This is a genomic window from Marinobacter sp. SS13-12, from assembly GCF_030227115.1.
Lineage (GTDB): Bacteria > Pseudomonadota > Gammaproteobacteria > Pseudomonadales > Oleiphilaceae > Marinobacter.
This window is the reverse complement of the sequence record NZ_JASSUA010000001.1, coordinates 2,298,344-2,529,029: the sequence shown is the minus strand read 5'-3', so window position 1 is coordinate 2,529,029 and position 230,686 is coordinate 2,298,344. Positions and strand designations below refer to the sequence as shown.

Genomic DNA, 230,686 nt, shown 5'->3' with positions numbered 1-230,686 from the left:
TGGGTCATCCGTCCGGCTTCGGTGGTCACCTGATTGTAGATGGTGTTGATACCCTCCATGGAGATCAGCGTGGGATACTGTTGGGGAAGCACCTCCAGGTAGGACTGCATTTCCCGGAATATGCGTGGAGCTTCGCCGGCAAGAGAGGTCACCTGGGTCCAGATCAGTGGCAGCAGACCGAACAGGAACCCGATCAGAACACCAAGAAATATCAGGAACACCCCGATGATAGAGACGATTTCCGGGACACCCATCTTGTTAAGCTTGGTAACCAGTCCCTGCAGAATGAATGCAACGATGACTGCGGCAATGGCGGGAGCCAGCATGGCGCCGAACAGAATGACAAAAACAATCCCTGCCAATATCAGCAGGAAAAGAATGACGGCTTCTTCATCTGAAAAGTATTTGTGGGCCAGACCACGTAAAATTCTGATCATGAACAACTCCGAATGGTCACCACTGCAGGCTTAGCCGCCGCACTTTATCACAAAGGTGAAGTTACCACCCTGTTCGGATGAACTGACCAGCTCATGGGCAGACAACCTGAGAAACGCGGGAATATCCCGAGCCGACCCGGCGTCGGTGGCAATCACTTCCAGCTCCTGGCCGGGGGACATGCTGTTCAGTTCGAGCTTGGTTTTGAGTAACGGCATGGGGCAGCGAAGCCCCGATGCATCAAGTGTTCGATCAGCCATGACAACCAGATACCCGTATGGTCAAAAGAAGAGCCGGCATTATGCCGACAGTGTTACTTTAATGCATCACAATCGTAACGGGCCACACAGAAGCGAACTTTCAGTGGCACAATGCTGTCTGACGAAATCACATGACAAGGGACACTGCCCATCCATGACCCCGACAGATCGAAGCCCTGCGCCCTGGCAGGGAGTAGTGGCATTCACGCTGATGCTATTGGTGACCGTGTTTTCAGGTGGAGCGCTGGCCCAATCCCCGGACAGCACCCTACCCTCCATCGGTGGAGCCGGTGGCGGGCTGATTTCCGGCCAGCAGGAAGCCGATATCGGCCGCCAGGTCATGACGTCTATCCGCCGGTCGGCGCCGCAGATCACCGACCCGCTGGTCTACGACTATCTCAGCTCGATTATTTACCAGCTGGTTCCGTCTGCACCGCTTTCCAGCAGTGACCTCACGCTGGCCATTATCGACAGCCCGGACATCAACGCGTTTGCGGTGCCGGGCAACATCGTCGGCGTTAACGGTGGCTTATTCCTGAACGCCAGCAGTGAGCAGCAGTTTGCTTCGGTACTCGCCCACGAACTGGCACACCTGAGCCAGCGTCATTTTGCCCGGCGTCTTGAGCAGCAGGAAGCCAGCGCGCCGTTGACGATTGCCGGCATGATCGCGGGTATCGTATTGTCAGCGGTGACCCAGTCGGACATCGGAATAGCCGCCATTGCCGGCACCCAGGCACTGGCAATACAGAACATGCTTGCCTACAGCCGCGCCCACGAGCAGGAAGCCGACCGTATCGGCATGGAAATACTGGCCGATTCAGGCCTCGACCCGAGGGGCATGCCGGAAATGTTCGAAATCATGATGCGCCAGAACCGGCTCCAGGGAAATCGGGTGCCAGAGTATCTGTCTACTCACCCACTTACCCAGAGCCGGGTTTCTGACACCCGCAATCGTGCCGAGCAATACCCTCGCCGGGATGTGGTCGACGCCCAGGAATACCACCTGGTTCGAGCACGCCTCCAGGTACGCTACGCCAAGTCGCCGCAGGTGGCGGTGGAGACCTTCCGGGATTACCTGGAGCGCCCGGATACCGAAAAACCCGATGCGGTACGCTACGGGCTTGCCGTGGCCTTGCTGAACGCCGGCAACTACAACGACGCAATCACCGAACTTGAGCGGTTGCTTGAGAGCACACCGGGGCGAATTACCTACCAGGTCACCCTGGCGGAAGCCCTGATTGAACAGGGGCAGCTTGAACAGGCCCGCAGCCTGCTGGCAGAGGCGCTGGACCGGAATCCGGGCAACTATCCCATTACCGACATGCTGGCCCGGGTGGAAATCGAGGACGGTAACGGAAAACGTGCCGCGGATTATCTGCACCAGTTGACACGGGAGTTACCACAAAAAGAGCACCTGTGGCTTCGGCTTGCGGAGGCCGAGGGAATGGCCCGAAATATTGTGGGTGTTCACCGGGCCCGTGCCGAGCACGACATTCTGATGGGAGACCTGGAGTCAGCCCAGCGTCAGTTGCGCCAGGCCCAGGAACGGCTGCCAGCTGGCGCGCCTCTCAGGCAGGTCGTTACCGAACGCCTGTCCCAGGTGTCGGCCAGGCTCAACCAGCAGCGCAGCTGATTTCAGGCGTTGCCGGCGGCCTTCAGATTCATGTTGGCGGTGAAATCCAGCATCCTGTGCAGAGGCTTCAGAGCCTTTTCCCGCAGCTCAGGGTCCACGTGGACTTCCTGGTCTCCGTTTTCGATGACCGACAGCAGGTTCTCCAGCCCGTTCATGGCCATCCACGGACAGTGAGCGCAACTGCGACAGGTGGCACCGTTTCCGGCGGTGGGAGCTTCGATCAGGGTCTTGTTGGGCGCCAGCTGCTGCATCTTGTAGAAGATACCGTTGTCCGTCGCCACAATGAACTGCTCATTGGGCAGCGTCTGTACCGCGTGAATCAGTTGTGACGTGGACCCCACCACGTCGGCCATTTCCACCACGGCGTCCGGGGATTCCGGGTGAACCAGTACGGCGGCGTCCGGATACAGTGCCTTGAGATCCTCCAGCCCACGATATTTGAATTCTTCATGAACGATACAGGAGCCATCCCACAACAGGACGTCAGCCCCGGTGGTCTTCTGGACATAATGGCCAAGGTGTTTGTCCGGCGCCCAGAGAATCTTCTCACCACGGGCGTCCAGTGATTCCACAATTGCCTGGGCGCAGCTGGAAGTCACCACCCAGTCGGCCCTGGCCTTCACGGCGGCGGAGGTGTTGGCGTACACCACTACGGTTCTGTCCGGGTGCTGATCGCAAAACTCGGCAAATTCGTCGGCCGGGCAACCAATATCAAGAGAACAGGTGGCTTCCAGGGTTGGCATCAGAACCCGTTTTTCGGGGTTGAGAATCTTCGCGGTCTCGCCCATAAAGCGTACACCAGCGACGACAACGGTTGATGCGTCGTGCTGATTGCCGAAACGGGCCATTTCAAGGGAGTCCGCCACACAGCCACCGGTTTCCTCCGCAAGGCGTTGAATATCCGGGTCCGTGTAATAATGCGCTACGAGCACTGCATCCTGGGCCTTCAGGGCGGCTCGGATACGGGATTCCAGATCGGCTTTTTCTGCCTCACTGAGGCTCTTGGGCTCAGCCTGGTGTGCCAGGTGCTCCTGAACCAGAATACGGTCTTCACCTCGTGTCATCACTGCATCTCTATATTTCGTCAACGTGCGGAGTATATCACTTCGGGTCGGTTACGTTCCCTTCCCACAGATGTATGACCGTACAGCCAAAAAAAAAGAGCCCTGAGGCTCTTTTTTTCAACAGAAAGCAATTTGCTGCCTGTTTTTTTGGTGGGTCGTGAAGGATTCGAACCTTCGACCAATTGGTTAAAAGCCAACTGCTCTACCAACTGAGCTAACGACCCGCAACTACCAGCCCGTTTCCGGACCCGGAACCAATCGATGAACTATCCCACCGCTTCGTTCGCAATTTGGTGGGTCGTGAAGGATTCGAACCTTCGACCAATTGGTTAAAAGCCAACTGCTCTACCAACTGAGCTAACGACCCAAACGAGGCGCATATAGTAATGATTTTTCAGCGCCGATCAACCCCTAATTCCCAGGTTTCTCAACATTCTTCACGCCAACGGAAATCAGGTACTACCGGAATCCAGATACTTTTGTGCCAGCTTTGCGGCACTGGTATCCGGGTAATCCTCAACCACGGTTTCCATGCGTGACCGGGCCTGGTCCTTGTTACCCAGCCGATCCAGTGTGACACCAAGCTTGTACACCGCGTCCGGAGCCTTGCGATGATCCCCGTAACGGGTGGCGACGATGGTGAACGCCTGACGGGCCTGCTCAAGCTGATTCTCGACCAGATACACCTCACCCAGCCAGTAATAGGCGTTTACAGTAAGGTCGCCCTCTTCGTACTCATCAATAAAGTCATACAGCCCGTTAATGGCCTGGTCGTAGTTCTTGTCCTGATGAATAAGCGTCTGGACCTTGTCATAGGCGCGTCGTTCGTCGTCAGAAGGTTGACGGTAGATTCTGGTTTTTACTCCGGAACTGCCCCCTCCGGCATCAGAATCACTGGCAGCGGAACTAGGCGCCGGTGCTTCAGCCACTTTTTCAGAGAGCTTCAGGATCCGCTGGTCAAGATCAATATAGCGGTCACGCGATTGCTTGGTCAGACGGTCAATCAGGTTTTGCTGCTCTTCGACCCGCCCCTGCAGCCGGCGAAGTTCGCCCTGCAATTGCTGGATCATGTAAAACAGCTCTGCGTTGGCCTGACTGTTACCGGCCTTGCGCTCGGCTTCCGACGAATTGTCCTGGAACATCGGAGAAACGGATTGCGCCAGGGCGCTACCCGCCGGCCCTAAGGCCAGCGGGAGCAGCACTGTCGCCATGAGCAGATGTCTCATGGGGTTCGCCTGTTACTGGAAAACAAGTTCAACGCGACGGTTCTGGGCCCATGCGCTTTCACTGGAACCCATAACGGCCGGCTTCTCTTCACCGTAGCTGATGGTTTCCATCTGGCCACGTGATGCGCCGTTCACGATCAGGAAGCGCTCAATGGCGTTGGCGCGACGCTCGCCCAGTGCCAGGTTGTACTCCTTGGTGCCACGCTCGTCGGCGTGACCTTCAATGCGTACATTCCGGCCAGGGTTGGCCTGCAGATAGCGGGCGTGGGCAACCAGCACTTCACGGGCTTCAGACTTGATCTCGGCGGTGTCAAAATCGAAGTAGAAGGTGGTGATTTCACGCATCGCTTCTGCTTCGGCGCGTTCGGCACGGGCTTCAGCGGCACGGCGCTGCTCTTCAGTCATTTCCGAGGAGGATACGCCACCCTCATCATCACCGCCGTAAACTGTGCTGCCGCCTTCCTGATCTACAGCAGATACATCAGAGCCATAGGCGCCATCTTCAGTGGTATCACCCGTACTGCTACAACCGGCGATCAGGCCCAGGGACAGAGCCATGGCAAACAATTTGTGGTGAGCTGCTAGTTTCATAATCATTTCCTTCCTTTTTGACAGTCTGTAGTACTTGAATAAGAACGAATCTGTTGAGTCCGGAGTTCCGGTTTTACCGAACGATCGGCGACCATGCCGGATCGCGCACATCACCCTCCGAGGCCGGCAGACTATAGGCCGCGCCGCCGTCTGCGGCAATTACAGTTAGTACACTGTTGGCGCCCTGCTTTGTTGCATAGATCAGCATCCGGCCGTTTGGCGAAATACTGGGTGACTCATCGGAGCCGGTGCGAGTCAGGATTGTCTCTTCCTCCGTCCTCAGGTCGGTCCGGGCTATGTGGAACGAGCTGTCCCGCTGATGCACATAATAGACGTATTTACCGTCATTGTCGGCGCGCGGCCGGGCATTGTAGCGGCTGCCAAAGGTAATCCTGCGGGGCGCCGCTTCCTCGCTGGACTTATGATAAATCTGGGGCCCGCCGGATCGGTCAGAGGTAAAGAAGAACCCCCCCCCGGTATGATCCCAGGTAGGCTCGGTATCAATGGACCAGTGGTTGGTGAGTCTTTTCAATGAACGGCTCTGAATATCCATCCTGTAGATTTCCGCGTTGCCATCCTTCGACAGCGTAAGCAGAATTGAGCGGCCATCCGGCGAAAAAGCCGGTGCCGAGTTCAGGCCGGGGAAGTCGGCAATCCGGGTGCGATTGCCCGATGAAAGCTCATGAATGTAAATAGCCGGCTTGCCGGTTTCGAACGACACGTAGGCAAGTTTCTCCCCATCCGGTGACCAGGCTGGAGAGAGGATGGGCTCATCACTTTCCAGTCGTACCCGCGCCCGCTTGCCATCCACGTCGCTGACCTGGAGACGGTACAGTGGTTCACTACCGGAGCGTTGCAGCGTGACGTAGGCCAGCTTGGTGGAAAATGCCCCGGGCACACCGGTAATGGCTTCGTACACGCGGTCACTGATGTGATGGGCCAGGCTTCGGGTGCTGTTGACCGAGGAAGAAGCTGTTGCCCCCATGATCCGCTCTTCACGATTTACATCGAACAGTTCGTAGCGCGCCTCGACCTTGTCGCCCTTGCGTGTCAACTGACCGACCAACACATAGCGTTGGCCAAGCAGCCGCCAGTCGCGGAAGTACACGTCCTCGCCTTTCGAAGGCAGGCTGAGCATTTTTTCCGCAGGCAGAGGGCGGAATTCACCAGTCATGGAGAGATCGTCCTGCACAATACTGCTTATCTTGTCGCCCGCCGGCAAGACTCCGGTCTCTGAAAAGGGAACGACGGCTACCGGAATGGCAGAGTCTGCCCCCTCGGTAATCCGTATCAGCAATTCGGCACTGGCCGGGCTGCTTCCGATCATTACGGCAATCGCCAACAACCATGTCACTGCAGCTCCTGAGAGCTGTCTGCCTGTACTTGTCCGGTTCGTCATCTGTGGTCCCATCATCCTTATCTTAACCGCCGGGGATTGAACTCAATCGTAAACTGGCGGAAATAGCGTTCAAATGTGTCACGATCATCCGGAATTGGATACCGGTTCAGCGATTTCACTGCCCCCAATGCCGAGTTATCAAACGCGGTGTTACCACTGCTGGAGACAAGCTTTACCGACGCAAGTTCACCGGTGGGTAGCAGGGTTATCTGCAACCTTGCGGTCATTTCCTCGGTTGCCGACGACGGTGGATACCAGGCCTGGCTTAGCCGCTCACGAATCAACGCCTGGTATTTCTGGCTTTCCGACAACATCTGGGTTTCGCGTGCTTTTGCTGCAGCCGCTTCGCGGCGCTCCCGCTCCTCGGCTGCGCGCTCCTGTTGCGCCTGATCCGCCAGGGCTTCCAGTTGCTGCTCTTGCAGACGACGCTCACGCTCTTTGCGTTTGCGCTCGGCTTCCAACCGTTCCCGTTCTTCCCGTGCCTTGCGCTCCGCCTCTTCTTGCTTACGCTGCTCTTCGGCCCGCCGTTTTTCTTCGGCGGCCTTGCGGGCAGCTTCTTCCTGGCGGCGCTTCTCTTCCTCGGCTTTCTGGCGTTCACGTTCCTTCGCTTCTGCCTCGGCTTTCTGGCGGGCGGCTTCTTCCTCCGCCTTACGCTGCTGCTCCCGCTCGCGCTGCGCCTCTTCCTCCTGACGCTGACGTTCCTGCTCGCGTTCCTTTTCCTGCTGGATGCGACGCACCTCCTGGCGGGCACGCTCCTCTTCCTCGGCTTTCTGTCGCTCAGCCTCTTCCTGCCGCTGTTTCTCCTGCTCCTCCTGCCGCCGCTCTTCGTCCCGGTCAGGCTGGTCTACCGGTTCTGTGACAGGGCTGGGCTCGGGTTCGTTCTGGGTGACCAGTCGCGCAGAGATACTGGGCGGCTGCGGGTCATCCCTGGGAACAGACCAGGACCAGCCCGCCAATGCCACCCCCAGAACCAGCCCATGCATCAGGATGGACAGTGCGACAGGCGACTTCCAGGGTGGCTGCCCCGTACTGATTACATCACGCTCATGACCTCTCACAAAAACCTGCCTGCCCTGTGCTCACTCATCGTTGGTTGGTGCTTCGGTAATCAGACCCACATTGGTGGCGCCCGCCGCCTGCAACTGGGACATCAGGCGAACCACCGTACCGTATTCCACATGCTCGTCACCGCGCACCAGAACTTCGCGGTCGGTACGCTGGGACAGGATCTTGGAGATTCGCTCCCGTACATCGCCCAGCGACATCGGATCGCTGCTTTCGTCGCCTACATCCATGAAATACGCGCCATTGCTGTCAACCGACACCACAATGGATTCCACGTTCTTGTCGGACTGGATTGGCTCGGAGGTTGTTTCCGGCAAATCCACCTTGACACCCTGCGTCAGCATTGGCGCTGTCACCATGAAGATGATCAGCAGCACCAGCATCACGTCGATGTAGGGCACGACGTTAATCTCCGACATCGGCTTGCGGCGGTGTGCCGGCATCATTCCCATGCCTTTCATGTTCCTGTACTCCCGAAGGTCTGCCTGTTAACGACGACGCTCATCACGTAGCTGTTTGCTCGCTGCTGTGTACCCGGCGATGGAGAATGCTGGAAAACTCCTCGGCAAAGGTTTCGTAGTTCTTCAGCAATGCGTCCGAGATTGACGAGAACCGGTTGTAAGCGATAACCGCGGGAATCGCCGCGAACAGGCCCATGGCCGTGGCGATCAATGCTTCGGAAATACCCGGTGCGACCGTTGCCAGCGTGGCCTGTTGCACCTGTGCCAGCCCGCGGAAAGAATTCATGATGCCCCAGACGGTACCAAACAGACCCACATAGGGACTGGTGGAACCTACCGTTGCCAGGAATGGCAGGTGCAATTCCAGCCTTTCCTGTTCCCGGGAGAACGCTACACGCATGGCCCGCTGAGTGCCTTCCATAACGGCATCGGCATCACGGCTTTGCTGGCGCAGGCGCGAGAACTCCTTGAAGCCTGCACGGAACAGGGATTCCATGCCGGAAAACGGCGTGGGGTCGCTGTTCACTTCACGGTACAGCTGCCCCAGGTCCATGCCGGACCAGAAACGCTCCTCAAAGGCATTCTGCGCCTGCTTTGCCTTGCGGAACACCTGAAGGCGCTGGAAAATAAGCGCCCAGGAGACAATGGAAGCCAGGGCAAGCAACAGCATGACCAGCTGAACCAGCACCCCGGCATTGGCGATGAGATACCAAACAGAAACTTCTGACTCCACCTTTTACTCCTGGATTATTCCACTTGTGAATTGGTTTTCCGGTCGTTTTCCAGCAATTCCAGCATATTTTCGGGTAGCCGCCGGGGCCGGCCGGAATCCAGAGCGATACAGGCCACGCGAACATCCGCAGACGCCAGCACAGCCTCATCCGGAACCCTAACTACCAGCTGACGAAAATCCATCCAGACCCGGCCGAATGCCACCGGCTCTGCAGTCACCCGTAACTCATCGTCCAGCTTCGCCGGCGCCCCGTAATGAATGGACAGACGCTGGACCACATAACTGACATTATCCGCCAGCCCTGCCCGCAGGCCGACACCCCGGCTTCGCACCCACTCGGTTCGGGCACGCTCCATGTAGTGCAGGTATTTGGCATGGTACACAATGCCACCGGCATCTGTGTCTTCAATATAGACTCTGACCGGCAGGCCGGACGATGGCTCGTAACGATCAGTCAAAGAGGTCCTCCCCCTCCGGCCCGGACGGCACCACGCCAAAATGTTGATACGCACTGGAGGTCACCATTCGACCCCGGGGCGTGCGCAGCATATACCCCTGCTGAATCAGGAACGGCTCGAGCACATCTTCAATGGTACCCCGCTCCTCGCTGATAGCTGCCGCCAGGCTTTCAACGCCCACCGGGCCACCGTCAAACTTTTCAATCATCGCCAGCAGTAAGCGTCGGTCCATGTGATCAAAACCCAGGGCATCCACTTTCAGCATGTTCAGGGCCTGATCGGCAATGGATTCACTGATGCAACCATCCGCCTTTACCTCGGCAAAGTCACGCACTCGTCTCAGCAGACGGTTGGCAATACGGGGTGTGCCCCGGGAACGACGGGCGATTTCGTAGGCGCCGTTGTTGTCGATGGTGACGGATGACAGGCGTGCGGATCGAAGGATGATGTCGGTCAGATCCTTCGTGTTGTAGAACTCCAGACGCTGGACGATACCAAAGCGATCCCGCAGCGGTGATGTCAGCAGCCCGGCCCGGGTGGTCGCGCCCACCAGGGTAAATGGCGGCAGGTCCAGCTTGATGGAGCGTGCCGCCGGGCCCTCCCCGATCATGATGTCCAGCTGGTAGTCTTCCATGGCCGGATACAGAACTTCTTCCACGGCGGCGCTGAGGCGATGAATCTCGTCTATAAAGAGCACATCGCCTTCTTCCAGATTGGTGAGCATTGCCGCCAGGTCGCCGGCTTTCTCCAGCACCGGCCCGGATGTAGTCTTGATGGATACGCCCATTTCATTGGCGATGATATTGGCGAGAGTGGTCTTGCCCAGGCCAGGAGGCCCGAAGATAAGCACGTGGTCCAGGGCTTCCTGCCGCCCACGTGCTGCGGAGATGAAAATTTCCATCTGTTCCCGCACAGCGGGCTGGCCGACATAATCCGCCAGCACGCCGGGGCGGATAGCACGGTCCTGAACTTCCTCGTATTGTCCGGCCTGGGATGAAATCAGGCGATCCGATTCGATCATTGAACTACCCGCTCAGAGGGAATCAACAACATGTCTGTACACTCGTCTCGGGTTAATGGTGACCCAATTGTACAAACCGTTCTTTTGCTGTCACGTTACGCTCTCTACACAATACGCGCCACAACGCCCTGAAAGACGGACCGTTAACTGGCTGGAATCATATTACGCAGCGCCAGCCGAATCAGCTCCTGGCTCGACATGCCATCTTCAGCCACCTTGCTGATAGCCTTTGTTGCTTCCTGGGGCTTGTAGCCAAGGGCGATCAGGGCAGCCTCCGCCTCTTCCGCCGGATGATGACCCATTGCGCCCCCGGCACCCGATGCACCGGTGCTGACTGTCGCATTCGGCGACCCGGGCGTAAACTGACCTTCAAGTTGCCCTATACGATCCGTCATTTCAATAAGCAGCCGTTCGGCGGTTTTCTTGCCAACCCCCGGAAGCTTGACCAGCGCATTGGCGTCGCGGGCTTCAACACAACGGATAAACTGGTTGGCATCCAGCCCCGAGAGAATCCCTGCCGCGAGCTTGGGGCCCACCCCATTCACCTTGATCAAAAGGCGAAACAGGTCCCGGTCAAGTCGGGAAGAAAAGCCATAAAGGCTCTGGGCGTCTTCGCGGACCACAAAATGGGTATGGAGAACCAGCTCATCACCGGTTTCAGGCAGGTTAAAAAACGTGGTGTAGGGAATATCGACTTCGTAGCCCAGCCCGGCACATTCTACCAATGCCTGGGCAGGGGATTTCTCGATCAGGATGCCTCGGATACGACCAATCAACGGGTTTCTCCCTCGAATTCAATCTCGAATTCAATCTCGACTTCAATGAGTCTGTTATTGCCTTCTGACCCTGTTATTACGCACCTTGCCGCCGCCCCCGGTAGCCAGCCGCGCCATGCTCTGGCTCATGTGGGCGTGGCAGAGCGCAATACCCAGTGCATCGGCGGCATCCTCCTGGGGTTTGCGGGACAAGGCCAGAAGTACCTGAACCATGTGCTGTACCTGGGCCTTGTCGGCTCCGCCCTTGCCTACCACGGCCTGTTTGACCTGGCGGGCAGAGTATTCGTGCACCTCCAGGCCACTATTGGCGGCGGCAACAATCGCCGCTCCCCTGGCCTGCCCCAGCTTCAGCGCCGAATCCGGGTTACGGGCCATGAACACCTGCTCGATGGCAAACTCCCCCGGCCGGTACTCACCTATCAGCGTTGCCAGGCTGTGGAAAATGGTTTGCAGACGTTCCGCCATGGGTTTCTCGCCAACCCGGATGCAACCGCTGTCAATGTACTCAATCACCCGGCCTTCGGCCCGGATGATGCCGTATCCAGTGGTGCGTGAGCCGGGGTCGACCCCCATGATTATAGACACGTTGCATCCTGAGCCGGTTTAAGCGTTTCCTGACGTGGCTTCGTTACCCTGTCCATCCTTGGCTACCGGCTTGCGGCGGCGAATATGCAGTTCACGCAACTGCTTGTCGTCGACTTCCCCGGGCGCCTGGGTCATCAGACAGGTGGCACTCTGGGTTTTCGGGAAGGCAATCACGTCACGGATGGAGCTGGCACCGGTCATCAGCATGATCAGGCGGTCCAGGCCGAAGGCCAGGCCACCGTGGGGAGGACAGCCGTATTTGAGGGCATCCAGCAGAAACCCGAACTTGGCGCGGGCTTCCTCATCGCCGATACCCAGGGTGCGGAATACGCTCTCCTGCATTTTCTCGTCGTGAATACGGATGGAACCACCGCCGAGTTCAGTACCGTTCAAAACCATGTCGTAGGCCCGGGACAACGCTGTCGCCGGGGAGGATTCCAGCTCCTCTGCGGAACAGGAGGGTGCCGTAAACGGATGGTGGATAGCGGTCAGGCCGCCGTCCGGTGTTTCCTCGAACATCGGGAAGTCCACCACCCACAATGGCGCCCACTCGGAGGTCAGCATCTTCAGGTCGTGGCCAACCTTGATACGCAGCGCGCCCAGGGCCTCGTTAACCACGTTGGTCTTGTCCGCGCCAAAGAACACGATGTCGCCATCCTCGGCACCAGCGCGTTCGATCACGGCCAGGGCAACATCGTCGCCCAGGAACTTGATAATTGGTGACTGCAGGCCTTCGACACCCTTGGACAGGTCGTTGACCTTGATGTAGGCAAGGCCCTTGGCACCATAGATGCCAACAAACTTCGTGTAGTCATCGATCTGCTTGCGCGTCAGCTCCCCGCCTTTCGGGACACGCAGGGCAGCCACGCGCCCTTTGGGATCGTTAGCCGGACCGGCAAACACCTTGAAGTCCACACCGGCAACCAGATCACCCACATCCACCAGTTCCAGTGGGATACGCAGGTCCGGCTTGTCACTGCCGTACCGCTGCATGGCCTCGGAGTATGGCATGCGGGGAAATTCAGGCAGTTCCACTTCCAGCACATCCTTGAACAAGGAACGAATCATGCTCTCGTTCAGGGTCATCAGTGTTTCCTCGTCGATAAACGAGGCTTCCACATCGATCTGGGTAAATTCCGGCTGGCGGTCGGCGCGAAGATCCTCGTCGCGGAAACACTTGGCGATCTGGTAGTAACGATCAATACCGGACACCATCAGCAACTGTTTGAACAGCTGCGGCGACTGCGGCAGCGCAAAGAAGGATCCTTCGTGGGTGCGGCTCGGCACCAGGTAGTCACGGGCGCCTTCCGGAGTAGCGCGGGTCAGGATCGGGGTTTCCACATCCATGAAGCCATTGCTGTCCAGGAAGTTACGGATGTAGCTGGTCACGCGGGAGCGGAAACGCAGGCGGTTGAGCATTTCCGGACGGCGCAGGTCCACAAAACGGTACTTGAGGCGAACGTCTTCACCCACGTCCACGTGCTCATCCAGCGGGAATGGCGGCGTTGCTGCGGCGTTAAGGATGGACAACTGCTTGCCCAGCAATTCCACTTGCCCGGTGGGCATGTTGGCGTTTTCGGTACCAGCGGGACGCCGGCGCACACGGCCGGTCACCTGAATGACAAATTCACTGCGGACTTTCTCCGCCAGATTGAAACTCTCGGGGGTATCCGGGTCAAACACCACCTGGGAAATGCCATCCCGGTCACGAAGGTCCAGAAAGATGACCCCACCGTGGTCGCGGCGACGGTGAACCCAACCGCAAAGTGTGACTTCCTGATCAATGTGAGATTCGTTGATTCCACCGCAATAATGACTGCGCATACCGGTTCCCGTTGTATCTGATGTGTGCGTAAAAGTTTGCAAAAATGGTTTTGGCGGACCCTACTGCAAAAGCGGCCCATTATAAACACAATGGCGGTGAAAATCAGGCTTCCGACACATTGGGTGACGGTAAAACGTTTCATCGCTACACTGACCCGATTTAACAGCCTTTGGAGCAGCCCTTGTCAGCCCGAGCCGAACAGAAACTCCGCACCCGCCGCGCCCTGATGGATGCCGCCCTCGCCCAGTTGAGCGCAGACCGGGGTTTCGGCAGCCTGAGCCTGCGGGAAGTGGCGCGAGAGGCCGGCATAGCGCCCACTTCCTTCTACCGGCACTTCGCCGAACTGGATGAACTGGGGCTGGCCCTGGTGGATGAAGGTGGCGTTGCATTGCGCCAGCTGATGCGCCAGGCCCGCAAGCGGATTGCGCGAAATGGCAGTGCCATCAGTACATCGGTGGACACGTTCATGGAGTATCTGGGCGACAACTCCAACCTGCTGCGCCTGATGTTGCGGGAAAGCACCGGGGTGTCGAAATCCTTTCGCACCGCTATCAGGGCTGAAATCGACCACTTCGTGACGGAACTGGCGGCGGACCTGGCGCGGATTGCAGACGAGCAGAAGAAACCGCTGTCGGATCCGAAACTGGTGGCCGAAGCCATGGTCACCCTGGTATTCAATCAGGGCGCTGACGCGCTGGATGCTACGACGTCAGAGAAGGAAGCACTGAAAGTAAAACTGAAAACCGAACTCAGAATGGTGCTGGTGGGTTCGCGAACCATCGCCCGGCACAAGTCCAAATCCTAGGCTACCTGGCCCACCGGCGGGAGCAATCAGGCGCCCGCTCGGGACAGCCTGTCCAACAGGGGTTTCATTCGCTTCGCTAATTCCGCCAAAGCCTCCTCGCTGTAGGGCTCGGGAGGCAATTTGCCCCATACCGGCCCGGGCCAGGCCGGGTCACCTTCATGGCGCACGATGTGGTGCAGGTGGAGTTGCGGCACCATGTTGCCCAGAGCGGCGACGTTCAGCTTGTCGCCGCCAAACAATTCCATCATGCCCTCTCCCAGCAGGGAGGACTCCGCCAGCAGCTGCTGTTGCTGCTCCCACGTCAGTTGATAGATCTCCCGGACATCCGCAACACGGGGCACCAGCAGCACCCAGGGCCAGTTACTGTCATTCATCAGCCGGATTTCACACAACCGGCTTCGCCCGAGGCTGACAGTGTCCGCCTCCAGACGCTCATGAAGCACAAACGACTGCCCTGGCCCTTTCCTGTCAACCATATCAGTCTCCGTGGAACTGGTTCCGGCCGCGGCCAATGGCGTAATAGATCATGCCATGGCGCTCCAGCATTTCCGGCTCGTACAGGTTGCGGCCATCGAACACGACAGGCTCTTTAAGAGTCGCTGCAATTGCCTCGAAGTCCGGCGAACGGAATTCCTTCCACTCGGTACAGATTGCCAGCACGTCGGCTCCCTTCAGCGCCTGCTCCTTGGTACCGCAAAGGGTCAGACCAGGCTGATCACCAAAGATCCGCTGGGTCTCTTCCATCGCCTCAGGATCGAAGGCGTGGACACGGGCACCGGCATTCCACAGATCCTGCATCAGGGCGCGGGAGGCCGCCTCGCGCATATCATCGGTATTGGGCTTGAAAGCGAGACCCCAGAGAGCGACCACCTTGCCCTTGAGATTGCCGTTGAAATAGTGGCTGATCTTGTCAAACAGGACATGTTTCTGGGCATTGTTCACGGCTTCAACCGCATTCAGCAGCCGGGACTCGTAATCACAGTCCCTCGCAGTGCGGGCCAGGGCCTGAACATCTTTCGGGAAACAGGAACCGCCGTAACCACAACCGGGATAGATAAAGTGATAGCCAATGCGAGGGTCAGAGCCGATACCACGACGAACGTTCTCGATGTCCGCCCCGAGCCGTTCCGCCAGGTTGGCAATCTCGTTCATGAAGCTGATCTTTGTGGCCAACATGGAGTTGGCGGCGTACTTGGTCAGCTCCGCGGAGCGAATATCCATGAAGATCATGCGATCGTGACTGCGATTGAACGGGTAGTAAACCTCGTGGAGCAGCTCCATGGCACGCTCACTGTCGGTACCGATGATGATGCGGTCAGGCTTCATGAAATCGTTGATGGCCGCGCCTTCCTTGAGGAATTCCGGGTTGGATACCACATCGAATTCCAGTTCAAGACCACGCTTGTCCAGTCCCGCCCGCACGGCGGCCTTGACCTTGTCACCGGTACCCACCGGAACAGTGGACTTGTCCACCACTACCTTGTAATCGTCCATATACTGGCCAATGGACCTGGCGACGGCGGTCACGTACTGAAGGTCGGCGGAACCGTCCTCATCGGGTGGCGTCCCCACCGCAATGAATTGCAGAACACCATGGGCAACGGCTTCCTCAGCATTTGTGGTAAATACCAGTCGGCCAGCTTCTACGGTATGCTTTACGATGGATTCCAGGCCCGGTTCGTAAATGGGGATCTGGCCATTCTTGAGCTTTTCAATCTTGCCCTGATCCACGTCCATGCACAGAACATGATGGCCCACATCGGCAAGGCAGGCTCCGGTAACAAGCCCAACGTAACCGGTACCAAAAATCGTAATTTTCATCCGTTAAAACCCTGGTGTCTGTAATGTGTTTCAATCGTTAGATGGGCTATGCCAGCCCTGTTTTTCCTGCCAGATTTTTTCCCAGGCCAGCGCCGTGCCGACGATGGTATCCAGGTCGTCGTAATCCGGCTGCCAGCCAAGTACTTTTTTGATTCGCGAGTTGTCAGCCATCAGCGCGGCAGGGTCCCCTGCCCGACGGCCCGTTTCCTTCACGGGGAAGTCGTTGCCTGACTTGCGTTTGACCACGTCGATGACTTCACGCACGGTAAATCCACGCCCGTAACCGCAGTTCAGTACCCGCGACTCGCCGCCATTTGCCATGTAATCCAACGCCATCACGTGAGCCTTGGCCAGGTCTTCCACGTGGATGTAATCGCGGATGCAGGTGCCGTCGCGGGTGTCGTAATCGGTGCCGAACACACTCATGCCATCACGCTTGCCGGTCACACACTCGCAGGCCACCTTGATCAGATGGGTGGCCTCAGGCGTTGCCTGGCCCAGCAATCCCTCAGGATTGGCTCCGGCCACGTTAAAATAGCGCAGAATAACGTAATTCAATGACGATGCAGCCGCCAGATCCATGATCATCCGTTCGCTCATCATTTTGGATGCGCCATAGGGATTGATCGGCGCCAGGGGGAGATCTTCCGTCAGTACGGTTTCTTCCGGCATGCCATAGACCGCCGCGGTGGATGAAAACACCATGTAAGGAATCTGGTGCTGCTCAACCGCTTTCAGCAGGTTCAGCGTGTTACGGGTATTGTTGCTGTAGTACTTGAGAGGGTTTTCAACCGACTCCGGCACGACGATATTGGCCGCGAAATGCAGAACGGCTTCGAAGCGATGCTGGCCGAACAGCTCGGCGACGGCCACTTCGTCTGCCAGATCACCCACCACCAGCTCACCACAGGTGACAGCCCAGCGATATCCGGTGGACAGGTTATCGAAAACGACGATGTCGTGGCCGGCTTCGCCCAACTGCCTGACTACGTGACTGCCTATATAGCCGGCTCCGCCGGTTACCAGAACTTTCATGATCGGTAATCACTCCTTCCCTGAAAACAATTGCCTCCGGCGGCGACTATCGGCCCGCCGCCGTGCGAAAAAATCACTGATGATACCACTGCACTGCCTTGCCCGAACGCCGCCGACGGATTCCACACGCCAGTTCAGATGATCTTCTTCCAGCGTTCGTCGGGCCGATTCCACTGCACCGGCTTTCGGCTCGGCCGCACCATAAACAAGACGGCTGACGCGACTGTGTACGACAGCGCCGACGCACATAGTACAAGGCTCAAGGGTGACGTAAAGCGTCGCACCCGGCAACCGGTAATTTCCCACGCGGCTGGCGGCATCCCGCAGCGCCCGGATTTCGGCGTGGGCAGTAGGGTCACAGCCGCTGATCGGGGCGTTGAACCCAGCGCCGATTTCCTTACCGTCAAGCACCACCACAGCCCCAACCGGAACTTCTCCGGCGGTCGCAGCCTGCCCCGCCAATTGCAGGGCCCTATTCATCCACGCTTCGTCTTCTGAACTGCCCGTCATGATTTCCTGCCTGTTTTGTGTCGGGGGTGATTTTCTCCTGACTGCCAGTCACGTACAAGCGCGCAAAGCAGCTGCCGATCAAACCAGTATTCGGTCTTTGTCGTTGCATTTTGGTGCGTCAGCGAACCGACTGACCAATTCTTTGGGCGTATTGTGGGACTTCATCCTGAATTCCATAGGTTATGGCGATTCAGTCTCCTTCAGGGCAGTGACGCCAGGGAGAGAAGCTGTGATGAAGCGGTTGGACAGGATGTTTCGTCCGCCTAACACAATTGATTCGAAGGAGAATTCTATGAAAAAGCTACATTCACTCGCCTTTTATGCATTGGTCGCTCCGGCCATCACCCTGGGTTCCGGTACCGTGCTCGCCGCACAAGCCAGTAGCGAGAATGAAGATTTGGGTGAGCAGAGCATGGGCCAGGATGCTGACCGCGAAAAGCAGAGCTCTCAGCAAAACCAGGACACCATGGAGTCCAGCAACAAGACTGCTCAAAGCGACCAGTCTGGCATGAAAAACCAGAGTTACCTGGGCGCTGCTCCGCCTAACGGCATGCAGGCGAGCGACTTGATCGGTACTGATCTTAAAACCAGCGGTGACGAGAGCGTGGGTGAGATCGGTGACCTGATTATTGACCAGGATGGCAAGGTCGTGGCGGTTGTAGTCAGTGTTGGCGGCTTCCTGGGTATGGGCGAGAAACATGTCGCCATTTCCTGGGATAAAGTACAGATGTCAAGCAATGCTGATGATCGGGACCTGCGGGTTGACGTCACTCGTGAAGAGCTTGAGTCAGCGCCGGGTTTTGAAAAGCAGGACAACTGAAAGCCAGCACCACCTTCTAACATCAGGGTGGAATGATTGAGCGGCAGGGGCGAAAGCCCCTGCCCTTTCCATGGGCCGCCGGATGTATTTCTACGATACGCCCGAAAAAACGGACAGGTATCCGTTCTGAATCTACAGGGCTGAAAACGCAGCAGTCCTGCGCACGGCATCGATATCGTCCTGAACCACCATGGCTTGCTCCGAGCGTGCCAGTGCCATCCGTGAATGTTTTTTGGCGGTAGCAACCATCGCAGGGTCATCTGTTTCGGCCAACGCATAAAATGCTTTTTGCAGTCGGATGGAAACCTCAACCATGGCCGCACCGTCACGGGCAATTGCCGTAAACGCATCGTCGAACAGGTCGTCGACTACCAGCTCCGGAACCGATACACGGTCATAGGTGATCTCCCGCAATCTGTCCTTTTCAAGCGGAGATTGCCAAAGGGTAAACAGCCGTACCAGCGTACCAATGACATTGATCGCGGTTCCCGGGTCATTGATGCCAGGCGACAGCGCCTTGTCAGCGATCTCGGACAAGGCAATAAGCCCGAAACGGGGATCATCTTCGAAGGTTCGGTTCGGGCTGATCGTAAAGGCGCTGGAAAAGGCATCTGAATTGAACGCTTCGCGTCCTTCAGTACCCTCCACAATACGAAGCAGCGCCCTGCGTACAGTGACAAAGGTGCCTGGCAACGCTGTCACTATCACACGGCAATCCTGCGCTTCAGCGCAGGATTGTAACTTCTCCAGATCAATGTGCTGTACATAGCCAACCGATGAAGCACAAACGGGAACACCTGTGCCAGAGGCCAGATCCGGGGACGCTGTCAATGCGCCGAGCGTGGGTGCATGCCGACGACGATCCAATGCATCTCCGGCTGCAGTTTCCGCTTTCTCAATGATGTTAACCACCCGCCCCAACCGGGCAAGTCTATCCACCCAGCGAACGAAGGTAATGATGACAATAGCGAACACCAGAAGGGTAAGCACGAAGATCGCAAACCGGCCTGCGGCGTCGAACAAGTCATTCTTGACAGCGACCAGGGAAACAATGCTGAAGATAAAGGCGCCGATAAACGCAGACAGTGCGTTCTGGGTAACGTCATCCGCTATAACCAGGGGTATGGACCGAGGGGTGGCGCCGGCACTGGCGGATGCATAGGCGGCGACCATGGAACCTACTGCAAAGGTAGCAATAACCAGCATGCTGGACGCCATAATGGACAGCAAGGTCTCGACGGAATTCAGAGTTATCTCGGGCAAAATGCTGGAAAGACCAATATCGTCAGCCAGGCTGGCGATATAAATACCACCGATAGAAAGCACACAAAGCACCAGTGGTTTGACCCACAAGCGCTCTTTAATCCGGCTGATGAAAAAACGAAACTTGTCCGGGCTCAACATCCTGAGGCCTGCTTGGCGGTCTCGGCAAAAAGAGCACCCGGGTCTTCCTCCGCGGCTGCTTCAAGGCCTGTCATCTTCAGCAACGTCCGCCCGGCGACGAAGTCGTCGCTTGCACCGGCTTGCCTGGCAACTATGTCGTTAATTATGACTACATCGACATCGACCTGACTTCTGGCTTGCGACGATCGAGCAGGTTTCTTTTTTGTAGCCATTGTTCTTCTCTGGAGGTGAGAAACTTGGACAAGCGAGAGGCTGCTCGAATCGCTGGTCTTTGATGGATTCTCATATCGCTGATGTGACCTGTCTGTTCGGTACCGAACCCTTGCGAAGTACCGGACCTGCCCTGGTCACCCGGCTCCGTTATGCATTCGTTGTCCGGGCTTTTTGCCTTTGCACGTCTGGGATAATCGTTTTCCGGTAAACATTCTCTTACCAAATTACAACCGACATCTCCTGAGGTTGTCAGTACTCTCTCGCCATGAATCGAGTATTGATACCGTGGGAACGCCCCTTGTGGTGCGGACAGTTTATAAAAGCGCTGATAGTGGCTGCCTTTCTGCCACTGTCGCTGCCATTGCTTGCCGGGGATAAAAAAGACGGGTATCGCCTGCTTGAGCTGGACGGCTACAAGGTCAAATGGGGCGAGCAGATACTGGGGGCGGGGGCGAGCATAAGCTATGCCTTCGCTGACGAAACAATGCGGTTCGATGATGCGCGCAACTGTGGCATCCTGGCGCCAATGAAAGCGCTCTCCGGGCAGGATCTTCCCTTCGAGACGCTGGAGCGCGAGACAGCAGCGGCCTTTCAGGTTTGGGAACGTGCTGCTGATCTTTCATTCCACCGGGTTGCCGATGCCCGGGATGCGGATATTGTTCTCGGTGCCCAAGGTCAGCCGCGCCGGCGGGCATTTGCCAACGTAGCCTACGCGCCCGATGAGAAAGAAGGTGTGCGCGCCATCGAAAAGTCGCTGGTGTGCCTCAACCCCGAGCAGAAGTGGAAGGTCGGGTTCGGTGGCGACAAGGAAGTCTACGACATCCGCTATACGCTGATTCATGAAATCGGCCACGCCATCGGTCTGGACCATCCAGGTCCATCCGGGCAGGTGATGGGGTTTCGCTACACCGAAGCTTTCCCCGGGCTACAACCCGGAGATTTGCGCGGCATACAGCGACTCTACGGGCGTGGCGCCAAGGGCAGTCAACTTGCCGATGGCCCCGACACCCATCTCTTCAAACCAGCGCTTTGACGTGGTTCAGAAGTGGTAACCAAGACCCACCGTATAGGCCCAGATCCCGTCATCCTGGAACGCATCAGTCACCTCATCGCTGTCGCTGAACAGGAACTGATACTCAACGCGCCCGAGGATAAAGGTCTTTGACCGAACGTAGTACTTTACGCCCGTTTCCAGACCGGCGAAGGCGCTGTCCTTGACACCGTCCCCGTAGATTCCGCCGAGGCTGGCACCGACGAAGGGCCGCGTACGATCTTCAAGGAAATGATGGTTGAGGTAGCCACGGGTTGAGCCGTTCCAGAAATCATCCGTAACCCCTTCGCCTTCAATATCAGCGTAATTGAGACTTTGCCGGACACCGGCAACCAGGTTGTCCCGCAGATACCAACCAAGATCGCCGGTTAGCCCGATGTTGCTGCTGTTGAAATCCCGGTCGCTACTGCCTGTGCCGGAGAGCGAGAATTCCCGTTCGCCCTCTTGGGGGCCGAAATCCGGGGACTGTGCGGCTACTGCCAGGGGCAGTGCACCGAGAATACAGAAGGTGATTGCCGCAGTGTTGGCTCTGATCATGGGAAGCTCCTTGCTTTCATTGTTCAGATTGCATATCTGTAGTGCGCCAATACGTACCTGGCGCGGACTGTGGCGCGACGGATACTACGGCAGTCAACCGGCGCGAACCCACATCCTCAGAATCATTGACTGACCGGCCAGCAGTCTGTGCGGAAGCGCACACAGGTCGCTTAAATCCGCTAAGTTAGACAACGCACAGACCTGACCTTGAGCTTCAAGTAATTTGGGAACCTTACCCTGCATCTCTATGAGTTCAGGGCAAGAGGCAGAACCCGAACGGAACAGCTATCAGGAGAGCAACTCATGAACAGGAACCAGACTGAAGGTCATGCAAACGAGACCAGGGACAAAAGCGGGAATCCTGACGACGAGTCCGAAACCGTGTTAGGAGAGGTCAATGACGATGCCGAGAAGGACGATACCGAGAAGCATGACAGGAAGGCACGTCCCGAGTCAGAAAAATCCAGTGACAACGCCAGGAAGCATGGCGACAAGAAAGGCACCGTGCTGGGCGAAGTCAATGACGACGAGAAGGGGAACGAATAAACCGTTCAACCCCAGCATCGGACAACAGCACTGACGCCGCAGATCACACGCCGCCCAGCTCCGCCTCCACAAAGTGCTCCCTGCGGTCGTCAATCAGCGGAATGCGCGCATCCGGATTCACATTACCATCCACCGTCATGCGGGTTACCTGCCCCGATCCTTCTCCGACCCGCCTGACGGTGATGTGGTAGATGGTGTTTCTGTAGCGATAGTGAATTTTGTAACCATCCCAATCGGCCGGGACACAGGGCGCAATGCGGAGATAGTCCGCTTCCAGCTGCAACCCCAGCAGGGTTTCGGTGGTCAGCCGGTACATCCAACCCGCCGCCCCGGTGTACCAGGTCCAGCCTCCGCGGCCGGTGTGTGGCGACACGCCGTAGATGTCCGCGCACATGACGTAGGGCTCAACCTTGTAGTGTTCGATGGATTCAGGCGTGCTGCCGTGGTTCACAGGATTGAGCATGGCGAACAGTTCCCACGCTCGCTCGGTGTCACCCAGCATGGCAAACGCCATTGTGGTCCAGATTGCGGCATGGGTGTATTGGCCGCCGTTCTCGCGCACGCCGGGAATGTAGCCCTTGATGTAGCCGGGCTCCAGGTCGGATTTGTCAAAGGGCGGGTCGAGCAGCTGGATGATCTGCTTGTCACGCCTTACCAGGCGCTGGTCCACCGCCATCATCGCCTGACGTGCCCGTTTCGCGTCGCCGCTTTTCGAGATCACCGCCCAGCTCTGGCTGATCGAATCAATCTGGCATTCGTCGTTACTGGTTGAACCCAGGGGGGTACCGTCGTCAAAATAAGCGCGCCGATACCAGGCACCATCCCAGGCCTGGGCCTCTATATTGCTGCGCAGTTCTGTCGCCTGGGCACTGCACAGCTCGGCAAAACCTTCATCATTGCAGTCGCGCGCCAGGCCGGCAAACAACTCAAGATTTTCGACCAGGAACCAGGCCAGCCACACACTCTCGCCGCGGCCGTCATTGCCCACGAGATTCATGCCGTCGTTCCAGTCGCCGCAGCCCATCAGCGGCAAATGGTGGGTGCCGAAGCGCAGGCCGTATTTGAGCGCGCGCACGCAGTGCTCGTAAAGGCTGGCCGCTTCAGGAGATCGTTGCGGCTGGTCGTAGTAAGCCTCCTCCTCCGCATACAGTTCACGTCCTTCCAGGAAGTGGATCGGCTCGTCGAGCACGCCGGTATCGCCGGTCGCCCGCACATAGCGGCAGGTAGCATAGGGTAGCCAAAGGTAGTCGTCGGAAAAATGGGTACGCACGCCCTGCCCGCTCGGTGGATGCCACCAGTGTTGCACATCGCCCTTGAGGAACTGGCGCCCGGCGTGCCGGACCAGCTGCTCGCGGGCAAGCCATGGTGCTGCGTGGATCAACGCCATGGTGTCCTGCAGCTGGTCACGGAAACCAAAGGCACCGCCGGACTGATAGTAACCGCTGCGCCCCCACAACCTGCACGACAGGGTCTGGTAAACCAGCCATCCATTGGCCAACACGTTCAGCGCCGGGTCCGGCGTGTCGACATTGACCGCTCCCAGGGTGTGGTTCCAGTATTCCCATACCGATTCCAGCGCTTGCCGCGCGCCCGCCTGGCCGCCGAATTGCTGGACGAGATGGCGGGCCTCATCGGCGTTGCCCGCCGCACCGAACACCAACACGATTTCGTATTCCTGGCCGGGGTCGAGTTCAATCCGGGTCTGGATCGCAGCGCACGGATCGAGGCCGGCGCCGGTCCTGCCCGACAGCCGCTTCCGGCGCATCGCCGCCGGACTGGCCAGCGCACCGTTACGGCCGATAAACTCGGTGCGGTTGCCGCTCACCGTCCGCTCGCGCTCGCTGATCTGAGCGAACACCACCCGATTGGCACATTCGCGACCGTAGGCATTGCGGGCGAACAGCGCGCCGGTGTGCAGGTCGATTTCGGTGACAATGTGCATCTGATTGGCATGCCGCCACTCGCCGAGCACCAGTTCCCAGAACCCGGTGAGCGACAGGCTGCGCACACGCTTCGACTCGTTGCGCATCTTGACCACTACGAATTTGACCGGCGCATCCATGGCGACGTAGGTGCAGAGCTCCGAGGCGATGTCGGCCTCAAAGTGCTCGAACACGCTGTAGCCGAAGCCGTGTCGGCAAACGTAGCCAGAGCGGCCACTGGCGGGCAGCGGCGTCGGCGACCAGAACGCGCCGGTTTCTTCGTCCCGGATGTAGAATGCCTCTCCGCTGCTGTCGGAGATCGGGTCGTTGTACCAGGGGGTGAGGCGGAATTCATGCGCATTTTCCACCCACGTGTAGGCACTGCCGCTCTCACTGACGACAGTGCCAATGTGAGGGCTGGCAATGACGTTAGCCCAGGGCGCCGGCGTGGTCTGTCCGGGTTCGAGAGTGACGACGTATTCGTGTCCATCGGGGGTGAAGCCGCCCACACCATTGCCGAAAATCAGCTCGCGCGGCTCCAGCGGATAAACCGTTTCGGTGCCCGCCTGCTGCGAAGGCTTCAACAGGTCTGATGGGCGTTCTGACGATACGCGGCGATCGACCTGCTCGATCAGGGTCTCGGCGGTGTCGCTGAAGACGATGCGGGACACAGTCTGTAACAGCACACGTTCATCCTCGGAAAGCTCTTCGGCGCGCCGCACGAAGATCCCGCCCGGTTTATCAATTACCTGCGCTTCGGGTCCCGCGTTGATCAGCCCCATGATCAGATCCTGCAGCTCCGCCCGATAGCCGGAGAAACCTTCGTTGACGATCACCAGATCGGCGGCCAGTCCCTTCATTCGCCAATAGGCGTGCGCCTGCACCACCTGCTTGACCAGTTCGATGCGATTGAGGTCGCCGATGAACAGCAGGACAATGGGCAGATCCCCCGAGATGGCAAAGCGCCACAATCCTGACTGCCCCAACTGATTGCGGGCGATGATATCGGGCGCCGCACGGCGCAGGGCATTGCCGTAAATGACAGAGTTGGCCAGGCGGCCAAATTTCTGGGCATCTGCTTCGGTCGCGTTAAGATGCCGCAGCACCTCCTGGCTCTGGAACCAGGCCATCTCGAACGCGCGCTCGACGAAGTGGCGGTCGCAGTATTTCTCTAGCAGCATCAATGCTGCCTCGCGCGTGTCAGCAACACCGGAAATGATCTGAACCCTTGCCGATTCATCCGGCGTCAGGGTCAGCATGCTGCGGATTGCCACACAGGGGTCAAGCACCGCCCCCTGTGTGTTCGACAAGGTTGATGCGCGGTCTTCGTTGTCCATCACTATCGGATTGGCTACCGTGCGGCCCCGCCCGAGAAAACGGGCCCGGTCGGTTTCACAGGATGGCTCGTCGGCGACCGAGCCGGGAGTGGCCAACAAGTGAAACATCCAGGGCACCTGCTCGCCTGGTGTACGGGGGCGCCTGGTGCAGAGAATAGCCCGCCGCCCGGGCAGGATTTCGGTCTGCACGAACAGATTGCTGAACGAGCGATGGGCCAGGTCTGCACTCAGCGGCGCCAGAACCACTTCTGCAAAGCTTGTCACTTCAATGTGGCGGGTGTGGGACGACTGGTTAGTGAGCTTTACGCGACGGATTTCAACATCGTCTTCCGGTGACACGCTGAGCTCGGTGTGCGCTTCAATCGCATGGTCACGCCGCCGGTATTCCGCGCGGCCCTGCACAAAGATCGCTTCGTAGTGATCAGCCGGGCGCAGGGTCGGCTGATGAGCCGTCGACCAGTATGTTCCGCTGTCGCGGTCACGCAGGTAGATAAATGTGCCCCAGTTGTCGGAAGTGGCGTCCTCGCGCCAGCGGGTAACCGCGAGGTCACCCCAGCGGCTGGTGCTGCCGCCCGCATGGGTCGCCATCACGTGATAACGGCCGTTCGACAGCAGGTGAACTTCGGGGAGCCGGGTTGCGGTGTCGGTGAACACGCGCATGGTTGCGCCGGCTTCTGCGCTGGGCGGGCGGGCCGCTGCGCTGGCTTCGGCCGCGTGCGGATGCAGGGTGTCGCCTCGCTTCGGCACCCGTTCCTGCAGCAGCAATTCGGTTGCCCGCGCGAGCGGGTCTGACATGAAGCGGCGCTGCATTGGCTGGTTGAGCAAGACATGGGCAAAGGCCAGTAAACTCATGCCCTGGTGGTGGGCCATGAAAGTCTGCACGATGGCGTGCGGCTTGCCCCGGGGGACACGGGTGGGCGTGTAGTCGATCGCCTCGTAGAAGCCGTAGGCGGCGAGGAAATCCAGATCAGCCAGCGCCTGCAGATTGCGGCAGGCTTCCCGCGGCATCACCGTCAGTGCCAGCGCGCTGGCGTAAGGTGCGATCACAATGTCGTCGCCCAGCCCACGCTTGAGGCCGAGGCCAGGCACCCCGAAGGCCCGGTACTGGTATACCTGATCGAAGTCGGTGGCATTATAGCAGGACTCGGAAATACCCCAGGGCACCGCGCGTTGGCGGCCGTATTCGATCTGGCGCGACACGGCAGCCTTGCAGGTCTGCTCCAGCAGGGTACTGGCGTAGCTGGGCATTATCAGCTGAGGCATCAGGTATTCGAACATCGAGCCGCTCCACGAAATCAGGCTGACGTCACCACCGTGACTGGTCAGCAGACGGCCGAGCGTGAACCAGTGCTTCTGCGGCACCTGTCCCTGAGCGATAAGCAGGAAGCTGGCCAGGCGAGCTTCCGAAGCCAGAAGGTCGTAGCAGGCAGGATCGCGACGGCGTTCACTGACGTCGTAGCCGATGGTCAGGAGACCGCGTTCGGCATCGTAGAGAAATTCGAAATCCATGACTGCCAGATCCTGGCAACGATTCATCAGGTCATCGATGAGATCGAGTTGTGCCTTAGCGCCGGCGCCACCGGTGCGGCTATCTGTAGCGACCAGCTCCATCCGGGTCGGAAGCGCACTGCCCTGCCACGACTTGGGCACCAGACTTCCGAGTTCATCGCGAAGCGAACGGAATTGCTGGTCGAACGCCCGCGCCCAGTAAACCAGTTCGCCATCAATGTCGACATCCGCCGGCAACCAGGAAAACAGCGCTTTGTCGGTGCGAAGAATCTGGTCCAGCGCGCTGACGGCGGCAGCCAGCGTCAGCGGCTGTCCCTCACGTGTGAGGTCGCGCAGGGTGTCTTGCAGCGCGCCGATGTGTTCCGCCAGTTCGGGGGCCGGTGAGGCAGGCAGCTGTTCGGCCAACACCTGCAGGGTGTCCTGCAAGCCCTGCAGCGCGCTGAGCGACAGCACCGGCTGGTCTTTCAGCTCGGCCAGCCCTGCCTGCAGGGTAAGAAGGCTGCCGGCCAGGTTGCCGCTGTCTACTGAAGAGACGTATCGTGGGTGAAGCGGCTGCAGCGTTCGGGTGTCGTACCAGTTGTAGAAATGGCCACGGTAGCGTTCCAGCTTTTCCATTGTGCTGAGCGTATTGTCGATACGGTGCAGACACTCCCCCACCGTGAGATAACCGAAATCGACCGCTGCCAGGTCGGCCAGCAGCGACATGCCGATGTTGGTGGGTGAGGTTCGCGACGCGATGGTCGGCGCAGGATAGACCTGGAAATTGTCAGGCGGCAGCCAGTTGTCGTCCGGGCCGACGAAATCCGCAAAATAGCGCCAGGTGCGACGGGCCGCAGCGCGCAGAAAGACTTGTTGCTCCATGCTTAAGCCCGGACTGGCGGCGACCAGCGGCCGGCTGATCCACCAGCCGACGACGGGCGACACCAGCCACAGCAGCAGGATGGGGCCTGCGACCAGCCCCGCCGCCAATGTGCTCCCCGCCAGAACCAGGGCCACGCCCACCCCCAGTGCGATAACCGGTGCGACCCACATTTCCCGGATAAAGTCAGTCAGCGACCTGCAGGCATTGCGGCGTGCGTAGCCGGGCAACTGCCATATCAACAGGCCACGGCGCGTGAACGGCATGCGCGCGCCCGAGCGCCAGATCGCTCCCAGGACAATTCGTGTGTCATAGGGCAAGAAGACCAGGGTCAGGAGGGCAAGCGCGATTGGACGGCCGGCGGATTTTCCGGTCAGGCTCAGGTGCAGCAACCATTCAGATTCTTCGGGCTTGCGGATCAGCTCGATCAGGGTGGACAGCGTGGGCGGAAGGAACACCACCGCCACAACCAGCACCGTCCACACCCACACGGGGCCCGGACCAACAAGCCACCCCCCTACCAGAAGAGCAAGGAGCGCCGGCGCCACCAGGCTACGTCGCAGGTTGTCGAAAATCTTCCACAGCGACAGCGCTGACAGCGGATTCGCCTGCCGCGATGATCTCGCGCCAATGACGTCAGGTGGTCCCGGCACGCGTGGCAGCAGCCAACCAGCAAGCTGCCAATCGCCGCGAATCCATCGGTGGCGCCGGCTGGACTCGGTGGCAATACTGGCCGGTTGCTCCTCAATGAGGTCGACATCGGTCACCAGACCCGAACGCGCGTAGCCGCTTTCCAGCAGATCGTGACTGAGGATGAGATTCTCCGGAAAGCGTCCATCAACGGCCTGACGAAACGCATCGACATCGTAGATGCCCTTTCCGATGAACGAGCCTTCCCCGAACAGATCCTGGTAGACATCCGACACTTCGCGCGTGTAGGGGTCGATGCCCGAGTCACCCCCGAAAAGTCTGGAAAATCGAGACTGGCCAGCGCTGGTCAGGCTGATCGAGGCGCGCGGTTGCAAGATCGCATAACCTTCTACAATACGCTCGCTGGCGTCGTCGTAAATCGGCCGGTTGAGTGGATGCGCCAGGTTGCCGACCAGAGTGTGCGCTGCGTCGCGGGGCAATTGCGTATCGGTGTCCAGGGTGATGACGTACTGGATCGAGGCAAGGATGGACTGATCGCCGACGATGTCCGAGAAAGCGGTGTCCGCCCCGCCCCGGAGCCGGGCGTTGAACTGCTCGAGCTTGCCGCGCTTGCGCTCGTAGCCCATCCACACCCGCTCGAACGGGTTCCACACTCGCGGCCGGTGAAAAAGATAGAAAATGCAGGGACGGTCATCGCGGTAGGTTTCGTTAAGTGCTTCGACCGCTGCGCGCGTGTACGCGATCAAAGCCGCGTCTTGCGGCAGGGTTTGCTCGGGCGCATCGGGGAAATCTGTCAGCAGGGCGAAGTACAGATTCGGGTCGCGATTGCCGAGATAGCGTATCTCCAGGGCTTCGATCAAATGATCGACCTCCCGCCGACTGCCCAGTAACGTGGGAACCACCACCAGGGTGCGGTGAACGTCGGGAATACCCTGTGAAAAATCCATTCGTGGCAATACACGCGGTGGCAACAACAGCGTGACCGCGAGGTTTACCAGCGCGACCGCCAGTGCAGAGGCGCTGATCATGGCAGTGATTGCAATGAACCAGTAGCGCCAGTCAGTGGGTGCGAGCCCATCAAGCGTATAAAGCACGCCTGCCGTCGTGAGCAGCGTCAGAACCAGGATAAGGCCGAGGTAGAGTGGCAGGCGGACAGGCCGGCTCGCCCTTTTCACGCGGGTTGTGAACGACGGGCAGCAGCCGACAGCACGCTCCAGAGGCGGGCGTCCCCGATCGATCAGATAGTAGCCGACATGCGCGCTGCGGTCTTGCCCGCCTCGTTGCGCGGCAGCCGTCTGCGCGAGAACAATGGCTTCCCGTGCTACCGCCGCTTCGTCACCACCGCTGCCCCGCGCCACGTCTTCGATAACATGCCGGTAGCGGTCGCGGGTGGCGAAATCCTGGCGGGCGTGCATGCCTGACGGGTCTTCGCACAGGGTCTTTTCAACGACACTGAGCGACTCGACGTAATGCTTCCAGTCCATGGCGCCTATGAAGCGAAGGCTGCCAATGCTGTTGGCGATGGATATCTGGTTGGCCGCGGCGGTCCGCCCGGCCGCCTCCGACAATTTTGTTGCGGTGGTACCCTGCTCGAGCAATTTCTGTTCGACCCAGGTTTGCACGAAGGCCATGGCGGGCCCCTGCGCCTGGAGCCGGTCGTAAAACTCTTCCACAAACGACGCGGTCAGTGGTACGTCGGCATGGGCAAACTCGGCCAGCAACTGGATCAACTGCTTGGGTTCACTTTCCGCCGCGTCAAGCATGCGGTCCGCCCACCTGATGGCGGCGTCGCGCTCTTCGCGCCGCTGCGCGATGCTTACGCCGACGCGTCGCAGGTTTTCCAGCAGCGCCAGCTTCAGCATGATGGGGAAGGCCCACAGCTCGCCCAGTTGCAGGTATTGTGCGGTCTGGTAGGCGGCGACGAACTGGGTGACATTGTCGCTGTCGACCCGACCATCCATGTGGGAGATCAGCTCCAGCGCCAGGTCGTAAATGCGGGGAAAACCGGCCGATTGGCCATCGGCCAGGCGCGGCAGCTGCCGGCTGTACCCACGCGGAAGATGGCGCCGCGCCAGGCCCATCTGCTGTTCGATCAGATAGAAGTTGTCAAGCAGCCAGGCTTCGGTTGGCACGATCCGTTGCCCTGCCGTAACCGCCGCTGTGACGACGTCGTAGGCCTCCAGCAAAACGCGGGCATTGTCCGCCAGACGCGGCAGCAATCTGTCCGCCCCCAGGCCTGGATCGATTTGATGCTGTCCTGCCAGGGTGACCGCATGGCGCTTCAGTTGCTCAATGCTGAACAGCTCCGCGCGCAACAACTCGGTATCCCGGTCATGGCGCAGCCCACTTCCTGTGCGGGCCGAAAATCTGAAGATGTTGATGGCTATCGCTCCCTGCTGCCCCTTTGAATGGTCAGGGGCAGCCCTGGCCATATTGCCGGTATTTACCGAAAATACAGCTCCCAGTGCTCGCGATACTTCAGCCTTCGTGGTTTATTCGGTCACGCTCAAGTGTAGTTGCCCATCGCGGTCAGTGCCAGACGCGCAGTTACTCCCATTCGATGGTGGCAGGTGGCTTGGAGGAGACGTCGTAGGTTACCCGGGATACGCCCTCGATTTCGTTGATAATGCGGTTCGACACCGTTTCCAGTAAATCGTAAGGCAGGTGTGCCCAGCGGGCGGTCATGAAATCAATGGTTTCTACCGCTCGCAGCGCCACCACGTATTCATAGCGGCGGGCATCGCCAACGACACCCACCGACTTGACCGGCAGGAAGACCGCGAAGGCCTGACTGGTCTTGTGATAGAAGTCGGCGCGATGCAGCTCTTCCAGGAAGATGGCATCGGCGCGGCGCAGGATTTCCGCGTACTCCTTTTTCACCTCACCCAGAATCCGTACACCCAGGCCTGGCCCCGGGAAGGGGTGGCGATACACCATGTCGTAAGGCAGGCCCAGTTCAAGCCCGATGCGACGCACCTCGTCCTTGAACAGCTCACGCAACGGTTCCACCAGCTTCATTTTCATGGTTTCGGGCAGACCGCCGACATTATGGTGGGACTTTATGACATGGGCCTTACCGGTCTTGGAAGCCGCAGATTCGATCACATCCGGGTAGATGGTGCCCTGGGCCAGCCAGTTCACATCGCGGATGTTGGCGGCCTCTTCATCGAAGACATCAATAAAGGTGTTACCAATGATCTTGCGCTTGTTCTCGGGGTCATCGACCCCCTTGAGCTTGGACAGGAACAGGTCTTCCGCATCCACACGGATGACTTTGACGCCCATGTTGCTGGCGAACATGTCCATGACCTGGTCGCCCTCGTGCAGGCGCAGCAGCCCGTTGTCGACAAATACACAGGTTAACTGGTCGCCAATGGCCTTGTGCAGCAGCGCTGCCGTAACGGAGGAGTCAACACCGCCGGAGAGCCCGAGCAGCACCTTGTCCTCGCCGACCTGATTGCGGATCTGCTGAACCGCGTCATCAACAATCTTGGCCGGTGTCCACAGCGCCTCACACTGGCAGACGTTGAGCACAAAGTGTTCGAGAATGCGTTTCCCCTGCAGCGTGTGGGTCACTTCCGGATGAAACTGAACACCATACAGATTGCGGCTGAGATCCTGCATGGCCGCAATTGGCGCGCTTTCTGTGGATGCCAGCAGTTCGAACCCATCAGGCATGACTACCACCTTGTCGCCATGGCTCATCCAGACATCCAGCAGAGAGTCTCCCGTAGCCGTCAGGTGATCGGTAATATCCTGGAGCAACGGGCCCTTGGCGCGCACCTTCACCTGGGCATAGCCGAACTCCCGCTTTTCGGAACTGGCCACCCGGCCACCGAGCTGCTCGGCCATGGTTTGCATGCCGTAGCAGATACCGAGTACCGGAATGCCCTTGTCGAACAGCCCTTCCGGCGCCCTCGGGCCACCCAGCTTGGTGACAGACTCGGGACCACCGGCGAGGATGATGCCTTTGGGATTGAAATCATTGAGTTCCTGATCAGTGATATCGAAGGCCTTGATCTCGCAATAGACACCGATTTCCCGAACGCGACGTGCGATGAGCTGGGTGTACTGGGAACCAAAATCGAGAATCAGAATGCGGTGGTCGTGGATGTTGTGGGCCATGAAATCCTCGGATCAGAAAGAAAAAGCGCGGCTCATACCCTGAGCCGCGCCTGGAACGACAATAATCAGCCGATACGGTAGTTGGGAGCTTCCTTGGTGATGGTTACGTCATGGACGTGGCTCTCACGCATGCCCGCGTTGGTGATGCGGACGAATTCCGGCTTGGTGCGCATCTCTTCCATGGTCGCGCTACCGGTGTAACCCATGGAGGCTCGCAGGCCACCCATCAGCTGGTGAACGATATTGCGCATTGGCCCTTTGCAGGCCACTCGACCTTCAATGCCTTCCGGTACCAGCTTCTCAATGCCCTTGCTGGCGTCCTGGAAGTAACGGTCACTGGAGCCCTGCCCCATGGCCCCGATCGAACCCATCCCCCGGTAGGCCTTGTAACTGCGCCCCTGGAACAGCTCCACTTCACCCGGTGCCTCGTCGGTACCGGCAAGCAGGCTGCCAATCATGACACTGTAGGCTCCGGCGGCGATGGCCTTGGAAATGTCCCCGGAGAAACGCACGCCGCCATCGGCAATCACCGGAACGCCACGGTCTTTCAGTGCGGCGGCAACGTTGGAAACAGCGGAGATCTGGGGGACGCCAATTCCGGAAACAATACGTGTGGTACAGATCGAACCGGGGCCGATACCGACCTTGACCGCATCCGCTCCGGCGTCAGCCAGGTCGATCGCTGCTTCAGAGGTGGCAATGTTGCCGCCAATGACCTGAACCTGGGGGAAATGTTCCTTGATCCAGCGAACCCGATCAAGCACGCCTTTGGAATGACCGTGGGCGGTATCCACGACAATCACATCCACGCCGGCTTCTACCAGGGCAGCGACCCGGGCCTCGGTGTCAGCACCGGTTCCCACCGCCGCGCCGGCCCGGAGACGACCCTGCTCGTCCTTGCACGCCAACGGATAATCCTTGGCTTTCTGAATATCCTTGACGGTGATCAGGCCACGCAATTCAAACTCGTCGTTGACCACCAGAACTTTTTCGATACGGTGGCGGTGAAGCAATTCCTTGACGTCTTCCAGGTCCGCGCCTTCCTTGACCGTCACCAGCTTGTCCTTGCCGGTCATGATGTCGGAAACCGGGGTGTCCAGACGGCTTTCGAAACGGATATCGCGGCCGGTCACAATACCGACCAGGTCACGGCCATCCACTACCGGCAGGCCGGAAATGTTGTTGGCCATGGTGATATCGACCAGTTCGCGGACGGTGGTGTCCGGCGTGACGGTGATTGGATCTTTCACCACGCCGCTCTCGAACTTTTTCACCTTACGGACCGCTGCGGCCTGCTGCTCAACGGACATGCTCTTGTGCATGATGCCGATGCCACCTTCCTGCGCCATGGAGATAGCCAGTTCTGCTTCGGTAACGGTATCCATGGCCGCTGATATCAGCGGAATATTCAGGGTGATACCTTTGGTCAGCTTGGTTTTCAGGCTGACCTGTTGAGGAAGAACCTCTGAATATCCTGGTACAAGCAATACATCGTCAAATGTGAGGGCTTCTTCGGCAATTCGCAGCATTGGGATCCGCCTTTTGAACATGCTAGATTGGAGGATTCCGGTGCCACATCCGGCAGGGTGCAGCAAAGCAAAATCCTTAATCGACCTATTATAAATGGGCCTTGGTTGACAGTAAACCGGCGTTGTTTGACTACCGGGTTGCATCTTTTTGAATTTTCGTTATTTTTACCCTCCAATTTCGGCTTGTGCGTATGCATCAACACGGAGCGCCTCCTTTGGACAGTGGTTTTCAGGATTCCCGACCCCGGGCACTGAGTGTCAGCGAGTTGAATCACCAGGCCCGCCACCTGCTTGAGGCCAGCTTTATGCAGGTGTGGGTCGAGGGCGAACTGTCTGGCCTCTCCCGCCCGTCTTCCGGTCACTGGTACTTTTCCCTAAAGGACCGCAAATGCCAGATTCGCTGCGCCATGTTCCGGGGCTTCAACCAGCGGGTGAAGGACGTCCCGAAGGAAGGCGAACAGGTCCGCATCCGTGGCAAGGTCACCCTTTATGAGAACCGGGGCGACTTCCAGATTATTGTGGAGCATATCGAGCCTGCCGGGCTGGGAGCACTGCAACAGGCGTTTGAAGAACTGAAGCGGAAACTTCAACAGGAAGGGCTGTTTGATGCGGCCCGCAAAAAATCACTGCCCGCAACGCCCCGACACATAGGCGTTGTCACCTCGCCGACCGGAGCCGCCATCCACGATATCCTGACTGTGCTGGCGAGACGCTGCCCCGCTATACCGGTGACTCTCTACCCCACGGCGGTCCAGGGGCAAGCCGCTACGGCTGATATCGTTCGCGCGATTGACCGGGCTACGCGCCATGGGGTTGCCGACGTCCTGATTATTGGCCGTGGGGGTGGATCCCTTGAAGATCTCTGGTGCTTCAACGAAGAAGCCGTGGCCCGCGCCATTGCGCAATGCCCCCTGCCGACGGTCAGCGCGGTGGGCCACGAAGTGGATGTCACCATTGCCGATTTCGTGGCGGACCTGCGCGCCCCGACTCCCTCTGCTGCGGCCGAGAAAATCTCACCGGACCAGAACGACTGGCTGCGCCAGCTCAGGGAGCGGGAACTGAGGCTGGCCGGGGCGGCCAGCCGAGCCCTCAAGCGCATGGAAACCCGGCTGGAGCACTTGTCAGCGCGGTTACGTGACCCCCGCCGGGAGCTGATGGAAAAAGCCCAGCGCATGGACGAACTGGACCTGCGACTGGGCACCGCCATGAGCCAACGGATTGAGCGCAGCAGGGTCAAGGTGGCCCACCTTGACCAGCGTCTGGCCATGCAATCCCCGGTCAGGCAACTCAGCGACAGCCAGGCCAGCGTCAACCAGCTTGCTGAGCGACTGGTCCGGGTAGCCCGGGAATCCCTCACACGACGGCGCGAGCGCCTGGAACACATGGGCCAGACCCTGCATGTGGTCAGTCCGCTGGCCACCCTTGGCCGTGGCTATGCCATCGTCCAGCAGGAAAACGGCGACATTGTGCGCCGTGCCGACCGTGTTCAACCCGGAGAGAAAATTACCGCCCGGGTTGCCCACGGGCAGCTCGAAGCAAACGTGATTTCAGTCAATTCCGAAGACCAATAACCGTCAAAAAGACAGAAACTTAGCCTATGGTCTAGTAGTCCTGTACCTCAAAGCGCTTACAGTTGTGAGAAATGCCCAACACAACAACAACACTACGAGGTGGATGTTATGGACTACCACTCCGAATTCAGGCAATCCATCGACCGGCCTGAGGATTTCTGGCGAGAAAAGGCGTCTGCCATTGACTGGATCGAGCCACCCAAAACCATCTGGAAGCCCACCGACAACGGCCATGGCCAGTGGTTTCCGGACGGTGTCCTGAACACCTCGGATGTCGCTCTTGATGCCAATATCCGTGCCGGACGCGGTGAGCAGAAAGCACTGATTTACGATTCCCCCGTTACTGGCACCACCGACTCCTACACCTACAACGAACTGACCCGTGCCGTGGCGACCTTTGCCGGTGTGCTGCAGGACCGGGGTGTCACCAAGGGTGACCGGGTAATCATCTACATGCCCATGGTGCCGGAAGCCGTGATTGCCATGCTCGGCTGCGCGCGCATTGGCGCCATCCATTCCGTGGTGTTTGGTGGTTTTGCCGCCCATGAGCTGGCAGTGCGCATTAACGATGCGACACCCAAAGCTGTGATTACCGCCTCCTGCGGTATCGAAGTGAAAAAGGTCATCGAGTACAAGCCACTGGTGGACCGGGCAATCGACCAGGCTGACCACAAGCCGGAATGCTGCATTGTGTTCCAGCGCCCACAGGTGCGGGCCGAACTGAAAAGCGGCCGGGATTTTGACTGGAGCGAGCTCATGGCCCAGGCCAGCCCCGTCGACCCGGTACCGGTAAAAGCCACCGACCCGCTGTACATCCTCTATACCTCCGGCACCACCGGCAAACCCAAGGGCGTTGTCCGCGATAACGGCGGCCATGCTGTGGCTCTGCGCTACAGCATGCAGCTGGTTTACGATGCCAGCCCGGGTGATGTCTACTGGGCTGCCTCGGACGTAGGCTGGGTGGTCGGCCACAGCTACATTGTTTACGCGCCCCTGTTTGCCGGGTGCACGACCATCCTTTATGAAGGCAAGCCGGTAAAAACACCGGATGCAGGCGCCTTCTGGCGCGTTGTTCAGGATCACGGCGTCAACCTGCTGTTTACGGCGCCCACGGCCTTCCGCGCGGTCCGCAAGGAAGATCCGGAAGCTGATCAGCTGTCGCGGTATGACATCAGCTCGCTGAAACGGATTTTCCTGGCCGGGGAAAGGCTGGACCCTCCCACTTACGAGTGGCTCAAGGAACACACCCGTCTGCCTGTTCTCGACCACTGGTGGCAGACCGAAACCGGCTGGGCAATCTGCTGCAACCCGGTGGGCATCGAAATGATGGAGACAAAACCCGGATCTGCCACGGTACCCTCACCCGGCTACAACGTTCAGGTGGTGGATATGGAAGGGAGCCAGGTTCCTGCCGGTGAGCAGGGCCAGATTGCCGTCAAGCTGCCGCTGCCACCGGGGTGCATGACCACGGTTTGGGGCGATGATGCCCGCTTCCGCAAGACCTATCTGGAGCCGATCGAGGGATTCTACAGTTCCGGAGACGGCGGCTATATCGACGACGACGGTTATGTGTTCGTCATGGGGCGAACCGACGACGTGATCAACGTGGCCGGGCACCGGCTGTCAACCGGCGAAATGGAAGAAGTTGTTGCCTCGCATCCTGCGATTGCCGAATGCTGTGTTGTGGGCGCACACGATGAAATGAAAGGCCAGATTCCCATCGGGCTGGTATTGATCAAGGATGGAGCGACCATCGATCACGATGAGCTCGAAGACGAGTTGATCGAAATGGTTCGCGAGAAAATCGGTGCTATTGCCTGTTTCCGCAGGGCACTGGTTGTGGACCGGCTGCCGAAAACACGGTCAGGCAAGATCCTGCGCCGGGTTATCCGCCAGATTGCCGACGGTGAGGAATACGCCGTGCCCAGCACTATTGATGATCCGGCGATACTGGAGGAGATCAGCCAGCAGTTCAGGCACTGAAACAATCAGCTGCCACAACGCATCGTCACCAACCGGAGCCGGCCAGTCGGCAACGCTTCGGCTTGGTGACAAGCTTATTACAAGCTGTTGTTTTTGCGGCTTAAAAAACTTGAATAAAGTACTAAAAAAAGCGTTGACGCACTCCCAGCTCGGTCTATACTGAAAATGCTGTGAAAATACAGCGGTATTTTGTGAATGCGTTTCAACGTCCTGCCAAAGAGCTCTTCGTTGCCACTTTCCTCAGTACTTTCTGGATTTTTACAGCATCGGTAATCCCACGGGCAATCCCAGGATGTGTCCCGCAGGAACACCGAAGGTCCCGTGAGGGCAAAAATCTCGGAAATACAGGAAAGATCAATGTCAGATGATACAAAAACAGGCCACGTAAAGTGGTTTAACGAGTCCAAGGGCTTTGGTTTCATCGCTCAGGACGGTGGCAGTGACGTATTCGTTCACTACAGCGCAATCAACTCCAGCGGATTCCGTACCCTGACCGAAGGTCAGCAGGTGCAGTTTACCGTTACACAGGGACCGAAAGGCCCCCAGGCGGAAAACGTAACCCCGGTCTGAGGTTTGCGCGACCCCGCCCTATGCCCCTCACGGGCACAGGGAACACAGAAAAGCCGGCAGCTGCCGGCTTTTTTCGTGGTCAGGCACTCGCGTCAGCTGTCGCTGCACTGGATACCCGTTGCTGGTGACCTTCCCCCACTACCTGGGAAACCGCCGAGAACAACGCCTGAAGCGTGGCCGAGGTGGTGTCCTCCGCCAGTGCTGCTGCGCTGCAATGCTGGCCGTTGACGGTCACTCGGATGCAGGCCAGCGCATTGGCGTTGGTGCCCTCACCCAGCGCGAATTCATCGTAGGCCTCTACCGCCAGCGACACGCCATATTCTGCCTCCAGCGCCGCTGACACCGCCTCCACGGCACCAAGACCGTGTCCCTTCAAGATGACGGGTTCATCCCCGGCGCCGATGCTGACAGTAGCAGCAACACCTTCGTCATCGCGGTGCAGATCGTATGACCTCAGCTCCCAGGCTCCGGGCACTTTCAGGTAACGATCTTCGAACAGCCGGTGGATGGTCAATGAGTCAATCTCACCACCATTGGTTTCTGCCTCCCGCTGCACCAGCTTGCTGAACTCGATCTGCAACCAGCGTGGCAGGCTGATGTTGTAGTCCCGCTCAAGCACGTAGGCAACGCCGCCCTTGCCGGACTGACTGTTGATGCGGACAACCTCTTCGTAACGGCGGCCCAGATCCCGTGGATCGATCGGCAGATAGGCCACATGCCAGGTATCCCCGTCCTTACGTTTTGCGAGGCACTTGCGGATGGCATCCTGGTGGCTACCCGAAAACGCCGTGAAAACAAGCTCACCGGCATAGGGGTGGCGTGGATGGGTGGATATCTCGGTGCAGGCTTCCACCACATCGGTAATCTCCGCCATGCCAGACAGGTCTACTGTGGGATCCACGCCCTGGGAGTACAGGTTCATCGCCATGGTCACCAGGTCCATATTACCGGTGCGCTCACCGTTGCCCATCAGCGTGCCTTCTACACGGTCAGCTCCGGCCATGACAGCCAGTTCCGCCGCTGCCACGCCGCAGCCACGGTCGTTGTGGGTGTGAACGCTGATGCTGATGTGCTCACGGTAGCGGATATGATCACAGATCCACTCTATCTGGTCGGCAAATACGTTGGGTGTGGCCATTTCCACGGTGGCCGGCAGGTTGATCACCACCGGTTGCCCCTGATCCGGACGCCAGACATCGTTTACCGCGTCGATCACTTCTGCGGCATAATCCAGCTCTGTGCCGGTAAAGCTTTCCGGTGAGTACTGGAAGGTCCACTCGGTATCGGGGTATTTTTCGGCGTTGGCCTTGACGATGCGCGCCCCGTTGACCGCAATGTCCCTGATACCGTCCCGGTCCATGCCAAACACCTGTTCCCGCTGGACCGTGGAGGTTGAGTTATACACGTGGACAATGGCCTTGTGAGCACCTTTCAGCGCCTCATAGGTGCGCTCGATCAGTTCCGGCCTGGCCTGGGTAAGTACCTGGATGTGGACATCGTCCGGAATCCGGTCCTCTTCAATCAGCTTGCGGCAGAAATCGAAATCCGGCTGGCTTGCGGCCGGAAAGCCGATCTCGATCTCCTTGAATCCCAGTTTGACCAGTAGCTCGAACATCCGCTGCTTCTGGGCCACCGACATGGGCTTCACCAGCGCCTGGTTGCCATCCCGGAGGTCTACGGCACAAAAACGCGGTGCCGTGGTGATGACCTTGTCGGGCCAGCGGCGATCGGTTTTTGCCACCGGCGTGAACGCAACGTACTTACGATGATCAAATGCCATTGGGGTGATTCCTTGCTGTTCTGACTGGGAATTCATTGACTGTGTATCAGGATAGCGCGTCATTTGGGGAAAATGATTGCTTTTTTGCCTTTCGAAGGCAGAGAATAGCCATATTATTCCATTTTATGACACAGGGGCGGCAGTTTATGTCAACAGCAGCGAAATCACTTGTTAAAATCGACAGGATTGACCGCAATATCCTCGAACAATTGCAGCAGGATGGCTCCCTGACCAACCAGGAACTGGCGGACAAGGTGGGCCTTTCCCCCTCCCCTTGTCTGCGAAGGGTTCGCGCTCTGGAAGAAGCCGGGGTTATTGTCCGGCAGGTGACCATACTCGATCACAAGAAACTGGGACTGTCGTTAACCGCGATCATCCTGATCGGAATGGATCGCCACACGCCCGAGCGTTTTGCCGCCTTCGAGAAACAGGTGGGAGAGTACCCGGAAGTACAGGAATGCTACCTGATCACCGGCCAGGATGCCGACTACATGCTGAAGGTTGTCGTGCCGGATATGGACCACTACCACCACTTCCTGCTCAACCGCATCACCCGCATTCAGGGGGTCAGCGGCGTACATTCAAGTTTCGTACTCAGAAGGGTGATTGACAGCACAGCACTGCCATTGGGGTATCTTTCCTGACGGGCTACCGGACCAACTCTGCAAGATAGGCGCGTGCCATGCACTTGAGCTCGCTGATCATCAGACGGGCCTGCTTGTCCGGCAGGGTGGCTGCCAGTCTGAGGACGGTACCGGCGGAACGGGGCAACATCAGGCTTGCCGTCCAGCGCCGGTCGTCTGGCAGCCGGGGGCACTCCCTTTTCAGGCGGGCATCCATGTCACGGGCATGGCTGTAAAGCTCGCGGACATCCAGTTCCCGCAACTCTGGCATGGATTCCACACCACTCCAGATGGCGGAGTACGCCGGTTCGTTCCGGTAGAACTCGTAAAACTGATCGATCAGCACATCCACCGCGTCCATCAGCTCCAGGGTTTCGAGCCGCTCCCGCAAGGCCGATTCCATCCTGCTGACGTGGTCTTCGGCAATGGCCTTTACAATGGCGGTCTTGTTGGGAAAGTAACGATAGAGTGAAGCCAGCGACATATCCGACTGGCGGGCAATGGCAGACATACTGGTGGCGTCCACACCGACCTCGTGAAAGATCGCAGCAGCGTGGCTGAGGATGCTGTCAACCCGCTCCCGGCTCCGGGCCTGCACTGGCTGACGGCGGGGCGTAACGTCTATGGATTCTTCAGTCATATCCCTTCTTCAGTCGCGGCTATACGGTAAAGCATAGCTGCCTGTCACGTGGGCGACCAGTTGCTGGTGATTCCCTTCCCCTGATAGCAGCCGGACTTCACAGAAAGCGATCCGCCTTCCCATGCGTAAAACCGTGGCTTCGCCGATCAGATCGGCCGGCGCCGGCCGCTGCAGAAAATTGATCGAAAGGTTGCTGGTCACCGCCATTTCCACCTTGCCGATCGCGGCCATGACAGCGGCATACATGGACGCATCCGCCAGGGCCATCTGCACCGGTCCGGACAAGGTGCCCCCCGGCCGAATGAGCCGTTCCGAGAACACCAGGCGGGTGCGGGCGTAGCCCTGATCTCCGGCCTCGTCGACGGTAAAGCCGATATCCTCCGCCATGGGCACTCCGGCACGTATGACTGCTTCAACTTCGGCCGCTGTCAGGGTCATTCACTACTCTCCGTCTGTCCATCTGTACCTTGTGGTAATCGCTCCGTACAATAGCGGCCACCATGTAATAAATAAAGAATCCCTTCTCAACTGTTTACGGATAACACAATGCGAGCAAGCCGTTACCTGATTGCCACCCAGAAAGAAACGCCTGCAGATGCCGAGATCATCAGCCACCAGATGATGCTCAGGGCCGGGATGATCCGCAAACTGGCCGCTGGCCTTTACTCCTGGTTGCCAATGGGGCTCAGAGTGCTGCGCAAGGTTGAGCGCATCGTGAGAGAAGAAATGGACAAGAGCGGTGCCCAGGAAGTGTTGATGCCTGCCGTGCAACCTGCCGAGTTGTGGCAGGAATCCGGTCGCTGGGAGCAGTACGGTGGTGAGTTGCTGCGAATGAACGACCGCCATGGCCGTGACTTCTGCTTCGGGCCCACTCACGAAGAGGTCATCACCGACCTGATCCGCAACGAGCTCAAAAGCTACAAGGAACTGCCGGCGAACTTCTATCAGATCCAGACCAAGTTCCGCGATGAACGACGCCCACGGTTTGGCGTGATGCGTGCCCGGGAATTCATTATGAAGGACGCCTATTCCTTTCATGTGACCACCGAGTCCCTGAACGACACGTATCAGTTGATGCACCGTACCTACTGTGCCATTTTCGATCGCCTGGGCCTGGATTATCGCCCGGTAGAAGCGGACTCCGGAGCCATAGGCGGCAGCGCATCCCATGAGTTCCATGTACTGGCCTCCTCCGGTGAGGACGCCATCGTATTCAGTACCGGCAGCGACTACGCCGCCAACATCGAAAAGGCCGAAGCCATCGCCCCGGCCGGCGAACGGCCGGCGCCGTCGCAGGACCTGAAAGAAGTGGCAACACCGGAGCAACGCACCATTGAGGCCGTTTCCGGCTTCCTCAATGTCGACGCCAGCGCAACGGTCAAAACGCTGATGGTCAGAGCCGACGAAGACGAAAACGGCAACATCGGTCTGGTTGCATTAATTCTGCGAGGCGACCATACCCTCAATGACATCAAGGCCGAGCAGCTCGAAGGCGTAGCTGAGCCTCTGACCATGGCCACCGACGAAGAAATCGAGCTGGCCATCGGCTGCAAGGCCGGTTCCATCGGGCCGGTGAATCTGCCGGTGCCCGTGATTGTTGATCGCAGTGCCGCACACCTGGCGGACTTCGTCTGTGGCGCCAACAAGGAGGGCTACCACCTGACCGGCGTCAACTGGGAGCGGGATGTACCCCTGACGCGGGTGGAAGACCTGCGCAACGTCGTAGAAGGCGACGCCAGCCCGGACGGGAAAGGCACCCTCGAGATCCGTCGCGGCATCGAGGTGGGCCATATTTTCAAGCTGGGCAACAAGTACAGCAAAGCCATGAATGCCACCGTACTGGATGAGAACGGCAAGAGCGCTATTCTTGAAATGGGCTGTTACGGCATTGGTGTTTCCCGGATTGTCGCCTCCTCCATTGAGCAGAACCATGACGACAAGGGCATCATCTGGCCGGAAGCCATTGCGCCATTTGAAGTGGCCATCGTGACGCTGAATGCCCACAAGTCACCCGCCGTGATGGAAGCGGGTGAAAAACTCTACGAACAGCTTCGTCAGGCAGGGTTTGATGTTCTGCTGGACGACCGCAACGAGCGGCCGGGTGTGAAATTTGCCGACATGGAGCTGATCGGCATACCCCATCGCTTCGTGGTGTCTGAGCGTGGCCTGGCTGCTGAGACCCTGGAATACAAAGGCCGCCGCGACGAGGACAAGCAGGATGTTCCGCTGGCGGAAGCGCTTCCGTTCCTGATCAGTGCCTCACCCCGCAACGGGCTCTGAGATCGCTTACAGCGGGAGTGGTTGGCAGCTTGCCTGGCTGCCGACCACTCCCGGCTCCATCTCCAGGGCGATACCAAAGCGCGCCTCGACATCTTTACGAATCCTTTCCGCCAGTGAAAGCACATCCTGGCCATTGCCATTGGAGTGGTTCACGAGCACCAGAGCCTGCCGGTTGTGAACCCCAACCTTGCCATTGCGATACCCCTTCCAGCCACACTGATCAATAAGCCATGCGGCGGCTACCTTGGCATTGTCATCACCAGGATGCCCGGCAATGTCCGGGTAGGATTGCTGCAGCGAGTGCCAGGTGTCGAGGGGTATGACCGGATTCTTGAAAAAACTGCCGGCATTGGGAAGCTGGGCCGGGTCCGGTAGCTTGCGCCGCCGCACGGCCATGACGCCGTTGGCAACATCGAGTGGCGTCAGACTGCGCGTATCCTGGCGGTCAAAATATTCCGCAAGGTCGCGATAATCCAGCTGGAAGGGGCGGGAGCGGGACAACCTCAGACGCACGGTGGTAATAACATAGCGACCTGGCTCGTGCTTGAACACGCTGTCGCGGTAGCTGAAATGGCACAGGCTGTTGGTAAGTGCTATTTCTTTGCCGGTGTGCCGGTCCAGGGCACTGACTTCCAGCAAGGTATCCCGCAGCTCGGCGCCATAGGCACCGATATTCTGGACCGGGGCAGCGCCAACGGTTCCCGGGATCAGCGCCAGGTTCTCAATACCACGGTAACCGGCGGAAGCAGCGTACATAACAACCTCATGCCAGTTTTCACCGGCACCCAGAACCAACGTAGCCTCATCCCCATCTACATGCTCCCAGCACCGGCGAGCAATCGCCATGCGGATAATCAGGCCCCGGTAATCTCCGGCGAAAACCAGGTTACTGCCACCTCCGAGAATCAGCGCCTCCACTGACTTTTCAGACGCCCACTCCAGAGCCTCCTGAAGCGCCTTGACAGACGTTACCGACACAAAGTACTGCGCCCGGGCGGCAATGCCCAGGCTGTTCATCTCACCCAGAAAGACGTTCTCCTGAACCTGCACCGGACGGATCAAGCCGACTGCTCCCGGATATGCCGGAGGAGCCCTTCGCTGGCTTCGTTGATCAGATTCAGCACGTGCTCAAAACCCTGGTCGCCACCGTAATAGGGATCGGGCACCTCTTCCTGCTCCGAGCTGCCGAACTGCAAGAACAGAAGCGGCTTGGTACCGCCATTCTGGCGCCAGACATCCACCACATCCGACAGGTTCTGCCGATCCATCACCAACACATAGTCATAGTGGTCCAGGTCATCACTGCAGAACTGACGCGCCCGAAGGTGGCCGATATCAATGCCACGGGTGCGTGCAGCCGCAATCGCACGACTGTCCGGAGCCTTGCCCACATGCCAGCCGCCGGTGCCGCAGGAGTCGATTGCGATCCGGTCATCAAGCCCGGCCTGTTGAACCACCTTGCGGAACACACCCTCTGCGCTGGGAGAGCGGCAGATGTTGCCGAGACAGACAAAAAGTACTTTTACCGGCGCGGTCATGAGCTTGGGGCCTCCTTTTGCTTTGCTGTCATGTAGTCCCGCAGACGCTCGAGATCCTGCTGCGTATCGACGCCTGACGGCGGCACACAGCAGGCTTCTTCCACATGAATGCGAGCTCCGTTATAGAGCGCCCGCAGCTGCTCAAGGGATTCGGTCACTTCCGTCGGCGCCGGTGGCCAGGTGACAAAGTCACGCAGCAGGCTGACGCGGTATCCGTAGATGCCAATGTGGCGGTAGTAACCAACCCCCTCCGGTAGCTGCTTCCGGGCATCCGAAGCCTGCCATGCGTCCCTTGCCCAGGGTATCGGTGCGCGACTGAAATAATGCGCTATGCCGCGGTGGTCAAACACCACTTTCACCACATTGGGATTAAACACGCTGGCCGCGTCCGAAATCTGTTCGCAGAGCGTGGCGATGGCGGCATCGGGATGGGCTTCCAGGTTGGCAGCCACCTGATCAATCAGTTCCGGAGGTATCAGTGGCTCGTCGCCCTGGACATTGACCACTCGTTCGTCCGGGCCGAAATCCATCAGCCGGGCGACCTCTTCAAGGCGGTCGGTGCCACTGGCATGGTCGGCAGAGGTCATTACCACCTCTGCTCCGAATGCCCGGCAGGCTGTTTCGATGCGAGGGTCATCGGTGGCTATGATTACGCGGCTGGCGTGACTCTCGCAGGCGCGGTCATAAACATGCGCGATCATCGGCTTGCCGGCAATGTCTGCCAGCGGCTTTCCCGGCAGGCGGGTGGATGCGTAGCGAGCCGGAATCACAACGGAATAGGACATACTGGCTTCCTGTCAGTGTTTATCCAGACGCTCATCGGTGGTCAGAGTGCGGGCCTCGGTTGCGAGCATGACCGGTATACCTTCACGAATCGGAAAGGCCATTGCATCCTGGTAGCAGAGCAGTTCGGTCTTGTCCTCGTTGAGCTTGAGGTCCCCTTTGCAAACCGGGCAAGCCAGCAGGGCCATCAGTTTCTTATCCATGGTGTGTTCTCACAGTTTCGTTGGAATCCAGTGATTGACGACAGTGATTGACGCTGGCCATAAACGCCTCCCTGAACGACTCCGGAAGCACGGCATTTACGACGAGTACCCAACTGTTCTCTGGCGCAAAATTCCGGCATTTGACCGCATCCTTCGCCGTCATCACCAGCCACTCCCCTTCTTCGGAAAGCAGATCTTCAGGCGCAAAGCGGTGATGATCCGGCAAGGCACGGGGCCGGACCTGCGCCCCCAGTTCCCTTAGTGTATCGAAAAACCGCTGCGGGTTGCCGATCCCCGCTATCGCCCGTACCGGCTGACCCCGGAGACGTTCCGGAGAAAGGACGTCTCCGGTCACCAGGTTGCGTAGCTCAGTCGGGGCCAGGGTCATGGTGAACTGTTGGTCGTGGTTAATCTCATCGAGGCGGCCACCGTTGGTGACCACAAAATCGACCGAGGCGAGCCTTTCGAGGGGCTCGCGCAGCGGGCCCACGGGAATCAGAGCGCCATTGCCAAGGCCCCGGGCAGCGTCGAACACCGCCAGTTCTATGTCTCTGGGCAACCTGTAGTGCTGGAGCCCGTCATCACACACAAGGATGGTACCCAGTTTCTGGTCCAGGGCCCATAGGGCGCCGCGTTTACGATCCGGATCGACCACCACCGGGCAACCGGATTCCGCGGCCAGCATCACCGGTTCGTCGCCTGCCCTCTCAGGGCCTGTTTCCGGGGTAACCAGCAAAGGATAGTGGCCGGCCTTGCCACCGTAGCCCCGGCTCAGGATCACCGGTTGCCAACCATGTTCCTGCAACAGCCCGGTAAGGGCCGCGGTCAGCGGCGATTTACCGGTACCGCCGGCGGTTATGTTGCCTACCACCACAACCGGGACCGGAATACGTTCGTCCCTGGCCTGCCAAGCCCGGCGCCTCCGGCTTTCGGCAATGGCGCGATAAAGCCAGACCAACGGATACAGTGGCCACAGGGGGCGCCTGCCGCTATACCACAGCCGATCCACCAGCGTGGTCATGCCTGCTCGCTGAACTGCATCTGATGAAGCTGGGCGTAGGCACCGCCCTGGGCCAGCAGTTCGTCATGCCGCCCGGATTCGATGATCCTGCCGCCGTCCATCACCAGGATGCGATCTGCTTTCTCAATGGTGGAAAGGCGGTGGGCAATAACCAGTGTTGTCCTGCCTTTCATAACGGTTTCCAGGGCGTCCTGGATGTGGCGTTCGGATTCGGTATCGAGGGCCGAGGTGGCCTCGTCGAGAATCAGCACCGGTGCATCCTTGAGCAGCGCCCGGGCAATGGCCAGGCGCTGGCGCTGGCCGCCGGACAGCATCACGCCATTATCGCCAATCATGGTGTCCAGACCTTCCGGCATGTCCTCAATAAATTCCATCGCATGGGCTTTGCTGGCCGCGTCGATAATCTGCTCCCGGCTATGGTGGCGTAGCGCACCGTAAGCGATATTGGCGGCGATGGTGTCGTTAAACAGCACCACATTCTGGGTAACCAGTGCGATCTGGGCGCGCAATGCTTCCAGGGTGAATTCCTTCAGCGAGTGCCCGTCCAGCCGGATATCGCCGCCGGTGTATTCGTAGAATCGCGGCAGCAGGCTGACCATCGTGGATTTACCGCTGCCGGAGCGTCCAACCAGCGCCACACTCTGGCCGGCCGGAATACTCAGCGAAATACCTTTAAGAACGTCTTCAAGCTGATTGCGGTAGCGGAAACACACGTTGTCGAACTCGATGTTGCCATCAACCCGCTCAGGGGCATAGGTGCCTGGATCCTCCTCCGGCTCTTCGTCCATGGTGCCAAACACGTCATGGGCAGCGGCCACACCCTTCTGGATCTTGGCGTGGACAGAGGTAACCTGCCGTATGGGTTTGGCCATGGTGGTTGCTGCGGTAATAAACGCCACCAGCTCACCGGTGCTCATGTTTCCGCGGATTTCGGGGGCGAGCATAAACCACACCAGTGAGGCGATGGCAATCGCCACCAGCACCTGGATGACGGGTACGCTGATAGCCTGGGTCGAGGCCATTTTCAGGCTCTGCTCCAGATTCTTTTCACTCACCTTGCGGAAGCGGTCCCGCTCATAGTGCTCACCACCGAAGGTGCGAACCACCCGGTAGCCGCTGATGGATTCCGACGCCACGTGGGTAATGTCACCCATGGAGCCCTGAATCCGCTTGCTGATCTTGCGGAACCGCTTGCTGGCATAACTGACCACCAGGGCAATCAATGGCCCTACTGCGAGGAACACCAGCGTCAGCTTCCAGTTGGTATAGATCATGAAGCCCAGCAAACCAACGATTGTCAGCCCTTCCCGGAGGGTAATGGTGACGGCATTCGTGGTGGCTTCGGCAACCTGCTCCACGTTGAAGGTAAGCTTGGATACGAGCCGGCCAGAGGCATTCTCGTCGAAATAGCGGGAGGGCAGGTTCAGCAGCCGGTCGAACACCTGCTTGCGCAGGGCATTGATCACCTGCCTGCCGACATAGCTGATGAAATACTGGCTCATGAAGGTGCCCACACCACGAAAGGCAAATACCGCCACGATCAGAATGGTCAACTGAATGCGGTTTTCGTCTGTGGGGTTCTCCAGCGCGGTGATCACGTATTCCATGGCGGCTGCCATACCGGTGGAGGCAGCCGCATAAATGACGTTGCCCACCACGGCAAGGGAAAAAGCCAGCCAGAAAGGCTTCACATAAGCCAGCAGGCGCTTGTAGGTTGCCCAGTTTGATGCCGACTGCTGAACCGGATCCGCTGTCGAAGTGGATTCGCTCACTGCCCTTCCGCCTCACGCTCGGTGGTGATGCTGAGTTTGGCAAAGCCAAGGCGACCGGCAACGTCCATGGCACGAACCACGAATTCATGGGGCGTACGGGCGTCAGCGGTAATGATAAAGGGCAACGACGCATCGTCGCCGGCCAGTTCACTGACCGCGCGCTCCAGGGTTTCCCGCCGGTTGTTGACCAGGGTCCGGTCGTTGAGGATGTACTGCCCCTCGGCGTTGATCACCACATCAATCAGCTGTGCTTCCGATTCTGACCGTTCACCATTGGCTTCAGGCAGTTCGATATTGAGATGGCTTTCACGGGTGAAGGTGGTGGAAACCATAAAGAATATCAGCAGCAGGAAGACCACATCGATCAGTGGCGTCAGGTCAACCCCGACTTCCTGACTTCTCTGGCGCTTGAACTTCACGGTGTTCAGGCTCCTTCCACGTCGATTTCGCGGTCGCCATGCACTACTTCGACCAGCTTGATGGCCTCCTGCTCCATACCCACGACCAGCTCATCCACACGGCGGATAAAATAGCGGTGACAGATGAGCGCCGGGATAGCCACGCTGAGGCCCGAGGCCGTGGTAATAAGCGCTTCGGAAATACCACCGGCAAGGTTGCCGGCATCACCGACTCCGGCGAGCTGGATCTCAGCGAACACCTTGATCATGCCGATTACCGTACCGAGCAGGCCCAGTAACGGAGTGATGGTCGCGACCGTGCCCAGCGGGTTGAGGAAGCGTTCCAGATCGTGGATGACCTGGCTGGCTTCATGTTCAATGCTTTCTTTCATGATCTCACGACCATGCTTGGCATTCATCAGGCCGCCTGCAAGGATGCGGCCCAGGGGAGAAGAGGCCTGCAGGGCCTTGAGCTTGCGTCCGTTAAGCTCTTTTTTCTTGATCCAGCGCCACAACTCGTTAATGGTGTGCTGCGGCGTCACTCTGGACGGTCTGAGAGTCCAGAAACGCTCAAGAATGATGGCAAGGGCAAGAATTGAACAGGCAAGAATCGGCACCATGAGGATGCCACCGGCTTTCAAAAGCTCGAACACGCTTGGGTCTCCCTGATTGTTGGCAAGCCGCGCTACTTTAGCATAGCTACCGGCGTAGGCCACACCCGGAATGTCACGGTTTTTATACGGGACATCAGCGGCTTTCCGGTTTGCGGATCCAGAACGGCGTCTCTGCCCTCGCCTCGGTTACCGACATCCCGCCTTGCTGCCATACAAGACGCAAGGCACCAGAGGTGGCTGTGTTCAGTATGTGGCTGCCAGCAGAGAGATACCGGCCCACCACATCCGGGTGAGGATGTCCGAAGCGGTGCCGGTAACCGGCGCTGAACACCACAAGATCCGGCGTCATCTGCTCTACCCATCGCCGGGACGACGAGGTTTTGCTGCCATGGTGGGGCGCCAGCACCACACGAAACCCGGCTGCTTCCTGCGCTTGACCTGCGATGAACCTGCTCTCTGCCCTTCGGGTAATGTCCCCGGGCAGCACCACCTCGACGGCCGATGACGCAGACCGAATGGTCAGCACGCAGGAGGCATCGTTGCTATCTACCTTCTGGCCGCTGCCAGCCTCACCGGGGCTGCGCCAGAAGGAGATATCCAGACTGCCCATGGTCTGGCTACCGCGTTGAGCACAGGGTTGCACCGGCACACCGGAACCACCAGGCAGCATGACTGCAACCCGCTCGGGCTCTCCGGTGACCACCTGCCCTACACCAAAGTTTTCAAACAACAGAGGCAATCCGCCGGCATGGTCGCCATCGCCATGACTGATGACCAGGGTATCGATGCGCCGGACGCCCAGTTCTCGGAGATTGGGGATCAACACTGAATCAACCGCGGAATAAATGCCTTCCAGCGCAGGGCCGGTATCGTAAACCAGCACCTGGTGCTGGTCCCGCACCATCACGGAAAGCCCCTGCCCCACATCCCACACCCAGAGTTCCGGATCGTCTACCGGCATGTTCTGGGCACCGCCGGGCGCCCCCGGGACCAACGCCCCTGTTACCCATACAACAACCACGCAAACCGTTGCCAGGCGAAAACCACGAAATGGCACCAGCAATGCCAGCATTACCACCACCGCCAGCAACAGAAGCGTCGGTACGCCCGGGGTGGGCATGGTAACGTCCATATCAGCCAGCCATGCCAGCCCCTCCCAAAGCACACCGAACACCATGTCAAAAGCCTTGATGACGATGCCGTCGGCCAATGGGGAAAGCCCCATGACCAGCGCCCCGAGCACCAGCACCGGCATAACCACCAGCGATACCCAGGGTATCGCAAACAGGTTGGCCACAAAGCCAATCAATACTTGGGACTGACCAAGAACCGCCAGAATTGGCCAGAGTGCAGCAAACACAGCGAATTGAGCCAGCAACAGCCCCTGAAGCCACCCTGCCTGTCGCAATCGCAGGCTGAACAACACCACAAGAACAGAAACCGCGCCAAAGGAAAGCCAGAAACCCTGGTCCAGGGGCGAAAACGGATCGCTCAGCAACACCACAAACAGTGCGCCCAGCAACCCTGTGAATGCTCCGGTCTTGCGTGCCCCCAACAGCACCCAACCGGCGATAACGACCATGATCAGCGCCCGCCGGGTGGGCACGGAAAAACCGGCCGCAAGCGCATAAGCAAGGCTGGCAAGAGACACGCAGAGAAAGACCAAGCCTCGAAGTCTGGACGGCGATATCCGGCCCTGTGGCAGGCAGAGCAATAATCGCCGGCAGAAGAAACCGGCGCCAGTGGCAATCAGACCGAGGTGCAGGCCCGAAATAGCCACCAGATGAATGGTACCGGTCGCTTTGAGGACATCCCAGTGCGCGGGCTCCATATGTCCGCGGTAGCCAATCATCAGGGAGGCTATAAGCGGGAAATGCCGGGCACCGGACAGCCGTTCCGAGACCGCGTGCACAAGGCTGTTGCGCCAGCCGTGGTATTGGCAGCGGAACGGACAGTCAGAACGGCTGTCCGGAACCAGGTCACGGACGGTGCCGGTGGCGCCGAATCCCTTTCGATACAGCCAGGATTCGTAGCGAAAGCCCTCGGGATTCACCGAGCCATGGGGGCGTTTGAGAACCACTTTGAGCCTGAGCCGTTGGGAAAGGCTGGTTGTTGCCGCCTCGCCATACCAGGCAAGACGCAGTTTCTGTGGCAGCCCTGGCGAATCCGAAGCATTGGAATACTCCGGCAGGTGCCATCGATCGACACAGAATGCAAAACGGACACTGCTGAAACTGCCAGTGGAGGGAACGTCACAGAGATAGCCAGACACCTCCAGAATCTCGCCCTCCAGACTGGCGGGAAGCGTACCCTGTTGGCGGACATCGGCCTGCCAACCGGCCCACAGCATGCCGGAAAGAACGCCTGCGACCAACATTGCCCCGATCCTGTGTAGTGGCGAGGTGGCCACCAGCAACGTCAGAAACGGGATTACCATCGCGGAAATCAGCCAGTGCAGAGGTGGCAAGAGCGCAAGGCTATACAGTAAGATAACGCCGCAGGCGAAGCCCGCGAGGCCAATCCTGGCCATAAAACTTCCGGACAATCCTTGTCCTCCTGATAGTTGGTCCTCTCCGGGCGCTGCGTATTCCCGGAACCATGATCCTGAGCAGGCAGAACTTCCCGATGCCAAAGAAGTTCATGAAACGATACCTACCGTCGCCGGAAAAGGTGCGCGCGATCGAATCGCTGCACTTTCTGGGCGATATACTTCATGAACCCAACCTGTGGCACATCAACCGGCACAGTGTTGCCCGCGCTTTCCTGGTGGGCATCTTCCTGGCCATTATTCCCATGCCCTTCCAGATGCTCGCAGCCGCTTTGTTTGCCATCTGGTTCAATGCCAACCTGCCGCTTTCCGTTGTACTGGTGTGGATCAGCAACCCGGTAACCATGCCCCCCCTGTTCTATTTCAACTACAAGGTCGGGGCCTGGATTCTCGACCGGCCGGTGCTGAATTTCGAGTTCCAGCTATCCTGGTCCTGGCTCAGTGGGCGGCTGCTGGACATCGGCATCCCCCTGTATCTGGGGTCACTTCTGGTAGCCACCCTGTCGGCGTGCCTGGCTTACCTCATCATCCAGTTCCTTTGGCGCCGCAAGGTCCGCTCTGACTGGCAGGATCGCAGATCGGTACGCATCCGCCATCGACGGCTGGCAAGGCAGGCCCGGCGACAGCGGCACAGCGACAGTCAAAGCTCCTGAAACAGCTCTCCCTGCTCCAGCCGCAATACCCGCCCAAGACTTCTGGCCATCTTCATGTCATGGGTGACCAGCACAAAGGCAATTCCGATCTGGTCCCGCAGTGACTCAATGAGGTCACGAATACCCTCACCTGTCTGCTCGTCCAGATTGCCCGTGGGCTCGTCCATCAGCACACATTCAGGCTCATTCACCAGTGCGCGAGCGATGGCGACCCGTTGACGCTCGCCTCCGGACAATTCACCGGGCTTGTGAGCCAGCCGATGCCCCAGGCCGACGCGCTCGAGTATGGCGCTTGCCTTGGCGGACGCCGGCTTAACCCCCAGTCCTCCCAGAGCGCAGGGCATCATCACGTTTTCCAGCGCGGAAAACTCGGGAAGCAGATGATGAAACTGATAGACAAAACCCAGATGACGATTACGGAAGCGAGCCCGCCCGGCCTCGTTCATGCGGTGGATATCCTGACCGCATATTTCGATGTGGCCGGAAGAGGGTTTGTCGAGCCCGCCGAGAAGATTCAGCAGGGTTGTTTTCCCGGCGCCACTGCTGCCAACAATGCCGATGGATTCGCCGGCAGACACCCGCAATGAAATGTCCGAGAAGATGGTGAGCTTGCCGGGGCCTTCATTATAGGTGCGGGTGACCTTGTCGCAGTCAATTACCAGTGGCTTTTCGCTGTTCATGGTTGCTGAATCACTCATAACGCAATGCCTCCGCCGGATCCACGCGAGATGCACGCCACGCCGGATAAATCGTTGCCAGCAGGCTCAGCGCAAGGCCGGCCCCGCTGATAATCCACACATCCTGCCACTGCAGCTGGGAAGGCAGGTAGCTGATGAAGTACACGTCCGCACTGAGGAACTGGTGGCCCATGAAGGCTTCCAGCCAGGCGATGAATCCACTGATGTTATAGGCGCCAAACACGCCGAGGGCCGTGCCCACAATCGTACCTGTAATACCGATAACGGCGCCCTGGACAATAAAGATGCGCATGATCCGGCCGGGAGTGGCACCCATGGTGCGCAAAATGGCAATGTCAGCCGTTTTGTCGGTCACCACCATGACCAGGGTGGAGACAATGTTGAAGGCTGCCACCGCAACGATGAACATCAGCAGCAGGCCAATCATGGTTTTTTCCATGCGGATGGCCTGGAAAAGGTTGCCGTGGGTGCGAGTCCAGTCGGAGATATAATGGCGGCCACTGAGTCCTGTTGCCACTTCCCTGGCCACGTTCGGGGCCTGGAACAGATCGTCCACCAGCAGGCGCACCCCCTCGGCCTTGCCACCGGTGCGCATGAGCTTGGAGGCGTCATCCATGTGAATCAGGGTGTAGTTGCCATCCAGTTCTGCCCCGACACTGAACACACCCTTGACCGTAAACCGCTTCAGACGCGGCAACACACCGGCGGGCGTCACGGTGGCTTCCGGCAGAACCACGGTAACCTTGTCACCGATTTGCAGCCGGAGCGCAGACGCCATCAGCTTGCCGATGATAATCCCGAATTCGCCCGACTTCAGATCATCCAGGCCACCTTCGATCATGTGATTTTCAATGATCGATACACTGCGCTCCTGCTCCGGAAGAATGCCATTGAGCATTACTCCGCGGACATCGCCGCCACCGGTTACCATACCCTGTCCCTGGATATAGGGCGCGGCGGCAATGACCGATGGGTGCTGCTCAACCTGGCGATCAACATCTTCCCAGTCCTGAAGCACACCGTTCGCCTGAATGGTGGCATGGGGCACCATACCCAGAATCCGCTGCTTGAGTTCGCGGTCAAAGCCGTTCATCACCGACAGAACGATGATCAGCACCGCAACGCCGAGCATCAGGCCGATCATGGAAGTGAGTGATATGAATGAAATAAAGTGGTTACGTCGTTTGGCTGCGGTGTACCGCAAGCCAACATACAGTGATAAGGGTCTGAACATTGGGAGGAGCCTGTCGCTACCTTCTGGTCTGTCGAAAATCCTGCCCCGATACGGAGCGGCAGGAAGCTGCTAAACTTCTATCAGGAAACAATAATACCGCGTTATGGAGCCCCGATGCCTGCAACGACACCCGACAATAACCCGGCAGAGATCCCCTCTGATCGCAGGGACTGTTTTCGTATCAGCGATCATATCGGACTGGAAATCCGCAAGCTCGGCTCCGATGACGCGAACAAGGAAAACCCCTTTAACGGCAGCCACCTGGAGAGCCTCCGATCCGAATTCCGACGCCTCGATCAGGATGTCCGGGCACAGTTGGCCACCCTGGCAGAGCGAGACCGCCTGCTGACCTCACTGATCAAGTCACTCAATGGGAAGCTGGATACGCTGGCGCGCATTATGGCCTTTGAGCAAAATCCGTTGCAACCTGAAGACTGGCAAGACGTCACACTCAGCGAGGGCGGCCTGTCGTTCCATACTGCAACCAACAGCTTCGTGACAGACGAGAGGCTCGCGCTGCGTATGACCCTTCCCCCGGAGCTGTTTCAGCCGGTAGGCATTGCGCGGGTAATCAGTGTTGAGCCGGACGGAAGCGGAGGCGCCAGGGTGCATACGGAGTTTACCGACATCCAGGATGGTGACCGGCAGCAAATTGCCCGCCATGTGATGCGCTGGCAGATTCGGCAACGGCAAAAAGAATAAACTGTCCACAAATCACCGAAATCGGGCTGACTTTTGTTAGTCTTTGTCAGATATTACGTTTTATCAATGTAACGCCAGGGAGTAAGCCACTGATGAAAAAACGCACAATAAAAGCTGTCTGTGCCGCCACCGCCTTCACCGCACTGGCGATCGGACCTCTGACCACGGTTGTTGCCGAAGAAGTCCGTGTTCCGGTGAAGTCACAGGCCGAACGCAGCTCCCAGGCAGACCTGCCCCGCACCGGCATGAGCCAGTCAGGCGTTCGTGATAGCTGGGGGAACCCCCTGCAAATCACGGGGCCTGTGGGCGACCCGCCCATTTCCCAGTGGCACTACAACGATTTTGTCGTGTATTTTGAAGGCGACAGGGTCATTCATGCGGTGCTTAAGCCCCGACGTTGAAAAATCATTCAATTATGTCCTGACGCAACCCCTCCTGTTCGTTAGAATGTCGGTTTTTGGATAAAGGTGTTCGCAACTTGACTTCCAGACCTGTGATGCCCGCAGAGTGGGCACCCCAAAGTGCCGTAATGCTGACCTGGCCCCATCCGGGAACCGACTGGAGCGGCAGCCTCGCCGAGGTGGAACCTGTGTTCCTGGACATTGCCCGGGCCGTGCTCCGTTTCGAGCATGTCGTTCTCAGCTGTGAGCATGTGTTTCGCCTGCAGGAGCTGGAACGGGAGCTCAACGACTATGCGCAGCAGCAGGGGCTGCCCGGGCGAGTTGTTGCAGTACCCGCTCCTGCCAACGATACCTGGGCCCGTGACCATGGCCCCATCGCCATTTACGGCGTGGATGGCCCTGAATTGCTGGATTTTCGCTTCAACGCCTGGGGCAGCAAGTTTCCCTGGGAAAAGGACGACGCCCTCAACCGCCACCTGGCGAATTTCGGCAGTTTTGGCACCACTCAGCTGGTACCCGTGGAGTTTGTCCTTGAGGGTGGTTCCATCGAATCCGATGGTCAGGGAACCATACTGGCCACCAGCGAATGCCTGCTGACTCCCTCCCGTAATCCGGCGATGGACCGCGCTTCCATTGAGCACCTGCTAGGGGAAACCCTGGGGGCTGAGCGAATGCTGTGGCTCAACCACGGTTACCTGGCCGGTGACGACACCGACAGCCATATCGACACCCTCGCCCGTTTCTGCGCGGCGGATCATATCTGTTATGTGGCTTGTCCCGATGTCAGCGATGAACATTACAGCGCCCTCGCTGCCATGGAGGAAGAGCTGCAACAGTTCCACCAGGCCAATGGCCAGCCTTACAGACTCACTCCGCTACCCTGGCCTGACGCGATCCATGGTGACGACGGTGAACGCCTGCCGGCTACCTATGCCAATTTCCTGATCATCAATGGGGCCGTTCTGGTGCCGGTCTACGGTGTTCCCCGGGATGAAGAGGCCCTGGCTATCCTGGCCGGCCTCTTCCCCGACCGGGAGATGATTCCGGTTAACTGTCGCCCGCTGATCAGACAACATGGCAGCCTTCATTGCGTTACCATGCAGATACCCGCAGGAGTTGTGCAGGCATGATCCGTCCCACCCCGGCCGGCGCATTGGCCATTGCCGCTGTTCAGCAAGCATGCGACGCCAACAAGGACACCAGTCTGGCCACTAGTGAGCGCCTGGTCCGCCAGGCCGCGAAAGACGGCGCGCAACTGGTCGTCTTGCAGGAGCTACACGCCACCCTGTACTTCTGTCAGACCGAAGACACCTCGGTGTTCGAACTGGCAGAACCCATACCGGGCCCCACCAGTGACCGGTTGTCTGCCCTGGCAGCAGAGCTCGGGGTTGTCCTGGTGGGATCCATATTTGAGCGGCGGATGAACGGCGTCTACCACAACACCGCCGTGGTCTTCGAGCGCGACGGAAGCATTGCCGGTCTGTACCGCAAGATGCATATTCCGGACGACCCGGGCTTTTACGAAAAGTTCTACTTCACGCCCGGCGACGCCAGCTTTAACGATGGCACCAGCGGCTTCACCCCGATCGACACCTCGGTTGGCCGCCTGGGTGTGCTGGTGTGCTGGGACCAGTGGTACCCGGAAGCTGCCCGCCTGATGGCCCTGGCCGGCGCCGAAGTACTGATCTACCCCACCGCCATCGGCTGGGATATCACTGATGACCCCGAGGAACAGGCCCGCCAGCTCGAGGCCTGGGAGACCGTTCAGCGTGGCCATGCGGTGGCCAACAACCTGCCCGTTATCGCCCCCAACCGCATTGGTACCGAGCCAGACCCCTCCGGACAGTCGGACGGTATCCGCTTCTGGGGCAACAGCTTTATCTGCGGTCCCCAGGGGGAGTTCCTGGCGCGAGCTGACGGCCACTCGGAAACCATACTGTCCACGACGATCAACCGCTCACGCAGTGAATCGATTCGACGCATCTGGCCGTATTTCAGAGACCGACGCATCGACGCCTATGGCGACATTCTCAAGCGGGTTAGGGACTGAGCACTGCATGAAGAAACTGACGGATACGGTTATCCGCGAGCTCAACAGCATACTGCTGGGCAAAGATCACCAGGTTCGCCTGTCACTTTGCGGCCTGCTGGCCCGGGGCCACCTGCTGATTGAAGACATCCCCGGGATGGGCAAAACCACCCTGTCTCATGCCCTGGCCAAAGTCATGGGCCTGAGCTACCAGCGCATCCAGTTCACCAACGACCTGCTGCCAGCAGACGTGCTCGGCTTCTCCATGTACGACAAGGAAGCCGGTAGCCTGGTGTTCCACCCGGGCCCGATCTTCGCCCAGGTGGTGCTGGCCGACGAAATCAACCGTGCCTCCCCCAGAACCCAGAGCGCACTGCTGGAAGCCATGGAAGAGCGGCAGGTATCCATTGAAGGTGAAACGCGGCCATTGCCGCACCCGTTTTTTGTGATTGCCACCCAGAACCCCATTGAGCAGGGCGGTACCTACCCGCTACCGGAATCCCAGCTTGACCGCTTTCTGATGCGCATCCGGCTGGGCTACCCCGATCCCCGCGCCGAGCGTGAGTTGCTGGAGGGAGAGGACCGCCGGGCAATGACCGATCGCCTGCAGTCCATCCTTTCCGCAGAGAACCTGCAAACCCTTCAGGACGCCGTCAACCGGGTAACCACCAGCCCCGCGCTGCTGGACTATGTACAACGACTGCTGGATCAGAGCCGCCGCATGCCGGGACTGCTCTACGGCCTGTCACCCCGCGCCGGCCTTGGGCTGGTGCGCGCCGCCCGGGCCTGGGCCCTGATGGACGGCCGCCATCACGTATTGCCGGATGACATCCAGGCCGTATTTCCCGCAGTTGCAGAACACCGCCTGGAACAGGGAGAATCCGGAAAGAGCGCTGAACGAATCAGGCAACTTCTGACCTCCGTATCTGTCATTGAATAAATCGTTAACGAGAGACCCCCAATGAGCGAAACCAAGCACTCCCGACTGATCATCCTCGGCTCCGGCCCGGCCGGCTACACCGCAGCCGTTTATGCGGCCCGCGCCAACCTCAAGCCGACGTTGATCACTGGCATCGAGGTGGGTGGACAGCTGACCACCACCACCGACGTAGACAACTGGCCAGGTGATAACGACGGCGTGCAGGGACCGGAACTGATGCAGCGCATGCTCAAACACGCCGAGCGCTTCGAAACCCACGTGGTCTACGACACCATCAACGAAGCCGACCTGCGCAACCGCCCCTTCCGCCTCAAGGGCGATAACGGCGAATACACCTGCGACGCCCTGATCATCGCTACCGGCGCCTCCGCCATGTACCTGGGCCTCGAGTCCGAAGAAAAGTTCAAGGGCCAGGGCGTCTCCGCCTGCGCCACTTGCGACGGCTTCTTCTACAAGAAACAGAAAGTCGCCGTCATCGGCGGCGGCAACACCGCCGTCGAAGAGGCCCTGTACCTCTCCAACATCGCCGACGAGGTCACCCTGGTCCACCGCCGCGACAGCCTGCGCGCCGAGAAAATCCTGCAGGACAAACTGTTCGAAAAAGCCGAAAACGGCAACGTCAACATCGTCTGGGACCACACCCTCGATGAAGTCCTCGGCGACGGCACCGGCGTTACCGGCATGCGCATCAAAAGCATGAAAGACGGCTCCACCCAGGACCGCGACCTGGCCGGCGTCTTCATCGCCATCGGCCACAAACCCAACACCGACCTGTTCACCGGCCAGCTGGACATGGAGAACGGCTACATCAAAATTCGCTCCGGCCTCGAAGGCATGGCCACCCAGAGCAGCGTACCCGGCGTCTTCGCCGCCGGCGACGTAGCCGACCACGTCTACCGTCAAGCTGTCACATCCGCAGGCTTCGGTTGCATGGCAGCCCTGGACGCAGAAAAGTTCCTGGACCAGGACTAAGCTTAATTGAGTAACCAATTCGGGAACGGTCCCGGGCAGGCAACTCCCAGGCCCGAAAAGGCGGGTGGGCGCGGATGTCTGAAACTGTGCGGAGCCATGGATGGCGGAGCCCAAGCGCCACATGGATGTGCTTGAGCGTGTTTCAGACATCCGTGCCCACCCGCCGACACCACCAACACGCAAACCCGAACTCTGGACCCAGATGACCTCACTACCCTGGCTAGAACAAGACCACCTCTGGTTCCCCCCCGCCGAACAGGCCCTCGACGACCCCGACGGATTGCTGGCCATCGGCGGCGACCTGTCCACCGAACGCCTCAAACTGGCCTACCGCAGCGGCATCTTCCCCTGGTTCAGCGACGACCAGCCCATACTCTGGTGGTCCCCCGACCCCCGATGCGTCCTGTTTCCCGAGGAAATCCACATTTCCAGAAGTCTGCGGCGAACGCTGAACAGCGGCCACTTCACCATCACCGCAGACCAGGCCTTCCCCCGGGTTATCCGTCTGTGCGCCAACACCCGCGCCGAAGGTACCTGGATCACCCAGGATATGATCGACAGTTACGGCCACTTGCATAAACAGGGCGTGGCACACTCCATTGAAGCCTGGAATCCCCGGGGGGAACTGGTGGGCGGCATGTACGGCCTGGCCATTGGCCGCTGTTTTTTCGGCGAATCCATGTTCTCACTGGAAACCAACGCCTCAAAAGTTCTTATGGTCCACCTGGCCAACCAGCTCAGGGTGTGGGGCTACCACATCATGGACTGCCAGGTGGAAAGCGGGCACCTGCTCAGGATGGGCGCCCGCTGTATCCCACGTAGCGAATTTTTATCTATACTCAGGACATGCGTCGACACTAGTCCGGAACACGACCACTGGGACTTCCAGTGGCAGTGGCCCGGCCCGGAGGTGTGAATGAGCAATCTCAGGACCCTGGTATTTTTTGCCACGCCGGCCCATGACTGCAGCTACCTGCCTGATCGTGAAGCAACCACCATGTTCGTCGACCCGAGGGCACACGTTGATAAGCGGTTATACAGCCAGTTGACCGCCCTGGGGTTCCGCCGCAGCGGCTCCCATTATTACCGCCCTCATTGTGAGCACTGCAATGCCTGTGTTCCGGTCAGACTGAAAGTGGATCAGTTCCAGCCAGACCGCGGGCAGCGCAGAGTAATGAAGAAAAATGCCGACCTTGACTGTAGAATGGTCCGGGCTACCTTCTCCGAGCGATACTACAGCCTGTATGCCCACTATATTGAACAGCGCCACGCTGACGGAGACATGTACCCGCCGTCCCGGGAGCAGTTCATGTCCTTCCTGGTGGAAGGGGCTACCGATTCCTGGTTTATTGAAATCATGGATAATGAAAAGCTGGTCGGTCTGGCCGCCGTGGATATGCTCGATGAGGGGCTATCGGCCATTTACACCGTGTTTGATCCCGCCTACGAGCACCGCAGCCTGGGCACCTTTGCAGTACTCTGGCAGATAGAAGAAGCGAAACGGTTAGGGCTTCCCCACCTGTATCTGGGTTACTGGATTGAAGAGTGTCGGAAAATGAACTACAAGACCCGTTTCCAGCCTATCGAAGCCCTGCGGGACGGTCAGTGGCGCACGATGGACGTTAACTGATTTTGCCAAATGGCGATAAATCAGGCAGAATTGCGCAATTTAAAATCACAGCAAGCCAATTTACGAGGTTTTTACTGAATGGCAAAGTCAGATGCTATTGAAATGGAAGGCGTTATTGTTGACACCCTTCCGAACACCATGTTCCGCGTTGAACTAGAAAACGGTCATGTTGTTACCGCTCACATCTCCGGCAAGATGCGCAAGAACTATATCCGCATCCTGACAGGCGACAAGGTCAAGGTGGAACTGACCCCTTACGATCTGAGCAAGGGACGCATCGTATACCGCGCCCGTTAATAGCCTTATGACAAATAAAAAGCCCCGGTGCTACCACCGGGGCTTTTTTGTCGCATAGCCTGTTCCGCTTCGGCCTTCTCAGACCGCCTCGGCCGGCTCGTCCTCATACTCGAAATGCAGTTCATCGTCCTTGAGATGAATATGCACGTCACCGCCACGTTCCGACAGGCGACCAAACAGGATCTGTTCAGCCAGAGGCCGCTTGATCTTGTCCTGGATCAGGCGTGCCATCGGGCGGGCGCCCATGGTCACATCGTAACCTTTCTCTGCCAGCCACACCTTCGCAGCATCATCCACATGAAGCACAACGTGCTTCTCGTCCAGCTGGGCCTGCAGTTCGGTGAGGAACTTGTCCACCACGTGGGTGATGGTGGCCGGCTGGAGATCGCCGAACTGGATTATGCCATCCAGACGGTTGCGGAATTCCGGTGTGAAGGTTTTGGTAATGATTTCCATACCGTCACTGCTGTGGTCCTGCTCACTGAAGCCAATGGAACGGCGAGCCATACTCTCGGCACCGGCGTTGGTGGTCATCACCAGGATCACATGGCGGAAATCCGCCTTGCGGCCGTTGTTATCCGTCAGCGTGCCGTGGTCCATTACCTGCAGCAGCAGGTTGAAGACTTCCGGATGGGCCTTTTCAATCTCATCCAGCAGCAACACACAGTGTGGATGCTTGCTCACGGATTCCGTCAACAGGCCACCCTGGTCGTACCCTACATAGCCCGGAGGGGCACCAATGAGCCTCGAGACGGTATGGCGCTCCATGTATTCCGACATGTCGAACCTTACCAGCTCGATGCCCAGCACCTTGGCGAGCTGCTTGGTCACTTCCGTCTTGCCTACACCCGTGGGGCCGGCGAAGAGGAAGGCACCTTCCGGTTTTTCCGGTGCCTTCAGGCCGGCGCGAGCCAGCTTGATGGCTGTGGACAGTGACTCGATGGCCGGATCCTGACCGAAGACCACCATCTTGAGGTCCCGCTCCAGGTTGCGGAGCAGATCCTTGTCGCTGGTGGACACGTTCTTCGGCGGAATACGGGCGATGTTGGCCACCACATCCTCGATTTCCGACACGTCCAGGGTTTTCTTGCGCTTGGCGATCGGGAGCAGACGCTGATGCGCACCGGCTTCATCGATAACATCGATCGCCTTGTCCGGCAGATGACGATCGGTGATGTAACGTTCCGACAGTTCTGCCGCCACGCGAAGCGCCTGGTCGGTGTATTTCAGGTCGTGGTGCTTCTCGAAGTGGGGCTTCAACCCTTTGAGGATCTGGTAGGTATCCTCAACACTGGGCTCGTTCACATCGATTTTCTGGAAGCGACGGGCCAGTGCGCTGTCTTTTTCGAAGATGCCACGGAATTCCTGGAACGTGGTGGAGCCGATGCAACGGATTTCCCCCGAGCTCAACATGGGCTTGAGCAGGTTGGAGGCATCCATGACACCGCCGGAAGCGGACCCGGCACCGATGATGGTGTGGATCTCGTCGATAAACAGGATCGCGTGCTTCTCTTTCTTGAGCTCCGCAAGCAAGCCCTTGAGACGCTTCTCGAAATCGCCCCGGTACTTGGTTCCTGCCAGCAATGCACCCAGATCCAGCGAGTAGACCACGGCATCCGAGATGATATCCGGCACCTGGCCATCCACAATCCGCTTGGCCAGACCTTCGGCAATCGCGGTCTTGCCCACGCCGGCTTCGCCCACCAGCAGCGGGTTATTCTTGCGACGGCGAACCAGGATCTGCACTACCCGCTCAACTTCATGTTCACGGCCGATCAACGGATCAATGCGACCCTGACGTGCCTGCTCGTTGAGATTGGTTGCGTAGCTTTCCAGCGGTCGTGAAGCACCGCCTTCTTCTCCGGCTTCCTCGTGAGAAGCCTGGTCATGACCTTCCTGATCCTCGGCACCCTGAACGCGGGAGATGCCATGGGAAACAAAATTCACCACGTCAATGCGGGCAATGCTCTGTTTCTTGAGCACATAGACCGCCTGGCTTTCCTGTTCACTGAAGATAGCCACCAGCACGTTGGCGCCGGTCACTTCTTTCTTGCCAGAGGATTGCACGTGAAAGACAGCACGTTGAAGCACGCGCTGGAATCCGAGCGTGGGTTGCGTTTCCCGCTCGCTGTCGTTGCTGGGGATCAGTGGTGTGGTTGAATCCACAAACTCTACGAGTTCTTCCTGAAGCCGGGCCAGATCTGCACCACACGCTTTCAGGACGCCCACTGCCGAATCGTTATCGAGCAAGGCCAGCAAAAGGTGCTCAACGGTCATGAATTCATGACGCTTGTCACGGGCACTTTTGAAAGCCGTATTCAGTGTAATTTCAAGATCTTTGCTCAGCATGGGCCACCCCAAGGTCTATCAGTCCGCACGTTCAATCTCGCAAAGGAGCGGATGCTCGCATTCCGAAGAATACTGGTTCACCTGTGCCGCCTTTGTTTCCGCGATGTCCCGGGTATATACCCCGCATACGGCTTTTCCCTGCGTATGGACGAGCAGCATCACCTGCGTCGCCTTTTCTTCATTCATTCCGAAGAATGTCATCAACACATCCACAACGAAATCCATGGGTGTGTAATCGTCGTTCAGAAGCAGCACCCTGAAGCGTGCCGGACGCTTGAGAGCAGGCTTCTCGGGAGCAACGCTGACGTCGTCCTGACGCCCGGGCTGTTCGTCCTCTCCCTGATTTAATACTAGTAGAGAATTCTGGATAGTCCGCATGATTCTTTACCGGAAATCGGTGCCTCTTCCTAAAGATGGTTGTCTGCCGCCCGGTTTTCAAGGTGCTTGAGAGAACCTGGCGTGCGCTGGTTATCAATAACGTCATGATACAGGCTCAGGCCCCGGTTCAACCATACATTCCCGCTATAACTGCTATTGACTCCAGGAGGATATTGGTCAACAGTACGTTAACAATGTAAAATATTGTAAATTGGCGTACGGGCTCTGTTACACAAGCCTGTGACAACCCGGTATCCGTGCAAGGCAAAACGCTCGGTGAAAATATCAATAACAAAGACACTGACAGTGAAAGAACAGGGGAGTTCATCATGCCAAGAGGCAAAGTAAAGTGGTTCAACAATGCCAAGGGTTATGGCTTCATAATCGAAGAGGGCGGCAGTGACGATCTGTTTGCTCACTTCTCTTCAGTGCAAATGGAAGGTTACAAAACCTTAAAGGCCGGCCAGCCCGTCACCTTTGAGAAAAAACCCAGTGACAAAGGGATCCACGCGGTCAATATTGTCCCTGAAGAGCAGCCGCAAAAGCAGGGTTCGTCGGAAAGCACTTCCGAAAAGAAGCCCGGCAGTGACAGTAGCGATGCCCGGCAGAACCAGGGCAGCGACTATCAGGATCAGCCTCGCGCCGCGAACGCCTGACTGTAACCCCCGTACTGTCGGCTGACAGCACGTACTGCCCTGCCGCCGAACGACACCGCAACTGCGCAAGCAGTTTGCGGCCTTGTCTTCGTATGCATCTGAATCAGAGTCGGCTCGCGCTCATCCCCCTCTGATTCAGGGCCATTTCTGGCATACTACCCACTTCCATCCTGATGCGAAGGTCCCACGCAGCAATGGCAATGCTGATCCTGTTTAACAAACCTTTCCGGGTTATGTGCCAGTTTACCGACGAAAAAGGCGGTACCGACGGCAACCGCCGAGCCACCCTGGCAGACTGGATCAACGTCCCTGATGTCTACCCTGCCGGCCGTCTGGACTTCGAATCCGAGGGCCTTTTACTGCTGACGGACAATGGTCAGCTGCAGCATCGCATCGCGTCTCCACGGCAAAAAATGCCAAAAACCTACTGGGTTCAGGTGGAGGGCGACATATCCGACGATGCACTGCAGCAACTGCGTAAAGGGGTTGAGCTGAAGGATGGCAAAACCCGCCCTGCAGAGGTGACACCCATGGAACCACCGGACCTCTGGCCGCGGAACCCGCCGGTCAGGTACCGGGAATCGGTTCCGACCAGCTGGATTCAAATGACCATTACTGAGGGCAGGAATCGTCAGGTTCGACGCATGACCGCCGCCGTAGGCTTCCCTACCCTGCGACTGGTTCGCTATGGTATTGGAGACTGGTCCCTGGAAGGGCTCGCGCCCGGAGAATCCAGGGCCGTAACCGTTCACGCGCCGGCGACCCGTTCGCAGAAAACTGAACGAAAGCCAATAAAGTCCCGTAAACCGTCCACACGGAGAAACTCTCGCCCATGACCTGGACGCCCCACGCCACTGTTGCTGTTATTGTTGAAGATGCTCAGGGCCGATTCCTGCTGGTGGAAGAAGTCAGTCACGGCCAGGTTGTTTTCAACCAGCCAGCGGGGCATGTGGAGGAAGGCGAAAGAATCATTGATGCCCTGCTCCGGGAAACCCTCGAAGAAACCGGCTGGAAGGTGGAGCCAGAGTATTTCCTTGGCGTTTACACCTACAAAGCGCCGGCAAACGGCGTTACCTACTACCGTTTCTGCTTCTCCGCCAGGGCGCTGACCAGGGTCAGCCGGGAACTGGATGATGGCATTATTGCCGCTCACTGGCTGACTCCGGAGGAAATTCGTCAGCAGTCCGACAAGCTTCGCAGCCCGCTGGTGATGCAGTGCATAGACGATTACCGAAACGGGCGCCGCTTTCCCCTGGATGTGATTGTCGAACCGCAGACGTAACCTGGCTTAAATGCTAGAATCCGCCCCTTTGAACCCGACAGACCCAGACATGACTAAAGCACCTGAAAATACCCGAGTGATTGTCGGCATGTCCGGCGGCGTGGACTCTTCCGTGGCAGCCTGGCTCCTGAAAGACCAGGGCTACCAGGTGGAAGGCCTGTTCATGAAAAACTGGGATGAGGACGACGGCACCGAATACTGCACTGCCATGACCGACCTGGCCGACGCCCGGGCGGTGGCGGACACCATTGGCATCACCCTTCATACCGCCAGCTTTGCGGCGGAGTACTGGGACCGGGTGTTTGAGCACTTCCTGTCTGAATACAGGGCCGGCCGGACCCCGAACCCGGATATCCTGTGCAACAAGGAAGTGAAGTTTCGCGCCTTCCTCGACTATGCCGTTACCCTGGGTGCCGACTACATTGCCACCGGTCATTATACCCGCCAGCGCCCCCTCAACGATGGCAGCGGCAAGGCTGAACTGCTTAAGGGGCTGGATCCCAACAAGGACCAGAGTTACTTCCTGCACGCAGTCTCCGGCGATCGTATCGCCCGCACCCTGTTCCCGGTGGGCGAACTGGAGAAGCCGGAAGTTCGTCGCATTGCCGCCGAACAGGGTTTCATTACCCATGACAAGAAGGATTCCACCGGTATCTGTTTTATCGGCGAGCGCAAGTTCCGGGATTTCCTGAAGCAGTACATTCCTGCCCAGCCAGGCAACATTGAAACGCCCGATGGTCAGATCATTGGTCGTCATCAGGGCCTGATGTATCACACCATCGGCCAGCGTCAGGGGCTGGGTATTGGCGGCCTCAGTGAGTTCGGCGACGAGCCCTGGTACGTTGCGGAGAAAGACCTGTCCCGCAACGTGCTGATTGCCGTTCAGGGTAAACACCATCCCCTGCTGTTCTCCCGTGGCCTGATCAGCGGCCCGGTGGACTGGATTGCGGGCGAACCGCCGGCGGCGGAATTCCGTTGCAAAGCCAAGACCCGTTACCGCCAGCCGGATCAGGACTGCGTGGTCACCGCCCTCGATAACGGATTCAGGGTGGTGTTTGACGACGCCCAGCGGGCCGTCACGCCCGGCCAGTCGGTGGTCTTTTATCATGGCGAGGTCTGCCTTGGTGGTGGGGTTATCGAGCAAACCTGGCGGGACAGCGAGCAGGAGCCGGCAGCGGCAAACAACACGTCAGAGGGAGCCGGCGCATGAGCCGATCGATACACGACCAGACCCTTGCCCTGGCAGGGGTTTTTCAGGCCTCGGCGCTGGTGCAGCAAGTGGCCCATTCCGGCCAGTGCGCGGAATCCAGCTTTGAAACCTGCATGCGCTCCCTGTTCGCCACACAACCCGAGACCACCCTGGATGTGTATGGTGGCGAACTGAAAGACCTGCGGGAAGGCCTGTCCACGCTGTCCAGTGTTCTCAGCCAGCAAAGCAAGCAGCAGGATATCGAAGTGTTGCGCTACGCCCTGAACCTGATCAACCTGTCATCAAAACTGCGTCGTAACAACGATATGCTGGATGTGATCGGCAGCCGCATCGACCAGGCCCGACACACGGCCAGCCATTTCGGATACAGCCACGGCAACCTGGTTGCCAACCTGGCGTCCATCTATGCGGATACCATCAGCACCTTCCGCCAGCGCATACAGGTTACCGGAGAGCCCACTATTCTCCAGCGTGAGGAAAATGCCGCCAAAGTGCGCGCCCTGCTCCTTGCCGGCATACGTTCCTCAATACTCTGGCACCAGACCGGCGGACGCCGCTGGCAGCTTATTTTCAACCGCCGCAAGGTCATCATGACCGCCCGAGAACTGGCCGAGAAGGCTAACCGCTCGGTTTACGACTGAATCCCGACCGTCGCTGGTGTATCATATGCGCCCCCTGTTTTTCTTTTTTCCGATTCTTTGATGACTTGAGAGGTTTTCGATGGAACTCAACGCCCTGACCGCCATCTCCCCGGTGGATGGACGCTATGGCAGTAAAGTCAGCGTTTTCCGTGACATTTTCAGTGAATATGGCCTGATCAGGAACCGCGTGACCGTCGAACTCCGCTGGCTGCAAAAGCTCGCCGCCCATCCCGGGATTACCGAAGTCCCTGCCTTTTCTGCCGAAGCCAATCAGTACCTTGATGACATGGTCTCTGGCTTCAGCCTCGCCGATGCGGAGCGGATCAAGGGCATCGAACGCACCACCAATCACGACGTCAAGGCGGTGGAATACTTTATCAAGGAAAAGATCGCGGAAGTCCCGGAACTGCACGCTGTCACCGAATTCGTGCATTTCGCCTGCACCTCCGAAGATATCAACAACCTCTCCCACGCCCTGATGTTGCGTGAGGGGCTGGACCATGGCCTGCTTCCGGCCATGGACCGGGTGGTCGATCGGCTGGCCGAGCTGGCCCATGAACATGCCGAGCAGCCCATGCTGTCCCGCACCCATGGCCAGACCGCGTCGCCGTCGACCGTAGGCAAGGAACTGGCCAACGTGGTGTATCGCCTGCGCCGCCAGATGAAACAGATCCGTAGTGTGGAGCTCATGGGCAAGATCAACGGTGCCGTGGGTAACTACAACGCCCACCTGTCGGCCTACCCGGCCATCGATTGGTCACAGAATGCGAAGGACTTTATCGAGAGTCTCGGACTGGACTGGAACCCCTACACCACCCAGATCGAGCCCCACGACTACATCGCGGAGCTTTATGATGCCATTGCCCGCTTCAACACCATTCTGATTGATCTGGACCGGGATATCTGGGGCTACATTTCCCTGGGCTATTTCAAGCAGAAGACCGTAGAAGGCGAAGTAGGCTCGTCCACCATGCCCCACAAGGTCAACCCCATCGATTTCGAGAACTCCGAGGGTAACCTGGGCATCGCCAATGCCCTGTTCAGCCACCTGTCCGCAAAGCTGCCGATTTCCCGCTGGCAGCGTGACCTGACCGACTCCACGGTTCTTCGCAACCTCGGCGTCGGTTTCGCTCACAGCCTGATCGCCTATGAGGCGACACTGAAAGGCCTGAGCAAGCTGGAAATCAACCCGGCGCGGCTGAACGAAGACCTTGACCATGCCTGGGAAGTACTGGCGGAGCCCATTCAGACCGTCATGCGCCGCTATAACATCGAGAAGCCTTACGAAAAACTCAAAGCGCTGACACGCGGCAAGGCCATGACGCCGGATGTTATCAAGGCCTTCGTGGAGTCGCTGGACATTCCCGACGCCGCCAAGGCAGAACTGATGGAACTGACACCGGGCAGCTACATCGGCAATGCCACCCAACAGGCGCGGGATATCTGAATGATGAAATTGCCCGGCGGAATGCCCGCGGACGAATTCCTGCGGAACTACTGGCAAAAGAAGCCGCTGGTGATCCGCCAGGCGTTTCCGGGCTTTGAGTGCCCGGTATCGGCGGATGAACTGGCCGGGCTGGCCTGTGAGGAAGCCGTCGAATCCCGCATTGTCATCGAGAACGACAACGGCAAGCCCTGGCAGTTGCACAATGGCCCCTTTGAGCCAGAACGCTTCAGCAAGCTGCCTGAAAGCCACTGGACATTGCTGGTGCAGGGCCTTGACCACTGGGTTCCGGACATATCGGACCTGCTGGACGAATTCCGCTTCGTGCCCAACTGGCGGCTGGACGACATCATGGCCAGCTACGCACCCAAAGGCGGCAGCGTGGGCCCCCACTATGATCAGTACGATGTGTTCCTGCTGCAGGCCCAGGGCCATCGGCGCTGGACCTTCGGCGGCCACTGCGATCACACCTCACCCCGGGTGGACGGTACACCGTTGCGGATTCTCAGTAGCTGGGATGGCGAGGAAACTGTGACCCTGGCGCCAGGCGACATGCTCTACCTGCCACCGGGCATTGGCCATCACGGCGTGGCCGAGGATGACTGTATTACCCTGTCCGTTGGCTTTCGTGCGCCCACCATTGACGATGTGCTCACAGGCTTCACGGACTTCCTGTGCAGTCAGTCGGATGCCTCAAAACACCTGAATGATCCGGACCTGCAGGTGCAGAATAATCCCGGCGCCATCGCTCCGGCAGTGATCGACCGCCTTGATCACGTGATTCGCGAAAAGCTCACCGACAGGCGCCAGTTGGCGCTGTGGTTTGGTCAGTACTCCACGCTTCCCAAGAGCCTGGATATTGTAGTGCCGGCGGAAGAACCCGTGACACCTGAACTGCTCGGTGAACTTATAGCAGCCGGCAACCCGTTGCGCTGGAACGAAGGCTCCCGCTTCGCCTACCATGAACTTGGGGACGAAACGGCCCTGTTCGTGGATGGCGAACAGTTCCTGCTCCGTGGCGATGCCCGGCCTCTGGCACCCCTGCTATGCGCCGGCGCCAGACCGGATATGTCGGAACTGGCCGCATTTGTTGCCGGCGACGACACCATCGCGGGGCTTCTGAGCAACCTCGTTAACCAGGGTTCGCTGTATTTCGAGTAAGAGTGAGGGCGAGAGAGAACAGCATGAACGTAAGGATTCGCAAATACAGCTGGCAATTGGCGCCGGCCGACATACGGACCATACGTCAGGCCGTCTTTGTGGAAGAACAACGGGTTCCACCGGAACTGGAATGGGACGATACCGACGAGATCGCTGACCATTACCTGGTGGTACTGCCCGATAACACTCCCGTGGGGGTCGGCCGGCTGTTCTCTACCCTCGAAGAAACCGCCCATATCGGGCGCATGGCTATTCTACCCGGCCATCGCGGCAAGGGCATCGGCGAAACCCTGTTACGCCACCTGGTGTCTGAAGCAGCCAGCCAGTTCAGCGAACTGCAGCTTTCTGCACAGGAACATGCGATCCCCTTCTACCAGCGCTCCGGCTTTCACGTCTGCTCGGACTTCTACGACGACGCCGGGATCCCCCACGTGGATATGCGCTGCCTGGCGCCACAGCTGGTGAGCGGTGCTTTCGACACCCGTCAGACCCCCATGCTATTGGGAGAGGATCACGACGCCTGGCTGTTCGACAGCGAGAGCACCATGACCGGGTTGATGGATTCCGTTATCGGCCAGGCCCGCCAGCGAATCTGGCTGTATGACCGCCTGCTCGACCATGATCTCTATGATCGCCTGCGTTTCCGGGAGCTGATCTCCACCCTCGCCCGCCGCCACCGGCTCAGTGAGGTGCGCCTGCTGATTCACGATGACAAGCCGCTGGTGAAACACCGACACCAGATTGTGGAACTGATGCGCCGGCTGCCCAGCCGCATCGAACTGAGACTGGTCAATGAGGACTACCCGGTGGAAGACCGGCCCTTTCTGCTGGCTGACCGTGAGGGCGTGGTATTTCGGCATGATTTCTACAGGCCTGAAGGCTTCGCCAGCTTTTGCGACAGTGGCCGTGTGAAGCTGCTGGCAGAATCTTTCCAGCGCATGTGGGATGCCGGCAAACGTTCGCTGGAGTTACGAGAACTACCGCTCTGAGTGGTGAATGCCGGGAACCTCGGCAGATTCAAACTGCGCCCCGAACGGGGCAAACTCTGCATCCACTTCTTCAGCCACTTCGGCAATCAGCTTGCGCAGCCACTGGTGGTCCTTGTTGTGCTGCAACAGCGGGCTCCAGGCCATTTTCAACTCGAACGGCGGAATTTCGAACGGCGGCACCTTGACCACCAGATTGGGATTGTCTTTCTGCAGCCAGGCGGCGCGGGACGGCAAGGTGGCAATCAGATCGTGCTGTTCTGCCAGTAGCATCGCCACCTGGTAATGCCGGGTGAAGACTGAAATCTGGCGTTTCCGGCCCATCAACGACAGTGCCTCATCCACCCAACCCAGACGCTGGACATCCTTCGGGTTCACCCCTACACCGACTCCGAAACCGGTCTTGCTCACCCATATATGGCTGGCGTCCAGATAGGTGTCCAGAGTGAACGGTTGTTTCAGAATCGGGTTGCGCGCATTCATCAGGCAGGCGAAATATTCGGTCCACAGGGTTTTCTGGTGAAACGACTGGGGGATCTTGTCAAAGCGGTTGATGGCCATATCCAACCGCCCCTGCTCCACATCCAGGAAGCTGACGTCACTGGGGGTGAGAACATCCAGGGTAACGTGGGGTGCTTCCTGGCGAATCCGCCGCAGTACCCGTGGCATGAGGCAGGATTCGGCGTAATCACTGGCCATGATGCGGAATACCCGCTGACTTTCCATGGCGGCAAAGGCGGTTTTCTCATGAACTGCCTGCTCAATATCCGAGAGAATGCTCCGCACCAGTGGCTGCAGCTCAGTCGCACGCTCCGTTGCGGTCATGCCCTCACTGGTCCGGACCAGCAACGGATCACCAAACAGGTCCCGCAGCCGTCGCAGGCCATTGCTCATGGCCGGCTGTGTAATGCCCAGATGGTTCGCCGCCTTGGTGACATTCCGCTCTCTCAGAAGCACATCGAGATAGACCAGCAAGTTCAGATCAACCCGTGAAATATCCATACCCTGGCACCTGTTTATTGACCAGCACTGCCTGTCACGGGGACACTGTCTCCTGAACACAGCGGCGGTTTTATTCACAGAAATAATAGATTGCAGCGTATCAATTCATCGAAATGATATAAAGCCAAAATTGTTCACATTTCAAAACGGAATCGTCTCCGGTTTTCTGCTAGTCTTTCGGATACTTGCTGGATTTCTCCGGTTTATTTGAGTCACCGGAGCCCCCAGTGGCCGTCCATAAGCCGGAGCTTTTGCCATAGAATGGATACCACAATGATTGTGCTGCTACTGGCAGCTGTCGTTATCATTTCGATTGTTATTATTGTGGCCAGCCAGATGCGGGAACGGGCCCGTATTGAGCGTGCACGGAAAATCACTGCGCTCGAAGACAGTTACAATCGCGCCAACCGCCTGCTTTCCGAGATTCCGGGCCAATACCTCACCACTGATCTCAAACTGCTGTTGATCAGGCGCATGGAGGAAACCTGCAAGGACCTCAAGGCGCTCAAGTCCGACCAGCCCGTCAGTGAATGGCTCAGTGCTACTCAACAACTGAAAAAGGCGGTAATGGACAACGAAGACCGGCGCCCTCCCGTCAAGATCGATTCGCCCGAGAAGTCCAGCTATGTCAAAGAGCTGCTGCAGAACCTGTTCAAAATGATTGAAGGTATGCACAAGGCCGGAAAGATCGACAGCGCCACCGCCAAGAAGAACCTGAAGTTTGTATTGTTCCTGGTACACAAGACTCACGCCGACCTGCACGTATTTCAGGCCCGCGATTATGTGAAGCAGAACCAGATTCGCAAGGCGATTCACGCCTATCATCTGGCCAGCACTGAAATGGGCAAGTCCAGGGACAACCCCATGGCCATGAAAGCGGTCAAGAGTTTCCGCACCCGCATCAAGGAACTGGAAGCCATGAAAGATGATGAGTCGCCGGGCAGCAGAGCTGAAGGACAATCGCGCCTGGACCGCGAATGGGATACCTTCCTGCACGATGAGGAATGGCGCAAGAAGGCCGACTACGACGATTAGCCACGGGGCAGTGGCTCATCCACACCATCTGAAACGCTGATAAACAGGGACTGTAGATACGCTGTGACAACTCCATTCAAAAAACGGCTTTCCTACCGCCTCACCCGGGACACCGTTTTGATAGCAATGGTGTTGGGTCTGATACTCAACGTTGTTCAGGTCACCCTTGATTATTTCAGTGCCCGGGATTCCATGGAGCAGGAAATCCGGGCACTGATCGAAATAAGCCACAGCCCGGCCTCCCAGATTGCCTATAACATCGACATCCGGCTGGCAGAGGAGTTGCTGGATGGCCTGCTCCGTCACCCTGCCACCATTGACGCCCGCATCATCGATAACAACGATCAGACCATGGCCGCTGCCAGCCAGAGCAGTCCGGATTCCCGCTACCGCTGGATCAGTGATCTGCTGTTCGGCGACAGCCGTGTCTTCAGTCAGGAACTGATGGTACCTCAACTGAGCGATCTCTCCCTTGGGTACCTGACGGTCACCATTGACACCTATCATTACGGCCTGCTGTTCCTGCAGAGGGCTGGCTACACCCTGGTCAGCGGATTGCTCAAAAGCCTGGTGCTGACAGCCGCTCTGCTCGCCATTTTCTATTTTGTCCTGACCCGCCCCATGCTCAATGTGATAGGCGCCCTGAGCCGGGTGCGCGCTGAATCTCCGGAAAAAGTCCGGCTGCCGGTGCCCCCCAATCACCGTGAAGACGAAATCGGTCAGATGGTGGGGATCATCAATCTGCACCTGGAAACCATGGACGCCAGTCTCGGGCAGTTGCGAACTGCAGAAAGCGCCATAAAGAATTACTCCACGCAGCTGGAACAGGAGGTGGAGGACCGCACCCGGGAGATCTCTGAAAAGAACGAAGCCCTCCAGCGAGGTAATCGCGCGCTGGTACGAGCCAAGGAAGATGCGGTCCGCCGGGCCCGCTCCCGGGCCAACTTCCTGGCCAGCATGAGCCACGAAATCCGGACACCGCTCAATGGGGTTCTGGGGATGCTTGGCCTGGCGCTGGAAGGTGACCTGGAACCAGCTCAGCGGAACCGCCTGGAGATAGCACTCAACGCCGGGCAAAGCCTGCTTGGACTGCTGAACGATATCCTCGACATTTCCAAGGTCGAGGCCGGCAAGCTCAGCCTTGAGAACATTCCTTTCAGTGTCCGCAATCTCATTGAGGAATGCGCAACGCTGCACTCTCAACAGGCCCGCCGCAAGAACATCGATGTGGTGACCGATATTGAGTGCGATCTGCCCGAAACTTTCCTCGGTGACCCGACCCGCACCCGGCAGGTTCTCAATAACCTGTTAAGCAACGCCATCAAGTTTACCGATCAGGGCAGCGTTCGAATTCGTGCAACCCGCTTCAACGGTAATCTCCGGATTGATGTGATTGATACCGGTATCGGCATGTCCAAGGAAGGGTTGCACCGGATCTTTTCACCCTTTTCCCAGGCTGACGCCGATACCACCAGGCTGTATGGCGGGACCGGGCTGGGCCTGACCCTGTGCCGGCAGTTGGTGGAACGCATGCACGGCCAGATTCTGGTGGATTCCGAAGAGCGCCGGGGTACACACTTTACGGTGAACCTGCCCCTGCCGGTTCACGACCAGGGTGGATCCGGGATAACGCCGGCGGACATACCGACCATTGTCAGAACCTCAGGTGTGGATATGGCCATCCCCCATGAACATCCGCACCGACTGCCCATTGAAAGCCAGCTCAGAGCCTGGAGCATTCCCGTGCGTGATGCAGCCCGCAGCGGCGGCGGTATCCTGATGGTGGCGGCAGACAAAGAAAACAGTTCCGGCCAGCAAATGGCGGCCCAATGGTCAGGTGCCGGCGTTATTCTGGTGGACAGAAACGGCACCGCGGTGGCTGACGGCAATCAACAGATCCTGTCCATGCCCCTGAGGCGGGATCAGCTGTTCCGTACACTTTGCGCCGCAGCCGGACTGAAGCCAGCAAAGAAAGGCCATGAAAAGGATGAAGAGAAAGGAGCAGGCGCCAGAAGATCGCTGAACCTGTTGCTGGTTGAGGACAACCAGGTCAACCAGGTGGTTGCCAGCAGCATGCTGCGAAAACTGGGCCACAAGGTCACTCTGGCGGAAAATGGCAAGCGTGCGCTGGAGGCACTGAAATCAGGGAAGTTCGATGTTGTGCTGATGGACTGCCAGATGCCGGTGATGGATGGCTACGAGGCCACGCGCGCGATACGGGAGAATCCCGCCTGGCGGGACTTGCCGGTCATTGCCGTGACCGCCAATGTCATGCAGGGAGACCGGGACGATTGCCTGGAATGCGGCATGAACGATTACATCACCAAACCCTACAACCCGGCCGACCTTAAATCGGTTATCGATCGCTGGGCTCCCCCTGAGCCTCAAGAAGGCTGAGCACCGAACGCAGCTCCTCTCGGAGTGCCACGATGCGCTCCTGGTCTATCCCGGTACCACACAGCAGCCGGCCTGGAATATCCCTGGCCCGCTGGCGCATGGCAATGCCTTTCTCGGTAGGCGCTACGGTAACCACCCGCTCATCGGAGGTGTCCCGCAGACGGGTCACCAGATCCCGCTCAGCCAGGCGCTTGAGCAACGGCGTCAGGGTGCCGGAATCAAGGCGTAACCGCTTTCCCAGATCTGACACCCTGACGGTTGTTCCTTCCTGGCCGGCCTCCCACAATACCAACATGACAAGATATTGGGGATAGGTCAGATTGAGCTCGGCCAGCAATGGGCGATAGCGGGCAGTAACAGCCCGGTTGGCGGCATAAAGCGCAAAACAGAGCTGGTTGTCCAGGGCCAGCATATCGTCTTCAGATGCCATGACTTACAGCAACTTCTCAATGTCGTTACGAATGGCGGACGGCTTCGTTGTTGGCGGGTATCGACCCACAACCTCGCCCTCACGGTTAACAAGAAACTTGGTAAAGTTCCATTTCACCGCTTCTGATCCCAACAGACCCTTGGCGTTGTGCTTGAGGTACTCGAACAGGGGGTGAGCGTTCGGCCCGTTGACCTCAATCTTGGCAAACATGGGAAAATCCACGCCATAATTCACAGAGCAGAACTCGCTGATGGCCTTGTCGTCTGCCGGGTCCTGATTCCGGAACTGGTTGCAGGGAAAACCCAGCACCTCAAGCCCCTTTTCCTTCAGGTCCGCATACAGGGATTGCAGCCCTTCGAACTGAGGGGTGAAACCGCACTTGCTGGCCGTATTCACGATCAGCAGTACCTTGCCGCGGAACTCGTCAAGGGAATGTTCTTCTCCACGAATGTCTGTCGCGGTGAAGTCGTAGACGCTTTGGCTGCTCATGATTCTGCTCCTTTGTATTTGCCCCTATTATATTGTGCACAACTGGTTTTACAACCGAATCCCGATCGATAACTCGTCCAGTTCATGGAAACTGTGAGCTTTGGGCGTTAAATCTCCGCTTCTGTGCCACAATTCATCACAATTGGCCTGTTGTCGCCAGCCTTTGCTCCGCTAGAATACAGACTTGTGTCTTTTACTGAGGAATTACCGGGCTTATGCAGAACTATCTCAAATCCGCCAAGCTGGATAACGTGTGTTACGAGATACGTGGCGTGGTTCTGCGCGAGGCCCGTCGTCTTGAAGAAGAGGGCCATCGGGTTCTCAAACTGAATATCGGCAACCCTGCGGCCTTTGAGCTGGATGTTCCCGAGGAAATTCAGCAGGACGTGATCTACAACATGCACCTGGCCCAGGGTTATGTGGAATCCAAGGGCCTGTTCTCTGCCCGCAAGGCGGTAATGCACTACTGCCAGCAACGGGGCATCGACAAGGTGGATATCGACGATATCTTCCTCGGCAATGGCGTCAGCGAGATGATCGTGATGTCCATGCAGGCCATGCTCAACACCGGCGACGAAGTACTGATCCCGGCCCCGGACTACCCCCTGTGGACCGCCGCCGTGACCCTGTCCAGTGGCAAGCCGGTGCACTACCGTTGCGACGAGCAACAGGACTGGTTCCCGGACATCGACGATATCCGCAAGAAAATCACCCGTCGAACCCGTGCCATCGTGCTGATCAACCCCAACAACCCGACCGGTGCCGTTTATTCCCGCGAATTGCTGGAACAAGTGGTGGAACTGGCCCGACAGCACAACCTGATCGTGCTGTCGGACGAAATCTACGACAAGATCCTCTACGATGGTACCGAGCATATTCCTACCGCGTCACTGGCGGACGACGTGCTGTTTTTTACCTATAACGGGCTGTCCAAGAATTACCGCGCTGCCGGCTATCGCTCCGGCTGGATGATTATCAGTGGCGCCAAGCATCGCGCACGGGACCTGATCGAGGGCATCGAAATGCTCTCCAACATGCGCCTGTGTGCCAATGTACCGGCCCAGCTTGCCATCCAGACTGCCCTGGGCGGCTACCAGTCCATTGACGATCTGGTGGCACCGGGCGGCCGCCTGTTCGAGCAGCGGGAGACGGCATGGAACCTGCTCAATGATATCCCCGGGGTCAGTTGCGTGAAGCCCAAAGGCGCACTCTATCTGTTCCCCAGGCTGGATCCGAAGCGCTTCCCCATCGTCAATGACGAAAAGCTGGTGCTGGACCTGCTGCTGCAGGAGCGCATCCTGCTGGTCCAGGGCTCGGCCTTCAATATCGACGACAAACAGCACTTACGCGTGGTGTTCCTGCCCCGGGAGGACACGCTGGAGGACGCCATGAAGCGTCTGGCACACTTCCTGTCTTCCTATCAGCTGTAACAGGGGGCTTTATGGCGGATATTCATATTGAAGAATTCTACAAGGACGCCGCAATCGCCCTGGTTCAACTCTACAACGCCTTCCCCCGCCGGGTGAACCTGTTCGTGGAAGACATTGCCGGCCCCGACGAGCCGGATGAATTCGGGCTGCACAGCAAGCGGCATATGGCGTGTTTCGGCACCCTTCTGTGGCTGGCTGAAGAAAATCTGCTGCGTTTCGTGGACACCATCCGCCAGGAAGCCCTGGATCAGGCCGTGCTCACCCAGGAGGCGTTCGTTCGCCTGAGCTCACCAGCCAGTCCGGATCTGCAGGAGGAAGCCGCTGCCGAAAGCAGCCGGGACCTGCCACCGGCGATCCGTGAGGACTTCTCCACCCACATTCACATGCTCCGCACCGCCCTTCGAAGTGGCAGCTCCGCCAAAATCAGCCGCGTGATGCAGGCTGCGTTCTTTCGCGACAGAGCCGATCATTAAATCGGTGTAAGCCTGTTGAACATGGCGACACAAGCCACATATAAGCTTGCAGGTACAAGCCGCTGTCTGCGGCTGACGATTCAACAGGGAATTCAAGATGCGTATTCTGCTTTTTCTTGCTACCAACCTGGCGGTCATTCTGGTTGCCAGCTTCACCCTCAGACTGCTGGGCGTCGACAGCTACCTCGCCCAGAACGGAATCCAGTACGGCTCGTTGCTGGCCTTCGCGGCCGTTTTTGGCTTTGCCGGCGCGATAGTCTCGCTGCTGATTTCCAAGCCCATGGCCAAGTGGAGCACCAAGGCCAAAGTGATCGAATCACCCAGAACCCCGGCTGAACGCTGGCTGGTGGATACAGTACGGGAACTGGCCAAAAATGCCGGCATCGGCATGCCGGAAGTGGCCATCTTCCCCGCATCCCAGTCCAACGCCTTTGCGACGGGGTGGAACAAGAACAACTCTCTGGTGGCGGTCAGTGAGGGCCTGCTACACCGCTTCAACAAGGATGAGATCCGGGCGGTGCTGGGCCATGAAATCGGCCACGTTGCCAACGGGGACATGGTCACGCTCGCCCTGATTCAGGGCGTGGTCAACACCTTCGTGATTTTCGCATCCCGCGTGATCGGGTCTTTTGTGGACCGTGTGGTTTTCAAGAACGAGAGCGGCCACGGTATCGGCTTTTTCGTGGTAAGCATTGCGGCGGAGATCGTGCTGGGCATCCTTGCCAGTACTATCGTGTTCTGGTTCTCCCGCCGCCGGGAATACCGGGCCGACATTGCGGGCGCCCAACTGGCAGGCCGTGGCGCCATGATCAATGCCCTGGCCCGGCTCAAACAGGAGAGTGAAGTGCCGGACCAGATGCCCGAAAGCCTGCAGGCGTTTGGCATCAACCGGGGTGCACGGGCGGGACTCAGCGCCCTGTTCATGACCCACCCGCCCCTTGAGAGACGGATCGAGGCTCTGCAAACAGCGCAGCTATAGCTTCAGCTTGAAGCCAAGGGCGCGGAAAGTATCCTGCATGGACTTGCTGGTGCCCTTGAGCTGAATCTTGACACTGGAAAACTCCCGCCGCACCGGATAATCCCGGCGCAGCCGGTCAAATGCAGGCCCCCGCTCTTCGGCGGGAAGCGACATGGCCAGGCGCATCCGGGCGTCGTCCTGACGGGGGTCGTAGCAGGATCTTATGGCGATATTCGCCGAATTCATTTCCTGCGCCGCACTGGTGAACGACAGCTTGGCCAATGCCGGTTCCGGCAAAAATTGCCCCGCCTTCTTGCGGGCAGGCAGGCCCATGTAACGACTCAGGGCCTGGTACACCATTTCACTGCCCTGCACCTTGCCCTCCAGGCTATAACCCGCAATATGGGGCGTGGCAATCCAGACCTTCTCCAACAGCTCGGCGTGTATGCGCGGCTCCTGCTCCCATACATCCAGCACGACCGTGGGGGCATTGGGCTCATCCAGGCGCGCCAGCAAGGCAGAGGTATCGATGACCTCTCCACGGCTGGTATTAATCAGCAGCTGGTGTTCTTTCAAGGCGGACAATCGATCCTGTCCGAACAGGTGCAGGGTGGCGTGGTCTCCCTCCCGGATCAGTGGTGTATGCAGCGTGACTACGTCGCAGGCCATCGCCTCTTCCAGGCTGACAAAAGCCTGACCGTCGTCGCCTTCCCGTTCGGCGCGTGGCGGGTCGCAACACACAACATCGAAATCCAGACGCTCCAGCTTGTGGGCCAGCTCTCCACCTACGTTACCGGCACCAATAATACCGACACTGAGCTTTGACCAGTCAGCCACACCGCGCCTTTCGGCGTGCAGCGAGATTACCGACAGCACATACTCAACCACACTGTTGGCGTTGCAACCGGGTGCTGCTGAAAACGCAATGCCACTGGATGCCAGCCATTGCTGATCCACGTGGTCAGTACCAATGGTACAGGTACCGACGAAGCGAACACGACTGCCTTCCAGTAACGCCTGATTGACCCGGGTAACCGAACGTACCAGCAGGATATCCGCGTTCTGCACGTCCGTTACCGACATGGTGCGGCCGGACACGCGGTGTATCTCGCCGATGTCGCCGAAGAAGGAATCCAGCAAAGGTATGTTTTCGTCCGCTACTATCCGCATGATGTTACTTCCCGGCCCTTTAGTTCCTGCGTTGGCGCTGGTTGCCGCCGCGACCGCCCTGGCTGCGGCTGCCCTGGGGGCGACGGCCACCGCGTTTGCGGGTGATCGGCGGTTTGACGAGCGCGGTCATCAGCTCTTCATCAGGAACAGCTGTGGTCAGCTTCTGGCTGATATAGGACTCGATAGCCGGTAATGAAAAGGCGTCATCCTCACTGGCGAAGCTGACAGAAACGCCGTGCTTTCCAGCACGACCGGTACGCCCGATACGGTGGACGTAATCCTCGGCATTATCGGGAAGATTATAGTTGAAAACGTGGGTCACACCGTCAACGTGAATACCACGCCCTGCCACATCAGTGGCCACCAGCACCTGAATACTGCCTTCCTTGAACTGTTCCAGGGTCTTGAGACGTTTGTTCTGGGCAATTTCACCGGACATGAGCGCCACCTTGACGCCCTGGTTCCTCAAGTCCTCATCCAGATCACGGCATTGGTCACGGCGATTGGCAAACACCAGGGCCTTCTCAACCTCCGGGCGCTGGAGGTAGTTCACCAGTACCGGCAGTTTCTCGTCTTCACCCACCAGATAGACGGTCTGCTTCACCCGTTCGGCGGTTTTCTGTTCCGGCTCGATTTCCACGAACTCAGCGTTGCGGGTCCACATGGAGGCCAGGTTAAGCACATCCTGATTAAAGGTGGCACTGAACAGCAACGTCTGGCGCTCTTCTTTCGGGGTACATTTGCGGATAATGCGCTTCACATCCGGAATGAACCCCATATCCAGCATCCGGTCTGCTTCATCCAGGATGAGGATGTCCAGCTGGTCCAGAAACACGTCCTGTGAGCCCAGGAAATCGATCAGACGCCCCGGCGTGGCCACCAGGATATCGACAATCTCGTTCTGCAACTGGTCACGCTGCTTGTCGTAGTTCATTCCGCCTACCACGGTGACCACGTTGTGCCCGGTGTAACCGCACAGCTGCTCGGCATCCTTGGCAATCTGCATCGCCAGTTCCCGCGTGGGCGCCAGGGCCAGCACTCTGGGTTCCGACGCAAATCGGTCCGTTTCCGGAATCGGTGTTTCCAGCATGCTCTGAATAGCAGTAATCAGAAAGGCTGCGGTTTTGCCAGTGCCAGTCTGCGCCTGGCCGATCAGGTCCTGGCAGGCCAATGTGAACGGGAGGGTTTCTGCCTGGATCGGCGTACAATGCTCAAAGCCGATATCGGTAATGGCATCGAGTACTCTCTGGTCCAGGTTCAGATCTTTGAAAAGTGTTTTGCCGGCTTCGGGTGCGTCAGATGTCATATTGCTTCAATTTACCTCGGTGTCTGTAACGGAACATTCGGGCATCAGTCGCCTGGTCTCTTTGTTCCAGACTTCGTTAAATCCAGCCTCGGTTCCATAAAATAGTCTGAGCGTCTGAAAAAACTGGCCGGCGCGAGCCGGCAAGCCATGCTCCAGGTAGTCATTGGCCTGCGCCGTCACATTCCTGCGAAAGGCGTCTTCATCCCATGCTCCGGTACCGGATAGATTGTCGACGCTGATGTGAAAACGCGCGCCTGCTGCAACAGAAAACAGCCGTTCCAGGGCCTGGGGTTTTATTTCCGCCTTTTCAAAAGCCCGCTGCTGTTTCGCACTGCGGCCATCAGGGCAATACCAATAACCGAAATCCCGGAGTCTGCGCCGGTACTCGCCAGCAATACACCAGTGACTGATTTCATGCAGTGCACTGGCATAATAGCCGTGAGCAAAGATAATCTGTGCGAAGCCATCAGGCTCCGTCGCCGGCAGATACTCGGGTTCATCGCCGCCCCTGACCAGAACAGTCCGGTACTCATCCCGGAACAGGTCATTAAACAGCATGATAAGATCGTCTGGATCATGTCTCATGGGACGGGTATTGTGCGACTTTAGACCGTTCAATACCAGAGGGAACTTTTGCCTGGTAACTGTGTCCATTGCAACCTGAAGCCGCGCCGTCTCAACCCCTCCGGATTCGGCGCGGGAGAAACCCGGATCCACCAACGGTACTCTATTGACTATGACCGGCAGCACCACAACCTCATGCAGTAGTGCCCCTTCCAGGGCTTTGAGCAGCGTATGCCTGTTTCTGGCATTGTCTTTTCTCTCAACACTGGCTGCCGGTGCCGGCAACTCCCTGTTCGGCAACAACAACGGCTTTCTCCCCGTAGATGAGGCACTGCCATTCAGCTTTACCGCGGACAACGGCGCTGTCCTGCTGTCCTGGGACATCGCACCTGATCACTACCTGTACCAGGAACGTATCAGCATCAGCAGCGATACCGAGGGTGTCGCACTGGGTGAACCGGAATTTTCCTATACCGGTACCGACACCGAGGATGAGTTCTTCGGCAAGGTCACCGTCTTCTATGAGCCCGTCGCGGCCCGGGTTCCGGTAACCCTTCCCGACGGCGTGCGCGAGGCGGAACTGCAGGTGACCTATCAGGGCTGCGCCAACGCCGGGCTCTGTTATCCCCCCCAGACCCGGGACGTGCTCTACTACGCCAGCGCCAGTGACAACCCGGATGCCACACCAGCCAGCAGTTCAGGGGGCTCCGCTTCCTCCGGCAATGCTCAGCAGCCGCCTGAAGACACGTCCACTGCAACAGGTCTGGCGGGCTTTCTCGCCAACCAGTCCACTCTGGTGATTGCCGGCCTGTTTCTGCTCCTGGGATTAGGACTGACGTTCACGCCCTGTGTACTACCCATGGTGCCGATCATTTCGTCGCTGGTGTCATCCCGCAACACCAGCACAACCGGCCACGCGCTGCTGCTTTCCTCCAGCTATGTACTTGGCATGGCCCTCACCTATGCTGCGGCAGGGGTCGTGACCGGGTTACTCGGCGCCAGTTTCAACCTGCAGGCCCAGCTGCAGTCCCCCTGGGTGTTAAGCGTTTTTGCAGCGCTGTTCGTGGTATTTGCGCTGTCCATGTTCAACCTCTTTGAAATCCAGCTGCCCCGGTTTATCCGCGAACCACTGGACAACGCCAGCCACCGCCTCACAGGAACGCGCGTAGCCAGTATTTTCGGGATCGGCGCCCTGTCGGCGCTGATTGTTTCGCCCTGTGTTTCCGCACCATTAGCCGGAAGCCTGCTGTACATCAGCACCACCCAGGACGCAATGATCGGTGGTGTTGCCCTGTTCGCCCTGGGCCTGGGGATGGGCCTCCCGCTGATCCTCGTGGCCGTTGGGGGTCGTAAATTTCTCCCCACCACCGGTCCCTGGATGAACGTTGTCAAAGCATTCTACGGCGTCATGTTGCTGGCGGTCGCCATTTGGCTGGTCGAACGAATGGTACCCGGATGGGTGGCACTGACCTTGTGGGGATTGCTGGTGGCCATTACGGGCGTGCAGTTGGGGGCTTTTGACGCCGCCAAAGCTGGCTGGGAACGTACCCGCAAGGGGATGGGGCTGGTTATGTTTGCCTATGGCATAGCACTGCTTGCCGGTGCGGTGTCCGGAGCCAATGATCCACTCAAACCCCTGGCAGCATTCACTGCATCAAACCAGCCCATGGCCGGAATCTCCCCGGCGGGCGCTGCGGCCAGCCATGCGGAGTTTATCCGGCTGGAATCACCGGCGGACATTCGTAACGAGCTCCAACTGGCCAGCCGGAATGGCACCCCTGTGATGCTCGATTTTTACGCCGACTGGTGCATCTCCTGCAAGGTTATGGAACGCAATGTTTTCAGTGACGCTGCCGTTATCCAGGCGCTGGCCCCCTACAAGCTCCTGCAACTGGACATGACTGATAACACGCCGGAGCAACAGGCCCTTTTGGACGAGCTGGGCCTGTTCGGACCGCCGGCTATCCTGTTCTATCACGACACCGGTGCGGAAATGGAATCAGCGCGGGTACTGGGCGAGATGGACCGTGACCAGTTTCTTGGCCATCTCGATGCACTCGGGATTTCCGGCGAATCCTGACAGATTTAATCAGCTGCCGCGGCGGATAAAGAACACGAATTCTTTTTCATCTTCGCCGCTGTATACCAGTTCATGGTCAAGAAACTGACAGAATCGCGGAATGTCCCGGGTTGTGGAGGGATCCGTTGCCACTACCTTCAACACGGCACCGGGGCTGATCTCGACAATCCGGTTGTGTAACATCATGACCGGTTCGGGGCAAAACAGCCCCCGGGCATCCAGTTCTGAGTCATAATCAGGGTGTCCCAACGTCTGTCCTCCTGAAATTCCACCTGAAATTTGAAAAATACGTGCTAAATTATTGTTTATAGTTGTCAAAACAATACGAGGTAAACAATGATCCGGGTACTGATTGAACGCCATATTGCCGAATCGCTTGAAGCCGCTTACGAGGAGAGATCCCGCAAGGTTCTTCAGAACGCCGTAAGCGCACCAGGCTTTGTGTCCGGTGAAACCCTCGTGGATACCCACGATTCGAACCATCGATTTACCCTTGCCAACTGGCGCTCGGAAGCCGACTGGCAACGCTGGTTCCAGTCCGAAGAACGCCGGGAGCTGATGGCTGAGCTGATCCCGATGATGGACCGGGAGGAAATCATCACGGTACTGCAACACAGTAACTGATACCGGAGTAATGGCCTTCAGCCCAGTCGCTCTACAAAGCAGGTAATCTCCTCACGGTCATGATAGAGGTGGCGAGCCCTGATACGGAAGTTCATTTCGGTCCGGGCTAGCCCCTGCTCCAGAATATCCCGGCAAATCAACCACTCGTCGTACCGTTTTTTCATTGGCAGCTTCAGGTTGAACACCGTGTAGCGACACAGTTTCTGATTCAGCCAGTCCACTGCCAGTGCCGCGGTACGCCGAGGATGATCGACGATATCGCAGACCATCCAGTCCACCCCTCTCCTGGGCCGCCACTGATAGCCATCAGCCTCAATATGTTGGACGTGGCCGGAAGCCATCAGGTCGCCATTCATTGGCCCGTTATCAACCGCGGTTACCATCATACCCTGCCTGACCAGTTGCCATGTCCAGCCACCGGGAGCCGCACCCAGATCCACCGCCTGTTTTCCGCCGCCCAGGTAGTCCAGCTCCACCTCCGGGGGCAGAAACACCTTCCAGGCTTCTTCCAGCTTCAGTGCCGAGCGGCTGGGCGCCGAGGCCGGCAAACGCAAACGTGGAATCCCGCTGACAAAGCGGGCTCGGTTACCCGCCACACTGACACCGGCAATAACCCGGTCAAAGCCAAGCAGCAGCAACTCCAGACGGGCCGGCGAGTCCGCTCTGGGGTCAGGCTGCAATAAGCCCGCTCCTCGCAGGCCCTTCGAAAGCGGCGATACCCATTTGCGGGCAAAATTGCCAAGATCCGGGTCGCTGTTGTTTTCAGGCAAACGGATTTCCACCCGCGCACAGGGCGGAATTTCAGCATCCGTCGACTTCAGACCCTCAATAACGGCGCCCACACGGTCCGCAGGCGGCAACGCCACCTCCGCCAGAATAACAAACCAGTCCCTGACAAATACCAGCGAGTGGATGGACAACCGGGCCATCAGAGTATCCGCCAGGGCCGGACCGGGGAGGTTGAAAATAACGAAGCCCCGGGAATTTCCGGGCTCGAAGTAGCCGTAGACACCCTGTGCTGCAGCTGCATCTGTAATCTCCCGGCCTGCTTCTGTTTCGAAGCCTGGCCGACAGAAGGCAATCAGTTGTTCCATCCGTCACCTGAACCGGGTTCCCATCGGGAACCCTTAAATTTGAAACTGTTTAACATCCACACGGCTCGCAATTGACTACACTATCCAGCTTTCCGTTGGCAGGAATACCTTGAATGCTGCTGTACCTGCGTTATTTCATCCCGATTGTTGCGATGTTACTTACCACAGGTTTGGCTATCGCAGCCCCTCCGGCACAGACTGAACAGTGCCCGACACTGGATGCCAACAACCCTGAGCAGCGAGCGTCGCTGATGGACCATGTGTGCTTCCTCAGCGCCCCGCCCGGGGAACCTGCCCATCAGGCCAATACACCGGAAGCACTGTCGGCTGACACCCACTGGAAAGCGGCCAACGGCCACGACCTGGTGTTCAGTCACACTGACGCGGTTTACTGGGTCCGCCTCAACGTGCGCAATTCCGGCGATACCGGACAACTCTGGTACCTCAAACTCAACTATCCGCTGCTCGATGAAGTCACCTTCTGGCAGACAGGCAACGACGGCACAACAGCCATAGCCACCGGAGACCAGTATCCGTTCATGTCGCGGGGCATAGATTACCGGTATTTCCTGCTCCCCGTCACGCTTGGTGCCAATGAATCCAGGACCATCACTATCCGCATTCGCAGCAGTGGCGCGCTGAATGTTCCCCTGTCCCTGGAAACCCCGGAGGCAACCATTGCCCAAAGCAATCACCTGACCCTGGTTCACGGTCTGTTCTATGGCGCGCTGCTTGTATTTGCGGCGTTCAACCTGCTGCTGTTCTTCAGTTCAGGCACGGCCTACTACTTCTACAACGCCTTTTATATGGCGTCACTGGGGCTTTTCCTGTTTGCCATGGGGGGCTTTGCCAATCAATACTTCTGGCCAGACAGCACAGGCTTTGCCAACACCTCTATTCCGATGCTGATGTCTGTCAGCTCCCTGGCCATGACCCTGTTCGGCCGTTCGTTCCTTGAAATCCTGCCTGGCTCAAGGTCGGACCAGGTGTTCCGGGGCCTCGCGCTGACCAGCCTCGGCCTGTTTGTGATGGCATTTATCCTGCCCTATAACAAGTCCATCGTGCTGAGCACAACTGTCGCCCTGATCATTATTGCCAGCCTGTTCCTGATCGGGCTCGTTCGCTGGCGCCAGGGATATCTGCCGGCCAAGTGGTACGTGATGGCCTGGTCCGGAATGCTGGCGGGCGCTCTCATATACTCGCTTGCTGCGTTTGGCTACCTGGCTGACTTCCTGGCACGGGAGATTTTCATGCAGGTGGCCGTAGGCGCCCAGGTGATCCTGCTGAACTATGCCATGGTTCAACGCTGGCGGCTGTTAAACCAGAAACTGCTCGACGTGGAGCAGAACGCCCGCACCAATCTGGAGCTCAAGGTACATGAGCGCACCGCCCAACTACGCAACACCATGAGGGAACTGGAGCGGGCCAACCGACAGCTGGCCACACTCAGCCTCAATGACGCACTGACCGGACTCCACAACCGTCGCCATCTCGACAACCTGTTGCCTGAGTTATGCGCTGAGTCCCGTCGGAGCGGCCAGCCACTGACCATTGCGCTGCTCGACGCTGATCATTTCAAGGCGGTCAACGATGACTGGGGACACGATTTCGGCGACCAGTGCCTGCAGCACATCGCCGACATACTGAGGCGACACGTCAAACGGCCAAGGGATGTGGCGATCCGCTTCGGCGGCGAGGAGTTCGCAATATTGTTGCCGGGTACCGGCGCCGACGGTGCACGCCGACTCTGTGAGCAGATCCTGGAAGACCTGGCCAGTTCTCGAATGGTTACCACTGATGGTGCGTACGTTTCCCTGACCATGAGTGCGGGTACTGCAACCCTGGTCCCGGGAGAGGACGAAAGAGAGCTCTTCCGGCGAGCTGACGAAGCGCTCTACAGAGCAAAGGCTGCAGGCAGGAACCGGACTGAGCAGTCAGAGGCGGCGCCCTCCTGGTCTACTCCCCACGGTGAATAAAACCTGCTGCCATCCTTGCGGCCTGCCGGATCATCTCTTCATGTGTCTCCGGTTGCCGCGCCAGCGGCCGGTAATCATGGTCACCGCCTTCCAGCCACGAAAGGCAAAGGTTCTCTGATGAGTCCAGGCCTTGTGCCTCTACCTCGTGTTTTCGGCCGAACGGGTCACGGGTGCCCTGAATAATTTGAAGCGGGCGCCGCAGGTCCTGAAAATGAGAGGTCCGCCAACGATCCGGCTTGCCCGGCGGATGAAACGGGTATCCGAAACAGACCGCACCACAAACCTCAGGCTCCAGTTCCGCCTGCGCGATCAGTTGACTGGCCATTCTGCCGCCCATGGACTTACCACCAATAAAGAGTCGGCTGTCTTCCACAGGTTCCGCCACAAGGGCGGCAATTGCCTCGTGAAAATGGTCCAACAGCACCGGTTGCCGGTCCGGCGGGCGTTTCTGCCCATCCTGCCGGCGTTTTTCCATGTACGGGAACTCAAAACGCAGCGTTGCTATCCCCTCCGCGGAAAGCGCTGAAGCCAGCCGGTCCATAAAGTCTGAATCGGCCGGCGCGCCGGCCCCATGGGCCAGTACCAGCCGGGGCCCGGGGAGTCCGCCCCGGGCTTCGGACTTGTAAAAAGTTACGGGATTCACTAAACCTCCATAAGGAGCGGGGATTGATGACGCAGGCGACCGCACACCGGGTCGGTTTCCACTCCGCTCCTGTGCAATCGTAAATACTCTAAGATATTCGCCATGTTACTGATTTAGACGCATTTGACAGAGCTGGCGAGTTGATCTGTGTCATTGCAAACAGCTAATGCTTTCTCCATACTTGCGCCCGCATCTTTCCCACTCTGAACCCATTGGTAAGGCTATGAGCACAGTAAATCCAAACCTGACATACAACTACAAGGTGGTAAGGCAGTTTGCCATCATGACAGTGGTATGGGGGATTGTCGGTATGGCCCTCGGCGTGCTGATTGCAGCACAACTGGTCTGGCCCGCCCTCAACCTCGACCTGCCCTGGACCCATTTCGGCCGATTACGGCCGTTGCATACCAATGCCGTAATCTTCGGCTTTGGCGGAAGCGCACTGTTCGCGACAGCCTACTACGTGGTGCAGCGCACCTGCCAGGCCCGTCTGTTTTCAGACGCACTGGCCGCGTTTACCTTCTGGGGCTGGCAGGCCATTATCGTGGCGGCCGCTATTACACTGCCAATGGGGTTGACCACTTCCAAGGAATACGCCGAGCTCGAGTGGCCCATCGACATCGCCATCACCCTGGTATGGGTAGCCTACGCACTGGTGTTCTTCGGTACCGTCATGAAGCGCAGCACGCCGCACATCTACGTGGCGAACTGGTTCTATGGCGCCTTCATCATCACCGTTGCCGTACTGCACATCGGCAACAGCATGGCGCTGCCAGCGACGGCCTTCAAGTCATACTCCGCGTATGCCGGGGTCACGGACGCCATGATGCAGTGGTGGTACGGACACAACGCCGTTGGTTTCTTCCTGACCGCTGGCTTCCTGGGCATGATGTACTATTTTGTGCCCAAACAGGCCAACCGTCCGGTCTACTCCTACCGCCTGTCGATTGTGCACTTCTGGGCACTGATCGCCACTTATGTATGGGCCGGTGGCCACCACCTGCATTACTCAGCACTGCCGGACTGGGCACAGACTGCAGGCATGGTAATGTCCCTGATTCTGCTGGCCCCCTCATGGGGCGGCATGATCAACGGTATGATGACCCTGTCAGGCGCCTGGCACAAACTGCGCACCGACCCGATCCTGCGGTTCCTCGTGGTATCCCTGTCGTTCTACGGCATGTCTACTTTTGAAGGCCCGATGATGTCTATCAAGACGGTGAACGCCCTGTCCCACAACACCGACTGGACCATTGGCCATGTTCACTCCGGCGCCCTTGGCTGGGTTGCCATGATCAGTATTGGTGCCGTCTATCACCTGATCCCCAAGCTGTGGGGCGTCCAGGCCATGTACAGCACCGCCATGATCAACGTGCACTTCTGGCTGGCAACGGTCGGCACCGTGCTTTATATCGTCGCCATGTGGGTCAACGGCATCATGCAGGGCCTGATGTGGCGCGCTGTCAACGAGGACGGCACGCTGACCTACAGTTTTGTTGAAGCACTCGAAGCGTCCTACCCGGGTTACTTTGTACGGTTCCTTGGCGGCGTGATTTTCCTGGCCGGTATGCTGGTAATGGCATACAACGTCTACATGACCGTGCGTCAGAAAGATGCGGTTGCTCAGGACAACACAGCAGCGCAAGCGGCGTAACGGGAGACAGTACTGATGAAGCACGAAATTATTGAAAAGAACATCGGGATAATGATCGTATTGATTATCCTGACCATCAGTGGCGGTTTCCTTGCCGAAGTGGTTCCGCTGTTTTTCATAGATGAAACCAACGAACCGGTAGAAGGCCTGGAACCGCTGTCTGCGCTGGAACTGGAAGGCCGGGATATCTATATCCGCGAAGGCTGCCACGTTTGCCATACCCAGCAGATCCGTCCATTCCGCGCCGAAACCGAGCGCTACGGCCACTACTCCGTTGCGGGCGAATTCGTCTACGACCGTCCGTTCCTGTGGGGCTCCAAACGTACCGGTCCTGACCTTGCCCGCGTAGGTGGACGTTACTCTGACGCCTGGCAGCGCCAGCACCTGTACGATCCACGTAGCGTGGTCCCGGAATCCAACATGCCGGCCTTCCCCTGGCTGTTCGAGGATCGCGTCGACCACACCGACACTGAGGCCAAGCTGAGAACACTTCAGACCCTCGGTGTGCCATATACGGATGAGCAGGTTGCAGCGGCCGCTGAAGACGTGAAGGGCAAATTTGAAATCGAAGCTCTGGTCGCGTACCTGCAACAGCTCGGTACCGTCATTTCAGAGAAACGGTGATTCCCATGGATCTTAACGAGTTACGCGGCATTCAAACACTGATCATCATGGCCATGTTCTTCGGCATCATCTGGTGGGCCTATAGCTCTCACCGGAAGAAAGCCAACGAAGAAGCCGCCCACCTTCCCTTCGATGATGATGAAGTGGAAAAGCGTACTCTTGAACAGGAAAAAACGGAGAAAAAACAATGAGTACCTTCTGGAGCATCTGGATCAGCGTGATCGTGCTCGGTACCGTGTTCGGTTGCTGGTGGCTTCTGCTTGCCACCCGCAAAAGCCAGACCACTGATACTGAAACCGACAAGACTGTGGGCCACTCCTTCGATGGCATCGAGGAATATGACAACCCGCTACCGAAGTGGTGGTTCTACCTGTTTATTGCCACCTGTATCTTTTCCCTGGGCTATCTGGCCCTGTATCCGGGCCTTGGCAACTTCCAGGGTCTTCTGGGCTGGTCCTCCACCGGCCAGTGGGAAACCGAGATGCAGGAGGCTGACGAACGCTACGGGGAGCTCTACGCAAAGTTCGGTGACACACCAGTGCCGGAGCTGGCAGAAAACGACGATGCCATGAAAATGGGCCAGCGACTGTTTGCCAATAACTGCGCCACCTGTCATGGCTCGGCTGGCCGGGGTTCTCTCGGCTTCCCTAACCTGACCGACGACGACTGGCTGTACGGGGGAGACCCTGACTCGATCCTGACCACGCTTCACGAGGGTCGTAACGGCAACATGCCGGCCATGGGCACCATGCCGAACATGACCAATGCCCAGGTCGACCAGGTTGTTAACTATGTGCTGAGCTTCAGCGGCCGGGAAAAGGACGCGGAAGCGGCAAAGAAAGGCGAAGAGGTCTATGCCCAGGCCTGCGTGGCCTGCCATGGTCCGGACGGCAAGGGCAACCAGGCTCTTGGTGCTCCGAACCTGACGGACAACAGCTGGCTCTACGGTTCCACCTATGACTGGATCAGGGAAACCGTTGTTAACGGCCGGCAGAACCAGATGCCCGCCCAGGGCGACCGGCTTTCTGACGACCAGATCCAGATTCTGGCTGCGTACGTCTACAGCCTGTCCAACTGAGTATCCGGCCGGGGCCAGGGCCCCGGCACGGTCTGCTCAACCCTGTGTCTGCCCGCGCGGGCACAGGCTTGAGAAGATCCCCTGCCCCACAGTCCGCTGTGATATGGGCACCACATCATCGGGAGGTTAACGATGAGCAGTGAGATTCCGGTCAAGCAGGTTGACCCATCCTCTGACGCCTCCGAGAACAAAAACAAAAATTCCGGAACTGTAGAGCTTTACGCCAGCCGCAAGAAGATCTACGTAAAAGAGGTCAAGGGCTTCTTTCAGCGTATCCGCAATGTCAGCCTGACGGCTTTGATGGGCATGTATTTTCTGTTCGTCTGGATAACCGTGGATGGCCAGCCGCTGATTCATTTTGATCTTCCGGCACGTGAATTTCACCTTTATGGTGCCACCTTCTATCCCCAGGATTTCATCCTTCTGTCCGGAATGCTCATTATCTGTGCCTTTGGCCTTTTCTTCATCACCACTCTGTTCGGCAGGGTCTGGTGCGGATATACCTGCCCGCAGACGGTCTGGACCTTTATCTTCATGTGGGTCGAGGAGCGTATTGAGGGCGGCCGCAACAAGCGCATCAAACTGGACAAGGCACCCCGTTCCGCCGAGAAAATCGCCAAGAAATCGGCGAAGCATTCCGCATGGCTGTTGATCGCACTCGCTACCGGCCTCACGTTTGTCGGTTACTTCTACCCCATTCGTGAACTGATCACGGACCTGTTTACCCTCCAGGCCAATGGCTGGGCCTACTTCTGGGTGGGCTTCTTTACCGTGGCCACCTACCTGAACGCCGGCTGGATGCGTGAGCAGGTGTGCCTGTACATGTGCCCTTACGCCCGTTTTCAGTCCGTCATGTTCGACCCCAACACCCGAGTGGTGTCCTATGACCCCAATCGGGGAGAGCCCCGGGGTAGCCGCAAGAAAGGGGTGGATCCCGCAGAGCTGGGCCTGGGTGACTGCATTGACTGCGGGCAGTGTGTCCAGGTCTGCCCCACTGGCATCGACATCCGCGACGGTCTGCAATACGAGTGTATTGGCTGCGCCCTGTGCATCGACGCCTGTGACGAGGTCATGGACAAGATGAATTATCCACGCGGCCTTATCCGCTATACCACGGAAAACGAGTTGGAGGGCAAGACCTCCAAACTCCTGCGGCCGCGAACCTTTGGTTACGGGCTGGTACTGCTGGCAATGATGGCCGCGATCGCATTTACGATTGCCACCAGGGTTCCGGCACAGCTGGATGTTCTCAGGGATCGCGGCGCCCTCTTCAACTACAACGGCGAGGGCCGAATCGAGAACACATACACGCTGAAAATTGCCAACATGTCGGAAGTACCACAAACCTTTACTATCTCGGTTTCGGGCATGGAGGGTATCCGCATACTGACCGAGGACACAGTCACCGTAGAGAGCAGCGAGAACCGTTCTTTGCCAACAGTTGTGGATGTGGCGCCAGAGGTCATTACGGAAAGCAACAATGACATTGTGTTTACGCTTGAATCACAATCCGATAAAAGCCTCGTTCTTGAAACCGAAAGTCGATTTGTCGGTCCTAATCGCTGATCCCGGAGTCGTCATTCGGGAATAGCACTGAGAGACAGAACTATGAATGAAGATCTGGATATAAAGCCCTGGTACCGTCAGCCGTGGCTCTGGTTCCTGCTTATGTTTCCGGGAGCTGCAATAGCCTGGTGTACCTTCATGCTCACGGTGGCAATCACCACACAGAACTCCATGGTGACCGATGATTATTCGAAGCAAGGCCGCGGTTACAATATGCAGATTGCCCGGGATCAAACGGCGAAAAACCTGGGTCTGAGGGCCGAAATGGCCTTTACCGAACGACAAATCACCTTGTCCGTTGATAGCAGTGACGGCAGTGCTGATTATCCGTACCTGATTCTCAACCTTTTCCACCCAACCCTCTCCGAACGTGACCGTACCGTCCAGTTCCGCGCCGTAGGCGAAGGACAGTACACAGCGAAGCTGAACCAGCCCATTGAGGGCCGCTGGTACTTCGATTTACGGGGTCCGGATAATGACTGGCGACTGAAAGGCGAGTCCAACCTGCCATCAGAGCGTCCACTGACCCTCGGTGTGGGCACTGAAGACCGCGGGTGAACCCCTTGAACTGCTATCACTGCGGGGAGCCGGCGCCCGGCCAACCCGCCATTACACTCGAGCTTGACGGCGAGCTACGTCACTTTTGCTGCCAGGGCTGCAAAGCCGTTTGCGAGACGATCCGGGCAGAGGGTCTCGATGGTTTCTATCAATTCCGTACCGAGCCGGCTGTCACCCCGAAAGAGCTGACAGATGCTGAGCTCAACCGGATACGGGAACTGGACCATCCACTGGTACAGAAATCCTTCGTCTCACCGGTCAAGTCGGGCCAGGAAGCCACCTTGCTGATCAGCGACATCACTTGCGCTGCGTGCATATGGTTGCTTGAGAACCATATGGCAAAGCAGCCGGGGGTGATGTCTTTCTCCGTCAATCACAGCACCCAGCGGGCCCGCCTGGTATGGAACCCGGAACAGGCCAGGCTCAGCGACCTCCTGGTTGCCATCCACGAACTGGGTTACCGTGCCCGCCCCTACCAGGCCGATGAGGCCGAACGAGCGCTGAAAGCCGAACACCGGTCCGCCTTGATTCGCCTGGCGGTTGCCGGCATCGGGTCCTTCCAGACCATGATGCTGGCCTTCCCACTGTACTTCGAACTGGTCAGTGAGCTGTCTCCGGAATTTGTCAGTTTCTTCCGCTGGTTCAGTCTTCTGGTGGCCACCCCCGTGGTGCTTTACAGTGCCCGCCCCTTCTTTACCAACGCGGTAAGAGATCTTCGCAGCCGCCACCTGACCATGGATGTGCCGGTGGCGACCGCCATCGGCCTGGCCTATGTTGCCAGCATCTGGGTTACCGTGTTCGGTGGCGAGGAGGTCTATTTCGAATCCGTGTGCATGTTCACCTTTTTCCTCCAGCTTGGCCGGTATATCGAGATGCAGGCACGTTACCGGGCAGGATTGACCGGCAACGCACTCGCGGGGTTCCAGCCCATGGTGGCCAGCCGTGTCAGGGGGAATGACAGCGAGATTGTCTCAAGCCATGACCTGGCTACGGGTGACCTTATCAGGGTCCGTCCCGGGGAAACCCTGCCGGCCGATGGCGTGATTGTCAGTGGCCATTCCACCCTGAACGAAGCCGCCCTGACCGGGGAATACCTGCCGGAAACCCGGAACCCCGGCGATGAGGTACATGCGGGCAGTGTGAATGGCGAAAATCCGCTGGAGGTGGAAGTCCGCCGTGCCGGTGCCCAGACCCGGCTGTCTGGCATCCTTCGCATTCTTGACCGGGTTCAGGCGGAAAAACCGCCAGTGGCCTTGATGGCTGACCGCATCGCCGGTGTGTTCGTCAGTCGCGTACTGGTTCTGGCACCGGTGATCTGGATTGGCTGGTGGCTTGCCGGTGCGGACAATGCCTTTGATATCACCCTTTCAGTGCTGGTGGTCACCTGCCCCTGCGCCCTTTCCCTGGCAACACCGACGGCCATTACTTCGGCAACCATGCGCCTGCGCAAACTTGGCCTGCTACCCACCCGCGGTCATACCCTCGAATCACTGAACACCATCGATACGGTGATTTTCGACAAAACCGGCACGCTCACTCGCGGCGAGCTCAGTCTTGTAGACACCCGCGCGTTCGGCCCCCTCAGCCAGGAACAATGTCTTGAAACGGCTGCGAGCCTTGAGAAACACTCGGAACACCCGATAGCCAGGGTTTTCCACAATTTCCATGGCAACTCCGCCAGGAACGTGCAAAACCATCTCGGGGGAGGCCTCTGTGGCGAACTGGCGGGACAATGCTTTTACATCGGCCACCGGGATTTCGTTGAGGCCAGTATCGGTCAGCCACCACCAGCAAGCGACGATCAACAGGGCATGGAAATCTGGCTGGCAAACGACAGCCAATGGTTGGCCCGTTTCACCCTGGATGACGAACCCCGGCCAGAGGCGAGAGAAGCGGTGCAGATGCTGCAACAGGCCGGCCTGCGAACGATTCTGCTCAGCGGAGATCGTTCTGGCCACGTAGCTCAGATTGCAAAAAGGTTAGGCATCGATGAAGCCATTGGCCAGGCGTCCCCCGAGGACAAACTTCAGGTGCTGGAAGCGCTACGGGATCAGGGCCGGCACATCATGATGGTGGGCGACGGCCTCAACGATCTGCCTTCAATGGCCGGCGCAGGCGTTTCAGTGGCCATGGGCAGCGCCGCTGACCTGACGCAGCTCAAAGCGGACGCCGTTCTGCTCAACGGCCAACTGACCCAGCTGCCCGAAGCGCTTAAAACAGCCCGGCGTACCCGCCGTATCATTCGCCAGAACATGGCCTGGGCACTTGGCTACAACCTGTGTGCCCTCCCCCTGGCGGCGGCCGGACTGGTACCCCCCTGGCTGGCTGCAATCGGCATGTCCCTCAGTTCGCTGGTCGTGGTACTCAATGCCATGAGGCTGGGCAGAGCACCCGAAAGGGCTGAGTCACCCACACCGGCAGTTGGCGCCGAGGCGACGTCCTGATACCGTGAACGAGAAATCCCCCACAATGCTTGAGGTAGCGCCGTGAAAATCGTAATGATCCTGGTTCCGGTCATGCTGGTCCTCGTAGCCCTTGGCATTGTCCTGTTTTCCTGGGCCGTGAAGAACGGTCAGTATGATGATCTGGACGGGCCGGCGCATCGCATCCTCTATGATGACGACAACGACAAGATTCCGGACGACGCAAAGCAGCCCGGGAAGCAATCCGGAGAAGACCAGACCTCCTGATGGGTGAAGAACTTTACCTGAGTTATTCCAGTGCCTTCCTGATCGGACTGCTGGGCAGCACGCATTGCCTGAGTATGTGTGGCGGAATCAGCGCGTCTCTCTCCATGGCCCTGCCCGTCGGCAAGGGGTTCCGCCTTCGCCAGACCTTCCTGCTGTTGGCCTTCAACGGTGGCCGTATTGGCAGCTATACACTGATTGCGGCGTTGATTGCCCTGCTCAGCACCAGTGCGGCTGGCTACTGGACGCAATTGGGGCCGGTTCTGCGAACTCTCGCGGGCATACTGCTTATTCTGATGGGGCTTTCCATGGGGCAGTGGTGGCAGGGTATCCGCTATGTGGAACGCGTCGGCGCGCCGATCTGGAAACGCCTCTCTCCACTTACCAGACATGTGCTGCCGGTACACCACGTTCGGCAGGCATTGGCGCTGGGAGCGCTCTGGGGCTGGTTACCGTGCGGTCTGGTTTACAGTACGCTGGGGTGGGCAGCCTTGCAGCCAACCGTGGGCAGTGCCGCTGCCACCATGATGTTTTTTGGCCTGGGCACCCTGCCCTCCATGCTGGCAACCGGGTACGCGGCCACCTGGATTCGCAAACTTCGGGAACAGAGGCATTTCCGGCAGTTTGCCGGGTTGCTGCTGATTGGCTTCGGGGTCTGGACGCTGCCGATCACCGCGATGATGCATTAGTCAGATATTGAGCACGTCCAGGCGCCCGAAATCCGGGGCTTCCGGCTCAACGGTCCCGACCGCCTGACCACCGTCCGGGCGCCGGGAACCCTCACGAAAATCGTAAAGAGCGGTATCGGCAAGGTGGGATGGCTCCACATTGCACATGGCGCGGAACATGGTCTCCAGCCGTCCCGGGTGCTGCTTGTCCCAGGTCTGGAACATATCCTTGATCACCTGTCGTTGCAGGTTCTCCTGAGAGCCACAGAGGTTACACGGGATGATCGGGAACTCCCGCAGTCTGGCGTACCGGGCTATGTCTTTCTCACGGCTGTAGGCCAGTGGCCGGATAACTGTATTGCGGCCGTCATCACTGTGCAGCACCGGTGGCATGGACTTGAGCTTGCCGCCGTAGAACATATTCAGGAACAGGGTTTCCAGCAGATCATCCCGGTGGTGACCCAGCGCAATCTTTGTCACACCGTGTTCTTCCGCAAAATTATAAAGAATTCCGCGACGTAGACGGGAACAAAGTCCGCAGGTGGTCTTCCCTTCCGGCACTTTTTCCTTAACAATACTGTAAGTGTCTTTCTCGATGATGTGATACTCGATACCGAGTGCCGACAGATACTCCGGGAGCACTTCCTCCGGGAACCCCGGTTGTTTCTGGTCCAGGTTCACGGCGATCAGTTCAAAGCGCACCGGTGCGCTTTTCTGCAGGTTCAGCAGAATATCGAGCATGGCGTAAGAGTCCTTGCCGCCCGACAGGCAGCACATGACTTTATCGCCGGCTTCAATCATCGAGAAATCAGCAATTGCCTGCCCCATTTCGCGGCGCAGGCGCTTCTGCAGCTTATTGAATTCCAGTTTTTGCCTGCGCTCTGCTTCAGAGGTCAGGACAGCTTCGGAGTTGGCAGTGATTGCTTCGGACATAGATAAACGTCGTTCATAGGGTCAGTGAGCGTCGGATTATACGCGTGCAAATGTTCCAGGGACAGGATACAGACATGGATATGTCAGAGACAAAAAAGGAAACCCCCGGCAAGCGGGAATTCAACCGTATTCGTAACCGCAAGGCCATACTGGGTGCGGCCCGGGAGTGCTTCCGGGAACGTGGCTATGACAATTCCACCATCCGCGATATCGTACGCCGCACCGGTCTGGCTGCCGGAACCTTCTACAATTATTTTTCCAGCAAGCAGGACATCTTCGCGGCCCTGTTGACGGATTTTCTTGCCCGGCTCAATCATAATCTTACCGAAAGCAGGCAGGCTGCCGGGTCGGCAGATGAATTCATTTACTCTGCCTATTTTGCACTGTTCAAAGCCACCGCCAGCGACCCCCTGGTGTATGAGCTCGCCCACCACAACGACCGTGCGATCCGGGAGCTGTTCGGCTCAGACATTCTCGGGCTCACGATGGTTTCACTTGAGGAAGACGTCAAAGGCGCAGTCGAGCAGGGCCTGCTTCCGGACCTTGACCAGGAATACCTGTGCGCAGCCTTTTTCGGTGTCGGCTACGAACTCAGCCTGCGTCTTGCCCATCGTGCCCACAGCAATCCCGACGAGGCTGAGGCCGAGGCCAGAAAGGCCACCCGGTTTGCCACCAACCTGTTTCTCAACGGGCTGCGACTCGACCCCCTCTTCCGTAATGGCGCCCCGTCACATACCATGACGGAATGACTCAACCTGACACGGCAGCACATACCACCCAAACGCCCCGTTCCGACGCACAGGACGACAAACTGAATTTCCAGATTCAGCATCTGTTGGTTGCCACCGAACACATACTCCGGCAGAACCCTGCCGGAATGAATGAGCTCGGGCTCATCAAGACACTGCAGAGGGCGCCCTGGGAGTTGATCGGCACCGTAAATTTCGCGGAGCCGGATAAACTCTATCCGGTGCATTTTCTGCTCTTCCACGTACTTTACCGTCTCCGTGACCAGCTTGCCCCTGGCGGGGAGACGCTGAGCATTTCGCCCCTGGTAATCCGGCTCCGGCCGAGCACCATTGTGGCCGGCACGGGGTTGCCCGACCAGGCGGACGAGCTGAGGCATTTCTACCTGGATCTGTCCAAATACGAGATGCCCGAAGAATCCATAAACCGGATGATGGACGACTTCTGGGCCGGACGCAGCGGGTATCGGCCGGAACTTGCAGAAACCCGGGATGCTGCAGCCACCCTTGGCTTTGATAGCATTCCGACAGGCTTTGACGAGGTGAAACAAAGGTTTCGCAGGGCGGTGATGCATGCCCATCCGGACCGCGGCGGTGAAACCGAAGCCATTCAACACCTCAACCAGGCTTTTTCTGTGTTGAAGGCCCATTTCAGGACCTGACGTTTGCGACTACCCGGATCACAGAGGACGACACAATGGTAAAACGAATGATGACCCGATCACTTCTGATGGCATCCCTTGCCGGCTTTGCCCTGAGCGCGAAAGCCGATCTCGTGGTGCTCCAGTATCATCATGTCAGTGATTCCACACCGCCATCCACCAGCACCTCAGTCTCTCTGTTCGAGGGCCAGATGGACATGATCGATGAGCTGGGAATCGAGGTTGTGCCCCTGGAGTCCGGAACCCGCGCGGCTCTAAACGGCAAGCTGGATGATCGCAAACAGATTGCCATCACCTTTGACGATGCCTACGAATCCGTCTATTCCAGCGCGATACCAGAGCTCGAAAAGCGGGGTTACCCTTACACGATATTTGTGAATACCGATGCCATAGGCAGCCATGGCTACATGACCTGGGACCAACTTGAGGAGGTGCTTGACAAAGACAGCGTGACCATCGCCAACCACAGCGAAGACCACGGCCACCTGGCGAGGCGTCCGGATGAAAGCAAGGCCGCCTGGGCGCAGCGCGTGGAAAGCAGCCTGGACACCGCGCAGGAAACCCTCGCAGACAGGCTTGGCATTGACGTTCCGATGTTCGCCTACCCCTATGGGGAATTTGACGAAGCCCTTGAGGGCAAGATCACGGAGCGTGGATGGCTTGGCTACGGCCAGCAGTCCGGTGCCATCGGCGCCACATCCGGCGCCACCCGCCTGCCCCGGTTTCCTATGGCCAATGCCTACGGGCAGCTCAACAGCCTTGAGAACAAACTTCGTAGCAAGGCGCTACCGGTCGATGCCAACGAACTTCCTGATGGCGTTATCGAAGAGAATCCACCAACACTGTCGTTCCCCGTCCCGGAATCCATAAGCACAGACCGGCTGACCTGCTTTGCGTCCGGACAGGGGCGTGTGGATTTTGAGGTTTCCGGGGACCAGGTCATGCTCAAGGCCCCCGACAGTTTCAACAGCCGTCGTTTTCGCTACAACTGCACCCATCCCGCCCCGGATGGCAGTTTTTACTGGCTGTCGCAGCAATGGCTGGATCTGAGTAAGCCGGAAGACTAGTCTCCCGCCTACTCGCCTTCCCTTGAAAGGCCCAGCTCGCCGGTACGGGTGTGAGGAATCGCCTCAGGCCCGTATTTTCCCTCGAAAACGGTTTGCCCCGCCAGGTCGTCGTCGCGCGTGAAGATAACCATCCAGCGCTCGCCCCGGGCGGGAAATACCGGTATATAGGCCTGGAGATAGCCGAGACTGTGCCAGGATTCCGGCACATACTCCGCAACCAGATCGGTTACGATACGGGATGGTTCAAAGGACGCATCCAGAAAAGCAACGGAGGGAACAAAAACCCCGTCGTTGGCAAACGATCTGAGGTGAAGAATAAAATCGTTGTGCGTTTCCGCTGATGGTAACCTTACCAGTCGATACGGGCTGTCACCGGTACTGAACGAGTGCACCGGCGCTGTTTCGTCCATATCAATGCCAAACTCCCTTCCCTGCTGCCACTCCTCCGTCTCTGTCTTGTCCAGGTTCCGGCAACACTGACGGGACCATTGTGCAAAGAAGGATTCAGTGTCCGGCTCCATGGCCAGCACCGCCATGGCTTCGGGATCAGCGCCCTCTGGCAGGCCGGTGCCCCCGGACTTTTCCCCTGGCTGGTGTATGCTGGCCTGAGTCAGCTGAACTGGCGGTTTGATACGCCCCTTTTCGACGGCGGATCGGGTATCCGGCTGGTAGTAGCTGACACGGAAGTTACCTTCGGCATCCCGCCAGGTGAAATAGGGCTGGGGTTCGCCCGGACGGATATAACCGTCTTTTTCCAGCTGGTTGCCGTCAGGGTAGTTTTCCAGGTTGAATTCATCGTCGACCTCTTCCGACGCTGAATCCTCGCGGGTATCGCCTTCTCCTTCGCCCCCTTCTTCATTTTCCTCGTCGCCATCGTCGGCAGCTTTCGGTATCGGCGTATGCCGTACCCGGCCCTGCTCATCGACCCAGGTAAAATAGCCCTCGCGGCCTGCTGACGAGTCAGGACCAGAGGACTGGCATCCTGCCATGGCGACGACCAGACAAATGACAACCAACAAATGGCGTTTATACATCGGGGCTGATGACCCTGTTTGCACGCGCTTTCGCGTCAGAATTTGGTGCGGAAACTGAGACCCGCCATCACAACCCGTAGCGAGGTTTTTACATCCAGTCCTGCGTAAGGGTTGTAGATAATATTGGTTATATTGTCACAGTTAAGGTTACAACTGCCATTGGCCGGAATGGTTTCGATGGACTGCAGGTAGCTCAGGTTCATGTCGATCTCAGTGTCCTTGTCCCACTGATACCCCATTCCGACACTGTAAAGATTGGCTCCACCAAACGGCGCCATGATGCTGCGCTGGTCGTCAGGAATGACCGAATCGCGGATTTCCACACCCGCTCGAAGATCGAGGCGGGATGAGGCGTGGAATTCCAGGCCAAAGCCCCAGTTCCACTGGTCGGTAAAACCGAGCGGCAATCTGAGGGTGCTGGGGGTGGCATTCTCCGGCGAAAGAATCCTCGCGGCGTTAAGGAATTCCAGGTTGCGATCAAACCGGAACACAAACGCGTCCCACTGCTTGTAATCGGTCCAGCCCACATCCACGTTGACGGTCAGCTTGGGATGAACGTCGACACTGATACCGGTCTGGAAATGCTGGGGATAGGTCAGATCCATGGAGACGTTACCCGCCTCCCTGGGTGCACCGGATGGCAGGCTGAGTATCGCTGAGGTGATAGCACCCAGAACCGAACCATTGACGCTCTGCCAGAAGCCGGACCAGTCGTCGGTATACTCGATCTCGAAGGTACCCTTGAGATTCATGTCGGCTTCAGAGGTATAACTGGCGCCCCAGGTAAACCAGTCATTCGGTTCCCACATCACACCGAGGGCGTATGTTGGCGACAGGGTTTCCTGGACATTGATACTGAGTGCACCGATATCATCCCAGGGCCCGACATTACCACCGCAAAGCGCCAACCAGGGCTGGAGAGGCTCGTCACCACTTTCGCAATTGAAGGCATCCTGAAGCACTTCTGCAACGCCCAGCAGCATATTCGGGGCACGCATGTACTGATCGGCCGCAACGCCCATGTGGGAGAGATGGATACCGGCACCAACCGACCACTCGTCATTGATCTTGTACCCGACCGTGGGGGACAGATAGGTCGTACGCTGAAGGGCTGTGGCCTGGGGCATATAGCGGCCCGGGTCATCCTTGTCACGATAGTAACCGGCGGCCAGCGGAAGATAAAAGGCATTACCGAAGGTCAGTTTCGAACCCGGGGGATTGATACTGATACCGGCAGAGGGAGCAATGGCCGGCCCGGGAGGCGTCCGAAGTATGCCAAACCCGGGCACGTAGAGCGCGACGTTGTTGGTGTGACTGTGTTTGTTGGCAACCGGGTCGCGCTGTTTGCCGGTCAGTGGATCAGTCTCCAGGCCATCGATGCCGAAGATTTCATAGCCTTCCGGGGCGTGGAAGTCCGCATCAATATCCAGATAGACACTCATCAGATTCACTTCAAGCTGACGACCATCAAGCTTTGTCAGGCCCGCCGGATTGTAGTGAATGGCCATGATGCCGGGGGGATCTGCTGTAACCGCGTTCCCCAGTGCCAGGGCCTTTGGGTGAATCGTCAGGTTCTGTGCCAGCTGCGCCTCGACACCACAGGTCACCGAGGCCGCCATGATGGCACCGGCAATCCGTTTCTTGTGGCTGGTTATACCCATGAAATCTTCCCTTCCCGTAAAACGTCAGAGGCTGGATTCACTCTTTGAGACCTGAAAATCTGATGGGCAGGGACACGCCCAGCGAGAAATCCGGTGCGTCTTCGGTCAGGCCGATACCAAGACTGGTATTCACAATGGTGGTATCACTCACACGGGTGCCGAGCGACATGCTGAGAAAGCCGCTCATCTGGTCCTGGGCAACGGCCTGGGATCCATCACTGAAGGAAAGTATGGTTTCGTCGCTGTAACTCAGTTGCGCCGAGATGCTGAGGGAAATGTCGTAAGACAGTGAGTAGGCGAAGCCGCCAGATGCAGAGAGACCAAAGCCTGGCTCAATCTCTTCCAGTACCCGAGCACCCCTTACCTGCTGCAGGTCGGTTTCCGGAATGTTGTAGGTTGAACTGACGGAGCCGAATACCACCACCGGGTCCAGGACTTTCGAAGCACTAACACCCGCCGCCAGAGAGTAATAACCGCTACCGGTGGATAGCTGTTCGTCGATATCGATTTCATAGGGACTGACGCCGGTCTTGGACGTGAACGTCCCGAAAACCGTGGTGGACATCTTCCCTGGCACATACGAGAAAGGTTGCCAGCGAGCCGTGGCGGATATGTCACCCACATCGTAAACGCTGAGTTCATCCTGGGTGTCATGCTTGACCACCAGCGGAATGCGGGTACCCACTGTCAGGTTGTCCAGCAAACCAAAATCGTAGGAGAAGGCATTGGTGAAGCTGTGTGTGGCAGAGGGCACAACATCCAGATTACGAACGGAGCCGTCGGTAATCGCCAGGTCCAGGCGTTGGTCGCCGGTGTAGGAGTAATCGAAGGAGTAATTGAGCGCGTGAGTGCCCTTTTTCTGCAACGAATAGCTGGTCTCCGCTGACTGGAAAACCTCCTCCAGCTGTTTCGAGGAATCTTCGTCACCCTCCTGTTTTGCAAGCGCTTCCCTGGCCTGGTCTACGTTTCCTTCCTGCGACAGAGCCGTGGTTGCGTAAAGGCCAGTCACGGAAAAAAGGATAAAACCTCGCACTAACCAACGATTCATCCTGACTCCCTTATTTTACTTGTAATGGTTCCTGTACGGGGCGTTGCGCCCTGCACGTTAATTGCGACGGTAGAACAGCTGCTTTCTGGTATTCTCGACACTGCCGTCCGGATTGTTTTTCTGGCGTTCCAGCATGTTCCGGATCCGGCGTTCCGTTGACTCGTGAAACTCGGGAATCTTCTGAAGCGCCAGCAACGTCATTGTCTGGTCGTCCACAAACCGCAAATCCTCTTCCTTCAACTCAAGGTAATCCAGTGGTTTGTCGCTGCCGGGGAAGACAATGAAAAGCACATTGTCGTCCCACTTTTCCTCGAACTGGGCAAGCGTAAAAGAAATGTTGCCGACCGCCGGGTCAGCCAGGTATACCCGACCGTCCCGGATGGTTCGCAGCACCACAAAATGCTTGAAGCCTGCATGCTGGATGGGGACGATCGCCGGGTGGTCCAGGTCAATCAGATCATCAATGGTGGCGCGGAAGCCCCCGGACGGATAACCCAGGGCGGTCACCAGGCGCTTCATATCAAGCATGGAGAAGGCTCGCCGCTGAACGATGCGCTCGCTTTCTCCATAATGAAGCAAACCCTCCATAACCTGCCGCTCCCCGAGGTTCCTGCCCAGGTAGAAATTGAGTACGGTAGTCAATGCCGCGCTGCCACAGCTGTAGTCATAGGCCTGCCGCACAATGTTGCGGAATTGCTGCTCTACCAGCGGCTCCACACGTGTGTCGGTTCTCAGCTCAATGGGGCTGGTATCAAAATCCTGCTCAATCACGATGGTGCCCTGCTGATAAGGCTCAACAATGACTGCCTCCTGGGCCATGGTGAACGTGAGGATGGATCCGGCGAGTACCAGCAGCATGGTCAGACGAAGTCCCTGTTATTATTAGACATGACGTTTCCCGAGTTACATCTTGTTACGGTAAGATACCGAAATCGCTAATCCCTTAAAGATAACTGTGCCTCAAATCTGCCGCTGCAGATGGGGCCCTCTCTGCCGGTTTTGAGAACTGGTTCATGCCCGCCCGAACACACCAGAGATAAGTTGACGCCGAAGTTGAAAGCCGGTATCACATCCAATGCCATTGTCTGACATCCATTACTGAAGATCCTGATGACAACAACACTGAAGCCGGGACAACTGACGTTCATTGCCGCCAAAAATCAGAGCCCTCAACCCCCACCGGCCTTACTGCACCGGGAAAAGTTCAATGACCTTCTCCATGGTCTTGAGCCGGTAAGTCTGTTACTGGTCCACGCCCCTGCGGGCTACGGCAAGACCACCACCGTTGCCGACCGCCTCGGAGCAATTGAAGCAAACACCGCCTGGTACCGGCTGGAAGTCGGAGACAATGACCCGGCGAGATTCGCAGGCTACCTGGCCAAGGCGCTGGAAGTGGCAATGCCCGGAAGCTGTCCTGCCACACTTCGAAAACTGCAGGACAGCGGATTCGAAGATCTGGAGAGCTTTCTCACAGATCTTCTGGCGGAGTTACCGCTGGATGAAGACCCGCTTTACCTGGTGCTCGATGACTACCACCTGATCGACAACCCGGACATCCATGATGCATTGCGATTCCTGCTCCGGCATCAGCCGGCCTGCCTGACGCTGGTACTGATTACCCGGACTATTCCCCCCATCGGCGTTGCCCAGCTCCGCATGCAGGGCCGAATGGCTGAAATCACCTCCCGCGACCTGGCCTTTGGTGCCGATGAGGCACAGCACTATTTCGACAGCCGGCTGCCGTTCGAGATTTCCCGTGAGAGTATTGAGAGAGCGGTAAGGCGGGTTGAGGGCTGGGTGTCAGCGCTTCAGCTATTGTCCGCCTCGGCAATGACCAGCCTTGAATTCAACGATTTTGTCGATCAACTGGAGTTCGGCAATCAGCATATCTTTGATTATTTTGATGAGCTGGTTGGCCACGGCCTGACCGAGCAGCAACGCAAGTTCCTGTTGCGTACCAGCATACTGGACCGTTTTAACGCGCGAATGGTCATGCGGGTAATGGATGACAGCGACGGCCAGGCATTGCTAAGCAGCCTGCTGGCCATGGGGCTGTTTATCACCCCTGTGGACAACTCCGCCCTGTGGTTCCGCTACCACCCGCTGTTCTCCGTCTACCTGCGACATCTGCTGAGCTGCACAACCGAGGAAAACAGGCAACAACTGCACCAGCGTGCCTGCGATGCCTGGCTGGAGCTGGATCACGCAGAGGAAGCAGCCCGGCATGCCATTGAGGCAGACGACCCCGAGCGGATCACACGGGTACTGACCCTCCACGGGCGCAAGTTTTTCACCGAAGGTCAGTTCATTCTGCTGCAACGCTGCCTCGACGCCCTGCCGCAGGACATCATTGCCCAGGACCCTACACTGACCCTGCTCCGCGCCTGGGTGGCCCAGGGTCAGTATCAGTTTGATGATGTTGAAAACTGGTTGTCGGCTGCCGAATCCAGGCTGGCCGCCTCCATGACCGAGGACACCCAGCGGGCGGTGTACGGTGAATTCAGCGCTATCCGGGCCCAGGTAGCCATGAACTACGGCGATGGCGAACGGGCACTTGCACTGGCAAAGGAGGCCATAGACCAGGAGGCCCGCTACCTGCCCACCTCCCGGGTGGCCGCCGCTTCCGTCATCGGGGAAGCCCTGTTCGTTCAGGGCGAACTCGACGAGGCCCTGGCCCGCATGCAGGAAACCGAGCACCTTGCGCGGGCCCACCAGGCCCACCAGAACGTGATCTGGGCACTGTGCCAGCAATCCGAAATCAGCGTGGCCATGGGGCTATTACAGAAGGCCTATAATATCCAGGAACGTGGTTTCCAGTATGCTGAGGAAAACAACCTCAACCACCTTCCGATTCTGGAATTCCTGTTCCGCATTCGCAGCCAGATCATGTGGGAATGGCACCATCTGGAGAACGCCGAGCGCTGCGCCCTGCAAGGCATCGAGATTCTGGAAGCGCAGGGGGAACGCTGGTACGTGCAGAGTTATACCTCGCTGGCCAAGGTAGCCCACGCCCGGGGCCGCCAGAGCCTTTGTGCCGACTACATTGCCAAGATCCAGAAAATGCTGGCCTCCGGTGACTATCACCTGGACTGGGTGGCCAATGCCCACGCCACCATGCTGGCCTACTGGGATGCTGTGCGGGATCGTGACGCCATCCAGCGCTGGCTGACCATTGCACCGCCCGTGGATCCTGACACCGCCACCAACCACTTCAACCAGTGTAACGGCCGCAACCGGGCCCGGGCCTACATGAGCCTTGGTCTCTACAGCAAGGCACAACCACTGCTGTCCGGCTTGCAGACCGTCGCCGAGCAGGTCGGGCTGAAAACCGATCTGAACCGCAATCACATTGCACTGTCGTTGCTGTACTGGAAGACCGACGATCGGGAGAACGCCCTCAGGCATATGGTGACGGCGCTCCAGCTGGCCAGCACGACCGGTGCGGTTGGCAGCTTCCTGCGCATGGGCAAGGTTCTGATTGTGATCCTTAAAGCGCTGATCAACGATGAAGCCATCGACGGCATGGAATTGCAGCGGGCAGAACGTCTGATCCAGCTGGCGCAGCAGCAACGTGACTTCAGCCGTGCCATCCGCATTTCGCTTGATGAGGCCATCATTCAGGACATCATTGATCGACCGGACGTGCCCGAACTGATCCGGACGTCACCGCTGACCCGCAGGGAGTGGCAGATACTGAGCCTGATACATGCCGGCCTTTCCAATGACCAGATTGCCGAACACCTGAAGGTGGCCTCGACCACGGTCAAGACCCATATCCGCAGCCTCTACCAGAAGCAGAATATCAGCCACAGGTCCGAGGCCATCGAGCTGGCCAAGGACCTGTTGAGCAAGATTCAGGGAGAATGAAACCGGGGCCGCACAACAGCCCCGGTCAGATGGTAAAGACCAGACCAAGCAGTAGGTAGCTGAGCGCCGTCACCACTACGATGCCGAGAAGATTCAGGGCGAAACCCGCCCTGATCATATCCTGGATCTTCATGTGGCCGCTGGAGAAAACGATGGCGTTGGGCGGAGTCGCCACTGGCATCATGAAAGCGCAACTGGCGGCAATTGCGGCCGGCACGGTCAGTAACAGAACCGACATCTCCTGGGACATCGCCAGGGCCCCGAGCAACGGAAGGAATGCCGCCGCCGTAGCGGTATTGCTGGTGACCTCGGTAAGGAAAATAATAACCCCTACCACCAGGGCAATCATCACCAGGAACGGCAGATGGCCAGCCACCGACAGGCTTTCGGCGATCCACTCTGCCAGGCCGGAGCTACTGATCACTCCTGCCATGGCAAGGCCACCGCCAAACAGCAGCAATACGCCCCAGGGAATCCCCTGGGCGGTCTCCCAGTCAAGCACGAATTCGCGCTCTTTCAGGTTTACCGGAATCAGGAACATGGCGATGGCCGCCGCGATGGCAATGCCGGTGTCGCTCAGCCAGGGCATCAGCCCATCAGACAACAGTGGCCGGAAGATCCAGGCCGCTGCTGTCACCACGAATACCAGCGCCACCAGCTTTTCCCCTTTCTGCAAGGCGCCAAGGGCTTTTAGCTCGTCCCGGATCATGTCGCCACTGCCGGCCTGACTACCCAGCGCGAAATCCTGGCGGGTCAGCCACCACCAGGTCAGTGACAGCATTACCAGCGACACAGGCACCCCCAGCAGCATCCACTGGGCAAAACCCACGGAGATACCCTGATTCTCACTCAGATAGGCTGCCAGTAATGCATTGGGTGGAGTCCCTATCAGCGTGGCAATGCCACCAATACTGGCGGAATAGGCAATAGCCAGCAGTAAGGCTGTGGCGTAGCGACGAACGCCCTCGGGGTTGGGAGAGTCCATCATTGCAATCACAGAAAGACCAATGGGTAGCATCATGATCGATGTCGCCGTATTGCTGACCCACATGCTCAAAAAGGCGGTGGCGATCATGAATCCGGCAATCTGGCGCCGTGGCTTGTCACCCACACCACGCAGTGTCAGTAAGGCAATCCGTCGGTGCAGGTTCCACCGCTGCATTGCCAGGCCAAGCGTAAATCCACCGAGAAACAGGAAGATGATGGGGTTGGCGTAGGGTGTTGTTGCATCCTTGATACCACCCAGGCCGAGCGCCGGGATCAGCACAATCGGTATCAGCGCCGTGGCGGGAATGGGGATCGCCTCGGTGGACCACCAGGTTGCCATTAGCAGCATCAGCCCCAGCGCTGCCCAGGCCTCGGACGCCATCCCTTCCGGGGCCGGGAGGACCAGCACCATAAGCAGGAAAAGGGGCCCCAGAATCAACCCGATCACCCTGCTTTTCGGCAGCCCGTCGAGTTTATTGTCGGAACTGGCAGCTGCTGACATCAGGCCTCCTTTTTACCGGATCATTCGTCTGCGCATTTCACACATACCGTGGTATAGGGTAGTACCTGCAACCTTCGCGGGTCTATTTCCTCCCCGCAGCTCTCACATTCATCCCCCAGTCCATTGGCCAGCCGCTCCAGGGCACGTTCTATCTGGGCCAGTTCAATGCGGGTTTCAGTTTCCAGAGAATCCACCACCTCGTCGTTCTGGGTCTGGACGGCCTGTTCTTCCGAGTCTTTCTCCAGGGCCCCATCCTGCCGGTGCTGATGGGCCTCATACTTTGCCAGCCGCGCTTTCAGATCAGCGCGAAGGGTTTCCAGTTCCGATTTGCGATTGCTCATTTGGACCTCCTGTGCCGGGGATTTCCCCGAATAAATTCCACCTACAGTAAAGCATATGACTGACAGGCCTTTGACGCTTGTCAAAATTGCCTGACCTGATCCAGTCCAGAATAACGTCAGGCAACTCTGCAAAAAATGAAAACCAAGGAGACTCAATGGGGCCGCAATTTCCCATTTCCCGCATCATGCATAGCGGCATGCTGCTCCAGTGTGCACCGGATACCACCATTGCGCAGGCTGCAGCACGTATGGCGGATCAGGCGGTAAGCTCCATTCTGGTCGTTGAGGGTGGTCGGGTTGCCGGCATCTGGACGGAACATGATGCATTGGCCGTGGACTTTTCAGACTCTGCCATCCTGCAACAGCCCGTGGCATCAGTAATGAGCGCACCGGTTGCCACTCTACCGCATTCCATGGAAATAGGAGCGGCAGCCGTTGAGTTTCGTGAACAGGGCCGCCGGCATTTTCTTGTAGTAGATGACGAGGACTGTCCCATTGGCATCCTCTCCCAGACCGATATGGCCCTCAACCAGGGCCTTGAGCCTTATTTGCGACTGAGGGAAGTCAAGGCCGTCATCCCGCGTCCGGCGGTTGTCGTTGATGGCACCATGCCCGTATCGGCCGTGGCCCGCCAGATGCACAGCCAGCATACCGATGCTGTTGTGGTGAAATGCGACAAGGGGCTGGGAATACTAACCGAGCGCGATATTGTCCGCTTTATCGCCCGTCACGTGGGCAACAGTCCCGCGTCACAGCTTGCCACCCAACCCCTGCTTTCCGTGCACGAAACAGAGCCATTGATCCATGCCAGGGATTTGCTGCTGGAAAAGCACATCCGACATCTTGCAGTCACGGGCAGCAATGGCGATGTCATCGGGCTGATCGGCTACCACGACATGCTCTCCGGGGCGGAGCGGATGTATCTGGAGGACTTGCGCACTGCCCTGGAACAACGGGATCAGGCACTGGCCAGGTCCCGCAGGACATTACAGCTGGCGGAGCGGGTTATTGAGTCTTCGTTTGAGGGCATTATGGTTACGGACGCCAATGTCACCATCGAGTTCGTGAATCCCGCCTTTACCCAGCTCACCGGCTATTCACCCGAAGAGGTCATAGGGAAGACGCCAGAAATCCTGTCGTCCGGCCGCCATGATGCAGACTTTTACCAACGGATGTGGCACTCGCTCACAACCGACGGCTACTGGCGCGGCGAAATCTGGAACCGTCGCAAAACCGGTGAACTCTACCTGGAACTGCTGACCATCACGGCGATTACTAACGACGATGGCGAGACCACCCATTACGCCGGGCTTTTCACCGATATTACCCAGCACCGCAGGAATGAGGAACAGATCCGACAGCTGGCGTACTACGATGCACTTACAGGTGTGCCCAACCGGCGTCTGCTCGAAGACCGGCTGGAACATGCCATCCGTCACGCGCACCGCAAGGAGATGCTGTTGGCCGTCATGTTCATGGACCTGGACCATTTCAAGCAGGTCAACGATACCCTGGGCCATGCTACCGGTGACGAACTGCTTCTGCAGTTCACTCACCGGGTTCAGGGTTGCCTGCGTGAAGACGATACCCTTGCCAGGCTGGGCGGTGACGAATTCATTGTCCTGTTGCCGGAGATGAACCATGTCGACGACGTGCACCATGTCGCCCGCCGTCTCCTGGGAATTGCAAGCCAGCCCTATCATGTGGGTGGCGAGCAGGTAACCGTCGGTGCCAGCATCGGGGTCAGTCTCTATCCAGAGGATGGCACCAGCGCCAATGAGCTGATGCAGGCCGCCGACATTGCCATGTACCGCGCCAAACGGGAGGGTCGCAATCTGTATTGCCTCTTCCACCCGGAACCCGCCGTAACCGCCTGACGACGTTGCCAGTTCAGCAGCCCCTTTGGTCGCAGCGCCGCCCTGAATGTGTCAGTATTCCCGGCTTCACGACAGGCGGAGAACACCACCATGTTTTACACTACCGTTGCTGCCCTGGCAGCTGCCCTGATTCTTTTTACCTGGCTGGGAATGCGGGCGCGTCTGGCTGATGGCGGCCTGGACGACTATGTAACTGCCCGCAACAGCCAGGGTGCCCGGGCTCTGGGGTTATCGTTCCTGGCTTCGGGCATGGGTGGCTGGATACTGTTTGCGCCCCCGGAAGTCGGGGCGCTGGTGGGGCCCATTGCCCTCGGCGGTTACGCCCTGGGGGCGGCGCTGCCATTTATCGTCTTTGCTTTCTGTGGCCCGGCCATTCGACGCTACCTGCCCCAGGGCCGCAGTATCGGTGAATTTGCCCAGGCCTGCTATGGCAACGCTGTTCGCCGCTACGTGTCATTGATCTCCGTGCTCTACATGCTGTGTTTCGTCACCGCGGAATTGACCGCCATTGGTGCCATCACCTCGATGCTCTCCGGCGTCAACGGCAATCTGGCCGTGTTGGGCGTGGCCATTGCCACATTGATCTACACCGCCTGGGGTGGCTTGCGCGCCAGTATTGTCACCGACCAGTGGCAGGCCTTTTTGCTGATTGGTCTGCTGGCCATTGTCGGCTTTGTGGCCATGGAGCGGCTGCCTGAACTGACCACATCGAACGCACCGTCGGCGCCCGTTGGCAGTGCTCTGGGCGTCGCCCTGACGCTTGTGATTGCTGTTACGGCCGCCAATCTGTTTCATCAGGGCTACTGGCAGCGACTATGGTCGGCTCGGGACACGTCTGCTCTGCGACGGGGTGCCCTGTTTGGTGGTGTAATCACCATTGCGGTGGTGGTTGCGGTGGGCGCCCTGGGAATTGCCGCCGCCATGAGTGGGGTCGATCTCGGATCCCCGCCCATTCCCTTCTTTGCCCTCCTCTCGGGGGCGCCTGCGTGGCTGACGATTCCTGCCCTGGTACTGGCCTTGACCCTGGTGGCCTCATCAGTGGATACCCTGCAAAACGCCCTGGCGTCCCTGGCGGTCACGGAAAAACAGGGGCTCTCCATTACCTCGGCACGGTGGATTACCGTCATCCTGATGATCCCAGTGGTTATTGTGTCACTGCAGGGTGTTTCAGTATTGAGGCTGTTCCTGATTGCCGACCTGCTATGCGCCACGGCCGTTATACCGGTGCTGATGGGCCTCTGGAAACGAATGACAACCACAGCAGCGGTAATGGGTGGCCTTGCTGGTCTGGCCGGGGCGATTATTCCCGGCTGGGTCACTGGAGGCAGCCTGATGGCCGGTCTGGAAGTCGCAAGCTTTCCGGGCGGAATTCCGACGCTGCTGCCATTTGTGGGCGCCCTGGTCGGGTCTACCCTCGTTAGCCTGGCGCTGGCCTTTGCTGCCAGGAGGTAGTAACTACTCCGCTCCCGGACTGTCATCCCCGCCGATAACTGGATCGACAGGGATGACAGTCACTCTCCTTCTGTAGTCATATTCATCTCATCCCCTCTACGCCCCCCTCCTCCCCCGGGCTACGCCAACAAAAAGTGCGGCAGGAGGATGAACGGCCCGTGGCTTGATCGCACTATGCATTAAGCGATTACCACGGAATGTTCCGTTCCAGACAATAACAATCTTTCACCGTCAGGGTGTTAAGCGAGGCATGATGATCAAAAACCCGGACTGGTGGCGTGGCGCCGTCATTTACCAAGTTTATCCACGCAGCTTTAACGATTCCAACGGCGATGGTATCGGTGATTTGCCCGGGGTTACCGCCAAGCTGGATTACATCGCAAGCCTGAACGTAGATGCGATCTGGCTGTCGCCGTTCTTTACCTCCCCCATGAAGGATTTTGGCTACGACGTTTCAGACTATCGCGACGTGGACCCGATATTCGGTACGATTGGAGACTTCGACGAGCTGATTGCAGAAGCCCACAAGCGCGACCTGAAGATCATGATCGACCAGGTTCTGAGCCACTCCTCGGACCAGCACCGCTGGTTTGTCGAAAGCCGTTCCAGCCGCGACAACCCCAGATCGGACTGGTATGTGTGGGCGGATGCCAGCAAAGATGGTACACCTCCGAACAACTGGCTCTCGGTTTTTGGTGGCTCAGCCTGGGCCTGGGACAGCCGGCGCAAGCAGTACTACCTGCACAATTTCCTGGCCAGCCAGCCGGACCTGAACTTCCACAACCCCGAAGTGGTGGATCAGGTACTGTCGGACGTCAAGTTCTGGCTTGACCGGGGCGTGGACGGTTTCCGCCTCGACGCCATCAACTTCTGTTTCCATGACCCCAAGCTGCGGGACAATCCTCCCAGCGATGCGGTTGCCGAAGGGTCCATTGGTGTGCGCAAGGAAAACCCCTACGCCTACCAGTTTCACAAATACGACAAGACCCGCCCGGAAAACCTGGCTTTCCTGCAGCGGCTGCGTGCGCTGCTTGACCAGTATCCCGGAACCACTACCGTGGGAGAAATCGGGGACGACAACTCCCTGGAAACCATGGCGAAATATACCGGTGGCGGTGACAAGCTCCACATGGCCTATTCCTTCGACCTGCTGACCGAGCAACGTGGCGCAGAATTTTTCAAGAAGACTGTCGACTCCATCGAGAAGAAACTGACCGACGGCTGGCCCTGCTGGGCCATAGGCAACCATGACGTAGCCCGCGTGGCCAGCCGCTGGGAAGCCGGTTCAGCGCAGCAACTCAAAGCCTACATGGCCATGCTGCTGACCCTGCGGGGCAGCGTCTGCATCTACCAGGGCGAGGAGCTTGGCCTGACCGAAGCGGAGCTGGAATACCATGAGCTGGTTGATCCCTATGGCATCAACTTCTGGCCTGAGTACAAGGGCCGGGACGGCTGCCGCACACCGATGGTCTGGCACCACCGGGAAACCCATGGTGGTTTCTCCGATGCGCGCCCCTGGCTGCCGGTTTATGATGAACACTACAATGCAGCGGTTGCGGTCCAGCATGACGAGGAGAATTCCATCCTGCAGGCGTATCGCGCTTTCCTGGGATGGCGTGCACAGCAGCCGGTTCTGCTCAAGGGCGATATCGAGTTCCTCAAGAGCCCGGACGAAACTCTGGTTTACACCCGACATTACGAGGGTGAAACCCTGCTGGTGGCACTGAACCTGACGGACAAGCCAGTTCGGATCACCACGCCAGCTCCTGGCCAGCCAATCAAAGGCACCCCGGACTTTATCGGTGGTTCCTGGAAAGGCCGGCAACTCGAGCTGCAGCCATGGGGTGTCGAGATTGCATCACTCTGACCCCCTGCTTCCATAGATCAAACAAGAAGACCAACGTTATGGCCAGCGTCACACTACGAAACATCTGCAAGAGTTTTGACGAAACCCAGGTAACCCGCAACGTGAACCTGGATATCGATGACGGCGAGTTTGTGGTCTTTGTCGGCCCGTCCGGGTGCGGCAAATCCACCCTGCTACGCATGATCGCGGGGCTGGAGGACATCACCTCCGGTGACCTGTACATTGGTAACGACAAGGTCAACAACCTGCCACCCAAGGAGCGTGAAGTGGGCATGGTGTTCCAGTCCTACGCCCTGTACCCCCACATGAACGTGGCGGAGAACATGGCCTTCGGCCTCAAACTGGCCAAGACCAACAAGACCGAAATTGACCGTCGCGTTAACGATGCCGCCAGGCTTCTCCAGCTCGACAACCTGCTGGAGCGTAAGCCGAAAGACCTGTCTGGCGGGCAGCGCCAGCGTGTTGCCATTGGCCGCACCATTGTGCGGGAACCCACGGTATTCCTGTTCGACGAGCCATTATCCAACCTGGATGCTTCCCTTCGGGTACAGATGCGCATCGAAATCTCGCGCCTGCACAAACGCCTGGACGCCACCATGGTGTACGTCACCCATGACCAGGTGGAGGCCATGACCATGGCCGACAAAATCGTCGCCCTGGACAACGGCACCATCGCCCAGGTTGGCAAACCCATGGAGCTTTACCACTACCCGGCCACGCGGTTTGTAGCCGGGTTTATCGGCTCACCAAAAATGAACTTCGTCGACTGCGCTGTCGAGAAAGCCGACACCCAGTCCGTTACCGTGACCCTGCCCGGCAATCATTCCCTGGAAATCCCCGTCAACGGTCACGAACTGGCAGCCGGTGAAACCGTTAGCCTGGGTGTCCGCCCCGAACACCTGACCACAGGCGATGAAGCCGACATGTACATGGACGGCGAAGTCACCGTGGTTGAACGGCTGGGCTACCAGACCCTGGTGCACATGGACGTCAACGGCGTGGACGGTGTCATCACCATGCGCACCGACGGCAGCGACCCGATCCAGGAAGGCACCAAAGTCACCCTGGGCTTCAACGCCATCAAATGCCATCTGTTCCGCCAGGACGGCAACGCCTGCCCCCGGCTGTACCGTGAGCCCTGCATTGATTTCTGATTTGCTCTGACACCTTTTCAGGGGCCGGTTCGTCACGTACCGGCCCTTTTTTTGTTTTACTAGCCAGAGCCTGGCCGCTACTGTCCAGCGATCACGAAAATAAAAAAGCCCGGTCAGCAGGGGGGATTAGCCTGACCGGGTCGCGAAGTGCAAAAGAAGGAAGACGCAATGCTCGCGGAAGGGATGGTGGCGTCAGCCTTTGACGCCACCGGCAGTAAGCCCGCCAACAATCCATTTCTGGCAGTAAAGGAAGATCAGAGTGATGGGGAGCCCCGAGAGCACTGCTGCGGCGGCAAAATCGCCCCACAGATAGTTCTGCTCATACAGGTACTGTTGCGCCCCCACCGCCAGGGTCAGCTTGTCGGTATCCACCAGCAGCACGGAAGCCATCGGGTATTCCATGATGGTCATGATGAACGCAAGGATGAACACCACTACCAGTATGGGCACAGACAGCGGCAGCAGGATGTAACGGAACGCCTGCCAGGTGGTGGCTCCATCCACTATAGCCGCCTCCTCCAGGGAGCGGTCTATGGAGTCGAAGTAGCCCTTGATGGTCCAGATATGCAGAGCCATGCCCCCCAGAGACGCGACAATCACCGCACCGTGGGTATTCAGCCCCAACCAGCTGACGTGGTTGCCTATCTTGTCGAACAGGGCATACAGCGCCACCAGTGATAACACCGGTGGGAACATCTGGAAGATCAGCATGGACTTGAGCACGAAGCCCTTACCCGCAAACCGCATGCGGGCGAAGGCATAGGCGCTGGTGGTGGATAGCGCCAGGATCAGCACCGCGGAGACCACCGCAATCTTGATGGAGTTCCACAGCCACAGCAGCACCGGGAATGGCGGCTGGGTTACCGTGCCGTCTTCACCGGTGTAGGGAATGCCGAGCGCCAGATACCAGTGCTCCAGCGAGGGATTCTCCGGCAGCAGGCTGCCGGAGGCGAAGTTACCACTGCGGAAGGAGATGGAAATCACCATCAGCAGCGGAAACAGAATGATCACGATGAATCCAAGCATCCCGAGATGGGATGCCAATACGCGATACTTCGTGGAGCGGGGTTCAACCATCGCCATGGGTAGCTCCTTAGACTTTGACTTTGGACAGTTTGAGGTTGATCAGCGACAGGGCGCCAACCACCAGGAAGATGGCAGTGGCGATGGCAGCCGCCAGGCCAAAGTTCTGTCCGGAATCCTGGAACGCGATACGGTAGGTGTAGCTCACCAGCAGGTCTGTCGTGCCTGCAGGTGTGCTGGCACCGATAATATCGGGCGCACCACCGGTCAACAGGGCGATCAGGACGAAGTTGTTGAAATTGAACGCAAAGCTTGCAATCAGCAGCGGCATCAGCGGCTTGATGATCAGCGGCAGGGTGACGTTGAACAGGTTATTCACCGGCCCTGCCCCGTCCATGGCGGATGCTTCGTACAGATCCCGTGGGATCGCCTGCAGCAAGCCCATGGTGAGCAGCATCATGTACGGGTAGCCAAGCCAGGTATTGACGATCAGGATCATCGTCCGGGCCAGTGCCGGGTCGCTGAACCAGTCCGGCCGTATTCCGAACAGGCCTTCCAGCACCAGGTTGATCTCACCGAAGTTCTGATTGAACAGGCCCTTGAACACCAGTATCGAGATGAACGCAGGCACCGCATAGGGCAGAATCAGCATGGTGCGATAGAAGCCCTTGCCACGAATCTGGTCCCACTGCAGCAGATTTGCCAGTAGCAGACCGAGTGCCAGGGTGAACACCACTGTCGCCACCGCGAAGGACAGCGTCCACACGAAGATCTCGAAAAACGGCCCACGAATGCTGGGGTCGGATACTACTTTCAGGTAGTTGTCCCAGCCGATGTTGACGGTCCACCCCGGTGACAGGGTCTGGCCGTCCGCGCTGCGGTAAAAGCCGGTATCGTGATCCGGGAAGTAGGTGACGTCAGTCTGGTTGTCGGTAATGCTGCCATTGTCGTGCAGCGTGAACTGGTCGTTGATCGCGGCGAATGCACGCAGGCTGGCCATGCTCAACTCCCGGCCATCCTCGGTCAGCAGTTCCAGTTGCGACAGTTCCGACCTGAGCTGGATGATATCCCGGATTGCCAGTGGCTCTCCCGCTGGTTTCCCTGAGGCAGGCAATACCGGTGCGCTGGAATCCGAGCTATCCAGGGCCAGCGGTGCCGATACCAGGTCCTGGTGTTCCCCTTCCAGATAGATCACGTAACCGGCGTCGGTATCGTAAAGCTCGTAGTTGTAGCGAACGGAATCGGACTGATAGGTCCGGTCCAGCAGGTTTTCCTGTACCCGCTCAAAGCTCAGCAAATTGCTGGCGCTGTAGTTGGTAAAACCAATACCCACCGTGTACATCAGCGGGAAAATAACAAACAGCCCCATGCCCGCTACGGCGGGAAAGATGTAGCGGTGGGCGTAGAGTTTTTTGTTGACGAAGACAAATACCGCTGACGCCGTCAGCACCAGGAACAGCATCGCGAACACGAACTCCTGCTGGGCATACAGTGCCAGTATCAGGTAGAGCGCCATTCCCACCAACGCAGCCAGGGCGCCCCACTTCAGAATCATTCGGGTCATTGAAAGTCTGCTTTCGGTTCCGGGGGAGGACAGGGTTTCCGTTATCATTGTAGTCAGCCCGTTAAAAGCCGCCGGCAAGACTGCCGACGGCACTTTCATTTTTGGTGTTACCGGGTAATGCGTTTTGCTGCAGAGTTCAGGGCATCCTCAACGGATTGTCTGCCAGAGGTGATGTTCTGCAGAGCCGGGCCCATGGATGACCAGAAGGCGCCCATGGCGGGCACACTTGGCATGGGCTCACCCAACTCGGCGTTCTCGAACGTTGCGGCAATGTTCGGGTTCGACGACAGCTCGTCCATGAATTCCTTATTGGCGACAGCGCCCAGGGGAACGTCGTCGTTCACCATCTTCAGACCCTTGATGGACAGTGCGTAGTTCTCCAGGAACTCCACCGCCAGATCCTTGTTGGGGCTTGCGGTGTTGAGGGTTGCCGCCATTACGCCCACCATCGGCTTGCTTGGCTGGCCGTCAACGGTAGGCAGTTTGGCAACACCGAAATCAATACCGCTCTTCTTCAGGTTGCCCCAGGCCCAGGGGCCGTTGATCATCATCGCCACTTCGCCCTTATTGAACCCGGACTCCATGGCGCTGTAGTCCGCACCACGGGGCATTACCCCTTCTTCAATCAGGGTGGCCAGCATATTGGCCCCTTTCATGGCACCCTCGTTATTGACGCCGGTGTCCTTGACGTCATAGGTGCCGTCTTCGTTCTGGGCAAAGATATAGCCACCGGCCGCGGCGATCATCGGCCAGGTGAAGTAGGTGTTGTTGTAGTCCCACAGAATGGCGCGCTTGCCATCTTCCGCCAGTTTTTCGTTGATGGCAGGGATGTCTTCAAAGGCTTTTGGCGGCTCAGACACCAGATCCTTGTTGTAGATCAGGCCGATGGACTCGACGGCCATGGGGTAGCCGTACATCTTGCCGTCGACCGTCACCGCATCCCAGGTGAAATCAAAATTGGCATCAACCACCTTTTGTGATGGCTTGATCTCGGAAATGATGCCGCTCTGCGCCCATTCGCCGAAGCGGTCGTGTGCCCAGATAAAGATGTCAGGGCCGTTACCGGTAGCGGCGGACTGCTGGAACTTGTCGGTGGCGCTGTCGGGGTGGGCTACTTCAACGGGAATACCGGTTTCTTCGGTAAACCAGTCACCCACTTCCTGCAGGCCATCATAACCCTTGTCACCATTGATCCAGACCAGGAGTTTGCCTTCCTCAATCTCGGCATGGGCAGGTGCAGACATCCCGAAAGATGCTACAACAATGGAGGCTGCGAGTGTGCTGCGGATAAAAGTTCGACGATTCATCAGGTGATTCCTCTGCTTGTTCTTGCCTTATTCTTGTTGTCCGCCCTGGCACGAGGTTGGCCGGACGGGCTGAACGCAAATCTTTCTATTGCGAGTAACCGAACTGTGTTGCAATTTGCCGTTGCTGGCATCAGCCCTGATTTCATTCCCTGAGGCGTAGAACGGGGGAGTAGGGAGGCGTAGCAAATTCCGTCTACCACCCTCCCCCCGGGTCTGGTCTGATTGCGGTACGACAACAATAAATGGAACCGGAGCCCATTGCATGAATTCATACCCGAAAAAACTCAGATTGACCGCCAGCCTTGTGACGTGCCTCTCTCTTGTCGGCTGCGCCAGCGGCCAGTTCGAGACTGCAACCCCTCCTTCAGACAACCCCGGCGCTTCAACCAGCGGCGGCCTCTGTGTTGCGACCCGGTCCGCAATGACGGTTTCCGTGGGTGACACGTTTACTGACGGTGAATGGGTGCGGGATTTCTACAGCGGGAAAAAAGCCCGGGTGGCAGACGGCAAAGTCACACTGACCCCCGCACCGGAATCCGAAGGGCTGTTATTGCTTGAGGCTGCCGATGCCCCTCAACAAAGCTTCAACTGGGCCGGCGCCACGGTATATTTTACCTTGACTGACCGCTTCGCCAACGGCCGCACCGATAACGACCGGAACTACGGCCGCCAGCCCGACGGCAAGGACGAAATCGGTACCTTCCATGGCGGGGATTTTGCCGGACTGACGGAAAAGCTGGAATACCTTAAGGAGCTGGGCGTCAACGCCCTCTGGATCACCCCACCCTTCGAGCAAATTCATGGCTGGGTTGGTGGCGGCGACCGGGGCGATTTCCAGCACTATGGCTACCATGGCTACTATGCCCTGGACTTTACCCGCCCCGACGCCAACTTCGGTACCCGTGATGAATTCCGCACCCTGGTTGAAGAGGCCCACGCCCGCGGCATACGTGTGGTGATGGACGTGGTCATGAACCACCCCGGCTACTCCACACTCCAGGACATGCAGACCTTCAACTTCGGCGGGCTCCGTGACGGCTTCGAGAAGCACCTGCCGGAACAATGGGGCGCGTGGCAGCCGGAGTCCTGGGAGGATTTCCACGCCTACCACGCCCTGATTGACTACGATCACCCGGACTGGACCAACTGGTGGGGCAAGGACTGGGTTCGCGCCGGCATCGGAGATTATGACACCCCACCCAATGCCTCCATCGATCCGGTACGGGGTTCGCTGGCTTTCCTGCCGGACTTCAAGACCGAATCTGACCAGGCAGTCGACCTCCCGGTGTTCCTCAGGAACAAGGACAACACCCGGGCGGAGCAGCTTGATGATGCAACGGTGCGGGATTACCTGATCACCTGGCTGACAGACTGGGTGCGTGAGTTTGGCGTGGATGGTTTCCGGGTCGATACCGCCAAACACGTGGAGCCGGAAGCCTGGCAGGAACTCAAGGCGCAAGCCCAGGAGGCACTGGAAACCTACCGTAGCAACAATCCAGGGCAACCGCTGCCAGCGGAGAACTTCTGGATGGTGGCGGAGGTGTTCCCCCACACCGTCACCCGCAGCAGCTACTTTGATGCCGGCTTCGATGCGGTGATCAACTTTGACCTGCAGGAAGAAGCCCGGGCCGGTGCCACCTGCCTGTCGGAGATGGAGCCCATTTACAGCGATTACGCAGAGAAGATGAACGGCGACAGACCTTTCAACGTCATGAGCTACATTTCATCCCACGACACCCAGCTGTTCAGCCGCATCGCAGACAACGATCCTGCCATGCAGAAGCGCGCAGCCAGTGCCTTGCTGTTTACACCGGGCACCAGCCAGATATTCTATGGAGATGAATCCGGGCGGCCGTTCGGACCCACTGGTTCCGACGGTCACCAGGGCACCCGTTCCGATATGAACTGGGAAGACATTGAAAGCGGCACGGCGGCGCCGGTACTGTCCCACTGGCAAACGCTCGGTCAGTTCCGGGATCGCCACCCGGCCATCGGCGCTGGCGAACACCAGCGCCTCAGCACCGAGCCCTACGTTTTTTCAAGAACCCATGGTGACGACCGCGTGGTCATCGCCTTCGGCAAGGAGTAACCGTGCAAAGCACCCGAACAGCTGGATTCACACCGGAAACACCCCTGATTCTGGGGATGATGCGCCTTCATGACCATCCGGAACTCACCAGACCGGCCAGGCTGGCCGACTGGATCGCCGCCCGGCTGGATGACGGGCTGAACGTGTTCGATCATGCCGACATCTATGGCGGTGGCGAGTGCGAACGGCTGTTCGGAGATGCGCTGCGAGCCCATCCGCTGTTGGCAAAAAATGTACGGGTGATAACCAAGGCAGGCATTGTACCGGCCAGCGAAGACCGGTCGCCGTGGCAGGTGAAGCATTACCGGGCCGAAGCCGGTTACCTGGCGAATGCAATCGACCGGGCCCTTGAGGCTCTGGCTGTAGAGCAGATTGATACCTTCCTGATCCACCGGCCAGATCCGCTGATGCAGGCGGACGATGTTGCACGGGCGCTGGAGAATGCCGTGTCGGCGGGTAAGGTACGCCAGATAGGTGTATCCAATTTCCTGCCGGAACAGTGGCGGTGGCTGGCCAGGAATACCAGGTTGCCACTAGTCTGCAACCAGAGCCAGTTGTCACTCGGCCATACTGACCCGTTGTTCGACGGTACGGTGGAGGCTCACCTTGCTGACGGATTGCGCTGGCTGGCATGGTCTCCCTTGGGGGGCGGCAACCTGGCCGAGCGGATGCCTGCTGATGTTCTCGACCGGGCACGGGAGGAAACCGGGCTGGATGAAACGGCGCTGGCTATTGCCTGGCTTCACCAGATTCCGGGAACGCCGGTGCCCGTCCTGGGCTCCATGGATCCTGACCGGATCCACTCCGCCCTTCGCGGCGCCCAGAGTGTGCTGCCCCGCCCGACCTGGTATCGGATGCTGGAATCTGTGCGCAGCAAGGCAGTTGCCTGACAAAAACAGAATTCGTGACTGCCATCAAAACCTGACAAATCGTTACACAATTTCCACTTTAGTATCATTGTTGCCTTGGCGGACTCCCGCGACACTGCTCCTTCTTTATAAAAACAATATCAGGGGCCTGAGTTTCGGGCCCGGCGCGACCACGGGGGCCTTCGCCAATGCACTTGAAGAAGCTGTTTGTTTTCCTCTTACTCACCCTGCTTGTAACCACACCAGTGGCAGCCGAAACCCTGAAAATAGGGCTGAACTACCCACAGACGGGACGCTACAAGGACCAGGGCCTGCAACAGCGCCTGGGTGCTTTTCTGGCGGTTGATGAAATCAACAAGGCCGGCGGCATCATGGGTCGCGACGTGGAGCTGGTCATACGAAATACCTCCGGTGAGCCGGACAAAGGCGCCAAAAACACCGCCGAGTTGATCGACCGGCAGGGGGTGCAAATGCTGTTTGGCGGCGTCTCCAGCGCCGTTGCCATATCCTCCGGAAGAGCGGCGAGAGACAGAGACAGAATCTACTTCGGAACGCTGACTTACTCCAATGCCACCACCGGTGCCGCCGGCCACAGCCACATGTTCCGGGAACCCTATAATGCCTGGATGACGGCCAAGGCCCTGAGCAAGTACCTCACTACCCAGCATGCCGATGACGAATACTTCTACATCACCGCAGACTACACCTGGGGCTGGTCGGTGGAAGAGTCCGTCAGGAAATTCACCAATACCGATGACACCAGTGCGCATCAGGGTGTCAAAACGCCCTTTCCCCGCGCTCTGATCACTGACTTCCGCGAGGCTCTGGAGCAGGCGGAGCAAAGCGATGCCAAAGTGCTGATGATGGTGCTGTTCGGTGACGATATGGTGCGTGCGCTGAACGTGGCGTATGAAATGGGGCTAACTAAGAAAATGCAGGTCGTGGTTCCCAATCTGACACTGGGCATGGCTCGCCAGGTGGGCCCGACTATCATGGAAGGAGTCATTGGCGGTGCACCCTGGGTATGGAGCGTGCCTTACCAGTATGACTACCCACGAGGCAAAGAATTTGTAGAGGCATTCTCCAGCCGCTACGAAATGCGCCCGTCCACGGCGGCGGCTTCCGCCTACAGCATTGTCTATCAGTACAAGGACGCCGTGGAGCGTGCTGGCACCACTGACACCGGCCAGGTTATCCGCGCATTGGAGGGCCACAGGTACACATTCCTGAAAGACGAACAATACTGGCGGGAGTTTGACCACCAGAACGTACAAACCGTCTACGTCGTTCGGGTGAAGCCCCGCAATGAAATCATGGACGATGACTATTCCAGCGACTATTTCGAGATCATCGATTCGATGCCGGGGGACGAGGCTGCCCAGACCCGGGAGGAATGGGAGGCCCGCCGCAAGGAAGCCGGCCAGCCACTCACCCTCTAATCTCCAGTCCCGGGAGGGCAGCGGCAGGGCGTTACAGGTAAGAATCGATCAACTCTCGCGAGCTTCCTCCCAGGTTTTCAGCAGTTCTTCATAGCGGACGGTTTTGCCTTGCGGCTTTTCGTTGTCCAGCTTCGGCTTCGGTGCACCCGGCTGATCCAGCCAGTACTGCGGATCACGCGGCTCGTTCAGCTTGGGGCCGCAATTCGGCATGACATTGGCGCGCTCCAGACGCTCCATGACCCGATCCTGGGCTTCTGCCAGTCCGTCCAGAGCTTTCTGGGGAGTAGCCTCGCCGCTTGCAGCCTGGGCAATGTACTGCCACCAGAGCTGAGCCAGCTTCGGGTAATCAGGTACGTTGGTGCCAGTGGGTGACCACTGTACGCGCGCCGGGCTGCGGTAGAACTCAACCAGGCCACCAAGCTTCGGAGCCATCTCGGTCATCACGTCCGACTCGATGTCAGATTCGCGGATGGGGGTAAGACCAGCAATGGTTTTCTCCAGGGATACTGTCTTGGAAACCGTAAACTGGGCATACAGCCAGGCGGCAAGGCGACGCTCTTTGGGAGTGGACTTCATGAAGGTCCAGGAACCCACGTCCTGATAACCCAGTTTCATGCCTTCCTCCCAGTACGGCCCGCGTGGGGACGGTGCCATACGCCACTTCGGAGTCCCGTCTTCATTGACCACTGGCAGACCATCTTCAATCATGCTCGCGGTGAATGCGGTGTACCAGAAGATCTGCTGGGCCACGTTGCCCTGTGCAGGCACTGGACCAGCTTCCGAGAAGGTCATGCCTTGCGCTTCAGGCGGCGCATACTTTTCCAGCCAGTCAACGTATTTGGTCGTTGCATAAACAGCAGCCGGACCGTTGGTAGCACCTCCACGACTTACGCTGGAACCTACAGGGTGACACTCATCAACCCGAATGCCCCACTCGTCCACGGGCAGACCATTTGGCAGCCCCTTGTCACCGGCACCCGCCATGGAGAACCAGGCATCCGTGAAGCGCCAACCCAGTGAAGGGTCCTTCTTGCCGTAGTCCATGTGGCCATAGACACGCTCGCCGTCAATTTCCTTCACATGTACCGAGAAGAATTCTGCGATGTCCTCATAGGCAGACCAGTTGACCGGCACACCCAGCTCATAGCCGTAGATATCCTTGAACTGTTTTTGCAGGTCTTCACGCTCAAACCAGTCGGCGCGGAACCAGTAAAGGTTGGCAAATTGCTGATCCGGCAGTTGGTAGAGCTTGCCGTCTGGCGCTGTGGTGAAATCCAGGCCGATAAAATCATCAAGGTCCAGAGTCGGCAGGGTCAGATCCTTGCCTTCACCGTTCATGATGTCTTCAACAGGCATGACCTTACCGTAGCGGAAGTGGGTACCGATCAGGTCCGAGTCGTTGACCCAGCCGTCGTAGATGTTGCGGCCGGACTGCATTTGCGTCTGCAGCTTCTCGATCACATCCCCTTCCTGGATCAGGGTATGGGTGAGTTCGATGCCGGTAATCTCACTGAACGCTTCAGCCAGAACCTTGGATTCGTATTCGTGGGTAGCGATGGTTTCGGAGACAACGTTGATCTCCATACCACGATAGGGCTCAGCAGCTTTGATAAACCACTCCAGCTCTTTCATTTGCTCTTCTTTGCTCAAAGTCGAGTTCTTGAACGCTTCGTCAATCCACTTCCTGGCGGCATCCGAATACTCATCGGCGCTGGCCTGAAAGCTGAGCCCCATGCTCGCGGCGCCGACAGCGGCACTCAGTAGCAGGGTTTTCGGATATTTATTGTTGTTGAACATATCCAACCTCGTTTGTCTTGTTTTGGTTTAGTCAGAATGCGACTGCTGAATGCATTCCGATTTTCCTGTATAGCGTTTTCATCGCTATTCCTGGATTGGAACCCAACCAATATGTTCGATTCCGATCATTAGATAGAAAATAGTTCGTTATGGAAATTTTTACAACCGTTCTAAGCCGAATTTCTTAAGTTTTTGTTGCCCTCCATGGCAAACGAAAATCCAACCCCTTACCCCCAGCGAAGCAGTACGCCCAGCCAGACAACCGAAACGGCAAGCGCGACCCAGAGCGTAATATCCGACACCGCGAGGAATGCCAGATGAATATACGCAGCGGAAAGCAGTCCAATGAACAGCCGGTCACCACGGGTAGTGGCTATCGGAAGAAAACCTTTTCGTTCTGTGCAGGGTGAAACAATTTCGTAAACGGTCATTACCATCAATATTCCAGCAATCACTGCAAAGAAAATGGCAACTGACGGTGTCCAGTTCATCCACGCAATCATGATAGATCTCCTTATACCCGACCCAGTGCGAAGCCTTTGGCAATGTGGTTACGAACAAACCAGACCACCAGCACGCCAGGAATAATGGTCAGCACACCGGCTGCAGCCAGAACGCCCCAATCGATACCACTGGCCCCGATCGTTCGCGTCATGATGGCGCCTATGGGCTGTGCATCCACAGACGTCAGCGTCCTTGCCAGCAGCAACTCCACCCACGAGAACATGAAGGCGAAGAAGGCCGCGACACCAATCCCGGACCGGATCATCGGCAGGAAAATTTTCACGAAGAACTTGGGAAAGCTGTAGCCATCAATATAGGCCATTTCGTCGTATTCGCGTGGTACACCGGACATGAAGCCTTCCAGAATCCAGACCGCCAGCGGCACGTTGAACAGGCAATGGGCAAGCGCCACGGCAATGTGCGTATCGAACAAGCCTATGGATGAATAGAGCTGGAAGAATGGCAGAAGGAAGACCGCCGGAGGTGCCATACGATTACTCAGCAACCAGAAGAACAGATGCTTGTCACCCACGAACTTGTAGCGACTGAAGGCATACGCAGCCGGGAGCGCCACCAGCAACGTGATGGTCATGTTCATGGATACATAGATCATCGAGTTGATGTAACCCGAATACCAGCTGGAATCCGTGAAGATCACCGCATAGTTCTGCAGCGTGAAATCCTGGGGCCAGAAGGTAAGTCCTCCGAGAATTTCACGGTTGGTCTTGAACGACATGTTCAGGAGCCAATAGATCGGTGTCAGCAGGAGCAGGATAAACACTGCCATTCCGATGCCCTTGGAACGTGAATAATTCATCACTCTCTCCTTATTTTTCTTTGTCGAGGTGAGTTATGGCGGTAAAGAACAACCAGGAGACCAGCAACACGATCAGGAAGTAGATCAACGAGAATGCCGCTGCGCGGCCGATATCAAACTGGCCGATCGCCATGGTGGTCAGAGTCTGGCTCAGGAAGGTGGTAGAGCTGCCTGGCCCACCACCGGTCAATACGAAGGGCTCGGTGTAGATCATGAAGCTGTCCATGAACCGCAAGAGTACGGCAATCACCAGTACACTCTTCAGCTTTGGCAACTGGATATAGCGAAACACCGCCCACCTGGAGGCACGGTCAATCTCCGCTGCCTGGTAGAAGGCTTCCGGAATCGCACGAAGCCCCGAGTAACACAGCAGTGCAACCAGTGGCGTCCAGTGCCACACATCCATCAACAATACGGTCAGCCAGGCATCCACCGTGTCGCCGGTATAGTTGTAGTCAATGCCCAGCGCGTTCAGGCCCCAGCCAAACAGGCCGATATCACCCCGGCCAAAGATCTGCCAGATGGTGCCAACCACGTTCCAGGGGATCAGCAAGGGTATGGCCAGAAGAATCAGGCACAGGGAAGCCTTGATGCCGGACTTGGGCATCATCAGTGCGACACTGATACCCAGGGGTATCTGAATCGCAAGCACAGCGCCAGAGAATGCGAACTGCCTGAGCAGAGAATCCTGCAGGCGCTCGTCCTTCAGAATAATCTCGAACCACTCGGTGCCTACATAGTAAGCATTTCCGGGCCCGAAAATGTCCTGCACTGAATAGTTTACAACCGTCATCAAGGGTATCAGCGCAGAAAAAGCAACCAGGATGAAGACTGGCAGTACGAGCCACCAGGCGCGATTGTTGGGAACCTTGTTCATTGGTCCTTCTCCTCTACCAGAAACTCGTCCACATAGAGCTTCAGCCACTTCTCGGGGAAACTGAGCTGGACATGGTTGCCAATCCCGAAATGCTGATCCTCGGTCAGGCGAACTTTCAGTGTTTCGAAATCGAGTTTTACGGTCATGATCTTGTAGGTTCCCAGATCTTCGAGATCCACGACCTCTGCTTCGAACGTGTCATCAGACGGAACATCCGAGGCCTGGATAAATTCCGGCCGGATGCCGATCTTGATATTGTTGGACTGGACCCGTTGCAGAATCTCGACCTGATGGGGACTCAGTGGCAGCACCGTACTGCCAAAGCACACACCGCGAGGGCACCGCTGCACCTCGATCAGGTTCATCCCGGGGCTGCCGATGAAGTAACCCACAAACGTATGGTTCGGCTGCTCGAAGAGCTCGGTTGGTGTGCCAAACTGGACAATCTGGCCGCCGTACATCACCGCGATCTTGTCAGCGAACGTCGATGCTTCCAGCTGATCGTGGGTGACATACACCATGGTGATGTCGAATTGCTCATGGATCTGCTTGAGCTTACGTCGCAGTTTCCATTTGAGCTGGGGATCGATCACCGTCAGCGGCTCGTCGAACAGAATGGCAGAGACATCACCCCGAACCAGGCCACGTCCCATGGAGACTTTCTGCTTCTGGTCTGCCGAGAGATTCTTGGCTTTTTTGTGCAGCTCGTTCTCGATTTCCAGAATCTCGGCAATTTCATGAACTTTGGCCTTGATCTGGGAAGAAGGCACCCCGGTATTCTTGAGCGGAAATGCCAGATTCTGGAAAACCGTCATCGAGTCATAGATAACCGGGAACTGGAATACCTGGGCAATGTTCCGATCCCGGGGAGACAGTTCGTTAACCCGCTTGCCGTCGAACAGTACATCGCCCTCAGAGGGCTGCAGCAGCCCGGAAATGATGTTCAGCATCGTACTCTTGCCGCAACCGGAAGGGCCGAGCAACGCGTAGGCACCGCCCTTCTCCCAGACATGGTCAAGGTGGCGAATGGCATAGTCATCGGGCCCGGTCGGGGTTTCGCTGTAACTGTGAGCGAGAGATTTCAAATGAATTTCAGCCATCAGATCGACCCTCCTGTTAACTGTGCCGGGGTGTGCACCAGGTTTTCGTCTTTGTCGAAGACAAACAGCTTGTTGATGGGCAGGTAGATCTTGATGGGTGCCTCAGTGTGATACTGATGAACACCCATCAGCTGCATCACCATCTCGAAATGCCGGTTGCGGACGTGCATGAAGGTTTCGGAGCCACTTATTTCACTCAACTCCACTTCCATCGACATCTCCAGGTCATCTTCACTGGTAGGTACCAGGCCGATGTGGCTCGGCCGCACGCCAAACCAGTAATCACCCGGTTCAAGTCTTGCGAGCTCCTGGGTCAATGCATGATGGGAATATTCATCAAAAGTCACCTCCGTGTCGGTAACACGCCCCTTGATCAGGTTCATGGGCGGTTCACTGAACAGCTGCGCCGCCAGGGTGTTCACCGGATTGCGGTAAACCTCCATCACTGGCCCGGTCTGGACAATTCGCCCCTCGTTCAGAAGCGTTGTAACACCACCAAGCGCCAGTGCTTCGTTGGCTTCAGTGGTGGCATACACGGCAATGCACTGGCGTTCGCGGAACAGGTCACGAAGCTCCGCCCGCAGTTCTTCCCTCAGCTTGTAGTCCAGGTTTACCAGGGGCTCGTCAAACAGAATGAGCGTGGCATCCTTGACCAGTGCCCGCGCCATGGCTGTCCGCTGCTGCTGCCCGCCCGAGAGCTCCAGCGGATACCGTTTCAGCAACGGATCGATCTGCAGCATATTGGCGGTTTCCTTCACCCGGCGATCAACCTCGCTCTCCTTCATCTTGGCCAGACGCAGAGGCGAAGCAATGTTTTCGTAAACCGTGAGGTTGGGATAGTTGATAAACTGCTGATAGATCATTGAGACATTACGTTGCTGAACGCTCTGCCCGGTCACATCATTGCCGTTGTAGATAAGACGGCCCTCATCGGGTTTGTCGAGCCCCGCCATAATCCTCATAAGGGATGTTTTCCCGGCAAGGGTGCGCCCGAGCAAAACGTTGAACGAGCCAGCCTCAAACGTGATATTCGCGTCCCGGATGTAATCCACACCATCCACGACACGGGAGAGGTTCTCCAGTGTTAAGGACATAGGCTTTCCTTTGTTGTTGTTGTCGCAACATTATTCATCGGCACCGGTTCTGGCACTGACGAAAATTCGGTTTCGAATACTGAAAGGCAATGAGCATACCAATATAGGTAAAAACCACGGACTGAAATCTATCCATTTGTTTTATATGGCTTATAAATTCTGAAAGATTTCTTTAGGGAAAATACAAATGTTCGTTACCAAACTTTTTGTTCAATTTGAACATTGACCTGAACAGCCGTTGAGCACATTATTGAACAGAGCCATGAACAGAAAGAGCGCATCAGAAGCTCTTCTGGCGACCTGATAAAAACAAAACGAAACTGCAGATTCACGGAGTGATTTGGGTGAAGCGACAGCACCAACAGCCAGAATACCGGTCGGTCATTGCTGATTCATGGAATCGCTGTATCGATTATGGCCTTCAGCATGATCACCAGCCGGAACCGGCGAATCTCGATGAAACAGCCATTTCGAAGCTGGAACGGGAATACGCACCTTTGCTGAGTACCACTGAAACCGAGGTACTGCCCTATTACAACAACATCATGTCGAACAGTCGGTGCCTTATCCTGCTTGCGGATTCAGGAGCACGGGTATTGAAAGGATGGGGTGACCAGCGCATTACCGAGAGCCACCTGCGCCCCTACTTCTGCGCGGGCGCAAGCTGGCATGAACGCTACGCAGGAACCAACGCCATTGGTACGTCAATTGCCAGCGGTTCACCGATCCAGGTCCAGAGAAACGAACATTTTCTCAAGCTGAACCGCAGCATTATCGGTTCCGCCGCCCCGATTTTTGATACTGACCGGACCCTGTTGGGGGTTCTCAGCGCCTTCAGTGACGCTTACCTGCCCCAGGCTCACACTTTGGGCATGGTACGGCTGCTGTCCCAGTCCGTTGAGAACCGACTGATTATCAGGCAACTGGGAGGCGACCACTTCATTCTTACCCTCAACGCCACGGCCGATAACATCGACAGCCCCTGGTCAGGCCTGATCGCCTTTGATCAAACGGGGCGTATTGCCGCATCGAACCAGCGGGCTGATCAACTTTTGGGGGTGCCTTTGCCTGGCAGGAATCTGAGTTCGCTGTTCATGGAAAGCAGGAACCTGATCCTTAATCACGCCGAAACGTCTGCTATTCAGCTGACCACCGTTCAGCGGGTAAGACTGTCAGGGCTGCTGAAGCGGCCCGTAGAGGTTAAAACGGCTGCTTCGAAACCGTCACCGCGACCCACCGAACGAACCAGACCCGCTGACCCGAACCCAATCACGGTGTCGCTTGATGACGTCGAGCACGGTGAACCTGTCGTCCGTCGATGCGCGGATCGGGCGGGCAAAGTACTTGAGCGCGGCGTCCCGATCCTTATATGTGGGGAAACCGGTGTGGGCAAGGAGGTGCTGGTAAAGGCCCTGCATTGCGACAGTGGGAGGCGGGACCAACCGCTGGTATCGGTAAATTGCGCGGCTATACCGCCGGAGCTGGTTGAGTCAGAGCTGTTCGGTTACGAGGCAGGTGCTTTCACCGGCGCCCGTGCGCAAGGCTCACTCGGGCTGATAAGAAAGGCGGACAAGGGCATCCTGTTTCTTGACGAGATTGGCGAAATGCCGTTCGCTGCCCAGTCCAGACTGCTACGGGTATTGCAGGAACGGGAAGTGACTCCGGTCGGGTCCACAGAACGCATTCCGGTAGACTTACTACTGGTATCAGCCACTAACCGCCCTCTGTCCGATCGCATCGACAATGGTGAATTTCGCGCTGACCTCTACTACCGCATCAATGGCCTCTGCATTGAACTCCCACCACTGCGGGAGCGAATGGACAAACGCCAACTGATCCATCGGATCTATCAGGAACATCGAGACGACAGCCAGCCGGAATGGCTCAATGCGGAAGTGATGGCCGCCCTGGAAAACCATCCCTGGCCCGGAAACATCCGCCAGTTGGTAAATATCATCCGTGTGGCAATCGCCATCGCTGACGGCGATGACGTTGAAATCTGGCACCTGCCGGAAGACTTTGTTGCCGAATACGAAGGTCAGAAAAAGTCCGCGCAAAAGCCGGTATTTGATCCGTCGTCTTTCAGCGAGGCCCCCCAGGCCAATGACAACTCCCGGACCGACACCATGAAACAGACACTGGTGGTCTATCAGCAGTGCATGGGAAATGTGTCACGCACTGCGAGGGAACTGGCCGTCAGTCGCAACACCCTCTACAAACGACTCAGGGACCTGGGGGTTCGTTAGAGCCCATTCGGAGTTTATGGATGATAGTCAGAGTTTGGTCACTGCCTTGATCCAGCCCTCATAAAGACTGTCACGCTGGCTCTTGGTCATCACTGCCTCGAAACTCCGATCGCATCGCCACATGCTGCTCAGATCTTCAAGGGACTTGTAAACACCGGCCTGCAAACCTGCCAGATAGGCGGCACCAAGCGCGGTGGTCTCTACCAGCGCGGGCCGGTCAACCCGTGCTCCGAGGATGTCCGCCAGGAACTGCAGAACCCAGTTATTGGCAACCATACCGCCGTCCACTCTCAGCGTAATGGGCCTCAGGCCATCTTTCTCCATCGCCTTCTGCAGATCCTTGGTCTGGTAACACACCGATTGCAGCCCGGCGGTGACGATTTCCTTGATGCCGGTATCCCTGGTCAATCCGAAAATGGCGCCGCGGGCATTGGGGTCCCAGTAGGGCGCCCCCAGCCCGGTGAACGCCGGAACCAGGTATACGCCGTGATCCACAGGCGTACCCTCTGCCAGCGGTTCAGTCTCGCAGGCATTCCTGATCAGTTGCAGGCCATCCCGCAGCCATTGAATGGCAGCACCGGCAATAAAAATACTCCCCTCCAGTGCATAGACCGGTTTGCCATTGAGACGATAGGCGACTGTGGTCAGTAACCGGTGCTCTGAGGTCAGGGCCTTGTCGCCAGTGTTAAGCATCAAAAAGCAGCCGGTTCCATAGGTGCTCTTTGCCATCCCGGTTTCAAAGCAGGTCTGGCCGAACAGTGCCGCCTGCTGGTCACCGGCCATACCCATGACCGAGGATCCGTGCAGTCGTCCGTGACCTACGATCTGGCCAAAGTCGGCGGCTGAATCCATAACCTCGGGCAGCAGGGATTCCGGAACACCGAAAAGGTCCAGCAGCTCCTGATCCCATTCCTGTTTGTGAATGTTGAACAACATAGTGCGGCTGGCGTTAGTGGCATCGGTACGGTGAACCTTACCGTCGGTCAGGCGCCACAGCAGGAAGCTGTCGATGGTGCCAAACGCAAGCTCTCCCTTTTCGGCCCGCTGCCTGGCACCAGGCACATTATCGAGAACCCAGCGAATTTTCGTGGCCGAAAAATAGGGGTCGATCAATAGCCCGGTTTTATTGTTCACCGACGGCTCCAGGCTCTGCTTTTTAAGGGATTCGCACCAGTCAGCGGTTCTGCGATCCTGCCAGACGATGGCCGGATAAACCGCTTCGCCGGTCGCCCGGTCCCAGAGTACAGTGGTCTCTCTCTGGTTTGTTATTCCTACCGCGACCACCTCGTCGCTGTTGCCACACCCCTTGCCCATAACCTCATCACAGACTTCCCTGACTGTCCGCCATATATCTTCGGGATCGTGCTCTACCCAGCCACTGGCTGGAAAATGTTGGGGAAATTCCTGCTGGCTGGTGGCGTGAATATTGCCGTCCAGGGTGAAAAGAATGGCACGGGAACTGGTGGTTCCCTGGTCGATTGACAGAATGTACTGAGTCATAGTTGTTTGGCCTTGGGTGTTCTTATTTTTTCGCATTTTTACCTTTTTGAAAACAAAAGCCAACCCTTTTAGCAAACGAAAAATAAGCCACTGACTACGACTCCGCACACAACCCCCTAAAAATGCTGCACAAAGACCTAAAACACTCTAAACTGAACACGGATATAGAATCGCCATTTCGTTCGTTACAGAAAAACCGGATGCCGGAGGAGGTTGAATGGCACAGCGACGCAGACAGGATCTGATCATGGAGCTGATCCAGCAAAACGGCTTTGTGACGACAGAACAACTGGTAGACCAGTTCAAAGTCACACCGCAGACCATTCGCCGGGATCTGAACGAGCTCGCCAGCCAGAAGAAACTCCGTCGCCATCACGGCGGTGCCGGCATCGACTCCAGCACGGTGAACACCGCCTACCAGGCCCGCAAGATCATGGATCTGGAAGCGAAAGAGCGGATTGCCGAAGCCCTGGTGGAAATGATTCCGGACAACTCCTCCATGTTCATCAACATCGGTACCACCACGGAAACCATTGCCAAGGCATTGCTTGAAAAAAACAACCTTCAGGTGGTGACCAACAACCTGCACGTAGCCTCCATTCTTTCCGCGAAGGAAGACTTCCATATCATCATTGCCGGCGGCGAAGTCCGGAATCGCGATGGCGGCATTGTGGGTGAAGCCACCCGGGACTTTATCAATCAGTTCAAGATGGACTTCGGCATCATAGGCATCAGCGGCATTCACACCGATGGCTCACTGCTGGACTTCGACTACCGCGAGGTTCGTGTCGCCCAGGCCATCATTGAAAATTCCGGCCAGGTGCTGCTGGCCGCCGACCACTCCAAGTTTGGCCGCAATGCCATGGTGCGCCTGGGCAGCATCGCCCAGGCCGACCACGTATTTACTGACGAGCCACCACCCGTTGAAATCCGCCAACTGCTGCGCGAGAACAACGTAGAGCTGCACCTGGTCTGACCCCCCCTGATGACTTCTTTCGCTTCCTGAAGACCAGCCAGGTGGCCTTCTGCTCATCGCCTCACATTTTTTCGTTTTTTTTCTGTATTTTCCTTTACGAATATATTTTGCTTTCGCATAATATAGAAATACGTTTGTGCAAAAACCGGAAAGAGCGCCCGGAAGCGTCCTTTCATTGGCGTCAGGAGATGACACAAGATGACCGAGGAGAACAATGAATTTGACGTTGTCGTTGTTGGCGGCGGCGTTAACGGAACGGGGATCGCAATGGATGCTGCGGGCCGGGGTCTCAAGGTGTTGCTTTGCGAAATGAACGACCTCGCTTCGGCGACATCCTCCAACAGCAGCAAGCTGATCCATGGCGGACTGCGTTACCTGGAACACTACGAGTTCCGGCTGGTAAGGGAAGCTCTGGCAGAACGGGAGTCGTTGTTGCGGAACTCTCCCCATATTATGTGGCCAATGCGTTTCCGGCTGCCTCACCGCCCTCACCTGCGCCCGGCCTGGATGATCAGAATGGGGCTGTTCCTTTACGATCACCTTGCCAAACGGGAAGTTCTGCCCGGGTCCCGGTCCATCAAATTCGATGAAAAGGACCCGCTCAAGTCGGACATCACCAGAGGGTTTGAATATTCCGACGGCTGGGTAGACGATGCCCGCCTGGTAGTACTGACCGCCAGGAAAGCCCAGGAATGCGGTGCGACCATCCTGACCAGAACCAAGTGCATCAACGCCCGACGTGGTGAGAACTCGTGGGATGTCTCACTGCAGGACATGAACGACGACAGCATCCACCATGTATCGGCAAAGGTCATTGTCAACGCCTCCGGCCCCTGGGTAAGCCGCCTGTTCAGCGAAAGCCTCGCCATGAAAGCGCCTAAAAACATTCGCATGGTCAAAGGCAGCCACATTGTTGTCCCCCGCCTCAACCGGGAAACAGAGGCCTACATCCTTCAGAATGAGGATGAGCGCATTGTGTTCGTTATCCCTTACGAGGACGAGTTCTCCCTTGTCGGCACAACCGATGTGGATTACGAGGGCGACCCGAAGAAAGCAAAAATTTCGCCGGAAGAAACCGAGTACCTGCTGGACATCGTCAACTCCCACTTCAAGCGCCAGCTGACGGAAAGTGACGTGGTCTGGTCCTACTCCGGCGTTCGTCCGCTGATGGATGACGAAGAAGGTGATGCCAAGAAGGCCTCCCGGGACTACTCCTTTGAAGTCAGCAAGGAAAAAGGCAAAGCCCCGGTTATTTCCGTGTTCGGCGGAAAAATCACCACCTACCGCAAGCTTGCGGAAGCAGCTACAGACAAGCTGTGCCAATTCTTCCCGCACGCTCAGGGCGCCTGGACCAAGAAGGGCATTCTGCCCGGTGGTGACTTTGAGAATCACGACACCCTCGAAGCTCGCCTATCAGCGGATTATCCCTGGCTACCCGAGGCCGTGTGCAGTCGCTATGTGCGCACCTTTGGAACCAATGCCTACGACATTCTGGCCAACGCCAAATCCGTTCAGGATCTGGGTTACCGGTTTGCCGGCACCCTCTATGAAAGGGAAGTGGAATACCTGATCAAACATGAATGGGCAATGACGTCGGAAGATATTCTCTGGCGTCGCACCAAGCAGGGGCTGTACGCCACTGAAGACGATGTGCGCGAGCTGGATAGGTACCTGTCGGCTCAGGCAACTCCGCAACCACAGACTGTTGCTCTCCACCACAGTGCCTGAATCACTCCGGGCGGTATCCTTGCTTACGCCCGAGAATATCCCCGACCCGTTGCCGCAATTCCGGAATCACTTCCTCTTCAAACCAGGGATTGCGACGTAACCACAAGTTGTTCCGTGGGCTCGGGTGTGGCAGCGGCAGCACCTCCGGCCACACGTCCCGCCAACGCTTCACCCGTTCGGTGACCGACGTTTTCCCGCCGGGCAGGTGCCAGGCATGGGCGTATTGGCCGATAGCCAGGGTCAGCTCTATGTGCTCCAGGCGCTCAAGCAACAGGTCACGCCAGGCAGGCGCACATTCCGGTCGTGGCGGCAGGTCACCGGACTTGCCGGTACCCGGGTAACAGAACCCCATGGGCAGGATGGCCAGTTGCTGTTCATCATAAAATACCTCCCGACTGATGCCCATCCAGTCCCGCAGCCGGTCACCGCTGGGATCATTGAATGGCAGGCCGGTCTCATGTACGCGGCGGCCGGGCGCCTGTCCCACCACCAGAATCCGGGCAGAGCGGGAAATCTGGATAACCGGCCGGGGGCCCAGCGGGAGCTGCGACTCGCAGATCCTGCACTGACGAACCTGTGCAACAAGCTCCTCGAAAGGCAGCCGTGTATCAATACTGGTCATTTGTGCCAACCACTCCTGAACAAAAGGCCATTGCATAAACAGCCGGCTACCGTAACCTTAAAGCCTGTTTCCATTACCCACAAATGCGCCATGCCCACACTGGCGAAAGGAACTGCCTGACATGAATGCCAAATCAGACATCGAGCCGAATCCTGCCCTAGACGAATTCCGCAAAGTGGTACGTAGCCGCCGCTCGGTGCGCCGGTTTACCGACGAGCCGGTGCCGGAACACGTACTGGACGACTGCCTCGACCTGGCCATGCTGGCACCCAACTCCAGCAACCTGCAGCCCTGGGAATTTTTCGTGGTGAGAACGCCGGACCTGAAAGCGAAACTTGCCGAAGCCTGCCTGGGTCAGAACGCGGCAAAAACCGCACCGGTACTGATCGTTGTGGTTGCCAGGACGGATACCTGGCGCCAGCATTCACGCATGGCACTGGAACAGTGGCCGGAAGAAAACCTGCCGACTATTGTGAAGAAGTATTATTCGAAAATCGCCCCGATCCATTACAACCAGGGACCTTTCGGACTGTTCGGAGTCGCCAAGAAGACCGCAGGATTGTTTGTGGGCCTGACACGCCCGGTTCCGAGGGGGCCCTATTCCCCTAATGAAATGAAAGTCTGGGCCACCAAATCCACCGCTCTGGCCGCAGAGAACCTGATGCTGGCACTCAGGGCACACGGCTACGACTCCTGCCCCATGGAAGGCTTCGATGAGTGCCGGGTACGGCGGCTGCTGAAACTGCCAAAAAAAGGCCTGGTAACCATGGTACTGGCAGCCGGAAAACGTTCTGAAAAAGGGGTTTATAACCGCCAGTATCGCTTTGACAAGGATGAACTGGTCCATTACCTGTAAGCCGACCTGTTGCTGCTCTGAAGACGAGCAGCAACAGGATGCGCGCCCTACACTTCCGGGTTGGTCAGCGCTTCCGCTGCACCCAGAAGGCCGGTGTAGCCTTCCATCACAACGAAAACCGGCGTTGATTCCAGCAGTGGCCGCATCCGGCCCTTGTCTTCAAACCCTTTCTGGAACGGGCTTTCCAGGAAGAAATCGATAAACCGCGGGAGAATGCCACCGCAGAGATAAACGCCGCCAGTGCCCCCCAGGGTCAATACCCCGTTGCCGGCAACACGCCCCAGAATCTCACAGAAGTGCCTCAGGGTCTGCCTTGCGAGCGGGTCGGAATGATCCAGCGCTGCAGCGGTTATTTTTTCTGGCGCATCCAGGGGCGCTGCCACATCCTGTATCTCGGCATGGGCCTGGTACAGGTTCAGCAACCCCTGGCCACAGAGAATCCGCTCCACAGACACGCGGCCGAACCGGGCCTTGAGAATCCGCAGTACCGCCATCTCGGTATCATCGGTAGGCGCAAAATCCACATGGCCGCCCTCGGTCATCAGGGGAACCCAACCATTCTGCAGTGGTACCAGGCCGGAAACTCCGAGCCCTGTTCCCGGCCCGATGACCAGCCGCGGCCGGCGGGCATTGCCGGGGCCACCGCAAACATGAACCAGCTTATCGGCGGCTACGTGGGGAACCCCCAGAGCCATGGCCGTGAAGTCATTGATGACCTTGAATGCGCTCCAGCCAAACTGGCTGCGCACTTCCTCACTGTCAAAGCTCCAGTGATTATTGGTCATCCGCACCTGGGTACCCGACACCGGGGAGGCTACGGCCAGGCAAACATCCTGTACTTCACCGACCCCGGACCGCTGGAGATAATCGGTAATGGCGGAATCGAGGTTGTCATAATTGCTGCAGGCCAGAACCTCAACGGCTTCTGGCGTTACATCACCGGAACGCACGAGGGCGAAACGGGCATTGGTACCACCGATATCCCCGACCAGCGAGTAGTTGGTTGTCGTCATGCGTCATGATTCCAGAAAAAGCTGGCACCTTCTTCCGGGGTGCTGGCGGCCTTACGCATCCAGCCAAACAGTTCCCGGCCCAGGCCATGATGATAACTGCTCAGGTCGGCCTTTTCCGACTCCCGGGCAGCAAATTTCTCCACCGGCACATCTACCTCCAGTGTTCCTGTTACCGCGTCCAGGGTAATGACATCGCCAGTGTGTACCCGTGAGAGAGGGCCGGCATTGGCTGCCTCGGGATAAACATGAATCGCTGCGGGCACTTTGCCGGACGCGCCGGACATGCGGCCATCGGTGACCAGACCGACCCTGAAGCCACGGTCCTGCAGCACGCCCAGATAAGGAGTCAGCTTGTGCAACTCCGGCATGCCGTTGGCTTTCGGCCCCTGGAAGCGGACCACAACAATACAGTCTTTATCGAGATCACCAGCGTCGAAGGCTGCCTTGAGTTCGTTCTGATCATTGAAGACCACCGCTGGCGCCTTGACGGTTCGGTGCTCTTCGGCAACCGCCGACACCTTGATAACACCCCGGCCAAGGTTGCCGTCCAGAACCCTGAGGCCGCCGTCAGGTGCAAAGGGCGCTTTCGCAGTGCTCAGCACGTCCGGCTTGGCACTTTTCTCCAGCGCGGGCTTCCAGACCAGCTTGTTACCCTCCATTTCGGGCATGCGGGCATACTGCTCCAGGCCGTGACCCATTACCGTTTCAACATCATTGTGCAGGAAACCGGCACCCAGCAGCTCCCGGATCAGGAACGGTGTACCACCGGCTTCGTGGAAGGCATTTATATCTTCCTGACCGTTGGGATAGATGCGGGTCATAGAGGGCACCACCGACGACAGTTCGGAATAGTCGTTCCAGTCGATGATAATGCCAGCAGCCCGGGCAATGGCGATCCAGTGAATGGTGTGGTTCGTGGAGCCACCGGTGACAAGCAGCGCCACCAGCGCGTTGACGATGCTTTTCTCATCTATCATGTCGCCCAGGCCGAGCTTGCCGCCGTGAGGCTTGGAAAGCCGGATCACCTGCTCGGTGGCGACACGGGTCAATTCGTCCCGCAACGGTGTACCCGGATTAACGAACGCAGCACCCGGCAGGTGCAGCCCCATGACTTCCACCAGAAGCTGATTGCTGTTGGCGGTGCCATAGAAGGTACAGGTACCCGGGCTGTGGTAAGACTTTGACTCTGCCTCAAGCAACTCGTCCCTGCCGATCTTGCCTTCAGCATACAGCTGGCGGATGCGCTGTTTTTCCTTGTTGGGCAGCCCGGAAGGCATCGGTCCCGCGGGAATCAGTATCGTTGGCAGGTAGCCGAAACTCAGGGAGCCGATCAGCAGCCCGGGCACGATCTTGTCGCAGATACCCAGTAACACAGTGGCATCAAACATGTTGTGGCTGAGCGCAACCGACGTGCTCATGGCAATGGTGTCGCGGGAAAACAGGCTCAACTCCATTCCTGGCTGCCCCTGGGTCACGCCGTCGCACATGGCGGGCGTACCACCGGCAAACTGGGCAACTGATCCCATGCCGTGGGCCGCCTCACGGATCACATCCGGAAAACTCTGGTAAGGCTGATGGGCAGACAACATGTCGTTGTACGCAGAAACAATGGCCACATTGGCTTTGTTCATCAGCTTCAGGGTGTCTTTGTCTGACTGGTTACAGGCCGCAAACCCGTGGGCCAGGTTGCCACAGGAAAGTGTACTGCGCTGGGGGGACTGCGCCTTGAGCTCTTCCATCCGGTTCAGGTAGTCCTGACGGGTAGCGCGACTGCGCTCGATAATGCGTTGGGTTACCGCGTCTACGGTCGGATGCATAGTGGGTCTCCTGAAATCTCGTTATTTCGTTGCCTTTTTAATTCCCGTAAGTTTACTGTCTTTTTTTACCGTTTTCACCCGCGCATCATTCATTTTTCCAATATTTGTTGTTATATTTACTACATCACCAACAAAGATGAACAATAAACAACCAGATTTGGAGCCAGAACATGACTATTCGCATCGCAATTAACGGCTTCGGACGCATTGGCCGCAATGTTCTCCGCGCACTTTACGAAAATGACTACCGCGACCAGATGCAGGTTGTCGCCATCAACGATCTGGGCGACGCCGAGACCAACGCCCACCTGCTCAAATACGACAGTGTTCACGGTCGCTTCACTGGCATTGTAAACCACGATTCCGAGTCCCTCTCTGTCAATGGCGACCGCATTGCCATCACCGCCATCCGCAACCCGGAAGAGCTGCCCTGGAAAGACTATCACGTGGACGTGGTGTTCGAGTGTACCGGCCTGTTCACTTCCCGTGATAAAGCCGAAGGCCACCTCAAGGCGGGCGCCCGCAAGGTCATCATCTCTGCGCCTTCCCCGGATGCAGACGCCATGGTGGTTTACGGTGTCAACGACAACATCCTGACTGCCGAACACGACATCATCTCCAACGCCTCCTGCACCACCAACTGCCTGGCGCCGGTGGTCAAAGCGCTGCACGACAAGATCGGCATCGAAAGCGGGCTGATGACGACCATCCACTCCTACACCAACGATCAGAAGCTGAGCGACGTCTATCACTCAGACCTGTATCGTGCACGTTCGGCCACGCAATCGATGATCCCCACCAAGACCGGCGCTGCAGCAGCGATCGGCAAGGTGATCCCGGAACTGGCCGGAAAATTTGACGGGCTGGCGGTCAGGGTTCCTACTATCAACGTGTCGCTGGTAGATTTCGGCTTTATTGCCAGCCGTGACACGACAGTGGAGGAAATCAACGAAGCTGTCAGGGCCGCCGCGGAAAACAGCCCGGTACTGGGTTACAATTCTGAAAAACTGGTCAGCGTTGACTTCAACCACAATGCCCTGTCCAGCATTTTCGACGCTAACCACACTCGGGCCATGGGCCGTCATGCAAAAGTCATGGCCTGGTACGATAATGAATGGGGCTTCTCGAACCGGATGCTCGATAATGCCGCCGCACTGATGGAAAAGGCGAGCCAGTAACACGGGCCGCCTACCAGGCATTCATCGGCAATCACCAGAAAGCTCCACTGGAAAACAAAAGGAAACAGCAACCATGCTTAGGCGTACCAAGATCGTCGCCACCCTCGGCCCCGCCACCGACTCGCCAGAATCACTGTCGGCCATTATTGCCGCAGGCGTAGATGTAACCCGGCTGAACTTCTCTCACGGCAGCGCCGAAGATCACATGGAACGCGCCCGCCGGGTGCGCGAATGCGCCGCCGCCAATGGCCGCTTCGTGGCCCTGCTGGCAGACCTGCAAGGTCCCAAGCTGCGTATTGCACGTTTCTCTGAGAACAAGGTCACCCTCAAGGCCGGCCAGCAGTTCATCCTGGACGCCGCCATGGACAAGGAAGCCGGCACCGAGGAGCGGGTTGGCATTGATTACGAGCAGCTGATCCAAGACGTGAAACCGGGCGACATCCTGGTGCTGGACGATGGCCGCATCGAGATGGAAGTCGAAACCGTCGACGGCACCAGCATCTCTTCCCGCGTTCTTATCGGTGGCCCCCTGTCCAACAACAAGGGCCTGAACAAGCGCGGCGGCGGCCTGTCTGCCGAAGCGCTGACCGAGAAAGACAAACAGGACATCAAAACCGCAGCCCGCCTTGGCGCCGATTATGTGGCCGTGTCTTTCGTACGCACCGCCGAAGACATGCACGTTGCCCGCCGCCTGCTGAAAGAAGCCGGCTCGGAAGCCCGCCTGGTTGCCAAGATCGAGCGCGCGGAACTGGCCCATAACAATGCAGCCCTGGACGCGGTGATTGATGCCTCCGATGCGGTGATGGTTGCTCGCGGCGACCTGGCCGTGGAAATCGGCGACGCCGAGCTGGTGGGTGTACAGAAACACATCATCAACCGCGCCCGCGCACTCAACACCGTAGTCATTACCGCCACCCAGATGATGGAATCCATGATCGAAAACCCGATGCCTACCCGGGCAGAGGTTTCTGACGTGGCCAACGCGGTCATGGACTACACCGACGCGGTAATGCTGTCTGCGGAAACAGCCGTTGGTGACTATCCGACAGAAGCCGTGGAGGCGATGGTGCGCATCTGTATCGGTGCGGAAAAGCAGCCTTCGATGCACCAGTCAAAACACCGCATTCACGAAAGCATGGAGCATGTGGACGAGGCCATTGCCCTGTCTGCCATGTATGCGGCCAATCACCTGGAGGGTGTCACGTCGATCATCTGCATGTCAGAAACCGGCGCCACTCCCCTGCTGATGTCCCGCATCAAATCGAGCCTGCCGATTTTCACCTTCTCCCGCCATCATTCCACTCAGCATCGGGTAGCGATGTTCCGCGGCGTGCAGACAGTGCCGTTTGATTCGGCGGCGATTCCGCCCGAACAGACGAACTCCCGTGCGGTGGCTGAGCTGGTTCGGATGGGTGTGGTCAAGGAAGGCGATCTGGTTGTCATCACCAAGGGGGACTATGTGAATGCCCAGGGTGGTACCAACACCATGAAGATTGTTCGTGTTGGGGCGGATATTCGCTGATTTCTCGCTAGTTGGGAGGTTTACTGCTTTGTAGCCTGTTGGTTTGGTGCCTGGAGGCAGCGGGGCGGGGCTTCCCAAAAACGCTACAAGCACATCCCTGTGCGCTTGGAATTGGCCATCCATGGCCAATTACATTTTGGGAAGCCCCGCCCCGCAGCCTCTGTTTGAACCTTACTGATATCGCCAGATAGTACGGTTTTTGTAGGTCGGATTAGCGAAGCGTAATCCGACAAATTGGCTTCCACCTCAAACAAAATGTCGGATTACGCTTCGCTAATCCGACCTACATTTGTTGTTGCCGCCCCCGAAGCGTTATCTCTGGAGCCAGATCAAGCGGTTGGTGGGCCGGTCTTTCGGGAATGTAATTGGCCATGGATGGCCAATTCCAAGCGCACATGGACGGGCTTGTAGCGTTTCCCGAAAGACCGGCCCACCAAACGCGGAAGCCCCAATCCATCAGACTGCAGGCCGCAGGTAACTCACAGGTCCAAAAGACTCCCACGAACAATCTCCGAAATCTGCCCCCAGTCACCAGAGTCAACCGCATCACCCGGCGTCAACCAGGTACCACCCACGGCAGACACGTTGTCGAGCGCCAGATAGTCTTTTGCGGTATTGCGCCGTATGCCGCCAGTCGGGCAAAAGGTGACGTCCGGAAAAGGACCGGCGAAGGCTTTCAGGGCCGGGATGCCGCCGGATACTTCGGCCGGGAAGAACTTGAATTCCCGGTAGCCAAGGTTGTAGCCCACCATCAGCTCTGAAATGGTCGCGATGCCCGGTAATAACGGGGCCTCAGAGGTAACGCCGAATTCCAGGATAGACTCGGTGACCCCCGGCGTAATCACGAACTGGGCGCCGGCGGCTTCCACCTGGCGATACTGGGCAATGCTGGTGACCGTGCCGGCACCTACCCAGGCCTCCGGGATGGCTTTTCTTACCTGCTCGATGGCTTTGACGCCGTGAGGCGTGCGCAGGGTAATTTCCAGAACGCGGATGCCACCATCAACCAGGGCCTGGCATAACGGCAATGCCTGATCCGGATCGTTAATGGTGATCACCGGTATCAGAGGCGAGGCACTCAGCACCGACCGGACACGCTCGCGGTGAAAGTCAGACAATTGGCTCATAATTTTCTCCGGTAAAACAATTCAGTCGTCAGCGCGGCTCAGGCGCTCCAGAAAATCTGCAGGCCGGGCTTGAGGAAGGCGCGGATGGGCATTTCCTTTACCTGCGCGATGTCACTGCAGGCAGCCTGCAGGGTTTTCAGCTTGTCATCGCCTTTCAGGTGCAATGCCGTGAAACCTGCCTGATTCAGCGCCCTCAGGGTCAGCGTAATGCGTTTCCGGGGCTGGGAAGGCGGTGTCATTGGCGCCACGATAGCGGCCGAATCGGTATCAAGCGCCTCATCCAGTTCGGGCGCGTCCGGAAACAGGGAGGCGGTATGGCCATCATTGCCCATGCCCAGAATCAGCACATCCAGTGGCAGATGAAGGTCGGCAAGCGCCCTTTCCACAGCTGCGAGGCCATCAGCCGGAGTATCACCGGGCTGTTTGAGCGACAGGTAATTCGCTTCCGATGCCGGGCCCTGAAGCAGGTTTTCCTTGACCAGTCGAGTATTACTGTCGTCATCGTCTTCCGGCACCCAGCGTTCATCCGCCAGCAATACATCGACTCTTGCCCAGTCCAGCGGTTTTTCCCGCAATGCCTCAAAGAACGGCAGCGGCGTGGAGCCACCAGAAACCACAAGGCTGGCCCGGGGCGCGATCAACAGCCGTTCAGCAAGGTGTTTGGCAACGGCATCTGCCAGTGCCAGCGCGGCATCGCCAGGGGTATCAAAAAAGTGCGCATCCACCGCATCCGGCAGATTCAGGTCATGCATCTTCATACCAGCTCCTCCCATCCCGGGTAATCATGGCAATAGAGGCAACCGGGCCCCAGGTGCCGGCAGCGTATCGCTTCGGTGGCTGCCCGCTGTCTTCCCAATTGCGCATGATCTGATCGACCCATTGCCAGGCGTGTTCCACTTCGTCACGACGGACAAACAGGTACTGGTTGCCTTTCATGACCTCCCACAGCAGTCGTTCATAGGCATCAGGAATACGATCCGTTTCAAAGGTTTCCGAGAAGGTCAGTTCCAGTGGCCCCTGGCGTAAACGCATGCCTTTGTCCAGACCCTGATCCTTGGTGAGGATCTGCAGGGACATGCCCTCGTCCGGCTGCAGGCGAATAATGAGTTTGTTGTTGGCCAGGTGTTTCTGGTCCGGATCAAAGATGTAGTGGGGCGCCGGCTTGAAGTGAATGATAATCTGCGACAGCTTCTCCGGCAGACGCTTACCCGTACGGATATAGAAAGGCACGCCGGACCAGCGCCAGTTATCAATTTCAGCTTTCAGGGCCACAAAGGTTTCGGTTTTGCTACGCTTGATAGCCCCCTCTTCCTCCAGATAGCCGGGCACGGGCTTGCCGCCACTGGTGCCTGCCGTGTACTGGCCGCGTACCACGTGGGTATCCATCAGGTCTGGCGTTATCCGGCGCAGCGCCTTCAACACCTTTACTTTTTCGTTACGGATACTGTCGGCAGACAGGTCTGAAGGCGGATCCATGGCAATCAGGCACAACAGTTGAAGGAGGTGGTTCTGCACCATGTCGCGGACCTGGCCGGCCTTGTCGAAATAGCCCCAACGGCCTTCTATGCCGACACTTTCCGCCACCGAAATCTCCACGTGGGAGATGTGATTCTGATCCCACTGGGAGGCAAACAGGTTATTGGCGAAACGCAGCGCGATCAGGTTCTGAACCGTTTCCTTGCCCAGATAGTGATCAATACGGAACAGCTGGTTCTCGTTATAGACTTCACCCAGCTCATCATTGATGACCTTGGAAGATTCCAGGTCGTGGCCGATCGGCTTTTCAACCACTACTCTTGTGTCCCGATCGCAACAGCCATTGCTCCGCAGATTGCGAGCAATAATCCCGTACATGGACGGCGGTGTCGCCATATAGACGATCAGGTTGCTGGACTCGGTGCTGCGCCAATCGTTAAGAACGCTGTACCCCTCGGGGTTGGTAAAGTCGAGAAACTGGTAATCGACACGCTGCAGGAACTGTTCTGCCAGGCTCGCGTCGAACTCATCTTTTTTCACATGCTCTTTCAACTTGTCAAAAAGGATCTTGCGAACTTCACCGGCGTCGGCCTTGTTTCTCGCGATGGCAAGAATACGGCTACCTTCGTGGAGCAACCCGGCGCGCTCCAACTGGTAAAGGGCGGGAAAGAGTTTGCGTTGCGCCAGGTCGCCCAGCGCTCCAAACATCATCAGGTCACAGCGGGTATTTATCGGGTCAGCCATCGGTTCCCTTCTCTCTTTATTTTTTGTGCAGAACGGCATCGGTTGCACAACTCAAGGCATCAATGTAGTAATTTTATGCAAATAATGACACCTGAAACGAAATTTTCCAAGGATATTTTCCAATTAATGATACGTTTACTACCACAAATTGCCATAAAACGCGCTATAATCAGCGCGGATTTTGACAAGAAAGCCGATAATTCAGGGAGTACTTCCAATGGCTGCCAATCAGGCGCAACGCGACGACAATCTGCTCGAAGATATCCAACTGAGACTGGACACTCTTAACAAATCCGAGCGCAAGGTTGCCGAGGCAATTCTTCGCGACCCCAGCGCCGCAACCCGATACAGCATTGCTGCACTGGCCCGGGCCGCTGACGTCAGCGAACCTACCGTCAACCGGTTTTGCCGCGGGTTTTCCGCCACCGGCTTTCCTGATTTCAAAATACGCCTTGCCCAGAGTATAGCCACTGGAACTCCCTACATCGGCCAGAATGTAGAGCCCGATGATACGGTGGCAGAGTTTGCCGACAAAATCATGCTGAGCACCATCGCCAGCCTGGACAAGGCACGCCAGGCTCTTGACCCCAAGGCGCTGTCTGCGGCCATCGATTACCTGATTCAGGCCAAACAGATCAATTTCTTTGGCATGGGAGGGTCTGCCCCCGTCGCCATGGATGCCCAGCACAAGTTCTTCCGCTTTAACATCCCGGTGATGTCCTACGACGATGCACTGATGCAACGCATGGTTGCCGCCGGCTGCACCACGGGCGATGTTATCGTGCTGATCTCCTACACCGGGCGTACCCGCGAAACCGTGGAGATCGCCCAGCAGGCCAGAAACAACGGTGCCACTGTGATCGGCATTACCATGCCCGGATCGCCGCTTGCCGAGGCCTGCACGGTGGTTATAGAGGTCACTGCCCCGGAAGACACCGAAGTCTATATGCCCATGTCGTCCCGCATTATTCACCTTACCGTGATCGATATTCTGGCCACAGGCGTCACCCTGAAACGCGGCGCAGACTTCCTGGGCCACCTGAAAAAGATCAAGGAAAGCCTGAAGCCGACGCGGTTTCCGGTGTAGCAAAAACCTCGGATCATCCCCGAAAAGTCACTAATTTGCTGACTCATCCTTCTACGCCCCTCCTCCCCCTGAAAACTCACCCCCCTTTTTCTTCAGGGCGGAGGATGTACTCATCTTCCGGTTACAGGACTATGAAATCCGGTTTCCCAATGTCTGATTGGCAGAAGCTGCTATCACGGAAGCCGGAGGTCCGAGCCGGAACAAGCTGTCCCCTGGCAGAGTGTCCGGAACTCCGCTTCCCTGACATTCAAAAAAGACAAAAAGCACAGGACACAGATGATGCAAAACAATAAGCGCTTTTTCCCGAACAAACTCCCGCTAGCGGCTGCCGTGACAGCAGCCATCATGGCCACTCCGGCCATTGCAGTTGATTTTCACGGTTACTCCCGTGCCGGTGTCTCAACCAACATCGGCAGTGGCGGCGAGCAGACCTGCTTCGGCAGCGGTGCTACCGGTCATTACGTTGGCCGTCTCGCCGATGAGTGCGACACCTATGCAGAGCTGGGCCTGGGTGATGAACTCTTCAGCGAGGACGGAAAGACCTTCCGCTTTGACTCCATGCTGGCCTATAGCGCCAATCGTCAGGGCAACGACTACCAGGCCCTGAACGGCGGAAACAACATCAACAATGTTGATTTCGGCAGCAACGAAGTCGGACGCAACAGTTCTGACCCTTATGGCGGCGGCGATATCGCTCTTCGCCAGCTCTACGTGTCTGCCAATAACGTCATCGAGTCCCTGCCTGGCGCGACACTCTGGGCCGGCAAGCGCTTCTACAAGCGTAAGGATATCCACCATCTCGACCTGTTCTATCTCAGCAACTCCGGCTACGGTGCCGGTATCGAGAACATCCAGGCGGGCGCCGGTCAGCTGTCTGTCGCCTACACCAACTCAGACACCAGTGATGGCGACAATCTTGTCCAGAACAACAAGATGGATGTTCGCTATGCGTTCCCGGTTGCAGGCGGTCACAATCTCGAGCTGATTGGCATCTACGCCATGGCGGATCTCACCGACGCCCAGCAGGACGCCGGCATTGAAGATGAAGACGGCTATTTCGTCATGGCAGAGATCTCTTCCGGCATCATGGGCGGCTTCAACAAGTTTGCGCTCCAGTACGGTGCCGACTCCATGGGCTTTACCAACGCCGAAAATGCCAGTGGTGGCCGGGTTGATAACGCCAACGTGGCAGGCTACTTCGAGTCCAGCTGGCGCATTCTGAACCACGGCGTTATCAAACTGGGCGGTGACTGGGAACTTGGTCACTCAGTGGTCTATGAAGAGGCCGAGTCACACGATCCGGCTGCCAAAGATGGTGAGCGCCTGAGCATTGTGGCCCGCCCGACCTATAACTGGTCACCGGTCATGAGTACCGCCATTGAGGTGGGCTACAGCGACACCGACCGCCCCTGGTTCGCAGAGTCCCAGGACCTGGGCAAATTCGCAGTGGCACAACAGTGGCAGGCCGGCCCGGGCTACTGGGCGCGCCCGGTTATTCGCGCCTACGCGGCAACCTTCTTCTGTGACGAAGCCGAGAATGCCCGTGGTGGCGAAGGCATCGATGGCGACATCCAGGTCGGTGCCCAGATCGAAGCCTGGTGGTAAGGCTCTAAACTCCACACTCTCTCGTTGGACCTCTTTGGGCCGGCTCTTGGGCCGGCCCTTTTTTGTGTACGCATTACCTTTCGAACAACAACAATGGAAAAAGGATATCCGTTATGCCTGACCATAAACTGGTTGCAGGCGGCTGGGCCCTGGCACTTTCGCTGGCCCTTGTCGGTTGCAACTCCGGTAGCAGCAACTCTCCTTCGGATCCCGGTGATTCCGGAGGTGGCGATTCAACCGCCCTGCTGAAACCCGGTGAGAACGAAGCAATCCTCTATTACAAACGCCCTGAAGGTGATTACGACGGCTGGGGCCTCCACCTCTGGAACGATGCAGCATCCGGGTGCGATGGGCTGGCCGAGGGAGTACCGACAGAGTGGAGCAATCCGCACCCCTACACTGGAGTCAACGACACCTACGGCGCCTACTACGTCATCCCCATGCGCGATGGCGGAGACTGCATGAACTTCATCATGCACAAGGGTGACGAAAAGGACCTGGGTGGTACTGACAAACGCTGGCACTTCGGAGCCCTGGGCAACCGCATTTTTACCCTCAGCGGCAGCGAGCTGTTGTCGCCTGATCCGATTGAAGCCGAGGGACTGACCATCAGCGGCGCCAAAGCTCACTGGCTGGATGGCAATACCCTGGTGTTTGCGGACAGCGGCAACGCTGCCCGGGTTGAGCTTCGCTATGATGCCAGCGCAGGCATCCGTGTTGATGACGGCAACAAGACCCTTGATGGTGGAACGACCATTGCCCTGAGCGCCACAGCACTGTCGCCAGAGCTGGAACAGGCATTCCCCCACCTGGCTGACTGGCCCGCCTACTCCGTTGATACCGACGCGCAGACCAGGGCCGAAGCGCTGCGTAGCCAACTGGTTGCAGGCACCTACAACGCAGACGGCGAACTGACATCAGCCACCCGCCTGCAACTTCCCGGTGTATTGGACGACCTGTATGCCTACGATGGCGGCCTTGGTGCCCGTGTTAACGGTGCAGATACCGACTTTGCGGTTTGGGCACCCACGGCCAGGAATATGCGCCTGCACGTGTTCAACGCCGACGGCACCATGGTCAGTGGCTACCCGGTAGATATGACGCGAAACAACGGCGTCTGGACGCACACCGGCAACACGGCGGATGTTGACCGCAAGTTCTACCAGTACGAGGTAACGGTCTTCCATCCTCGCACCGATGCCATCGAAACCACGATGACCTCGGACCCTTACGCCCTCAGCCTGTCAGAAAACGGGGTGTATGCCCAGGTGGTCAACCTGGCTGACAGCGACCTCAAGCCCGCCAACTGGGACACTCTGAGCACGCCACCCATGCTCGCGCCGGAAGACGTGGTGGTGTACGAAACCCATATTCGGGATTTCAGTGCCACCGATGAAACGGTGCCTGCGGGCAATCAAGGCAAGTATGCCGCATTCACCGAAACCTTGAGCGATGGCATGGCCCACCTTGGTGCCATGGCCAATGCCGGTATCACCCACCTCCACCTGCTGCCAACCTTTGATATTGCCACCATCAATGAAGACCCGGCGGAGGTCGTGAACATAGACGACGATTTCAGCAGGCTTTGTGACCTGTCAGACGAGGCGGCAGAAGACTACGCCAGCTATTGCGCCAGCGGCAACACCATCGGCACGGTGCTGGAATCATTCGACCCCACGACCGGCGACGCCCAGGCCCTGTACGCTACTTTTCGTGGCCTGGACAGCTTCAACTGGGGCTATGACCCGGTTCATTACACGGTTCCCGAGGGCAGCTATGCCTCCGATGCCGATGGTGTAACCCGGATACTGGAATTCCGCCGGATGGTGCAGTCGGCCACCAGCCTGGGTCTGAATGTGGTGTTGGACGTGGTTTACAACCACACCAACGCCTCTGGCCTGGCCGACAAGTCGGTGCTGGACAAGCTGGTGCCCGGTTACTATCACCGCCAGAACCCGGAAACAGGCATGGTTGAGCAGTCCACGTGCTGTGAAAACACGGCCTCCGAACACCGGATGATGGAAAAGCTGATGATTGACTCCCTGGTCACCTGGACCTCCGAGTACAGCATCTCCGGTTTCCGCTTCGACCTGATGGGGCACCATATGCTGTCCAATATGGAAAAGGCACTGGCTGTGGTAAAAGCGGTCGATCCAGACACCTATTTCTACGGTGAGGCGTGGAACTTTGGTGAGGTAGCCAACAACGCCCGCGGCACCAATGCCATCCAGGCCAACATGGCAGGCAGCGGTATTGGCTCGTTCAACGATCGATTGCGCGATGCGGTACGCGGCGGCGGCCCGTTCGACGGCGGTGACGCCCTGCGAGCCAACCAGGGTTTTGCCAATGGCCTGTTCAGCATTCCCAACGACCGCAACAGCGGCAGTGATGCGGAAAAAGAGCGATTGTTGCAAGTCAGCGACTGGATCCGCATCGGCATCGCCGGCAGCCTGCGTGACTACAACCTGGTGACTGCGGACGGTTCCACCCGGAGCGGTGCCGAGATCGACTACAACGGCCAGAACGCCGGTTATACAAGCGATCCCCAGGAAATCGTCAATTACGTCTCCAAGCACGACAACCAGACGCTCTGGGATAACAACCAGTACAAGGCGGATTTCGCCACCACACCCCAGGAGCGCGCACAGATGCAGGTCGTCGGTCTGTCAGTGCCCATTCTCAGCCAGGGCATCCCGTTCATTCATATGGGCTCGGAACTGCTGCGCTCCAAATCCATGGAACGCGACAGCTACGACTCCGGTGACTGGTTCAACGAAGTGGACTTCAGCTACCAGGAAACCGCCTGGAACCGCGGTCTGCCCAGGCAGGACAAGGATGGCGCCAACTGGGACCTGATTACCGAGATCATTGGCCAGTTCGAGATCGGCCCCACGTCAAGCGAGATCGATTACACCCGGGACCAGGTGCAGAAACTGCTGTCGGTTCGCAGCGAAAGCGAGCTGTTCCGACTGCAAACAGCTGAAGATATCAGCGAACGTCTGGACTTCCACAATACCGGACCAGACCAGCTACCGGGCGTGATCCTGTTCAGCCTGGATGACGGCCCGGACAACGGGCTGGCTGACCTGGACAGTGATGTCGAACAAATAGTGGTCGTCATCAACAGCACCGGCTCAGAACAGTCCCTGGACACCAGCCTGAATGACCTCTTCACCATCATGGCTGATACCTCGCCGGGCAATAACGCAGTAGCAGTGAACGGCACCTTCACGGTACCGGCACTGTCCGTCGCTGTGTTCAGCAGATAGTCGCACTATTGCGGCCATAAAGGAGAAAACCATGAACAAGAAACTCACAACACTGACAATGGCCTCTGTGCTGGCGATCACCGCCGGTTGCGCCACGTCCGGCGGAAGAGATTACAGTGACTCGCTGTATCTGCGGGGCCAGTTTGCCTGGTGGGATGCACTGCCGGAGTACAAGGTCAAGCAGGTGGAGAATGGCCTGTATCGAACGGAAGTTGAGCTCAAGGCTGACGGTCAGCCATACGAGTTCAAGTTTGGTGATGCCAACTGGTCATCCGGCACCAACTGCGGCTACCTCTCCGAGGAAGACAAGGACGTGAAACTGAACGAACCGGTGAAAGCCAACTGTTCGGCCGTGTTCGAGAACTTCCGCTTCACCCCGCCGGAAACCGCTACCTATGGGTTTTACTTTGACGTTCGGGGAGAGACACCGGAAATCTATATTGAAGAGGCAAACTGAAAGGCCCGGGGTATACCCCGGGCCCAACTCAGCATCATACCGAGGCACCCTTTGACGGGTGCCTTTTTTGTTTACTGGCGCTCTACTTCAGCGCGCTCCCGAAGGTACTGCTGGTATGCCTGATACTCTCGCTGGCCTTCCAGGGAAGCCAGGAAGGTGCGTAGCTGGCTGAACTCGGCCCCCTCGCGGTTTACGTTCCCTTCATTGACGGCTTCAAGGGCAATAATTGCCACGCCGTTTCCGGACATGACCGAGCCATAGACCGCTTCGTCACCTTCAGGCCGCTGGAGAGAAAACACTCCGGACATGACAGCACCACCCACAGTGGGGTTGTTTCTCGGCTGGTCGTCATAGGACTGCCATTCCCCGATGCCCATCTCCTGAAGATCCTTGCCGGATTCCAGCTCCGAGATAATGGTTTCTGCGCGTTGGTCCAGCGCTTCGCGGGTCTTCTGGCGGGTCAGTGCCGCACGGATCTCGTCAGACACTTCGTCCAGAGGTTGTTGTTGGGCTTCCTGGTAGCGGGCCACCCTGGCAACCACTGACATATTATCGCCGACATCAATCAGTTCGGTATTGAAGCCATCCTGCAGAACATCTTCCGAGAACAACTGGCGCACCAACCCCTGGTGATCAAATGGCGCCTCGCCACCGTCACGGGTAATATTGCTCTTCTCCCGCACTTCCAGGCCAAGATCCTGCGCCGGACCATCCAGATCGTCAGCGGCATAAGCCAGATCAGCAAGTTCCGTGCGAACTTCGGCAAAGCGTTCTTCGGCCCTGCTGCGAGCGAGCTCCCTGCGAAGCTCGTCTTCCAGCTCCTCCAGAGGTGGTACTTCGGACTTCTGCACATCCAGCAACTTGATCAGGTGGATACCGAAGCTGGTGGAAACCGGCTCGGAGACTTCTCCCTTCTCGAGCTGGAACAGGGCTTCTTCGAAGGCTTCGTCATATACTCCTCGCCCGGCAAAGCCAAGGTCACCACCCTCTTCGGCCGAAACGGTATCCACGGAATATTCTTCCGCCAGTTCGGAGAAATCTTCTCCTGCTGACAGCCGCTCCTGAATGGTCGACATGGTTTCCTCGGCGTCTTCACCATCTTCAATCAGGATGTGGGCTGCACGACGCTCCTCCCTGGCAAGTTCCGATGAACGCTCCTGGTAATAGTCACGAAGTTCGTCTTCGCTGACATCGACCATTTCTGCAAGCGTTTCCCGTGACAAGGCAATGTATTGGGCATCGACTCTTTCAGGCTGCTGGAACGCGTCCTGGTTATCCTGGTAGTAAGCTTCGATCTCGGCCTCTGTAACCTCAACCTGGTCACTCACCGTGTCCTCAGCGAGTGTCACCATACGGAAATCACGTGTCTGGTTCTGAATGCGCAGCAACTGGGCTACGTGTTCCTTTGCCACGATGCCGCTCTGGGCTATGCCCGCACGAATCTGGTTTACCACGTACTGCTTACGCATGGTTTCCCGGAACTCGCCAACGCCCATGCCCAAATTCCGGACCGTTGCCACGAACCGGTCACGATTAAAGGACCCGTCCACCTGGAACTGGGGCATCTGGGTGATCAGAGAGTCGATGTCCTGATCCGAAAGTTCCAGGCCCTGATTCCCGGCATCCTGGATCATGACCTTTTCCTGGATCAGCGACTCCAGCACGTCACGTCGAATCTGGTCTTCATCAAGCAGGGAGGGGTCGGGATTATCCATTTCCGACAGGCGGCGCTGGCTTTCAATCTGGACAACGCGCAGAAATTCCCGCTCTGTAATATCATCTCCGTTGACTGTGGCAACCTCGGGCTCGCCGGAGAAACCGCCGACAATCGCGTCCATTCCCCAGATCGAAAGTGAAACAATCAGAAGGCCAATAATAACTTTGGCAATGGTGCCCTGGGCATTATCCCGAATATCTTGAAGCATGTTTCTCCCGGATCCCTGATCAATGTCTGTAAGGGTCTCTTAACGTAAAAAGGCGCATTCATTCAGGAATGCGCCTTGAATTCATCGGAGCTGGCTGACTGCGGTATTGCCACCGGGCCAACCGCTCCGGCAACCCCCGTCATTCCGGGCGCTGCCAAATGAAAGCTGCCGTTACTTTACGGCGTCTTTCAGGGCCTTACCTGCCTTGAACCCAGGCACTTTGGAGGCCGGAATCTTGATCTCGGCACCTGTCTGCGGGTTACGGCCAGTACGAGCGGCACGCTCTTTAACAGAGAAAGTACCAAAACCAATCAGCGTTACCTGATCGCCTTTTTTGAGGGCGCCGGTAATGGAGGTGGTCATGGCATCCAGAGCACGGCCAGCGGCGGCTTTGGAGATATCTGCGGATTCTGCAATTGCATCGATCAGTTCGGACTTGTTCACACTAAACCCCTTCGATTTCAGGTTGAAGATGTTATAGGTTGGTTTGTTGTTTCCTGGACGTTCCCGACTATCGCATAAGCGGTCAGAGAATTCCATTCTTCACTTTTTTTATTCCTTGCGGCTACTAACCGGTGTACGGAATAGGCATTAACTGCGCGGGAGCCCTTGATATTGGCTGCTTCACGGCGAAACAGTTATACCAATGGGCTCTCTCGCATGTCAACAACAGGCGGTGTGTTTAATGTGTATTTATGCGCTCTGCCGCTTCGCCGTCGTCATCCCTGGGCGTGCCGGAAGCCTTTTTCGACGACGAATCTTCGGTCAGTGGTTCCGGTGGATAGGCAAGCGCGATGTCCAGAACTTCATCGATCCACTTGACCGGACGTATCTCCAGGGATTCCTTGATGTTGTCCGGTATCTCCTTGAGATCACGGGCGTTTTCATCCGGTATGATCACTGTCTTGATGCCGCCACGATGAGCCGCCAACAGCTTTTCCTTGAGTCCTCCGATAGGCAGGACACGCCCCCTGAGAGTGATCTCACCGGTCATGGCCACGTCCGCCCGAACCGGAATCTGGGTCAATGCAGAAACCAGCGCGGTACACATGCCAACACCGGCGCTGGGACCATCTTTTGGCGTTGCCCCTTCCGGCACGTGAACGTGAAGGTCGTGCTTTTCATGGAAATCGTCACTGATACCAAGGCCGAGCGCACGGCTTCTGACCACCGTTAATGCGGCCTGAATTGACTCCTGCATGACATCACCCAGGGAGCCGGTCTTGATGACCCTGCCCTTGCCCTTGGTTAATGCACATTCCAGGGTCAGCAGTTCGCCACCGACCTGGGTCCAGGCCAGACCGGTTACCTGCCCGACCTGGTTCTTCTCCTCGGCCAGACCATATTTGAATTTCTTCACACCCGAGTAATCCTCGAGCATCTCCGGCGTGAGGGTCACAGAGGCCTTGTCGCCGCTTTCTACGTGATCACGCACCACCTTGCGGCAGAGCTTGGCAATCTCCCGCTCCAGGCCACGTACGCCCGCCTCACGGGTGTAGTAGCGAATCAGGTCGCGGAGTGTTTCCTGCGGTATTTCCAGTTCGTTCTTGCGCAGGCCATTGGCCTTGATCTGTTTCGGCAACAGATACTTGAGCGCAATATTGACTTTCTCGTCTTCGGTGTACCCCGGAATACGGATGATTTCCATGCGGTCCAGCAGGGCCGGCGGAATGTCCATGGAATTCGACGTGCACACAAACATCACGTCCGAGAGGTCGTAGTCCACTTCCAGGTAATGGTCGTTGAAGGTGTGGTTCTGTTCCGGATCCAGCACTTCCAACAGTGCCGACGCCGGGTCGCCACGATGGTCCATACCCATCTTGTCGATTTCATCGAACAGAAACAGCGGGTTCTTCACGCCCACCTTGGACAGCTTCTGCAACAGCTTGCCCGGCAGCGCCCCGATGTAGGTCTTGCGGTGACCGCGGATTTCCGCTTCATCGCGTACGCCACCGAGTGCCATGCGGGTGTACTTGCGGTTGGTGGCACGGGCAATGGACTGCCCCAGGGAGGTTTTACCCACACCAGGCGGGCCTACCAGGCACAGCACGGGACCTTTTACCTTTTTCACCCGGCTCTGGACCGCCAGATACTCAAGGATACGTTTCTTGACCTCATCCAGGCCGTAGTGATCTTCATCCAGAATGTCACGGGCTTTCTCGATGTCGTGGCGAACGCGGCTGCGCTTCTTCCAGGGAATGGCCAGCATCCAGTCAATGTAGCCACGAACCACCGTAGCCTCTGCCGACATCGGAGACATCATCTTGAGCTTGTTAAGCTCCGCCTCGGTCTTCTTGCGGGCCTCTTCCGGCAGGCCGGCTTCTTCCAGCTTCTGCTCGAGCTCTTCGAAGTCGTTGTTGCCCTCACCCAGGCTACCCATTTCCTTCTGGATGGCCTTCATCTGTTCGTTGAGGTAATACTCCCGCTGGCTGCGCTCCATCTGCTTCTTGACGCGGCCACGGATGCGCTTCTCAACCTCGATCAGGTCGATTTCGCCATCGAGCTTGCCCAGCAACAGGTCCACACGCTGACGGATTTCCAGCGCTTCCAGCAGCTCCTGTTTCTCTGGAATCTTCAGTTCGAGGTGAGCCGCCATGGTATCGGCCAGGCGCTCAAGTTCGGTGATGCCGGTGAGAGCATTGGAAACTTCCGAAGGTACCTTCCTGGAGAGTTTGACGTACTTCTCGAACTCATCCATCAGGGTTTTGACCAGCACTTCCTCTTCCCGTGCAGGCAGGGAATCCTCATCCATCAGCATGGCCTTGCCGGCCAGGTACTCACCGTCGTCAATGTTGGTGATGGTTGCACGGGCATTACCTTCCACCAGAACCTTGACGGTTCCGTCCGGCAGCCGGAGCATTTGCAGCACCGTGGCCACGGTGCCCATGGCAAATACGTCATCGGGGCCGGGTTCGTCTGTGGAAGCGTCTCTCTGGGCAACCAGCAGGATTTCCTTGTTGCCCTCCATGGCCGCTTCCAACGCCTGTATGGACTTTTCACGGCCCACAAACAGCGGCACCACCATGTGCGGGAACACCACCACGTCTCTCAGCGGCAACAACGGGTATTCTTGCACAGATTCTTCAGGTATCAGGGTCATAGAAAATCCTCTGATGATATTTATTTCAGCATATCACCCTTCATTGGGGCGACCGCAAAAATTGCAATCTTTTTACAGTTCGGATGCGGGTCCTGCCGGTGTACTCCGGGCATAAAAAAAGGGCGTCGCCGCCCTTTTCCATATGAACAGCCCGGACACTCAGTCCTCAGGAACCGCCTTGGCGTGATCACTACTGTCATAGATCTTGAACGGTTCGGACTGACCGTTGATGACACTCTCGTCAATGACCACCTTGGAAACGTCATGCTCAGATGGAATCTGATACATGGTGTCGAGCAGTGTTGCTTCCATGATGGAGCGCAAGCCCCGGGCGCCGGTTTTCCGCGCCATTGCCTTGCGGGCTACCGCGCGCAGGGCGTCCTCACGGAAGTCGAGCTCCACGCCTTCCATATCAAACAGTTTCTGGTACTGCTTGGTAAGAGCGTTCTTGGGCTCTGTCAGAATCTGGACAAGCGCTTCCTCGTCCAGTTCCGTCAGTGTCGCCACAACCGGCAGGCGGCCGACGAACTCGGGAATCAGGCCATATTTGACCAGATCTTCCGTTTCCACGTCCTTGATAATGTCACCGGTGTTCTTGACGTCTTCGGGGCTTTTGACGGTTGCCGAAAACCCGATACTGCTTCGATCAGAACGCTCCTGGATCACCTTGTCCAGACCCGCAAAAGCACCACCGCATATGAACAGCATATTGCCAGTGTCCACCTGCAGGAATTCCTGTTGCGGGTGCTTGCGCCCGCCCTGGGGCGGAACCGAGGCCACTGTACCCTCAATCAGCTTGAGCAGGGCCTGCTGCACGCCTTCACCGGATACATCCCTGGTAATAGACGGGTTGTCGGACTTACGGGAAATCTTGTCAATTTCGTCAATGTAGACAATGCCACGCTGGGCCTTATCGACGTCGTAATCGCATTTCTGCAGAAGCTTCTGGATGATGTTCTCAACGTCCTCACCGACATAGCCCGCTTCGGTAAGCGTGGTGGCATCGGCAATGGTGAAGGGAACATTCAGCATGCGTGCCAGCGTCTCGGCAAGCAGAGTCTTACCGCTGCCGGTGGGACCGATCAGCAGAATGTTACTCTTGCCAAGCTCTACCTCGGCCTTGCCCTCGCCATAACGCAAGCGCTTGTAGTGGTTATACACCGCTACAGAAAGCACCACTTTGGCTCGATCCTGACCAATCACGTACTCGTTGAGTGTATCGCGGATTTCGGCGGGTGTCGGAAGACGATCGCTTGCTTCTTCCTGGGCATTTTCCTGGATTTCTTCCCGGATAATATCGTTGCACAGGTCGACGCACTCGTCGCAGATGAACACCGAAGGCCCTGCAATGAGCTTACGGACTTCATGCTGGCTCTTTCCACAAAACGAGCAGTACAGCAACTTGCCGTTATCGTCGCCTCTGCCGTTTCTTTCATCTGCCATTGAAATACCTCTGAGCTTGGTTTACCGACGCAGTCACTTCAATACGCCGGCAGGGAATGTTGCGATTACCTTCAGTATTATTTATTCGGTACACGCTTATCAAGTATAGAATCAATCAGGCCATAGTCCTTCGCCTGCTGCGGATCCATAAAATTATCACGGTCCGTGTCTCTGGCGATGGTCTCCATGTCTTGCCCGGTATGGTGGGCGAGGATGGAATTCAGAGTGTGGCGAATCTTCAGAATCTCGCGGGTGTGGATCTCGATATCCGTCGCCTGGCCCTGATAGCCGCCCAGCGGCTGGTGGATCATCACCCGGGAATTGGGCAGACAGGCGCGCTTGCCTTCAGCGCCACCCGCCAACAGGAAAGCACCCATACTGGCGGCCTGGCCGACACACAGGGTAGCCACATCGGGCTTGATAAACTGCATGGTGTCGTAGATGGACATACCGGCGGTAACGGAACCACCCGGGCTGTTGATGTACAGGTGGATGTCCTTGTCGGGATTCTCCGATTCAAGGAACAGCAACTGGGCCACAATCAGGTTCGCCATGTGATCCTCAACCGGACCCACCAGAAAGATTACCCGTTCTTTCAGCAGACGAGAGAAGATATCGAAAGAGCGCTCGCCTCTTGCGGTCTGCTCGATAACGATTGGCACCAGGCCGGAATTGGTAACCATTGCGGGACCATCAATTGGTTTCTGCGTCATGATGCGCGTGAACTCCTTCTGGACAATATAGAGTGGCGTGTGTCCGCCACAGCTTTATAACTCGGCTTCGCATTGCGTTACTTTGCCAGCACCGGGCCAAGATGAAAACAGCCGGACGTGCCGGCTGTTTTCCCTGTCAGGCCTGCAAGGGACATTATGAATGCCCCCACAGTTTTTAACCTTGCTGCTGCTGGCCGGCCTGAATAGCCTCTTCGTACTTGAGCTTCTTCTCCTTGACCTGGGCCTTATCCAGTACCAGATCAACAACCGCATCCTCAAGAACAGACGATTCGATCTGCTGTTTCTGCTCCGGATTGCTGTTGAAGTGCGCCACAACCTCTTCAGGCTGTTCATACGTTGACGCGATTTCCTGGATCTTTTCATCCACTTTAGCAGGATCTGCCTTCAGGTCATTCTGCTTGACCACTTCCTGGAACAGCAGACCGGTTTTCACGCGGCGACGAGCCTGCTCTTCGAAAATCTCTTTCGGCAGTTGCTGCGGATCAATCTGGCCGCCAAAACGCTGTACTGCGTCCTGACGCAGACGATCAATTTCCTGGTCTACCAGGGCTGTGGGCACTTCCAGCTCAGTGCTTTCCAGAAGCCCGTCAACAACGTCGTTCTTGACCTTATTGGAGACAGCCTGCTTGAGCTCCCGTTCCATATTCTTCTGAACTTCTTCACGGAACGCGGCTTCGTCTTCAGCGTCGATACCGAACTTCTTGAAGAACTCGGTGTCCAGCTCCGGCAACTGCGGTTCCTGAACCTCGTGAATCTTGATCTCGAACTTCGCCGGCTTGCCCGCCAGCTCTTCGTTCTGGTAGTCCTCCGGGAAGGTCACCTCGATCTCCAGCTCTTCGCCGGCCTTGCCGCCAACGATGCCCTTCTCGAAGCCGGGAATCATCTGGCCTGAGCCCAGGGTCAGCTTGTGGTTCTCGGCAGCGCCACCTTCGAACTCTTCACCGTCAACGAAACCTTTGAAATCAATGAGCACGACGTCCTTGTTCTTGGACTTGCGCTTGACGGATTTCATGGTGGCCTGCTGACGACGCAGGTTGTCGATCATGGTGTCGACGTCTTTCTCGGTAATCTCGGCCTTCGGCTTTTCAACGGAAATCTTGCTGAAATCACCCAGCTCTACTTCCGGCAGCACTTCAAAAATAGCCACGAACTCGAGGTCTTTGCCCTCTTCCATGGTCTTTGGTTCGAACTTCGGCCAGCCCGCCGGATTGATGTCCTGCTCCTGCAGCGCCTTGATGTAGTTGTCACGCATGACCTCGCCAACAATTTCCTGGCGGACGCTGTCACCGAAACGACGCTTCACCACACTCATGGGCACCTTGCCCGGACGGAAACCGTTCATTTTCACTGTGCGTGCGGTTTCCTGCAGGCGTTTCTGGACCGCCTGGTCGATTTCCTGGGCGGGCACACCAATCGTCATCCGACGTTCGATGTTGGAGGTCGTTTCAACAGACACTTGCATGGAAGATCCTCAAATTACAGGTTCGGTATGTGAATGAAAATAAAACCAAAAATCCGATTCAGGGCGAATTCCCGGAAAAGGACGCAAATTTAAAAGCGGGTAGTTTATCACGGTTTGCCATGCCGAGAGAATCACCCGGTGCAGGCTCTTTTCAGGAACAGGTCACAGACAGATCAGGGAAAGAACAAAGAGAAACAACCGACAAGAAAATAATGGTGCGAGCGGAGAGACTCGAACTCTCACGGGTTGCCCCACTGGAACCTAAATCCAGCGCGTCTACCAGTTCCGCCACGCTCGCACACGATGCGCGAATCCACAGGCTTGAACACAAGCGTAGAACTCCGCGGGTGCGGAAATCAACCGTGAATCATCGGGGAAAAATTGGGGTGGACGAAGGGGATCGAACCCTCGACCGCAGGAGTCACAATCCTGAGCTCTACCAACTGAGCTACGTCCACCACATCCAGACTACCGTCAGGCAGGGCCCGACAAATACTCCAAATTAACTTTGCTGATTCGGTGTCTCCGGGACGGATCAAACCGTCTGCGGTATGGCGCGCCCGGCAGGACTCGAACCTGCGACCACCGGCTTAGAAGGCCGATGCTCTATCCAGCTGAGCTACGGGCGCATAAACCGTTCGCCCACCTGAACATTCAGAAAGTGGTCGGGGTAGAGAGATTCGAACTCCCGACATCCTGCTCCCAAAGCAGGCGCGCTACCAGACTGCGCTATACCCCGTCTGAACTGAACAACAGATACCTCAGCAAAGTTGGCGCGCATATTACCGGCGCCGAACCGGTCCGTCAACACGCATTTTGGCTTTTCGCCCTCTGATTGGCGGCAGGCGCCAAGCATGAGACAATGCGACGCCTTTATTTTCGCACAACCGACAAGACAAAGACATGAGCGCCAAACTGATTAACGGAAAAGAAATCGCCGCCACGGTGCGACAGCAAGTTGCGGCAGGAACAGAAGCCCGGAAACAGCAGGGGCTTCGTGCTCCCGGACTGGCTGTGGTGCTGGTGGGCAACGACCCAGCCTCGCATGTATATGTAGGCAACAAGCGCAAGGCCTGTGACGAAGCGGGCATCATGTCGCTCTCCTACGACCTGCCGGAAGACACCTCCCAGGAGGCTCTGGAAGCCCTGGTCGACGAGCTCAATGAGAACCCGGATGTGGACGGCATCCTGGTACAGCTTCCGCTGCCAGCCCATATGGACGCGGACCCCATTTTGGTGAAAATCCGCCCGGATAAAGATGTGGATGGCTTCCACCCCTACAACATCGGCCGCCTGGTGCAACGCAAACCCGCCCTGAGGCCCTGTACACCAGCTGGCGTCATCACCCTGCTGGACAGCATTGATACCCCTTACAAGGGTCAGCACGCGGTTATAGTGGGTGCGTCGAATATCGTTGGCCGTCCGATGACGATGGAGCTACTGCTCAAGGGCGCCACCGTTACCGTATGCCACCGCTTTACCGATGACCTGGAAAAGTTCGTGAGAGAAGCAGACATCCTGATTGCTGCGGTTGGCAAACCGGGGCTGATCAAAGGCGAATGGGTCAAGCCCGGGGCAACGGTGATTGATGTTGGCATCAACCGGATGGAAGACGGCAAACTGCGCGGCGATGTTGATTTTGCGGCTGCTTCAGAACGGGCGGCGTATATTACGCCGGTTCCCGGGGGTGTGGGACCGATGACGATTGCGACGTTGTTGCAGAATACGTTGTACGCGGCGAATGAGTTGCACAAGGATTGAATTGGGTTGTCGGATTACGGCCCTTTCGGGCCTAATCCGACCTACGGGGTACCCTGGAGCTTGCACATGTAGGTCGGATTAGGCGAAGCCGTAATCCGACACCAGCCAACCACCCAAGCCAGAAACTTCCACCCACAAAAAACCCCGCAACTGCGGGGTTTTTTGATGGCCAGGCGTTTACTGCCCGTATTTCTCTTTCGCCTTCAGGCGATAGGCGTGCAGAAGCGGCTCGGTATAGCCATTCGGCTGCTCGCGGCCCTTGAGCACCAGGTCCATGGCGGCCTGGAAGGCGATGCTGCCATCGAACTCAGGCGCCATGGCGCGGTACGACGGGTCGTTGGCATTCTGGCGGTCTACCACCGCAGCCATGCGCTTCATGGTCTCGTGAATCTGCTCTTCAGTGCAGATGCCATGATAGAGCCAGTTGGTCAGCAACTGCGAGGCGATACGCAGCGTTGCCCGGTCTTCCATCAGGCCCACATCGTTGATGTCGGGAACCTTGGAGCAGCCAACACCGCTGTCGATCCAGCGCACCACGTAACCAAGAATACCCTGGGCGTTGTTATCCAGCTCCTGCTGGATTTCGTCCGCCGACAGGGACTTTGGATCATCCATAACCGGAACGGTCAGGATATCGTCCAGATTGGCGCGGGCGCGGCTTTCCAGCTCCTTCTGAATATCCGCAACGCTGACCTGGTGGTAGTGGGTGGCGTGCAGGGTGGCAGCCGTGGGTGATGGTACCCAGGCGGTATTGGCGCCGGCTTTCGGGTGGCCAATCTTGGCTTCCAGCATGCCTGCCATCAGGTCCGGCATGGCCCACATGCCTTTACCGATCTGGGCAACACCACGGAACCCGGTTTCCAGGCCAATGTCCACGTTCCACTGCTCGTAGGCCTGGATCCACGCGGCCTGCTTCATCGGGCCCTTGCGAATAAACGGACCCAGCTCCATGGAGGTGTGGATTTCGTCACCCGTGCGATCCAGGAAGCCGGTGTTGATAAACACGGCACGCTCTTTCGCGGCATGGATACAGGACTTGAGGTTCACCGTCGTGCGACGCTCCTCGTCCATAATGCCGACTTTCAGGGTAAAGGCCGGCAGGCCAAGGGCGTCTTCCACGCGACCGAAAAATTCATTGGTGAACGCCACTTCTTCCGGACCGTGCATCTTCGGCTTGACGATGTAAACGGAACCGGTGGTACTGTTCTGGAGTTTACCGGTGCCCTTCAGGTCATGGATCGCGATCAGCGAAGTCAGCAGGCCATCCATCAGACCTTCCGGCACTTCGCTGCCGTCTTTCAGCAGAATGGCCGGGTTGGTCATCAGGTGGCCGACATTGCGCACAAACATCAGGCTGCGGCCTTTCAGTACCAGTTCACCACCGCCAGGTTTGCTGTAGGTACGGTCCTCGTGCATCTTGCGGGTCATTTGCTGCCCGCCTTTCTCGAAGGTCTCCTCCAGGTCGCCCTTCATCAGGCCAAGCCAATTACGATAGGCCAGCGCCTTGTCGTCTGCATCAACGGCGGCAACGGAGTCTTCACAGTCCATGATGGTTGTCAGGGCGGACTCCATCAGAACGTCTTTGACGTGGGCACCGTCATCTTTGCCGATCGGATCGCTGGCATCGATCTGGATTTCGAAGTGCATGCCGTTCTTGACCAACAGCACGCCGGTGGGTGCATTCGCTGCACCGGTATAACCAACGAAACCAGCCTCGTCTTTCAGACCAGTGGATTCGCCGTTTTGCAGCTTGACCACCAGCTTGCCGCCCTCAACCAGGTACTGTGCAGCATCCTTATGACTACCGGAAGCCAATGGTGCAGAGCTGTCCAGCAGATTACGGGCGAATTCGATAACCCTGGCGCCACGTACCGGATTGTAGCCACGGCCCTTCTCGGCGCCGTCTTCCTCGGAAATGGCATCGGTGCCGTAAAGCGCATCGTACAGGCTACCCCAACGGGCATTGGCAGCGTTCAGGGCAAAACGGGCGTTCATTACCGGAACCACAAGCTGGGGACCGGCCATGGTGGCCACTTCGGGATCCACGTTCGAGGTGGAAATCTTGAAGTCACCCGGCTCGTCGACCAGGTAGCCGATGTCTTTCAGGAACGACTTGTACTCGGCCATGTCGAGCTTCTGACCTTTATGGTCGCGGTTCCATGTGTCCATCTTTTCCTGGATGGCATCGCGCTTGGCAAGCAGTTCTTTGTTGCGGGGTGCCAGTTCGTGAACGATCTTGTCGAACTCGCCCCAGAACTTGTCAGCGTCGACACCGGTGCCCGGAATCGCTTCATTATTAACGAAATCGAACAGGTTCTTTGCGACCTGAAGGCCGCCGACTTGTACGCGTTCTGTCATCGTTGTTTGCCTCAGTGGGTTACTGTATTCCCTGCCCTTTCGGCGGGTTTCCCCGGAAGGGCCGTTATAATTCGAGGGCCGTATTGTACGGGAAATTCCCTACAAGGTCATTCCTGCGCCTACAACCCGACCTATGGATTATCTCATCCGCGGCGCCAGCTGGTTCCCTCACGGCTGTCATCAAGAATAATGCCTTTATCCACCAGTTCATCGCGGATACGGTCCGCTTCTGCGAAATCCTTCTGCTTCCGCGCATCGGCCCTGGCCTGGATCATGGCCTCGATGTCGTCGGCACTGAGCTCTCCCCCGGTATCGGCCTGGAAGAAGGCTTCCGGGTCCTGCTGCAACAGCCCGAGAACACCGCCAAGCCTCACGAGCACGGCCGCCTGTTCATTGGCCTCCTTGTCATGCCCTTCCCGTCGGTGCTGATTGATCTCATTGGCCACAGCATGAAGCACCGCAATGGCGCCTGCGGTGTTGAAGTCATCGTCCATGGCCTCGGCGAAGCGCCGGTCATGTTCGGTTTCCGCCACATCCTTGGCCGGCACCAGGCCTCGCAGGGCATGATACAACTTGGTGAGTGTTCGCCCCGCTTCCGCCAGATTCTCTTCCGAGTAATCCACCTGGCTGCGGTAATGGCTGGAAACCAGGAAGTAGCGCACCACTTCCGGCGCATATTTTTCAAAGATCTCGCGGATGGTAAAGAAATTGCCCAGGGACTTGGACATTTTTTCCTTATTCACCCGAATGGCGCCCGCGTGCATCCAGGTGTTCACAAAGGTGTGGCCGTTGGCGCACTCGGACTGGGCAATTTCGTTTTCATGATGCGGAAACAGCAGGTCTGGCCCGCCACCGTGAATATCGAAGGTTTCTCCCAGGCAGCGGTTGGACATGGCTGAACACTCAATATGCCAGCCCGGCCGGCCGTCGCCCCACGGCGAAGGCCAACTCACCTCACCGGGCTTGGCGGCCTTCCACAGCACAAAGTCAGCCGGGCTGCGCTTGGCTTCCTGAACATCCACCCGGGCACCTGCCACCAGATCCTCCAGCTTTTTCTTGCTGAGCTTGCCGTAGTCCGGGTAGGACTCAACCGAAAAGTACACGTCACCGTTATCTGCGGCATAGGCATGACCGCTGGAAACAAGCTTGTGGATCATAGCGACGATGTCATCAATGTAATCTGTGGCACAGGGCTCTTCCGTCGGTGACAAAACACCGAGCTTGGCCTCATCCTCGTGCATGGCCTTGATCATGCGCTTGGTGAGATCACTATAGATTTCACCATTCTCGTCAGCGCGACGGAGGATCTTGTCGTCTATATCGGTGATGTTGCGCACGTAGTGAACGTCGTACCCGCTGTGACGTAAATACCGCGTGATCACATCAAACGCCACCAAAACCCTCGCATGTCCAAGGTGACAGTAATCGTAGACCGTCATACCACAGACATACATGCGAACCTTCCCGGGTTCGATAGGTTTGAACTCTTCCTTCTGTTGACTAAGAGTGTTGTAGATTCTAATCACGCTACGCTCGTTAAAAGTTCAAATGAATGTATTACCGATGTTCGACGGACTAACCTTATTTACCCTTGCCCCAGGAATCCCTGAGGGTCACTGTGCGGTTGAAGACCGGGCGACCTGAAGCGGCAGTCGATTCTTCATCACAGAAGAAGTAGCCTTCCCGCTCGAACTGGTATGGCAGGTCTGTCCGGGGCGTGGCCAGGCTCTTCTCTACCCTGGCGCCTTTCAGAACGACCAATGACTCGGGATTGATGGAGTCAACGAAGTCAGTTTCTTTGTCACTATCCGGCGACTCGTGATTGAACAGACGGTCGTACTGATTGATGTCGGTCTCAACGCTATCTGTCGCTGATACCCAGTGAACGACGCCATTAGGTTTGTAGCCTTCGGGATTCACACCCAAAGTGCTCGGATCGTACTCACATTTAAGCTCAACGATCTCACCAGCCTCATCACGAATAACCTCACGACAGGTCATGACATACCCACCACGCAGGCGCACTGCCTGATCCGGGGCCAAACGCTTCCACTTGCGGGGCGGCTCTTCGGCGAAGTCTTCCTGGTCGATGTACAGGGTCTGGCTCCAGGTCACTTCCCGCTCGCCCATGTCCGGATTCTGGGGATGAACCGGTAACACCAGGGTTTCAGTCTTGTCTTCCGGGTAATTGGTCAGCGTAACCTTCAGCGGGCGCATAACACACATGGCGCGCGGCGCACGGGTGTTGAGGTCTTCGCGGATGGCATGCTCCAGCATACCCATATCCACGGTGCCGCCAGCCTTGTTAACGCCAATCATGTCGCAGAAGGTGCGAATGGATTCCGGGGTATAACCACGGCGGCGCATGCCGGAAATGGTGGGCATGCGCGGGTCGTTCCAGCCGTCCACGAAACCTTCATCCACCAGGCGCCTGAGCTTGCGTTTGCTGGTGATGGTGTAGTTCAGGTTAAGCCGGGCGAATTCGATCTGCCTTGGCTGACAGGGAGCCGAGATGTTTTCCAGTACCCAGTCGTACAGCGGGCGATGGTCCTCGAATTCCAGGGTGCACAGGGAGTGGGTGATTCCCTCCATGGCGTCGGAAATCGGATGGGTAAAGTCGTACATCGGGTAGATGCACCACTTGTCGCCGGTCTGGTGGTGGTCAGCGTAGCGAATCCGATACAGGATCGGGTCCCGAAGGTTGATGTTCGGGGAAGCCATGTCGATCTTGGCGCGCAGCACCAGCTCACCGTTCTGGTACTTGCCATCGCGCATGTCGCGGAACAGTTGCAGGTTTTCTTCCACCGGGCGGTCGCGGTAGGGGCTGTTCTGCCCGGGCTCTTTCAGGGTGCCACGGTACTCGGCCATCTGGTCGGCGGCCAGCGCACACACATAGGCTTTGCCCTTTTCGATCAGCTCAACGGCAAACTCGTAGATGGCGTCGAAATAATCCGAGGCGTAACGTACCTCGCCGGCCCACTCGTAGCCCAGCCACTGGACATCCTGCTTGATAGCGTCGATGTACTCCTGGGATTCCTTTTCCGGATTGGTATCGTCAAATCGCAGGGTACACACCCCATCGAACGTTTCGGCAATACCGAAGTTAAGACAGATCGACTTGGCGTGGCCAATATGCAGGTAACCGTTGGGCTCCGGCGGAAATCGCGTCACCACCTTGCCTGTGTGCTCGCCTTTGGCGATCGCGTCTTCAATCAGGCTCTGGATGAAGTTATGGGCTTTCTTGGACTCGGCGCTCATACAATCTCAATCATAGGGTGTGGGTCTGAAACCGCGTATTATACTCACAAATCATTGCCTAACTCATGCACGCAAACAAACTCTTCAGTACAATAGCCCCAACGTTGCTTTCTATACCCATTCAAACAGGAAACCCTGATGATTCTGCTGAAAACCTCCCACGGTGATATCAAACTGGAACTGGATTACGACAACGCCCCGGAGACGGCCAAAAACTTTGAGCAGTATGTTCGCGACGGCTTTTACGACGGCCTGATTTTCCACCGTGTTATCAGCAACTTCATGGTTCAGGGCGGTGGCTTTGAACCGGGCATGACGCCGCGGAAAACCCGCGAGCCCATCAGAAATGAAGCCAACAACGGCCTGAGCAACATGCAGGGTACGGTTGCCATGGCCCGCACCATGGACCCCCACTCCGCTACCGCGCAGTTCTTCATCAACGTCGAGAACAACGGATTCCTGGATCATACCGCCCAGAATGCTGAAGGCTGGGGTTACTGTGTATTCGGTAAGGTTGTCGAAGGCATGGACACGGTCAACGCCATTCGCGGCGTACGCACCACCATGCGCTCAGGTCATCAGGACGTCCCCGCCGACGACGTGGTGATTGAAAAAGCCGAAGTTGTAGAGGACGGAGGCGCGGCGTGACCACGCTGTTCATCTCTGATCTTCATCTGGAAGAATCCCGGCCGGACATTACCAGCGCGTTCCTCGCATTTCTGGAGGAAAAGGCCCTTGGTGTGGAGAAGCTCTACATCCTGGGGGATTTTTTTGAAGCCTGGATTGGTGACGACGAACGAACGCCATTACAGGAAGAGATAGCGGAAGCCCTGCGAGCGGTAACGGGATCCGGCACGGAACTGTTCCTGATGCATGGCAACCGGGATTTCCTGATTGGCGAGGACTACTGCAGCCGTATCGGTGCCACCCTGCTGGATGACCCCATGGTGGTTGACCTGTACGGCACACCCACCCTGCTGATGCATGGCGACAGCCTGTGCACCGCCGATGTGGAATACCAGAAGTTCCGCACCAACATGCGTAACCCCCAATGGCAGCAGATGATCCTCCAGCGGCCCCTGGCCGAACGTCAGCAGATGGCCCGCCAGCTGCGGGAAATCAGCATGGCCAAGAACAAGGGCAAGGAAGAGTTCATCATGGATGTCACCCCGGACGAGGTGGTGAAGGAGATGGAAGCCTACGGCGTACAGCGCCTGATCCACGGCCATACCCATCGCCCCGCAGTTCACGAGCTTGAAGCCAACGGTAAGCCTGCAACACGTATCGTACTGGGGGACTGGGATGAGAACGTCTGGTGGCTGGAGGTCACTCCAGACCAACCACCAACCCTCAAAAAGCACCTCCTATAAACAAAGGCTTCTCCCCTATAGCTGGAACTCGGCTATGGGGCGGGGTGCCTTTTCTTCTGGGAAAAAGAACTCGCTGCGCTCAGACACCTTTGTTCCCGGCAGAAAAGGCACCCCGCCCCATGGCCAGCCTCCAAACCCAGCCCCAGGTTAATGCTGCAGAATCTGTTCCAGAAACTGCCGGGTTCTCGGCTCCTGTGGGTTCGTGAAAAATTCGTGGGGAGGTGCCTCTTCCACAATCTCGCCGCCGTCCATGAAAATCACCCGGTCTGCCACGGTCTTCGCAAAGCCCATTTCGTGGGTTACGCAGATCATGGTCATGCCGCTGCCTGCAAGCTCGATCATTACATCAAGCACTTCCTTGATCATTTCCGGATCCAGCGCTGACGTGGGCTCGTCAAAGAGCATGATCTTCGGCTTCATGCACAGTGCCCGGGCAATGGCCACCCGCTGCTGCTGGCCACCGGACAACTGCCCGGGAAACTTGTTGGCCTGATCCGGAATCTTGACCCGCTCCAGATACTCCATGGCCGCTTCTTCCGCCTCTTTTCTCGGGGTTTTTCGAACCCAGATAGGTGACAGGCAGCAGTTCTCCAGTACCGTCAGGTGTGGGAACAGATTGAAGTGCTGGAACACCATGCCAACCTCGCGCCGCACGGTATCGATGTGGCGGATATCGTTGGTCAGCTCGATGTTATCCACGACAATCCTGCCCTTCTGATGCTCCTCCAACCGGTTGATACAGCGGATGAACGTCGACTTTCCGGACCCGGACGGGCCACAGATAACAATGCGCTCGCCCTGGCGGACATTGAGGTTCAGATCCTTCAGTACGTGGAAATCTCCGTACCATTTGTTCATCCCCTCAACCCGGATAATAGCGGAACTATCGTCTTTCTGACTTGGAACGGAATTCGGCGAACCCGTTGCCTGGGTTTGTTCTGTCATAGTGTTACCCATCAGGTCTTGTGACCGGTGTCTAGTTTGCGTTCAAGGTTCTGACTGTAGCGGGATATGCCGAAGCAGAATATCCAGAAACAGAAAGCCACAAACACGTAGCCCTCTATCGCGACGTTCTGCCAGGCCGGATCCGTAATCGTGGACTGCACAGTACCGAGAATGTCGAACAGGCCGATAATCAGCACCAGCGTGGTGTCCTTGAAAAGTGAAATGAAGGTATTGACGATGCCGGGAATGACCATTTTCAGCGCCTGAGGCAGAATGATTAGCCCTGTCTTTTTCCAGTAGCCCAGCCCGAGTGCGTCCGCGGCTTCATACTGCCCTCGCGGGATAGCCTGAAGACCACCACGGATCACTTCCGCCATGTAAGCCGACTGCCAGAGTGTGATACCGATCAGCGCCCGCATCAGCTTTTCGAAATTCATGCCCTCGGGCAAAAACAGCGGCAACATAACCGATGCCATGAACAGCACAGTAATCAATGGCACGGCCCGCCAGACCTCGATAAACACCACGCAAATGCCGCGGATAATCGGCATCTCCGAACGCCGCCCCAATGCCAGCACTATGCCAATGGGCAGAGAGGCAATGATCCCGATATACGCCAGGATCAGTGTCAGCATCAGGCCACCCCATTTGCTGCTCTCCACCACTTCCAGCCCAAAGTTGCCACCGGGAATCAGAAAGTAGCCGACAACCGGCAGGCCGGTGAGGCCGAACAGCCCGAACCACTTGCGCCCGGGAAAGCGCTCAATGAACTGGGGGATAAAGCACACGGCCAGCAGCACAAACATCGTGTCGACCCGCCACTGGAGGTCATTGGGGTAGAATCCGTAGATAAAGAAGTTCAGTCGTTCGTTGATAAACAACCAGCAGGCACCTGTGCCGGTGCAGTCGCTCGAATCGGTTCCCTGAAAGGTCGCCTCAAAAAACAGCCAGCTGAAAAGCGGGCCCACACTGGTCACCACCAGATAGCCTACCACCAGGGTCAGCAGGCTGTTGTACCAGCTTGAGAACAGGTTCTGGCGCATCCAGGCGACGGGGCTGATCGCAATTTTTGGCGGCCTGATCGTTGACTCAGTCATCATCGCTCCTTAATCGCTACAGCCCGGTTATAGATGTTCATAACCAGAGAAATGGTCAGACTGATGGTGAGATACACCGCCATGGTAATGGCCACCACTTCTACCGCCTGGCCGGTCTGATTCAGGGTTGTACCCATGAACACAGCCACCAGATCGGGATATCCGATCGCTGTCGCCAATGAGGAGTTCTTGGCCAGGTTCAGATACTGACTGGTGAGCGGAGGAATAATCACCCGCATTGCCTGGGGGATCACCACCAGCCGCAAAGTCAGGTTGTTGGGTATACCGAGCGCCTTGGCTGCTTCCGTCTGCCCTTTGCTGACCGACAGAATGCCGGAACGAACGATCTCGGCAATGAAGCTTGCGGTGTAGAGAGACAGCGCAATCCACAGGGCCGCCAGCTCCGGAATGATAGTGATGCCGCCACCGAAGTTGAACCCTTTCAAGGCAGGCAACTCCCACTCCAGGGGCGCGCCGGCGGCCAGGTAAGCCACCATCGGCAGGGCCAACAAAATGGTGACACCGACTTTGAACGTGGGGAATATCTGGCCGGTGGCAAGCTGACGTTTCTTCGCCCAGGTGCGTAAGCCGATCACCGCAACAATCGCCACGATAACCGCGCCCCAAACAAGGCCGAAACCTTCCTGGGTCATTGGCTCCGGCAGATACAGCCCTCGGTTATTCAGGAAAAAGCTGCCGCCCACCTCTACGCTCTGACGGGGCGAAGGCAGACTGCCGAGAACAGCGAAATACCAGAAAAAGATCTGCAGAAGCAGGGGAATATTGCGAATAACTTCGATGTAAACCAGCGCGAGCTTGGCAACAAGCCAGTTGCTGGATAGCCTTGCGACGCCAATGATAAAGCCGAGAATGGTGGCGGTTACGATACCCATTGCCGAAACCAGCAATGTATTCATGAGGCCTACAAAAAACGTCCGGCCATAGGTCATGGTGGCGTCATAAGGCACCAGCGACATGATGATGCCGAAGCCTGCGGTCTCGTTCAGGAATCCGAAGCCGGTACTGATGCCACGGCTTTCCATGTTCGAAAGGGTGTTATCGACCAGTGTCCAGCCGCCCCAGAAAACAAGGGCAATGGCGATAAACTGGAAAAAGATGGAGCGTATTCGGGGGTCATACCAGGGCTTGGGCCCTGCCGGTCTTGAGTCAAGAGTCTGTTTTTTCATGAAGTTTCCCGGAAAGCTGAACCGCGATGAAACAAATCACGAAAACAGCGGGCAGGCGGAAAATCCGCCCCACCCGCTGTCCGCTTTCAGGTTTTAGCGAAGCGGAGGCGCGTACATAATACCGCCTTCAGTCCACAGCGCGTTCAGACCACGCTCCAGCCCAAGCGGGGTGTCCGGGCCAACGTTACGGTCGTACATTTCGCCATAGTTGCCGACCTGCTTGACCACTTTGTGACCGAAATCATCCGGCAACCCAAGCTTGGCGCCCATGTCGCCATCGGTACCCAGCAGGCGCTGAACATTCGGGTTGTCTGACTTCAGCATATCTTCAACGTTGTCGCTGGTGATGCCCAGCTCTTCTGCGTTGATCTGGGCAAACAGAACCCATTTGACGATGTTGAACCATTGGTCGTCGCCCTGGCGGACTACAGGCCCTAGCGGCTCCTTGGAGATCGTGTTGGGCAGGATCTCGGCAGAGCTCGGATCGTTCAGCTTGGAACGCAGCGCTGCCAGTTGCGAGCGGTCGGAAGTCAACACGTCACAGCGACCGGCGGCGAAGCCCTGGACCGTCTGCTCCGAGGTATCAAAAACAATCGGCTGGTATTCCATGCCCTTGGAACGGAAGTAGTCGGACAGGTTCAGCTCCGTGGTGGTGCCTGCCTGGATACAAATGGTGGCACCGTTCAGCTCAGTCGCATCATTGACACCCAGTTCCTTTTTGATCAGGAAGCCCTGGCCATCGTAGTAGTTAGTGCCGGTGAAGTTCAGGCCGAGTGAGGCATCACGGGTCAGTGTCCAGGTGGTGTTACGCGACAGCATGTCGATCTCACCGGACTGCAGCGCGGTAAAACGCTCCTTGGCAGTCAGCGGAGTGAATTCGACGGCTTGCGCGTCACCGAAGATCGCAGCGGCGACAGCGCGGCAGGTATCAACGTCGATACCGGTCCAGTTACCCTTGTCATCTGGCTGGGAAAAGCCGGGAAGACCACTGGTCACACCGCACTGCAAATGACCTTTTTCTTTGACGCTTTCAAGCGTGGTTGCCGCGGAGGCGGCCGAAGCAGAAAACAAGCCGCACAGCATGACAGCACCGACGGCAATCGACTTGGTATTATTCATTCTGGTTTCTCCGAAATTCCGTTGGTTAGATGAGCAACTGGCTTTCAGCAATTTGCAAGCCAGCCCCACCAACTCACTGATTTATAATATTTGTTCTTCCATGAGCATTCCTTGATAACACCAACGGGCCACAATACTGTGCAATCAGCGCCTTGTATCAGGGCACTGGTGTGCCAGAGGCTCCGGAGCCGGTATTTCCGAACGCTCATGTATAAAGTAGAAGCAGATCCGAAAATGAACCAGTTTTCCCGGGAAATTTCTGCACCCTGGCTTTGCCCTCTGCCCCTAACGGGGCTCGCGGTAGGTATCGATCCGGGCCAGCCAGCCTGGCAGCCAGCGTTCGCGTTCAATGGCCCGGGGAGCAAGCTCGGCGCGACCTGTGAGCGTTTTATTTGCCGCCGTCCGGAAACGCTGAAGGGCAGGTTCGTCGTTTTCGGGCATGGCGAGGAGGACCTGAAGCAGGCCCCAGCCCTGCCCCTGGTAGGTTTCCTGAGCTGACAGTCCCTCACCCTTGAAATTGACGTAATCAATCACCGCATAGGCGCCTCCCGGGGTTGCAATCAATTGCTGCAAATGGCCCCGGAGTGACGCCCGGCGAGGCTCCGGGGCCGCGGACACCACCCTTTCAAGGGCACTTCGCGCACGACGAACAATGAATTCCGCCTGCACCCCGCGGGTTGCCCACAGAAACTCTCTCAGTGAAGTGACCCTTCCATCTCGCTCTTCAAGGTCTTCCGCCTGCATGAAGGCCTTACGATCCGGCCAGGGTGCATCGAACGGCTCCAACTGACCCAACCATTCGGGCAGGGGAACAGACTGCTCCCGCATAAAGCGGATCAGCGCAGGAAAACTCTCTACAAACTGCCCATCCACACCGGCCGGGTACCAGATAAAATGCCCGATCCCCAACGAGGGGAACGCTTCTCCCTCGTTCCAGTGAACCAGACAGGTTCTCCTGCCAGCACACTCATTCCGGAACACCTGATCACCAATCCAGGTCAGCTCGGCAGGGGTGAGTTCAATAGCCAGTGCAGGGGGCTCAGTGGTGTGCCGGCAGCCTGTCAAAAAAAGCAGGAGCGCCAGCCCGATTAACAGAGGTTCATATTTCACGCGTGACATTGCCAGCCTCCAGCCGGTGGGGATACCCTGTTTTACAGGAATGTTGCCACGCACCAAAACCCTGGCAGCCGGAATCCGTGGCAAACATCGGAACACGCTATGACATTTTTCTCAGCGCTCACCTCCGGGCGCTTTGCACATACTGTGCTGTTGGCACTTTGCTGGCTGCTGGCAGTAAGGGCAAGCCACATACTGCAGAGCGGTATCTGGGCCAATCCCGCGGCCATGCTCGCGAGCGATCTTGCCGGCGCTTTGGTTCTGGCCGTTTTATTATGTGTAACGTCGGGTGCCCTCAGGGGGCTGATGATAATCCTGCTCGGCTGTGCAGCCTTCGTGGCCGGTATGCACCTGACCATCCATGGCACGCTTTTCCAGTTGTCACTTATCGGCAAGGGTGTCGATCCGACGTTTATAACCGGGAGCCTCATCAACAAACACTCTCTCCTGCTGCCGGTCTACCTTTTGTTCGCCTGGCTGCTGCACTGGCTGCACCGCCGATTGTTGCCCACCGCTATCGCTGGCGGCAAGGGACTGGTTGTATTCGCTGCTCTCGTGCTAGCCGTCTATGGCACCTCCGTCCAGAGCCTTACAACACCTGCCAATAATCTTGTTGCCAGTTTCTTTTCGCAGCTTCCCGGCGCCGTTGTCAGCCCTTTTGCATCGGCGGCAAACACTGACGGCGAGCAGGCGGAGAATGCTCAGGACCTGCCCGAAAACACCAATTTTTTCCACCAGCAGGTGGCCGCTCCCTACGTGGAGAACCCGCCCAATGTCCTGCTGATCATGATTGAAGGTTTGTCAGCAGGCTATTTTCCAAGCGTGAGCAATTATCACAACCTCGACCCATCCGTGAAACTCGGCAGCCTGGAGGAGAACCTCAACCGGCACGGGTTCCGCATCTACAGGAACGCCCTGAGCATGGAACGGCAGACAGACCGGGGAACCTTTTCCATTCTCTGCGGTGAGTATCCGGACTTCCGCAGGCAATCGAGAAAAATGGTCGATGTCGCTGAAGACCGCGCCAGTGCCGACTGCATGCCATCAAGACTTCTCGACAGCGGCTATACCACGGCGTACTGGCAGGCCGCCCCCCTGGACTACATGCGAAAAGGGGATTTTATGCCACGGGTCGGGTTCGAGGATGTGACCGGAGCGGAAGTCTTTATCAGCGAAGGAGAGCAAGTGGAAGGCTGGGGCCCTCCTGACCCGACGTACTTTGACAACATCGGTAAGCGGATTCGCAGGCTTGATGCCACCTCTGACCCATGGATGGTGACCCTGTTGAACGTAGGTACACACCACCCCTTCAATACCGGAAAGAGAAAACCCGATGATGGCTTTGACGCCGAGGATCTTGAAGAGCTTGCCGACGCCGAGCCCCAGGAAGCCCGCCGAGAAGCCATGAAAACGATGGCAGAGTCACTGAACCGTTTTCTCGATGGCCTCGCCTCCGACGGTATCCTCGACGACACTCTGGTCATTCTCACCTCTGATGAATCTGGCGGTTTTATCAGAAAGGACCCGGAATCCCTGCCCCTGAACAACAATGTCGGGGTCCTGGCAGTGCGGCCTCCCAATGGTGATTCACTGGCCCGCTACGCCCCCGGGAACCGGATCGTCGCCCAGATAGACGTGCCTCCGACAATACTGGACGTGACCGGCCTGGGCAGAAAGACCGGCGACATGATTGGCCGAAGCCTGCTGGTATGGCAAACAGACACTGAACGGGACCTGCTGCTTGCGGACACCTATACAGGGTTGAAATACTTTCTCAGGGAATCTGGCCAGCTGCTCAGTTGCAGTGAACTGATGACCAGTTGTAGCGCATGGACATTCGACCCGGAACGTTTGTTCGGCACATTGGAGGAGGTGGATGTTGACCCGTTTCTGACCTTTGAGGAACGTACAGCGCTGTTCAATAACGCGGCTTATATGAAACCCGTTGAAAATCCATGAAGCAGAAACTTCAAACCAGGAGACCCTTACCTGAATGAAGATTCTTGCACTGCACACCCTTGCGTTTCTGCATGTTCACCGCCGGGGCTTACTGACGTTTTATCTTTTCTTCACCGGGCTGACTCTCGCGGCTCTGACGCCCCTGTTCTCCGGCGCATTGGCGGCCCTTCGGCCGATCACTGGCCAGGCCGCCATCAGCACCGGCGGCCTGGTGCAGTTCATTATCTCGCCGGGAGGGATCCTTTGGCTGGCTGCCACTGCCACCATTGGCACGCTTCTGGTCATTCTGCAACAGGCGGGCATGACCTGGATTGCCGCCTCCGGAGGCCACCGGGAGTACCGAATTGCAGTGTCGGCACTCTGGGCCCTCGCCCGTCATTTCCGAAAACTTTCAGCGCTGGCACTGCTACAGGTCGCCGGCCACCTCCTGGTTGCACTGCCTTTCCTGATCACGGTGATCCTCGCTTATCAGATTCTGCTCTCACCCCACGACATCTACTACCTCCGGCTGGAACGGCCACCGGTTGTCTGGTGGTTCATGGGGATATCCGCCGTAGCGACGCTCGGCATTGCCGTCTGTAACGGCTGGCTGTATCTGCGCTGGATACTTTCTGTGCCCCTGGTTTTGCTGGATGGCCATGGCGCCAGGGCAGCGCTCAGGCTGAGCAATCATTATGTGCACGGGCAGCGCTTGCCTGCCACAGGCGCCTTGCTGGCAGGCCTTGCCGGACTGATCCTGCTCCCGATTCTGGTCACTCTTGTGTTTGAGGGTGTTGGCAGCCACCTGCTGCCCCGGTTGCCGGAACGAATGGACCTGCTCATGCCCGTCACCCTGACCTTTGTCGCAGTTTATATTCTCTTCACCATAACACTGGCCTTTGCCGGCATCGCAGCCTACAGCATGCTTATTTACAGCGTTTACCGCCAGGCAACCGGCCATCACCAGCGCGTCTCTGCAAAAGGATTGCCCAAACGGGCCGGCCCCGTGGCCTGGGCGGCCGAAGTGCTGGTTATCCTGCTGGCATTCGGCCAGGCCTGGTTCGTGCTGCAATCCTTTGAACAACAGGACGACGTCTCCATAACCGCCCACAGGGGCAGCGCCTTGAAGGCACCGGAAAACACCCTGAGCGCCATAGAGCAGGCCATTGAAGATGGAGCGGATTACATTGAGATTGATGTTCGACTGACCGCTGACGGGGTGCCGGTACTCTGGCACGACGCCGACATGCGGCGAGTCTTCGGCCTCGCCGGGAAAATCTCCGATATCACCCTGGAAGACGCCCGTAACCGGGATGCCGGTTCCTGGTTCGACCCGGCCTTCAGTCAGGAGCGAATCGCCACACTGGAAGAAGCCATCAACGCCACCCGGGGCAAGGCAAACCTTTACGTCGATATAAAACCCGATCGGGATACCCCCGAACTGACCAGAGAGGCAGTCACGCTGCTCCAGCGAATGAATGCCGTTGACGGCACCGTGATTGCTGCCGCCGAATGGTACGTGCTGGCTGAAGTTCGCCAGCTGGAGCCTGAACTGAAAACCACACTGCTGGCTCAGTTCATAGTCGGCCCGCTTTGGGACCGGAACTTTGACAATCTTGGCCTGCGGCGGAACCGGACCACGCCCGCCGCTGTTGCGCAAACCCACCGATCCGGCAACGAACTTCATGTGTGGACGGTCAATAGCCCGAACGCCATGTCACGCTTTATCGACATGGGCGTGGATAATATTATCACCGACAGGCCGGAGGTTCTGGCTGGCTTGCTTGAGCATCGGCGCGGACTCACTGATGCAGAAGTGCTGGTGATCAAGCTGCGCAACTGGCTGCGGTAACAGCTGCTTCCCCAGCGGAACTAGTCTAATCTTGAACGTGAGTTCACCACCCTACGCAAGGAGCGCGACCGTCATGAACCGCCACAGGCTGCACTCGCACTGCTGGTTTCGGTCATTCTGTCTGATATGGACGATTATTTTTTGCTGTGCAGCCCTGCCGGTCCAGGCCGAGGAACATAACGAAAGAAGTGGTGAAGAAACGAACGAGGAAGGCGCCGAGACGCCTACTGAAGAAAAAGAAGAAGAACCCGAAGAAGCAAGGCCTGCGGTCCAGCCCGAACTGGAATCGGATGCCGAAGGACCACCCCAGATTCAGCTTCCCGATACCGAGACGGCGGATATCCGCCAGCAGATTCAGGCCCTTAGAACCTCACTGGACCAGCGCCTAATTGCGGTTGAAGGCACACGCAATCGGCTCACCTACGCGGAATCACTTCTCAACCGACTCAGAGACGAATACGACAGTTTTGAGCTTCGCCTGGAAAAAGCCGGCCTCAACCTCACCGGAAACTACGCCAATCTCCTTCAGCAGCGGCTTGAGCGGCTCCGGCGCCAGGGGATAGCCGAGGATCTGATTGGTGACATCGAAAACCAGTTGTCTACAGCGCGTGAGGAACAACTCCGACTGGAAGAGTTCGAGGCCATCATTGATCCCGGCGATGATGCCCGCGACCAGCTAAGGAGCCAGAGGGCCAGCCTGGTCCGCCAGCTGCACAAGGCTGTCACCGAACACATCCAGGCCCTGAACGAGTATTACAGCACTGTATCTGCACTGCAGGAGCGCGTACAGGCGTACCAGACGCTATTGCAGCAGCGCCTTTTCTGGCTGCCCAGTGCTCCCGTTTTAGGGCTAGACACGCTCACTGAGCTTTTCACGGCTGCGGCCTGGTTTGCCAAACAGATGCGTCTTGACCCGCTCAGGGACGCAATCGGCAAATCGGTCCAGGAGCATGGCGCGCCAATCACTGTTCTCATAGCCCTTCTGGCACTGCTGCTCATCAAGCGACGGGCCGTCAGACGTAACCTCAAGGCCAACAGCCAGTACGTTGGAAACGTGGGGCACGATCGCATCGAATTTACGCTGTATGCGTTCGCCAACAGCGTATTACTGGCACTGCCTGGCGTACTGGTGTTCGCCATCGCTGCGCTGTTGCTGATGGAGGGCAACGACTTCTTTTCCGCCCTATCCGCAGGCCTGGCCACTGCCGCACTCGTCACCCTTCTGCTTGCATTGGTTCACAACGTGGCCCGCCAGGATGGATTGGGAGACACGCACTTCAACTGGCATATTGACTCACTCCGCGCCCTTCGCCGGGAGCTTCCGTTTCTTCTGGCGGTAATCATCCCGATCACCGTGATCATGCCGACCACCGCAACGCCCGGAGGGTCCGAGTTCGAGGACAGTCTCGGGCGTCTGCTCTTCACCGCCGTATCTTTCGCGCTTTCGGCGTTCGCACACCGCATCATGAGCGCGGTCCGGTCGGACCGGCCACAGAGCAAGCGCCTGCTGTTCCTGCATATACTGGCCGTGGTCACGCCCCTGGTCCTGGTGGTGGCATCGCTGCTCGGATATCACTACACCGCTCTGGAACTGGAGCGAAACCTGTTCATCAGCATCTGCTGGATAGCCTTCAACGCCATGCTGTTCTACATCGGACTACGGGCGCTTTCCGTCAGGGAACGTCGCCTGACCCTGGAGCGGCTGCGTGAACACCGCGAGGGGGAGCGCAAGCTCGCCGAGGCCAGGGATGCTGCGGAGTCTTCGGGCGAAGGAGTACCGCAAACGCTGGAATTGCCTGAAATGGATCTTGAGGATATCAACCAGCAGAGCACAGCGCTCCTGCGCATCGTGATTTCCGTGATTATCATTACCGGTCTCTGGTTGCTCTGGGCCAGTCTGATTCCGGCCTTGCAGCTGTTTGACAACATCACGCTCTGGACCATCGCCACCGACCTTGAAGGCGGCGATCCACTACCCATCACACTGGGTGACCTGCTGCTGGCGCTGTTCGTCGGCGTTGGTACCGTGCTCGCCGTCAGAAACCTGCCAGGCACCCTGGAAGTCATGGTGCTCAGCCGGATGAAGCTTGAACCCGGTACCGGCTATGCCATTACCACCCTCACCACCTATATCCTGGTGTTAATTGGCGTGGTGGCTTTTCTCGGAGTGATCGGAGTGCAATGGTCGAAACTCCAGTGGCTGGTGGCGGCACTCGGGGTGGGATTGGGCTTTGGCCTTCAGGAAATTGTCGCCAATTTTGTGTCCGGCATCATCCTGCTGTTCGAGCGCCCCATCCGTGTTGGAGATACGGTCACGATCGGCGGCATAACCGGCACGGTCTCGCGTATCCGCATTCGCGCAACCACTCTGGTTGACTGGGACCGAAAGGAGCAGATCATTCCCAACAAAACCTTCGTGACCCAGGACCTGACCAACTGGACATTGTCTGACTCGATCACCCGCGTCATACTGCAAGTCGGCGTTGCCTACGGCTCCGATATAGACCAGGTGCAAGAACTGCTCACGGAGGTGGCTCAGAGCAACGAACGGGTTGTGGATGATCCGGCACCAGCCGTGTTCTGCGTCGGTCTTGGTGACAGCCGCATTGATTTCGAGTTACGGGTGTTTGTAAATGACCCTCTCGACATCATGCCGCTGTCCCACGAGATCAACGCCGCCATTACCCGCGCCCTGAAGGAGGCAGGCATCGAGATCCCCTTCCCTCAGCGGGATATTCACCTGCGGACAATGGCGGACATCGCGACCACTCAGCCGGAAGACGAGCCGATACCGCGCCCTCGTGACTCGAACAGCAACTTGACGTAACTGCGAAGCAGCATCAGCTGGTTTGGCAGAATGGCCCGTTCTCCGGTGGCTCTCCCCAGGACCAGCCCCCCTTCAATGACGGTAGACACCATATCCGCCAACGCATCAGGATCGACGTCATCTCCGGGCTCGTAGTGTTCATAGATCTCGTCCAGCAAGGTGCGAAAACGCACGCGCCAGCCAAGGACGATCTGCCGGTTCAGTTCGCGCACATCACGGTCGAACAGGCTTTCCTGATAGCAGTAGGTTGCCACCAGACACCCCGGATGCGCCTGTGGCAAATCCTCCATGATCTCTGCCAACAGTTTGAGTCCGACCAGGAATCCCTGGAGGGGGTCTTCTGTCAGTTCCCTGCCCCTTGCAAACACGTCATCCAACAATGAATCCTCCCGCGCCATATAACGCAGCAACAATGCACGGGCCAACGCGTTCTTGGTGGAAAAATGATAGAGGAAGCCACTTTTGGTGATACCTGCCTCGGCAATCACCTCTTCGATCGAGGTTGCACCAAACCCCTTCCTGAGAACCGATGTTTCGGTAATGTCCAACAACCGCTCACGGGTAGCCTGTCCCTTGTCCATGCGCCACCTCCAGTAAACCGTACTGCAAGTATGGTTTACCTGCCGGGAACCTCAACCACCGCTGCTTTCCCAGCCCCCAAAAAACATCCACCTCCTTGTTTTTAAATAATTAAACATCTTTCGAGAGAACCATACCACGTGCTCTCTGGTGGCCATCCGCTACCTGTTACATGCTGGTTGCAGCTGGAAACGACCAGCCACTATTGATGAGGAGGACACAGTTATGACAGGCAACGCTGAGACCATCACTTACGAAGACCACGAAACCGATCCGGGAGCAGCAGACGCATTCGGCGAACGAATGGTGGACCTGCTTAACTCCGGCGCATTGTCACTGATGCTCTCGGTAGGGCATCGCACCGGGCTGTTTGACACCATGTCAGACATGCCACCTGCCACCAGCGCCCAAATTGCCGAAAAGGCCGGACTTGATGAGCGTTACGTCAGGGAATGGCTCGGTGCGATGACTGTGGGCGCGATTGTTGAGAACAATGCCGAGAGGGGAACCTACTACCTGCCACCGGAACACGCTGCCAGCCTCTGCCGGCAGTCACCGACCGACAACATGGCGGTGTTTGCCCAGTATATCCCCCTGCTCGGCGCCGTGGAGGACGACATTGTCCACTGCTTCAAGCACGGTGGCGGGGTCCCGTACGAACGCTTCGGGCGGTTTCACGATGTCATGGCCGAGGACAGCGGTCAGTCCGTTGTTCCGGCCCTGGAAACGCATATACTGCCGCTCGTACCGGGACTGACCAAACGACTGGAGCAGGGTATTGATGTCCTCGACGTGGGGTGTGGCAGAGGACGGGCACTGAACAGGCTGGCCAAGTTATTCCCGCGCAGCCGGTTCACCGGGTACGACCTGTCCGAAGATGCCATCAGGTATGCCAGCCAGGAAGCCAGGGCGCTCGGAAACAACAACACAGCGTTCAAAGTCTTTGACGCCAGCCGCCTGGAGCTTGCTGACAAGCCAGGCCCATACCATCTGATCACCACCTTCGATGCGGTCCACGACCAGCGGGACCCTCTCAGCGTACTGCGGGGTATCCGGAAGGCGTTGGCTGACGATGGTGTTTATCTGGCCCAGGACATCAAGGGATCAAGTCATCACCACGGTGACCGCGACCACCCGATCGGCCCGTTGCTCTACACCATTTCCTGCATGCACTGCATGACCGTTTCGCTGGCGCAGGATGGCGAAGGTCTGGGAGCCATGTGGGGCCGGGAAAAAGCCCTTGAGTACTTCAGGACAGCAGGCTTCCGGTCTATTAAAGTGCGTGAGCTGGATCATGATTTCCAGAATTACTGGTATGTCTGCCATCCCTGAGTTGGCCCGGACAGGATGCCGCTCCTTCGACGCTCACTGGAGGCCCGAATAACCGGGCCTTCGACCAGTCAGCCGGTACAGGGCCGAAAGAATTCCCCGGAGCAGCGCAATAGCGGGCCATAACAACCAGCTGAGGATGTACAGGGCCGGCACAAGGATGATTAACCAGCCCGCAATCTGCATGGCCACAGGAGATACGCCCAGCACATCCGCCACCCCGGCAAAGAAATCATTGATCAGGCTGGGATGTGTGACCACCAGGTACCCTGCCCCCAGGAGTACGGGCCATTTTGCATACCGGGCACTGCTGAGAATCAGTCGCCCGCTACCGGTGATACGGGCAGCCAGTGCCGCTGACCGGGTTGAAAGCCTGGCTCCCTGGGTTGCTTTAGCCGCCGTGCGGCCGGCACGAAGCACCTTTACAGCACTGGCAAACACCAGCACATCCACCGAGGCCCAGCCAATATCGCTGGCAGAAATCTCCTCACCGGTGCGGTAATTGGCTTCCAGCTCTCGTACACCACTGGTAAAGAACTGAGTGATGCCCTCGGTAACCCGCTCGGTCTGGACCCACTGGGTCTGGCCATTGGCATCCACCACAAACTGCCCCAGAAAATCGTGCCCTTCGTTGCGGATGAAGTTCACTGCGTACCAGCCACGTTCCTCAGGCGAAAGTGGCTCAGCTTTTTCTGGCTCGGCCGTCTCTTCGCCCCTCAATTCCGCAATGTATCCCTTGGCACGCTCATACTGGCGGGCCGCTGTGTTCATCCATTCAATGGAGCTGACTGGCTGGCGAATAAAGTAGTGGATGGGTGGCAGAGCGCTTTCACCGTAGGTGCGCAATACCTCACGAAACTCGGGTTCAGACGCGTAAAGAGGAAGAATCGTGCGCGCCATGTCGGGGTAGGCAAGCAGAGCGGCCTGGGCCTTCAGCAGTATCAGGCGGTCATCGCCCAGGTCCAGAATGGCCGCCTGCACCTCAACGGGTTCGTGTTTTATGCGGTCAAAACCGGGCAAAGCCTCCCTGGCCTGGATCGAAATGAGCTTGTGCTCAACAGGTACAGGCCGGGAGGCATAACTGGCAAGTGCGGCAACCATCAGCGCCACACCGAGGATCACCATGGCTTTTTTCAAACATCCACTCCTGCCGCATCGGTTTCAACCTATTCTGCCTGAGAACAGGCTGATTGCCATTGCACGAGTGGGCAAATTACTGCTCCACAAATGCTCTCTCGATCACATAGTGCCCGAGATTACCGTGGCGCGCTTCCTTGAAGCCCATGTTGTTGAGGATGGAGCAGGTGTCTTTCAGCATGCTCGGGCTGCCACAGACCATGAAGCGATCGTTCTCGAGATCAAACTCGGGCAGATCCAGGTCTTTGGTGAGCTTGCCATTTTCCATGGCGTCGGTCAGGCGCCCGGTATTACGGAACTCCTCACGGGTGACTGTGGGATAGTAGAGCAACTTGCCCTCCACCATTTCACCAAAGAACTCGTTGTTCGGCAGTTCTTCAATCTCATCCTGGTAAGCCAGTTCAGACTTGTAACGAACGCCGTGGGTAACAATCACCTTATCAAAGGCCTCGTAAACCTCGGGGTCTTTGATGATGCTGATGAACGGCGCCAGGCCGGTGCCGGTGCTGATCAGCCAGAGGTTCTTGCCCGGCAGCAGGTTGTCCATGATCAGGGTGCCGGTTGGCTTGCGGCTTACCATGATCTCATCGCCCACCTCGATCTTCTGCAACCGTGAGGTCAGCGGGCCGTCCTGCACCTTGATGGAGAAGAATTCCAGCTCCTCTTCATAGTTGGCGCTGGCAATGCTGTAGGCGCGCATCAGCGGCTTGCCGTCGGTTTCCAGGCCAATCATGGTGAAATGGCCATTCTTGAACCGGAACCCGGGGTCACGAGTGGTCGTAAAGCTGAAGAGGGTGTCGTTCCAGTGACGAACACTTGTTACACGCTCTTTGTTGAGGTTGCTCATGGTATCGCCCGTTTGTTAGCCGTTAGCAAATGTATGAAAATCATTGTGTAAATAATAACCCATAGGTAACCTATCGACAAAATGGGATATTTTCATAACCTTATTCGGGTTTATCGATTATGAAGTTCAGTTTTCGTCAGCTTGAGGTTTTCCTGGCCGCAGCGCACTTCCAGAACATCACCCGGGCCGCAGATTCCCTGGCCATGTCCCAGTCCGCTGCCAGCAGTGCCCTGAAGGAACTGGAAAACCAGTTTGATATCCAGCTCTTTGACCGGGTGGGCAAACGCCTTCAACTGAATGAGCTGGGCCGACTTTACCGGCCGAAAGTAGAAGCCCTGCTGGCTCAGGCCGGCGAACTGGAACAGGCCTTCAGCAAGCATACCGAGGTTGGTGCCCTCAAGGTTGGCGCGACCCTCACTATCGGTAACTATCTGGCCGTGGGCGTCATGGCCCAATACATGAATACCCCTACCCACCCCAAAGTGTCCCTCGAAGTCGCCAATACACGCACCATTGCCAAACGGGTCAATGACTTCGAGCTGGACATCGGGCTGATCGAGGGGGAATTGCAGTCCTCGGAACTGGAGGTGATCCCCTGGCGGGGGGACGAACTGGTGGTCTTCTGCTCTCCGGACCATCCTCTTGCCGGCAAGGAAAGGCTTTCAGACCGGGACCTGCGATCCGCTACCTGGGTGATGCGGGAACAGGGTTCGGGCACCCGCCAGACCTTTGAGCGGGGCATGCACGGACTGCTACCGGATCTGGACATTCTGCTGGAACTGGAGCACACCGAAGCCATAAAGCGCGCCGTAGAAGCCAACCTTGGCATTGGATGCCTGTCCAGGGTCTGCCTGGCGGATGCATTTCGGCGGGGAAGCCTGGTACCACTGAAAGTTCCTGAAGAACGACAGTTCGACCGGACCTTCTACTTTATCCTGCACAAGCAGAAATACCGGAGCGCTGGCATTGACCGCTGGATCGATCTCTGTGAACAGCTTCAGGACCCACCGTTGCCGGAAGAGCGCGGGCTGTTGTATGGCAGGAAAACCACCTGATTGCGACCATTCTCCTTGGCCTGGTATAGCGCCGTGTCAGCTCTCTTGAGCAGACAAGCGGCCTCATCTGAACGGAAATGATCAATACTGGTCACCCCAACGCTGATAGTGATACGGGCGCCCGTACCCACATCAGCATTGGGAACAGCCAGTTCCCGCACCGCCTCACGCAACTTCTCTCCCAGGTATCGGGCACCTTCCTCACCGGTGCCAGGCAAAACCAGTGCAAACTCCTCCCCACCGTAACGTGCCACCAGGTCTGAGGGCCGGGAGACAATATCTTTCAGGGTCGTTGCAATCTGCTGCAAACACCTGTCGCCACCATCGTGGCCGTAGCGATCATTGAACAACTTGAAATGGTCCACATCACACATGATCACCGACAGGGGCGCCGGGTGGCGTGACAGTCGCGCCCATTCCCGCTCAAGTGTTTCATCCAGACCGCGCCGGTTGGCCAGCCCCGTCAATGGATCGGTGCTACTCAGCGTCTCAAGGTAGCGATTGTTAATCGTCAGTTCGCTCTCTGCCTGATCGATATTTTTTCGGAACAGATAGAGAAAGACACCGGACAAAGTCAGCACGCCCGCAACGCTGCCTGCATACATGATATCAATCCATGGTGATGGTACCGGTGCGGCAACGGAGCCCTGTGGAAACAGAAAATGCGCAGCTACATAAAGCGAACCAAATGCGGTCATGATGGCGATATACAACAGAACATGGAGGTACTGGAAAAGGAAAACCAGAATAGCTGCGAGGGTGAAATAGAAGAGGTGCACACCGGCGCCCGCACTGATGAAAAAGGTCACAACAAACAACTGGCAGGACGCGTTCACCAGCAACAGGTTTCTGGCAGTGTTGTACCAGCCCCTGCGGTTGATCAGCAACACCAGCAGGTACGCAGCAATGAATATCAGGTTGGCCAGGAAAACGCCGCGATAAAGGGCAAAATCGTAGAAAAAATAAAAGAACTGGTAGGGAACGGTGGCAGCGGCCCCAAACAGCCCTACCTGGTTACAAAGTTCTATCTGGCGCCGTAAACTGACCGGGTTGCCAGCCACACCCGTCGACCAGAGTCTTCTTAATGCAGCAAGCATCGGCCATATCTCGATGCGGCACTGATAACGAGCATAATGTGCAAATGCGCCTGTGGGTTGTTTGTTTCGGCCAGGCTTTAAAGATAGATCAGACTGGTCCGCTATGAAACCGGAATTCGGTATCCGGTGACTCAATCAGTTGCTTTTCCAGTTCCAGAAAGATACCAATACGATCACCCACCGGACCACCTGCAGCCTGTTCTGCCAGCGCCAGATAATCCCGATAGTGGCGCGCTTCGGACTTCAGCAGTCCGTTGTAGAAATCCGACAGTTTGTCATCAAGATGCGGAGCGAGGGCGGCAAAGCGTTCACAGGAGCGTGCCTCGATAATGGCCCCGACAATCAGCACGTCCACCAGCCGGCCCGGATCCTCTGCCCTCACCTCTTTGCGCAAGCTGGCGGCATAGCGCGCGGGTGTCAGGTGGTCATAGCGCACGCCACGTTTCTGCATAATAGCCAGCACCTGCTCAAAATGGCGCAGTTCTTCCCGGGCCAGACGGGACATCTTGTTAAGCAAGTCGGTGTTGTCCACGTAGCGGTACATCAGGCTCAGGGCCGTCGAAGCTGCCTTTTTCTCGCAGTGGGCATGATCGATCAGCATCAGGTCCTGGTTTGCCAGAGCGTTGTCGATCCATTGTTGAGGAGTCCGGCAGGGCAGAAAGTCGTGGATCTCTAGCAGGGCGTTGTTCATGGCGTCATTACAGTGATGATTTGCGGCCGGCGAGTATAGCGCAATTAACAGATTCCTCCGACCTCTGTCCAACTTAACTTTGTAAGGGCTTTCCTATAGAATGCAGCGCCAACTTAACGCCTTTTCGCCATAAAACTCCCGCCAGGCATCGACGCCCACCGCGCGGGACATTCCAACTGATGAGGGTCCATATCGTGTTAGAAGCCTACCGTGAACACGTTGCAGAACGCGAAGCTCTGGGTATTCCCCCCAAGCCTTTGAATGCCGAGCAGACCGCTGCATTGGTCGAGCTACTGAAAAATCCCCCGGCCGGTGAAGAGGAAACTCTTGTTTACCTGCTGGAAAACCGCATTCCGCCCGGCGTGGACGAAGCTGCCTATGTAAAAGCTGCCTTCCTGTCTGCGATTGTTAAAGGTGAAGCGACTTCTCCGCTGATTGACAAGAAGAAGGCCGTCCAGCTGCTGGGCATGATGCAGGGTGGCTACAACATCGCCACTCTGGTTGACCTTCTGGACGACAGCGAACTGGCCGAGCTGGCCGGCGAAGAGCTCAAGCACACGCTGCTGATGTTTGACGCGTTCAACGACGTTAAAGAAAAAATGGACGCCGGCAACGCCATCGCCAAGGCTGTGGTTGAATCCTGGGCCAACGCCGAGTGGTTCACCAACAAGAAGAAAGTTCCCGAGAGCACCAAAATGGTGGTGTTCAAGGTGACCGGCGAAACCAACACCGACGACCTGTCCCCTGCCCCGGATGCCTGGTCCCGCCCCGATATCCCGCTGCACGCCCGCGCCGCCTATAAAATGGAACGCGACGGACTGAAGCCGGAAGAGCCCGGCGTCACCGGCCCGATGAGCCAGATCGACGAAATCAAGTCCAAGGGCCTGCCCGTTGCCTTCGTCGGCGACGTTGTCGGTACCGGTTCTTCCCGTAAGTCTGCCACCAACTCCGTACTGTGGTTCTTCGGTGACGACATCCCGGGCGTACCCAACAAGCGCGCCGGTGGTGTGTGTATCGGTAACAAGGTTGCCCCGATCTTCTTCAACACCATGGAAGACGCCGGCGCCCTGGTTTTCGAAGCCCCAGTCGACAACATGAACATGGGCGATGTGATCGAAATCCGCCCGTACGAAGGCAAGATCCTGAACGAAGCCGGCGAGACCATCTCCGAGTTCGGGTTCAAGTCCGACGTGATCCTGGACGAAGTACAGGCTGGCGGCCGTATCCCTCTGATCATCGGCCGTGGCCTGACCAACAAGGCCCGCACCGCACTCGGCCTGGGCGCCACTGACATCTTCCGCCTGCCGAACGACCCTGAGGCCGGCACCAAGGGCTTCACCCTCGGCCAGAAGATGGTCGGCAAGGCCTGTGGCCTGGAAGAAGGCAAAGGCGTTCGCCCCGGCACCTACTGCGAGCCCCACATGACCACCGTTGGCTCCCAGGACACCACTGGCCCGATGACCCGCGACGAGCTGAAAGACCTGGCCTGCCTGGGCTTCCAGGCCGACCTGGTGATGCAGTCATTCTGTCACACTGCGGCTTATCCCAAGCCGGTTGACGTGGAAATGCAGCACACCATGCCGGACTTTATCCGCACCCGTGGCGGTGTTTCCCTGCGTCCAGGAGACGGCATCATCCACTCCTGGCTGAACCGCATGCTGCTGCCGGACACCGTGGGTACCGGTGGTGACTCCCACACCCGTTTCCCGATGGGCATCTCCTTCCCGGCCGGTTCCGGTCTGGTTGCGTTTGCCGCTGCGACCGGCGTTATGCCGCTGGATATGCCGGAATCGGTTCTGGTTCGCTTCAAAGGCGAAATGCAGCCTGGTATCACCCTGCGTGACCTGGTACACGCCATCCCGCTGTATGGCATCAAGCAGGGCATGCTGACGGTTGAGAAAAAAGGCAAGATCAACGAATTCTCCGGTCGTATCCTGGAAATCGAAGGCCTTGAGCACCTCACCGTAGAGCAGGCATTCGAGCTGTCTGACGCTTCCGCCGAGCGCTCCGCCGCCGGTTGTACCATCAACCTGTCTGAAGAGTCCGTGGCCGAGTACCTGCGCTCCAACATCACCATGCTGCGCTGGATGATCGCCGAAGGTTACGGCGACCCACGTACCCTGGAGCGTCGCGCCCAGCAGATGGAAGAGTGGATTGCCGATCCGAAGCTGATGCGTGCCGACAAGGACGCCGAGTACTCCCACGTGGTGGAAATCGATCTGGCTGAAATCAAAGAGCCTATCGTGTGCTGCCCGAACGATCCGGACGATGCCCGCACGCTGTCCGAAGTGGCCGGCGACAAGGTTGACGAAGTCTTCATCGGTTCCTGCATGACCAACATCGGTCACTTCCGTGCCGCCGGTAAGCTGCTGGCACAGAACAAGGAGCCCCTGAAAACCCGTCTGTGGATGTCACCGCCCACCAAGATGGACCAGGCCCAGCTGATGGAAGAAGGTTACTTCAACATCTACGGCACCGCCGGTGTTCGCACCGAAATGCCAGGCTGCTCACTGTGTATGGGTAACCAGGCCCGTGTTGCTGCCAAGAGCACCGTGTTGTCCACCTCTACCCGTAACTTCCCCAACCGCCTGGGCGATGGTGCCAACGTGTATCTGACCTCTGCGGAACTGGCGGCCGTTGGCGCGGTACTGGGCAAACTCCCCTCCGCTGCGGAGTACATGGAGTACGCCAAGGATCTGAACAGCATGTCGAAAGAGATCTACAAGTATCTCAACTTCGACCAGATGGAGAACTACACCAAGAAGGCATCTGAAGCGAACGTTGCTTAAGACCTGACCTTCTGACCTCAAAGGCAGAAAGGTAGCTCCATGAAAACGCCAGCCCCCGGGCTGGCGTTTTTTTGATGGGGATGCATACCAGCGGACATCGCAACGGTTTGCAGACTAATAAACGATGAGCCGCACCAGAATGGCCACCACCATCACCAGGGTGATCCACTTGACCCACCTGGCGCCTTCGTCACTCAGATTGACGCGAACTGCAATGAATGCACCGGTGATATTGCCAAGAGCCAGCGTCAGCCCCATACCCCACCGCACCTGGTCACTGATGGCGAAAATCAGCAGCGCCGGCACGGTATACAGCAAAACTATGGAAACCTTGAATACGTTCACCTGGCGCAGGTCAATTTTCAGCATTCGGTACAGAACCACCAGGAAAAGCGCGCCAACGCCCACCTGTATGAAGCCGCCGTAGACCCCAATCAGGAACATGGCCAGGTAGATAACAGGGCCAAGCCGGTCCGGCGTCAGCGGGCGGGTGTCCAGTATTGGCTGGGGCAGCAGCATAAACACAGAGGCGCCGATCATGGCGGCCACCAGCACAAATTCGAAGACTGCATCGGCCACCCAGGTGGCCACCCAGGCTCCCAGCAGCGAACCAACGACCGCTGGTACCGCGAGATGCAGGCTGACCACCAGGCTGCCATGCCCCATTCGATGGAAGCTGCCTACTGCAGCGATGCTCTGCAGGGTAATGGCGACCCGGTTGGTGCCATTCGCCACCTGGGGCGGCAAACCCAGAAACATAAGCAACGGCAGTGTCAGCATCGATCCGCCGGCAGACAATACGTTGATGAAGCCGGCAAGACCGCCGAGCGCAAGCAGGGCCAGGACATCAATGACCGTCATGTTTCAGCCCGGACAGCCTGCTGCTCCAATGCCGGCGAAGCCCTGCCTCGGCGAGCGCTCCAGATCAGAATTGCCAAAAATATCACCACCCCGGCTCCATCCAGCAGAACCTGACCGTGGGGCCATAGCATGAGGGCCCCGATGGGGAACATCAGCAGCCGCACAACCGGGTGGAGCTTGTGCTCCAGATAGCCCTCAAGCCCGGCAATAATGGCGTAGATGCCAAACAGGGCGAAACAGAATACCCGGATCATTTCGGTAAAGTCACCGGTAATCAGCGGTGAATAGGCAAACAGTAGCGGCACAATATACAGGCCCTTGGCCAGCTTCCAGGCGGTAAATCCGGTACGCATCTGCGGTGTACCGGCAATCGCCGCGGCTGCGAAAGCGGTCAGGCAGACCGGCGGTGTCACATTGGAGTCCTGCGACAACCAGAAAATGATCATGTGAGCAGCCACCAGCATCATCGACAGGTTCGCCGGGGAAAGGGCCTGTTCTAGCAGTTGGGTGCTGAAAGTGTCCGGTACCACCGCCAGCAGCTGCTGAGCCGTGGCCAGATCCATCGGCGCATTGAGCAGTTCCATTTTGTCCGGGGCTGCCAGCATGAAGATGGCTTTCGCCTGTTCCGGCAGGTTGCCATTCACCAGCAACTCCAGCACCTGGCCCTGGGCAATCAGGTTATAGATCGCGGGTGCCGATAGAGTCGCCAGTACGATGTAAGCCGCTGTAACCGGCAAGCCCATACCCAGAATCAGTGATGCCAGGGCGACAAGCAGAATTGTGATAACCAGGCTGCCTCCGGCCCAGTCGGTAATCATCAGCGAAAAGGTATTTCCAATACCCGTGGTGGAGACCACCATCACGATCAGACCAACGGTAATCAGCAAAATCGCGGTGGTGGTTATGTTTCTTGCGCCCATGGCCAGCGCATCCAGAATATCCCGAAACCCCATAGGGTGCCTGGACAAACGGGACGCAACGATCACGGAAAGGATGGCGATGCCGGCAGCATAGGTGGGCGTGAACCCGTAAATCAGTGCTGCGATCAGCACGACCAGTGGCAACAGAAAATGCCAGCCGTCTTTCATCACCTCCTTCAGAGTGGGCGCTTCCTCGTCTTCCAGTTTGACCGCGTGGCTGCGTTTCGCCTCAATCCGCACGAACATGGCCACCGAGAGGAAGTACAGCAGCGCAGGTAGCGCCGCCACGCCAATGATGGTCAGGTAGGAGACCTGGGTGTAAGAGGCCATGATAAATGCACCGGCTCCCATCACCGGAGGCATCAGCTGGCCACCGGTGGATGCCGCCGCCTCAACACCGGCAGCAAAACGGGCCGGAAAGCCCGCCTTGCGCATCAGGGGTATAGTGATTACACCGGTCGACACGGTATTGGCGACACTGGAGCCGGACACCGAACCCATCAGCCCCGAGGAAAAGACCGCCACAAAGCCAGGGCCACCGACAAAGCGGCCGGCAGCACAGCGGGCCAGCTCAATGATAAAATCGCCAGCGCCGGATTTGACGAGGAAGGCACCGAACAGGATAAACATGAACACGTAGGTCCAGGATATCCGTGCAATCGAGCCCAGCATGCCCTGGCCACCGAGGTAGGATCGGAACAGCACCGTTTCCCATGAAAGACCCGGAAAGTTGAAAATACCGTCAACATACTGCCCCCACCAGGCCACATAGGTCAGGGCCACCACACACAACAGCGGAATGAACCAGCCCACGGTCCTTCGGGCCAACTCCAGAATCAATACCACTGCGGCGATGGAGACAATCCAGTCCGCGATATTGAAGTTGACGCCACGCTGGTAAAGGTCATCCTCAAAGAGGATCAGGTAAAAGGCGCAGGCCATTGCGACCAGACCAAGCACCACATCCACGCCCAGCACCACCCGCTGACTGGCAGCCGAGCGGGCCTTCAGCATCGGGTTGGTCAGGGTGCAGATCAGACCAAACAGGCCAAAGTGCAACGCCGATGTCCACAGGGTCGACAGTGTGGACAGGGTGTTGAAGTACAGGTGAATCAATGCAGCGCCAACAGCCAGCCAGAAGATCACCGGCCCGATCAGCCGGTGATCCAGTCGTTCGGCTGCATCGCTGATGCTTTCGTCGCGAACCTCCACCGGAGGTTCGCCCGTTTCCCGCTCAGCCACGATTACTCGGCAATCAGCCGATCAGGAATGGTGAGCCCCTGCTCCTGGTAAAACCGGACTGCGCCCGGATGAAGCGGCATGGGCAACCCGGCTATGGCCTTGTCCAGTGCCATCGCTTTGGTCGCCGGATGGATGTTGTTCAGGAACGGCAGATTGGCGTAGATCGTTTTCGTGATCTGGTAAACATCCTCTTCGGAAACATCCGCCCGTACGGCGAGGATATTGGGCTGGGCAATGGTCTCGATCGCCTCGTCCTGATTGGGGTAGGTGCCCGCCGGGATGGTGTACGGAGTCCACAGCTCGAAATCACTGTTCACCTCGGCCAACTGTTCGGTGGTGAAATTCAGGGTGGCAATGTCGCTGCCCATGTTGGCATAAGCCCGGGTAACCGCTGATGCCGGTACGCCGGCCGGGATGTTCATGCCATCGATATTGCCATTCTGCAGTGCGTCAGCACTGGGGCCATAGCCGAGATACGCCAGATCGATCTTGTCCAGATCAATGCCCACGTTGCCCAGGATAAAGCGTCCGGAGCCCTCAGTACCGGAGTTCCGGGCACCAATGGAAAAACTTTCGTCGTAAAGATTGGTCATGTCGGCAATGGTGCCGGTGTCCGCCAATTCTTTGGACACCACGAAGTGTTCGACGTTTTGCCAGAGCATGGAGACGGAGCGGAGGTTCTTGTAGGCCTTTGGCACCGGTCCGGTACCGTTCCAGGCATAGGCACCATAAAGGCCCTGGAGAATACCGAACTGAATCTGGTCCTCGTCCATCAGCTTGAGGTTCTCGCCGGAACCGGCAGAACTGATGGCAGACACGGAAATGTTGGTCGTGGGCTCGAGCTTTACCTTGATCAGCGTGGAAAGGGCAACGCCCACCGGGTAATAGGTACCTCCGGTCGTCGCGGTGCCCATGACGTAGTTGCCTTCGGCGTGCACCCCGGAAGAAAAGGAAAAGATGGCGGCTGCCAGTAAGCCCACGGTGGATTGCAGAAATTGGTTCTTGTTCATAATCCATTATCCTTTTGTGATTATTATCGTCCGCAACTGAGATCTCACCTTATCAAGGTAGTGGCTAAGTCTGGGATCTACCAGTTGATGCAACGAGTTCTAGACCTTGGTATGAGTCTTGACTTGCTCCGCAATAATTCGCTGCGCCTAATGCAACAAACCCCCGCTGGTAGGCGGGGGTTTGTCGACAAACTCACAGGGCTCCTTGTTAAACCCTGCCGTTTCTTCGGGCGCTATGCGCCCGTTGCATCAGCGAGTGATGTGCTGATATTCACCAGCATCTGCAGTCACACTGCTCACCGCCAGGATCGCAATGAAGGAAAGGATAAAGCCAGGAATGATCTCGTACACACCCGGGCCACCCATGAACTCACCGTTCCAGCCCAGTGAAATCCAGATCATAACGGTAGCAGCACCAGTGACCATGCCTGCGATGGCGCCCGCGCCGTTGGTGCGCGACCACATCAGCGACAGGATGATCAGCGGGCCAAAGGCGGCACCGAAACCTGCCCAGGCGTTACTGACCAGAGCCAGAACCTGAGAATCCGGGTCAGAGGCGATCACGGCAGCAACCAGACCAACCAGTACAACACAGATCCGGCCAACAAATACGCATTCCTTGTCGTCGGCTTCCTTGCGCAGGAACAGACGATAGAAGTCTTCAGTCAGTGACGATGAGGACACCAGAAGCTGGCTGGAGATGGTGCTCATGACTGCTGCAAGCAAGGCAGCATAGAGGAAACCGGTGATCAGCGGATGGAACAGCAGGTTCGACAGAATGATAAAGATGGTTTCCGGATCTTCTATATCCAATCCATTGCGAATGGCGTAGGCCCGGCCGAACACGCCCAGAGAGACGGCACCAATCAGGGAAATAGTCATCCAGCCCATACCGATGTTACGAGCCACAGGTACTTCTTTCAAAGTGCGAATTGCCATAAAGCGCACGATGATGTGGGGCTGACCAAAATACCCAAGCCCCCAGGTAACCGCAGACAGCCAGCCGATAAAGGTCAGTCCCTCCGTCCACGACAGTAGCGTGGGGTCGACTTCATTCAGAGTCTGTGACGCCTGGGCGAAACCGCCGCCACCTTCACCAAAGAGCACCACCGCCGGCATAATCACCAGCGCCAGCATCATGATGCAACCCTGGACAAAGTCCGTCATGCTCACCGCCAGGAAACCACCAACAACGGTGTAGGCCAGAACCACGCCGAGCGTGATGACGATACCCACTGCGTAATCACTCAACCCACCGAAGTTGAAGATTCCGGCAAAGGCACTTTCAAACAGCTTGCCGCCGGCAACCAGGCCGGACGCGGTGTAAACCGCAAAGAAAATAACGATAACGATCGCGGATACCGTTCTCAGCGACAGTGCCTGAGTCGGGAACCGGTTCGCCAGGAACGAGGGAATGGTGATCGCATTACCATAGTGAACCGTCTGTTCACGAAGCCGTGGCGCCACCAGGGTCCAGTTAAAGAACGCACCCACAAGCAGGCCGATACCGATCCAGGCCGAACCCAGGCCCGATGCAAACAGCGCCCCCGGAAGACCCAGAAGCAACCAACCACTCATGTCTGATGCCCCGGCCGATAGCGCCGCCACCTTTGGACTGAGTGCTCGCCCACCCAACATGTAATCTTCGGATGAAGACGTAGCTCTGCGCATTGCATAAACGCCGATGGCGATCATGAGCGCAAAATAAAGAAATAGACTTATCCAAACACCAATAGCCATGAAACTCCTCCAGTTCAATAGGACGGATCTGACTCCGACCGGTTGGTGCGTTTACCATGTTCAAACCGGTAGCCGCACGCTTTGTTTTTTTAATGCTTCTTCTTGCCCAAGTGATGAGGCGCTACTGCCTATAGCGCCAGCCTCCGCATCGCAATGCCTACCTCCTTATCCGTCAGTTTTCGTTCCGCCCTGCTTTAAGAGCATAGCGCCGTTTACACCTTTTCGATTCCAAGGGACAGCAGCGAGGCATTCCCCCCCACGGCTGTCGTGTTTATCGTACGAGTTCTTTCGGTGGCGAACCGCAGCAGATAATGCGGACCACCAGCTTTGGGGCCGGTGCCCGACAAGCCCCGACCACCAAAGGGCTGAACACCGACAACCGCACCGATCTGATTCCGGTTGACATAGGTATTGCCCACTTTCACGCGCTGTTCAATATACGCCGCCGTGGATTCGCTGCGGCTGTGAATTCCCAGCGTAAGGCCATACCCGGCTGCGTTAATGTCATCAATAACCTCATCCAGTTTCTCTGCAGTGTAGTGGACAACGTGAACAATCGGCCCGAAATGTTCCCTTTTCAGCTCATTTATGCCCGAAATTCCGTAGGCCGATGGTGCTACGAAATACCCTGACTGGCAGGATTCAGGCAGTGGCGCACTGGCAATAAAGCGGGCGCCCTTGTCCAGCTCCGTCAGATGCGACTGCAGACTGGACCGTGCTTCGTCATCAATCACCGGCCCGACATCGGTACTGTGCAGCTCCGGATTACCAACCGACAGCTCCTGCATGGCGCCTGCCAGCAAGGTTTCCATTCGCTCGGCCACATCCTTCTGAATATAGAGCACACGCAGTGCCGAGCAGCGCTGCCCTGCACTGGCAAAGGCGGACTGGATCACATCCCTGACCACCTGCTCCGGTAACGCACTGCTGTCCACAATCATGGCATTCTGCCCGCCCGTCTCTGCGATCAGGGGCACAATGGCTCCCTCGCGCTGAGCAAGGGCACGATTGAGGATATGCGCTACCTCTGTAGAACCGGTGAAGGCGACGCCGGCAATCCTGGGGTCCGGGGTCAGTTTGCCGCCGATTGATGCACCATCACCGGGTAAAAGTTGAAGCACCTCAGGCGGGAATCCGGCCTCGAGCATCAGCTCAAAGGCGCGGCCTGCCACCAGGCTTGTCTGTTCCGCCGGTTTGGCAATGACTGTATTACCCGCAACCAGGGCGGCCATGATCTGGCCGGTAAAAATGGCCAACGGGAAATTCCAGGGACTGATGCAGAGAAATACGCCACGCCCTTCCATGTAGAGGTCGTTGCTCTCTCCCGTTGGCCCGGGCAAGGCCATGGCGTCGCCGAACCGGGCCCGCCCCTGAATGGCGTAATAACGGCAAAAATCAACAGCTTCACGAACCTCATCGATGCCATCCTGCATGGTTTTACCGGCTTCACGGCAACAGATTGCCATGAGTTCTTCCATGTGGGATTCCATCAGGTCCGCGAATGCTTCCAGGCACCGGGCACGATCCCCCACAGGGCGATCCCGCCAACCCGGGAACCCCTCAGCAGCCACATCAAGCGCTTCAGCCGACAGGGCCTCGGTGCTCCAGTAGACATGCCCCACGGGTCGGGTTGTGTCGAAGGGCGCGGTGATTTCCCTGGGGCTTCCTTCACGTCTTTTCTCACCCCTGATCACCGGGGCTGCTTCCCAGCCGGATTCCGACCACTGGGCAAGATGGTTCAGCAGCGGATCAAGATCGGCTGCAACGTGAATATTCATACCCCTGGAATTACGACGCTCATCGCCATAGATATGAGTTGGCGCTGGAATCCGGTCATTGGGCAGTGAATCGTATTTCTGGAGTTCGTGAACCGGATTCTGAACCAGGTCTTCAATGGGGGTCGCCGCATCCACCAGACGGTGTACGAAGGAGGAATTGGCGCCGTTTTCCAGCAGGCGACGCACCAGATACGGCAACAGATCCTTGTGGGCGCCAACCGGAGCGTAAATGCGCACGGGGATATCGTTCTCCGCGAGGATACTGTTGTAAAGCGCATCACCCATACCATGGAGGCGCTGGAACTCGATCCGGCGGCGCTTGCTCTTTGCCATGGCCAGCACCGAGGCAACGGTGTGGGCGTTATGACTGGCCAACTGGGGATACAACGCCCCTTCGGTATAGTCACTCAGCAGGAATCGAAGGCACGCCAGATAGGACGTATCGGTGGCTTCCTTGCGGGTAAATACCGGATAACTTTCCAGCCCCAGCTGCTGGCAGATCTTGATTTCGGTGTCCCAGTAGGCACCTTTGACCAGCCGGATGGGAATCTCATCGCCCTGCTCCCTGGCCAGCTTTGTCAGCCAGCAAAGAACCGGCAGCGCCCGCTTGGAATAGGCCTGGATAACCAGCCCGAAGCCGCCCCACCCTCTGACCACCGGGGAACTGAACACCCTTTCAAACAACTTTAGTGAGATTTCCAGACGATCCATTTCCTCGGCGTCGATGGTAATCGACACCTTGTTCTCCCGGGCGAATTCCAGAAGACCCGTCAGTGTGGCACCGAGTTCCTGCAGAACACGCTCTTGCTGGGACACTTCGTAGCGGGGATGCAGCGCGGAGAGCTTGATGGAAATCGAGGGTGCCGGGGCCTTGCTGCCGGGATAGGTGTCGTTTCCGACCGATGCGATGGCATCCATATAATCCTTCAGGTAGCGGGCGGCATCGTCGCTGGTCATTGCCGCTTCGCCCAGCATATCGAAGGAATAGCTGTAGCCCATGTCGCGGTATTCCCGGGCGTTCTTCAGTGCCTCATCAATATCACGGCCGAGAACAAACTGTTTGCCCATAATGGCCATGGCCTGGTACATGGCACTGCGAATGACCGGCTCACCGCTGCGCTTGACCAGGCGTCGCCAGATGCTGGAGGGCGAACCGTCAAGGCGCTTGTCCATTTTGACCACCCGCCCTGTCAGCAGAAGCCCCCAGGTAGAGGCATTGACGAGCGTGGACCCACTGCGACCAACGTGTTTTTTCCAGTCGGCGTCGGAAAGTTTGTCCTGAATCAGGGCATCGGCAGTGTATTTGTCAGGAATACGCATCAATGCTTCTGCCAGACACATGAGCAGGATGCCTTCCTGGGTATCCAGGCTGTACTCCTGCAGGAGCGCATCGATCATATGGACGGAATCGTCCTGGTCCCGGACCTTTTTAATCAGGCTGGTAGCCGTCTCGGTGATGGCGCGATGCTCTGCAGCATCACTCTGGGCCAGGGGAATCAGTTCATTAAGGTAGCGCGCTTCATCAACGGCGTAGTTGGCGATGATTCCCTGCCAGAAAAAGGATTTTGGCTGTTCCTGAAATGCAGGCTCTAACACCTTGCTTGCATTGAACATGTCCGCGCCTCGTCGATGGCACCGGCTACCAGCCGAATACCCGGATTTATTATTCTGTTTGGGTCAGACAACAGGCACGAATCAGTCCAGCGCCCTGACGATGACCAGCTACCTCCATAAGTTAGTATTACTACGGATCACAAGCTTACAAAATCCTACGATTTTTTTGTAAATTCATCCGGAAATGGGCGTTTTTTAGCAAATCAGGCAACTTTGCCATCAATTCGTAATCTGGAAGGTGTTGTGCCCTTGTGTTTTCGGAGGGCATTGGTGAGGGCACTCTGAGAGGAGAATCCGGTTCGGTAACTGACTTCCGACACCGACAGCGGGGTCATTGTCAGCAGCTGTACAGCCTGGTCAAGGCGAGTCTGCAGCAAGAACTGATGTGGCGTCACACCAACCACCTCCCGGAACATTTCATGAAAACGGCTGACGCTGAGGCAGGCAACCCCGGCCAGATCGTTGACGGTGATCTTGCGCTGGATGTTTTCCATGATATAGCGCCGGATCGTATCCGGGCTTATGGCATGGCGATTCTGGCGAACTTCGCGGCCGTCATTCAAGCGCTCGGCCATGCAGTGCAGGATACTCGCGCCCATGTGGTGCTTCATGCCCTCGTTTTCAGGCGAGCGATCAAACTCTCCGGCGACAAACTGCACCAGTCCCTGCAACTTGCTGTCCAGCACCAGTGTGCGTGGCCGCTCGAATAGTGGGGCCAATGTTTCGTATTCACTGTGAGCAGGGCTGTTGAAGGCTGGCACATAAGGATCGAGATTGATCACCAGAACGTGATTCTGGAGGTCGCCACAGTAATCATGCCTGGCTTCGGTGGGCACCAGGCATGCACGCCAGGTATCCAGGTGGGAACGGGTTCCGTCTACGCTGAGATCGGCTTCGCCGCGAACCCCCACAACAATCTGGTGGTGTTCATGGCGATGGTGATGAGAAGCCGTTGGAAGCTTGAGCAAGCGTGCGTTCAACATACCCGCGACCTGGAGGATGATTGAGAATGTTACTCAATTAAAGCAGAACATCGCGCAACATGCACGATCAGGACCGACGGGCCAGCCGGTTAACCAGACTGGTAACGTCGCGGCTGACCGCTTCCAGCGGCTGTGCCGCATCCACTATATGATATCGGCCAGGGTCTGCCGCAGCCCGCTCGAGATAGGTCCGGCGAATGCGCTCGAAGAACGCGACGGCTTCCTGCTCAAACCGGTCCAGCTCGCCCCTGTGACGGGCGCGCGTCATCCCGGTTTCTACTGGCGCGTCCAGCAGAATAACCTGGTCCGGCCGAAAGCTCCCCTGCACCAGGTTTTCCAGAAGGGCGATACGCTCTGCAGGCACACCGCGCCCTCCTCCCTGATAGGCAAAGGTGGCGTCGGTAAAGCGGTCACACAATACCCAGCGCCCGGCCTCCAGCTCCGGAAGTATGCGGGTATGAAGGTGCTGCGCACGAGCCGCGAACATCAGCAGCAACTCGGTCATGTCATTGACGGGCTCGTCCCTGGGAGCCAGCAGAAGCTCGCGGATGGACTCCGCCATGGGTGTGCCGCCGGGTTCCCGGGTCACGGTATAGTCGACACCGAGCGCCTTCAGGGCAGCCGCCGCATTTGCCAGCTGAGTGGACTTGCCAACGCCTTCCGTACCCTCAAAGGTAATGAACTGCCCGCGGCCGGTCATTGCTCAGTTTCCCCGGTTTCAGGAGCCGGGACAGGTGCCGGCGACGAGCGGTAGTCAGAGCGGCGGTTGAGCTGGAATTCCCGCACGGCCTTCTGATGCTCCTGCAAGGTCCGGGAAAACTTGTGGGTGCCGTCACCGCGTGCGACAAAATACAGGGCATCACCATCGGCCGGGTTCAGTGCAGCGTGAATCGCTTCCTGTCCGGGCAAGGCTATGGGTGTCGGTGGCAGGCCATCGATGCGGTAAGTGTTGTAGTCAGTGCGGGTTTGCAGATCGCTGCGGGTGATTCGGCCCTGATAACTCTCTCCCATGCCATAAATCACCGTTGGGTCCGTCTGCAGCCGCATGCCTTTCTCCAGGCGGCGGACGAAAACACCCGCTACCTCTTCACGTTCGTGGGCGGCACCCGTTTCCCGCTCGACAATCGAGGCCATGATCAGTGCTTCGTAAGGCGAATCATAAGGCAGGTTTTCAGCTTTGGACTCCCATTCAGCGGCCAGCACTTCTTCCATCCTTTCGAATGCACGGCGCAACAGATCGAGATCGGATTCATTACTGGTAAACAGATAGGTATCCGGGAAGAACCGCCCCTCAGGATGCTCGCCTTCAGCCCCCATGGCTTCCATGATCTGATCGTCGGTCCAGTCCGTGGTTACTTTCTCAAGTCGTTCGCTGGCTTCCAGCGCACGGCGCATATCCCGGAATGTCCAACCTTCGATGAACTGGATCTGCCAGTGCTTGGTGGCGCCGGCCACCATCATCGCAATCATGTCCAGCGTACTCATTCCGGCGGTGAATTCGTACTCCCCTGCCTTCAGGCGCGTCTGGTCCGGGAAGAGCCTGCCATGGATCTTCAGCCACAGGCTGTCACCTGCAAGACCTTCCTCCTCGAGCTTGCGGGCAACCTGCCCGTAACCACTACCGGAGGGAACACTGAACAGCACCGGCTCGGTCAGTGCTACCGGTTGCTCAAGGGTCTGGAGCCCCTGCCATACCCAGAGGCTACTGCCGGCAACTGCCAGAACGACGAGGCAAAACAGACTGATTAATAACTTCTTGAACAAGCTCTTTATTCCAATGTTTGCAGAGGGTCGCAGATTGTCTCAAGCCCGCCATCCACTGGCAAATCAACACCACTCATTATGCGAACAGGAACAATACCCACAACGCTGTTGGTCAGATAAAGCCCCCGGAAACCGGGCAACGAGAGGATGGAAGGCGGAACGGTTTCCTCGCGGATCTCGTGTCCGGTTTCCCTCAGACAATCAATCAGATACTTTCGCATTACACCTGCTACCGCAAGACTTCCGACAGGTGGGGTAAGCCATTTATCACCGTGCCGGACAAACAGATTTGTCCGTGTACCCTCAACCAGGTTTCCTGCTGAATCCCGCATAATCAGCTCGAACTCCTTACCGGTAAACTCGCGGCTTGCCATAACCTGTTCCAGCCGGTTGAGCGTTTTGATACCGGCCAGTTGTGGATTCACCGTCAGCGGAAATTTTGAACAGTCTGCCACAACTCCGCCATTGTCGGGGAGCGTCGGCATGGCTGATACGGACACAATCAGGTGAGGCTGGCAGATCTCGGGCAAGCGATACCCCCGCCCTCCGTTGCCGCGGGTAAGAACGAGCTTGAGCACCCAGTCGAAGCCTTCAAAACCGGCTTCGTAATCGAACCCGGCCTGCGTTATTGCGGCATCCAGGCCACGACGGTCAACCGGTATGCCCAGCCGAGCGGCATCCGCCACCATCCGGTCCAGATGGAGCCGGCGCAATACGGCCTGGTGACCGCGCATCCGGATGGTTTCAAACAGGCCGTCACCATAGGCTAGTCCGCGATCGGCTGCGGGAATGTCACTGCTGTCAGCCCGGATAACATTCAGCACAAGCTTGCTCAGTCCTCGTAGCGCCGGAAAATCAGGGTACCGTTGGTTCCGCCAAACCCGAAGGAGTTTGACAGGGCAACCCGAACGTCCGCCTTGCGGCTTTTACCGGCGACAAAGTCGAGGTCACAGCCTTCATCCGGCTCATCCAGGTTGATGGTGGGAGGCAGGACACCGTCGCGAATCGACAACAACGAGAAAATGGCCTCAACGGCACCTGCCGCGCCGAGGAGATGTCCGGTCATGGACTTCGTGCTGCTCACAGACAACTTGTAGGCGTGGTCGGCAAACACCGATTTTACGGCGGCTACTTCGGCTACGTCACCCACCTGGGTGGAGGTGCCGTGAGCGTTGATGTAGTCGACCGTGTCGGGGTCAAGTCCGGCATCGCGGATGGCATTTTTCATTGAGCGGGCCGCACCTTCGCCATTTGCCGGCGGGGAGGTGATGTGAAAAGCGTCGTCACTCATGCCAAATCCGATGACTTCCCCGTGGATGGTTGCGCCTCTGCGCTTGGCATGCTCAAGTTCCTCAAGCACCACCACGCCGGCGCCATCACTGAGTACAAAACCATCCCTGCCAGAGTCCCAGGGCCGGCTCGCCTTTTCCGGCTCGTCATTGCGAGTGGATAAGGCCCTGGCCGCCGAAAATGCGGCGATGGAGCTGCGAGTGGTCGCCATTTCCGACCCACCCGCCAGCATCACATCCGCATCACCATAGGCGATGGTACGGGCGGCATAACCGATATTGTGGGTGCCCGTGGTGCAGGCGGTCACGATGGCAATGTTGGGGCCCTGGTAACCAAAGCGAATGGCGACATTACCGGAGATCATGTTGATGACGGACGCTGGCACAAAGAATGGCGACACCTTTCTGGGCCCCGATTTCTCCATGGTAATGACCGTCTTTTCGATATATTCAAGACCGCCGATACCAGAGCCAATGGCAACCCCCACCCTTTCCCGATCGAGGTCAGCATAGTCTTCCAGACCGCTGGCATTGACTGCCTGCTGGGCTGCAATGAGACCATAATGAATAAATGGGTCGAGCTTCCTGGCGTCTTTGGTGGACAGGTAGGATTCCATATCCAGATTTTTGATACCGCCGCCGATCCGTGTGTTGTATCCGGTCGTGTCGAACCGGTCGATTTCGGTGATACCACTGCGCCCGGCCAGGATACCCTCCCAGGACGAATCCACATCATTGCCCAGTGGTGACAGCATTCCCATGCCTGTTATCACAACACGTCGTTTAGCCATATCCCCTTCACCTGAAGTCTTTTCCGGTACTGGTGTAACAAATGCCAGCCAATAAAAAAGCCGCCCATTGCAGTATCACATGGACGGCTTCTTGCCTGGCGTAAAAAACGTGCTGAGTATCAGGTGTGCGCGACGATGTAGTCGATCGCGTCCTGAACACTCGCCAGCTTTTCCGCTTCCTCGTCCGGAATCTCGGTCTCGAACTCTTCCTCGAGTGCCATGACCAGCTCAACGGTGTCCAGTGAGTCAGCGCCAAGGTCCTCTACAAAAGAAGATGTGTTCTGAACTTCGGACTCTTTCACGCCCAACTGCTCACAAACGATCTTCTTAACGCGCTCTTCAACTGTACTCATAATGTCCTCACTTTTGTGTCAACCAAGCAACTTAAGTGCTGCCAGTTTAGTTTAAACCATACCTGCAAACAAGCAGGGGTTCCATTCAAACATGTTGTGCAACAAGGGTTTGCGCACATGCCCCCGCAGGGACTATCCCATGTACATACCGCCATTGACGTGAATCGTTTCGCCCGTCACGTAACCGGCGGCCTCCGAGGCCAGGAAGGCAACAACCGCTGCCACTTCTTCCGGCTCACCCAGACGACCGGCAGGTATGACTTCCATCATAGCCTCGCGTTGCTTGTCGTCCAGTTTTCGGGTCATATCCGTGTCAATAAATCCCGGGGCAACACAGTTTGCGGTGATGCCCCGGTTCGACATTTCTTTCGCCAGGCTACGGGTAAAGCCCTCTACACCGGCCTTGGCAGCACAGTAGTTGGCCTGCCCGGGATTACCCATGCCTGCCACTACCGAGCTGATATTGATAACCCGGCCCCATCGGGCCTTTGCCATGCCACGCAATACAGCCTTGCTGGTGCGATAGACACTCGACAGGTTGGTTTCAATCACAGACGACCAGTCGTCGTCCTTCAGGCGCATTAACAGGTTATCACGGGTGATCCCCGCGTTGTTGACCAGGATCACCGGGGTACCGGCTTTTTCATTCACTTCTTTCAGCCCGGCGTCGATGCTGTCCGGGTCCGCGACGTTCATTACAATACCGAAACCCTTCGCGCCCGCGGCTTTCAGATCGGCCGAGATAGACTCCGCACCCGCTTCACTTGTTGCGGTGCCAACGACTGTTGCGCCCTGATCAGCCAGCGCTCTGGCGATGGCTTTACCGATTCCACGGGTTGCACCGGTTACCAGTGCAGTTTTGCCTTCAAGAGACATGTAATGCTCCTATCCTTTCTGTCCGAATGCCTCTGACGCCTTTGTCAGGGCATCCGGCTCCTCAATTCCATAGACCGACAGGTCACGATCGATCCGCTTTGCCAGGCCAGCAAGCACCTTGCCGGCGCCGCACTCTACCGCGATCCCGACTTCATTAGCCACCAGCTCGCGGATTGTGTCTGTCCACAACACTGGAGAGTATAGCTGCTTGACCAGATTGCTCTTGAGTGTGTCGCTATCCTGGGCAACAGTCGCTGTGACATTCTGAACCACGGGAATGACAGCATCGTTAAAACTGACTTCATCAAGTGCTGCTGCCAGCTCCTCTGCAGCACCCTTCATCAGCGCACAGTGGGACGGCACACTCACCGGCAGAGGCATTGCCTTGCGCGCACCACGAGCCTTGCAGGCCTCGATAGCACGCTCCACTGCAGCAGCAGAACCGGCAATCACCACCTGGCCAGGCGCATTGAAGTTCACGGCACTAACCACATCACCATTGGCGGCCTCTGAACAGGCCGCGATAACATCGTCATCCTCCAGACCGATAATGGCCGCCATCTTGCCTTCACCGGCCGGCACAGCTGTTTGCATGAGCTCACCGCGCAAACGTACCAGCTTGATGGCATCAAAAAAGTTCAGACTCTCGGCCGCCACCAGGGCGCTGTATTCCCCAAGGCTGTGTCCGGCCAGAAAATCAGGCGCCTTACCACCGGCGACAAACCATTGCCGCCACAGCGCAACACTGGCGGTAAGCAGGGCGGGCTGTGTCACCGTGGTCTGGTTCAGTTCCTCTGCCGGGCCATGCTGGCACAGGTGCCAGAGGTCATACCCCAGTAGGTCGGAGGCTTCCGAGAAGGTTTTTTCTATGATCGGCCAGCTCTCGGCTGCTGTCGCCAGCATGCCTACAGACTGCGATCCTTGTCCGGGAAAAATAAAAGCTGAATTCATAGCGCGAATCTTACCGTTAATGAGGGGTTACGGGAGATTAGCCAATAGTACAACTCCGGGGACGGTACAGCCAATCTGGCAAATATGGGAAGAGACTTTAGTCTCAGAGGGCTTTTCGCAGAGGGACATTCAGAACATCAGGTCATCGAGACGTTCATTGATGCGGATGGGCACTTCCAGCTCTACCTCGAGTACAGCCTGACGAATCGCTGCCAGCATGGCGCGCTCATTCGCATTGCCGTGGCTCTTGATCACTACACCCTGGAGCCCGAGAAGGCTGGCGCCGTTATGGCGCGAAGGGTCCATCAGTCTGAGCAGACGCCCGATCATCGGCCGGGCCAGCAAGCCGACAAATTTCCCGTAAAGGGTTTTGGTGAATGCCTGCTCCAGCAGCTCAATCAACAGTCCGGCAACGCCCTCGCCGGTCTTCAGGGCGATATTGCCAACGAAACCATCACACACCACCACATCAGCCACATCCCTGAACAGGTCACTGCCCTCGATATACCCGATGTAATTGATGGTATCGCACTGAGCCAGCATATGAGAGGCAAGCCGCACCTGCTCATTACCCTTGATCTCTTCCTCGCCGACGTTCAGCAGTGCCACGCGCGGCTCGGGCTGATTACAGATGGCCGACGCCATCAGTGACCCCATCAAGGCATACTGATAGAGGTTTTCCGCCGTGGAATCCACGTTGGCACCCAGGTCCAGCACGTGGCAGCGGCCCCGCAGGGACGGGATCAGTTTGGCAATCGCGGGCCGCTCGATACCCGGATACATGCGGATAACAGATCGCCCGAAAGCCATCAGCGCGCCGGTATTACCGGCGCTGACGCAGCCCTGGGCAACGCCATCACGAACCAGCCCAAGGGCAACGGCCATGGAGGAATTGCGTTTATGCCGAAGTGCATGGGAGGGCCGCTCATTCATGCGCACCACATCAGCTGCCTCGACAATGCGAATCCGAGGGTGGCCCTCATGCAACAAAGCCTCGAGCTCGCTCCGGATTCCCACCAGAACAAGACTCAAGGCTTCGTTTTCTTTCACCGCATCCAGTGAAGCGGAGACCACCACGGCGGCTCCGCGATCACCACTCATGGCGTCAATCGCGATGGTGACCGGCTTCACCGTTCCTCCATCTCGCACTGGCGGGTGGGATGCTAACGACGATTTACTCGTCGCTGGCCTCAATTACCTGCTTGCCACGGTAAAAACCGTCTGGCGACACATGGTGACGACGATGCACTTCACCAGTGGTGGTGTCAGTGGACAAAGCTGCAGTGCTCAGGGCGTCGTGTGAGCGACGCATACCGCGCTTTGAGCGGGTCTTTCGGTTCTTCTGTACAGCCATGGTTATGCTCCTGACCTGATAAACGTGTGTTCGTGAAATTCGCGCCGGCTTTCTGTGAAAAACGACGCCTGATTAGTGTTTCTTCGTCTTGAGATCCGCCAGCACGCTGAACGGATTGTCTTCAGACTTTTTCACCGGCTCTTCACCGGAATTATCCGGCTCGAAGGCTTCCAGTTCCTCCCTGGCGGGACACTCGTCGCGCTCATGAAGCGGGAACGGAGGCAGAACCAGCAGCAGCTCGTCTTCGGTCATGGACCACAAATTCGCGCTGAAATCGTCTGTCAGAAACGGTTCAAGTTCCTTGGGCAACTGTTGCGCCTGCTCATCGCTGGTTACCAGCCCCAGCGTAAAGCTGGAAACCAGCGTTTTCTGCATGGGCCCCATGCAACGCTGACATTCCAGGATTACCGGCGCTTCCAGCTCGCCTGTCACCATGCGCCGGCGCTCACTGTCCATGGAAAATAACAGCTCTACACGGCACACCGCACCGTCCTCAAATCCGTAAACGGAATCACCAAAGCGAGACAATGCCTTCAGAGGAATTTCTCCCTCCAACACAATGTTTTGCTCTGCCAAACGATAAGGATCGACAGTTTTGGGCAGCTCGGCGCTTGAGGCATTTGACATAGGCGCGCAATTTTAGGGGCCCGGCGCGCTGCTGTCAAAGACTTCATGCGTATTTGCCCAGGGGTTACACCGGGGATAGGTGTATTCTACGATAATACCGTCGAAACGGGGCCCGCCCCGACCATGCATCACACCTGTCATCCCCTTTCTTCAAGGAAGCCCATGACCCCGCGCCCACTCCTGCTCGCCTCCTCATCGCCCTACCGGCGACAACTGCTGACAAGGCTCGGCTTGCCGTTCGAAGCTGCGTCACCGGATATCGATGAATCACCTGCCAGGAACGAAACGGCGGCACAGCTGGCCACACGGCTGGCCGAAAGCAAGGCCAGAGCGCTTGCGAAGGCCTGGCCCGGGCACTGGATTATCGGCTCGGATCAGGTTGCCTGCCTGGAGGATGGCACCCTGCTGAACAAGCCGGGAAACCATGAGCGTGCCGTGCAGCAACTTGCCCGCAGCAGTGGCCAGCGGGTTTCCTTCATGACCGGCCTGGCGCTGCTGGATGCCAGCTCAGGACAGATACAGATCCACTGTGAGCCTTTCCATGCCCACTTCCGGCACCTCAGGCGAGAAGAGATCGAGAATTATCTGCATACGGAGCAACCCTATGACTGCGCCGGCAGCTTCAAGATGGAAGGCCTGGGTATCGCGCTATTCAGCCAGCTGGAGGGCAGAGACCCCAACAGCCTGGTAGGCCTGCCCTTGATCGCACTGACTGACATGCTGCGGAACTGGGGGCTGAATCCGCTGCTCCAGCCCCCGGTCAGATCATCGAAGCTCGAGCCTTGACTCGGTAATGTAGCGGGCAATGCCGCTACCCACCGACACGCCGAACTGATCCACAATATCCTGCAATGGCGATTTGCGGCGGCTGTAATCCACAAGGTCTTCCTGGCCGATCACCTGCCTGGCTACGTGGGACGAGCTGCCCAGACCATCAATAAGGCCCAGTTCCAGCGCCTGCTCACCGCTCCAGACCAACCCTGAAAACAGGCGCTCATCATCGGCGAGGCGATCGCCGCGGCCCTCACGTACACTTTCGATAAACTGTCCGTGAGTGGTTTTCAGCACGCCCTCCCAGAACTGAACCTCTTCCTCTTCTTCCGGCGAGAATGGATCGAGAAACGCCTTGTTCTCGCCAGCGGTATAGAGACGGCGGTCAACCCCGATCTTTTCCATTATGCCGGTAAACCCGAAGCCACCGGCAACCACACCGATGGAACCAACCAGGCTGGCTTTGTCTGCGTAGATCTCATCGGCGGCAGCCGCGATGTAGTAAGCGCCGGACGCGCCTATGTCGGAAATAACAGCGTACAATTTTTTATCCGGATACTCGTCCCGCAGACGGACGATTTCATCGTAGATGTACCCCGACTGCACGGGACTTCCGCCCGGGCTGTTAATCCGCAGAATAATAGCCACCGAATTTTCAGCCTCAAAGGCATTGCGCAGAGCACCAACAATATTGTCCGCACTGGCCAGTTCATCTGCGGCAATAGTGCCCTCCACTTCCACAAGAGCCGTGTGCTTGCCCTTGGTGGCAGACTCCAGGGCTCCGCCAAAGGGGAACTGAATCATGAGCAACAGCGCGAAAAGATATCCGAACGTCAGCAGCTTGAAGAAAATTCCCCAGCGCCGACTCTTTCTTTGTTCCGACTGGAGAGACATCACCAGCTTTTCAATCAGTTTCCAGTCGCGGGCCGATTCCGGTGGTATTGCCGGCGACTTGCGGCTCCCGGACCGCTTGCCCGCATCCTTCTCCGCCCCGCTCTCTGGCTCACTTCCCCAGCCCGGATTCCTGTCTGACTCCCAATCACTCATTGATGCATCCTGTTACTGTTTCAGTTCAGAGGCCAAGTACGTCCCGCAGATCCTTTACAGAATCAACGATCGCATGTGGCGAATAGTGCCCCAGCACATCCCGCTTGTGCACGCCCCACTCCACTCCGATGGAGGGCATGCCGATGCGCTGCGCCATCTCGAGATCGTACCGGGTATCACCAATCATTACGGCCTGGGACGGCTCGATGCCATAAAAGCGGATAATCTCGCCCAGCATGGCCGGGTCCGGTTTGGAGCGGGTTTCATCGGCACAGCGGGTAATGTCGAAATGAGTGCCGAGCCCACTTGAAACAAGTGCGCCTTCAAGGCCGCGGCGACTCTTGCCAGTGGCAACGGAGCAGCCACGCCCGCCACCGCGCAGGTCGGCCAACACATCCGCCATCCCCTCGAAAACATTCTGTGGAGTGGTGGTCTTGGAAAAGAAGTAGCGGGCGTAACCCTCGCGGATGGTGTTCATTTCTTCGCGACTGATACCCGGATAGAGCTTTTCCAACGCTTCGATCATGCCCAGACCGATAATATCCCGGTAGGCTTCACGCTCAAGCTCAGGGTAACCCAGTTCGGTGGCTGCCTGGTGAAGGCTGTCGGCGATGTGGTCGACGGAATCCACCAGTGTTCCGTCCCAGTCAAAAATTACGACCTTTACGTCCATTCTTACTACCCTGCTGTGATCATGCTGCATGTACTCGGCAGCACAACCGGTTATTCGGATGCCTTCCGACGTGCCGTCAGCCTGGCGATGGTATCGCCAAACGCCTTGTCATAAGGCGCCTCCAGATGAACAGCTTCGCCGGTTGAAGGCAATGTAAAGTCCAGCGACCGGGCATGCAGCATCAATCGCTGGCCACCAGCGGAGCGGAAAGCCCGAAGACTCACATCATCCATATACTTGTCATCCCCGGCAATCGGATGACCCGCCCAGGCGCTGTGCACACGAATCTGATGGGTTCGCCCCGTCACCGGAGAGGCTTCCACAAGACTGTACCCACTGTAGAATTCCAGACACCGGAACAACGTGAGAGACTCCTTGCCGGCACTGTCTACCCGTACCCGGCGCTCACCTGAACCCAGCTCAAAGCGCAATAACGGTTCGTCAACCCGCTTGACCGACTGCGACCAGTCCCCGGCGACCAGCGCATGATACCTCTTACGAATGCGCTTATGGCGCAATTCATCCTGAAGATAGCGCAACGCCGAGCGTTTTTTCGCTACCATCACCAGGCCGGAGGTATCGCGGTCCAGGCGATGAACGAGTTCCAGGAACTTTGACTCGGGCCTTGCTGCCCTGAGCACCTCGATCAGGCCAAAATCCAGGCCGCTGCCACCATGGACGGCAATGCCGGATGGTTTGTTCACCACCAGCATCTCATCGTTTTCGAAAATGACCGCATCCTGCATCACCCCCTGAACCCGGGAACCGGGTACAACCTGCTCCGGTTTTTCCTTGCGGGTGACAGGGGGAATGCGCACTTCATCCCCGGTGTTCAGGCGGGTGTCAGGCCTGACCCGACCCTTGTTCACCCGCACCTCGCCCTTGCGGATAATACGGTAGATGATGCTGCGCGGCACATCCCGAATCTGCGCCATCAGGTAATTGTCTACCCGCTGCCCGGCGTTGTCCTCATCCACTACCACTTTTCGCACCCCCTGCTTCACCTCTGCATTCCGGGTGCCGGGCGCCTGACTGCTCCGCGCATCCCTGGCTGACCGGGATGAGGAAGAAGCGCGTTTCTGCCTGGGAGATCTGGACATGATTACCTTACCGCCGAAAAGCCTGCGGGATTGAAGGGTATGACAAATACTGTTATATTCCGGCGTGCTTTACCGTTTGTCTACGGCCTGGCCAGTATGTCAGAAGCCGGAGCGGCAGAAGTATACCGACACTATTTGAGAGTTTGAACGCCGAAAGCCCAATCATTACCGGGCACGGCGACCGAATCCTCCCGGGTTGAAACGGAAGAAGCCGAGAACGGCAACTGACCGGGCGCCGGGAGAACATGAAACCGTACGGAAAACCGTCGGGCGACATCGCGAAGAATCTTTACCAGCACGCAGGGCCGGGCCGTCCAGCTTACGAATACGACGTGAGACCCAGGCACCCGCGTGAACCTGAAAACGGATAACATGCGTCAACAGACATTAACCCTACACGACACCTCCCTGCCTTCGGGCAGTCGAACTGTCGGCGGTGGCCTCGGAACCCCGGGAAGACTTCCCGCAGGGATCTGATTCGTCTGGCCGCCGGCTTGCCCCGAACGACGGGGCCCGCGGCACGCAAGTTCTGCTTCGCTGATGCCATTCCCCCAGGTTTTCTGTCCAAACCAAACGACAGGAACCACTTCTTTCCATGAAAAGAATGCTGATCAATGCAACTCACCCTGAAGAGTTGCGCGTAGCCCTGGTAGACGGCCAGCGTCTGTTCGATCTGGACATTGAATCCAGCTCCCGCGAGCAGAAAAAAGCCAACATCTACAAAGGCCGTATTACCCGCGTAGAGCCCAGCCTGGAAGCCGCCTTCGTGGACTTCGGCGCTGACCGTCACGGATTCCTCCCCCTTAAAGAAATCTCCAAGGAGTATTTCAAAAAATCACCGGGCCAGATTGAAGGCAAGATCAACATCAAGGATGTTGTTGCCGAAGGCCAGGAAGTAATCATCCAGGTCGACAAGGAAGAGCGTGGCAACAAGGGCGCGGCCCTGACCACCTTTATCTCCCTCGCCGGCCGTTATCTGGTGCTGATGCCCAACAACCCTCGTGCCGGTGGCATTTCCCGCCGCATTGAAGGTGATGAGCGGGCTCAGCTGAAAGATGCCATGAGCGATGTCCAGGTACCCAAATCCATGGGCATCATCGTGCGCACCGCTGGCATCGGCCGGACCACGGAAGAACTCCAATGGGACCTCGACTACCTGGTCCAGTTCTGGGAAGCCATCACCCAGGCAGCCGGCGAGCGCAAGGCACCGTTCCTGATCCATCAGGAAAGCAACGTGATCATCCGCGCCGTGCGTGACTATCTGCGCCAGGACATTGGCGAGGTATTGATTGACGCCAGTACGGTTTACGAGGACGTACTGAGCTTTGTTCGTGCCGTGATGCCGTCGTTCGAGAACAAGATCAAGCTGTACAAGGACGAAATCCCCCTGTTCAGCCGCTACCAGATCGAAGGCCAGATCGAGACTGCCTTCCAGCGGGAAGTGAAGCTGCCCTCTGGTGGTTCGATCGTTATCGATCCCACCGAAGCACTGGTGTCCATCGACATCAACTCCTCGCGGGCCACCAAGGGCCACGACATCGAGGAAACCGCGTTTCAGACCAACCTGGAAGCAGCAGAAGAGATCGCCCGCCAGTTGCGTCTGCGGGACATGGGCGGTCTGATCGTCATCGATTTCATCGACATGACCCCGGCCAAACACCAGCGGGAAGTCGAACAGAAAATGCGTGAAGCGCTGGAGATCGACCGCGCCCGGGTTCAGGTGGGCAAGATTTCCCGCTTTGGCCTGCTGGAAATGTCGCGGCAACGCCTGCGCCCGTCACTGGGCGAAACCCGCAGTGAAGTCTGCCCACGCTGTGAAGGCCAGGGCACGATCCGGGGCATAGAGTCCCTCGCCCTGAGCATCATGCGCCTGATTTTCGAAGAGTCTTCCAAAGAGAAGACCGGCCAGGTACGGGCCGTGGTGCCCGTGGCGGTCGCCACCTTCCTGCTCAATGAAAAACGCAAGCAGCTGGCCGACATTGAAGCCCGCCAGGAAGTGGAAGTTGTGGTGGTCCCCGCACCTCACATGGAAACTCCGCACTTCGAAATTCTGCGCATGCGTGACGATGAGTCCGGCGCGGAGCATGTATCGAGCTACCAGGTGGCTCAGGAATACAGCGAGCGGGAAGAAGAAATATTCGAGGCTCCGGCGGCCCAGCCTCCGGTTCGCGAGCAGGCTGCCGTGAAAGCCATTCGCCCGGTTGCTCCGGCTCCGGCTGCAGCGCCGGCCCCGGAGAAAGCAGCGGAAACAACTCAGTCCGAACAGACCGAAAGTCTGTTCAGAAAACTGGGCCGCAAAATTGCCGACTTTTTCAGTGGCGAGGAAGTTATTGGCGAGCCACCGGTGAAGCGCCAGCAAACCGGCCGCCCCAATAATGAAGAGCGGCGCACTCAGGACCGCCAGGAACGTCGCAAGTCCAGGGTAGCCAGGGACGATAACCGCTCGGGCAACCGTAGCGGCGCCGATCGTCGTCAGGGCAATGGTAACGGGAATCGCAGTGACAGTGGTCGCAGCGACGAGAATCGTAGTCGCAATCGTGGTGCCAACCGCACTCGCGGTGAAGACCAGGCTCGAGGTGGTCAGGCCCAGCAGGGCGGCCCCGAAAAGGCAGCTGACAGCCGCCGGGACAGCAGCCGCAAGGACGGCCAGCCTCAGGGCCGCAACCAGGGTCGTAACCGGCCCCAGAGCCGCGACCAGAAGGATACCCGAGAGCAGAAAGACACCCGGGAACTGAAAGACAAGCCCGAGCCGCAGGACAGCACTGCCCAACCGGCTGCTGACAAATCCGGCTCCGACGAGAAGCGCCGCAAGCCCAGGCGCAATCGCAGTCGCGATGGCTCACCTGCAGAAACCCCGGCCTCCACACCGGCGGATCGCAAGACTGCCCGGAGTGAAAAGCACCAGAAAGATACCCAGCCGGAAGACCAGCTGGAAAAACAGCCTGCAGCGCAACCCGCTGTAAAGCCGGATGTAGCGGCTGCCAATACGTCAGAGGAAAAGCCGGCGGAGAAGCCGGTAGATAAACCAGCCGAAAAGCCGGTAGAGAATCGGAGCGTCAAGGAGGCTGAAGCAGCAGCGACTCCGGAGGCATCCCCGAAGCAGCCAGAGGCGGAACCCTCGGACACAGTGAACGCTGATCAGGTAGAAGCACCTGCTGAATCACCGGGAACGGAACAGCCGGTCAGCGAAGAAAAGCCAAAACGCCCTGCCCGTCCGCGCAGATCTTCCACCAGGAAGCCTGCAGCGAAGAAGGCCGAAACAGCGACTGACACGGCCACGCCGGAGACAGCGGACGAGCCGTCCCCAGACAAAACAGCTGCGAAGCCGGCGCCAGCGGCAGACACCGGGACTGCAGAACCCGAAGTCACTGCAAAACCCGAGCAGCAGGCCGAAGCCGAGGCAACCACCAGCCCTGATGGTACCGCTGAAACGGCAGCCACTGCTCCGGAAGCGGATAAAACCGAACAGCCTGCAGAGCAGACTCCTGCAGCGGAACCCGCTGCAAAGGATGATGACAGCAAACCGGAAGACAAGCCGGCGGCAGCTCCGGAACCTTCCGCAGAGCCGGAAGCCGAACAGGCCAGGCAGGACGACAAGCCCGCTGAAAAGGCCGAGGAGCCAGCAGCAGAGCCGGAAAAACCAACCGACCAGGTGGATGTACCGGTAACACCGGGCCGCGCCTACAATGATCCGAGGGAAGTCCGTAAACGTCAGCGGGCAGCCGAAGAGGCCAAAAAGGCCGGGAGTAACTGACGAATGCTATCAGATTCGGACATTGAAGCGCTGGAAGACATCTTGTTCGCAGAACCCTGGGGCGACGACGCCCTGGACTTCTTCGGTTTGCACGGGGTTGTCTGCGCCAGCGTGGTAGGCCCGGCATCACTCAGCACTGAGGACATCTTCAGGCTGGCTACGGGCGCCGATGAGGCGCCCGGCGGCCAGATTCCGGATACCTTCCGTAATGCTGTGGAACAACTCGGCCGGGATATGGCCCACGCTCTGGACCTGGGGCAGCCCCTGGAGTTGCCGGAGCCTGAAGATGGCGATCCGATGAATGCACTGGAAAACTGGTGCGCAGGCTTTGTGGATACGTTCCTTGAAAATGAGGATGCGTGGCTGGAAGCAGGTGAGGAAGAAACCGCAGACCTGCTGGTGCCGATGCTGACACTGTCAGGCCTGTTCGAGGATGAAGATTTCCAGAACGTCCGCAACAGCCCGAAACTGTCACGTGACATGGCGGACGCGATTCCGGACTCGCTGACGGATCTGTACCTGTTGTTCCACGCTCCGGATTAAACCGCTGCGGGAACGCCTACCGGTTGTCTGAAATGATGCCAGACGGGATCGAGCCCGTCTGGCATTTTCATTATGGAGCCCAGTTCACACCAGGGTGCCCCGGGAAAGTGAAAATCACTGCCCTGGGAAGCCAACAGGTTCTCGCGGCGGCACAGCTCCGCCAGGAAGCCAAGGTCGCCACTGGACTGGCCCGATGTGGACACCTCGATAGCCCGGCCGCCGGCCTGGCGAAAATCGCTGGTCAACGCCCGCAATTTGGTAGCAGTCAGTTTGTATTTTCTGGGATGCGCCAGGACCGCAATCCCCGCTGCACCAGTAATCCATTGCACCACCTCCTCCAGCGAAGGCCAGAAGCCCTTCACATCACCCGCCTTGCCGGAACCCAGGTAACGTTTGAAGGCCTGTGCCGAGTCCTTGACCACTCCTTCCTCCACCAGCACCCTGGCAAAATGCGGCCGGCCCGGCACATCGCCGCCAGCCTTGAGCGTGGCCTTCTCCACCATGTCGTCAATTTTCAACTTGGCAAGCTTTTCGGCAATCGTGCGGGCGCGGCGCCAGCGGTTATCATTCTGACGTGCCAGAGCAGCATTGAGGTTGTGGTCTGAGGTATCAAAATCCAGCCCGACGATATGTATCGTGTGGCTTCTCCAGAGACAGGAGAGTTCAGTACCCGCAACCAGAGAAATACCAGCGGCCTGCGCTGCCTCTGTGGCATCGCCCAGACCTGAAATAGTGTCGTGATCCGTCAGTGCGAGGTGGGTCACACCTTTATCGCTGGCCCGCCGCACAAGATCTTCCGGCGCCAGGGCGCCGTCTGATGCCGTACTGTGGCAATGCAGATCAATGCAGAACTCAGCTTCTTGCGTTATAGTCACATCGATTCCGATTTCAGAGTTATTACAAAGGTGCCAGTGTATCAGCCAGGCACTGGCCCGTGTCAGCAAATATCCGGAGAACGCCATGTATTACGCCATTATCAGCGAGGACGTTGAAGACAGCCTGTCACTGAGATCTTCGGCCCGTCCAGACCATATTGCACGGCTCAACGCCCTGAAGGACGAGGGCAGGCTGCTGGTTGCAGGCCCCCACCCTGCACTCGACACCCCGGAACCGGGTGATGCGGGATTTACCGGCAGCCTGGTCATTGCCGAGTTTGACTCCCTGGAGTCTGCCCAGGCCTGGGCAGATGCCGATCCCTACGTGGAAGCCGGGGTTTACCAGCGGGTTACCGTCAAACCCTTCAAGGCTGTGCTCCCGTGAGCCGCGCCCCTGTGCCCGCATCGAACTCCATGAGTTTTTTGTAATGAACGCTACCTTGTATGACCCGGTATCTGTGACAAAATTGCGCCTCAACTTGCTGTTTCAGGGAACAAAGCCAGTGTCGCCTAAACGTCTTTTTATCTGCTTGATTGTGTTGATGGTCGCTGCCACCTCAGCCCATGCAAAAACCGTCTACGTCGACGATACACTTTTTGCTCCCATCCGCAGCGGTGAAGGGACACAATATCGCATTCTCCATTCCGGCGTTCGTAGTGGTACCGCCCTCGAGCTCCTGGAAACCTCTGAGTCCGGCTATAGCCGGGTACGCACCCCCGATGGCATCGAAGGCTGGATAGTCAGCCGCTACATCACCGAGACTCCGATAGCCCGCCAACGTCTTGAACAGGCAAACCGGCAGCTTGAACAGGCCCGTAACGAACTGAGCGAGGTCAAGACACAACTGCAGGAAGTCACCAGCGAAAGGAATGAGCTCAGAAACTCCGAGGAGGCTCTTCAATCCAGGGCCGGCCGTCTCAGCGAAGAGCTCAGCAATATCAAGGAAGTGGCTGCGGATTCAATCAACCTTGACCGCCGAAACGGCGAGCTTCGCGAGGAGAATCAGAAACTTCGCAATGAGCTGGAAGTACTCACCGCTGAAAAGGAAAGACTGGAGGCGAAGGAAGAATCCGACTTCATGCTGCTTGGCGCTGCCCTGGTTTTGCTGGGCGTAATTCTCGCGTTGGTGATCCCGCTCCTGAAGCCAACCCGGAAAACCGATAACTGGGCATAGCCTCTGCCCCCGGCACTCTCACGTATATACTTTGACGCTCAGCGCCATAGCCATTATAAAGAATAAAACAACAACCGTGAGGTGCCGCAATGTCGGAGTTCATGAAAAACTATTCGGAGAAACGCGATTTTCATCGCATGACGATGAATCTTGAAATCGAACTCACGGATAGTAACGGTGTGACATTTCCGGGTATTTGCAAAGACCTGAGCGGCACTGGCATGCAACTCTTCGTTGAAAGGGCGTTTTCCGAAGGGGACGAAATAAATACCCTGCTGCCGACAACCAGTGAGCAGTTCCCCCCGTTCGAGACAGTTTGTCGCGTACTGCGTTGCGAGCCTGACGGCGACGGTTTCCTGCTGGGAATGGAGATTGTCGAGATAAAACGCTGATCAGGATGACCAGACAGCAATACCCGGTAACCGCAAAGGACTACCGGGCATTCGCAGAATGAAAAGAATCTAACCGGTCTTGAGCGCCTTCTCGGATACCACAATACCGTTGTTGTCAGCATAGACATAGTGGCCCGGGTGGAAGGTCACGCCTCCAAATGTCACCGGTACGTTCAGGTCACCCACACCGCGTTTTTCAGTTTTGCGCGGATGGGTGCCCAGCGCCTGGACACCCAGAGCCGTCTTACCGATCACGTCCACGTCCCGTATGCAGCCATAAATAATCAGCCCGGCCCAACCATTGTCAGCCGCCTTTTCCGCCAGCATATCGCCGAGCAGCGCGGCGCGCTTTGAGCCGCCGCCGTCAACAACCATCACACGTCCGTTTCCCGGAAGGGCAACCTGCTCTTTGACGATGGAGTTATCCTCAAAGCACTTGACCGTCACAATCTCGCCGCCGAACGCATCCCGGGCGCCATAATTGCGAAATCCCGGCTCCACCACGAGTATTTCCGGATAATCATCACACAGATCAGGGGTTACGATAGGCACGCTTGCGCTCTCCTTTTCTCGAATTGGTCAGTCGATTTTCTCGTCAGCAAGGAAGAACCATGTATCCAGAACCGAGTCCGGGTTCAGGGACACCGAATCGATACCCTGGTCCATCAGCCACTTTGCAAGATCCGGATGATCGGATGGCCCCTGCCCGCAGATACCGATGTACTTATTGGCCTTTTTGCAGGCCTGAATAGCACTGGCCAGCAAGGCCTTGACGGCGTCGTTCCGCTCGTCGAACAGGTGCGCAATGATGCCTGAATCCCTGTCCAGCCCCAGGGTCAGCTGGGTCAGATCGTTGGAGCCGATGGAAAACCCGTCAAAATGCTCCAGGAACTGATCCGCCAGCAAGGCATTGGCAGGCAACTCACACATCATGATGACTCTCAGGCCGTTATCACCACGCTTGAGACCATTCTCGGCCAGCAGGTTCACCACCTGTTCCGCTTCACCCACGGTGCGCACAAACGGCACCATCACTTCCACGTTGGTGAAGCCCATCTCGTTGCGCACCTTCTTCAGGGCCCGACACTCAAGCTCGAAACAGTCACGGAAGGTCTCGGAGATATAGCGGGAAGCGCCCCGGAAGCCCAGCATCGGGTTTTCCTCGTCCGGCTCGTACAGGGTGCCACCGATGAGGTTGGCGTACTCGTTGGACTTGAAATCCGACAGCCGGACAATCACTTTCTTGGGGGCAAACGCCGCTGCCAGGGTGGAAATGCCTTCAACCAGTTTGTCGACGTAGAAATCCACCGGTGAGCTGTACCCGGAAATGCGCTTTTCCACGGTCTGGCGAATGTCACGGGGCAGGCCGTCATAGTTGAGCAGAGCCTTGGGATGCACACCGATCATACGGTTGATAATGAATTCCAGGCGTGCCAGGCCTACGCCTTCATTGGGCAGGGCCTGGAAGTCGAAGGCACGGTCCGGGTTGCCCACGTTCATCATGATCTTGAACGGAATATTGGGCATGGAATCAACCGTGTTCTCTTTCAGCTCGAAATCCAGGCTGCCTTCGTAAATCAGGCCGGTGTCACCTTCGGCGCAGGATACGGTCACTTCCTGACCGTCTTTCAGCACGTCCGTTGCATCGCCGCAACCAACCACCGCCGGTATGCCCAGTTCACGGGCAATAATGGCGGCGTGGCAGGTACGCCCGCCACGGTCCGTGACAATGGCGGAGGCCCGTTTCATCACCGGCTCCCAGTCCGGATCGGTCATATCGGTGACCAGCACATCGCCGGCCTGTACCCGGTCCATTTCCTTGATACTGGTGATGATCTTGACGGGGCCACTGCCAATCTTGTGACCAATACTGCGACCCTCCACCAGAACCGTGCCGGTTTCGTTCAGCAGATAGCGCTCCATCACGTTGGCGGATGCGCGGCTCTTGACGGTTTCAGGGCGGGCCTGAACGATGTAGATAAGGCCGTCGTCACCGTCTTTCGCCCACTCGATGTCCATCGGGCGCTGGTAGTGGTTTTCGATGATCATGGCCTGTTTGGCCAGCTCTTCCACTTCGGCATCGGTAATACAGAAGCGATTACGCTCCTCCTGCTCGACCTTGACGGTTTCCACAAACTGCTCTGCGGACGGATCCGTGTGATAGACCATCTTGATGGCCTTGCTGCCGAGGTTACGACGCAGAACAGCGGGCCGGCCGGCATCAAGGGTGGGCTTGTGAACGTAAAACTCATCGGGGTTTACCGCACCCTGAACCACGGTTTCGCCGAGTCCATAGGAGCCGGTAATAAACACCACATCCCGGAAGCCGGATTCCGTGTCCAGGGTAAACATGACACCGCTGGCGGCGGTTTCGCTGCGAACCATCTTCTGGATGCCCGCAGACAGGGCTACCTGCTTGTGATCAAAACCGTGGTGAACACGGTAGGATATGGCACGGTCATTAAACAGCGAGGCAAACACTTCCTTCACCGACGTGCGAACCTGCTCCAGCCCCACCACATTGAGGAACGTTTCCTGCTGGCCCGCAAAAGAAGCATCCGGCAGGTCTTCGGCTGTGGCGGAGGAACGCACCGCAACCGCCATATTGTCATTACCGCCGCGCAGTTTCGCGTAAGCGTCTTCCAGCGGTTTTTCCAGTGCCTCGGGGAAGGGTGTATCGAGGATCCACTGGCGGATCTGGGAGCCAACTCGTGCAAGTTCATTAACATCGTTAATGTCCAGGGCGTCGAGCGTGTTATCGATCTTTTCGCGCAGGCCATCTTTTGCGAGGAACTCACGATAAGCATGGGCCGTGGTGGCGAAGCCTCCGGGCACCGTAACACCTGCATTGGCGAGATTACTGATCATTTCACCGAGGGAGGCATTCTTTCCTCCAACCCGGTCAACATCTGACATTCCCAGGTGATCAAACCAGATAATGTAATCTTCCAAAGCGTGTCTCCCTTGATTCGTTGAAGCAAAGAGCGAAACCGAAGCGGTGGAGGTGACTCTCACGTGACCCTGCCCCTGCAATTCCTGCATTCTCCACTGCGGGCTCTCGAACTTGGCGTGTATGATACTGTAACCTGTGGAAATTACCTAGGGAACCCGCCAAATACGGAGCCGGACGACACGCCATGAAAAGAACCGCTTTCTTTATTTCCGATGGTACTGGCCTGACCGCCGAGGCTCTCGGCCACAGCCTGCTGGCGCAATTCGAAAAAATCGATTTCGAGCGCATTACGGTGCCATATATTGATGACACTGACAAAGCCCGGGAAATGGTCAAACGCATCAACAAGGCAGCGGACGTTGACGGCACCCGGCCTCTGGTCTTTGACACCATCGTAAACAGCGATATCCGGGATCTTATTTCCGGCGCCGACGGCTTCATGGTGGATATCTTCGGAACCTTCCTGAGCCCGCTTGAGCAGGAGCTGAGGTCGTCTTCGTCCTACACTGTCGGCAAGTCCCACGCCATCAACAACGAAGGCAGCTACGAGCGAAGAATCAAAGCCGTCAACTTCGCACTCGATAACGACGACGGCGCGCGCACCCGTCATTATAACGAGGCCGACCTTATTCTGGTGGGCGCTTCCCGCAGCGGCAAAACGCCCACCTGCCTGTATCTGGCTCTGCAATATGGCGTAAAGGCTGCAAACTACCCCATTACCGAAGAAGATCTGGAAGACCAGAAAATGCCCGCCGCCCTTCGCAACCACAAGGAAAAGATTTTCGGGCTGACCATCGAGCCTGAACGGCTGGCCACGATCCGTAACGAGCGCAAGCCGAATTCCCGGTACTCGTCCCTGAAGCAGTGCATGCACGAAATCGAGGAAATAGAACTGATGTACCGCAGGGAGCGGATCCCCTACCTCAATACGACAGCCTATTCAGTGGAAGAAATATCCACCCGCATCATGGTAAGCACCGGGCTCAAGCGCAACCGTTAGGAGACTTACAACTCCTGAATCTCCAGCCCGAGTTTTCTGGCGGCGTCGCGGTTTTCGAAGCTGGTGATAACCGCCACGCTGGCGCTCTCCGGCTTCAGCCATTCCTTAGCCACCCGCTTCAGGTCTTCCAGAGTCACCGCCAGTACACGCTCACGGAAGCGGGCGCGCTGCTCAGGTGTGCGGCCGAACAGGCGGTTATGGAAGGCGTGACGGGCCGCACCGGCCGGGGACCGTGGACGGTCGAGCTGGCCGATGACACCGAGGATGGACTCCTCCAGTTCCTGGGGATCATGCTGTTGTTCCTGTAGCCAATCCAGGGCCCTGTCGAAATCTGCGAGGGTTTCACCCAGCCGGGGATCGCGATAGGAGAAGAACCGGAAGGTACCATTAACGCTGTCCTGGCCGGCACCACCACCGTAGGCACCCCCCTTTTCACGGATCGCCCTGTGCAGGTATCCGTTGCGCAGGAAGCCACCCAACACCGTCAGTGCAGCGGCGTCCGGATGATCGATGGCAACGGTGCTGTACGCCTTGGCGCAGAAGTTCACCTGAGTTGAGGTAAGCCATGCTTCGCGAGCCTGGTAACTGACCGGCGCCAATTTCCAGGAATCACCGGCTTCGGCGTTGGTGTCGCCCCAGATGGATTTCAGTTCAGTGAGCATGGGGTCCAGGTGCTCTTCCTCTCCAATCAGCAGGAACTCACGGGTTTGCTGCCGGATACGCTCATGCAGTGCGGCGAGTCGCTCACAAAGCTTTTCCAGTTCAGCCGGGTCATCGAGTGACTTGTCCAGGGCCTTGACCCCGCGAATCGCCGCCAGGCCACCGAGCCGGAATGACAGCCAGGCTCCCGGACTGATGCCCTGGGAAGCTGCGCCCATGGCCAGAGCATGGCCACTGCCGGTCACCCCCTGCTCTCTGCGAGCACGAATCTGGGCCACCAGTTCGCGAACCCGTTCTTTCTCATCAAAACGGGCACCGTCGAACACGTCCTTCAGCAGGCGGGTCAACGCCTCGCGGTTTCTGGCCAGTGCCTTGCCGTTAAAGACAATATAGCCGGACAGATCCTGCACATCATCGATCCGCCCCTTGGCGGAGAATGACGCACTGATGCCGCCGGATTCAGCGGAAATACGGTCCTGCATCTGCAGGTAATCCAGATTACCGCAGCCCACTTCCGGAATCAGCGTGGTGTAGTACGGCAATAACAGCAGCTCATCTTCAGACAGATTCGGAACCGGTACGACCACCTGTTCGTAGACCAGGCCGTTGGTCCCCCGCGCATAGATGGTAGCCGACATGTCGCCGGCGAACCGGGCTTCGGGTTCCGGAAGCTGCAGTGGCACGTCTGACAGATCCACCTTGGGCAGTATGGAATCGTCATCCTTACGGGTCTGGCGTTCTTCGAGTGCCCGGGCGCGGTCGATAATCTGCTGCACCTCGTCATCGGTCAGTGACGCCTTGCGACGGGCCAGCGCCTCGCGGATCGCGGCCTGACGGCGGCTTTCGAGCTTGTCGTCCGGGCGCAGCGTGAGGGTGACCCGATGCGGGTTTTCCAGCAGCTTGCTGCGAATGAGGCCGGGCACATAGTCCGGATCCCGGATCTTCTCGCGCATATCCACCAGCACAGGCTCCAGGTCCAGGAGCTCCACCGGGTCACCGCCGTGAACCATGGGCGAAATAGCGGTCATGATCAACTGCAGGCCATAGGGGAAACTGTCGCCGGCAATCTCGCGCTGATGAAGCTCCAACTGGTGCAGAATGGCTTCCAGGCGATCCTGACTGACCCCCTCTTCCACCACTTTTGCCAGGGTCTGCTCGATCAACTGTTCGAGGTCGCCCTGCTTGTCCGGCTCGCTGCCCTCGATACCACACACGAAGGTCATCTCGCGATTGGAGTCCTCAAGGCCACACATGGGCGACGGGGAGTGCCCGATATCCGTGGTTTCCAGGGCCCGCATCAATGGCGAAGCGCTGTTTTCCAGTAACACACTGGCCAGCAACTGGCCTTCTAGATTTTCCTGCAGGTCAAAGCTGTGCCCCAGCAGCCAGCCCATCACAATATGGGTCTTGTGTCCGGTTTCCTCGCCTTCACTGACGGCATAGCTCTGGTCAACCCGGATCGGCGAAAACATCCGCTTCTCGTCCCGCACCGGCAGCTCCACATCCAGGTAGTCAAACCGCTTGAGCGCAAGTTCTTCAAACCGCTCATGGTGCTCATGGGCCGGAATATCGCCGTAAGTGGCAAAAATCGCGTTGCTGGGATGGTAATGGTGTCGGTAGAAGCGCAGCAGATCATCGTAGCTCAGATCGACTATGTGGTCTGGCTCACCGCCACTGTTGTAGTGATAGGTAGTGGTGGGAAACAGCTGGCTGGACAGGTTCTGCCACAACTGGGACGTAGGCGCACTCATGGCACCTTTCATCTCGTTGTATACCACGCCACGGTAGACCAGATCCGAGGACGGATCCTCCGGCGTGTCGAATTCCAGGCGATGGCCTTCCTGGGCAAAATCCAACGGATCAAGCGTGGAGAAAAATACCGAATCCAGGTAGACCGTCAGCAGGTTATCGAAATCCTTGCGGTTCATGCTGGCAAACGGGTATGCCGTCCAGTCGCTGCTGGTGAACGCATTCATGAAGGTGTTCAGGGAACGGTGAATCATCATGAAAAACGGATCCCGCACCGGGAAGCGTTCACTGCCGCAAAGCGCGGTATGCTCCAGGATATGGGCTACCCCGGAGGAATCCATCGGAAAGGTCCGCAGCGCCACAAAAAACACATTCTCGTCGTTATCTGCCGCCAGGTGCAGGTGGCGGGCGCCGGTTTTACGGTGACGGTATTCTTCGACGGTCACGTTCAGCGTGCTGACGCGGTGACTTCGTAGCATTTCAAACGCCGGATGGACTGTGTTCTCGATCACTGCCGCCATTAAAACTATCCTGTCTTTAACCAAATGGGGATTGTAGGGTAACACGTACTTTCTATTATCATGCACTAACCCGAAGCCACAAGGCAGTAGCCGACTCCATGACCACTGAAACCCAGGGTAACCACACTCCGGACACCACCAGAAGCGCATCCGGTACCGGCCACAAGCCCGCCAGCAAAGGCCACAATGTCCACGCCCCGGAAGTGGCTGCCTACTGGGCCGAACGGCGCCGTTACCTGGAGCGCATACGCCGGGTTCCCGAGATCAGGCAACGGTACTGGCGCGCCATCGGCATATACCTGTTACGCAGGGTATTGTGGTCCTTCGGGTTCTTTCCGGTGTTCCTGGCTTTCTGGATACCGTTCGTTCTATCGAGCTTCAACCCGGTGGTGATGGCATCGGACCTGATACCGCTGCTGGAAAGTTTTGTCGACGCAAACCCGGAAGTCCAGGCTACCACTATAAGTACGCTGTTCATCGCCTGGGGATCTGTCGGATTCTTCTTTCTGGTGTTCGACTTTGTGCTGACCCCTTTCAAATCCCCCTATCAGTACGAGGCGGATGTGTACATGCGTTCCTGGGAGCAGCTCAACCATGATCAGCTTCCGGAGAAAGTGTGATTTGTCCTGCATTCTCGTTAACTTCCGTGACTTTGTGTTACATAAGATTGCCCCGACTGGGTAAGATAAGGCTGTGTAATCCCT

At 57.6% G+C, this 230,686-nt stretch carries 196 protein-coding genes, 6 tRNA genes and 1 pseudogene (1 of these 203 only partly in view); 83 read left to right on the top strand and 120 right to left on the bottom strand.

From position 1 onward, the window contains the following. Together QPL94_RS11590 and QPL94_RS11585 are read right to left on the bottom strand one after the other, a co-directional pair. Nucleotides 1–437, bottom strand: partial view of an AI-2E family transporter gene (locus QPL94_RS11590; protein WP_285357473.1) — the beginning only. 628 nt of this gene lie to the left of the window's left edge; 437 of the gene's 1,065 nt are visible here — the first part of the coding sequence; it begins with the start codon at nt 435–437; its stop codon lies off the left edge, out of view. A 30-nt stretch (nt 438–467) separates the two neighbouring features. Beyond that, the gene (locus QPL94_RS11585; RefSeq protein WP_137434706.1) at nt 468–695 is read right to left on the bottom strand and encodes a sulfurtransferase TusA family protein; all 228 of its coding nucleotides are present in this window, start codon (nt 693–695) and stop codon (nt 468–470) included. Between the two features lie 154 nt (nt 696–849). Here QPL94_RS11585 and QPL94_RS11580 point away from each other — a divergent pair, with 154 nt between their 5' ends. Continuing rightward, entirely contained in the window at nt 850–2,328 is a 1,479-nt protein-coding gene (locus tag QPL94_RS11580) for a M48 family metalloprotease (RefSeq protein ID WP_502881524.1), read from the top strand. 2 nt (nt 2,329–2,330) lie between these two features. Here QPL94_RS11580 and nadA read toward each other — a convergent pair whose 3' ends face one another. The 14 genes from nadA to aspS all read right to left on the bottom strand — a co-directional run bounded on the left by nadA (nt 2,331) and on the right by aspS (nt 13,531). Further along, nucleotides 2,331–3,392: a quinolinate synthase NadA gene (gene nadA, locus QPL94_RS11575; RefSeq protein WP_285357472.1), complete on the bottom strand. Its 1,062-nt coding sequence runs from the start codon at nt 3,390–3,392 to the stop codon at nt 2,331–2,333. 148 nt (nt 3,393–3,540) lie between these two features. Further along, nucleotides 3,541–3,616 (bottom strand) — tRNA-Lys (locus tag QPL94_RS11570). Nucleotides 3,617–3,683: 67 nt separating this feature from the next. Further along, a tRNA-Lys gene (locus QPL94_RS11565) sits at nt 3,684–3,759 on the bottom strand. 85 nt (nt 3,760–3,844) lie between these two features. Continuing rightward, nucleotides 3,845–4,618: a tol-pal system protein YbgF gene (gene ybgF, locus QPL94_RS11560; RefSeq protein ID WP_285357471.1), complete on the bottom strand. Its 774-nt coding sequence runs from the start codon at nt 4,616–4,618 to the stop codon at nt 3,845–3,847. Nucleotides 4,619–4,630: 12 nt separating this feature from the next. Beyond that, nucleotides 4,631–5,209, bottom strand: a complete 579-nt coding sequence (pal, locus tag QPL94_RS11555; protein ID WP_285357470.1) for a peptidoglycan-associated lipoprotein Pal — start codon at nt 5,207–5,209, stop codon at nt 4,631–4,633. Between the two features lie 73 nt (nt 5,210–5,282). Then, nucleotides 5,283–6,536, bottom strand: coding sequence for a Tol-Pal system beta propeller repeat protein TolB (tolB, locus tag QPL94_RS11550; protein ID WP_285357915.1), 1,254 nt, complete (start codon nt 6,534–6,536; stop codon nt 5,283–5,285). A gap of 89 nt (nt 6,537–6,625) precedes the next feature. Then, nucleotides 6,626–7,666 carry a cell envelope integrity protein TolA gene (gene tolA, locus QPL94_RS11545; protein ID WP_285357469.1) on the bottom strand — a complete coding sequence of 347 codons (1,041 nt, stop codon included), beginning with the start codon at nt 7,664–7,666 and terminating at the stop codon, nt 6,626–6,628. Nucleotides 7,667–7,687: 21 nt separating this feature from the next. Continuing rightward, the gene (tolR, locus tag QPL94_RS11540) at nt 7,688–8,134 is read right to left on the bottom strand and encodes a protein TolR (protein ID WP_285357466.1); all 447 of its coding nucleotides are present in this window, start codon (nt 8,132–8,134) and stop codon (nt 7,688–7,690) included. 43 nt (nt 8,135–8,177) lie between these two features. Further along, nucleotides 8,178–8,867 (bottom strand): protein TolQ, encoded by a 690-nt coding sequence (gene tolQ, locus QPL94_RS11535; protein WP_285357462.1) that lies wholly within the window; start codon nt 8,865–8,867, stop codon nt 8,178–8,180. A 14-nt stretch (nt 8,868–8,881) separates the two neighbouring features. Further along, nucleotides 8,882–9,325 carry a YbgC/FadM family acyl-CoA thioesterase gene (locus QPL94_RS11530; RefSeq protein ID WP_285357461.1) on the bottom strand — a complete coding sequence of 148 codons (444 nt, stop codon included), beginning with the start codon at nt 9,323–9,325 and terminating at the stop codon, nt 8,882–8,884. Further along, on the bottom strand, nt 9,318–10,346 hold the full coding sequence (gene ruvB, locus QPL94_RS11525) for a Holliday junction branch migration DNA helicase RuvB (protein ID WP_137434716.1): 1,029 nt from the start codon (nt 10,344–10,346) through the stop codon (nt 9,318–9,320). Before ruvB ends, QPL94_RS11530 begins: the two co-directional genes overlap by 8 nt. A 143-nt stretch (nt 10,347–10,489) precedes the next feature. Then, nucleotides 10,490–11,122, bottom strand: a complete 633-nt coding sequence (ruvA, locus tag QPL94_RS11520; protein ID WP_137434717.1) for a Holliday junction branch migration protein RuvA — start codon at nt 11,120–11,122, stop codon at nt 10,490–10,492. A 54-nt stretch (nt 11,123–11,176) separates the two neighbouring features. Further along, on the bottom strand, nt 11,177–11,707 hold the full coding sequence (ruvC, locus tag QPL94_RS11515; protein ID WP_285357458.1) for a crossover junction endodeoxyribonuclease RuvC: 531 nt from the start codon (nt 11,705–11,707) through the stop codon (nt 11,177–11,179). 18 nt (nt 11,708–11,725) lie between these two features. After that, a complete protein-coding gene (gene aspS / locus QPL94_RS11510) occupies nt 11,726–13,531 on the bottom strand; it encodes an aspartate--tRNA ligase (RefSeq protein WP_285357456.1) in 1,806 nt (601 codons plus the stop codon). A 182-nt stretch (nt 13,532–13,713) separates the two neighbouring features. On the opposite strand from aspS, the gene fabR reads away from it, so the two are divergent. After that, complete coding sequence (gene fabR, locus QPL94_RS11505) at nt 13,714–14,337, top strand: HTH-type transcriptional repressor FabR (RefSeq protein ID WP_285357454.1); 624 nt, start codon at nt 13,714–13,716, stop codon at nt 14,335–14,337. Nucleotides 14,338–14,363: 26 nt separating this feature from the next. On the opposite strand, the gene QPL94_RS11500 is transcribed toward fabR, so the two are convergent. Genes QPL94_RS11500 through tadA form a run of 4 tightly spaced genes read right to left on the bottom strand, consistent with a single transcriptional unit; the run spans nt 14,364 to nt 17,703 of the window. Next, the gene (locus QPL94_RS11500) at nt 14,364–14,813 is read right to left on the bottom strand and encodes an HIT domain-containing protein (RefSeq protein ID WP_285357452.1); all 450 of its coding nucleotides are present in this window, start codon (nt 14,811–14,813) and stop codon (nt 14,364–14,366) included. Between the two features lies 1 nt (nt 14,814). Next, nucleotides 14,815–16,158 (bottom strand): UDP-glucose dehydrogenase family protein, encoded by a 1,344-nt coding sequence (locus QPL94_RS11495; protein ID WP_285357450.1) that lies wholly within the window; start codon nt 16,156–16,158, stop codon nt 14,815–14,817. A gap of 30 nt (nt 16,159–16,188) precedes the next feature. Next, on the bottom strand, nt 16,189–17,193 hold the full coding sequence (gene galE, locus QPL94_RS11490; protein WP_285357448.1) for a UDP-glucose 4-epimerase GalE: 1,005 nt from the start codon (nt 17,191–17,193) through the stop codon (nt 16,189–16,191). Between the two features lie 9 nt (nt 17,194–17,202). Continuing rightward, nucleotides 17,203–17,703: a tRNA adenosine(34) deaminase TadA gene (gene tadA / locus QPL94_RS11485; RefSeq protein ID WP_285357445.1), complete on the bottom strand. Its 501-nt coding sequence runs from the start codon at nt 17,701–17,703 to the stop codon at nt 17,203–17,205. Between the two features lie 292 nt (nt 17,704–17,995). Between tadA and QPL94_RS11480 the strand changes: the two genes are divergently transcribed. Next, on the top strand, nt 17,996–18,523 hold the full coding sequence (locus QPL94_RS11480) for a PRC-barrel domain-containing protein (protein WP_285357443.1): 528 nt from the start codon (nt 17,996–17,998) through the stop codon (nt 18,521–18,523). A 132-nt stretch (nt 18,524–18,655) separates the two neighbouring features. Here QPL94_RS11480 and QPL94_RS11475 read toward each other — a convergent pair whose 3' ends face one another. Both QPL94_RS11475 and QPL94_RS11470 read right to left on the bottom strand, forming a co-directional pair. Continuing rightward, the gene (locus tag QPL94_RS11475; protein ID WP_285357441.1) at nt 18,656–19,927 is read right to left on the bottom strand and encodes a DUF2254 domain-containing protein; all 1,272 of its coding nucleotides are present in this window, start codon (nt 19,925–19,927) and stop codon (nt 18,656–18,658) included. Continuing rightward, the gene (locus QPL94_RS11470) at nt 19,921–20,139 is read right to left on the bottom strand and encodes a hypothetical protein (RefSeq protein WP_285357439.1); all 219 of its coding nucleotides are present in this window, start codon (nt 20,137–20,139) and stop codon (nt 19,921–19,923) included. The genes QPL94_RS11475 and QPL94_RS11470 overlap by 7 nt, the downstream gene beginning before the upstream one ends. Before the next feature lie 266 nt (nt 20,140–20,405). Between QPL94_RS11470 and QPL94_RS11465 the strand changes: the two genes are divergently transcribed. Then, the gene (locus QPL94_RS11465) at nt 20,406–21,173 is read left to right on the top strand and encodes a matrixin family metalloprotease (RefSeq protein ID WP_285357438.1); all 768 of its coding nucleotides are present in this window, start codon (nt 20,406–20,408) and stop codon (nt 21,171–21,173) included. Nucleotides 21,174–21,179: 6 nt separating this feature from the next. On the opposite strand, the gene QPL94_RS11460 is transcribed toward QPL94_RS11465, so the two are convergent. Next, nucleotides 21,180–21,728 carry a hypothetical protein gene (locus tag QPL94_RS11460; protein ID WP_285357436.1) on the bottom strand — a complete coding sequence of 183 codons (549 nt, stop codon included), beginning with the start codon at nt 21,726–21,728 and terminating at the stop codon, nt 21,180–21,182. Between the two features lie 303 nt (nt 21,729–22,031). Between QPL94_RS11460 and QPL94_RS11455 the strand changes: the two genes are divergently transcribed. Beyond that, nucleotides 22,032–22,274, top strand: coding sequence for a hypothetical protein (locus QPL94_RS11455; protein WP_285357435.1), 243 nt, complete (start codon nt 22,032–22,034; stop codon nt 22,272–22,274). A 43-nt stretch (nt 22,275–22,317) separates the two neighbouring features. Here QPL94_RS11455 and QPL94_RS11450 read toward each other — a convergent pair whose 3' ends face one another. From QPL94_RS11450 to guaB, 3 genes are all read right to left on the bottom strand, one after another. Beyond that, on the bottom strand, nt 22,318–30,984 hold the full coding sequence (locus QPL94_RS11450) for a glycoside hydrolase family 94 protein (protein ID WP_285357433.1): 8,667 nt from the start codon (nt 30,982–30,984) through the stop codon (nt 22,318–22,320). A gap of 115 nt (nt 30,985–31,099) precedes the next feature. Further along, nucleotides 31,100–32,677, bottom strand: a complete 1,578-nt coding sequence (gene guaA / locus QPL94_RS11445) for a glutamine-hydrolyzing GMP synthase (protein WP_285357432.1) — start codon at nt 32,675–32,677, stop codon at nt 31,100–31,102. Nucleotides 32,678–32,742: 65 nt separating this feature from the next. Further along, entirely contained in the window at nt 32,743–34,206 is a 1,464-nt protein-coding gene (gene guaB / locus QPL94_RS11440) for an IMP dehydrogenase (RefSeq protein ID WP_285357430.1), read from the bottom strand. A gap of 191 nt (nt 34,207–34,397) precedes the next feature. On the opposite strand from guaB, the gene xseA reads away from it, so the two are divergent. The 3 genes and pseudogenes from xseA to QPL94_RS11425 all read left to right on the top strand — a co-directional run bounded on the left by xseA (nt 34,398) and on the right by QPL94_RS11425 (nt 38,330). Then, nucleotides 34,398–35,777 carry an exodeoxyribonuclease VII large subunit gene (xseA, locus tag QPL94_RS11435; protein ID WP_502881523.1) on the top strand — a complete coding sequence of 460 codons (1,380 nt, stop codon included), beginning with the start codon at nt 34,398–34,400 and terminating at the stop codon, nt 35,775–35,777. 90 nt (nt 35,778–35,867) lie between these two features. Beyond that, nucleotides 35,868–37,760, top strand: a pseudogene (locus tag QPL94_RS11430) (propionyl-CoA synthetase); the annotation flags it as partial. A gap of 357 nt (nt 37,761–38,117) precedes the next feature. Beyond that, the gene (locus QPL94_RS11425) at nt 38,118–38,330 is read left to right on the top strand and encodes a cold-shock protein (protein WP_137434736.1); all 213 of its coding nucleotides are present in this window, start codon (nt 38,118–38,120) and stop codon (nt 38,328–38,330) included. 79 nt (nt 38,331–38,409) lie between these two features. Here the strand turns inward: QPL94_RS11425 and leuA are convergent, their stop codons facing one another. Continuing rightward, complete coding sequence (leuA, locus tag QPL94_RS11420; RefSeq protein ID WP_285357426.1) at nt 38,410–40,110, bottom strand: 2-isopropylmalate synthase; 1,701 nt, start codon at nt 40,108–40,110, stop codon at nt 38,410–38,412. A 146-nt stretch (nt 40,111–40,256) separates the two neighbouring features. Here leuA and QPL94_RS11415 point away from each other — a divergent pair, with 146 nt between their 5' ends. Continuing rightward, entirely contained in the window at nt 40,257–40,754 is a 498-nt protein-coding gene (locus QPL94_RS11415; RefSeq protein WP_285357425.1) for an Lrp/AsnC family transcriptional regulator, read from the top strand. 4 nt (nt 40,755–40,758) lie between these two features. Here the strand turns inward: QPL94_RS11415 and QPL94_RS11410 are convergent, their stop codons facing one another. Then, entirely contained in the window at nt 40,759–41,373 is a 615-nt protein-coding gene (locus tag QPL94_RS11410; protein ID WP_285357423.1) for a TetR/AcrR family transcriptional regulator, read from the bottom strand. Between the two features lie 9 nt (nt 41,374–41,382). Then, nucleotides 41,383–41,811 carry a PaaI family thioesterase gene (locus QPL94_RS11405; protein ID WP_285357422.1) on the bottom strand — a complete coding sequence of 143 codons (429 nt, stop codon included), beginning with the start codon at nt 41,809–41,811 and terminating at the stop codon, nt 41,383–41,385. 108 nt (nt 41,812–41,919) lie between these two features. Between QPL94_RS11405 and QPL94_RS11400 the strand changes: the two genes are divergently transcribed. After that, entirely contained in the window at nt 41,920–43,653 is a 1,734-nt protein-coding gene (locus tag QPL94_RS11400; RefSeq protein ID WP_285357420.1) for a proline--tRNA ligase, read from the top strand. A gap of 6 nt (nt 43,654–43,659) precedes the next feature. Here QPL94_RS11400 and murB read toward each other — a convergent pair whose 3' ends face one another. The 9 genes from murB to QPL94_RS11355 form a co-directional block, all read right to left on the bottom strand. Continuing rightward, nucleotides 43,660–44,715, bottom strand: a complete 1,056-nt coding sequence (murB, locus tag QPL94_RS11395; protein ID WP_285357419.1) for a UDP-N-acetylmuramate dehydrogenase — start codon at nt 44,713–44,715, stop codon at nt 43,660–43,662. Then, nucleotides 44,712–45,191, bottom strand: coding sequence for a low molecular weight protein-tyrosine-phosphatase (locus tag QPL94_RS11390; protein ID WP_285357418.1), 480 nt, complete (start codon nt 45,189–45,191; stop codon nt 44,712–44,714). Before QPL94_RS11390 ends, murB begins: the two co-directional genes overlap by 4 nt. Continuing rightward, nucleotides 45,188–45,976, bottom strand: coding sequence for a 3-deoxy-manno-octulosonate cytidylyltransferase (kdsB, locus tag QPL94_RS11385; RefSeq protein ID WP_285357417.1), 789 nt, complete (start codon nt 45,974–45,976; stop codon nt 45,188–45,190). Before kdsB ends, QPL94_RS11390 begins: the two co-directional genes overlap by 4 nt. Nucleotides 45,977–45,988: 12 nt before the next feature. After that, nucleotides 45,989–46,177, bottom strand: a complete 189-nt coding sequence (locus QPL94_RS11380) for a Trm112 family protein (RefSeq protein ID WP_137434745.1) — start codon at nt 46,175–46,177, stop codon at nt 45,989–45,991. Further along, nucleotides 46,170–47,198, bottom strand: a complete 1,029-nt coding sequence (gene lpxK / locus QPL94_RS11375; protein WP_285357416.1) for a tetraacyldisaccharide 4'-kinase — start codon at nt 47,196–47,198, stop codon at nt 46,170–46,172. The genes QPL94_RS11380 and lpxK overlap by 8 nt, the downstream gene beginning before the upstream one ends. Next, on the bottom strand, nt 47,195–48,970 hold the full coding sequence (gene msbA, locus QPL94_RS11370; RefSeq protein ID WP_285357415.1) for a lipid A export permease/ATP-binding protein MsbA: 1,776 nt from the start codon (nt 48,968–48,970) through the stop codon (nt 47,195–47,197). Before msbA ends, lpxK begins: the two co-directional genes overlap by 4 nt. After that, entirely contained in the window at nt 48,967–49,389 is a 423-nt protein-coding gene (locus QPL94_RS11365; protein WP_285357414.1) for an ExbD/TolR family protein, read from the bottom strand. The genes msbA and QPL94_RS11365 overlap by 4 nt, the downstream gene beginning before the upstream one ends. A gap of 5 nt (nt 49,390–49,394) precedes the next feature. Continuing rightward, nucleotides 49,395–50,021, bottom strand: a complete 627-nt coding sequence (gene pocA, locus QPL94_RS11360) for a flagellar polar localization protein PocA (protein WP_137434749.1) — start codon at nt 50,019–50,021, stop codon at nt 49,395–49,397. Between the two features lie 94 nt (nt 50,022–50,115). Further along, nucleotides 50,116–52,527, bottom strand: coding sequence for a DNA internalization-related competence protein ComEC/Rec2 (locus tag QPL94_RS11355; protein ID WP_285357413.1), 2,412 nt, complete (start codon nt 52,525–52,527; stop codon nt 50,116–50,118). Between the two features lie 80 nt (nt 52,528–52,607). Between QPL94_RS11355 and QPL94_RS11350 the strand changes: the two genes are divergently transcribed. Then, complete coding sequence (locus QPL94_RS11350) at nt 52,608–53,183, top strand: DUF2062 domain-containing protein (protein ID WP_285357412.1); 576 nt, start codon at nt 52,608–52,610, stop codon at nt 53,181–53,183. Here the strand turns inward: QPL94_RS11350 and QPL94_RS11345 are convergent. Both QPL94_RS11345 and QPL94_RS11340 read right to left on the bottom strand, forming a co-directional pair. Next, entirely contained in the window at nt 53,171–53,881 is a 711-nt protein-coding gene (locus QPL94_RS11345; RefSeq protein ID WP_285357411.1) for an ABC transporter ATP-binding protein, read from the bottom strand. The genes QPL94_RS11350 and QPL94_RS11345 overlap by 13 nt on opposite strands. Continuing rightward, nucleotides 53,874–55,115, bottom strand: a complete 1,242-nt coding sequence (locus QPL94_RS11340; protein WP_285357410.1) for a lipoprotein-releasing ABC transporter permease subunit — start codon at nt 55,113–55,115, stop codon at nt 53,874–53,876. The genes QPL94_RS11345 and QPL94_RS11340 overlap by 8 nt, the downstream gene beginning before the upstream one ends. 114 nt (nt 55,116–55,229) lie before the next feature. Between QPL94_RS11340 and QPL94_RS11335 the strand changes: the two genes are divergently transcribed. The 9 genes from QPL94_RS11335 to infA all read left to right on the top strand — a co-directional run bounded on the left by QPL94_RS11335 (nt 55,230) and on the right by infA (nt 62,086). After that, the gene (locus QPL94_RS11335; RefSeq protein WP_285357409.1) at nt 55,230–55,817 is read left to right on the top strand and encodes a PilZ domain-containing protein; all 588 of its coding nucleotides are present in this window, start codon (nt 55,230–55,232) and stop codon (nt 55,815–55,817) included. Nucleotides 55,818–55,909: 92 nt separating this feature from the next. After that, the gene (locus QPL94_RS11330; RefSeq protein ID WP_137434755.1) at nt 55,910–56,218 is read left to right on the top strand and encodes a hypothetical protein; all 309 of its coding nucleotides are present in this window, start codon (nt 55,910–55,912) and stop codon (nt 56,216–56,218) included. 95 nt (nt 56,219–56,313) lie between these two features. Next, nucleotides 56,314–57,348, top strand: a complete 1,035-nt coding sequence (locus QPL94_RS11325) for an agmatine deiminase family protein (protein WP_285357913.1) — start codon at nt 56,314–56,316, stop codon at nt 57,346–57,348. Continuing rightward, on the top strand, nt 57,345–58,268 hold the full coding sequence (locus tag QPL94_RS11320; protein ID WP_285357408.1) for a carbon-nitrogen hydrolase: 924 nt from the start codon (nt 57,345–57,347) through the stop codon (nt 58,266–58,268). Before QPL94_RS11325 ends, QPL94_RS11320 begins: the two co-directional genes overlap by 4 nt. A gap of 7 nt (nt 58,269–58,275) precedes the next feature. Beyond that, nucleotides 58,276–59,187 carry an AAA family ATPase gene (locus QPL94_RS11315; protein ID WP_137434757.1) on the top strand — a complete coding sequence of 304 codons (912 nt, stop codon included), beginning with the start codon at nt 58,276–58,278 and terminating at the stop codon, nt 59,185–59,187. A 21-nt stretch (nt 59,188–59,208) separates the two neighbouring features. Next, complete coding sequence (gene trxB, locus QPL94_RS11310; RefSeq protein WP_285357407.1) at nt 59,209–60,159, top strand: thioredoxin-disulfide reductase; 951 nt, start codon at nt 59,209–59,211, stop codon at nt 60,157–60,159. A gap of 202 nt (nt 60,160–60,361) precedes the next feature. Beyond that, a complete protein-coding gene (aat, locus tag QPL94_RS11305; protein ID WP_285357912.1) occupies nt 60,362–61,075 on the top strand; it encodes a leucyl/phenylalanyl-tRNA--protein transferase in 714 nt (237 codons plus the stop codon). Further along, entirely contained in the window at nt 61,076–61,789 is a 714-nt protein-coding gene (locus QPL94_RS11300; RefSeq protein ID WP_285357404.1) for an arginyltransferase, read from the top strand. 78 nt (nt 61,790–61,867) lie between these two features. Then, nucleotides 61,868–62,086, top strand: a complete 219-nt coding sequence (gene infA / locus QPL94_RS11295) for a translation initiation factor IF-1 (RefSeq protein WP_114613076.1) — start codon at nt 61,868–61,870, stop codon at nt 62,084–62,086. Between the two features lie 78 nt (nt 62,087–62,164). On the opposite strand, the gene clpA is transcribed toward infA, so the two are convergent. Further along, on the bottom strand, nt 62,165–64,435 hold the full coding sequence (gene clpA, locus QPL94_RS11290; RefSeq protein WP_285357400.1) for an ATP-dependent Clp protease ATP-binding subunit ClpA: 2,271 nt from the start codon (nt 64,433–64,435) through the stop codon (nt 62,165–62,167). A gap of 18 nt (nt 64,436–64,453) precedes the next feature. Continuing rightward, nucleotides 64,454–64,813 carry an ATP-dependent Clp protease adapter ClpS gene (gene clpS, locus QPL94_RS11285; protein ID WP_137434762.1) on the bottom strand — a complete coding sequence of 120 codons (360 nt, stop codon included), beginning with the start codon at nt 64,811–64,813 and terminating at the stop codon, nt 64,454–64,456. Nucleotides 64,814–65,142: 329 nt separating this feature from the next. Here clpS and QPL94_RS11280 point away from each other — a divergent pair, with 329 nt between their 5' ends. From QPL94_RS11280 to QPL94_RS11245, 8 genes are all read left to right on the top strand, one after another. After that, nucleotides 65,143–65,469: a cold shock domain-containing protein gene (locus QPL94_RS11280; protein ID WP_285357911.1), complete on the top strand. Its 327-nt coding sequence runs from the start codon at nt 65,143–65,145 to the stop codon at nt 65,467–65,469. A gap of 194 nt (nt 65,470–65,663) precedes the next feature. Beyond that, nucleotides 65,664–66,305, top strand: coding sequence for a pseudouridine synthase (locus QPL94_RS11275; protein WP_285357398.1), 642 nt, complete (start codon nt 65,664–65,666; stop codon nt 66,303–66,305). Then, a complete protein-coding gene (locus QPL94_RS11270) occupies nt 66,302–66,751 on the top strand; it encodes an NUDIX hydrolase (RefSeq protein ID WP_285357396.1) in 450 nt (149 codons plus the stop codon). The genes QPL94_RS11275 and QPL94_RS11270 overlap by 4 nt, the downstream gene beginning before the upstream one ends. Before the next feature lie 10 nt (nt 66,752–66,761). Then, complete coding sequence (gene mnmA / locus QPL94_RS11265; RefSeq protein WP_502881522.1) at nt 66,762–67,961, top strand: tRNA 2-thiouridine(34) synthase MnmA; 1,200 nt, start codon at nt 66,762–66,764, stop codon at nt 67,959–67,961. After that, complete coding sequence (gene hflD / locus QPL94_RS11260) at nt 67,958–68,602, top strand: high frequency lysogenization protein HflD (RefSeq protein ID WP_285357394.1); 645 nt, start codon at nt 67,958–67,960, stop codon at nt 68,600–68,602. The genes mnmA and hflD overlap by 4 nt, the downstream gene beginning before the upstream one ends. A 79-nt stretch (nt 68,603–68,681) precedes the next feature. Next, entirely contained in the window at nt 68,682–70,049 is a 1,368-nt protein-coding gene (gene purB / locus QPL94_RS11255) for an adenylosuccinate lyase (RefSeq protein ID WP_285357392.1), read from the top strand. Nucleotides 70,050–70,052: 3 nt separating this feature from the next. Then, nucleotides 70,053–71,207: a cupin domain-containing protein gene (locus tag QPL94_RS11250; RefSeq protein ID WP_285357910.1), complete on the top strand. Its 1,155-nt coding sequence runs from the start codon at nt 70,053–70,055 to the stop codon at nt 71,205–71,207. 23 nt (nt 71,208–71,230) lie between these two features. After that, the gene (locus QPL94_RS11245) at nt 71,231–72,196 is read left to right on the top strand and encodes a GNAT family N-acetyltransferase (RefSeq protein ID WP_285357389.1); all 966 of its coding nucleotides are present in this window, start codon (nt 71,231–71,233) and stop codon (nt 72,194–72,196) included. On the opposite strand, the gene QPL94_RS11240 is transcribed toward QPL94_RS11245, so the two are convergent. Beyond that, a complete protein-coding gene (locus tag QPL94_RS11240) occupies nt 72,185–73,195 on the bottom strand; it encodes a LysR family transcriptional regulator (protein WP_285357387.1) in 1,011 nt (336 codons plus the stop codon). The two genes, QPL94_RS11245 and QPL94_RS11240, sit on opposite strands and share 12 nt — an antisense overlap. Nucleotides 73,196–73,456: 261 nt before the next feature. Here QPL94_RS11240 and QPL94_RS11235 point away from each other — a divergent pair, with 261 nt between their 5' ends. Then, entirely contained in the window at nt 73,457–74,230 is a 774-nt protein-coding gene (locus QPL94_RS11235) for a hypothetical protein (protein ID WP_285357386.1), read from the top strand. 126 nt (nt 74,231–74,356) lie between these two features. Continuing rightward, complete coding sequence (locus QPL94_RS11230; protein WP_502881544.1) at nt 74,357–76,627, top strand: hybrid sensor histidine kinase/response regulator; 2,271 nt, start codon at nt 74,357–74,359, stop codon at nt 76,625–76,627. Here QPL94_RS11230 and QPL94_RS11225 read toward each other — a convergent pair. Both QPL94_RS11225 and QPL94_RS11220 read right to left on the bottom strand, forming a co-directional pair. Next, nucleotides 76,587–77,057: a MarR family winged helix-turn-helix transcriptional regulator gene (locus tag QPL94_RS11225; RefSeq protein ID WP_285357384.1), complete on the bottom strand. Its 471-nt coding sequence runs from the start codon at nt 77,055–77,057 to the stop codon at nt 76,587–76,589. The genes QPL94_RS11230 and QPL94_RS11225 overlap by 41 nt on opposite strands. Nucleotides 77,058–77,060: 3 nt before the next feature. Further along, nucleotides 77,061–77,546, bottom strand: coding sequence for a glutathione peroxidase (locus tag QPL94_RS11220; RefSeq protein ID WP_137434773.1), 486 nt, complete (start codon nt 77,544–77,546; stop codon nt 77,061–77,063). A gap of 215 nt (nt 77,547–77,761) precedes the next feature. On the opposite strand from QPL94_RS11220, the gene QPL94_RS11215 reads away from it, so the two are divergent. The 3 genes from QPL94_RS11215 to htpX all read left to right on the top strand — a co-directional run bounded on the left by QPL94_RS11215 (nt 77,762) and on the right by htpX (nt 80,428). Then, a complete protein-coding gene (locus QPL94_RS11215; protein WP_137434774.1) occupies nt 77,762–78,976 on the top strand; it encodes a pyridoxal phosphate-dependent aminotransferase in 1,215 nt (404 codons plus the stop codon). Nucleotides 78,977–78,987: 11 nt separating this feature from the next. Next, nucleotides 78,988–79,449 (top strand): hypothetical protein, encoded by a 462-nt coding sequence (locus QPL94_RS11210; protein ID WP_285357381.1) that lies wholly within the window; start codon nt 78,988–78,990, stop codon nt 79,447–79,449. A 97-nt stretch (nt 79,450–79,546) separates the two neighbouring features. Beyond that, on the top strand, nt 79,547–80,428 hold the full coding sequence (htpX, locus tag QPL94_RS11205) for a protease HtpX (RefSeq protein WP_285357379.1): 882 nt from the start codon (nt 79,547–79,549) through the stop codon (nt 80,426–80,428). Here the strand turns inward: htpX and pdxB are convergent. Genes pdxB through QPL94_RS11190 form a run of 3 tightly spaced genes read right to left on the bottom strand, consistent with a single transcriptional unit; the run spans nt 80,423 to nt 83,441 of the window. After that, entirely contained in the window at nt 80,423–81,577 is a 1,155-nt protein-coding gene (gene pdxB, locus QPL94_RS11200) for a 4-phosphoerythronate dehydrogenase PdxB (protein ID WP_285357377.1), read from the bottom strand. The two genes, htpX and pdxB, sit on opposite strands and share 6 nt — an antisense overlap. Before the next feature lie 19 nt (nt 81,578–81,596). After that, a complete protein-coding gene (locus QPL94_RS11195; protein ID WP_285357376.1) occupies nt 81,597–82,883 on the bottom strand; it encodes a DEAD/DEAH box helicase in 1,287 nt (428 codons plus the stop codon). 6 nt (nt 82,884–82,889) lie between these two features. Further along, a complete protein-coding gene (locus QPL94_RS11190) occupies nt 82,890–83,441 on the bottom strand; it encodes an elongation factor P hydroxylase (protein ID WP_285357375.1) in 552 nt (183 codons plus the stop codon). Between the two features lie 178 nt (nt 83,442–83,619). Here QPL94_RS11190 and dsbD point away from each other — a divergent pair, with 178 nt between their 5' ends. Beyond that, nucleotides 83,620–85,527 carry a protein-disulfide reductase DsbD gene (dsbD, locus tag QPL94_RS11185; RefSeq protein ID WP_285357374.1) on the top strand — a complete coding sequence of 636 codons (1,908 nt, stop codon included), beginning with the start codon at nt 83,620–83,622 and terminating at the stop codon, nt 85,525–85,527. A 9-nt stretch (nt 85,528–85,536) separates the two neighbouring features. Here dsbD and tusA read toward each other — a convergent pair whose 3' ends face one another. After that, nucleotides 85,537–85,776, bottom strand: a complete 240-nt coding sequence (gene tusA / locus QPL94_RS11180) for a sulfurtransferase TusA (protein ID WP_285357373.1) — start codon at nt 85,774–85,776, stop codon at nt 85,537–85,539. Nucleotides 85,777–85,863: 87 nt separating this feature from the next. Between tusA and QPL94_RS11175 the strand changes: the two genes are divergently transcribed. Then, nucleotides 85,864–86,151, top strand: coding sequence for an antibiotic biosynthesis monooxygenase family protein (locus QPL94_RS11175; RefSeq protein ID WP_137434782.1), 288 nt, complete (start codon nt 85,864–85,866; stop codon nt 86,149–86,151). 17 nt (nt 86,152–86,168) lie between these two features. On the opposite strand, the gene rlmM is transcribed toward QPL94_RS11175, so the two are convergent. Beyond that, entirely contained in the window at nt 86,169–87,245 is a 1,077-nt protein-coding gene (gene rlmM, locus QPL94_RS11170; RefSeq protein WP_285357372.1) for a 23S rRNA (cytidine(2498)-2'-O)-methyltransferase RlmM, read from the bottom strand. Nucleotides 87,246–87,358: 113 nt separating this feature from the next. On the opposite strand from rlmM, the gene QPL94_RS11165 reads away from it, so the two are divergent. Further along, on the top strand, nt 87,359–89,221 hold the full coding sequence (locus QPL94_RS11165) for a sensor domain-containing diguanylate cyclase (protein WP_285357371.1): 1,863 nt from the start codon (nt 87,359–87,361) through the stop codon (nt 89,219–89,221). Here QPL94_RS11165 and QPL94_RS11160 read toward each other — a convergent pair. Next, nucleotides 89,202–89,864 (bottom strand): alpha/beta family hydrolase, encoded by a 663-nt coding sequence (locus QPL94_RS11160; RefSeq protein ID WP_285357369.1) that lies wholly within the window; start codon nt 89,862–89,864, stop codon nt 89,202–89,204. The two genes, QPL94_RS11165 and QPL94_RS11160, sit on opposite strands and share 20 nt — an antisense overlap. A gap of 223 nt (nt 89,865–90,087) precedes the next feature. Between QPL94_RS11160 and ccoN the strand changes: the two genes are divergently transcribed. The 9 genes from ccoN to QPL94_RS11115 all read left to right on the top strand — a co-directional run bounded on the left by ccoN (nt 90,088) and on the right by QPL94_RS11115 (nt 98,720). Beyond that, nucleotides 90,088–91,518, top strand: a complete 1,431-nt coding sequence (gene ccoN / locus QPL94_RS11155) for a cytochrome-c oxidase, cbb3-type subunit I (protein WP_285357368.1) — start codon at nt 90,088–90,090, stop codon at nt 91,516–91,518. Between the two features lie 15 nt (nt 91,519–91,533). Continuing rightward, nucleotides 91,534–92,142 carry a cytochrome-c oxidase, cbb3-type subunit II gene (ccoO, locus tag QPL94_RS11150; protein WP_285357366.1) on the top strand — a complete coding sequence of 203 codons (609 nt, stop codon included), beginning with the start codon at nt 91,534–91,536 and terminating at the stop codon, nt 92,140–92,142. Nucleotides 92,143–92,147: 5 nt separating this feature from the next. Continuing rightward, nucleotides 92,148–92,333 carry a cbb3-type cytochrome oxidase subunit 3 gene (locus QPL94_RS11145; RefSeq protein WP_285357364.1) on the top strand — a complete coding sequence of 62 codons (186 nt, stop codon included), beginning with the start codon at nt 92,148–92,150 and terminating at the stop codon, nt 92,331–92,333. After that, nucleotides 92,330–93,220, top strand: coding sequence for a cytochrome-c oxidase, cbb3-type subunit III (gene ccoP, locus QPL94_RS11140; RefSeq protein ID WP_285357363.1), 891 nt, complete (start codon nt 92,330–92,332; stop codon nt 93,218–93,220). The genes QPL94_RS11145 and ccoP overlap by 4 nt, the downstream gene beginning before the upstream one ends. Before the next feature lie 132 nt (nt 93,221–93,352). Beyond that, nucleotides 93,353–94,786 (top strand): cytochrome c oxidase accessory protein CcoG, encoded by a 1,434-nt coding sequence (gene ccoG / locus QPL94_RS11135; RefSeq protein WP_285357362.1) that lies wholly within the window; start codon nt 93,353–93,355, stop codon nt 94,784–94,786. A gap of 42 nt (nt 94,787–94,828) precedes the next feature. Beyond that, nucleotides 94,829–95,344 (top strand): FixH family protein, encoded by a 516-nt coding sequence (locus tag QPL94_RS11130; protein ID WP_285357361.1) that lies wholly within the window; start codon nt 94,829–94,831, stop codon nt 95,342–95,344. Continuing rightward, on the top strand, nt 95,341–97,788 hold the full coding sequence (locus QPL94_RS11125) for a heavy metal translocating P-type ATPase (RefSeq protein ID WP_285357360.1): 2,448 nt from the start codon (nt 95,341–95,343) through the stop codon (nt 97,786–97,788). The genes QPL94_RS11130 and QPL94_RS11125 overlap by 4 nt, the downstream gene beginning before the upstream one ends. 54 nt (nt 97,789–97,842) lie before the next feature. Continuing rightward, a complete protein-coding gene (gene ccoS, locus QPL94_RS11120; protein WP_285357909.1) occupies nt 97,843–98,034 on the top strand; it encodes a cbb3-type cytochrome oxidase assembly protein CcoS in 192 nt (63 codons plus the stop codon). After that, nucleotides 98,034–98,720, top strand: a complete 687-nt coding sequence (locus tag QPL94_RS11115; protein ID WP_285357359.1) for a sulfite exporter TauE/SafE family protein — start codon at nt 98,034–98,036, stop codon at nt 98,718–98,720. The genes ccoS and QPL94_RS11115 overlap by 1 nt, the downstream gene beginning before the upstream one ends. Here QPL94_RS11115 and ttcA read toward each other — a convergent pair whose 3' ends face one another. Beyond that, nucleotides 98,721–99,632: a tRNA 2-thiocytidine(32) synthetase TtcA gene (ttcA, locus tag QPL94_RS11110; RefSeq protein WP_285357357.1), complete on the bottom strand. Its 912-nt coding sequence runs from the start codon at nt 99,630–99,632 to the stop codon at nt 98,721–98,723. Nucleotides 99,633–99,712: 80 nt separating this feature from the next. Between ttcA and QPL94_RS11105 the strand changes: the two genes are divergently transcribed. From QPL94_RS11105 to QPL94_RS11095, 3 genes are read left to right on the top strand one after another with little or no spacing between them, the layout of a single operon-like run. Further along, nucleotides 99,713–100,381, top strand: coding sequence for a TetR/AcrR family transcriptional regulator (locus QPL94_RS11105; RefSeq protein ID WP_285357355.1), 669 nt, complete (start codon nt 99,713–99,715; stop codon nt 100,379–100,381). Further along, nucleotides 100,378–101,040, top strand: a complete 663-nt coding sequence (locus QPL94_RS11100; protein ID WP_285357353.1) for a DNA-J related domain-containing protein — start codon at nt 100,378–100,380, stop codon at nt 101,038–101,040. The genes QPL94_RS11105 and QPL94_RS11100 overlap by 4 nt, the downstream gene beginning before the upstream one ends. A 50-nt stretch (nt 101,041–101,090) precedes the next feature. After that, nucleotides 101,091–102,107 (top strand): polysaccharide deacetylase family protein, encoded by a 1,017-nt coding sequence (locus QPL94_RS11095; RefSeq protein WP_502881543.1) that lies wholly within the window; start codon nt 101,091–101,093, stop codon nt 102,105–102,107. A gap of 8 nt (nt 102,108–102,115) precedes the next feature. On the opposite strand, the gene QPL94_RS11090 is transcribed toward QPL94_RS11095, so the two are convergent. The 4 genes from QPL94_RS11090 to QPL94_RS11075 are packed head-to-tail and all read right to left on the bottom strand — an operon-like array spanning nt 102,116 to nt 106,708. Then, entirely contained in the window at nt 102,116–103,141 is a 1,026-nt protein-coding gene (locus QPL94_RS11090) for a MalM family protein (protein WP_285357350.1), read from the bottom strand. Nucleotides 103,142–103,176: 35 nt separating this feature from the next. Further along, the gene (locus tag QPL94_RS11085) at nt 103,177–104,802 is read right to left on the bottom strand and encodes an OmpP1/FadL family transporter (RefSeq protein ID WP_285357348.1); all 1,626 of its coding nucleotides are present in this window, start codon (nt 104,800–104,802) and stop codon (nt 103,177–103,179) included. Between the two features lie 37 nt (nt 104,803–104,839). Further along, complete coding sequence (locus QPL94_RS11080; RefSeq protein WP_285357347.1) at nt 104,840–105,850, bottom strand: transporter; 1,011 nt, start codon at nt 105,848–105,850, stop codon at nt 104,840–104,842. Between the two features lie 57 nt (nt 105,851–105,907). After that, nucleotides 105,908–106,708, bottom strand: coding sequence for a C39 family peptidase (locus QPL94_RS11075; RefSeq protein ID WP_285357345.1), 801 nt, complete (start codon nt 106,706–106,708; stop codon nt 105,908–105,910). 252 nt (nt 106,709–106,960) lie between these two features. Between QPL94_RS11075 and malT the strand changes: the two genes are divergently transcribed. After that, nucleotides 106,961–109,717: an HTH-type transcriptional regulator MalT gene (gene malT, locus QPL94_RS11070; protein ID WP_285357343.1), complete on the top strand. Its 2,757-nt coding sequence runs from the start codon at nt 106,961–106,963 to the stop codon at nt 109,715–109,717. Nucleotides 109,718–109,742: 25 nt separating this feature from the next. On the opposite strand, the gene QPL94_RS11065 is transcribed toward malT, so the two are convergent. Further along, on the bottom strand, nt 109,743–111,206 hold the full coding sequence (locus tag QPL94_RS11065) for an SLC13 family permease (RefSeq protein WP_285357342.1): 1,464 nt from the start codon (nt 111,204–111,206) through the stop codon (nt 109,743–109,745). Between the two features lie 20 nt (nt 111,207–111,226). Continuing rightward, nucleotides 111,227–111,547, bottom strand: a complete 321-nt coding sequence (locus tag QPL94_RS11060) for a TraR/DksA family transcriptional regulator (RefSeq protein ID WP_137434805.1) — start codon at nt 111,545–111,547, stop codon at nt 111,227–111,229. A gap of 155 nt (nt 111,548–111,702) precedes the next feature. Between QPL94_RS11060 and QPL94_RS11055 the strand changes: the two genes are divergently transcribed. The 4 genes from QPL94_RS11055 (at nt 111,703) to malK (ending at nt 117,897) form a co-directional block, all read left to right on the top strand. Beyond that, nucleotides 111,703–113,424, top strand: coding sequence for a diguanylate cyclase domain-containing protein (locus QPL94_RS11055; RefSeq protein ID WP_285357341.1), 1,722 nt, complete (start codon nt 111,703–111,705; stop codon nt 113,422–113,424). Nucleotides 113,425–113,514: 90 nt separating this feature from the next. Continuing rightward, complete coding sequence (locus QPL94_RS11050) at nt 113,515–114,876, top strand: sodium:solute symporter family transporter (protein ID WP_285357340.1); 1,362 nt, start codon at nt 113,515–113,517, stop codon at nt 114,874–114,876. A 250-nt stretch (nt 114,877–115,126) separates the two neighbouring features. Continuing rightward, the gene (locus QPL94_RS11045; RefSeq protein ID WP_502881521.1) at nt 115,127–116,743 is read left to right on the top strand and encodes an alpha-glucosidase family protein; all 1,617 of its coding nucleotides are present in this window, start codon (nt 115,127–115,129) and stop codon (nt 116,741–116,743) included. 38 nt (nt 116,744–116,781) lie between these two features. After that, nucleotides 116,782–117,897, top strand: a complete 1,116-nt coding sequence (gene malK / locus QPL94_RS11040) for a maltose/maltodextrin ABC transporter ATP-binding protein MalK (RefSeq protein WP_285357339.1) — start codon at nt 116,782–116,784, stop codon at nt 117,895–117,897. A gap of 192 nt (nt 117,898–118,089) precedes the next feature. Here the strand turns inward: malK and malG are convergent, their stop codons facing one another. The 3 genes from malG to malE all read right to left on the bottom strand — a co-directional run bounded on the left by malG (nt 118,090) and on the right by malE (nt 121,791). Continuing rightward, nucleotides 118,090–118,980, bottom strand: a complete 891-nt coding sequence (malG, locus tag QPL94_RS11035) for a maltose ABC transporter permease MalG (protein ID WP_285357338.1) — start codon at nt 118,978–118,980, stop codon at nt 118,090–118,092. Nucleotides 118,981–118,990: 10 nt separating this feature from the next. Further along, nucleotides 118,991–120,484: a maltose ABC transporter permease MalF gene (malF, locus tag QPL94_RS11030; RefSeq protein ID WP_285357337.1), complete on the bottom strand. Its 1,494-nt coding sequence runs from the start codon at nt 120,482–120,484 to the stop codon at nt 118,991–118,993. Nucleotides 120,485–120,591: 107 nt separating this feature from the next. Further along, nucleotides 120,592–121,791: a maltose/maltodextrin ABC transporter substrate-binding protein MalE gene (gene malE / locus QPL94_RS11025; RefSeq protein ID WP_285357336.1), complete on the bottom strand. Its 1,200-nt coding sequence runs from the start codon at nt 121,789–121,791 to the stop codon at nt 120,592–120,594. Between the two features lie 262 nt (nt 121,792–122,053). Between malE and QPL94_RS11020 the strand changes: the two genes are divergently transcribed. The 3 genes from QPL94_RS11020 to QPL94_RS11010 all read left to right on the top strand — a co-directional run bounded on the left by QPL94_RS11020 (nt 122,054) and on the right by QPL94_RS11010 (nt 126,188). Next, nucleotides 122,054–123,880: an alpha-amylase gene (locus tag QPL94_RS11020; RefSeq protein ID WP_285357334.1), complete on the top strand. Its 1,827-nt coding sequence runs from the start codon at nt 122,054–122,056 to the stop codon at nt 123,878–123,880. Between the two features lie 2 nt (nt 123,881–123,882). Beyond that, nucleotides 123,883–124,770, top strand: coding sequence for an aldo/keto reductase (locus QPL94_RS11015; protein WP_285357332.1), 888 nt, complete (start codon nt 123,883–123,885; stop codon nt 124,768–124,770). Nucleotides 124,771–124,937: 167 nt separating this feature from the next. Continuing rightward, entirely contained in the window at nt 124,938–126,188 is a 1,251-nt protein-coding gene (locus tag QPL94_RS11010) for a substrate-binding protein (protein WP_285357331.1), read from the top strand. 48 nt (nt 126,189–126,236) lie between these two features. On the opposite strand, the gene QPL94_RS11005 is transcribed toward QPL94_RS11010, so the two are convergent. The 6 genes from QPL94_RS11005 to QPL94_RS10980 form a co-directional block, all read right to left on the bottom strand. After that, entirely contained in the window at nt 126,237–127,985 is a 1,749-nt protein-coding gene (locus QPL94_RS11005; RefSeq protein ID WP_285357329.1) for an ABC transporter substrate-binding protein, read from the bottom strand. A gap of 227 nt (nt 127,986–128,212) precedes the next feature. After that, nucleotides 128,213–128,488, bottom strand: coding sequence for a DUF2160 domain-containing protein (locus QPL94_RS11000; RefSeq protein WP_285357327.1), 276 nt, complete (start codon nt 128,486–128,488; stop codon nt 128,213–128,215). 11 nt (nt 128,489–128,499) lie between these two features. Further along, complete coding sequence (locus QPL94_RS10995; RefSeq protein WP_285357326.1) at nt 128,500–129,306, bottom strand: carbohydrate ABC transporter permease; 807 nt, start codon at nt 129,304–129,306, stop codon at nt 128,500–128,502. 10 nt (nt 129,307–129,316) lie between these two features. Further along, nucleotides 129,317–130,183 (bottom strand): carbohydrate ABC transporter permease, encoded by an 867-nt coding sequence (locus tag QPL94_RS10990; RefSeq protein ID WP_285357324.1) that lies wholly within the window; start codon nt 130,181–130,183, stop codon nt 129,317–129,319. Further along, nucleotides 130,180–131,283, bottom strand: coding sequence for an ABC transporter ATP-binding protein (locus QPL94_RS10985; protein WP_285357323.1), 1,104 nt, complete (start codon nt 131,281–131,283; stop codon nt 130,180–130,182). The genes QPL94_RS10990 and QPL94_RS10985 overlap by 4 nt, the downstream gene beginning before the upstream one ends. Continuing rightward, entirely contained in the window at nt 131,283–132,377 is a 1,095-nt protein-coding gene (locus tag QPL94_RS10980) for an ABC transporter ATP-binding protein (RefSeq protein ID WP_285357321.1), read from the bottom strand. The genes QPL94_RS10985 and QPL94_RS10980 overlap by 1 nt, the downstream gene beginning before the upstream one ends. A gap of 344 nt (nt 132,378–132,721) precedes the next feature. On the opposite strand from QPL94_RS10980, the gene QPL94_RS10975 reads away from it, so the two are divergent. Next, nucleotides 132,722–134,623 (top strand): sigma-54-dependent Fis family transcriptional regulator, encoded by a 1,902-nt coding sequence (locus QPL94_RS10975; protein WP_285357320.1) that lies wholly within the window; start codon nt 132,722–132,724, stop codon nt 134,621–134,623. A gap of 27 nt (nt 134,624–134,650) precedes the next feature. Here the strand turns inward: QPL94_RS10975 and glpK are convergent, their stop codons facing one another. Further along, nucleotides 134,651–136,123 carry a glycerol kinase GlpK gene (gene glpK, locus QPL94_RS10970; RefSeq protein ID WP_285357318.1) on the bottom strand — a complete coding sequence of 491 codons (1,473 nt, stop codon included), beginning with the start codon at nt 136,121–136,123 and terminating at the stop codon, nt 134,651–134,653. A 217-nt stretch (nt 136,124–136,340) separates the two neighbouring features. Between glpK and QPL94_RS10965 the strand changes: the two genes are divergently transcribed. Together QPL94_RS10965 and glpD are read left to right on the top strand one after the other, a co-directional pair. Then, nucleotides 136,341–137,099 carry a DeoR/GlpR family transcriptional regulator gene (locus tag QPL94_RS10965; RefSeq protein WP_285357316.1) on the top strand — a complete coding sequence of 253 codons (759 nt, stop codon included), beginning with the start codon at nt 136,341–136,343 and terminating at the stop codon, nt 137,097–137,099. A gap of 198 nt (nt 137,100–137,297) precedes the next feature. Next, nucleotides 137,298–138,827, top strand: a complete 1,530-nt coding sequence (gene glpD, locus QPL94_RS10960) for a glycerol-3-phosphate dehydrogenase (RefSeq protein ID WP_285357315.1) — start codon at nt 137,298–137,300, stop codon at nt 138,825–138,827. A 1-nt stretch (nt 138,828) separates the two neighbouring features. Here glpD and QPL94_RS10955 read toward each other — a convergent pair whose 3' ends face one another. Continuing rightward, nucleotides 138,829–139,449 carry a uracil-DNA glycosylase family protein gene (locus QPL94_RS10955; RefSeq protein WP_285357314.1) on the bottom strand — a complete coding sequence of 207 codons (621 nt, stop codon included), beginning with the start codon at nt 139,447–139,449 and terminating at the stop codon, nt 138,829–138,831. A gap of 121 nt (nt 139,450–139,570) precedes the next feature. On the opposite strand from QPL94_RS10955, the gene QPL94_RS10950 reads away from it, so the two are divergent. Then, a complete protein-coding gene (locus QPL94_RS10950; protein ID WP_285357313.1) occupies nt 139,571–140,305 on the top strand; it encodes a nitroreductase family protein in 735 nt (244 codons plus the stop codon). 47 nt (nt 140,306–140,352) lie between these two features. Here QPL94_RS10950 and QPL94_RS10945 read toward each other — a convergent pair whose 3' ends face one another. Both QPL94_RS10945 and edd read right to left on the bottom strand, forming a co-directional pair. Further along, nucleotides 140,353–141,318, bottom strand: a complete 966-nt coding sequence (locus QPL94_RS10945) for a glucokinase (RefSeq protein WP_285357312.1) — start codon at nt 141,316–141,318, stop codon at nt 140,353–140,355. Beyond that, a complete protein-coding gene (gene edd, locus QPL94_RS10940; protein WP_285357311.1) occupies nt 141,315–143,135 on the bottom strand; it encodes a phosphogluconate dehydratase in 1,821 nt (606 codons plus the stop codon). The genes QPL94_RS10945 and edd overlap by 4 nt, the downstream gene beginning before the upstream one ends. Nucleotides 143,136–143,305: 170 nt before the next feature. Here edd and gap point away from each other — a divergent pair, with 170 nt between their 5' ends. Continuing rightward, nucleotides 143,306–144,313, top strand: coding sequence for a type I glyceraldehyde-3-phosphate dehydrogenase (gap, locus tag QPL94_RS10935; RefSeq protein ID WP_285357309.1), 1,008 nt, complete (start codon nt 143,306–143,308; stop codon nt 144,311–144,313). A 73-nt stretch (nt 144,314–144,386) separates the two neighbouring features. Further along, complete coding sequence (gene pyk, locus QPL94_RS10930; protein ID WP_285357308.1) at nt 144,387–145,835, top strand: pyruvate kinase; 1,449 nt, start codon at nt 144,387–144,389, stop codon at nt 145,833–145,835. Nucleotides 145,836–146,314: 479 nt separating this feature from the next. Here pyk and QPL94_RS10925 read toward each other — a convergent pair whose 3' ends face one another. The 3 genes from QPL94_RS10925 to zwf are packed head-to-tail and all read right to left on the bottom strand — an operon-like array spanning nt 146,315 to nt 149,182. Then, nucleotides 146,315–146,962: a bifunctional 4-hydroxy-2-oxoglutarate aldolase/2-dehydro-3-deoxy-phosphogluconate aldolase gene (locus QPL94_RS10925; protein ID WP_285357307.1), complete on the bottom strand. Its 648-nt coding sequence runs from the start codon at nt 146,960–146,962 to the stop codon at nt 146,315–146,317. Between the two features lie 38 nt (nt 146,963–147,000). Next, nucleotides 147,001–147,720, bottom strand: a complete 720-nt coding sequence (pgl, locus tag QPL94_RS10920; RefSeq protein ID WP_502881520.1) for a 6-phosphogluconolactonase — start codon at nt 147,718–147,720, stop codon at nt 147,001–147,003. After that, entirely contained in the window at nt 147,707–149,182 is a 1,476-nt protein-coding gene (gene zwf / locus QPL94_RS10915) for a glucose-6-phosphate dehydrogenase (protein ID WP_285357305.1), read from the bottom strand. The genes pgl and zwf overlap by 14 nt, the downstream gene beginning before the upstream one ends. Before the next feature lie 217 nt (nt 149,183–149,399). Here zwf and QPL94_RS10910 point away from each other — a divergent pair, with 217 nt between their 5' ends. From QPL94_RS10910 to QPL94_RS10895, 4 genes are all read left to right on the top strand, one after another. Beyond that, complete coding sequence (locus QPL94_RS10910; protein WP_137434829.1) at nt 149,400–150,269, top strand: MurR/RpiR family transcriptional regulator; 870 nt, start codon at nt 149,400–149,402, stop codon at nt 150,267–150,269. Nucleotides 150,270–150,548: 279 nt separating this feature from the next. Then, on the top strand, nt 150,549–151,874 hold the full coding sequence (gene lamB / locus QPL94_RS10905) for a maltoporin LamB (protein ID WP_285357304.1): 1,326 nt from the start codon (nt 150,549–150,551) through the stop codon (nt 151,872–151,874). 113 nt (nt 151,875–151,987) lie between these two features. Beyond that, entirely contained in the window at nt 151,988–155,143 is a 3,156-nt protein-coding gene (gene pulA, locus QPL94_RS10900) for a pullulanase-type alpha-1,6-glucosidase (protein WP_285357302.1), read from the top strand. A gap of 31 nt (nt 155,144–155,174) precedes the next feature. Further along, the gene (locus QPL94_RS10895) at nt 155,175–155,600 is read left to right on the top strand and encodes an early set domain-containing protein (RefSeq protein ID WP_285357300.1); all 426 of its coding nucleotides are present in this window, start codon (nt 155,175–155,177) and stop codon (nt 155,598–155,600) included. A 71-nt stretch (nt 155,601–155,671) separates the two neighbouring features. On the opposite strand, the gene QPL94_RS10890 is transcribed toward QPL94_RS10895, so the two are convergent. From QPL94_RS10890 to QPL94_RS10845, 10 genes are all read right to left on the bottom strand, one after another. Continuing rightward, the gene (locus QPL94_RS10890; protein ID WP_285357298.1) at nt 155,672–157,525 is read right to left on the bottom strand and encodes a SurA N-terminal domain-containing protein; all 1,854 of its coding nucleotides are present in this window, start codon (nt 157,523–157,525) and stop codon (nt 155,672–155,674) included. Between the two features lie 171 nt (nt 157,526–157,696). Then, nucleotides 157,697–157,969 carry a non-specific DNA-binding protein Hbs gene (hbs, locus tag QPL94_RS10885; protein ID WP_027832426.1) on the bottom strand — a complete coding sequence of 91 codons (273 nt, stop codon included), beginning with the start codon at nt 157,967–157,969 and terminating at the stop codon, nt 157,697–157,699. Between the two features lie 238 nt (nt 157,970–158,207). Then, nucleotides 158,208–160,625: an endopeptidase La gene (gene lon, locus QPL94_RS10880; protein WP_137434834.1), complete on the bottom strand. Its 2,418-nt coding sequence runs from the start codon at nt 160,623–160,625 to the stop codon at nt 158,208–158,210. A 159-nt stretch (nt 160,626–160,784) separates the two neighbouring features. After that, nucleotides 160,785–162,068, bottom strand: coding sequence for an ATP-dependent Clp protease ATP-binding subunit ClpX (gene clpX, locus QPL94_RS10875; protein ID WP_285357297.1), 1,284 nt, complete (start codon nt 162,066–162,068; stop codon nt 160,785–160,787). A gap of 77 nt (nt 162,069–162,145) precedes the next feature. Then, nucleotides 162,146–162,781: an ATP-dependent Clp endopeptidase proteolytic subunit ClpP gene (gene clpP, locus QPL94_RS10870; protein ID WP_285357296.1), complete on the bottom strand. Its 636-nt coding sequence runs from the start codon at nt 162,779–162,781 to the stop codon at nt 162,146–162,148. 175 nt (nt 162,782–162,956) lie between these two features. Next, nucleotides 162,957–164,264, bottom strand: coding sequence for a trigger factor (gene tig / locus QPL94_RS10865; RefSeq protein ID WP_285357295.1), 1,308 nt, complete (start codon nt 164,262–164,264; stop codon nt 162,957–162,959). Nucleotides 164,265–164,477: 213 nt separating this feature from the next. Next, nucleotides 164,478–164,562, bottom strand: a tRNA-Leu gene (locus QPL94_RS10860). 84 nt (nt 164,563–164,646) lie between these two features. Beyond that, a tRNA-His gene (locus QPL94_RS10855) sits at nt 164,647–164,722 on the bottom strand. A gap of 94 nt (nt 164,723–164,816) precedes the next feature. Next, nucleotides 164,817–164,893: transfer RNA gene (locus QPL94_RS10850), tRNA-Arg, on the bottom strand. 33 nt (nt 164,894–164,926) lie between these two features. Continuing rightward, nucleotides 164,927–165,003: transfer RNA gene (locus QPL94_RS10845), tRNA-Pro, on the bottom strand. 164 nt (nt 165,004–165,167) lie between these two features. On the opposite strand from QPL94_RS10845, the gene folD reads away from it, so the two are divergent. After that, on the top strand, nt 165,168–166,025 hold the full coding sequence (gene folD, locus QPL94_RS10840; RefSeq protein WP_285357294.1) for a bifunctional methylenetetrahydrofolate dehydrogenase/methenyltetrahydrofolate cyclohydrolase FolD: 858 nt from the start codon (nt 165,168–165,170) through the stop codon (nt 166,023–166,025). Between the two features lie 177 nt (nt 166,026–166,202). On the opposite strand, the gene QPL94_RS10835 is transcribed toward folD, so the two are convergent. The 3 genes from QPL94_RS10835 to QPL94_RS10825 form a co-directional block, all read right to left on the bottom strand. Continuing rightward, entirely contained in the window at nt 166,203–168,383 is a 2,181-nt protein-coding gene (locus QPL94_RS10835) for a malate synthase G (protein WP_285357293.1), read from the bottom strand. Nucleotides 168,384–168,526: 143 nt separating this feature from the next. Continuing rightward, nucleotides 168,527–169,909, bottom strand: coding sequence for a cysteine--tRNA ligase (gene cysS / locus QPL94_RS10830; RefSeq protein ID WP_285357292.1), 1,383 nt, complete (start codon nt 169,907–169,909; stop codon nt 168,527–168,529). A gap of 55 nt (nt 169,910–169,964) precedes the next feature. Continuing rightward, entirely contained in the window at nt 169,965–171,641 is a 1,677-nt protein-coding gene (locus QPL94_RS10825) for a glutamine--tRNA ligase/YqeY domain fusion protein (RefSeq protein WP_285357291.1), read from the bottom strand. 138 nt (nt 171,642–171,779) lie between these two features. Here QPL94_RS10825 and QPL94_RS10820 point away from each other — a divergent pair, with 138 nt between their 5' ends. Then, nucleotides 171,780–172,289 carry a peptidylprolyl isomerase gene (locus QPL94_RS10820; protein ID WP_285357290.1) on the top strand — a complete coding sequence of 170 codons (510 nt, stop codon included), beginning with the start codon at nt 171,780–171,782 and terminating at the stop codon, nt 172,287–172,289. After that, nucleotides 172,286–173,011, top strand: a complete 726-nt coding sequence (locus QPL94_RS10815; RefSeq protein ID WP_285357289.1) for a UDP-2,3-diacylglucosamine diphosphatase — start codon at nt 172,286–172,288, stop codon at nt 173,009–173,011. Before QPL94_RS10820 ends, QPL94_RS10815 begins: the two co-directional genes overlap by 4 nt. A gap of 147 nt (nt 173,012–173,158) precedes the next feature. On the opposite strand, the gene QPL94_RS10810 is transcribed toward QPL94_RS10815, so the two are convergent. From QPL94_RS10810 to QPL94_RS10790, 5 genes are all read right to left on the bottom strand, one after another. Then, nucleotides 173,159–173,869: an amino acid ABC transporter ATP-binding protein gene (locus QPL94_RS10810; RefSeq protein WP_206077305.1), complete on the bottom strand. Its 711-nt coding sequence runs from the start codon at nt 173,867–173,869 to the stop codon at nt 173,159–173,161. 98 nt (nt 173,870–173,967) lie between these two features. After that, entirely contained in the window at nt 173,968–175,053 is a 1,086-nt protein-coding gene (locus QPL94_RS10805) for an amino acid ABC transporter permease (protein ID WP_285357288.1), read from the bottom strand. Continuing rightward, nucleotides 175,053–176,240 (bottom strand): amino acid ABC transporter permease, encoded by a 1,188-nt coding sequence (locus QPL94_RS10800; RefSeq protein WP_285357286.1) that lies wholly within the window; start codon nt 176,238–176,240, stop codon nt 175,053–175,055. Before QPL94_RS10800 ends, QPL94_RS10805 begins: the two co-directional genes overlap by 1 nt. Nucleotides 176,241–176,333: 93 nt before the next feature. Continuing rightward, nucleotides 176,334–177,359: an amino acid ABC transporter substrate-binding protein gene (locus tag QPL94_RS10795; RefSeq protein ID WP_502881519.1), complete on the bottom strand. Its 1,026-nt coding sequence runs from the start codon at nt 177,357–177,359 to the stop codon at nt 176,334–176,336. Between the two features lie 285 nt (nt 177,360–177,644). Beyond that, a complete protein-coding gene (locus QPL94_RS10790) occupies nt 177,645–178,478 on the bottom strand; it encodes a hypothetical protein (protein WP_285357285.1) in 834 nt (277 codons plus the stop codon). 99 nt (nt 178,479–178,577) lie between these two features. Here QPL94_RS10790 and QPL94_RS10785 point away from each other — a divergent pair, with 99 nt between their 5' ends. The 3 genes from QPL94_RS10785 to QPL94_RS10775 all read left to right on the top strand — a co-directional run bounded on the left by QPL94_RS10785 (nt 178,578) and on the right by QPL94_RS10775 (nt 185,092). Beyond that, nucleotides 178,578–180,434, top strand: a complete 1,857-nt coding sequence (locus QPL94_RS10785) for an LTA synthase family protein (protein WP_285357283.1) — start codon at nt 178,578–178,580, stop codon at nt 180,432–180,434. A 34-nt stretch (nt 180,435–180,468) separates the two neighbouring features. Continuing rightward, a complete protein-coding gene (locus tag QPL94_RS10780; RefSeq protein WP_285357281.1) occupies nt 180,469–182,265 on the top strand; it encodes a glycerophosphodiester phosphodiesterase family protein in 1,797 nt (598 codons plus the stop codon). Nucleotides 182,266–182,338: 73 nt separating this feature from the next. Continuing rightward, nucleotides 182,339–185,092: a mechanosensitive ion channel domain-containing protein gene (locus QPL94_RS10775; RefSeq protein WP_285357280.1), complete on the top strand. Its 2,754-nt coding sequence runs from the start codon at nt 182,339–182,341 to the stop codon at nt 185,090–185,092. On the opposite strand, the gene QPL94_RS10770 is transcribed toward QPL94_RS10775, so the two are convergent. Next, entirely contained in the window at nt 185,035–185,673 is a 639-nt protein-coding gene (locus tag QPL94_RS10770) for a TetR/AcrR family transcriptional regulator (RefSeq protein WP_285357279.1), read from the bottom strand. The two genes, QPL94_RS10775 and QPL94_RS10770, sit on opposite strands and share 58 nt — an antisense overlap. A gap of 223 nt (nt 185,674–185,896) precedes the next feature. Here QPL94_RS10770 and QPL94_RS10765 point away from each other — a divergent pair, with 223 nt between their 5' ends. Beyond that, nucleotides 185,897–187,003, top strand: a complete 1,107-nt coding sequence (locus QPL94_RS10765) for a class I SAM-dependent methyltransferase (RefSeq protein WP_285357277.1) — start codon at nt 185,897–185,899, stop codon at nt 187,001–187,003. A 33-nt stretch (nt 187,004–187,036) separates the two neighbouring features. Here QPL94_RS10765 and QPL94_RS10760 read toward each other — a convergent pair whose 3' ends face one another. After that, nucleotides 187,037–188,137 (bottom strand): hypothetical protein, encoded by a 1,101-nt coding sequence (locus QPL94_RS10760; RefSeq protein WP_285357275.1) that lies wholly within the window; start codon nt 188,135–188,137, stop codon nt 187,037–187,039. 76 nt (nt 188,138–188,213) lie between these two features. Then, on the bottom strand, nt 188,214–188,984 hold the full coding sequence (locus QPL94_RS10755) for a ferredoxin--NADP reductase (protein WP_285357274.1): 771 nt from the start codon (nt 188,982–188,984) through the stop codon (nt 188,214–188,216). A gap of 119 nt (nt 188,985–189,103) precedes the next feature. Here QPL94_RS10755 and QPL94_RS10750 point away from each other — a divergent pair, with 119 nt between their 5' ends. Then, complete coding sequence (locus QPL94_RS10750) at nt 189,104–190,039, top strand: LysR family transcriptional regulator (protein WP_285357272.1); 936 nt, start codon at nt 189,104–189,106, stop codon at nt 190,037–190,039. Here QPL94_RS10750 and QPL94_RS10745 read toward each other — a convergent pair. Together QPL94_RS10745 and QPL94_RS10740 are read right to left on the bottom strand one after the other, a co-directional pair. Further along, nucleotides 189,982–191,136 (bottom strand): GGDEF domain-containing protein, encoded by a 1,155-nt coding sequence (locus QPL94_RS10745; RefSeq protein ID WP_285357271.1) that lies wholly within the window; start codon nt 191,134–191,136, stop codon nt 189,982–189,984. The two genes, QPL94_RS10750 and QPL94_RS10745, sit on opposite strands and share 58 nt — an antisense overlap. Nucleotides 191,137–191,224: 88 nt before the next feature. Beyond that, entirely contained in the window at nt 191,225–191,827 is a 603-nt protein-coding gene (locus QPL94_RS10740; RefSeq protein ID WP_285357270.1) for a MiaE family protein, read from the bottom strand. Between the two features lie 194 nt (nt 191,828–192,021). Between QPL94_RS10740 and QPL94_RS10735 the strand changes: the two genes are divergently transcribed. Beyond that, nucleotides 192,022–194,616: a bifunctional aconitate hydratase 2/2-methylisocitrate dehydratase gene (locus tag QPL94_RS10735; protein ID WP_285357900.1), complete on the top strand. Its 2,595-nt coding sequence runs from the start codon at nt 192,022–192,024 to the stop codon at nt 194,614–194,616. A gap of 114 nt (nt 194,617–194,730) precedes the next feature. On the opposite strand, the gene QPL94_RS10730 is transcribed toward QPL94_RS10735, so the two are convergent. The 16 genes from QPL94_RS10730 to QPL94_RS10655 all read right to left on the bottom strand — a co-directional run bounded on the left by QPL94_RS10730 (nt 194,731) and on the right by QPL94_RS10655 (nt 212,769). After that, nucleotides 194,731–195,477, bottom strand: coding sequence for a sulfite exporter TauE/SafE family protein (locus QPL94_RS10730; RefSeq protein WP_285357269.1), 747 nt, complete (start codon nt 195,475–195,477; stop codon nt 194,731–194,733). Next, nucleotides 195,474–197,639, bottom strand: coding sequence for a TRAP transporter permease (locus tag QPL94_RS10725; RefSeq protein ID WP_285357268.1), 2,166 nt, complete (start codon nt 197,637–197,639; stop codon nt 195,474–195,476). Before QPL94_RS10725 ends, QPL94_RS10730 begins: the two co-directional genes overlap by 4 nt. 2 nt (nt 197,640–197,641) lie before the next feature. Then, the gene (locus QPL94_RS10720) at nt 197,642–198,649 is read right to left on the bottom strand and encodes a TAXI family TRAP transporter solute-binding subunit (RefSeq protein ID WP_285357267.1); all 1,008 of its coding nucleotides are present in this window, start codon (nt 198,647–198,649) and stop codon (nt 197,642–197,644) included. 249 nt (nt 198,650–198,898) lie between these two features. Next, complete coding sequence (gene putP / locus QPL94_RS10715) at nt 198,899–200,389, bottom strand: sodium/proline symporter PutP (protein ID WP_285357266.1); 1,491 nt, start codon at nt 200,387–200,389, stop codon at nt 198,899–198,901. A 212-nt stretch (nt 200,390–200,601) separates the two neighbouring features. After that, nucleotides 200,602–203,781, bottom strand: coding sequence for a bifunctional proline dehydrogenase/L-glutamate gamma-semialdehyde dehydrogenase PutA (putA, locus tag QPL94_RS10710; RefSeq protein ID WP_285357265.1), 3,180 nt, complete (start codon nt 203,779–203,781; stop codon nt 200,602–200,604). A gap of 203 nt (nt 203,782–203,984) precedes the next feature. Beyond that, entirely contained in the window at nt 203,985–204,764 is a 780-nt protein-coding gene (locus QPL94_RS10705; RefSeq protein WP_285357264.1) for a helix-turn-helix transcriptional regulator, read from the bottom strand. 67 nt (nt 204,765–204,831) lie between these two features. Continuing rightward, complete coding sequence (gene tmk / locus QPL94_RS10700; RefSeq protein ID WP_285357263.1) at nt 204,832–205,464, bottom strand: dTMP kinase; 633 nt, start codon at nt 205,462–205,464, stop codon at nt 204,832–204,834. Continuing rightward, nucleotides 205,461–206,528 (bottom strand): endolytic transglycosylase MltG, encoded by a 1,068-nt coding sequence (gene mltG / locus QPL94_RS10695; protein ID WP_285357262.1) that lies wholly within the window; start codon nt 206,526–206,528, stop codon nt 205,461–205,463. The genes tmk and mltG overlap by 4 nt, the downstream gene beginning before the upstream one ends. Before the next feature lie 5 nt (nt 206,529–206,533). Continuing rightward, nucleotides 206,534–207,352, bottom strand: a complete 819-nt coding sequence (gene pabC / locus QPL94_RS10690) for an aminodeoxychorismate lyase (RefSeq protein WP_285357261.1) — start codon at nt 207,350–207,352, stop codon at nt 206,534–206,536. Nucleotides 207,353–207,360: 8 nt separating this feature from the next. Beyond that, a complete protein-coding gene (fabF, locus tag QPL94_RS10685; RefSeq protein WP_285357259.1) occupies nt 207,361–208,608 on the bottom strand; it encodes a beta-ketoacyl-ACP synthase II in 1,248 nt (415 codons plus the stop codon). Between the two features lie 119 nt (nt 208,609–208,727). Then, entirely contained in the window at nt 208,728–208,961 is a 234-nt protein-coding gene (acpP, locus tag QPL94_RS10680; RefSeq protein ID WP_007154069.1) for an acyl carrier protein, read from the bottom strand. A gap of 132 nt (nt 208,962–209,093) precedes the next feature. Further along, entirely contained in the window at nt 209,094–209,837 is a 744-nt protein-coding gene (gene fabG / locus QPL94_RS10675) for a 3-oxoacyl-ACP reductase FabG (protein WP_137434886.1), read from the bottom strand. 9 nt (nt 209,838–209,846) lie between these two features. Next, nucleotides 209,847–210,788 (bottom strand): ACP S-malonyltransferase, encoded by a 942-nt coding sequence (gene fabD, locus QPL94_RS10670; protein ID WP_285357257.1) that lies wholly within the window; start codon nt 210,786–210,788, stop codon nt 209,847–209,849. 129 nt (nt 210,789–210,917) lie between these two features. Next, the gene (plsX, locus tag QPL94_RS10665; protein ID WP_285357256.1) at nt 210,918–211,919 is read right to left on the bottom strand and encodes a phosphate acyltransferase PlsX; all 1,002 of its coding nucleotides are present in this window, start codon (nt 211,917–211,919) and stop codon (nt 210,918–210,920) included. A gap of 43 nt (nt 211,920–211,962) precedes the next feature. Then, nucleotides 211,963–212,142, bottom strand: coding sequence for a 50S ribosomal protein L32 (gene rpmF / locus QPL94_RS10660; protein ID WP_041333767.1), 180 nt, complete (start codon nt 212,140–212,142; stop codon nt 211,963–211,965). A 72-nt stretch (nt 212,143–212,214) separates the two neighbouring features. After that, complete coding sequence (locus tag QPL94_RS10655) at nt 212,215–212,769, bottom strand: YceD family protein (RefSeq protein ID WP_285357254.1); 555 nt, start codon at nt 212,767–212,769, stop codon at nt 212,215–212,217. A gap of 162 nt (nt 212,770–212,931) precedes the next feature. Between QPL94_RS10655 and QPL94_RS10650 the strand changes: the two genes are divergently transcribed. Then, complete coding sequence (locus QPL94_RS10650) at nt 212,932–213,555, top strand: Maf family protein (protein ID WP_285357252.1); 624 nt, start codon at nt 212,932–212,934, stop codon at nt 213,553–213,555. Here the strand turns inward: QPL94_RS10650 and QPL94_RS10645 are convergent. Genes QPL94_RS10645 through rluC form a run of 3 tightly spaced genes read right to left on the bottom strand, consistent with a single transcriptional unit; the run spans nt 213,535 to nt 216,360 of the window. Continuing rightward, entirely contained in the window at nt 213,535–214,587 is a 1,053-nt protein-coding gene (locus QPL94_RS10645; RefSeq protein WP_285357251.1) for a S49 family peptidase, read from the bottom strand. The genes QPL94_RS10650 and QPL94_RS10645 overlap by 21 nt on opposite strands. A 25-nt stretch (nt 214,588–214,612) precedes the next feature. Beyond that, nucleotides 214,613–215,260 carry an HAD family hydrolase gene (locus QPL94_RS10640; RefSeq protein ID WP_285357250.1) on the bottom strand — a complete coding sequence of 216 codons (648 nt, stop codon included), beginning with the start codon at nt 215,258–215,260 and terminating at the stop codon, nt 214,613–214,615. Between the two features lie 50 nt (nt 215,261–215,310). Then, nucleotides 215,311–216,360, bottom strand: a complete 1,050-nt coding sequence (rluC, locus tag QPL94_RS10635) for a 23S rRNA pseudouridine(955/2504/2580) synthase RluC (RefSeq protein WP_285357249.1) — start codon at nt 216,358–216,360, stop codon at nt 215,311–215,313. Between the two features lie 595 nt (nt 216,361–216,955). Between rluC and rne the strand changes: the two genes are divergently transcribed. Both rne and QPL94_RS10625 read left to right on the top strand, forming a co-directional pair. Further along, nucleotides 216,956–220,114, top strand: coding sequence for a ribonuclease E (gene rne, locus QPL94_RS10630; RefSeq protein WP_285357248.1), 3,159 nt, complete (start codon nt 216,956–216,958; stop codon nt 220,112–220,114). Nucleotides 220,115–220,117: 3 nt separating this feature from the next. Continuing rightward, a complete protein-coding gene (locus QPL94_RS10625) occupies nt 220,118–220,657 on the top strand; it encodes a YecA/YgfB family protein (RefSeq protein WP_137434894.1) in 540 nt (179 codons plus the stop codon). Here QPL94_RS10625 and QPL94_RS10620 read toward each other — a convergent pair. Continuing rightward, on the bottom strand, nt 220,654–221,532 hold the full coding sequence (locus QPL94_RS10620) for a PHP domain-containing protein (RefSeq protein WP_285357246.1): 879 nt from the start codon (nt 221,530–221,532) through the stop codon (nt 220,654–220,656). The genes QPL94_RS10625 and QPL94_RS10620 overlap by 4 nt on opposite strands. 85 nt (nt 221,533–221,617) lie before the next feature. On the opposite strand from QPL94_RS10620, the gene QPL94_RS10615 reads away from it, so the two are divergent. From QPL94_RS10615 to QPL94_RS10605, 3 genes are all read left to right on the top strand, one after another. Then, nucleotides 221,618–221,917 (top strand): YciI family protein, encoded by a 300-nt coding sequence (locus tag QPL94_RS10615; RefSeq protein ID WP_137434896.1) that lies wholly within the window; start codon nt 221,618–221,620, stop codon nt 221,915–221,917. A gap of 118 nt (nt 221,918–222,035) precedes the next feature. Further along, nucleotides 222,036–222,707 carry a TIGR04211 family SH3 domain-containing protein gene (locus QPL94_RS10610; protein WP_285357242.1) on the top strand — a complete coding sequence of 224 codons (672 nt, stop codon included), beginning with the start codon at nt 222,036–222,038 and terminating at the stop codon, nt 222,705–222,707. 89 nt (nt 222,708–222,796) lie between these two features. After that, a complete protein-coding gene (locus tag QPL94_RS10605; protein ID WP_285357241.1) occupies nt 222,797–223,099 on the top strand; it encodes a PilZ domain-containing protein in 303 nt (100 codons plus the stop codon). 69 nt (nt 223,100–223,168) lie between these two features. Here the strand turns inward: QPL94_RS10605 and rraA are convergent, their stop codons facing one another. Then, on the bottom strand, nt 223,169–223,651 hold the full coding sequence (rraA, locus tag QPL94_RS10600; protein WP_285357240.1) for a ribonuclease E activity regulator RraA: 483 nt from the start codon (nt 223,649–223,651) through the stop codon (nt 223,169–223,171). A 27-nt stretch (nt 223,652–223,678) separates the two neighbouring features. Next, complete coding sequence (ppsA, locus tag QPL94_RS10595; protein WP_285357239.1) at nt 223,679–226,051, bottom strand: phosphoenolpyruvate synthase; 2,373 nt, start codon at nt 226,049–226,051, stop codon at nt 223,679–223,681. A gap of 185 nt (nt 226,052–226,236) precedes the next feature. On the opposite strand from ppsA, the gene ppsR reads away from it, so the two are divergent. Then, entirely contained in the window at nt 226,237–227,052 is an 816-nt protein-coding gene (gene ppsR / locus QPL94_RS10590; RefSeq protein WP_137434899.1) for a posphoenolpyruvate synthetase regulatory kinase/phosphorylase PpsR, read from the top strand. 5 nt (nt 227,053–227,057) lie between these two features. Here ppsR and QPL94_RS10585 read toward each other — a convergent pair whose 3' ends face one another. Then, nucleotides 227,058–229,982: an insulinase family protein gene (locus tag QPL94_RS10585; RefSeq protein WP_285357238.1), complete on the bottom strand. Its 2,925-nt coding sequence runs from the start codon at nt 229,980–229,982 to the stop codon at nt 227,058–227,060. A gap of 98 nt (nt 229,983–230,080) precedes the next feature. On the opposite strand from QPL94_RS10585, the gene QPL94_RS10580 reads away from it, so the two are divergent. Further along, a complete protein-coding gene (locus QPL94_RS10580; RefSeq protein WP_285357237.1) occupies nt 230,081–230,602 on the top strand; it encodes a hypothetical protein in 522 nt (173 codons plus the stop codon). Nucleotides 230,603–230,686 lie beyond the last annotated feature (84 nt).

What these genes read in the sequence shown, in the direction of transcription:
- QPL94_RS11585 (WP_137434706.1), bottom strand. Translation starts at nt 695, where the DNA reads ATGGCTGATCGAACACTTGATGCATCGGGGCTTCGCTGCCCCATGCCG.
- QPL94_RS11580 (WP_502881524.1), top strand. Translation starts at nt 850, where the DNA reads ATGACCCCGACAGATCGAAGCCCTGCGCCCTGGCAGGGAGTAGTGGCA.
- nadA (WP_285357472.1), bottom strand. Translation starts at nt 3,392, where the DNA reads ATGACACGAGGTGAAGACCGTATTCTGGTTCAGGAGCACCTGGCACAC.
- ybgF (WP_285357471.1), bottom strand. Translation starts at nt 4,618, where the DNA reads ATGAGACATCTGCTCATGGCGACAGTGCTGCTCCCGCTGGCCTTAGGG.
- pal (WP_285357470.1), bottom strand. Translation starts at nt 5,209, where the DNA reads ATGAAACTAGCAGCTCACCACAAATTGTTTGCCATGGCTCTGTCCCTG.
- tolB (WP_285357915.1), bottom strand. Translation starts at nt 6,536, where the DNA reads ATGATCGGAAGCAGCCCGGCCAGTGCCGAATTGCTGATACGGATTACC.
- tolR (WP_285357466.1), bottom strand. Translation starts at nt 8,134, where the DNA reads ATGAAAGGCATGGGAATGATGCCGGCACACCGCCGCAAGCCGATGTCG.
- ruvB (WP_137434716.1), bottom strand. Translation starts at nt 10,346, where the DNA reads ATGATCGAATCGGATCGCCTGATTTCATCCCAGGCCGGACAATACGAG.
- aspS (WP_285357456.1), bottom strand. Translation starts at nt 13,531, where the DNA reads ATGCGCAGTCATTATTGCGGTGGAATCAACGAATCTCACATTGATCAG.
- QPL94_RS11500 (WP_285357452.1), bottom strand. Translation starts at nt 14,813, where the DNA reads ATGGTTGACAGGAAAGGGCCAGGGCAGTCGTTTGTGCTTCATGAGCGT.
- QPL94_RS11495 (WP_285357450.1), bottom strand. Translation starts at nt 16,158, where the DNA reads ATGAAAATTACGATTTTTGGTACCGGTTACGTTGGGCTTGTTACCGGA.
- galE (WP_285357448.1), bottom strand. Translation starts at nt 17,193, where the DNA reads ATGAAAGTTCTGGTAACCGGCGGAGCCGGCTATATAGGCAGTCACGTA.
- tadA (WP_285357445.1), bottom strand. Translation starts at nt 17,703, where the DNA reads ATGACGGGCAGTTCAGAAGACGAAGCGTGGATGAATAGGGCCCTGCAA.
- QPL94_RS11480 (WP_285357443.1), top strand. Translation starts at nt 17,996, where the DNA reads ATGAAAAAGCTACATTCACTCGCCTTTTATGCATTGGTCGCTCCGGCC.
- QPL94_RS11475 (WP_285357441.1), bottom strand. Translation starts at nt 19,927, where the DNA reads ATGTTGAGCCCGGACAAGTTTCGTTTTTTCATCAGCCGGATTAAAGAG.
- QPL94_RS11470 (WP_285357439.1), bottom strand. Translation starts at nt 20,139, where the DNA reads ATGGCTACAAAAAAGAAACCTGCTCGATCGTCGCAAGCCAGAAGTCAG.
- QPL94_RS11465 (WP_285357438.1), top strand. Translation starts at nt 20,406, where the DNA reads ATGAATCGAGTATTGATACCGTGGGAACGCCCCTTGTGGTGCGGACAG.
- QPL94_RS11460 (WP_285357436.1), bottom strand. Translation starts at nt 21,728, where the DNA reads ATGATCAGAGCCAACACTGCGGCAATCACCTTCTGTATTCTCGGTGCA.
- QPL94_RS11455 (WP_285357435.1), top strand. Translation starts at nt 22,032, where the DNA reads ATGAACAGGAACCAGACTGAAGGTCATGCAAACGAGACCAGGGACAAA.
- QPL94_RS11450 (WP_285357433.1), bottom strand. Translation starts at nt 30,984, where the DNA reads ATGGCCAGGGCTGCCCCTGACCATTCAAAGGGGCAGCAGGGAGCGATA.
- guaA (WP_285357432.1), bottom strand. Translation starts at nt 32,677, where the DNA reads ATGGCCCACAACATCCACGACCACCGCATTCTGATTCTCGATTTTGGT.
- guaB (WP_285357430.1), bottom strand. Translation starts at nt 34,206, where the DNA reads ATGCTGCGAATTGCCGAAGAAGCCCTCACATTTGACGATGTATTGCTT.
- xseA (WP_502881523.1), top strand. Translation starts at nt 34,398, where the DNA reads ATGCATCAACACGGAGCGCCTCCTTTGGACAGTGGTTTTCAGGATTCC.
- QPL94_RS11425 (WP_137434736.1), top strand. Translation starts at nt 38,118, where the DNA reads ATGTCAGATGATACAAAAACAGGCCACGTAAAGTGGTTTAACGAGTCC.
- leuA (WP_285357426.1), bottom strand. Translation starts at nt 40,110, where the DNA reads ATGGCATTTGATCATCGTAAGTACGTTGCGTTCACGCCGGTGGCAAAA.
- QPL94_RS11415 (WP_285357425.1), top strand. Translation starts at nt 40,257, where the DNA reads ATGTCAACAGCAGCGAAATCACTTGTTAAAATCGACAGGATTGACCGC.
- QPL94_RS11410 (WP_285357423.1), bottom strand. Translation starts at nt 41,373, where the DNA reads ATGACTGAAGAATCCATAGACGTTACGCCCCGCCGTCAGCCAGTGCAG.
- QPL94_RS11405 (WP_285357422.1), bottom strand. Translation starts at nt 41,811, where the DNA reads ATGACCCTGACAGCGGCCGAAGTTGAAGCAGTCATACGTGCCGGAGTG.
- QPL94_RS11400 (WP_285357420.1), top strand. Translation starts at nt 41,920, where the DNA reads ATGCGAGCAAGCCGTTACCTGATTGCCACCCAGAAAGAAACGCCTGCA.
- QPL94_RS11390 (WP_285357418.1), bottom strand. Translation starts at nt 45,191, where the DNA reads ATGACCGCGCCGGTAAAAGTACTTTTTGTCTGTCTCGGCAACATCTGC.
- kdsB (WP_285357417.1), bottom strand. Translation starts at nt 45,976, where the DNA reads ATGTCCTATTCCGTTGTGATTCCGGCTCGCTACGCATCCACCCGCCTG.
- QPL94_RS11380 (WP_137434745.1), bottom strand. Translation starts at nt 46,177, where the DNA reads ATGGATAAGAAACTGATGGCCCTGCTGGCTTGCCCGGTTTGCAAAGGG.
- lpxK (WP_285357416.1), bottom strand. Translation starts at nt 47,198, where the DNA reads ATGACCACGCTGGTGGATCGGCTGTGGTATAGCGGCAGGCGCCCCCTG.
- QPL94_RS11350 (WP_285357412.1), top strand. Translation starts at nt 52,608, where the DNA reads ATGCCAAAGAAGTTCATGAAACGATACCTACCGTCGCCGGAAAAGGTG.
- QPL94_RS11345 (WP_285357411.1), bottom strand. Translation starts at nt 53,881, where the DNA reads ATGAGTGATTCAGCAACCATGAACAGCGAAAAGCCACTGGTAATTGAC.
- QPL94_RS11340 (WP_285357410.1), bottom strand. Translation starts at nt 55,115, where the DNA reads ATGTTCAGACCCTTATCACTGTATGTTGGCTTGCGGTACACCGCAGCC.
- QPL94_RS11335 (WP_285357409.1), top strand. Translation starts at nt 55,230, where the DNA reads ATGCCTGCAACGACACCCGACAATAACCCGGCAGAGATCCCCTCTGAT.
- QPL94_RS11330 (WP_137434755.1), top strand. Translation starts at nt 55,910, where the DNA reads ATGAAAAAACGCACAATAAAAGCTGTCTGTGCCGCCACCGCCTTCACC.
- QPL94_RS11325 (WP_285357913.1), top strand. Translation starts at nt 56,314, where the DNA reads ATGCCCGCAGAGTGGGCACCCCAAAGTGCCGTAATGCTGACCTGGCCC.
- QPL94_RS11320 (WP_285357408.1), top strand. Translation starts at nt 57,345, where the DNA reads ATGATCCGTCCCACCCCGGCCGGCGCATTGGCCATTGCCGCTGTTCAG.
- QPL94_RS11315 (WP_137434757.1), top strand. Translation starts at nt 58,276, where the DNA reads ATGAAGAAACTGACGGATACGGTTATCCGCGAGCTCAACAGCATACTG.
- trxB (WP_285357407.1), top strand. Translation starts at nt 59,209, where the DNA reads ATGAGCGAAACCAAGCACTCCCGACTGATCATCCTCGGCTCCGGCCCG.
- aat (WP_285357912.1), top strand. Translation starts at nt 60,362, where the DNA reads ATGACCTCACTACCCTGGCTAGAACAAGACCACCTCTGGTTCCCCCCC.
- QPL94_RS11300 (WP_285357404.1), top strand. Translation starts at nt 61,076, where the DNA reads ATGAGCAATCTCAGGACCCTGGTATTTTTTGCCACGCCGGCCCATGAC.
- infA (WP_114613076.1), top strand. Translation starts at nt 61,868, where the DNA reads ATGGCAAAGTCAGATGCTATTGAAATGGAAGGCGTTATTGTTGACACC.
- clpA (WP_285357400.1), bottom strand. Translation starts at nt 64,435, where the DNA reads ATGCTGAGCAAAGATCTTGAAATTACACTGAATACGGCTTTCAAAAGT.
- clpS (WP_137434762.1), bottom strand. Translation starts at nt 64,813, where the DNA reads ATGCGGACTATCCAGAATTCTCTACTAGTATTAAATCAGGGAGAGGAC.
- QPL94_RS11280 (WP_285357911.1), top strand. Translation starts at nt 65,143, where the DNA reads ATGCCAAGAGGCAAAGTAAAGTGGTTCAACAATGCCAAGGGTTATGGC.
- QPL94_RS11275 (WP_285357398.1), top strand. Translation starts at nt 65,664, where the DNA reads ATGGCAATGCTGATCCTGTTTAACAAACCTTTCCGGGTTATGTGCCAG.
- QPL94_RS11270 (WP_285357396.1), top strand. Translation starts at nt 66,302, where the DNA reads ATGACCTGGACGCCCCACGCCACTGTTGCTGTTATTGTTGAAGATGCT.
- mnmA (WP_502881522.1), top strand. Translation starts at nt 66,762, where the DNA reads ATGCTAGAATCCGCCCCTTTGAACCCGACAGACCCAGACATGACTAAA.
- hflD (WP_285357394.1), top strand. Translation starts at nt 67,958, where the DNA reads ATGAGCCGATCGATACACGACCAGACCCTTGCCCTGGCAGGGGTTTTT.
- purB (WP_285357392.1), top strand. Translation starts at nt 68,682, where the DNA reads ATGGAACTCAACGCCCTGACCGCCATCTCCCCGGTGGATGGACGCTAT.
- QPL94_RS11250 (WP_285357910.1), top strand. Translation starts at nt 70,053, where the DNA reads ATGAAATTGCCCGGCGGAATGCCCGCGGACGAATTCCTGCGGAACTAC.
- QPL94_RS11245 (WP_285357389.1), top strand. Translation starts at nt 71,231, where the DNA reads ATGAACGTAAGGATTCGCAAATACAGCTGGCAATTGGCGCCGGCCGAC.
- QPL94_RS11240 (WP_285357387.1), bottom strand. Translation starts at nt 73,195, where the DNA reads ATGGATATTTCACGGGTTGATCTGAACTTGCTGGTCTATCTCGATGTG.
- QPL94_RS11235 (WP_285357386.1), top strand. Translation starts at nt 73,457, where the DNA reads ATGGATACCACAATGATTGTGCTGCTACTGGCAGCTGTCGTTATCATT.
- QPL94_RS11230 (WP_502881544.1), top strand. Translation starts at nt 74,357, where the DNA reads ATGGTGTTGGGTCTGATACTCAACGTTGTTCAGGTCACCCTTGATTAT.
- QPL94_RS11225 (WP_285357384.1), bottom strand. Translation starts at nt 77,057, where the DNA reads ATGGCATCTGAAGACGATATGCTGGCCCTGGACAACCAGCTCTGTTTT.
- QPL94_RS11220 (WP_137434773.1), bottom strand. Translation starts at nt 77,546, where the DNA reads ATGAGCAGCCAAAGCGTCTACGACTTCACCGCGACAGACATTCGTGGA.
- QPL94_RS11215 (WP_137434774.1), top strand. Translation starts at nt 77,762, where the DNA reads ATGCAGAACTATCTCAAATCCGCCAAGCTGGATAACGTGTGTTACGAG.
- QPL94_RS11210 (WP_285357381.1), top strand. Translation starts at nt 78,988, where the DNA reads ATGGCGGATATTCATATTGAAGAATTCTACAAGGACGCCGCAATCGCC.
- htpX (WP_285357379.1), top strand. Translation starts at nt 79,547, where the DNA reads ATGCGTATTCTGCTTTTTCTTGCTACCAACCTGGCGGTCATTCTGGTT.
- pdxB (WP_285357377.1), bottom strand. Translation starts at nt 81,577, where the DNA reads ATGCGGATAGTAGCGGACGAAAACATACCTTTGCTGGATTCCTTCTTC.
- QPL94_RS11195 (WP_285357376.1), bottom strand. Translation starts at nt 82,883, where the DNA reads ATGACATCTGACGCACCCGAAGCCGGCAAAACACTTTTCAAAGATCTG.
- QPL94_RS11190 (WP_285357375.1), bottom strand. Translation starts at nt 83,441, where the DNA reads ATGCTGTTTAATGACCTGTTCCGGGATGAGTACCGGACTGTTCTGGTC.
- dsbD (WP_285357374.1), top strand. Translation starts at nt 83,620, where the DNA reads ATGACCGGCAGCACCACAACCTCATGCAGTAGTGCCCCTTCCAGGGCT.
- QPL94_RS11175 (WP_137434782.1), top strand. Translation starts at nt 85,864, where the DNA reads ATGATCCGGGTACTGATTGAACGCCATATTGCCGAATCGCTTGAAGCC.
- rlmM (WP_285357372.1), bottom strand. Translation starts at nt 87,245, where the DNA reads ATGGAACAACTGATTGCCTTCTGTCGGCCAGGCTTCGAAACAGAAGCA.
- QPL94_RS11165 (WP_285357371.1), top strand. Translation starts at nt 87,359, where the DNA reads ATGCTGCTGTACCTGCGTTATTTCATCCCGATTGTTGCGATGTTACTT.
- ccoN (WP_285357368.1), top strand. Translation starts at nt 90,088, where the DNA reads ATGAGCACAGTAAATCCAAACCTGACATACAACTACAAGGTGGTAAGG.
- ccoO (WP_285357366.1), top strand. Translation starts at nt 91,534, where the DNA reads ATGAAGCACGAAATTATTGAAAAGAACATCGGGATAATGATCGTATTG.
- QPL94_RS11145 (WP_285357364.1), top strand. Translation starts at nt 92,148, where the DNA reads ATGGATCTTAACGAGTTACGCGGCATTCAAACACTGATCATCATGGCC.
- ccoP (WP_285357363.1), top strand. Translation starts at nt 92,330, where the DNA reads ATGAGTACCTTCTGGAGCATCTGGATCAGCGTGATCGTGCTCGGTACC.
- ccoG (WP_285357362.1), top strand. Translation starts at nt 93,353, where the DNA reads ATGAGCAGTGAGATTCCGGTCAAGCAGGTTGACCCATCCTCTGACGCC.
- QPL94_RS11130 (WP_285357361.1), top strand. Translation starts at nt 94,829, where the DNA reads ATGAATGAAGATCTGGATATAAAGCCCTGGTACCGTCAGCCGTGGCTC.
- ccoS (WP_285357909.1), top strand. Translation starts at nt 97,843, where the DNA reads ATGATCCTGGTTCCGGTCATGCTGGTCCTCGTAGCCCTTGGCATTGTC.
- QPL94_RS11115 (WP_285357359.1), top strand. Translation starts at nt 98,034, where the DNA reads ATGGGTGAAGAACTTTACCTGAGTTATTCCAGTGCCTTCCTGATCGGA.
- ttcA (WP_285357357.1), bottom strand. Translation starts at nt 99,632, where the DNA reads ATGTCCGAAGCAATCACTGCCAACTCCGAAGCTGTCCTGACCTCTGAA.
- QPL94_RS11105 (WP_285357355.1), top strand. Translation starts at nt 99,713, where the DNA reads ATGTCAGAGACAAAAAAGGAAACCCCCGGCAAGCGGGAATTCAACCGT.
- QPL94_RS11100 (WP_285357353.1), top strand. Translation starts at nt 100,378, where the DNA reads ATGACTCAACCTGACACGGCAGCACATACCACCCAAACGCCCCGTTCC.
- QPL94_RS11095 (WP_502881543.1), top strand. Translation starts at nt 101,091, where the DNA reads ATGACCCGATCACTTCTGATGGCATCCCTTGCCGGCTTTGCCCTGAGC.
- QPL94_RS11090 (WP_285357350.1), bottom strand. Translation starts at nt 103,141, where the DNA reads ATGTATAAACGCCATTTGTTGGTTGTCATTTGTCTGGTCGTCGCCATG.
- QPL94_RS11085 (WP_285357348.1), bottom strand. Translation starts at nt 104,802, where the DNA reads ATGGGTATAACCAGCCACAAGAAACGGATTGCCGGTGCCATCATGGCG.
- QPL94_RS11080 (WP_285357347.1), bottom strand. Translation starts at nt 105,850, where the DNA reads ATGAATCGTTGGTTAGTGCGAGGTTTTATCCTTTTTTCCGTGACTGGC.
- QPL94_RS11075 (WP_285357345.1), bottom strand. Translation starts at nt 106,708, where the DNA reads ATGCTGCTGGTACTCGCCGGATCCATCCTCACGTTCACCATGGCCCAG.
- malT (WP_285357343.1), top strand. Translation starts at nt 106,961, where the DNA reads ATGACAACAACACTGAAGCCGGGACAACTGACGTTCATTGCCGCCAAA.
- QPL94_RS11065 (WP_285357342.1), bottom strand. Translation starts at nt 111,206, where the DNA reads ATGTCAGCAGCTGCCAGTTCCGACAATAAACTCGACGGGCTGCCGAAA.
- QPL94_RS11060 (WP_137434805.1), bottom strand. Translation starts at nt 111,547, where the DNA reads ATGAGCAATCGCAAATCGGAACTGGAAACCCTTCGCGCTGATCTGAAA.
- QPL94_RS11055 (WP_285357341.1), top strand. Translation starts at nt 111,703, where the DNA reads ATGGGGCCGCAATTTCCCATTTCCCGCATCATGCATAGCGGCATGCTG.
- QPL94_RS11050 (WP_285357340.1), top strand. Translation starts at nt 113,515, where the DNA reads ATGTTTTACACTACCGTTGCTGCCCTGGCAGCTGCCCTGATTCTTTTT.
- QPL94_RS11045 (WP_502881521.1), top strand. Translation starts at nt 115,127, where the DNA reads ATGATGATCAAAAACCCGGACTGGTGGCGTGGCGCCGTCATTTACCAA.
- malK (WP_285357339.1), top strand. Translation starts at nt 116,782, where the DNA reads ATGGCCAGCGTCACACTACGAAACATCTGCAAGAGTTTTGACGAAACC.
- malG (WP_285357338.1), bottom strand. Translation starts at nt 118,980, where the DNA reads ATGGCGATGGTTGAACCCCGCTCCACGAAGTATCGCGTATTGGCATCC.
- malF (WP_285357337.1), bottom strand. Translation starts at nt 120,484, where the DNA reads ATGACCCGAATGATTCTGAAGTGGGGCGCCCTGGCTGCGTTGGTGGGA.
- malE (WP_285357336.1), bottom strand. Translation starts at nt 121,791, where the DNA reads ATGAATCGTCGAACTTTTATCCGCAGCACACTCGCAGCCTCCATTGTT.
- QPL94_RS11020 (WP_285357334.1), top strand. Translation starts at nt 122,054, where the DNA reads ATGAATTCATACCCGAAAAAACTCAGATTGACCGCCAGCCTTGTGACG.
- QPL94_RS11010 (WP_285357331.1), top strand. Translation starts at nt 124,938, where the DNA reads ATGCACTTGAAGAAGCTGTTTGTTTTCCTCTTACTCACCCTGCTTGTA.
- QPL94_RS11005 (WP_285357329.1), bottom strand. Translation starts at nt 127,985, where the DNA reads ATGTTCAACAACAATAAATATCCGAAAACCCTGCTACTGAGTGCCGCT.
- QPL94_RS11000 (WP_285357327.1), bottom strand. Translation starts at nt 128,488, where the DNA reads ATGATTGCGTGGATGAACTGGACACCGTCAGTTGCCATTTTCTTTGCA.
- QPL94_RS10995 (WP_285357326.1), bottom strand. Translation starts at nt 129,306, where the DNA reads ATGAATTATTCACGTTCCAAGGGCATCGGAATGGCAGTGTTTATCCTG.
- QPL94_RS10990 (WP_285357324.1), bottom strand. Translation starts at nt 130,183, where the DNA reads ATGAACAAGGTTCCCAACAATCGCGCCTGGTGGCTCGTACTGCCAGTC.
- QPL94_RS10985 (WP_285357323.1), bottom strand. Translation starts at nt 131,283, where the DNA reads ATGGCTGAAATTCATTTGAAATCTCTCGCTCACAGTTACAGCGAAACC.
- QPL94_RS10980 (WP_285357321.1), bottom strand. Translation starts at nt 132,377, where the DNA reads ATGTCCTTAACACTGGAGAACCTCTCCCGTGTCGTGGATGGTGTGGAT.
- glpK (WP_285357318.1), bottom strand. Translation starts at nt 136,123, where the DNA reads ATGACTCAGTACATTCTGTCAATCGACCAGGGAACCACCAGTTCCCGT.
- QPL94_RS10965 (WP_285357316.1), top strand. Translation starts at nt 136,341, where the DNA reads ATGGCACAGCGACGCAGACAGGATCTGATCATGGAGCTGATCCAGCAA.
- glpD (WP_285357315.1), top strand. Translation starts at nt 137,298, where the DNA reads ATGACCGAGGAGAACAATGAATTTGACGTTGTCGTTGTTGGCGGCGGC.
- QPL94_RS10955 (WP_285357314.1), bottom strand. Translation starts at nt 139,449, where the DNA reads ATGACCAGTATTGATACACGGCTGCCTTTCGAGGAGCTTGTTGCACAG.
- QPL94_RS10950 (WP_285357313.1), top strand. Translation starts at nt 139,571, where the DNA reads ATGAATGCCAAATCAGACATCGAGCCGAATCCTGCCCTAGACGAATTC.
- QPL94_RS10945 (WP_285357312.1), bottom strand. Translation starts at nt 141,318, where the DNA reads ATGACGACAACCAACTACTCGCTGGTCGGGGATATCGGTGGTACCAAT.
- edd (WP_285357311.1), bottom strand. Translation starts at nt 143,135, where the DNA reads ATGCATCCGACCGTAGACGCGGTAACCCAACGCATTATCGAGCGCAGT.
- gap (WP_285357309.1), top strand. Translation starts at nt 143,306, where the DNA reads ATGACTATTCGCATCGCAATTAACGGCTTCGGACGCATTGGCCGCAAT.
- pyk (WP_285357308.1), top strand. Translation starts at nt 144,387, where the DNA reads ATGCTTAGGCGTACCAAGATCGTCGCCACCCTCGGCCCCGCCACCGAC.
- QPL94_RS10925 (WP_285357307.1), bottom strand. Translation starts at nt 146,962, where the DNA reads ATGAGCCAATTGTCTGACTTTCACCGCGAGCGTGTCCGGTCGGTGCTG.
- pgl (WP_502881520.1), bottom strand. Translation starts at nt 147,720, where the DNA reads ATGAAGATGCATGACCTGAATCTGCCGGATGCGGTGGATGCGCACTTT.
- zwf (WP_285357305.1), bottom strand. Translation starts at nt 149,182, where the DNA reads ATGGCTGACCCGATAAATACCCGCTGTGACCTGATGATGTTTGGAGCG.
- QPL94_RS10910 (WP_137434829.1), top strand. Translation starts at nt 149,400, where the DNA reads ATGGCTGCCAATCAGGCGCAACGCGACGACAATCTGCTCGAAGATATC.
- lamB (WP_285357304.1), top strand. Translation starts at nt 150,549, where the DNA reads ATGCAAAACAATAAGCGCTTTTTCCCGAACAAACTCCCGCTAGCGGCT.
- pulA (WP_285357302.1), top strand. Translation starts at nt 151,988, where the DNA reads ATGCCTGACCATAAACTGGTTGCAGGCGGCTGGGCCCTGGCACTTTCG.
- QPL94_RS10895 (WP_285357300.1), top strand. Translation starts at nt 155,175, where the DNA reads ATGAACAAGAAACTCACAACACTGACAATGGCCTCTGTGCTGGCGATC.
- QPL94_RS10890 (WP_285357298.1), bottom strand. Translation starts at nt 157,525, where the DNA reads ATGCTTCAAGATATTCGGGATAATGCCCAGGGCACCATTGCCAAAGTT.
- lon (WP_137434834.1), bottom strand. Translation starts at nt 160,625, where the DNA reads ATGACCCTGATACCTGAAGAATCTGTGCAAGAATACCCGTTGTTGCCG.
- clpX (WP_285357297.1), bottom strand. Translation starts at nt 162,068, where the DNA reads ATGGCAGATGAAAGAAACGGCAGAGGCGACGATAACGGCAAGTTGCTG.
- clpP (WP_285357296.1), bottom strand. Translation starts at nt 162,781, where the DNA reads ATGACGCAGAAACCAATTGATGGTCCCGCAATGGTTACCAATTCCGGC.
- tig (WP_285357295.1), bottom strand. Translation starts at nt 164,264, where the DNA reads ATGCAAGTGTCTGTTGAAACGACCTCCAACATCGAACGTCGGATGACG.
- folD (WP_285357294.1), top strand. Translation starts at nt 165,168, where the DNA reads ATGAGCGCCAAACTGATTAACGGAAAAGAAATCGCCGCCACGGTGCGA.
- QPL94_RS10835 (WP_285357293.1), bottom strand. Translation starts at nt 168,383, where the DNA reads ATGACAGAACGCGTACAAGTCGGCGGCCTTCAGGTCGCAAAGAACCTG.
- QPL94_RS10825 (WP_285357291.1), bottom strand. Translation starts at nt 171,641, where the DNA reads ATGAGCGCCGAGTCCAAGAAAGCCCATAACTTCATCCAGAGCCTGATT.
- QPL94_RS10820 (WP_285357290.1), top strand. Translation starts at nt 171,780, where the DNA reads ATGATTCTGCTGAAAACCTCCCACGGTGATATCAAACTGGAACTGGAT.
- QPL94_RS10810 (WP_206077305.1), bottom strand. Translation starts at nt 173,869, where the DNA reads ATGAACAAATGGTACGGAGATTTCCACGTACTGAAGGATCTGAACCTC.
- QPL94_RS10805 (WP_285357288.1), bottom strand. Translation starts at nt 175,053, where the DNA reads ATGACTGAGTCAACGATCAGGCCGCCAAAAATTGCGATCAGCCCCGTC.
- QPL94_RS10800 (WP_285357286.1), bottom strand. Translation starts at nt 176,240, where the DNA reads ATGAAAAAACAGACTCTTGACTCAAGACCGGCAGGGCCCAAGCCCTGG.
- QPL94_RS10795 (WP_502881519.1), bottom strand. Translation starts at nt 177,359, where the DNA reads ATGAATAATACCAAGTCGATTGCCGTCGGTGCTGTCATGCTGTGCGGC.
- QPL94_RS10790 (WP_285357285.1), bottom strand. Translation starts at nt 178,478, where the DNA reads ATGTCACGCGTGAAATATGAACCTCTGTTAATCGGGCTGGCGCTCCTG.
- QPL94_RS10785 (WP_285357283.1), top strand. Translation starts at nt 178,578, where the DNA reads ATGACATTTTTCTCAGCGCTCACCTCCGGGCGCTTTGCACATACTGTG.
- QPL94_RS10780 (WP_285357281.1), top strand. Translation starts at nt 180,469, where the DNA reads ATGAAGATTCTTGCACTGCACACCCTTGCGTTTCTGCATGTTCACCGC.
- QPL94_RS10775 (WP_285357280.1), top strand. Translation starts at nt 182,339, where the DNA reads ATGAACCGCCACAGGCTGCACTCGCACTGCTGGTTTCGGTCATTCTGT.
- QPL94_RS10770 (WP_285357279.1), bottom strand. Translation starts at nt 185,673, where the DNA reads ATGGACAAGGGACAGGCTACCCGTGAGCGGTTGTTGGACATTACCGAA.
- QPL94_RS10765 (WP_285357277.1), top strand. Translation starts at nt 185,897, where the DNA reads ATGACAGGCAACGCTGAGACCATCACTTACGAAGACCACGAAACCGAT.
- QPL94_RS10755 (WP_285357274.1), bottom strand. Translation starts at nt 188,984, where the DNA reads ATGAGCAACCTCAACAAAGAGCGTGTAACAAGTGTTCGTCACTGGAAC.
- QPL94_RS10750 (WP_285357272.1), top strand. Translation starts at nt 189,104, where the DNA reads ATGAAGTTCAGTTTTCGTCAGCTTGAGGTTTTCCTGGCCGCAGCGCAC.
- QPL94_RS10745 (WP_285357271.1), bottom strand. Translation starts at nt 191,136, where the DNA reads ATGCTTGCTGCATTAAGAAGACTCTGGTCGACGGGTGTGGCTGGCAAC.
- QPL94_RS10740 (WP_285357270.1), bottom strand. Translation starts at nt 191,827, where the DNA reads ATGAACAACGCCCTGCTAGAGATCCACGACTTTCTGCCCTGCCGGACT.
- QPL94_RS10730 (WP_285357269.1), bottom strand. Translation starts at nt 195,477, where the DNA reads ATGACGGTCATTGATGTCCTGGCCCTGCTTGCGCTCGGCGGTCTTGCC.
- QPL94_RS10720 (WP_285357267.1), bottom strand. Translation starts at nt 198,649, where the DNA reads ATGAACAAGAACCAATTTCTGCAATCCACCGTGGGCTTACTGGCAGCC.
- putP (WP_285357266.1), bottom strand. Translation starts at nt 200,389, where the DNA reads ATGGCTATTGGTGTTTGGATAAGTCTATTTCTTTATTTTGCGCTCATG.
- putA (WP_285357265.1), bottom strand. Translation starts at nt 203,781, where the DNA reads ATGTTCAATGCAAGCAAGGTGTTAGAGCCTGCATTTCAGGAACAGCCA.
- QPL94_RS10705 (WP_285357264.1), bottom strand. Translation starts at nt 204,764, where the DNA reads ATGTTGAACGCACGCTTGCTCAAGCTTCCAACGGCTTCTCATCACCAT.
- tmk (WP_285357263.1), bottom strand. Translation starts at nt 205,464, where the DNA reads ATGACCGGCCGCGGGCAGTTCATTACCTTTGAGGGTACGGAAGGCGTT.
- fabF (WP_285357259.1), bottom strand. Translation starts at nt 208,608, where the DNA reads ATGGCTAAACGACGTGTTGTGATAACAGGCATGGGAATGCTGTCACCA.
- acpP (WP_007154069.1), bottom strand. Translation starts at nt 208,961, where the DNA reads ATGAGTACAGTTGAAGAGCGCGTTAAGAAGATCGTTTGTGAGCAGTTG.
- fabG (WP_137434886.1), bottom strand. Translation starts at nt 209,837, where the DNA reads ATGTCTCTTGAAGGCAAAACTGCACTGGTAACCGGTGCAACCCGTGGA.
- fabD (WP_285357257.1), bottom strand. Translation starts at nt 210,788, where the DNA reads ATGAATTCAGCTTTTATTTTTCCCGGACAAGGATCGCAGTCTGTAGGC.
- rpmF (WP_041333767.1), bottom strand. Translation starts at nt 212,142, where the DNA reads ATGGCTGTACAGAAGAACCGAAAGACCCGCTCAAAGCGCGGTATGCGT.
- QPL94_RS10655 (WP_285357254.1), bottom strand. Translation starts at nt 212,769, where the DNA reads ATGTCAAATGCCTCAAGCGCCGAGCTGCCCAAAACTGTCGATCCTTAT.
- QPL94_RS10650 (WP_285357252.1), top strand. Translation starts at nt 212,932, where the DNA reads ATGACCCCGCGCCCACTCCTGCTCGCCTCCTCATCGCCCTACCGGCGA.
- QPL94_RS10645 (WP_285357251.1), bottom strand. Translation starts at nt 214,587, where the DNA reads ATGAGTGATTGGGAGTCAGACAGGAATCCGGGCTGGGGAAGTGAGCCA.
- QPL94_RS10640 (WP_285357250.1), bottom strand. Translation starts at nt 215,260, where the DNA reads ATGGACGTAAAGGTCGTAATTTTTGACTGGGACGGAACACTGGTGGAT.
- rluC (WP_285357249.1), bottom strand. Translation starts at nt 216,360, where the DNA reads ATGTCCAGATCTCCCAGGCAGAAACGCGCTTCTTCCTCATCCCGGTCA.
- rne (WP_285357248.1), top strand. Translation starts at nt 216,956, where the DNA reads ATGAAAAGAATGCTGATCAATGCAACTCACCCTGAAGAGTTGCGCGTA.
- QPL94_RS10625 (WP_137434894.1), top strand. Translation starts at nt 220,118, where the DNA reads ATGCTATCAGATTCGGACATTGAAGCGCTGGAAGACATCTTGTTCGCA.
- QPL94_RS10615 (WP_137434896.1), top strand. Translation starts at nt 221,618, where the DNA reads ATGTATTACGCCATTATCAGCGAGGACGTTGAAGACAGCCTGTCACTG.
- QPL94_RS10605 (WP_285357241.1), top strand. Translation starts at nt 222,797, where the DNA reads ATGTCGGAGTTCATGAAAAACTATTCGGAGAAACGCGATTTTCATCGC.
- ppsR (WP_137434899.1), top strand. Translation starts at nt 226,237, where the DNA reads ATGAAAAGAACCGCTTTCTTTATTTCCGATGGTACTGGCCTGACCGCC.
- QPL94_RS10585 (WP_285357238.1), bottom strand. Translation starts at nt 229,982, where the DNA reads ATGGCGGCAGTGATCGAGAACACAGTCCATCCGGCGTTTGAAATGCTA.
- QPL94_RS10580 (WP_285357237.1), top strand. Translation starts at nt 230,081, where the DNA reads ATGACCACTGAAACCCAGGGTAACCACACTCCGGACACCACCAGAAGC.